This window comes from Polaromonas glacialis (genome assembly GCF_000709345.1).
Taxonomy (GTDB): Bacteria; Pseudomonadota; Gammaproteobacteria; order Burkholderiales; family Burkholderiaceae_C; genus Polaromonas; species Polaromonas glacialis.
Genome location: NZ_KL448323.1, coordinates 582,242 through 806,440, shown reverse-complemented (window position 1 = coordinate 806,440; position 224,199 = coordinate 582,242). Strand labels below are relative to the sequence as shown.

The 224,199-nt window shown below is 61.5% G+C and carries 216 protein-coding genes, 2 tRNA genes, 1 other RNA gene, 3 pseudogenes and 2 riboswitches (1 of these 224 running past the window's edge); of the genes and pseudogenes, 95 read left to right on the top strand and 127 right to left on the bottom strand.

Annotation, left to right across the window (positions count from 1 at the left end; translation table 11 throughout):
- A protein-coding gene (locus EC86_RS0104225; RefSeq protein ID WP_029524438.1) for a ParA family protein crosses the window boundary here: on the bottom strand, positions 1–710 show its 5' portion. The gene continues 58 nt to the left of window position 1, outside the view; the window shows 710 of its 768 coding nt (coding positions 1–710); the start codon lies at positions 708–710; its stop codon lies beyond the left edge, outside the window.
- Positions 711–942: 232 nt separating this feature from the next.
- Between EC86_RS0104225 and ffs the strand changes: the two genes are divergently transcribed.
- The 5 genes from ffs (at position 943) to EC86_RS0104195 (ending at position 4,737) form a co-directional block, all read left to right on the top strand.
- Positions 943–1,039, top strand: an RNA gene (ffs, locus tag EC86_RS27535) — signal recognition particle sRNA small type.
- Between the two features lie 98 nt (positions 1,040–1,137).
- A complete protein-coding gene (locus tag EC86_RS0104210; protein WP_029524437.1) occupies positions 1,138–1,533 on the top strand; it encodes a response regulator transcription factor in 396 nt (131 codons plus the stop codon).
- Positions 1,530–2,285, top strand: coding sequence for a YaiO family outer membrane beta-barrel protein (locus EC86_RS0104205; RefSeq protein ID WP_029524436.1), 756 nt, complete (start codon positions 1,530–1,532; stop codon positions 2,283–2,285). The genes EC86_RS0104210 and EC86_RS0104205 overlap by 4 nt, the downstream gene beginning before the upstream one ends.
- Entirely contained in the window at positions 2,266–3,324 is a 1,059-nt protein-coding gene (locus EC86_RS25900; RefSeq protein ID WP_198026755.1) for a HEAT repeat domain-containing protein, read from the top strand. Before EC86_RS0104205 ends, EC86_RS25900 begins: the two co-directional genes overlap by 20 nt.
- 12 nt (positions 3,325–3,336) lie before the next feature.
- A complete protein-coding gene (locus tag EC86_RS0104195) occupies positions 3,337–4,737 on the top strand; it encodes a glycosyltransferase family 2 protein (RefSeq protein WP_029524434.1) in 1,401 nt (466 codons plus the stop codon).
- 14 nt (positions 4,738–4,751) lie between these two features.
- Here the strand turns inward: EC86_RS0104195 and EC86_RS0104190 are convergent, their stop codons facing one another.
- The 5 genes from EC86_RS0104190 to polA all read right to left on the bottom strand — a co-directional run bounded on the left by EC86_RS0104190 (position 4,752) and on the right by polA (position 15,552).
- Positions 4,752–7,019: a HAMP domain-containing histidine kinase gene (locus tag EC86_RS0104190; protein WP_029524433.1), complete on the bottom strand. Its 2,268-nt coding sequence runs from the start codon at positions 7,017–7,019 to the stop codon at positions 4,752–4,754.
- A gap of 103 nt (positions 7,020–7,122) precedes the next feature.
- Positions 7,123–7,404 (bottom strand): hypothetical protein, encoded by a 282-nt coding sequence (locus EC86_RS0104185; protein ID WP_029524432.1) that lies wholly within the window; start codon positions 7,402–7,404, stop codon positions 7,123–7,125.
- Positions 7,405–7,524: 120 nt separating this feature from the next.
- Entirely contained in the window at positions 7,525–11,070 is a 3,546-nt protein-coding gene (locus EC86_RS0104180) for a YhaN family protein (protein WP_029524431.1), read from the bottom strand.
- On the bottom strand, positions 11,067–12,356 hold the full coding sequence (locus EC86_RS25895; RefSeq protein WP_029524430.1) for a metallophosphoesterase family protein: 1,290 nt from the start codon (positions 12,354–12,356) through the stop codon (positions 11,067–11,069). The genes EC86_RS0104180 and EC86_RS25895 overlap by 4 nt, the downstream gene beginning before the upstream one ends.
- Before the next feature lie 370 nt (positions 12,357–12,726).
- Entirely contained in the window at positions 12,727–15,552 is a 2,826-nt protein-coding gene (polA, locus tag EC86_RS0104170) for a DNA polymerase I (RefSeq protein WP_029524429.1), read from the bottom strand.
- 166 nt (positions 15,553–15,718) lie between these two features.
- Here polA and EC86_RS0104165 point away from each other — a divergent pair, with 166 nt between their 5' ends.
- Genes EC86_RS0104165 through EC86_RS0104155 form a run of 3 tightly spaced genes read left to right on the top strand, consistent with a single transcriptional unit; the run spans position 15,719 to position 17,849 of the window.
- Positions 15,719–16,051, top strand: a complete 333-nt coding sequence (locus EC86_RS0104165) for a hypothetical protein (RefSeq protein ID WP_029524428.1) — start codon at positions 15,719–15,721, stop codon at positions 16,049–16,051.
- 46 nt (positions 16,052–16,097) lie between these two features.
- Positions 16,098–17,048, top strand: a complete 951-nt coding sequence (locus EC86_RS0104160; protein WP_029524427.1) for a homoserine kinase — start codon at positions 16,098–16,100, stop codon at positions 17,046–17,048.
- A 9-nt stretch (positions 17,049–17,057) separates the two neighbouring features.
- The gene (locus EC86_RS0104155) at positions 17,058–17,849 is read left to right on the top strand and encodes a BPSS1780 family membrane protein (RefSeq protein WP_029524426.1); all 792 of its coding nucleotides are present in this window, start codon (positions 17,058–17,060) and stop codon (positions 17,847–17,849) included.
- Positions 17,850–17,867: 18 nt separating this feature from the next.
- Here EC86_RS0104155 and EC86_RS0104150 read toward each other — a convergent pair whose 3' ends face one another.
- Genes EC86_RS0104150 through EC86_RS0104140 form a run of 3 tightly spaced genes read right to left on the bottom strand, consistent with a single transcriptional unit; the run spans position 17,868 to position 22,094 of the window.
- Positions 17,868–20,312, bottom strand: coding sequence for a UvrD-helicase domain-containing protein (locus tag EC86_RS0104150; protein WP_029524425.1), 2,445 nt, complete (start codon positions 20,310–20,312; stop codon positions 17,868–17,870).
- A 58-nt stretch (positions 20,313–20,370) separates the two neighbouring features.
- A complete protein-coding gene (locus EC86_RS0104145; protein WP_084181504.1) occupies positions 20,371–21,240 on the bottom strand; it encodes an OmpA/MotB family protein in 870 nt (289 codons plus the stop codon).
- 26 nt (positions 21,241–21,266) lie between these two features.
- A complete protein-coding gene (locus tag EC86_RS0104140) occupies positions 21,267–22,094 on the bottom strand; it encodes a motility protein A (RefSeq protein WP_029524423.1) in 828 nt (275 codons plus the stop codon).
- Between EC86_RS0104140 and EC86_RS28515 the strand changes: the two genes are divergently transcribed.
- The 3 genes from EC86_RS28515 to EC86_RS0104125 all read left to right on the top strand — a co-directional run bounded on the left by EC86_RS28515 (position 22,093) and on the right by EC86_RS0104125 (position 24,154).
- Positions 22,093–22,266 (top strand): hypothetical protein, encoded by a 174-nt coding sequence (locus EC86_RS28515; protein WP_156955212.1) that lies wholly within the window; start codon positions 22,093–22,095, stop codon positions 22,264–22,266. The two genes, EC86_RS0104140 and EC86_RS28515, sit on opposite strands and share 2 nt — an antisense overlap.
- Positions 22,263–22,979, top strand: a complete 717-nt coding sequence (locus tag EC86_RS0104130) for a hypothetical protein (RefSeq protein WP_029524422.1) — start codon at positions 22,263–22,265, stop codon at positions 22,977–22,979. The genes EC86_RS28515 and EC86_RS0104130 overlap by 4 nt, the downstream gene beginning before the upstream one ends.
- Before the next feature lie 197 nt (positions 22,980–23,176).
- The gene (locus EC86_RS0104125; protein WP_029524421.1) at positions 23,177–24,154 is read left to right on the top strand and encodes a GMP reductase; all 978 of its coding nucleotides are present in this window, start codon (positions 23,177–23,179) and stop codon (positions 24,152–24,154) included.
- An 18-nt stretch (positions 24,155–24,172) separates the two neighbouring features.
- On the opposite strand, the gene EC86_RS0104120 is transcribed toward EC86_RS0104125, so the two are convergent.
- From EC86_RS0104120 to orn, 3 genes are all read right to left on the bottom strand, one after another.
- On the bottom strand, positions 24,173–25,063 hold the full coding sequence (locus EC86_RS0104120) for an alpha/beta hydrolase (protein ID WP_029524420.1): 891 nt from the start codon (positions 25,061–25,063) through the stop codon (positions 24,173–24,175).
- A gap of 137 nt (positions 25,064–25,200) precedes the next feature.
- Positions 25,201–27,123 carry a DEAD/DEAH box helicase gene (locus EC86_RS0104110; protein ID WP_029524419.1) on the bottom strand — a complete coding sequence of 641 codons (1,923 nt, stop codon included), beginning with the start codon at positions 27,121–27,123 and terminating at the stop codon, positions 25,201–25,203.
- 391 nt (positions 27,124–27,514) lie between these two features.
- The gene (gene orn, locus EC86_RS0104105; RefSeq protein WP_029524418.1) at positions 27,515–28,078 is read right to left on the bottom strand and encodes an oligoribonuclease; all 564 of its coding nucleotides are present in this window, start codon (positions 28,076–28,078) and stop codon (positions 27,515–27,517) included.
- A gap of 35 nt (positions 28,079–28,113) precedes the next feature.
- On the opposite strand from orn, the gene EC86_RS0104100 reads away from it, so the two are divergent.
- The 3 genes from EC86_RS0104100 to rsgA are packed head-to-tail and all read left to right on the top strand — an operon-like array spanning position 28,114 to position 30,697.
- The gene (locus EC86_RS0104100; RefSeq protein ID WP_029524417.1) at positions 28,114–29,412 is read left to right on the top strand and encodes a M48 family metallopeptidase; all 1,299 of its coding nucleotides are present in this window, start codon (positions 28,114–28,116) and stop codon (positions 29,410–29,412) included.
- Positions 29,409–29,729, top strand: a complete 321-nt coding sequence (locus EC86_RS0104095; RefSeq protein ID WP_029524416.1) for a 4a-hydroxytetrahydrobiopterin dehydratase — start codon at positions 29,409–29,411, stop codon at positions 29,727–29,729. The genes EC86_RS0104100 and EC86_RS0104095 overlap by 4 nt, the downstream gene beginning before the upstream one ends.
- Positions 29,726–30,697 carry a ribosome small subunit-dependent GTPase A gene (gene rsgA / locus EC86_RS0104090; protein ID WP_029524415.1) on the top strand — a complete coding sequence of 324 codons (972 nt, stop codon included), beginning with the start codon at positions 29,726–29,728 and terminating at the stop codon, positions 30,695–30,697. Before EC86_RS0104095 ends, rsgA begins: the two co-directional genes overlap by 4 nt.
- A gap of 24 nt (positions 30,698–30,721) precedes the next feature.
- On the opposite strand, the gene EC86_RS0104085 is transcribed toward rsgA, so the two are convergent.
- The 6 genes from EC86_RS0104085 to rpsP form a co-directional block, all read right to left on the bottom strand.
- Entirely contained in the window at positions 30,722–31,747 is a 1,026-nt protein-coding gene (locus EC86_RS0104085) for a CobD/CbiB family protein (RefSeq protein ID WP_029524414.1), read from the bottom strand.
- A 152-nt stretch (positions 31,748–31,899) separates the two neighbouring features.
- A complete protein-coding gene (locus tag EC86_RS0104080; RefSeq protein WP_029524413.1) occupies positions 31,900–32,613 on the bottom strand; it encodes a CoA pyrophosphatase in 714 nt (237 codons plus the stop codon).
- A 79-nt stretch (positions 32,614–32,692) separates the two neighbouring features.
- Positions 32,693–33,085: a 50S ribosomal protein L19 gene (gene rplS / locus EC86_RS0104075; RefSeq protein ID WP_029524412.1), complete on the bottom strand. Its 393-nt coding sequence runs from the start codon at positions 33,083–33,085 to the stop codon at positions 32,693–32,695.
- Positions 33,086–33,217: 132 nt separating this feature from the next.
- Positions 33,218–34,000 carry a tRNA (guanosine(37)-N1)-methyltransferase TrmD gene (gene trmD / locus EC86_RS0104070; protein ID WP_029524411.1) on the bottom strand — a complete coding sequence of 261 codons (783 nt, stop codon included), beginning with the start codon at positions 33,998–34,000 and terminating at the stop codon, positions 33,218–33,220.
- A gap of 72 nt (positions 34,001–34,072) precedes the next feature.
- Entirely contained in the window at positions 34,073–34,681 is a 609-nt protein-coding gene (rimM, locus tag EC86_RS0104065) for a ribosome maturation factor RimM (protein ID WP_232229788.1), read from the bottom strand.
- Between the two features lie 15 nt (positions 34,682–34,696).
- Entirely contained in the window at positions 34,697–34,987 is a 291-nt protein-coding gene (gene rpsP / locus EC86_RS0104060) for a 30S ribosomal protein S16 (protein WP_029524409.1), read from the bottom strand.
- 207 nt (positions 34,988–35,194) lie between these two features.
- Here rpsP and EC86_RS0104055 point away from each other — a divergent pair, with 207 nt between their 5' ends.
- From EC86_RS0104055 to EC86_RS25890, 4 genes and pseudogenes are all read left to right on the top strand, one after another.
- Positions 35,195–35,731, top strand: a complete 537-nt coding sequence (locus EC86_RS0104055) for a GNAT family N-acetyltransferase (RefSeq protein ID WP_029524408.1) — start codon at positions 35,195–35,197, stop codon at positions 35,729–35,731.
- Positions 35,732–35,739: 8 nt separating this feature from the next.
- Positions 35,740–36,198, top strand: a complete 459-nt coding sequence (locus EC86_RS0104050; protein ID WP_029524407.1) for a hypothetical protein — start codon at positions 35,740–35,742, stop codon at positions 36,196–36,198.
- A gap of 12 nt (positions 36,199–36,210) precedes the next feature.
- Positions 36,211–37,320: a lipocalin-like domain-containing protein gene (locus EC86_RS0104045; protein ID WP_156955211.1), complete on the top strand. Its 1,110-nt coding sequence runs from the start codon at positions 36,211–36,213 to the stop codon at positions 37,318–37,320.
- 113 nt (positions 37,321–37,433) lie between these two features.
- A pseudogene (locus EC86_RS25890) lies at positions 37,434–38,430 on the top strand (LLM class flavin-dependent oxidoreductase).
- A gap of 143 nt (positions 38,431–38,573) precedes the next feature.
- On the opposite strand, the gene EC86_RS0104035 reads toward EC86_RS25890, so the two are convergent.
- The 4 genes from EC86_RS0104035 to EC86_RS0104020 form a co-directional block, all read right to left on the bottom strand.
- A complete protein-coding gene (locus tag EC86_RS0104035) occupies positions 38,574–40,148 on the bottom strand; it encodes a DHA2 family efflux MFS transporter permease subunit (RefSeq protein ID WP_029524405.1) in 1,575 nt (524 codons plus the stop codon).
- Positions 40,149–40,185: 37 nt separating this feature from the next.
- On the bottom strand, positions 40,186–41,493 hold the full coding sequence (locus EC86_RS0104030) for an HlyD/EmrA/EmrK family protein (protein ID WP_036771817.1): 1,308 nt from the start codon (positions 41,491–41,493) through the stop codon (positions 40,186–40,188).
- A gap of 83 nt (positions 41,494–41,576) precedes the next feature.
- Positions 41,577–43,073, bottom strand: a complete 1,497-nt coding sequence (locus tag EC86_RS0104025) for an efflux transporter outer membrane subunit (protein ID WP_029524403.1) — start codon at positions 43,071–43,073, stop codon at positions 41,577–41,579.
- 100 nt (positions 43,074–43,173) lie between these two features.
- Complete coding sequence (locus EC86_RS0104020) at positions 43,174–43,704, bottom strand: MarR family winged helix-turn-helix transcriptional regulator (RefSeq protein ID WP_036771814.1); 531 nt, start codon at positions 43,702–43,704, stop codon at positions 43,174–43,176.
- Between the two features lie 78 nt (positions 43,705–43,782).
- On the opposite strand from EC86_RS0104020, the gene EC86_RS0104015 reads away from it, so the two are divergent.
- The 3 genes from EC86_RS0104015 (at position 43,783) to EC86_RS0104005 (ending at position 48,177) form a co-directional block, all read left to right on the top strand.
- Positions 43,783–45,603, top strand: coding sequence for an ABC transporter transmembrane domain-containing protein (locus tag EC86_RS0104015; RefSeq protein ID WP_051675712.1), 1,821 nt, complete (start codon positions 43,783–43,785; stop codon positions 45,601–45,603).
- 150 nt (positions 45,604–45,753) lie between these two features.
- A complete protein-coding gene (locus tag EC86_RS0104010; protein WP_029524400.1) occupies positions 45,754–46,707 on the top strand; it encodes a chemotaxis protein in 954 nt (317 codons plus the stop codon).
- A 153-nt stretch (positions 46,708–46,860) separates the two neighbouring features.
- The gene (locus EC86_RS0104005) at positions 46,861–48,177 is read left to right on the top strand and encodes a Glu/Leu/Phe/Val family dehydrogenase (protein ID WP_029524399.1); all 1,317 of its coding nucleotides are present in this window, start codon (positions 46,861–46,863) and stop codon (positions 48,175–48,177) included.
- A 62-nt stretch (positions 48,178–48,239) separates the two neighbouring features.
- Here the strand turns inward: EC86_RS0104005 and EC86_RS0104000 are convergent, their stop codons facing one another.
- The 32 genes from EC86_RS0104000 to EC86_RS0103845 all read right to left on the bottom strand — a co-directional run bounded on the left by EC86_RS0104000 (position 48,240) and on the right by EC86_RS0103845 (position 79,274).
- Positions 48,240–48,767 (bottom strand): DUF1178 family protein, encoded by a 528-nt coding sequence (locus EC86_RS0104000; RefSeq protein ID WP_029524398.1) that lies wholly within the window; start codon positions 48,765–48,767, stop codon positions 48,240–48,242.
- Positions 48,768–48,788: 21 nt separating this feature from the next.
- The gene (locus tag EC86_RS0103995) at positions 48,789–49,403 is read right to left on the bottom strand and encodes an NUDIX domain-containing protein (protein ID WP_029524397.1); all 615 of its coding nucleotides are present in this window, start codon (positions 49,401–49,403) and stop codon (positions 48,789–48,791) included.
- A complete protein-coding gene (locus EC86_RS0103990; RefSeq protein WP_029524396.1) occupies positions 49,400–49,702 on the bottom strand; it encodes a DUF2818 family protein in 303 nt (100 codons plus the stop codon). Before EC86_RS0103990 ends, EC86_RS0103995 begins: the two co-directional genes overlap by 4 nt.
- Positions 49,703–49,704: 2 nt before the next feature.
- A complete protein-coding gene (nuoN, locus tag EC86_RS0103985; protein WP_029524395.1) occupies positions 49,705–51,207 on the bottom strand; it encodes an NADH-quinone oxidoreductase subunit NuoN in 1,503 nt (500 codons plus the stop codon).
- A gap of 19 nt (positions 51,208–51,226) precedes the next feature.
- The gene (locus EC86_RS0103980) at positions 51,227–52,702 is read right to left on the bottom strand and encodes an NADH-quinone oxidoreductase subunit M (RefSeq protein WP_029524394.1); all 1,476 of its coding nucleotides are present in this window, start codon (positions 52,700–52,702) and stop codon (positions 51,227–51,229) included.
- Positions 52,703–52,735: 33 nt separating this feature from the next.
- On the bottom strand, positions 52,736–54,760 hold the full coding sequence (gene nuoL / locus EC86_RS0103975; protein ID WP_029524393.1) for an NADH-quinone oxidoreductase subunit L: 2,025 nt from the start codon (positions 54,758–54,760) through the stop codon (positions 52,736–52,738).
- Between the two features lie 7 nt (positions 54,761–54,767).
- A complete protein-coding gene (gene nuoK / locus EC86_RS0103970) occupies positions 54,768–55,076 on the bottom strand; it encodes an NADH-quinone oxidoreductase subunit NuoK (protein WP_007864437.1) in 309 nt (102 codons plus the stop codon).
- A gap of 2 nt (positions 55,077–55,078) precedes the next feature.
- Positions 55,079–55,729: an NADH-quinone oxidoreductase subunit J gene (locus EC86_RS0103965; RefSeq protein ID WP_029524392.1), complete on the bottom strand. Its 651-nt coding sequence runs from the start codon at positions 55,727–55,729 to the stop codon at positions 55,079–55,081.
- Between the two features lie 51 nt (positions 55,730–55,780).
- Positions 55,781–56,278 carry an NADH-quinone oxidoreductase subunit NuoI gene (gene nuoI, locus EC86_RS0103960; protein ID WP_029524391.1) on the bottom strand — a complete coding sequence of 166 codons (498 nt, stop codon included), beginning with the start codon at positions 56,276–56,278 and terminating at the stop codon, positions 55,781–55,783.
- A 10-nt stretch (positions 56,279–56,288) separates the two neighbouring features.
- Complete coding sequence (nuoH, locus tag EC86_RS0103955) at positions 56,289–57,368, bottom strand: NADH-quinone oxidoreductase subunit NuoH (protein ID WP_029524390.1); 1,080 nt, start codon at positions 57,366–57,368, stop codon at positions 56,289–56,291.
- The gene (gene nuoG / locus EC86_RS0103950) at positions 57,365–59,506 is read right to left on the bottom strand and encodes an NADH-quinone oxidoreductase subunit NuoG (protein WP_029524389.1); all 2,142 of its coding nucleotides are present in this window, start codon (positions 59,504–59,506) and stop codon (positions 57,365–57,367) included. The genes nuoH and nuoG overlap by 4 nt, the downstream gene beginning before the upstream one ends.
- Before the next feature lie 19 nt (positions 59,507–59,525).
- Positions 59,526–60,935: an NADH-quinone oxidoreductase subunit NuoF gene (nuoF, locus tag EC86_RS0103945; protein WP_029524388.1), complete on the bottom strand. Its 1,410-nt coding sequence runs from the start codon at positions 60,933–60,935 to the stop codon at positions 59,526–59,528.
- A 5-nt stretch (positions 60,936–60,940) separates the two neighbouring features.
- Entirely contained in the window at positions 60,941–61,426 is a 486-nt protein-coding gene (gene nuoE, locus EC86_RS0103940) for an NADH-quinone oxidoreductase subunit NuoE (RefSeq protein WP_029524387.1), read from the bottom strand.
- 16 nt (positions 61,427–61,442) lie between these two features.
- Positions 61,443–62,696 (bottom strand): NADH-quinone oxidoreductase subunit D, encoded by a 1,254-nt coding sequence (locus tag EC86_RS0103935; RefSeq protein WP_029524386.1) that lies wholly within the window; start codon positions 62,694–62,696, stop codon positions 61,443–61,445.
- Between the two features lie 23 nt (positions 62,697–62,719).
- Positions 62,720–63,334 carry an NADH-quinone oxidoreductase subunit C gene (locus EC86_RS0103930; RefSeq protein ID WP_029524385.1) on the bottom strand — a complete coding sequence of 205 codons (615 nt, stop codon included), beginning with the start codon at positions 63,332–63,334 and terminating at the stop codon, positions 62,720–62,722.
- Positions 63,334–63,813: a NuoB/complex I 20 kDa subunit family protein gene (locus EC86_RS0103925; RefSeq protein WP_011800826.1), complete on the bottom strand. Its 480-nt coding sequence runs from the start codon at positions 63,811–63,813 to the stop codon at positions 63,334–63,336. The genes EC86_RS0103930 and EC86_RS0103925 overlap by 1 nt, the downstream gene beginning before the upstream one ends.
- A gap of 40 nt (positions 63,814–63,853) precedes the next feature.
- On the bottom strand, positions 63,854–64,213 hold the full coding sequence (locus EC86_RS0103920) for an NADH-quinone oxidoreductase subunit A (protein ID WP_029524384.1): 360 nt from the start codon (positions 64,211–64,213) through the stop codon (positions 63,854–63,856).
- Between the two features lie 126 nt (positions 64,214–64,339).
- Positions 64,340–64,424 (bottom strand) — tRNA-Leu (locus EC86_RS0103915).
- A gap of 119 nt (positions 64,425–64,543) precedes the next feature.
- Entirely contained in the window at positions 64,544–64,957 is a 414-nt protein-coding gene (gene secG / locus EC86_RS0103910) for a preprotein translocase subunit SecG (RefSeq protein ID WP_029524383.1), read from the bottom strand.
- A gap of 33 nt (positions 64,958–64,990) precedes the next feature.
- Entirely contained in the window at positions 64,991–65,749 is a 759-nt protein-coding gene (gene tpiA, locus EC86_RS0103905) for a triose-phosphate isomerase (RefSeq protein WP_036771801.1), read from the bottom strand.
- Between the two features lie 12 nt (positions 65,750–65,761).
- Positions 65,762–66,748 carry an NAD(P)H-quinone oxidoreductase gene (locus EC86_RS0103900; protein WP_029524381.1) on the bottom strand — a complete coding sequence of 329 codons (987 nt, stop codon included), beginning with the start codon at positions 66,746–66,748 and terminating at the stop codon, positions 65,762–65,764.
- Positions 66,749–66,825: 77 nt separating this feature from the next.
- Positions 66,826–68,937, bottom strand: a complete 2,112-nt coding sequence (pnp, locus tag EC86_RS0103895; RefSeq protein WP_029524380.1) for a polyribonucleotide nucleotidyltransferase — start codon at positions 68,935–68,937, stop codon at positions 66,826–66,828.
- A 276-nt stretch (positions 68,938–69,213) separates the two neighbouring features.
- Positions 69,214–69,480 carry a 30S ribosomal protein S15 gene (gene rpsO, locus EC86_RS0103890; protein ID WP_029524379.1) on the bottom strand — a complete coding sequence of 89 codons (267 nt, stop codon included), beginning with the start codon at positions 69,478–69,480 and terminating at the stop codon, positions 69,214–69,216.
- A 138-nt stretch (positions 69,481–69,618) separates the two neighbouring features.
- Positions 69,619–70,806, bottom strand: coding sequence for a pyridoxal phosphate-dependent aminotransferase (locus EC86_RS0103885; protein ID WP_029524378.1), 1,188 nt, complete (start codon positions 70,804–70,806; stop codon positions 69,619–69,621).
- A 35-nt stretch (positions 70,807–70,841) separates the two neighbouring features.
- A complete protein-coding gene (locus EC86_RS0103880; protein WP_029524377.1) occupies positions 70,842–72,107 on the bottom strand; it encodes a branched-chain amino acid ABC transporter substrate-binding protein in 1,266 nt (421 codons plus the stop codon).
- An 87-nt stretch (positions 72,108–72,194) separates the two neighbouring features.
- Positions 72,195–73,256 (bottom strand): tRNA (adenosine(37)-N6)-threonylcarbamoyltransferase complex transferase subunit TsaD, encoded by a 1,062-nt coding sequence (tsaD, locus tag EC86_RS0103875; protein WP_029524376.1) that lies wholly within the window; start codon positions 73,254–73,256, stop codon positions 72,195–72,197.
- 106 nt (positions 73,257–73,362) lie between these two features.
- Positions 73,363–74,130 carry a 3-oxoacyl-ACP reductase gene (locus tag EC86_RS0103870; RefSeq protein ID WP_029524375.1) on the bottom strand — a complete coding sequence of 256 codons (768 nt, stop codon included), beginning with the start codon at positions 74,128–74,130 and terminating at the stop codon, positions 73,363–73,365.
- A gap of 14 nt (positions 74,131–74,144) precedes the next feature.
- Positions 74,145–75,152: an ABC transporter substrate-binding protein gene (locus EC86_RS0103865; RefSeq protein WP_029524374.1), complete on the bottom strand. Its 1,008-nt coding sequence runs from the start codon at positions 75,150–75,152 to the stop codon at positions 74,145–74,147.
- Positions 75,152–75,928 carry an ABC transporter permease gene (locus EC86_RS0103860; RefSeq protein ID WP_029524373.1) on the bottom strand — a complete coding sequence of 259 codons (777 nt, stop codon included), beginning with the start codon at positions 75,926–75,928 and terminating at the stop codon, positions 75,152–75,154. The genes EC86_RS0103865 and EC86_RS0103860 overlap by 1 nt, the downstream gene beginning before the upstream one ends.
- On the bottom strand, positions 75,925–76,671 hold the full coding sequence (locus tag EC86_RS0103855) for an ABC transporter ATP-binding protein (protein WP_029524372.1): 747 nt from the start codon (positions 76,669–76,671) through the stop codon (positions 75,925–75,927). The genes EC86_RS0103860 and EC86_RS0103855 overlap by 4 nt, the downstream gene beginning before the upstream one ends.
- Positions 76,672–76,698: 27 nt before the next feature.
- Complete coding sequence (locus EC86_RS0103850; RefSeq protein ID WP_029524371.1) at positions 76,699–78,159, bottom strand: acyl-CoA reductase; 1,461 nt, start codon at positions 78,157–78,159, stop codon at positions 76,699–76,701.
- Positions 78,156–79,274 carry a LuxE/PaaK family acyltransferase gene (locus EC86_RS0103845; protein ID WP_051676104.1) on the bottom strand — a complete coding sequence of 373 codons (1,119 nt, stop codon included), beginning with the start codon at positions 79,272–79,274 and terminating at the stop codon, positions 78,156–78,158. Before EC86_RS0103845 ends, EC86_RS0103850 begins: the two co-directional genes overlap by 4 nt.
- Positions 79,275–79,543: 269 nt before the next feature.
- On the opposite strand from EC86_RS0103845, the gene EC86_RS0103835 reads away from it, so the two are divergent.
- The 5 genes from EC86_RS0103835 to EC86_RS0103815 all read left to right on the top strand — a co-directional run bounded on the left by EC86_RS0103835 (position 79,544) and on the right by EC86_RS0103815 (position 84,965).
- Positions 79,544–80,170 carry an ANTAR domain-containing response regulator gene (locus tag EC86_RS0103835; RefSeq protein WP_029524369.1) on the top strand — a complete coding sequence of 209 codons (627 nt, stop codon included), beginning with the start codon at positions 79,544–79,546 and terminating at the stop codon, positions 80,168–80,170.
- Between the two features lie 336 nt (positions 80,171–80,506).
- Positions 80,507–81,751 (top strand): CmpA/NrtA family ABC transporter substrate-binding protein, encoded by a 1,245-nt coding sequence (locus tag EC86_RS0103830; RefSeq protein WP_029524368.1) that lies wholly within the window; start codon positions 80,507–80,509, stop codon positions 81,749–81,751.
- Between the two features lie 47 nt (positions 81,752–81,798).
- The gene (gene ntrB / locus EC86_RS0103825; protein WP_029524367.1) at positions 81,799–82,746 is read left to right on the top strand and encodes a nitrate ABC transporter permease; all 948 of its coding nucleotides are present in this window, start codon (positions 81,799–81,801) and stop codon (positions 82,744–82,746) included.
- A 29-nt stretch (positions 82,747–82,775) separates the two neighbouring features.
- Entirely contained in the window at positions 82,776–83,591 is an 816-nt protein-coding gene (locus tag EC86_RS0103820; RefSeq protein ID WP_029524366.1) for an ABC transporter ATP-binding protein, read from the top strand.
- Positions 83,592–83,750: 159 nt separating this feature from the next.
- A complete protein-coding gene (locus EC86_RS0103815) occupies positions 83,751–84,965 on the top strand; it encodes an MFS transporter (RefSeq protein ID WP_029524365.1) in 1,215 nt (404 codons plus the stop codon).
- 198 nt (positions 84,966–85,163) lie between these two features.
- On the opposite strand, the gene EC86_RS0103810 is transcribed toward EC86_RS0103815, so the two are convergent.
- A complete protein-coding gene (locus EC86_RS0103810) occupies positions 85,164–86,915 on the bottom strand; it encodes a bifunctional protein-serine/threonine kinase/phosphatase (RefSeq protein ID WP_029524364.1) in 1,752 nt (583 codons plus the stop codon).
- 97 nt (positions 86,916–87,012) lie between these two features.
- Entirely contained in the window at positions 87,013–87,453 is a 441-nt protein-coding gene (locus tag EC86_RS0103805; RefSeq protein ID WP_029524363.1) for a CBS domain-containing protein, read from the bottom strand.
- A 523-nt stretch (positions 87,454–87,976) separates the two neighbouring features.
- Here EC86_RS0103805 and nirB point away from each other — a divergent pair.
- The 7 genes from nirB (at position 87,977) to EC86_RS0103770 (ending at position 97,683) form a co-directional block, all read left to right on the top strand.
- Entirely contained in the window at positions 87,977–90,421 is a 2,445-nt protein-coding gene (gene nirB / locus EC86_RS0103800; protein WP_029524362.1) for a nitrite reductase large subunit NirB, read from the top strand.
- Positions 90,422–90,431: 10 nt separating this feature from the next.
- Positions 90,432–91,220, top strand: coding sequence for a type IV pili methyl-accepting chemotaxis transducer N-terminal domain-containing protein (locus EC86_RS0103795; protein ID WP_051675711.1), 789 nt, complete (start codon positions 90,432–90,434; stop codon positions 91,218–91,220).
- A 16-nt stretch (positions 91,221–91,236) separates the two neighbouring features.
- Positions 91,237–91,662, top strand: a complete 426-nt coding sequence (gene nirD / locus EC86_RS0103790; RefSeq protein WP_029524360.1) for a nitrite reductase small subunit NirD — start codon at positions 91,237–91,239, stop codon at positions 91,660–91,662.
- Between the two features lie 37 nt (positions 91,663–91,699).
- Entirely contained in the window at positions 91,700–94,588 is a 2,889-nt protein-coding gene (locus EC86_RS0103785; protein WP_029524359.1) for a nitrate reductase, read from the top strand.
- 42 nt (positions 94,589–94,630) lie between these two features.
- Positions 94,631–95,536, top strand: a complete 906-nt coding sequence (gene ybiB / locus EC86_RS0103780) for a DNA-binding protein YbiB (protein ID WP_029524358.1) — start codon at positions 94,631–94,633, stop codon at positions 95,534–95,536.
- The gene (cobA, locus tag EC86_RS0103775; RefSeq protein WP_029524357.1) at positions 95,533–96,300 is read left to right on the top strand and encodes a uroporphyrinogen-III C-methyltransferase; all 768 of its coding nucleotides are present in this window, start codon (positions 95,533–95,535) and stop codon (positions 96,298–96,300) included. Before ybiB ends, cobA begins: the two co-directional genes overlap by 4 nt.
- Positions 96,301–96,432: 132 nt before the next feature.
- Positions 96,433–97,683, top strand: coding sequence for a BaiN/RdsA family NAD(P)/FAD-dependent oxidoreductase (locus EC86_RS0103770; protein WP_029524356.1), 1,251 nt, complete (start codon positions 96,433–96,435; stop codon positions 97,681–97,683).
- 46 nt (positions 97,684–97,729) lie between these two features.
- Here EC86_RS0103770 and EC86_RS0103765 read toward each other — a convergent pair whose 3' ends face one another.
- Positions 97,730–98,560: an arginase family protein gene (locus EC86_RS0103765; RefSeq protein WP_051675710.1), complete on the bottom strand. Its 831-nt coding sequence runs from the start codon at positions 98,558–98,560 to the stop codon at positions 97,730–97,732.
- 63 nt (positions 98,561–98,623) lie between these two features.
- Between EC86_RS0103765 and EC86_RS29435 the strand changes: the two genes are divergently transcribed.
- On the top strand, positions 98,624–98,911 hold the full coding sequence (locus EC86_RS29435) for a hypothetical protein (protein WP_198026753.1): 288 nt from the start codon (positions 98,624–98,626) through the stop codon (positions 98,909–98,911).
- Between the two features lie 71 nt (positions 98,912–98,982).
- Here the strand turns inward: EC86_RS29435 and EC86_RS29820 are convergent, their stop codons facing one another.
- A complete protein-coding gene (locus EC86_RS29820; protein WP_232229787.1) occupies positions 98,983–99,240 on the bottom strand; it encodes a hypothetical protein in 258 nt (85 codons plus the stop codon).
- Between the two features lie 36 nt (positions 99,241–99,276).
- On the opposite strand from EC86_RS29820, the gene EC86_RS25885 reads away from it, so the two are divergent.
- The 4 genes from EC86_RS25885 to EC86_RS27530 all read left to right on the top strand — a co-directional run bounded on the left by EC86_RS25885 (position 99,277) and on the right by EC86_RS27530 (position 101,587).
- Entirely contained in the window at positions 99,277–99,897 is a 621-nt protein-coding gene (locus tag EC86_RS25885) for a helix-turn-helix transcriptional regulator (RefSeq protein ID WP_232229786.1), read from the top strand.
- Positions 99,898–99,942: 45 nt separating this feature from the next.
- Positions 99,943–100,608, top strand: a complete 666-nt coding sequence (locus tag EC86_RS28510; protein WP_156955210.1) for an Nmad2 family putative nucleotide modification protein — start codon at positions 99,943–99,945, stop codon at positions 100,606–100,608.
- A 12-nt stretch (positions 100,609–100,620) separates the two neighbouring features.
- Positions 100,621–101,283, top strand: a complete 663-nt coding sequence (locus EC86_RS28505) for an Nmad3 family putative nucleotide modification protein (RefSeq protein ID WP_156955209.1) — start codon at positions 100,621–100,623, stop codon at positions 101,281–101,283.
- An 85-nt stretch (positions 101,284–101,368) separates the two neighbouring features.
- Positions 101,369–101,587 (top strand): DNA translocase FtsK, encoded by a 219-nt coding sequence (locus tag EC86_RS27530; protein WP_084181146.1) that lies wholly within the window; start codon positions 101,369–101,371, stop codon positions 101,585–101,587.
- A gap of 106 nt (positions 101,588–101,693) precedes the next feature.
- Here EC86_RS27530 and EC86_RS0103735 read toward each other — a convergent pair whose 3' ends face one another.
- Together EC86_RS0103735 and EC86_RS0103730 are read right to left on the bottom strand one after the other, a co-directional pair.
- Positions 101,694–102,077: a helix-turn-helix domain-containing protein gene (locus EC86_RS0103735; RefSeq protein ID WP_029524351.1), complete on the bottom strand. Its 384-nt coding sequence runs from the start codon at positions 102,075–102,077 to the stop codon at positions 101,694–101,696.
- Entirely contained in the window at positions 102,074–102,379 is a 306-nt protein-coding gene (locus EC86_RS0103730; protein ID WP_029524350.1) for a type II toxin-antitoxin system HigB family toxin, read from the bottom strand. Before EC86_RS0103730 ends, EC86_RS0103735 begins: the two co-directional genes overlap by 4 nt.
- A 222-nt stretch (positions 102,380–102,601) precedes the next feature.
- Between EC86_RS0103730 and rpsU the strand changes: the two genes are divergently transcribed.
- On the top strand, positions 102,602–102,814 hold the full coding sequence (gene rpsU, locus EC86_RS0103725; RefSeq protein WP_011484193.1) for a 30S ribosomal protein S21: 213 nt from the start codon (positions 102,602–102,604) through the stop codon (positions 102,812–102,814).
- A 114-nt stretch (positions 102,815–102,928) separates the two neighbouring features.
- Complete coding sequence (locus tag EC86_RS0103720; RefSeq protein WP_029524349.1) at positions 102,929–103,390, top strand: GatB/YqeY domain-containing protein; 462 nt, start codon at positions 102,929–102,931, stop codon at positions 103,388–103,390.
- Between the two features lies 1 nt (position 103,391).
- Here the strand turns inward: EC86_RS0103720 and EC86_RS0103715 are convergent, their stop codons facing one another.
- Both EC86_RS0103715 and pmbA read right to left on the bottom strand, forming a co-directional pair.
- Positions 103,392–104,198, bottom strand: coding sequence for a DUF4399 domain-containing protein (locus tag EC86_RS0103715; RefSeq protein WP_029524348.1), 807 nt, complete (start codon positions 104,196–104,198; stop codon positions 103,392–103,394).
- A gap of 178 nt (positions 104,199–104,376) precedes the next feature.
- Entirely contained in the window at positions 104,377–105,786 is a 1,410-nt protein-coding gene (gene pmbA / locus EC86_RS0103710) for a metalloprotease PmbA (protein WP_029524347.1), read from the bottom strand.
- Between the two features lie 21 nt (positions 105,787–105,807).
- Between pmbA and yjgA the strand changes: the two genes are divergently transcribed.
- The 3 genes from yjgA to EC86_RS0103695 all read left to right on the top strand — a co-directional run bounded on the left by yjgA (position 105,808) and on the right by EC86_RS0103695 (position 107,476).
- On the top strand, positions 105,808–106,401 hold the full coding sequence (gene yjgA, locus EC86_RS0103705; RefSeq protein WP_232229785.1) for a ribosome biogenesis factor YjgA: 594 nt from the start codon (positions 105,808–105,810) through the stop codon (positions 106,399–106,401).
- Positions 106,398–106,988: a molybdopterin adenylyltransferase gene (gene mog, locus EC86_RS0103700; protein ID WP_029524345.1), complete on the top strand. Its 591-nt coding sequence runs from the start codon at positions 106,398–106,400 to the stop codon at positions 106,986–106,988. The genes yjgA and mog overlap by 4 nt, the downstream gene beginning before the upstream one ends.
- Positions 106,989–107,092: 104 nt before the next feature.
- Positions 107,093–107,476 carry a hypothetical protein gene (locus EC86_RS0103695; RefSeq protein ID WP_029524344.1) on the top strand — a complete coding sequence of 128 codons (384 nt, stop codon included), beginning with the start codon at positions 107,093–107,095 and terminating at the stop codon, positions 107,474–107,476.
- Positions 107,477–107,512: 36 nt separating this feature from the next.
- Here the strand turns inward: EC86_RS0103695 and cysE are convergent, their stop codons facing one another.
- Positions 107,513–108,292 (bottom strand): serine O-acetyltransferase, encoded by a 780-nt coding sequence (gene cysE / locus EC86_RS0103690; RefSeq protein ID WP_029524343.1) that lies wholly within the window; start codon positions 108,290–108,292, stop codon positions 107,513–107,515.
- A gap of 10 nt (positions 108,293–108,302) precedes the next feature.
- Positions 108,303–109,130, bottom strand: a complete 828-nt coding sequence (locus EC86_RS0103685) for an RNA methyltransferase (protein WP_036771793.1) — start codon at positions 109,128–109,130, stop codon at positions 108,303–108,305.
- A gap of 147 nt (positions 109,131–109,277) precedes the next feature.
- Here EC86_RS0103685 and EC86_RS26895 point away from each other — a divergent pair, with 147 nt between their 5' ends.
- On the top strand, positions 109,278–110,270 hold the full coding sequence (locus EC86_RS26895; protein ID WP_051675709.1) for an inositol monophosphatase family protein: 993 nt from the start codon (positions 109,278–109,280) through the stop codon (positions 110,268–110,270).
- A gap of 188 nt (positions 110,271–110,458) precedes the next feature.
- Here EC86_RS26895 and alaS read toward each other — a convergent pair whose 3' ends face one another.
- Both alaS and EC86_RS0103670 read right to left on the bottom strand, forming a co-directional pair.
- Entirely contained in the window at positions 110,459–113,083 is a 2,625-nt protein-coding gene (gene alaS / locus EC86_RS0103675) for an alanine--tRNA ligase (protein WP_029524341.1), read from the bottom strand.
- Positions 113,084–113,156: 73 nt separating this feature from the next.
- Positions 113,157–114,548, bottom strand: coding sequence for an aminotransferase-like domain-containing protein (locus tag EC86_RS0103670; RefSeq protein WP_029524340.1), 1,392 nt, complete (start codon positions 114,546–114,548; stop codon positions 113,157–113,159).
- A 184-nt stretch (positions 114,549–114,732) separates the two neighbouring features.
- Here EC86_RS0103670 and gabT point away from each other — a divergent pair, with 184 nt between their 5' ends.
- The 8 genes from gabT (at position 114,733) to EC86_RS0103625 (ending at position 123,386) form a co-directional block, all read left to right on the top strand.
- Positions 114,733–116,025 (top strand): 4-aminobutyrate--2-oxoglutarate transaminase, encoded by a 1,293-nt coding sequence (gene gabT / locus EC86_RS0103665; protein ID WP_029524339.1) that lies wholly within the window; start codon positions 114,733–114,735, stop codon positions 116,023–116,025.
- Positions 116,026–116,148: 123 nt separating this feature from the next.
- Complete coding sequence (locus EC86_RS0103660) at positions 116,149–117,225, top strand: ABC transporter ATP-binding protein (protein WP_029524338.1); 1,077 nt, start codon at positions 116,149–116,151, stop codon at positions 117,223–117,225.
- A gap of 67 nt (positions 117,226–117,292) precedes the next feature.
- Positions 117,293–118,324 carry an ABC transporter substrate-binding protein gene (locus EC86_RS0103655; RefSeq protein ID WP_029524337.1) on the top strand — a complete coding sequence of 344 codons (1,032 nt, stop codon included), beginning with the start codon at positions 117,293–117,295 and terminating at the stop codon, positions 118,322–118,324.
- A gap of 27 nt (positions 118,325–118,351) precedes the next feature.
- Positions 118,352–119,623, top strand: coding sequence for an ABC transporter permease (locus EC86_RS0103650; RefSeq protein WP_029524336.1), 1,272 nt, complete (start codon positions 118,352–118,354; stop codon positions 119,621–119,623).
- 5 nt (positions 119,624–119,628) lie between these two features.
- A complete protein-coding gene (locus EC86_RS0103645) occupies positions 119,629–120,456 on the top strand; it encodes an ABC transporter permease (protein WP_029524335.1) in 828 nt (275 codons plus the stop codon).
- 157 nt (positions 120,457–120,613) lie between these two features.
- Positions 120,614–121,558: an agmatinase gene (gene speB / locus EC86_RS0103640; RefSeq protein ID WP_029524334.1), complete on the top strand. Its 945-nt coding sequence runs from the start codon at positions 120,614–120,616 to the stop codon at positions 121,556–121,558.
- Positions 121,559–121,667: 109 nt separating this feature from the next.
- A complete protein-coding gene (locus tag EC86_RS0103630) occupies positions 121,668–123,140 on the top strand; it encodes an NAD-dependent succinate-semialdehyde dehydrogenase (protein WP_029524333.1) in 1,473 nt (490 codons plus the stop codon).
- A 172-nt stretch (positions 123,141–123,312) separates the two neighbouring features.
- Positions 123,313–123,386: transfer RNA gene (locus EC86_RS0103625), tRNA-Gly, on the top strand.
- 48 nt (positions 123,387–123,434) lie between these two features.
- Here EC86_RS0103625 and EC86_RS0103620 read toward each other — a convergent pair.
- Positions 123,435–124,073, bottom strand: coding sequence for a CoA transferase subunit B (locus EC86_RS0103620; RefSeq protein ID WP_029524332.1), 639 nt, complete (start codon positions 124,071–124,073; stop codon positions 123,435–123,437).
- A 4-nt stretch (positions 124,074–124,077) separates the two neighbouring features.
- Positions 124,078–124,896 carry a CoA transferase subunit A gene (locus EC86_RS0103615; protein WP_029524331.1) on the bottom strand — a complete coding sequence of 273 codons (819 nt, stop codon included), beginning with the start codon at positions 124,894–124,896 and terminating at the stop codon, positions 124,078–124,080.
- A 110-nt stretch (positions 124,897–125,006) separates the two neighbouring features.
- On the opposite strand from EC86_RS0103615, the gene EC86_RS0103610 reads away from it, so the two are divergent.
- Positions 125,007–125,564, top strand: a complete 558-nt coding sequence (locus EC86_RS0103610) for a PAS and helix-turn-helix domain-containing protein (protein ID WP_029524330.1) — start codon at positions 125,007–125,009, stop codon at positions 125,562–125,564.
- A gap of 48 nt (positions 125,565–125,612) precedes the next feature.
- Here EC86_RS0103610 and EC86_RS0103605 read toward each other — a convergent pair whose 3' ends face one another.
- The gene (locus EC86_RS0103605) at positions 125,613–125,972 is read right to left on the bottom strand and encodes an HPF/RaiA family ribosome-associated protein (protein ID WP_029524329.1); all 360 of its coding nucleotides are present in this window, start codon (positions 125,970–125,972) and stop codon (positions 125,613–125,615) included.
- Between the two features lie 291 nt (positions 125,973–126,263).
- Positions 126,264–126,653 (bottom strand): carboxymuconolactone decarboxylase family protein, encoded by a 390-nt coding sequence (locus EC86_RS0103600; protein WP_029524328.1) that lies wholly within the window; start codon positions 126,651–126,653, stop codon positions 126,264–126,266.
- 237 nt (positions 126,654–126,890) lie between these two features.
- Between EC86_RS0103600 and katG the strand changes: the two genes are divergently transcribed.
- Together katG and EC86_RS0103590 are read left to right on the top strand one after the other, a co-directional pair.
- The gene (gene katG, locus EC86_RS0103595; RefSeq protein ID WP_029524327.1) at positions 126,891–129,083 is read left to right on the top strand and encodes a catalase/peroxidase HPI; all 2,193 of its coding nucleotides are present in this window, start codon (positions 126,891–126,893) and stop codon (positions 129,081–129,083) included.
- Between the two features lie 160 nt (positions 129,084–129,243).
- On the top strand, positions 129,244–129,849 hold the full coding sequence (locus EC86_RS0103590; protein ID WP_029524326.1) for a peroxidase-related enzyme: 606 nt from the start codon (positions 129,244–129,246) through the stop codon (positions 129,847–129,849).
- A gap of 67 nt (positions 129,850–129,916) precedes the next feature.
- On the opposite strand, the gene EC86_RS0103585 is transcribed toward EC86_RS0103590, so the two are convergent.
- The 8 genes from EC86_RS0103585 to EC86_RS0103550 form a co-directional block, all read right to left on the bottom strand.
- Positions 129,917–131,149, bottom strand: coding sequence for a beta-ketoacyl-[acyl-carrier-protein] synthase family protein (locus EC86_RS0103585; RefSeq protein WP_029524325.1), 1,233 nt, complete (start codon positions 131,147–131,149; stop codon positions 129,917–129,919).
- Positions 131,146–131,448, bottom strand: a complete 303-nt coding sequence (locus EC86_RS0103580) for an acyl carrier protein (protein ID WP_051675707.1) — start codon at positions 131,446–131,448, stop codon at positions 131,146–131,148. The genes EC86_RS0103585 and EC86_RS0103580 overlap by 4 nt, the downstream gene beginning before the upstream one ends.
- 14 nt (positions 131,449–131,462) lie before the next feature.
- Complete coding sequence (locus EC86_RS0103575) at positions 131,463–132,761, bottom strand: NAD(P)/FAD-dependent oxidoreductase (protein WP_036771788.1); 1,299 nt, start codon at positions 132,759–132,761, stop codon at positions 131,463–131,465.
- Positions 132,758–133,516, bottom strand: a complete 759-nt coding sequence (locus tag EC86_RS0103570) for a methyltransferase domain-containing protein (RefSeq protein WP_232229784.1) — start codon at positions 133,514–133,516, stop codon at positions 132,758–132,760. Before EC86_RS0103570 ends, EC86_RS0103575 begins: the two co-directional genes overlap by 4 nt.
- Complete coding sequence (locus tag EC86_RS0103565; protein WP_029524321.1) at positions 133,513–134,577, bottom strand: 3-oxoacyl-[acyl-carrier-protein] synthase III C-terminal domain-containing protein; 1,065 nt, start codon at positions 134,575–134,577, stop codon at positions 133,513–133,515. The genes EC86_RS0103570 and EC86_RS0103565 overlap by 4 nt, the downstream gene beginning before the upstream one ends.
- A 254-nt stretch (positions 134,578–134,831) precedes the next feature.
- On the bottom strand, positions 134,832–136,259 hold the full coding sequence (locus EC86_RS0103560; RefSeq protein ID WP_156955208.1) for a hypothetical protein: 1,428 nt from the start codon (positions 136,257–136,259) through the stop codon (positions 134,832–134,834).
- 1,178 nt (positions 136,260–137,437) lie between these two features.
- Positions 137,438–137,860 carry an acyl-CoA thioesterase gene (locus EC86_RS0103555; RefSeq protein WP_029524319.1) on the bottom strand — a complete coding sequence of 141 codons (423 nt, stop codon included), beginning with the start codon at positions 137,858–137,860 and terminating at the stop codon, positions 137,438–137,440.
- 23 nt (positions 137,861–137,883) lie between these two features.
- Positions 137,884–138,786: a DMT family transporter gene (locus EC86_RS0103550; RefSeq protein ID WP_029524318.1), complete on the bottom strand. Its 903-nt coding sequence runs from the start codon at positions 138,784–138,786 to the stop codon at positions 137,884–137,886.
- A gap of 233 nt (positions 138,787–139,019) precedes the next feature.
- Here EC86_RS0103550 and EC86_RS0103545 point away from each other — a divergent pair, with 233 nt between their 5' ends.
- From EC86_RS0103545 to EC86_RS27515, 11 genes are all read left to right on the top strand, one after another.
- Positions 139,020–140,705, top strand: a complete 1,686-nt coding sequence (locus EC86_RS0103545; protein ID WP_029524317.1) for an electron transfer flavoprotein-ubiquinone oxidoreductase — start codon at positions 139,020–139,022, stop codon at positions 140,703–140,705.
- Between the two features lie 284 nt (positions 140,706–140,989).
- Positions 140,990–141,352, top strand: a complete 363-nt coding sequence (locus EC86_RS0103540) for a hypothetical protein (RefSeq protein WP_029524316.1) — start codon at positions 140,990–140,992, stop codon at positions 141,350–141,352.
- A complete protein-coding gene (locus EC86_RS0103535) occupies positions 141,349–142,878 on the top strand; it encodes a lipopolysaccharide biosynthesis protein (RefSeq protein ID WP_029524315.1) in 1,530 nt (509 codons plus the stop codon). The genes EC86_RS0103540 and EC86_RS0103535 overlap by 4 nt, the downstream gene beginning before the upstream one ends.
- A gap of 11 nt (positions 142,879–142,889) precedes the next feature.
- The gene (locus EC86_RS0103530) at positions 142,890–144,377 is read left to right on the top strand and encodes an O-antigen ligase family protein (protein WP_029524314.1); all 1,488 of its coding nucleotides are present in this window, start codon (positions 142,890–142,892) and stop codon (positions 144,375–144,377) included.
- Positions 144,374–145,348: a glycosyltransferase family 2 protein gene (locus EC86_RS26890; protein WP_051675706.1), complete on the top strand. Its 975-nt coding sequence runs from the start codon at positions 144,374–144,376 to the stop codon at positions 145,346–145,348. The genes EC86_RS0103530 and EC86_RS26890 overlap by 4 nt, the downstream gene beginning before the upstream one ends.
- A 1-nt stretch (position 145,349) precedes the next feature.
- Entirely contained in the window at positions 145,350–146,426 is a 1,077-nt protein-coding gene (locus tag EC86_RS27525) for a glycosyltransferase family 2 protein (RefSeq protein ID WP_084181502.1), read from the top strand.
- A 29-nt stretch (positions 146,427–146,455) separates the two neighbouring features.
- Complete coding sequence (locus EC86_RS0103510) at positions 146,456–147,511, top strand: acyltransferase family protein (protein ID WP_029524311.1); 1,056 nt, start codon at positions 146,456–146,458, stop codon at positions 147,509–147,511.
- Between the two features lie 15 nt (positions 147,512–147,526).
- Entirely contained in the window at positions 147,527–148,699 is a 1,173-nt protein-coding gene (locus EC86_RS27520; protein ID WP_029524310.1) for a glycosyltransferase family 4 protein, read from the top strand.
- A complete protein-coding gene (locus tag EC86_RS0103500) occupies positions 148,696–150,393 on the top strand; it encodes an FAD-dependent oxidoreductase (protein ID WP_029524309.1) in 1,698 nt (565 codons plus the stop codon). Before EC86_RS27520 ends, EC86_RS0103500 begins: the two co-directional genes overlap by 4 nt.
- Positions 150,390–151,406, top strand: coding sequence for an NAD-dependent epimerase/dehydratase family protein (locus tag EC86_RS0103495; protein WP_051675705.1), 1,017 nt, complete (start codon positions 150,390–150,392; stop codon positions 151,404–151,406). The genes EC86_RS0103500 and EC86_RS0103495 overlap by 4 nt, the downstream gene beginning before the upstream one ends.
- The gene (locus tag EC86_RS27515) at positions 151,394–151,966 is read left to right on the top strand and encodes a serine acetyltransferase (RefSeq protein ID WP_084181144.1); all 573 of its coding nucleotides are present in this window, start codon (positions 151,394–151,396) and stop codon (positions 151,964–151,966) included. The genes EC86_RS0103495 and EC86_RS27515 overlap by 13 nt, the downstream gene beginning before the upstream one ends.
- A gap of 75 nt (positions 151,967–152,041) precedes the next feature.
- Here EC86_RS27515 and EC86_RS0103485 read toward each other — a convergent pair whose 3' ends face one another.
- The 8 genes from EC86_RS0103485 to epsA all read right to left on the bottom strand — a co-directional run bounded on the left by EC86_RS0103485 (position 152,042) and on the right by epsA (position 161,236).
- Entirely contained in the window at positions 152,042–152,848 is an 807-nt protein-coding gene (locus EC86_RS0103485) for a WecB/TagA/CpsF family glycosyltransferase (protein ID WP_036771779.1), read from the bottom strand.
- A gap of 314 nt (positions 152,849–153,162) precedes the next feature.
- Entirely contained in the window at positions 153,163–154,071 is a 909-nt protein-coding gene (gene epsG, locus EC86_RS0103480; RefSeq protein ID WP_051675704.1) for a chain length determinant protein tyrosine kinase EpsG, read from the bottom strand.
- Positions 154,068–155,465 carry a chain length determinant protein EpsF gene (epsF, locus tag EC86_RS0103475; RefSeq protein ID WP_029524305.1) on the bottom strand — a complete coding sequence of 466 codons (1,398 nt, stop codon included), beginning with the start codon at positions 155,463–155,465 and terminating at the stop codon, positions 154,068–154,070. The genes epsG and epsF overlap by 4 nt, the downstream gene beginning before the upstream one ends.
- A 6-nt stretch (positions 155,466–155,471) precedes the next feature.
- Complete coding sequence (gene epsE, locus EC86_RS0103470) at positions 155,472–156,311, bottom strand: polysaccharide export protein EpsE (protein WP_029524304.1); 840 nt, start codon at positions 156,309–156,311, stop codon at positions 155,472–155,474.
- Positions 156,312–156,606: 295 nt separating this feature from the next.
- Positions 156,607–157,398, bottom strand: coding sequence for a glycosyltransferase (locus tag EC86_RS27510; RefSeq protein WP_198026751.1), 792 nt, complete (start codon positions 157,396–157,398; stop codon positions 156,607–156,609).
- Between the two features lie 248 nt (positions 157,399–157,646).
- The gene (gene epsL, locus EC86_RS0103460) at positions 157,647–158,825 is read right to left on the bottom strand and encodes an XrtB/PEP-CTERM-associated polysaccharide biosynthesis outer membrane protein EpsL (RefSeq protein ID WP_029524302.1); all 1,179 of its coding nucleotides are present in this window, start codon (positions 158,823–158,825) and stop codon (positions 157,647–157,649) included.
- 148 nt (positions 158,826–158,973) lie between these two features.
- A complete protein-coding gene (locus EC86_RS0103455; RefSeq protein WP_029524301.1) occupies positions 158,974–160,398 on the bottom strand; it encodes an undecaprenyl-phosphate glucose phosphotransferase in 1,425 nt (474 codons plus the stop codon).
- Positions 160,391–161,236 (bottom strand): XrtB/PEP-CTERM-associated transcriptional regulator EpsA, encoded by an 846-nt coding sequence (gene epsA, locus EC86_RS0103450; protein ID WP_232229782.1) that lies wholly within the window; start codon positions 161,234–161,236, stop codon positions 160,391–160,393. The genes EC86_RS0103455 and epsA overlap by 8 nt, the downstream gene beginning before the upstream one ends.
- A gap of 330 nt (positions 161,237–161,566) precedes the next feature.
- Between epsA and EC86_RS27505 the strand changes: the two are divergent.
- The 5 genes and pseudogenes from EC86_RS27505 to EC86_RS0103425 all read left to right on the top strand — a co-directional run.
- Positions 161,567–161,759 (top strand): annotated as a pseudogene (locus tag EC86_RS27505) (TRAP transporter large permease subunit); the annotation flags it as partial.
- Between the two features lie 76 nt (positions 161,760–161,835).
- Positions 161,836–161,940: riboswitch (glycine riboswitch) on the top strand.
- Positions 161,941–161,961: 21 nt separating this feature from the next.
- Positions 161,962–162,063: riboswitch (glycine riboswitch) on the top strand.
- A gap of 45 nt (positions 162,064–162,108) precedes the next feature.
- The gene (gene gcvT, locus EC86_RS0103440) at positions 162,109–163,254 is read left to right on the top strand and encodes a glycine cleavage system aminomethyltransferase GcvT (RefSeq protein WP_029524299.1); all 1,146 of its coding nucleotides are present in this window, start codon (positions 162,109–162,111) and stop codon (positions 163,252–163,254) included.
- A gap of 47 nt (positions 163,255–163,301) precedes the next feature.
- Positions 163,302–163,673: a glycine cleavage system protein GcvH gene (gene gcvH, locus EC86_RS0103435; RefSeq protein ID WP_029524298.1), complete on the top strand. Its 372-nt coding sequence runs from the start codon at positions 163,302–163,304 to the stop codon at positions 163,671–163,673.
- 14 nt (positions 163,674–163,687) lie between these two features.
- Positions 163,688–166,582: an aminomethyl-transferring glycine dehydrogenase gene (gene gcvP / locus EC86_RS0103430; RefSeq protein ID WP_029524297.1), complete on the top strand. Its 2,895-nt coding sequence runs from the start codon at positions 163,688–163,690 to the stop codon at positions 166,580–166,582.
- Between the two features lie 105 nt (positions 166,583–166,687).
- Entirely contained in the window at positions 166,688–167,089 is a 402-nt protein-coding gene (locus EC86_RS0103425) for an FKBP-type peptidyl-prolyl cis-trans isomerase (RefSeq protein WP_029524296.1), read from the top strand.
- A 26-nt stretch (positions 167,090–167,115) separates the two neighbouring features.
- On the opposite strand, the gene EC86_RS0103420 is transcribed toward EC86_RS0103425, so the two are convergent.
- Complete coding sequence (locus EC86_RS0103420) at positions 167,116–167,991, bottom strand: alpha/beta fold hydrolase (RefSeq protein WP_029524295.1); 876 nt, start codon at positions 167,989–167,991, stop codon at positions 167,116–167,118.
- 36 nt (positions 167,992–168,027) lie between these two features.
- Complete coding sequence (locus EC86_RS0103415) at positions 168,028–168,909, bottom strand: NUDIX hydrolase (RefSeq protein WP_029524294.1); 882 nt, start codon at positions 168,907–168,909, stop codon at positions 168,028–168,030.
- A gap of 310 nt (positions 168,910–169,219) precedes the next feature.
- Here EC86_RS0103415 and EC86_RS0103405 point away from each other — a divergent pair, with 310 nt between their 5' ends.
- Positions 169,220–170,194 carry an IS1595 family transposase gene (locus EC86_RS0103405; protein WP_029524292.1) on the top strand — a complete coding sequence of 325 codons (975 nt, stop codon included), beginning with the start codon at positions 169,220–169,222 and terminating at the stop codon, positions 170,192–170,194.
- An 87-nt stretch (positions 170,195–170,281) separates the two neighbouring features.
- Here EC86_RS0103405 and arfB read toward each other — a convergent pair whose 3' ends face one another.
- From arfB to EC86_RS0103380, 5 genes are all read right to left on the bottom strand, one after another.
- Positions 170,282–170,695 carry an alternative ribosome rescue aminoacyl-tRNA hydrolase ArfB gene (arfB, locus tag EC86_RS0103400; protein WP_029524291.1) on the bottom strand — a complete coding sequence of 138 codons (414 nt, stop codon included), beginning with the start codon at positions 170,693–170,695 and terminating at the stop codon, positions 170,282–170,284.
- Between the two features lie 19 nt (positions 170,696–170,714).
- Entirely contained in the window at positions 170,715–170,915 is a 201-nt protein-coding gene (locus tag EC86_RS27500; protein ID WP_198026750.1) for a hypothetical protein, read from the bottom strand.
- Positions 170,916–170,998: 83 nt separating this feature from the next.
- Positions 170,999–172,012, bottom strand: coding sequence for an SDR family oxidoreductase (locus EC86_RS0103390; RefSeq protein ID WP_029524289.1), 1,014 nt, complete (start codon positions 172,010–172,012; stop codon positions 170,999–171,001).
- A gap of 121 nt (positions 172,013–172,133) precedes the next feature.
- Positions 172,134–173,231: a chorismate synthase gene (gene aroC, locus EC86_RS0103385; RefSeq protein WP_029524288.1), complete on the bottom strand. Its 1,098-nt coding sequence runs from the start codon at positions 173,229–173,231 to the stop codon at positions 172,134–172,136.
- Between the two features lie 378 nt (positions 173,232–173,609).
- The gene (locus EC86_RS0103380) at positions 173,610–174,167 is read right to left on the bottom strand and encodes a hypothetical protein (RefSeq protein ID WP_029524287.1); all 558 of its coding nucleotides are present in this window, start codon (positions 174,165–174,167) and stop codon (positions 173,610–173,612) included.
- Between the two features lie 581 nt (positions 174,168–174,748).
- On the opposite strand from EC86_RS0103380, the gene EC86_RS0103370 reads away from it, so the two are divergent.
- A complete protein-coding gene (locus tag EC86_RS0103370; RefSeq protein WP_029524286.1) occupies positions 174,749–175,174 on the top strand; it encodes a cupin domain-containing protein in 426 nt (141 codons plus the stop codon).
- Between the two features lie 175 nt (positions 175,175–175,349).
- On the opposite strand, the gene EC86_RS0103365 is transcribed toward EC86_RS0103370, so the two are convergent.
- Entirely contained in the window at positions 175,350–176,006 is a 657-nt protein-coding gene (locus EC86_RS0103365; protein ID WP_029524285.1) for a glutathione S-transferase family protein, read from the bottom strand.
- Between the two features lie 145 nt (positions 176,007–176,151).
- Here EC86_RS0103365 and EC86_RS0103360 point away from each other — a divergent pair, with 145 nt between their 5' ends.
- A complete protein-coding gene (locus EC86_RS0103360; protein WP_029524284.1) occupies positions 176,152–177,372 on the top strand; it encodes a polyhydroxyalkanoate depolymerase in 1,221 nt (406 codons plus the stop codon).
- Between the two features lie 48 nt (positions 177,373–177,420).
- Here the strand turns inward: EC86_RS0103360 and EC86_RS0103355 are convergent, their stop codons facing one another.
- On the bottom strand, positions 177,421–177,876 hold the full coding sequence (locus EC86_RS0103355) for a CBS domain-containing protein (RefSeq protein ID WP_029524283.1): 456 nt from the start codon (positions 177,874–177,876) through the stop codon (positions 177,421–177,423).
- Between the two features lie 235 nt (positions 177,877–178,111).
- Here EC86_RS0103355 and EC86_RS0103350 point away from each other — a divergent pair, with 235 nt between their 5' ends.
- Genes EC86_RS0103350 through EC86_RS0103340 form a run of 3 tightly spaced genes read left to right on the top strand, consistent with a single transcriptional unit; the run spans position 178,112 to position 180,500 of the window.
- Complete coding sequence (locus EC86_RS0103350) at positions 178,112–179,413, top strand: O-acetylhomoserine aminocarboxypropyltransferase (protein WP_029524282.1); 1,302 nt, start codon at positions 178,112–178,114, stop codon at positions 179,411–179,413.
- Complete coding sequence (locus EC86_RS0103345) at positions 179,413–180,231, top strand: alpha/beta fold hydrolase (protein WP_029524281.1); 819 nt, start codon at positions 179,413–179,415, stop codon at positions 180,229–180,231. The genes EC86_RS0103350 and EC86_RS0103345 overlap by 1 nt, the downstream gene beginning before the upstream one ends.
- Before the next feature lie 2 nt (positions 180,232–180,233).
- Entirely contained in the window at positions 180,234–180,500 is a 267-nt protein-coding gene (locus EC86_RS0103340) for a TIGR03643 family protein (protein ID WP_084181140.1), read from the top strand.
- Positions 180,501–180,629: 129 nt separating this feature from the next.
- On the opposite strand, the gene EC86_RS0103335 is transcribed toward EC86_RS0103340, so the two are convergent.
- The 4 genes from EC86_RS0103335 to EC86_RS0103315 all read right to left on the bottom strand — a co-directional run bounded on the left by EC86_RS0103335 (position 180,630) and on the right by EC86_RS0103315 (position 184,253).
- Complete coding sequence (locus EC86_RS0103335) at positions 180,630–180,923, bottom strand: GYD domain-containing protein (protein WP_029524279.1); 294 nt, start codon at positions 180,921–180,923, stop codon at positions 180,630–180,632.
- Positions 180,924–181,052: 129 nt separating this feature from the next.
- Positions 181,053–182,438 carry an FAD-binding oxidoreductase gene (locus tag EC86_RS0103330; RefSeq protein WP_029524278.1) on the bottom strand — a complete coding sequence of 462 codons (1,386 nt, stop codon included), beginning with the start codon at positions 182,436–182,438 and terminating at the stop codon, positions 181,053–181,055.
- A gap of 173 nt (positions 182,439–182,611) precedes the next feature.
- Complete coding sequence (locus EC86_RS0103320) at positions 182,612–183,013, bottom strand: thioredoxin family protein (protein ID WP_029524277.1); 402 nt, start codon at positions 183,011–183,013, stop codon at positions 182,612–182,614.
- Positions 183,014–183,038: 25 nt separating this feature from the next.
- Complete coding sequence (locus EC86_RS0103315) at positions 183,039–184,253, bottom strand: YihY family inner membrane protein (protein ID WP_036771774.1); 1,215 nt, start codon at positions 184,251–184,253, stop codon at positions 183,039–183,041.
- Positions 184,254–184,287: 34 nt separating this feature from the next.
- Between EC86_RS0103315 and EC86_RS0103310 the strand changes: the two genes are divergently transcribed.
- Both EC86_RS0103310 and EC86_RS0103305 read left to right on the top strand, forming a co-directional pair.
- Positions 184,288–184,677, top strand: coding sequence for a DUF2069 domain-containing protein (locus tag EC86_RS0103310; RefSeq protein ID WP_029524275.1), 390 nt, complete (start codon positions 184,288–184,290; stop codon positions 184,675–184,677).
- A complete protein-coding gene (locus EC86_RS0103305; RefSeq protein ID WP_029524274.1) occupies positions 184,674–186,233 on the top strand; it encodes an FAD-binding oxidoreductase in 1,560 nt (519 codons plus the stop codon). The genes EC86_RS0103310 and EC86_RS0103305 overlap by 4 nt, the downstream gene beginning before the upstream one ends.
- A 50-nt stretch (positions 186,234–186,283) precedes the next feature.
- Here EC86_RS0103305 and EC86_RS0103300 read toward each other — a convergent pair whose 3' ends face one another.
- Entirely contained in the window at positions 186,284–186,646 is a 363-nt protein-coding gene (locus EC86_RS0103300; protein ID WP_156955206.1) for a hypothetical protein, read from the bottom strand.
- A gap of 190 nt (positions 186,647–186,836) precedes the next feature.
- Between EC86_RS0103300 and EC86_RS0103295 the strand changes: the two genes are divergently transcribed.
- From EC86_RS0103295 to EC86_RS0103285, 3 genes are read left to right on the top strand one after another with little or no spacing between them, the layout of a single operon-like run.
- Positions 186,837–187,667 carry a thymidylate synthase gene (locus tag EC86_RS0103295; protein ID WP_029524272.1) on the top strand — a complete coding sequence of 277 codons (831 nt, stop codon included), beginning with the start codon at positions 186,837–186,839 and terminating at the stop codon, positions 187,665–187,667.
- Complete coding sequence (locus EC86_RS0103290) at positions 187,667–188,164, top strand: dihydrofolate reductase (protein ID WP_029524271.1); 498 nt, start codon at positions 187,667–187,669, stop codon at positions 188,162–188,164. The genes EC86_RS0103295 and EC86_RS0103290 overlap by 1 nt, the downstream gene beginning before the upstream one ends.
- 2 nt (positions 188,165–188,166) lie before the next feature.
- On the top strand, positions 188,167–188,760 hold the full coding sequence (locus tag EC86_RS0103285) for a DUF4337 domain-containing protein (RefSeq protein WP_029524270.1): 594 nt from the start codon (positions 188,167–188,169) through the stop codon (positions 188,758–188,760).
- 70 nt (positions 188,761–188,830) lie between these two features.
- Here EC86_RS0103285 and EC86_RS0103280 read toward each other — a convergent pair whose 3' ends face one another.
- Positions 188,831–189,610 (bottom strand): slipin family protein, encoded by a 780-nt coding sequence (locus EC86_RS0103280; protein ID WP_029524269.1) that lies wholly within the window; start codon positions 189,608–189,610, stop codon positions 188,831–188,833.
- Positions 189,611–189,623: 13 nt separating this feature from the next.
- Positions 189,624–191,180 carry an NfeD family protein gene (locus EC86_RS0103275; RefSeq protein WP_232229780.1) on the bottom strand — a complete coding sequence of 519 codons (1,557 nt, stop codon included), beginning with the start codon at positions 191,178–191,180 and terminating at the stop codon, positions 189,624–189,626.
- Between the two features lie 273 nt (positions 191,181–191,453).
- Between EC86_RS0103275 and xth the strand changes: the two genes are divergently transcribed.
- A complete protein-coding gene (gene xth, locus EC86_RS0103270) occupies positions 191,454–192,236 on the top strand; it encodes an exodeoxyribonuclease III (RefSeq protein ID WP_029524267.1) in 783 nt (260 codons plus the stop codon).
- Between the two features lie 46 nt (positions 192,237–192,282).
- On the opposite strand, the gene ntrC is transcribed toward xth, so the two are convergent.
- The 10 genes from ntrC to EC86_RS0103220 all read right to left on the bottom strand — a co-directional run bounded on the left by ntrC (position 192,283) and on the right by EC86_RS0103220 (position 203,283).
- Positions 192,283–193,830 (bottom strand): nitrogen regulation protein NR(I), encoded by a 1,548-nt coding sequence (gene ntrC, locus EC86_RS0103265; protein WP_029524266.1) that lies wholly within the window; start codon positions 193,828–193,830, stop codon positions 192,283–192,285.
- Between the two features lie 57 nt (positions 193,831–193,887).
- Positions 193,888–194,994 (bottom strand): nitrogen regulation protein NR(II), encoded by a 1,107-nt coding sequence (glnL, locus tag EC86_RS0103260; RefSeq protein WP_051676101.1) that lies wholly within the window; start codon positions 194,992–194,994, stop codon positions 193,888–193,890.
- A gap of 28 nt (positions 194,995–195,022) precedes the next feature.
- The gene (locus EC86_RS0103255; RefSeq protein WP_029524264.1) at positions 195,023–195,535 is read right to left on the bottom strand and encodes a hypothetical protein; all 513 of its coding nucleotides are present in this window, start codon (positions 195,533–195,535) and stop codon (positions 195,023–195,025) included.
- Between the two features lie 197 nt (positions 195,536–195,732).
- Complete coding sequence (glnA, locus tag EC86_RS0103250) at positions 195,733–197,148, bottom strand: type I glutamate--ammonia ligase (protein WP_029524263.1); 1,416 nt, start codon at positions 197,146–197,148, stop codon at positions 195,733–195,735.
- A 231-nt stretch (positions 197,149–197,379) separates the two neighbouring features.
- A complete protein-coding gene (locus tag EC86_RS0103245) occupies positions 197,380–198,354 on the bottom strand; it encodes a competence/damage-inducible protein A (protein ID WP_029524262.1) in 975 nt (324 codons plus the stop codon).
- Between the two features lie 17 nt (positions 198,355–198,371).
- On the bottom strand, positions 198,372–199,280 hold the full coding sequence (locus EC86_RS0103240) for an EI24 domain-containing protein (protein WP_036772656.1): 909 nt from the start codon (positions 199,278–199,280) through the stop codon (positions 198,372–198,374).
- Positions 199,281–199,288: 8 nt separating this feature from the next.
- Positions 199,289–200,341 carry a sterol desaturase family protein gene (locus EC86_RS0103235; RefSeq protein WP_029524260.1) on the bottom strand — a complete coding sequence of 351 codons (1,053 nt, stop codon included), beginning with the start codon at positions 200,339–200,341 and terminating at the stop codon, positions 199,289–199,291.
- A gap of 4 nt (positions 200,342–200,345) precedes the next feature.
- Positions 200,346–201,203 (bottom strand): polysaccharide deacetylase family protein, encoded by an 858-nt coding sequence (locus tag EC86_RS0103230; RefSeq protein ID WP_029524259.1) that lies wholly within the window; start codon positions 201,201–201,203, stop codon positions 200,346–200,348.
- A 184-nt stretch (positions 201,204–201,387) separates the two neighbouring features.
- Positions 201,388–202,380 (bottom strand): YVTN family beta-propeller repeat protein, encoded by a 993-nt coding sequence (locus tag EC86_RS0103225; RefSeq protein WP_084181132.1) that lies wholly within the window; start codon positions 202,378–202,380, stop codon positions 201,388–201,390.
- A gap of 162 nt (positions 202,381–202,542) precedes the next feature.
- Entirely contained in the window at positions 202,543–203,283 is a 741-nt protein-coding gene (locus EC86_RS0103220) for a pseudouridine synthase (RefSeq protein WP_029524257.1), read from the bottom strand.
- Between the two features lie 173 nt (positions 203,284–203,456).
- Here EC86_RS0103220 and EC86_RS0103210 point away from each other — a divergent pair, with 173 nt between their 5' ends.
- A complete protein-coding gene (locus EC86_RS0103210) occupies positions 203,457–204,740 on the top strand; it encodes a phospholipase D-like domain-containing protein (RefSeq protein WP_029524256.1) in 1,284 nt (427 codons plus the stop codon).
- 107 nt (positions 204,741–204,847) lie between these two features.
- On the opposite strand, the pseudogene EC86_RS0103205 reads toward EC86_RS0103210, so the two are convergent.
- From EC86_RS0103205 to EC86_RS0103195, 3 genes and pseudogenes are all read right to left on the bottom strand, one after another.
- Positions 204,848–205,239, bottom strand: a pseudogene (locus tag EC86_RS0103205) (group II intron maturase-specific domain-containing protein); the annotation flags it as partial.
- Positions 205,240–205,385: 146 nt separating this feature from the next.
- Entirely contained in the window at positions 205,386–205,736 is a 351-nt protein-coding gene (locus EC86_RS0103200; protein WP_029524254.1) for a copper-binding protein, read from the bottom strand.
- Between the two features lie 40 nt (positions 205,737–205,776).
- A complete protein-coding gene (locus EC86_RS0103195) occupies positions 205,777–206,139 on the bottom strand; it encodes a DUF4148 domain-containing protein (protein ID WP_029524253.1) in 363 nt (120 codons plus the stop codon).
- A 151-nt stretch (positions 206,140–206,290) separates the two neighbouring features.
- Here EC86_RS0103195 and EC86_RS0103190 point away from each other — a divergent pair, with 151 nt between their 5' ends.
- The 10 genes from EC86_RS0103190 to EC86_RS0103150 all read left to right on the top strand — a co-directional run bounded on the left by EC86_RS0103190 (position 206,291) and on the right by EC86_RS0103150 (position 214,271).
- Complete coding sequence (locus EC86_RS0103190; protein WP_029524252.1) at positions 206,291–206,971, top strand: heavy metal response regulator transcription factor; 681 nt, start codon at positions 206,291–206,293, stop codon at positions 206,969–206,971.
- Entirely contained in the window at positions 206,968–208,434 is a 1,467-nt protein-coding gene (locus EC86_RS0103185; RefSeq protein ID WP_051675703.1) for a heavy metal sensor histidine kinase, read from the top strand. Before EC86_RS0103190 ends, EC86_RS0103185 begins: the two co-directional genes overlap by 4 nt.
- A gap of 149 nt (positions 208,435–208,583) precedes the next feature.
- Entirely contained in the window at positions 208,584–208,865 is a 282-nt protein-coding gene (locus EC86_RS0103180) for a CopK family periplasmic copper-binding protein (RefSeq protein ID WP_029524250.1), read from the top strand.
- Positions 208,866–209,058: 193 nt separating this feature from the next.
- Positions 209,059–209,481: a hypothetical protein gene (locus EC86_RS27495; protein ID WP_084181130.1), complete on the top strand. Its 423-nt coding sequence runs from the start codon at positions 209,059–209,061 to the stop codon at positions 209,479–209,481.
- Positions 209,482–209,607: 126 nt separating this feature from the next.
- Positions 209,608–209,940 carry a hypothetical protein gene (locus EC86_RS26885; RefSeq protein ID WP_051675702.1) on the top strand — a complete coding sequence of 111 codons (333 nt, stop codon included), beginning with the start codon at positions 209,608–209,610 and terminating at the stop codon, positions 209,938–209,940.
- Between the two features lie 11 nt (positions 209,941–209,951).
- A complete protein-coding gene (locus EC86_RS0103170) occupies positions 209,952–211,370 on the top strand; it encodes a TolC family protein (protein ID WP_029524248.1) in 1,419 nt (472 codons plus the stop codon).
- A 127-nt stretch (positions 211,371–211,497) separates the two neighbouring features.
- Positions 211,498–212,859: a multicopper oxidase family protein gene (locus EC86_RS0103165; protein ID WP_232229778.1), complete on the top strand. Its 1,362-nt coding sequence runs from the start codon at positions 211,498–211,500 to the stop codon at positions 212,857–212,859.
- A 36-nt stretch (positions 212,860–212,895) separates the two neighbouring features.
- Positions 212,896–213,411, top strand: a complete 516-nt coding sequence (locus EC86_RS0103160) for a cupredoxin domain-containing protein (protein ID WP_029524246.1) — start codon at positions 212,896–212,898, stop codon at positions 213,409–213,411.
- A 43-nt stretch (positions 213,412–213,454) separates the two neighbouring features.
- A complete protein-coding gene (locus EC86_RS0103155; protein ID WP_029524245.1) occupies positions 213,455–213,901 on the top strand; it encodes a DUF411 domain-containing protein in 447 nt (148 codons plus the stop codon).
- 10 nt (positions 213,902–213,911) lie between these two features.
- Positions 213,912–214,271, top strand: coding sequence for a copper-binding protein (locus tag EC86_RS0103150; protein WP_029524244.1), 360 nt, complete (start codon positions 213,912–213,914; stop codon positions 214,269–214,271).
- Positions 214,272–214,759: 488 nt separating this feature from the next.
- Here the strand turns inward: EC86_RS0103150 and EC86_RS0103145 are convergent, their stop codons facing one another.
- The 12 genes from EC86_RS0103145 to EC86_RS0103090 all read right to left on the bottom strand — a co-directional run bounded on the left by EC86_RS0103145 (position 214,760) and on the right by EC86_RS0103090 (position 223,643).
- Positions 214,760–215,188 (bottom strand): hypothetical protein, encoded by a 429-nt coding sequence (locus tag EC86_RS0103145; protein WP_029524243.1) that lies wholly within the window; start codon positions 215,186–215,188, stop codon positions 214,760–214,762.
- Between the two features lie 4 nt (positions 215,189–215,192).
- Positions 215,193–216,239, bottom strand: a complete 1,047-nt coding sequence (locus tag EC86_RS0103140; RefSeq protein WP_029524242.1) for a YVTN family beta-propeller repeat protein — start codon at positions 216,237–216,239, stop codon at positions 215,193–215,195.
- 151 nt (positions 216,240–216,390) lie between these two features.
- The gene (locus tag EC86_RS0103135) at positions 216,391–218,727 is read right to left on the bottom strand and encodes a heavy metal translocating P-type ATPase (RefSeq protein ID WP_036771767.1); all 2,337 of its coding nucleotides are present in this window, start codon (positions 218,725–218,727) and stop codon (positions 216,391–216,393) included.
- Between the two features lie 4 nt (positions 218,728–218,731).
- Positions 218,732–218,977, bottom strand: a complete 246-nt coding sequence (locus tag EC86_RS25860) for a DUF2933 domain-containing protein (RefSeq protein WP_036772638.1) — start codon at positions 218,975–218,977, stop codon at positions 218,732–218,734.
- A gap of 12 nt (positions 218,978–218,989) precedes the next feature.
- On the bottom strand, positions 218,990–219,439 hold the full coding sequence (locus tag EC86_RS0103125; protein WP_232229777.1) for a hypothetical protein: 450 nt from the start codon (positions 219,437–219,439) through the stop codon (positions 218,990–218,992).
- Positions 219,440–219,473: 34 nt separating this feature from the next.
- A complete protein-coding gene (locus EC86_RS0103120) occupies positions 219,474–219,932 on the bottom strand; it encodes a DUF302 domain-containing protein (RefSeq protein ID WP_269635731.1) in 459 nt (152 codons plus the stop codon).
- Between the two features lie 147 nt (positions 219,933–220,079).
- Positions 220,080–220,241 (bottom strand): hypothetical protein, encoded by a 162-nt coding sequence (locus tag EC86_RS28500; RefSeq protein WP_156955204.1) that lies wholly within the window; start codon positions 220,239–220,241, stop codon positions 220,080–220,082.
- 159 nt (positions 220,242–220,400) lie between these two features.
- Positions 220,401–220,637, bottom strand: coding sequence for an SHOCT domain-containing protein (locus tag EC86_RS0103110; protein ID WP_232229774.1), 237 nt, complete (start codon positions 220,635–220,637; stop codon positions 220,401–220,403).
- A 34-nt stretch (positions 220,638–220,671) separates the two neighbouring features.
- On the bottom strand, positions 220,672–220,965 hold the full coding sequence (locus tag EC86_RS0103105) for a heavy-metal-associated domain-containing protein (protein ID WP_029524237.1): 294 nt from the start codon (positions 220,963–220,965) through the stop codon (positions 220,672–220,674).
- 48 nt (positions 220,966–221,013) lie between these two features.
- Complete coding sequence (locus EC86_RS0103100) at positions 221,014–221,682, bottom strand: methyltransferase family protein (RefSeq protein ID WP_029524236.1); 669 nt, start codon at positions 221,680–221,682, stop codon at positions 221,014–221,016.
- Positions 221,679–221,981, bottom strand: coding sequence for a DUF2933 domain-containing protein (locus EC86_RS0103095; protein ID WP_029524235.1), 303 nt, complete (start codon positions 221,979–221,981; stop codon positions 221,679–221,681). The genes EC86_RS0103100 and EC86_RS0103095 overlap by 4 nt, the downstream gene beginning before the upstream one ends.
- 45 nt (positions 221,982–222,026) lie before the next feature.
- Positions 222,027–223,643: a multicopper oxidase family protein gene (locus tag EC86_RS0103090; RefSeq protein ID WP_051675699.1), complete on the bottom strand. Its 1,617-nt coding sequence runs from the start codon at positions 223,641–223,643 to the stop codon at positions 222,027–222,029.
- A gap of 70 nt (positions 223,644–223,713) precedes the next feature.
- On the opposite strand from EC86_RS0103090, the gene EC86_RS29815 reads away from it, so the two are divergent.
- The coding region (locus EC86_RS29815) for a DUF6444 domain-containing protein (protein ID WP_232229772.1) at positions 223,714–224,199 on the top strand (486 nt) is incomplete at its 3' end.

Sequence of the window (224,199 nt, the reverse complement as noted above, 5' to 3'; positions counted from 1 at the left end):
TCCATGTAGATCATTGGCAGCGACAGCTCGTGCGATTCGCGAATCCGGATGGAAGCCGGCAGATAAGGATGCAGCACAGGCAAACCCTCTTCAATCAGTTCGTTGACGATTCGCTGGGGCAGATTGGCGCGCGGCTGGAACTGGTTGACCACAATGCCTTCCACCACCAGCCGGGCGTTGTGGTCAGCCTGGATTTCCTGCACATTTTCCAGCAAGGTGTACAAGGCCTTGCGTGAAAAGTCGTCGCAGTCAAACGGAATCAGGCAGGTGCGCGCCGCGATGAGCGCCGAGCGGGTGTAAAAATTGAGCGCTGGCGGGGTATCGATGTAAATCCGGTCATAGCTGCCGGCCAGTTGCTGCAGCGCCTCGCGCAGCTTGAAGATCTTGTGCCGGGACTCCAGCTTGGCCTGCAACTCGTCAAGGATGGGGCTGGAGGGCATCAGGTCCAGATTTTCATGCGGCGTGGCAACGATGAATTCGGCCGGCGAAACGGTGCGCAGGCTGAAGCTCAGGGTGTTTTCAAAAAATCCGCCCACGCCGGGCTGGTCATCGGTAGCGGTGGCGCCCATCAGGTAAGCGCTGGAGTTGCCCTGCGGATCAAGATCGACAACCAGCGTGCGCAAGCCCTGGCTGGCGCTGATGGCAGCCAGGTTGCAGGTGATGGTGGACTTGCCGACTCCACCTTTTTGATTGAAAACGACGCGTGGCATGAAGGCTTCCTTGTGCGGCAGGTAGTGAATCAACGATTGTGCCTGCGATGCCATGAACTCTGGTGTAGGCGCAGGCAGACTTTCGGAGTGGCGATCTGCCAGGGTCAGGAACGCATTCTGCAGCTTTTCCGGGCCGCTCTGGATAAGGAATGGATGAAGCTACTGCTGCGGTTTTCCTGAAAATTCTCCGGGTAAGCCAAAGCGCTAGGCCATCGCCCTTATAATTCGACGTGACGGGCCTTCCCGCATGGTAAAGCGGCCAACCGGGTCAGATGGGGAACCAAGCAGCCCTAACTGCGGAGCCAGTGCCGGGGTCAAGGCTCGTCACCTAATTCATTTTGGCCTTGTACCTTCCCTTCTTCTTCTTCTTCCTGGAAGCGCTGATGCAGATGCCGCAATCAGCCTTCGTTGGGTTCAGGACATCGCCATGACAACGCCGCCAACTCTTGCGCCCACGGTCCTGGTCGCAGAAGACGACGAGAATATTTCGCATTTGCTCTCCTTCATGCTCAAGCGAGAGAAGTACCTGGTCCATCAGGCGCGCGATGGCCGCCAGGCCAAAAAGTTCATAGAAAACAATCCGCCGCCCGCCATGGTGCTGCTGGATGTCATGCTGCCCTTTTTTGATGGTTTTGCGCTGCTTGGCCTGCTGCGCGAGCAGCCCGCCTGGAAGAATACCCCGGTCATCATGCTGACGGCCAAGACGCAGGAGCAGGACATTGTCCGTGCGCTTAGCGCAGGCGCCAATGACTATGTGCTCAAACCCTTTCAGCCGGCGGAACTGCTGGCGCGCATCAAGCGGCTTTCCCTGCAGCGACCATGAAAATACAAGCTTTTTACTTTGTCATGCTGGCGATTCCGGTGGCATCCCTTGCCCAAACCGACACGCTTCAAACCCTGGTCGGACTCAGCGCCGAATCGAGCCAAATGAGCAACGGCAGCCCCGGCTGGCACTCCGAAACACTGCGCGTGGCCCCCAAGTCCAGCCCGCGTGATGTCCTCGAACTGGGCTTCACGCAAACACGCCGCTTTGGCCTGGATGACCAGCAGATCGGCGGCCTGTACGTCACCCCGCTGTCCGGGCAGGCCACCTTGTCACTGGGCGGGCGTATCAGTCCTTCGCACCGGGTGCTGGCCAGGCATGAGCTGGAGGCCACGCTTCAGTATGAATTCGCGCCCGCCTGGCTGGTCCATGCCGGCCTGGGCAACCGGCGCTACAGCACGGCCAACATCAACAGTGCCAGCCTGGCGCTGGAGCATTATTTCTCGTCCTTCAGCCTGTCGGCGGCCTGGCGTCCCGTGCGCGCACTGGGCACCAACGCCAGCAGCACGGAACTGCGCGGCGCCTATTACTACGGAAATGCCAGTTCGATTGGCCTGATCGCCAGCAGCGGTCAGGAAGCAAGCACCGTGAATGCCAACACGGTGCTGCTGGTGGATGTTCGCTCGACAGCCCTTCTGGGCCGTCACTCGCTGAGCCGCCAATGGGCGTTCAGCTATGCCTTGTCCCGCACCTGGCAAGGCGGTTTTTACAGGCAAGACACCGTGCATCTTGGTGCTGAATACATTTTCTGATCCGTATCTGGCGCTGGCTTTCGATATCGGCATTGCCGCTGTCGGCATGACCATCCTGCTGGCGCTGGTGATCATTTACTTGCGGATCACCATGCGCCGAAATGCCCGGCGCGAGGCAGAGTTCATTGCCCGGTGGCGTCCGCTGCTGCTGGAGGCCCTTTATGAAGAAACACCCTCGCCAGTGCCTGAACTTGCCCCACAGGACCAGCTTTTCTTTCTCAAACTCTGGACTTACCTGCAGGAGTCGCTGCGCGGGCCGGCCAATGACCGGCTCAATGGACTGGCAAGGCAGCTGCGATGCGATGCGGCCGCACGCGGCTTCCTGAAAAAGGGAAACCGCTCCGAACGGCTGCTGGCCATCCTGACACTGGGCCATCTTCGGGACGAAGCGTCCTGGGACGCGCTGGCACTGCAGGCCACGCAGGCGGACAGGCTCGCATCCCTCCAGGCAGCGCGCGCCCTGATCAAGATCGACCCGCTGCGCGGCACCGAATGGCTGTTTCCCATGCTGCTCAACCGGCGAGACTGGGACATTGCCCAGATTGCGAACTTCCTGGGCGAAGCCCGGCAGGCTTTCTGGCTGCAGCTAGCCAACAACATCCTGAAGGTGGACCAGGGTCAATGGACGCGCGCGCTGCAGCTAGCCGATGCGCTTCACCTTCAGCTTTCCCTGAAATCCGTGCGCTTCATCCTGGAAAACTGCAAGTCAGCTGCCACGCTGGTGGCTGCGTTGCACCTGGCCTCGGATGCGAAGCTGCTGCCTGCGGTGCGGTATTTCTGGCAGCATGCCGATTGGCGGGTCCGGGTCGAAGTAGCAAGGTTCCTGGGCAGTTTTGGCGAAGAGGACGACATTGGACTGCTTCGCCAGTCGCTGCATGACGAGCAATGGTGGGTGCGCTACCAGGCCGCGCAGTCGCTGGCCAGGCTGCCGTTCTTCGGCCCCCAACAACTGAGCCTGCTGCGCCAACAAACCACGGATGGGCTGGCCATAGGCATGCTGGACCATGTGCTGGCCGAATACCACGGCCCCATGGCCTGAAGCCCTGCCCCCATGATTGAATTCACCACCTGGGCCATCTTCGCGTATTTCATCCTGCTCAACGCAGGCTACCTCGCCCTTAACTTCCTGTCCATCTTTGCCCTGCAGCGCAACAAGCAGGAAAAGCTGCTGGACGACCTGCCGCAGGTCTTCAGCGGCCTGGAGCCAGGCATCAGCATCCTGGTGCCGGCCTACAACGAAGAAGCCACGATTACCGCGTCGATCCGCTCCATGTTCCAGCTGACGTATTCGGAGTTTGAAATCATCGTCATCAACGACGGCTCCAAGGACAACACACTGGAAGTGCTCAAGCGGGAGTTTTCCCTGCTCCCCTTTCCTGCCGCCGAGCGAGACGGGCTGGCGACCAAGCCGGTGCGGGGCATTTACCGCTCACTCGTGCATCCCAACCTTCGCGTGATCGACAAGGAAAACGGCGGCAAGGCCGACTCCCTGAACGCCGGCATCAATGTCGCCCACCACCCGCTGTTTTGCGGCGTCGATGCCGATTCGATCCTGGCGCGCGACAGCCTGCAGCGCGTGGCCAAGCCCTTCCTGAACGATCCCGACACGGTGGCCACCGGCGGCACCGTGCGGGTGGCCAATGGCTGCGAAGTGACAGACGGCTTTTTGACCAAGGTCGGGCTGCCGACCAATATCTGGGCCCTGTTCCAAGTGGTCGAATACCTGCGCGCTTTTTTGTTCGGCCGTCTGGGATGGTCGCAAATCAATGCCATGCTGATCATTTCAGGCGCCTTCGGACTGTTCAAGAAAGAGGTGGTGGTGGCCGCCGGCGGCTACCGCAGCAACACCATCGGCGAAGACATGGAACTCGTGGTGCGCATACATCGCCAGCTCAGGGAACAGGGCAAGCCCTACCGGATCATCTTTGTGCCGGAGCCGGTGTGCTGGACCGAGGCGCCCGAGGACAGGACCACCCTCAGGAACCAGCGCATACGCTGGCAGCGCGGCTTGTCCGAGAGCCTGAGCAGCCACTGGGCGCTGATGTTCAGCCGCAATGGCGGCGCGCCTGGCTGGGTGGCTTTTCCCTTCATGATCCTGTTTGAATGGCTGGGGCCGCTGGTGGAGCTGGGCGGCTACCTGTTCATGCTGTATGCCTATGTGTTTGACCTGATCTCATGGCAGGCTTTCTCGGTGTTCCTGTTCATGGCCATCGGCCTGGGCATCCTGCTGTCGGCCTCGGGCCTGCTGCTGGAGGAAATTTCGTTTCACATCTACCCGAAATTCAGGCAACTGGCCCTGCTGGCGCTGGTGGTGGTGCTGGAAAACCTGGGCTACCGCCAGATCAATAGCTGGTGGCGGCTGATCGGCCTGTACCGCTGGGCGCGTCAGCAGGAATCGAGCTGGGGCGAGATGAAGCGCAAGGGCGTGGGCCATCAGCCTAAACTGCCCTGAACTGCGTGGAACGCTCAGCCAGCCAGCGGCAGATCGAAGTAGAAGGTAGAGCCCTTGCCGGGTTCGCTGACAAAATCAATCCGGCCCCGGTGCGCCTCGATGATGCTTTTGCAGATGTTCAGGCCCAGCCCGGTGCCGCCTTTTTGCCGGCGATCCGAACCGTCGGACTGGGCAAAGCGCTGAAATATCCGGCTGCGAAAATCCTCGGCAATGCCCATGCCGGCATCGGTGACCAAAACACGCACGGAATCCGCACCGCGCCGCAGGCTGACGGTGACGACGGCCCCGCCGGACGGAGAAAACTTGGCCGCATTGGACAGCAGGTTGACCATGACCTGGGTCAGGCGGCCGGCATCGGCCCACACCAGGGTTTCTTCACCGCTGCCCGATACCAGCTCAAACTTCACCTGGTATTGGTCCGCATAGCCTTGCGTGGCCCGTATCGACTCGGCCAGCAGCGGCAGCAGCGGCAGCACCGCCCTGTGGTAAACCATGCTGTGGGATTCGATTTTTTCAACATCCAGAATGTCGTTGATGAGAAGCACCAGCCGCTCGGCGCTCCGGTAGGAAATATCCACCAGCTCTTTGGCATCGGGCGGCAGATCGCCCGCCATGCCGGAATTGATCAGGCTGAGCGAACCATAAATGGCCGTCAAGGGCGTTCGAAGCTCATGAGAGGCTGTCGAAATGAACTCGCTTTTCATGCGCTCGACCTGCTTGCGCTCCGAAATATCGCGCAGGAAAGCGCTGAAAAAATTCAGCTTGCTGTTGTTGATGAGCCCGACTCGCACCTCCACCGCAAGCTCTCCCGAATCACGCGTCTGCACCAGCCGTTCGAGCTTGGTGTTGACGAAGCTGGCCTTCCCCGTGCTGGCAAACACCTGCATCGCCTTGCGGATGCTGCCGGCAAAGCGCTCGGGCACCAGGCGCTCCAGCGGCTGGCCCAGCATTTCATCGCGCCGCCAGCCCAGCATGACTTCCGCCTGTGAATTCCAGTCGGTGATGCGCCCCTGGAAATTCACGCCGATAAACGCGTCCTGGGCGGTTTCGACGATGGTGTTGATGCGGTTTTCGTTGTCGCGCACATTTTGCAGCGCTTGCGTCAACTCAAGGGTTCGTTGCGCCACCCGGTGTTCAAGCGTGGCATTGAGATCTTTCAGGTCGGCTTCCTTTTGCTGAAGGTTGCGGATCAGGGAATTGAGCGACCGCCCCAGAGCGCTGACTTCGGTGTAGGCGGGATCGATGGCGCCGATGGCGTTGATGGCGTCATGCTCGCCGGACTCCAGCCGCTGCGCCGAATGCGACAGCAGCTTGATCGGGCGGGTGATCGCGCGCGCAACCCAGAATCCCAGCAGGGAAAACACCGATGCCACCAGAATTCCAATCAGGAACACCTGCCTGTGCAGCTGCTTGACTGGCAAATAGGCGTTATCGAGAGGCTGGCGCATGATCACTTTCCAGCCCAGGCCCGGATAGTCGGCATAACCGCTGCCTTGGCTGATGCCCACCAGGTAGTCGTTGCCATCGGGCAGGCGTTCCGTGTAAAAACCGCGCGCGCCCTTTGTAAAGCCTTGCAGGCTTTGCAGCGCCAGCGTCTGCCCCTCCAGGTCGGCCGGTCCCAGCAGCACCTTGTTGTCGGCCGACAGGATCAGCGCTTCCACCTCGCGCTCCTTGCCGACCGGCTCGGTGATCGACTGCTCGATCGTCTTGGCCCATTCCCAGGAAAGATGCGCGCCCAGCACCCCCTGCACCCGGCCGTCTGCGCCTGCATAGGGAAAGGCGATGTCCACGAAACGCAAGGGCGCTCCCGTGGTGTTGGGCAGGAGCTTGGCCAGCAGCTTGGCCTCATGCACATCGCCCACATGAATTTCCTTCAGCGCATTCTGAAACCAGGGTCGGGCGGAAACGTCGCTGCCCTCCAGGACGCCGCGGGTGGCCACCAGCACCTGGCCCTGGTGGTCGGCGGCCCCCATCCAGGCGTAATGCGGGTAGGTGCGCTGAAGGCTGTCGAGCGCCCTGCGGTTTACAGGCTCGCGCACGGCCCGGCTGTCCGTGCCGATTCGCTCGGCCATCAGCTGGACTTCTCTGTAACGCTCGAACATGGCCCGGTCCAGCCGGTAGCTCATCTGGTAGGAAAGCTCGGCCAGACTCGCGCCAATGCTGGCCTTGGCCTGCTTCGTGACGGTGACGTCGATCACCGCCACCAAAATAAGGGTCAGCAACAGCGACAGCAGCGAAAAGCAGATCGCCAGGTAAAGACCGAGGCTGCGGGAATGCGTCAATGAAGCCTTTCTCCTGAGGCGGGAAACCAGCCTGACAGGTGCCTGGACTGGGACGGATTTTGTGGACAGTCCGGGCTTCTAACAGCACGGCAACCCCAGGGCTTCAGGGTAAAACCTCTTCAATGGCCAGCGTCGTTTGAAGCGCATGGTCGGCAATCTGCCCAGACATCAGGGCCAGCGACGCCAGCGCATAGGTTCCGCTGATGATTCCCTTGTAGGCTATTTCGGCAGCCACGGCTTCCTGGTCCAGCCCTTCCGTGGCGGCGACGATGCAGTCCTCCATGGAGCCCAGACCAACATCGGCATACAGCGTCTCCCCTTCATAGCTGACGCTGTATTCATACAGGTCCTGCTCCATCGGGTCGATGTGGAAACGAACAATCATGCAATCCCCTTGTCTTTCATTGAAATCAAAAATGATAGCTGTCAGCGCTTGCTGGTAGTGCGCAAAGGCAGTAAATAACCATTAACAGGAACGTCGAAACGCTCCTTCCTGTCACTGACTTCACTGGCCGTGCGCAGGTGCGGCTTCGAGCCGATGCACCCGCAACCCGTTTTCCCCGACAGCGCCAGACGCCAGCGCCAGCAAATGGTGGTGGTGGGTGAACACCAGCACCTGCGATGCAGCGGCGAATTTTGCCAGGGCGCGGAACATGTGGGTGGCCCGTTCGTCATCGGCGGTCATGAACACATCGTCGAGCACCAGCGGCATCATGCGGCCGGGCTTGCGCTGCACTTCCAGCGCGGCCAGCCGCAAGGCGAGGTACAACTGGTCGGCCGTACCTTCGCTCAATGCCGAAATCTCCAGGGCCTTGCCCTGGGCCGGCTGGGCGAGCAGCAGCGGCGTGTCGCTGTCGGCATCGACCACCAGCCGCACAAAGCGCCCCGCCGTCATGAGCCGGAAGTACTCGCCTGCCAGGGCCACCACCGGGCCCTGCGCTTTTTCGCGGTGGCGGCGCAGGGCTTCACCCAGCAGTGCTTCGGCCAGCTTGAGCTGCGCCCAGGGCCGCACGCCGGCGCGGTAGCGGGCAATGGCGGCTTCCATTTCTTCCTTGGCCCGGGCCGCGTCGTCCGATGTGTCGATTGTCGCCAGCGCAAGCCGGGCGGCCTGCTCTGCCTCGATGGCAGTTTTTTCGTCTGACTCCAGCCCGAGGATCGCAGCCGCGCAGGTCTGTTTTTCCTGCTCGATGGTCACGCTGTCCCGGCTGGCAAGTTCGTGGCGCAGGGTGGAAGCGTCCTTGCGGGAAGTTCGTGCAAGCTGGTCCCTGAGCCCCTGAAGGCGCAGGCGCAGCGCGTGCTGCTGGCTGGAGCGGGTTTCCGCCTCCGGCAGCTCGTCGGCATGCTGCACCCCTGCCTGGCTGACCAGCCCTTGAAGGGTCTGACGGGCCTCTTCGAGGGCCGAGCATGCACGTTGCCGGCGCGCGGCTTCCTCGGCCTCCCTGCGTTGCAGCGATGCCTTTGTCGCGGAGGCCTCGCGGGAACGCGAGAGCCTCCCGGCCAGCGCATCGATCCAGGCATCCAGATGATCCAGGAGCGCTTCCCCCAACAGCTGGCCCAGGGCAGCTGCCGATTCGGCGACAGCTTCTTCGCTCGCCTGCATTTGCCTGAGCTGATGCTGCTGGCCCGCATGCAGCTGGTAGTCATTGACCCAGTGCTGGAGTTCAGCGAGCCGCGCCTTGAGGGCCGGCGCTTCGGCATCCTTGTCCAGGAACAGGCGCGAGCAACTGTGGTCCAGCGCCACACGAGAGTTCTGGATCAACCGGGCCAGTTCGGCATCGCGGGCCTGGTCAGCCTGAATGCTCTGCTCCAGGCTGATCAGGTCAACACGCCAGCGCTGCATCGCAGCCCGCGCGGTCACCAGTTCGCGGTCGGCGGCGGTGCCCAGCGCGACCAGCGCATCGAGGGGTGGCTGTATCGCAGGCAGTGCGTACCCCAGCGCCCGCAGGGCATGGCACAAGCCCTGGCAGGCTGCCGCCATCTGCTGCGCCAGCAGGTCCTGGGAAAGCCTGGCCTGCGCAAGGCGCTCATGCCGGTCGAGTGCCGTTTGCCGGACCACCAGCCACTCCCGCACCCCGGCTGCCGTGCCGGCGGGAATCCCCAGGCGCGACAGGGTTTGCTGCCAGCGGCTGTCCAGCGACGCCAGTGTCTGGGCGTGTTCGGCCTGGCGGGCCTGCAGGTCGGAAAGCGCCTGCGTCATTTCTGCAATGCGCTGCCCGCATTCGGCCACTTCGGCGGCTCGCTGCGCACCCTCGCGCAACAGGTCAGCCTGCCGGTCGGCCTCGGCCTGCGCCTGCTCGAAACGTAGCGGCAGGGTGTCGTCGAACGTCTCGCTACTTGAACGCTTGGCCGCTTCTGCATCAGGGTTGAGAAAAACAAACCGTAGGGCCTGCCAGTTGGCTTCCCGCAGTTCCCTGGCTTGGCGCAAGGTGTCGCCCGTCACGACTTCGCCAGTAGCTGCCAGGCGCTTGCTGCGCCGGTGCTGCAATGCCAGATCGGTCTGCAACTGCTCAATCCGGTTCCCGTCAAGCGCTGTCTGCCTGAGCAGTTCGCTGCGTTCGCGTTCCCAGCCATCGATTTCGGCAACGGCGAGCCAGCCCGTGAGCGTCAGTTGCGCGGGCGACTGCAGCCCCATGTCGCGCAATGACCCGTCGAGCTTGCGCTGCTCGGTTTCCAGTCCGGCCTGCAGGCCCAACAGCCGCTGCTGCGCATCGCCCAGCGACCGGGCCTGCTCCAGCGCCAGCGTCAGGGCCTGTCGCAAATCCGCTGCCGGCTCATGGACCTCCTCGCGCCGCAGTTGCGCCAGCTCGCAGTCGTCTGCCGCCAGCCGGGACTGGACATGCTGCAACTCGATGTTCAGTGCCTGAAACGCTTCCAGCGTGCGCAGCACCTCGGCCTGGTCCGCCGCCGACGGCGCATGACTGAAGAATTCTTCCAGGCTGTCAACCGCCTGGCGGCCGGACTGCATCTGCTGCACCCGCAGCATCAGCTGCCGGCCTTCGTCATCGGTCGCAGCCTGCAGCTTGCGCCGGACATCACGCTCGCGCCGCACCAGCGACACGTCGGCCTCCAGTCGGTCGATGGCCGCCGCATGGGTGAGCAGCAGGGGCTCGATCTCCAGCGCCAGCAGCGAATCGCGGCATTGTGCAATCGCTTCGTCGGCTTCAAGCAGCGCGCTGTGCGACTGCGCCTGGTGCAAAAGCGCGGCCAGCCTGCAGTCCCGGGCATCGGCTGGCAGCGCCACATGGCCTTGCACCGCGTCCCACTGGCTTTCGGCCATGTCCAGCTCGCGCAGCAGGGGCTCGACCGCCCGCAACTCGGTCAGCGCTCCAAGCCGCCTGCGCTGGCCGGCCAGTTGTTCCCTGGCCTGCGCAAGCTGGGCCTGCGCCTCGTCATGGACACGCTTGAGCGCCTTCCACTGGTCCGGCTTGGTCACGGCCTGCCGGTAGCGCTGGCGGGCCTCTTCGAGCTGCCGCGCAGCTTCATTGAGGATGGGCAACTGGCCCTTGGGGACAAAGTATTTTTTCGCGTCAAGTTGCAGCGTCTGGAGCATCTGTTTGATGCCGGCCGAGCCGGTGCTGGCCTCGAACAGCGCGGCGCCCAGTTCGCCTTCGCCCTGGATCAGCATCTGGCCGCCCTTGCGCAGGTGCGCGGAATTCAGGCCATACATGGTGTCGAACTGCTCGCGCGCTACCCCGCCGGTCAGCGCCAGCAGCACGTCGGCGGAAACCGCAGGGTCCGTCAAAGGCAGGCCGCTTGACGGGTCGGCATTCATCAGCGGGTTCTTGTTGCCCTTGCGGCGCGCCAGGCCTACAGCGGCGCCCGCCGCATCCTCGAAACACCCCGCCAACAGCATGTCCTTGAAGCCATGCACAAAATCGTCCTTGCTGCGCGGATGAATACCGTAGCGCAGATCGGTCATGGCACGCAGCGCCGAAGACTTGCCGGCCTCGTTGGCGCCATAGACCAGGTGCAGGTTGGCCGCGCCCGAGAAATCCAGCGCGGCATTGGTGAACGGGCCAAACGCCGTCAGGAACAGTTTGCGGATTTTCATGCATTCACTTCTGGGCTTGTCAGCCGCGCCAGCAGCGTGGCTTCGGCATCCTTCAACAGGGCCAGCAGCGCCGCGCCATCGTCCAGCCGGGGAATGTCCGTGGTGGCGTCGGCAGCCTCGTGGGCCATGGCCGCCAGCACCTCGGCAGGCACCTTGCCCAGTACGTCGGTCAGGGCCGTGCGGCAAAAGTCCTCCAGTCCGGGGCCGTCGTTGGCCAGCAGGTCAACCCAGCGCACCAGTTCGCCTAGGGCATCGTCGCCCTGCTCCACCCGCGACCTGTCCAGGGGCGAGCGCAAATCGAGCCTGACCTGCTCGATCCATACCTCCGCGCCAGAAACATCCTGCGCGGCGGCCTGCACGGCTGCGGCCAAGGTTCCGGGCTGGCGCGCTTCCAGGGCATGCAGATGGGTTTCGCCGGACAGCACCATCCGGACCGCATGCAGCGCATCGCCGTCTTCGGATGCCGCAAGTTCCAGCGCCTGCTCAACCCGCAAAGGCAGTTCATCCAATGTCTTCACCGTCTGCAAATCGATGCCGATCTGGTGCCAGCGAACCACGGCCAGCGGCATGAAGCTGGCGGTTATCCGGCTACCTTCGACCGTGACCAGTTCACAGCCCTTGGGGCCGGTTTCGCGGGCATGGCGACCCTGGAGATTGCCCGGAAACACCACCCGGGGCTGCTCGCAGATCACCTGCCGGGCATGGATGTGTCCCAGCGCCCAGTAGTCGTAGCCCCTGGATTTCAGGTCCTGCAAGGTCGTTGGCGCGTAGGTGTCATGCCCGCCAATGCCGGTCAGGCTGGTATGCAGCAGGCCGATATTGAAACAGCCCGGTACCGCCATGGGGTAGCCGGGCACCAGGTCTTCGGGCACCTCGCGGTCCGGAAAGCTGTGGCCGTGAATCGCCACGCCCAGGGCTTGCAGGCAAACGGTTTCGGCGGTGCGGCTGGAAAACACCTTGACATGGTCAGGCCACGGAATCTGCCGCGTGATCACGCCACGCGCATCGTGGTTGCCCTGCACGATGAACACGCGAATGCCCTGGCGGCCCAGGCGCACCATCTGCTCGCGCACGAACAGGCCGGTATGAAAATCCTGCCAGTCCCGGTCGTACAGATCGCCGGCAATCAGCACAAAATCGACCTGCTCATCCAGCGCCAGGTCCACCAGACGCTCCAGCGCGCGGCGCGTCGCGCCACGAAGCCGCTCCAGCGGCGCGCCTTCATAGCGGCTCAGTCCACGCAAGGGGCTGTCGATGTGCAGGTCGGCGGTATGGATGAAACGCATGCAAGTCACTTTCTTGTCGGAACGGCTGCCTGATTTCTTTTGGACAGCGTGCGATTGTGGGGCAAGGCCGGGCAAGTCATTGAAAAAGGATTGTGCACTTCATTATTTATAGCAAAGAAGTGACGGCAGTAAAGCGAAAAGGCCCGATTTAACCTTTTTCGGCGCATGAAGGTTTTCGCTTGTGGCAACCCGCCATGACAAGCTCGACGTCGCGTTTCTGGGCTTCGTGCAATCGCCGCAACCATGAAATGGCTCCATTGACTTTCCGGACATGGCCTGATCATGAACTTTCAGCGTAGCCAGATACCAACAATCGCATCGAGGACTCAAGCCAATTCAGGGGCATTGCGACACGAGACGATGCGTCTCTTCAGTGCGCTTTTTCCCAGTTCCCGCCAATCCCGATCTCGGCCAGCAGCGGTACCTTGAGTTCGGCCACGCCGGCCATCAGGCGCGGAATCTCCAGCCGCACCCATTCGACCTCGGCCTCGGGCACCTCGAACACCAGTTCGTCATGCACCTGCATGATCATCTTGCTCTGGCGATTTTCGGCATCCAGCACCTGCTGCACCTTCACCATGCTCAGCTTGATCAGGTCGGCCGCCGTGCCCTGCATCGGCGCGTTGATGGCGGCCCGTTCGGCGCCGGCGCGGCGCGGGCCGTTCGGCGAATTGATCTCGGGCAGGTACAGGCGCCGGCCGAATACCGTTTCGACATAACCCTGGCTCTTGGCCAGCATCCGGGTTTCGTCCATGTAGTTCTTCACGCCGGGGTAGCGCTGGAAATAGCGGTCGATGTAGGCTGCCGCCGCTTTCGTTTCAATTCCCAGGTTTTTCGCCAGGCCAAAGCTGCTCATGCCGTAGATCAGGCCGAAGTTGATCACCTTGGCGTAGCGGCGCTGCTCGCTGCTGACCTCTTCGAGCGCCACGCCAAAGACCTCGGAGGCCGTCGCGCGATGCACGTCCAGCCCGGCGGTGAAGGCATGCAGCAAGGCTTCGTCGCCGCTGATGTGCGCCATGATGCGCAGCTCAATCTGCGAATAATCGGCGCTGGCGATCAGGCTGCCGGCGGGGGCCACGAAAGCCTCGCGAACGCGCCGGCCCTCGACGGTGCGGATCGGAATGTTCTGCAGATTCGGGTCGTTGCTCGACAGCCTGCCGGTCACGGCCACGGCCTGTGCATAGTGGGTGTGGACCCGGCCGGTGCGCTCAAGCGCCAGCTGCGCCAGCTTGTCCGTGTAGGTGCCCTTGAGCTTGGACAGGCTGCGGTGCTCCAGCAGCTTGGCGGGCAGCGGATAGTCTTCGGCCAGCTTCTCCAACACTTCCTCGTCGGTGCTGCGTGCGCCGCTGGGCGTTTTCTTGACCACCTTCATGCCAAGCTTGTCAAAGAAAATCTCGGCCAGCTGCTTGGGGCTGCCCAGGTTGAAGGGCTGGCCGGCGATTTCATAAGCCTCGGTCTCCAGCTGCAGCAGGCGCTGGCCGAGTTCATGGCTTTGTTTGGCCAGCATCGGCGCGTCGATCAGCACGCCGTTGCGCTCGATACGGTAGAGCGATTCACTGCTGCGCATTTCCAGTTCATAGATGAACAACAGCTTGTGATCAGCCTGCAGCTGCGGCCACAACACGCGGTGAACGTCGAGCGTCTGGTCGGAGTCTTCGCATGAATATTCGGCCGCCTTGGCAATCTCGACCTGGTTGAACTTGATCTGACTCGCACCCTTGCCGCACAGGTCTTCGTAATTGATGCCGCTGCGGCCCACATGCCGCTCGGCCAGGCTGGCCAGCCCGTGCGGCTTGTGCGCCTCCAACACGTAGCTTTGCAGCATGGTGTCGTGCGCATAGCCCTGCACCTCGATGCCGTGGTTGGCGAACACGTGGCGGTCGTACTTGACATTCTGGCCGAGCTTGGCACGGGCCGGGTTTTCCAGCCAGGGCTTGAGGCGGGCCAGCACCTCGTCGATGGGCAACTGCCCGGGCGCGCCGGGATAGTCGTGGCTCATGGGAATGTAGCCGGCCTCGCCGGGCGTGACGCTGAAGCTGATGCCGACGATCTGCGCCCGCATCTCGTCGAGCGAGGTGGTTTCGGTATCGACCGCGACCAGCTCGGCCGCCTCGATCCTGGCCAGCCAGCCGTCCAGCGCCTCCCAGGTCAGGATCGTGTCGTACAGCAGGTTGCTGGCGCGCGCTGCCAGCGGCGCGTCAGGCGGCGAAGGCTCGTCGTCGTCGAACAGTCCGGGCGAATCAGGCGAAGCGACGGGCGCGCGCGGCTTGCGGCGCTCCGGGCCGCCGACCAGCTCGGGCGGCGTGCTTTCGGCGTCGATCTGGCCGACCAGCCCCTTGAAACCATATTTAAGATAAAAAACCCTCAACGCGCTTGTCTGCTGTGCGCCGATAGCTATGGATTCCATAGCAGGCAGGCCGTCGATGTAACCGGCCAGATCGCAGTCCTTTTTGATGGTCAGCAACTCGCGGCCCTTGGGCAGCCAGTCCAGCGACTTGCGCAGGTTCTCGCCGACGATGCCCTTGATCTCGCCGGCCCGCGCCACCAGCGCATCGAGCGAGCCGTATTCGAGCAGCCACTTGACGGCGGTTTTCGGTCCGACCTTGGGCACGCCCGGGACGTTGTCCACCACATCGCCGACCAGCGCCTGATAGTCCACCATCAGGCGCGGCGGCACACCGAATTCGGCCTCGACGCCGGCCAGGTCGCGGCGGCGGTCGTTCATGGTGTCGATGACGGTGATGTGCTCATCGACCAGCTGGCTCAGGTCCTTGTCGCCACTGGAGATGATGACCTCTATCTGCTGGCGGGACGCCATGCAGGCCAGCGTGCCGATGACGTCATCGGCCTCGACGCCCGGCACGGCCAGCACCTTCCAGCCCAGCAGTTGCACCACCTCGTGAATCGCCTCGACCTGGCTGCGCAGGTCGTCGGGCATGGCCGACCGCTGCGCCTTGTACTCGGGGTACAGCGCGTCGCGAAAGGTCGGCCCCTTGGCATCGAACACGCACACCGCGTAGTCGGCCCGAACGTCCTTGCGCAGCTTGTGCATCATGTTGATCATGCCGCGTATCGCGCCGGTGGCCGGGCTTTGCGGGTCGCCGGGAGTGACGCGCAAATCGGGCATGGCATGGAAGGCGCGGTACAGGTAGCTGGAGCCATCGACCAGCAGCAAGGTTTTTTTCTCAAGGGTCATAAGGGCAGATTGTCGGGGATATCGGCCTGGCGTTTCCCGCCTGGGCAACAAGCCATGCGGCAGCGTTTCGACCACGGCCTGGTCCTTGACTTCAAAGACCATTTTGCAAGGAGAAATGCCCTTTTATTCCTGCGTGGGCCCGGCTTCGCACGCCTACAATGCAGGCATGAAAACCGCTCTTCGCCTACTTTTTGCCGCTGCCCTTGCAGCGCTGCCGCTGGCTGCGGCCGTGGCTCAGACGCCGGCACCCGCCGAGGCGGCGATCCGGGAAAAACCGGCCCGGCCCGACAGGAAGATCGAGCGCATCCGCACCGAAGATGCCGGCACCCGCATCGACGAGTTGCGCGTCGGCGGCGAAACCCAGCAGATCACGGTCCAGCCCAAGACCGGCGGCGCCGCCTACGAGGTCAAGCCTGCCGAAGGCGCCCGGGGCACGGCACCCGCTGCCACCAGCAACGACACCAACGGTTCGCGCGTCTGGAACGTGCTGAAGTTCTGATTCCCGCCTCCTTTCTTTTTTTCCAGCACAGGGTTCTTTTTCACGCATGGCCGTATTCACCGAAGTCTCGTTTGACGAGGCTGCAGCGTTCTTGCGCTTTCTAGATTTGGGTCAACTGCAGCACCTCAAGGGCGCATCAGGCGGCATCGAAAACACCAACTATTTCGCCGACACCGACCAGGGCCAGTATGTGCTGACGCTGTTCGAACGCCTGACGTTTGATCAGTTGCCGTTTTACCTGCACCTGATGAAGCATCTGGCGACACGCGGCATTCCCGTGCCCAACCCGGCGCCCGACGCCAAGGGCAAGCTGCTGCACCGCCTCAAGGGCAAGCCCGCCGCCGTGGTCAACAAGCTGCGCGGCCACAGCGAACTCGCGCCCACGCCGCTTCACTCCGCCGGGGTGGGCGACATGCTGGCCCGCCTGCACTTGGCCGGCCTCGACTATGAGCGCCAGCAGCCCAATCTGCGCGGCCTGGCCTGGTGGAACCAAACCGTTCCGGTGGTGCTGCCTTTCCTAGAAGAAGACCAGCGCAGCCTGATCCAGGGCGAACTGGCGTATCAAAACCATGTTGCCGAGTCGCCTGGCTACCGCAGCCTGCCGCGCGGCGTCATCCATGCCGACCTGTTCCGTGACAACGTCATGTTCGAGAACGGCCAGCTCACGGGTTTTTTCGACTTCTACTTTGCCGGCTGCGACACTTTTTTGTTCGACATCGGCATCTGCCTGAACGACTGGTGCATCGAGCTGGAAAGCGGCCGGCTCGACAAAACACGCGCCGATGCGTTCATGTCGGCCTACCAGAAGGTTCGGCCGCTGACGGCGCAGGAACGCACGCTGCTGCCCGCGCTGCAGCGCGCCGGGGCGCTGCGCTTCTGGGTGTCGCGGCTGTGGGATTTTTACCTGCCGCGCGATGCCGCCGTGCTCAAGGCCCACGACCCCGGCCACTTCGAGCGCGTGCTGCGCCAACGGCTGGCGCAGCCCTATCTTTTGTAGCTCTATTCCATGAAATTGAACATTGTTCCCGCCCGCACCGGCCTGACCTGGGTCAAGCTGGGCATCACGACATTTATCAAGCAGCCGCTGGCCATGGCGGGCCTGTTCTTCATGTTCATGGCGATGCTGTCGGTCGCCACGCTGGTGCCCTTCATCGGCGCGGCGCTGGCCTTGGCGCTGCTGCCCGCCGCCACGCTGGGCCTGATGGCGGCGACCCAGGAAGCCACCAAGGGCAAGTTCCCCATGCCCTCCATCCTGATCAGCGCCTTCCGCGCCGGCCAGCAGCGCCTGCGGGCCATGATGGTGCTGGGCGCGCTGTATGCCGCCGGCTTCCTGGCGCTGATGGGCATTTCGGCGCTGGTCGATGGCGGGCAGTTTGCCAGCCTGTACCTGGTGGGCGGAAAAATCACCGAGGAGCTGGTGCTGCAGGACAGTTTCCAGTTGGCGATGTGGGTGGCGATGGCGCTGTACCTGCCGCTGTCGCTGCTGTTCTGGCATGCGCCGGCGCTGGTTCACTGGCATGGCGTGTCGCCGGTCAAGAGCCTGTTTTTCAGCGCCATGGCCTGCTACAAGAACTTTGGCGCCTTCACCGTCTTCGGCCTGGCCTGGACGGGTGTGTTCGTGCTGGCGGCGATTGCGGTGTCGCTGATCGCCACGCTGCTGGGCAACCCGATGCTGGCCACCGTCGCCATGTTCCCGGTGGCGCTGGTGATCGTGGCCATGTTCTTCACCTCGATCTACTTCACCTTCCGGGACTGTTTTTCGGAAACAGATGAAGCGCTTGCCGACGATGCCGCCTGATCCCGGCGCGCGCCGGCGTTAAATCACCGTCAGCTTGGCCACGCTCAGCGCCAGCCATTTCACGCCGTGCCGGGTGAAATTGATCTGCGCACGCGCATCGTCGCCGCTGCCCTCCAACATCTGCACCTTGCCTTCGCCAAACTTGGCATGGAACACATTCATTCCGGTTTTCAGCCCATGCGAAAGCGCGCTCTTTTGCGCCGGAACGGGCGGGCTGGCAAAACGCTCCGCACCGCCGGATTGTGAAGAAAATACACTGCTGGCCCAATCGCCACGGGCACTACCAGCTCCTGAATTGCCAGCATTTCCCCAATTTCCCGAGCCCGCGCCCAGACCCGAGGAAAAGCCCTTCTTCTTCGGCGTGATCCACTTGAGCGCCGCTTCGGGCAGTTCGTCGAAAAACCGGCTCTTGGCGTTGTAGCGCGTCTGGCCGTGCAGCATGCGCGTCTGCGAATGGCTCAGGTACAGGCGCTTTCTGGCCCGGGTGATGGCGACGTACATCAGGCGGCGCTCCTCTTCGAGCCCGTCCTTGTCGCTCATGGCGTTTTCATGCGGAAACAGGCCTTCCTCCAGCCCGGTGATGAACACGCAGTCAAATTCCAGCCCCTTGGACGAATGCACCGTCATGAGCTGCACCGCATCCTGGCCGGCCTGCGCCTGGTTGTCGCCGGCTTCGAGCGCGGCATGGGTCAGGAAGGCGACCAGCGGCGACAGCGTCTCGCCGGTTTCCAGGTCGGGCGCCAGCAGTTCGGGCGAAGGCTGGTCGAGCACGGGCGCGCTCAGGTCCAGCCCCTGGCTGGCGGGCGACTGGCTCAGGCCGGCGTCGCCCAGTTCATCGACCGGCAGCGCCACGGCATCGCGGCCAAAACCTTCCTGGCTGACGAAGGCCTCGGCCGCGTTCACCAGTTCGGCCAGATTCTCCAGCCGGTCCTGGCCGTCCTTGTCGGTTTTGTAGTGTTCCTCCAGGCCGCTGTGCTGCAGCACGAGTTCGATGATTTCGCGCAACGTAGCGCCTTCGGACTGTTCGCGCATCACATCGAGCCTGGCGACAAAGGCGCCCAGGTTGGCGCCGGCCTTGCCCGGAACGGCGCTCACGCCGTCATGCAGCGAGCAGCCCGAGGCGCGTGAAATGTCCTGCAGCTGCTCGATGGTGCGAGCGCCGATGCCGCGCGGCGGAAAGTTCACCACGCGCATGAAGCTGGTGTCGTCGTTCGGGTTGTCGAGCAGGCGCAGATAAGCCAGCGCATGCTTGATTTCGGCGCGCTCGAAAAACCGCAGGCCACCATAGACGCGGTACGGAATGCCGGCATTGAACAGCGCGGTTTCCATGACCCGGCTTTGCGCATTGCTGCGGTACAGCAGCGCGATCTCCTTGCGCTCGGTGCCGTCCCGCACGAGTTGCTTGACCTCATCTACAAACCACTGCGCCTCGGCAAAGTCGCTGGCCGATTCATACACCCGCACCGGCTCGCCCGGCCCTGCCTCGGTGCTCAGGTTCTTGCCCAGGCGCTTGGTGTTGTGGCTGATCAGTTCGTTGGCCGAATCCAGGATGTTGCCGAAGCTGCGGTAGTTGCGCTCCAGCTTGATCTGGTGCGTGACCTCGAACTCGCGCACGAAGTCGGCCATGTTACCGACGCGCGCGCCGCGAAAGGCGTAGATGCTCTGGTCGTCGTCGCCCACCGCGATGACCGAGCCGCCCGGCATGCCCTGCACGCTGTGCGTGGCCTCGTCGCCCTGCCCGGCCAGCATCTTGATCCAGGCATATTGCAGCTTGTTGGTGTCCTGGAACTCGTCGATCAATATGTGGCGAAAACGCCGCTGGTAATGCTCGCGGATCGGCGCGTTGTCACGCAACAGCTCGTAGCTGCGCAGCATCAGTTCGCCGAAATCGACCACGCCTTCGCGCTGGCACTGCGCTTCATACAGCGCATAAATCTCGGCCTTCTTGCGGCTTTCCTCGTCCCGCACCGGCACGTCCCTGGCGCGCTGGCCGTCTTCCTTGCAGGCGGCGATGTACCACTGCAACTGCTTGGGCGGAAAGCGATCCTCGTCCACATTGAACTGCTTGCACAGCCGCTTGATGGCTGAGAGCTGGTCCTGCGTGTCGAGGATCTGGAACGTCGAGGGCAGATTGGCCAGCTTGTGGTGCGCGCGCAAGAAGCGGTTGCACAGCCCGTGGAAAGTGCCGATCCACATGCCGCGCACATTGATGGGCAGCATGGCGGACAGTCGCGTGAGCATTTCCTTGGCCGCCTTGTTGGTGAAGGTCACGGCCAGGATGCCGCCGGGCGACACCTGGCCGGTCTGCAGCAGCCAGGCGATGCGGGTGGTCAGCACGCGTGTCTTGCCCGAACCGGCGCCCGCCAGGATCAGGGCATGCGTGGCCGGCAGGGTGACGGCGGCGAGTTGCTCGGAATTGAGGTTGTGCAGCAGGGGTGATGGGGAAACGAGGTCTGAGAACATCGCTTATTGTAGAAAGTCCCCTGCCCGCCGGCCGGCCGGCCTGATTTTGATCGGAAGGCTACCTGGACGCTTCCAGGATCACTTCCACATGGCGGTTGCTCGCCCTGCCCTGCGCCGTGTCGTTGGACGCAATCGGCCGGGTGTCGGCAAAGCCCGTTGCCCGCATGCGGGCCGCGTCAATGCCCTGTCCCTGAAAATGGCGCACCACGCTGGCGGCCCGGCCGGTGGAGAGTTCCCAGTTGGATGGAAAGCGCCCGGTCTGGATCGGCATGTTGTCGGTATGACCCTCGACCACGACGCGGTAGCCGGGGACCTTGCCCAGGGTCGGCACGAGCCGGCTCATCACGCCGCGCCCCGCCTCGCTGAGCGTGGCCTCGCCGGAGTTGAACAGCACCTCGCTGCTGATGCGAAAGCTGACCGTTCCCTTGCTCACGATCACCTCGATGTTCTTGTCCAGAGGGTCCAGCGCCAGACTTGCCAGCAAATCCGGTTCAGGCGCGATGTCGGGCTCAGGCGCAGCTTCGGAACTGGCGGGCAGCACGGGCACCGGAAGGGGTATCGGCGCCGCGCTGCCAGGAATGCCGAGAACCGGAAGCGCTCCGGATGCCGGCCAATGCCCCGCACTGGGGCTTCCATTGGCTGGCATCCCGTGCGGGCCGGAACCGGCAAAGGCCAGCATCACCACCACCATCATCACCAGCAGCAAGGTGATGACATCCAGGTAGGTCAGGAGCCAGCCCTCTTCCTCGGCCACCAGGGCGGGTTCAAGATGCCAGCGCGCAAAGCGGCCCTTGCGCAGCTTTGCGCTCGCCCCAAAAGGCTTCGGCGGCACGGGTGGAGGCGATGCCCTGGCATGCGGCGCCTGCCTGCCGCCGGCATCCCTTTCATGACCGGCCAACGATGCGCGCGAATTTTCATGAAGCAACATTTCGACGTATCCGGCGGTCGCCATGCTCAGCGGGCGGGACCGGGCGCCGCCACCCGTTTTTCGCCATTTTTCCCGGGCTGCCGGCCATCAAAGATCTCGTCCTCGTGATGCGCCATGAAGGACTTGAGGGTTTCGCGCATGAGCGCAGGGCTGCGCCGCTCGCACATCATCGAGATGCCCTGCAGCACCATGTTCATCAGCACCACCCGGGTTTCGGTTCGGCGCTCCAGCTTGACGGCCACCGGCTTGAACACCAGGTTGGCCAGCAAGATGCCGTAGAACGTGGTCATCAGCGCGACCGCCAGCTGCTGGCCGATGTCGCGCATGTCGCCGCCGCCCAGCAAGCTCATCAGGTTGATCAGGCCGACCAGCGTTCCAAGCATGCCAAAGGCCGGGGCAAAGTTCGCCATGACGCGAAACAGCTGCGCTTCGGCGGCTTCGCGCGCGCGCAGCCGCGAGATGCGCCACTGCATCAGGTCCAGGATGTCGTCTTCCGGTGTCTGGTCGATCACCAGCTGCACCCCGGTGCGCAGGAAGGGGTTGGTCACGTTTTCCAGCGCCCGCTCGACCGCATGCAGGTCGCCGTTGATCCACAGCTTGGAAATCCGCACCAGTTCCTCAATGTCGTTGTGCGTGTACGTGTGCTCGTTGCGCGTCACCGTGGCAATCAGGCTGAAGACCCGGAACACCTCCTTGAGCGGATAGCTCAGGAATGTCGCTGCCAGCGTGCCGCCCAGCACAATGCCCAGGCTGGGCCAGTCCACGTACATGCGTGCATCGTCGGCCGCGAAAAATAGCACGATCGCCAGCAGCAGCACGCTGGCCAGCATGCCGATCAGCGTGGAAGGGTTCATGCGTTTGATCATGGACACGGGCGTTCAGAAATCAGGCTGGCACTTGCAGGAAACCTGCGCAGGGCTTTGCGGCGCAGGCCAGCAGGATTTGTCAAAAACAAGAATGATGGCGCGACTCCATGAAAACATGGCCCAGTTTAAAAAGCCCCGGACGAATCCTTTTTGCCCATGACAACCCTTTCAACTCCTCTCTTCGCGCAATTGCTCGCTGCGGCAGCCTTGGCCGCGTCCATTTCCCCAGCGCAGGCCCAGTCTTTTTGCGCCAGCGACGGCCAGAGCCGGCCGGTCCAGCTCATGGAGCGTTTCATCAACGCCGACTGCGGCACCTGCTGGGCCGACCCGGCCACGCCGATGCCGGCAAGAAATGCCGTCGCGCTGGACTGGGTTCTACCCAGCCTCCAGGGCGACGACGCGCCGCTGTCGGCCGTGGCGACGCGCGATGCGCTGGCCCGGCTGGAGTCGCTCAGCCAAAGCGTGCCGGCCAAAAGCCAGACGGTTGTGCATGCCATCAAAGGCATCAAGGGCGCGGGCTTGCGCGTGGCCCACGGTTTGCCGGTGGCCGATTACCTGGGCGCCTCCATCGAACTCAAGCCGGTATCGCCAGCGGCCAGGCAGCCCTTGACCGCGTGGCTGGCGCTGGTGGAAACGCTGCCGGCCGGCCTGGAGGGCTCGCCCGTGGAGCGAAATCTTGTCCGAAACGTGCTTTCCCGCACATGGGACGGGCGCAAGCAGCTATTAAAAGATGAGCAGAACAGGCTGTTTGAAAGCCGCTCCATGAACATTGCACCGGCGGCCAATCCGGAGCGCCTGCGCGTCATCGGCTGGGTCGAGGATGAAAAAGGCCAGGTGCTGCTGGCGGCGCAATCGCGCTGCGTCGCTCCTTGAAACTCGGACTGCAAGGATATTGCAGCCGATAGTGCCTGGCGGTTTTCCAGGCCTTTAGAATCAGTCACCGGGCCCAAGCAATTGCGCCCGGTTTTTTTATTGAAGCCTCACACTTGCAGTGAGGTTCCCGCCAAAAACCGGCCAGTCCAAGCGCCTTCTGTTCAGCAACAACAGTTTTTTTGGAGCTTGGGAAAATCATGGAAATATTCGACTACGACAACATCCTGCTGCTGCCGCGCAAATGCCGCGTGGAAAGCCGCTCGGAATGCAATGCCAGCGTGACGCTGGGCGCGCGCAGCTTTCGCATCCCGGTGGTGCCGGCGAACATGAAAACCGTCGTCAACGAAGACATCTGCGTCTGGATGGCGCAAAACGGCTATTTTTATGTCATGCACCGCTTTGACCTGGACAACCTGCAGTTCGTGCGCGACATGAAGGCCAGGGGCGTGTACGCATCCATCTCGCTGGGCGTGAAGCAGCCCGACTACGACACGGTGGACCAGCTGGTCGCCGAAGACCTGGCGCCCGAATACATCACCATCGACATCGCCCACGGCCATGCCGACACGGTGCAGAAAATGATCGCCTACCTGAAGAAGCATTTGCCGCAATCCTTCGTGATCGCCGGCAACGTGGCCACGCCCGAAGCGGTGATCGACCTGGAAAACTGGGGCGCCGATGCGACCAAGGTCGGCATTGGCCCCGGCAAGGTCTGCATCACCAAGATGAAGACCGGCTTTGGCACCGGCGGCTGGCAGCTGTCGGCGCTCAAGTGGTGCGCCCGCGTGGCGACCAAACCCATCATTGCCGACGGCGGCATCCGCGAGCATGGCGACATCGCCAAGTCGATCCGCTTTGGCGCCACCATGGTCATGATTGGCTCGATGCTGGCCGGCCTGGAGGAAAGCCCCGGCCAGACCGTCGAGGTCGATGGCAAGCTGTTCAAGGAGTATTACGGCAGCGCGTCGGACTTCAACAAGGGCGAGTACAAGCATGTCGAAGGCAAGCGCATCCTGGAGCCGATCAAGGGCAAGCTGGTCGATACGCTGCGCGAGATGGAAGAAGACGTGCAAAGCGCCATCAGCTACTCGGGCGGCACCCGGCTCATGGACATCCGCAAGGTCAACTATGTGGTGCTGGGCGGCAAGAACTCGAACGAGGACCTGATGATGTGAACCCAGCCGCGCAGCGCTTCAGCGGCTCGGCACTTCATCGAGGCCGAGAAGTTCAAGCGCCAGCCGGTGCAGGCGGTGCGAAGGCTCGACCAGGGCTTCGAGGATGCTGAAATGATTCAGGCCCGGCAGCGATTCGCAGACGGGAACGGTGTCAAGGCCCCAGGCGTGCTGGATCAAGCGGTTCTGCCGCAGGAATTCATCGCTTTCGTCGCCCCCTGCCACGCTGTAAAGCGTGCCTTCCGGCGGAGGCGGCAGCATCACCGGACTGGCCAGGCGAACCTGTTCGGGCGTCAGGTTCAAATCCCTCAAAAAAGGCGTCAGGCGAATCGGCTCCAGGTCGTACAGGCCTGAAATCGACAGCGCATTTTTGACCAGGCCTTGCGGCAGATCGGGCGCATGCGCGGCCCAGTCATGGGCCAGCAGCATGGCGGCCAGATGGCCGCCCGCCGAATGGCCCGCCACCGTGATGCGTTCCGGATCGCCGCCAAAGTCCGCAACATGCCGCCAGGTCCAGGCCAGCGCACGGGCCATCTGCTGGACGATGTCGGGAATGCTGACCGCAGGGCACAGCGTATGGTTCAGCACCACGACGCAAGCGCCAGCCTGCGTGAACTGCGGGGCGATGAAGGAGTGGTCGGCCTTGTCCAGCGCGCGCCAGTAGCCGCCATGAATGAATACCAGCACCGGCTCCTTGTGACCTGCGCGGCTTTCGCTGGCCGGAAAGATATCCAGCATTTCGCTGGGGTTCTTGCCGTAGGCGAGGCCCAGCTGGCAAGGCCATGATTGGCGAGCGCTTTCGGAGTCTTTCGCCCATCGCTCGAAATGCACGCCATGGCCTGGCACCAGCAGCCGGTTGTTGTACATGCGGTCCAGCCATTGCGGATTCCAGTCTGATGCGCTGCTGCTCATGGGCGTCTCCTTGATGTTTTACAAAACCCGCATCTTGGCATGACAGCCATGAAAAAGGCCGCTGCGAACCTTTCGGTTGGCAGCGGCCTTTTGGCTGGAAAGCTGATCATTCAATAATCAGCGTCCGCAGGTCAAGTTCAATCGCGAAAAGGCTTGGTGAACTTGCCGCCCGGCTTCTTGGCCGCATCGCGGGGCACAAACACCTTGCCGGCTGGACGGGCGAAAGCGGGCTTGCGGTCCGCAAAATCGCCACGGGGCGCAAAGCCTTCGTTGCCACCGCCAAAGTTGCGGTCGTCACGCGGTGCGAAACCGGCGTTGCTGTTGCCGCCACCGAAACCACGGTCATCCGGGCGGCGGGCGTTGCGGTCATTGAAGCCCGAACGGTCGGCGTAGTTGTTGCCTTGCGGTGCGGGAGGACGGCCCTGGAAGGCGCCGGCGTCACGGTTGCCGCCGAAACCACCACGGTCATCACGGTTGCCACCGAAGCTGCCTGCATTGCCGCCGCCAAAGCCGCCACCGGCTGGCTTGCGGCCGGCAAAGCCGCCACCACCGCCGAAGCTGCGGCCGCCGCCACGGTCATCACGGCCACCGCCGAAATTGCCGCGGGGACGCTCGGAAGTGGGTGCAAAACGCTGCTGGGGTTCCAGACCGGGGATGGTGCTGGCCTTGAGGTTTTGCTGGGTGTAGTGCTCGATGTCCTGAATCTTGCGACGGTCGCGGAACTCGGCAATCGTGATCGCCTGGCCTTCGCGACCGGCACGGCCGGTGCGGCCAATGCGGTGAACGTAGTCTTCGGCTTTCATCGGCAGGCCGTAGTTGATGACGTGGGTGATGGTCGGAACGTCCAGACCACGGGCAGCCACATCGGTAGCCACCAGAATCTGCACGCGGCCGTCACGGAATGCCATCAGGCGGCGGTTGCGCAGGCCCTGGCCCAGCGCGCCATGCAGCGCCACGGCGCTGAAACCTTCTTGCACCAGGTCATTGGCCAGGCCGTCACATTCCACCTGCGTGCAGGCAAAAACGATGGCCTGGTTGATGGTGGTGTCGCGCAGCCAGTGGTCCAGCAGCTTGCGCTTGTGGGTCATGTTGTCGGCCCACAGCAGCGACTGGGTGATCGATGCATGCTTTTCGTGCGGCGAGTCGATCTCGACGCGCTGCGGCTGGCGCATCACGCGGGTGGCGAGTTGCATGATGCGCGGCGCAAACGTGGCGCTGAACATCATGGTCTGCTTGCGCTCGATGGTGAGCTGGTTGACTTCGGTCAGGTCGTCGGCAAAGCCGAGGTCGAGCATGCGGTCGGCTTCGTCAACGACGAGGAACTGCACCTGGTCGAGCTTGATCTGCATGCTGCGCTGCAAGTCGAGCAGACGGCCGGGCGTGGCCACCACGAGGTCGGCGTTTTGCAGCTTGGCGATTTGCAACTGGTAAGGAATGCCGCCAACGACGTTGGCAACGCGCAGGCCACGGCAATGGCGAACCAGGTCGATCGCGTCGGCGCAAACTTGCTGGGCCAGTTCGCGGGTCGGGCACAGGATCAGGGCGCCGGGGGTGGCGGCCTTGAAATTGCGCATGTTGGTCGGGTCCTTGCGCTTTGGCTTCTTCAAGGGCGCTTCGCCACGGGCGACAGCTTCTGCGCTCAGGCGTTCGAATTCGGCACGCTCATTACGCTCGGCTTCTTCCTGCTGTTTCAGCAGGGTGTGCAGCACGGGCAGCAAAAACGCTGCGGTCTTGCCGCTACCGGTCTGGCTGGAAACCAGCAGGTCGGTGAATTTTGGCGCTTTCGGGTCGGCATCCAGGGCTTGCATGGCCTTGGGGATGGTCGCCATCTGCACCGAGGTCGGCTGGGTGAAGCCCATGTCGGCAACGGCTTGCAGCAGTTCCTTGGCCAGGCCCAGTTTCACAAAGCCATTAGGCTCGGCAACAACGGCTTCCAGCGAGGTTGCCACGGCAACAGGCTCGTCGGACGAGAAATCGGGAATCACGTGGATTTCCAGGTCGGAAATGGTATCAAGGGTTTCGGACGCAGAGTCGCCGCGAGTCTCAAAAGAGTCAGTCATGTTTTCTTCTCACTAATCCCCTGTCCGCTTCGTTTGTGGCGAATGAACAGGAAACTCCACCCCCGCGATGCGGAAGGCTTCGTTCATGGTTAATAAAACATCAACCATCAAACGAATATACGGACCAAGAGCGGAACTGCCTTGATGCGGCGACTCTGAAAATAGAGTCCAAAAGTGTGAGGTAGATGTACAAATGCGGTTAACACGGTGTGCAACTGCAAGCCTTTGATTATGGCATGGTTTGCGGGTTTCTACCAGTTAGCTTTTATAAATCAATGTTATTGCAGTAACTCATCAGCTTCGATACTCAATATCAGTGCGCGCTTTCGCTACCATTTCAATAGCTTGAACCGCCCGCCCCCTATGCGGAAAAGGCCAAAACAATTGAAATTCACTTGAGGAAATGCTCCCGGTAATGCTGCAGCTCGTCTATGGACTCATGCACATCGGCCAGCGCCGTGTGGCTCTGGCGCTTCTTGAAAGCGCTGTACACCTCGGGTCGCCAGCGCTTGGCGAGTTCCTTGAAGGTGCTGACATCGACATTGCGGTAATGGAAAAAGGTTTCCAGCTTGGGCATGTACTTGACCAGAAAGCGCCTGTCCTGGCCGATGGTGTTGCCGCACATCGGCGCCTTGCCCTTGGGAACGTACTTCGCCAGGAAGGCGAGCAATTGCGCCTGGGCGTCTTCCTCGTTCACCGTGCTGGCCTTGACCTTGTCGATGAGGCCGCTGCGGCCATGCGTTCCCTTGTTCCACTTGTCCATCTGCTCCAGCAATTCGTTCGATTGATGAATGGCCAGCACCGGGCCCTCAATGCGCGGCGTAAGCTGCGGTCCGGTCACGACCACGGCGATTTCAATGATGCGTTCCTTTTCGGGGTCGAGCCCGGTCATTTCGCAGTCCAGCCAGACCAGGTTCTGGTCGGATTTCTTCAATAAGGGTTCAGTGTCAAGCATCTTGCGATTCTCGCCTATCGCCTAAACTCGTCTCCATGACCGACCCCTCCTTTGCATTCACCCTGCTGTTTGCCGCCCTGCTCATGCTGGGACTGCTGACCAAGTTCTACCTGGCCACGCGGCAGATCCGCCATGTCGCGCAGCATCGCAACCAGGTGCCGGCCGCTTTTGCCTCCACCATCAGCCTGCCCTCGCACCAGAAGGCGGCTGACTACACGATTGCCAAGACACGCCTGGGCATGCTGGAAATGGCATTCGCCGCCGCGCTGCTGATGGGATGGACGCTGCTGGGCGGCATCGACACGCTGAATCAGGCCGTGATGCGCTCGGGCCTGGCCGACCACGGCGCGCTGGTGCCGCAACTGGCGCTGCTCGCGGCATTCGGCCTGATCAGCGGCCTGCTCGACCTGCCGTTCACGCTGTACAAGACCTTCCGGCTTGAAGAGCGCTTTGGCTTCAACAAGATGACGCTCAAACTGTGGCTGGCTGATCTGGTGAAGTCAACCTTGGTCGGCGCGGTCGTCGGCCTGCCCATCGTGGCGCTGATCCTGTGGCTGATGGGCAGCGCGGGCACGCTGTGGTGGCTGTGGACCTGGGTGGTCTGGATGGGTTTCAACCTGCTGGTGCTGGTGCTGTTTCCGACCGTGATTGCACCGCTGTTCAACAAGTTCAAGCCGCTCGACGACGAAGCGCTGAAGGCGCGCGTCACGGCACTGATGCAGCGCTGCGGCTTTGCCGCCAAGGGCCTGTTCGTGATGGACGGCAGCCGGCGCTCGGCGCATGCCAATGCCTACTTCACCGGGTTTGGCGCGGCCAAGCGCGTGGTTTTTTATGACACGCTGCTCAAGCAGCTCAATCCCGCTGAAGTCGATGCCGTACTGGCGCACGAGTTGGGTCATTTCAAGCACAAGCACATCATCAAGCGCATCGGCGTGATGTTTGCCATGAGCCTGGTCGGGTTTGCGATGCTCGGCTGGCTGTCAACCCAGGTCTGGTTTTACACCGGGCTGGGCGTGCGGCCCAACCTGACGGGCAGCAACGATGCGCTGGCGCTGCTGCTATTCCTGATGGTCGTGCCACTGTTCAGTTTCTTTATTTCACCGCTCATGGCGCAGTCGTCGCGCAAGCATGAGTTCGAGGCGGACGCCTATGCCATCTCGCAGACCGACGGCCGGGACCTGCAAAGCGCGCTGCTCAAGCTTTACAAGGACAATGCCAGCACGCTCACGCCTGACCCGATGTTTGTGAAGTTCTACTATTCCCATCCGCCCGCCTCCGAGCGGCTGGGACGCATGGCCCCCATGACCCCCTCCCCTGAAAGCGCAGCCGCATGAGCAACCCGATCCATCAAAACCGACGCGCCCTGAGCGCCACCGAAATCGTCAGCCAGCTGAGCAAGCTCAACGGCGAGCAGGCCCTGGGCTGGCGTCTGATCGAGGGAGCGCTGGAGAAAACTTTCAAGTTCAAGAACTTTTACGAAACCATCGGTTTTGTGAATGCCGTGGCCTTCATCGCCAACGCGGAAGACCATCATCCCGACCTTGAAGCCAGCTACGGCCAGTGCAAGGTGCGCTTCAACACGCACGATGTCAAGGGCATTTCGGTCAGCGATTTTTTCTGCGCGTCGAAGGTTGACGCCTTGCTGGCTTGAGCAAGCCCTCACGTCCGGCGCGGTCCGGCGCGGCAGCGCTTGCAGGCACGCAATCAGGCCTGGTGGTCGCTGGCTTTGGCCGCCATGTGATGGTCGAAACCGACTCCGGCGAGCGTGTGATCTGCCATCCACGCGGCAAGAAAAGCCAGGTCGTCGTTGGCGACCGCATTCGCTGGCTGCCGTCGCAGGACGAAGGCACGATCGAAAAAATCGAGGAGCGCTGCAACCTGTTCTACCGCCAGGACGAGATGCGCACCAAGTCGTTCGCCGCCAACCTGGACCAGGTGCTGATCCTGATCGCTGCGGAACCCGAGTTCTCGGAAAGTCAGTTGACGCGCGCCCTGATCGCGGCCGAAGCCGAGCGCATCAAGCCCATCATTGCGCTGAACAAGAGCGATCTGGCCGAGCCCTTCGGCCGCGCCTGGGCCAAGCTGGCGCCCTACCGGGCCATGGGCTACCAGATGCTGCCGCTGGCGATCAAGCCCAAAGGCTCGACGGCGCCTGAAGATGCGGGACAGACCCGCGAACTGATGGAACTGCTGCGGAACAAGAAAACGCTGGTGCTCGGCCCGTCCGGCGCCGGCAAAAGCAGCCTGACCAACCTGCTGGTGCCGCAGGCGAAGGTGCTGACCGCCGAGATTTCGCAGGCGCTGAACTCGGGCAAGCACACCACCACCAGCACGACGCTCTACTGGGTCGATGAAGCGAGGACAACAGCGCTGATCGACTCGCCGGGCTTCCAGGAATTCGGCCTGAACCACATCGAGCCGATGCAGCTGGCGAACTACATGCCCGACTTCAAGGCGCATGCGCAAGACTGCAAGTTCTACAACTGCACGCACCTGCACGAACCAGGCTGCGGCGTGATTTCAGAGGTCAAATCGACCGTTCACGCAAGCAGCATAAGCGCTGCACGCTATCGTTTGTATAGCGAACTGTTTGCCGAGTTGTCGCAAACGCGATATTGAAAACGGCAGCCGGATGGCCGCCTGCTATCCCAGCAGCCGCGCCAGCGTCAGCAGCGCCAGCAACACCATCCACAGCACCACCGAACGCCAGACCAGGCCGACGACGCTGCGCAGGTGGGCTACTTCAGGCTCGCGGCAGGTGGTTGAGGCGGTGATGACGGCGTCATCGCCGATGTCGGCCAGTCCGCCCACCTCGAATTCCTGCGCGGCAGCGGGAACCAGCACGGCATCGAGCGCCATGCCCCCAAGCCGCACATTCACCGCGCCCGAGGTGGCCGCCAGGATCAGCCCGTCGTTGCGGCTTGCCGTGGCAAGGGCCGCACCGGCGGGAAAGCGCTGCGTGTAATGGCGCCACGAATCGATAGCGTCCTCGAAACTGCCGACCACGGCAAAGCCGAGCGACGTGACGCGCGAAGGAACGTAATCGATGATGCCCCAGGCACGGCTGGCCACCTGCTGCAGGGCCGGGCTGGCGCCTTCCCCCGGCGTCCGGCTCTTGTAGCTCCAGTAGCGCGCCACAAATTCGCTCATGCGGTAAAGCACCGCACCGGCCGGCCCGAATCCGAAGGCGGCCAGCACCGAAAACCAGCCGAGTACGCCAAACACATGGCGGTGCGCAGCAAGCACCGAATATTCGATCACATGGCGAACGATTTCGCTGCGCGGCAGTTCGCTGGCATCCACCTGGCGCCACTCGGCCAGCAGTTCGCGTGCCAGGTCTTCGTTGCCATCGTCCAGCGCATTGCGTATGTCGGTGAAGTAGTGGCTGAACTGGCGGAAACCCAGCGTGACATACAGCACCGCCACGCTCCACACAAAGGCCAGCAGGATGTTGACCTGCCACAGCATCCAATGCACCAGCAGTGTCAGCAGCGTGGGCACCATGACGGCAAAAACCCAGGTGATCCATCCGTGATGCGGCTTGCCGGCATCCAGGCTGCGATGGCCCCAGCGCGCCCAGCCCAGGAAAGCGGCATGAACCCAGTTGCCACGGGCCAGCGGGCGGGCCTGTTCCAAAATGAGTGCAAACAAAACGGCAAAAAAGCTCATGGCAAATCATAACGGACCCCCACGCTCCGCCGCTGCGCGGGTCGCTGCCCCCCGAGGGGGCCACTGCGCCTGTGGCCCGGCGAAGCCGGTTCCACGGCCCTGACTTGTGAGGAAAGGATGCGCGCGTCACGCAGTGCTTGCTTCGCTTGCGTTCAGGCGCTGAGAAAACGGTAGAAGTTTCGCAGCATGCCCGCCGTTGCGCCCCAGATGTAGCGCTCCCTGATTTCACTGCCTGCCGACTGGCTCATTGGGTCGCTGTAGGGCATGGACAGCCACTGGCGGAGCACGCCGTTGAACTCTGTTTCATGGCGCTGGTGGTGCGCGGGGTTCATCAGGAAGCTGAGCGGCACTTCAAACACATCGGCCACTTCTCCCGGGTTGGGATGCAGCTGAAAGCCCGGCCTGATGAGCGCCACCACCGGCGTGATGATGAAGGCCGATCCGGTGACATAGGTCGGCAAGGTGCCCAGCACCTCGACATGGTGGCGCGGCAAGGCGATTTCCTCGTGCGCTTCGCGCAGCGCGGTATCGACCGCATCCCGGTCGGTGTCGTCGGTGCGGCCGCCGGGAAAGGCAATCTGGCCCGAATGCGTGGACAGGCCGGTCGAGCGCTCGGTCAGCAGCAGCGTGAGTTCGTCGCGCATCACCAAGGGCAGCAAGACCGCTGCCAGCGCCGGCTGCCGGTCGGAGAAGCTCTTTTCCACACTGTGCTCGGGCGCCCACATCGGCGGATGACGGAAGCGGTCACGCAGCGCTTGTGGCGTGAGCCGGTCAGGGGCCACGCCGGCCAGGTGGCTGTCGATGCCCAGCACCGGAATGGAGCGCGGATCGAACACGGGCAGAGAGGAAGGCTTGGCGGTTTTCATGGCAGGACAGGATAACAAGCAAAAAAAAGCCGCTCGGGAGAGCGGCCTTTCAAAAGCAACAGGTGCTTGACAGGTGCTTTTACGCAGCCTGTGCGGGCTGCACGGCCTTGACAGCCTTGACGCCCAGCTTTTCCTTGATACGCGCCGACTTGCCGCTGCGGCTACGCAGGTAGTACAGCTTGGCGCGGCGCACGTCGCCCTTGCGCTTGACTTCAATCTTGGCGATCAGCGGGCTGTACACCTGGAAAGTGCGCTCGACGCCTTCGCCATTGGAGATCTTGCGAACGATGAAGCTGGAGTTGAGGCCGCGATTGCGCTTGGCAATCACAACACCTTCAAAAGCCTGCAAACGTTTGCGCGTGCCTTCAACCACGTTCACGCTCACGATGACGGTGTCGCCAGGCGCGTAAACGGGAATGGTCTTGTTCAAGCGGGCAATTTCTTCCTGCTCGAGGGTCTGGATCAGATTCATGATGGTTCCGTTAACTTTTTTCGTTCATGCACGCGCTGCGCTAAAGACCGCAAATCCAGGAATTGATTCAAAAAGCGAATCAGGTGGTTGCAGTGGCCGCCAGAGGACCGAAAAGCCCATGATTATAGCAATTCAGGCGTCCAGGTCAGGATTTTTGGGCAAGTCAGCCAGGAAAGCCTCGTCAATCTTGCTCAAATGCCCTGCCCTGCGAGCGGCCCGGACCAGTTCAGGGCGCTGGCGCTGGCTCAAGGCCAGCCGCTGCTCGCGCCGCCAGCGCTCGATGCGCGCATGGTTGCCGGACATCAGGACGGGCGGCACCGGCTGGCCGCGCCAGTTCTCCGGGCGGGTGTAGTGCGGGCAGTCCAGCAAGCCGTCGAGCGCCGGATTAAAACTGTCCATCTGGTGGCTGCCCTCGTCGTTAAGCACCCCGGGCTGAAGCCTGGCTACGGCATCCAGCAGGGCCATGGCGGCAATCTCGCCGCCCGAGAGCACGAAGTCGCCCAGGCTGATCTGAAGATCGACATGGGTGTCAATGAAACGATGGTCCAGCCCTTCGTAGCGGCCGCAGATCAGCACCGCGCCGCTGCTGCTGGCAGACCAGCGCTCGACGCCGGCATGGTTCAGCACATCGCCAACAGGGGAAAAAAGAACCGTGGGCGCACTTGGCACTGAACAGGCCAGCCGGTCAGCGCGCAGGCTCTCAAGACACAGCGTGAGCGGCTCGGCGAGCATGACCATGCCCGGGCCACCGCCGAAAGGCCGGTCATCGACCCGCCGGTAATTGCCATCGGCAAAGTCACGCGGATTCCAGAGCCTGACCTCGACCAGGCCGGATTCGTAGGCGCGCCGCGTCACGCCGCAGGTCAGGAAAGGCGCAAAAAGTTCGGGAAACAGGGTGATGACGTCAAAGCGCATGAAAACCTACTTTGAGTACCAAACGAGTGGCTGGAAACGACAAGGCATGACGCCCTGGCGCAGCATCAAGCATCAATAGTCGGGTTGCCAGTCAACCGTGATGCATTTGCCGGCGATGTCAACCTTGTCAACATAGGCTGCGACAAAAGGAATCATGCGTTCGGCTGCGGCGCCGCTGCCGTCTTCCTGCGTGCTGGCGTATTCGATGCACAGCACCGACTGGGGGCCGGTCGTCATCAGGTCGCGCACGCAGCCCAGGGCAATACCTTCGCGATTCACCACGTTCAGGCCGATCAGATCGACCCAGTAATACTCATCGGACGAAGCGGCTGGAAAGGTGCTGCGCGAAAGGAATATCCGGGCGCCGCGCAAGGCTTCGGCAGGCGTGCGGTCGTCAAGGCCGGCGAATTTGACCACCACCGAGCCTGAATGGATTTTGGACTCGTCCACCTTGAAGGAGACGGTACCGGAAAAAAGGCTGAAACCGGGCCGGAACTTGGCGTCAGGCGCCTGCAGGTACCAGGTTTCAGCGGAAAGAAGCGCTTCCGGATCGTTGCTGTGCGGCAGGACCTTGAGCCAGCCCTTGACACCCCACGCATCCAGAATGCGCCCGACCTCGATGGCGTCGTCGGGCAGCTTTGACGGTGTCAAACCCGCAGACGGTTGAAGGCCAGGCATCATCGAAAAAGATCTAAATCAGGCTGCTGCGACTTCAGCAGGCAGTTCAGCGGCAGAAACTGCAACCGAAGCGCCGCCCTGCTTGATCAGGCGCAAAACGGTGGGGGACGCCTGGGCGCCAACGCCGATCCAGTGGGTCAGGCGGTCCTGCACGATGCGCAGGCCTTCTTCGCCGCCTTTGGCAATCGGGTTGTAAAAACCGATGCGTTCGATGAAGCGACCATCGCGGCGAACGCGCTTGTCAGCCACAACGATGTTAAAAAATGGACGGTGTTTGGAACCGCCGCGTGAAAGCCGGATGACGACCATGATTAATCCTTGGGTGGCGGGGTAAAAATAACCCCAGTATTCCTGCAGCGCTTGAGACACACGACATGGCCACCCGGCCAGCGAAATGCTGCAAAGCCTGCGATTATAGCCTGCGGTGTCGCCGATGCACCTTTTTCAGTTGAAAATCGTCCCCGCTGCCGGCACCGCCGACCGCAAAACCCAACCTTTCCAACCCCTTTATCCAGCATGCCTCTCATACGCCCCAGCCGCGACGAAGACATTCCCGCCATCGCCGCCATCTATGCCCACCATGTGCTGCACGGCACCGGCACCTTTGAAACCGAGCCACCCCCTGCTGGCGACATGGCGACGCGGCGAGCCGATGTGCTGTCCAAGGGGCTGCCCTATCTTGTGGCCGAGCAGGACGGAGGGATTCTGGGATTTGCCTACGGCAACTGGTTCAAGCCGCGTCCGGCCTACCGGTATTCGGTCGAGGACTCGGTTTATCTGGCGCCCGGCGTGGACCGCAAGGGCCTGGGCCGTGCCCTGCTGGCCGAACTCCTGGCGCATTGCGAGGCGGCAGGCATCCGCAAGGTCATGGCCATCATCGGCGATTCAGCCAATGCCGGGTCGGTGGGCGTACACCGGGCGCTGGGCTTCACGCAGGTGGGCATCGTCGAGGCCTGCGGCTGGAAGTTCGGCGCCTGGCGCGATATCGTGATCATGCAAAAGACCTTGGGACCTGGCAGTTCCGAGCCGCCCGCCGGGCCGGCCGTTCCATAATCCAGCGCATGCATTCACCCCTTCAGAAAAACAAGACACTCGCCGCCTGGCTGGCTTTCATCGGTGGCCAGCTGGGGCTGCACCGCCTCTACCTGTATGGCTGGCGGGATCTGTGGGCCTGGGCGCATCCCGTGGTGGCGGCACTGGGCTGGTGGGGGGTCGAGAGGGTACGGATGTACGGCCAGGACGACCACCTGGCCTGGGTGCTGGTTCCGCTGCTGGGCTTCACACTGGCCGGCACGGCGCTGACGGGAATCTATTACGGCTTGATGGCGCCTGAAAAATGGAACGTGATCCACAACCCTGCGACGCCCGATGCGCGCGCTGGCAACACCAACTGGCTGACGATAGGCGCCGTCGTGTTTGCCTTGCTGTTTGGCACCATCTCACTGATGTCGAGCATCGTTTTCAGTTTCCAGCGCTACTTCGAGTACCAGGTGGAAGAGGCGAGAAAAATCAGCCAGTGAGCCAGACCCATCATGCAGATGCCTGAACCGATCCATGCAGCAAGCAGACGCAGCATCCTGCTGAACAGTCTGGCGGGCGTGGCCGGAGTGTCGGGGCTGGCAGGATGGCCGGGCCAAATCCACGCCCTGCCCGCCAGGACGCTGGTGTTTCCGCGCGATCGGGGATCGCACCCCGCCTTTCGCACCGAATGGTGGTACATCACCGGACAGCTTGCTTCGCAGGCCGCAGGCCCGCCGCGATTTGGTTTTCAGCTGACCTTCTTTCGTTCGCGGGTCGATGGCACGCAGGCGATGGCGTCGAATTTTGCCGCCCGGCAGCTGGTCTTCGCGCATGCCGCCGTCACTGACGTGCAGGGCAAGAAACTCTGGCACGACCAGCGCATTGCACGCGCCGGCTTTGGCGTGGCATCTGCCAGCGAACAGGACATGGCCATCAAGCTGCGCGACTGGTCGCTCAAGGCCGACGGCGCACGTTACACCGCCGAGCTGCCGGCCACCGACTTTGCACTGAGCCTGCAATTCGAGGAAACGCAAAGCGTGCTGCCGCAGGGCAATCAGGGCCTGTCGCGCAAAGGCCCGGAAGAAAAACAGGCCAGCTATTACTACAGCCAGCCCCAGCTGGCGACGCAAGGCAGCGTGCAGGTGAAAGGGCAGAACTTTGCCGTCACCGGCAAGGCCTGGCTGGACCATGAATGGAGCGACGAGCTGCTGCACCCCAGCGCCGTGGGCTGGGACTGGATCGGCATGAACCTGGACGACGGCGGTGCGCTGACCGCCTTCCGGCTGCGCGACAAGGACGGCCAGGCGGTCTGGGCCGGCGGGTCGCTGCGTTCCGCCGCAGGCGCCCTGCGCATTTTCAACGCCGATGAAGTTCGCTTTGAACCTCTTCGAAGCTGGACCAGCCCGCTGACCCAGACCCGCTACCCGATCGAATGGCGAGTGCTCACACCGCTGGCCTCCTTCACGGTCAAGGCCGTGATCGACAACCAGGAACTCGACAGCCGGGGCTCGACCGGCTCGATCTACTGGGAGGGCCTGAGCGAACTCGCGGACAGCCAGGGACGCCGCATCGGCATGGGCTACCTGGAGATGACGGGCTATGCGCAGGCGCTGCGGCTCTGACGCGCTTCTTGCCCCGGATTTTCCTGCCTGCAACTGCCCAGCCTGGACTGCGGCCAGCGCAAAACAGAGCCCTGACGCCTGCGCGGAAAACGCCGGCACGGGACAATCACGGCATGAAAGAACTTAAAAACATCGCCCTGTCGATGCTCGACCTGGTCTCGGTGCGCGACAGCGGCACCGTGGCTGACGCGCTGGCCATCGCCTTGCGCACCGCGCAGCATGCGGAGCGGCTCGGCTTCAAGCGCTACTGGCTGGCCGAACACCACAATATGGCCGGTATTGCCAGTTCGGCCACCGCCGTGCTGGTCGGCTATATTGCCGGCGGCACCCGCACCATGCGCGTGGGCTCGGGCGGCGTGATGCTGCCCAACCATGCGCCGCTGGTGGTCGCCGAGGCCTTCGGCACGCTGGCCGAGCTGTACCCGGACCGCATCGACCTGGGCCTGGGCCGCGCGCCCGGCACCGACCAGGCCACCATGCGCGCGCTGCGCCGTGAACGGACAGAGACCGCTGATGATTTTCCGCAGGACGTGGCCGAGCTGCAGCGCCTGCTGGGGCCGGCGCAGCCCGGCCAGCGGCTGATCGCCATGCCGGGCGCCGGCACCAACGTGCCGATCTGGCTGCTGGGTTCGAGCCTGTTTTCAGCGCAGCTGGCGGCCGAGCGCGGCCTGCCTTATGCGTTTGCCTCGCCTTTTGCTGCAGGCGATTGCCTTGTACCGCCAGAACTTCAGGCCTTCGGCCACGCTGGCCAAACCTTATGTGACGATTGGCGTGCCCTTGATTGCCGCGCCCACCGACGAGGAAGCCGAGTACCTGGCCAGCAGCACCTACCAGCGCGTGCTCGGCATCCTGACCGGCGCTAGGTCCGGCCTGCAGCCGCCGGTGGACAAATTCCTGGCCCAGCGGCATCCGCAGGAGCGCGCCGCCATCGCCGATTTTCTGGCTGCCGCAGTCATTGGCGGCCCCGACACGGTGCAGGGCGGCCTGAACGCACTGGCGCAGGCCACGGATGCCGACGAATTCATGCTGGTCTGCGACATCTACGACCCGGCCTTGCGGCTGCGCTCGCTGGACATTGCCGCAGCCGCGCTGGAATCCGTGGCGGCTTGACCTTGCATCACGACCGTCGGACAGTTAGCCTTTTTTGCTACTGAATTAATAGCTGCTTGCGCATGCTGGTCGTGCGCAAGCAGCTTATTTGATGCTGAAAAGCCTTTTGCGGCAGGAAACCAGGCGCTTCCTGCCGCCAGCCTTCAGTGCGCGCCGGCCGCTGCGTCGGCGCTGCCCGCGCCCGCATGCGTGGGCCGCGTCAGGTACACCAGCGGAATCAGGAGCAAAAAGATCAGCGCCGACGCATAAAACACGTCGTTCGCCGCCAGCATGTAGGCCTGCTGGTCCACCAGCCGGTTGATGGTTCCCAGCGCCTGGTCGGGCGTCAACCCGGCGCCGGCCAGGCCGGACAAGGCGCCGTTGGCGGCCACGCTGCCCGGATTGACGAATTCGCTGAGCTGCGCATGGTGCATGGCGGCGCGGTCCTGCCAGACGGTCGTGGCAATCGACGTGCCGAACGAACCCGCCGTGATGCGCACGAAGTTCGACAGCCCCGAGGCGGCCGGAATCTTGTCGTGCGACAGGCCCGACAGCGTGATGGTCATCAGCGGAATGAAAAAGCAGGCCATGGCCACGCCCTGGATCAGCGTCGGGACCAGGATGGTGGCCATGTCGGCCTGGGTGTTGAAGTTCGAGCGCATCCACAGCACCAGCGCGAACACGGCAAAGGCAATCACCGCAAAGCGGCGCGGATCGGTCTTGCCGATGTTCTTGCCAATCAGCGGCGACAGCAGCAAAGCCATGATGCCGACCGGCGCCAGCACCATGCCGGCCTGCGTCGCGGTGTAGCCCATGTACTGCTGCAGCCACAGCGGCAGCAGCACGACGTTGCCGAAAAACAGGCCATAGCCGACCGACAGCGCAAGCACGCCGGCCCAGAAGTTGCGCTTCTTGAACAGGGTCAGGTCGACCACCGGATGCTCCTCGGTCAGCTCCCAGATCACGAAGGCGATCAAGCCGACCAGCGCGACGACGCCCAGCGCAATGACTTCGCCGGAATGGAACCAGTCGAGTTCCTTGCCCTTGTCCAGCATGATCTGCAGCGCGCCGACCCAGATCACCAGCAGGGCCAGCCCGATTGAGTCGATTGGCAGCTTGCGCGTCTGGCTTTCGCGCTTGTGAAAGATGCTCCAGGTGATGAAGGCCGCGCCAAAGCCGACCGGAATGTTGATGTAGAAAATCCACGGCCAAGAAATGTTGTCGGTGATCCAGCCGCCCAGCAGCGGCCCCATGACCGGCGCGACCAGCGTGGTCATCGACCACAGCGCCATCGCCAGCCCGGCCAGCGCCTTCGGATAGCTCGACAGCAGCAGCGTCTGCGACAGCGGAATCATCGGCCCGGCCACCAGCCCCTGCAGCACGCGGAAAAAGATCAGCGTGGTCATGTTGGGCGCCAGCCCGCACAGCCAGGACGTCAGCACGAACAGCAGGATGCTGGCGGTGAACAGCCGGACCTGGCCGAAACGCTGCGACAGCCAGCCGGTCAGCGGCACGGCGATCGCGTTGGCGACGCCGAAACTGGTGATCACCCAGGTGCCCTGGTTCGGGCTGACGCCCAGGTCGCCAGCGATGGCCGGCAGCGACACGTTGGCAATCGACGTGTCGAGCACGTTCATGAAGGTGGCGGCCGACAGCGCCAGCGTGCCCCACAGGCGGGCCGAGCCGCTCAACGGAGGCGGCGGAAGGTAGTCAGATGCGGATGGGGGTGCGGACGCCATGAAAGCCTTGACGGAACGAAATGGAAAACAGGTCCGCTCAGTGCGGCAAGGCGGTATCGCCGTCAACGGGCCGGGAAGCCTGCGCTGCGGAGCCGGTTTTGGCGCCTTTTCCGGAATTCGCGGCGATCACGCGCCTGACGTCCTCGTTGGCCGCGTCATCCCGCGCGGCAAACGCCTGCGTATGCGCCTGGGCGGCATCGCGCGGCGCGTCGGCCAGCGCCTTGCCATCCTGGTTGCTGACATCGACCTCGGCATCCATCGACAGGCCGACGCGCAGCGGATGTTCGACGAGCTGCTTGGCATCCAGCGCAATGCGCACCGGCACGCGCTGCACCACCTTGATCCAGTTGCCGGTGGCGTTTTGCGCCGGCAGCAGCGAAAAGGCAGCGCCCGTGCCCACGCCCAGTCCGGCGACGGTGCCGTGGTAGTCCACTTTTTTTCCGTACAGGTCGGCCACCAGCGTCACCGGCTGGCCGATGCGGATATGGCGCAGCTGCACTTCCTTGAAGTTGGCATCGACCCAGACCTGGTTCAGCGGAATCACCGACATCAGCGGCATGCCGGCGGCGACCCGCTGGCCGAGCTGCACGGTGCGCTTGGCGACATAGCCATCGACCGGCGCCGTCAAGGCCGTGCGGCTGGAGGCAAGGTAAGCCTCGCGCACCTTGGCGGCTGCCACCAGCACGCCGGGGTTCTGCTCGATGGCCATGCCGTCGGTCAGCGCCTGGTTGCTGGCCAGCTGCTCGCGCGCCGCTACGACGCCGGCCTGTGCCGCCGCCAGCGCGCTTCTGGCGTTGGCCAGCTGGGTTTGCGCATGGTTGAGTTCTTCCTTCGACACCGCGCCGTTGCCGGCAAGCGACTGGCGACGCGCCAGGTCGTCGGCGGCGCGCGCGATGTCGCTGTTGGCCTTGCTGACCTCGGCATTGCGCAGCGCGATCTGCGCGCTGAGTGCGCCGTTGTTGGCGTATTGCGTGCGCGCCTGGCGCACGGCCTGGGCCAGCGCGGCTTCGGCCTGGTCCAGCGCCACTCGGGCATCGGCCGGGTCGAGCTGCACCAGCGGCTGGCCGGCCTTGACGAAGTCGGTGTCGTCGGCCATCAGCGCGACGACGGTGCCGCCGATCTGCGGCGTGATCTGGATGACGTTGCCCTGCACATAGGCGTTGTCGGTCGATTCGTAGTGGCTGGCCACCAGGTATTCGTAGGCCGCCCAGCCCAGGCCGGCCACGACGACGACGCTGGCGAGCGCGGTCAGCGCCTTGCGGCGCTTGGGGTTGCCTGCCGGCGGTTGAACCGGCACAACCGGACTGGCGGAAGCTGGGGAAGCGGGAGCTTGGGGTGCGTTCATGGTGTCGTTCGGTGTTTGTGGGAAATGGCCTGCGCGGACACTGCGCTGTTCAGTGACGGCTGGCAAACTCTGTTTCAGCTGTTTTATTGGTCAAATAGGCTGTTTTCGCTTGCTGGACGTGCGCTGACAGCTATGATTTTTGAGGCGCCGTGGGTGGCGGCCGATGGCTCGGGCGCATAGCCGCCGCCCAGTGCGCGCATCAGCGCCACCTGTGTCTCCAGCGCCCTGCCCGCCAGGTCAACCGCCAGCCGGCGCTGGGCCAGCACGCTGGTCTCGGCCGTCAGCACATTGAGGTAATTGCCCAGCCCCGCCTTGTAGCGCTGCACGGCGATGTCGTAGGCGCTTTCGGCCGCGTCCTGCGCCGCCCGCTGCTCAAGCTGCTGGCGGCTGATGGCTTGCTGCGACGCGACCTGGTCGGCCACATCGCGCACGGCGTCGATCACGGCGGCGTTGTAGCTTTCGACCGCCGCGTCCAGATCGGCCGTTTTGCCGCGCAGGTTGGCGCGCAGCCGGCCGGCCTCGAAAATCGGCAGCCGCACGGCCGGGCCGACGCCCCATTGCTGGCTGCCCGAGTTCAGCAGATTGCCCAGCCCGATGCTGGAAAAACCGGCAAAAGCGACCAGGTTGATGTTCGGGTAGAACTGGGTTTTGGCATTCGCCACGTCGTTGGACGAAGCCTGCACACGCCAGCGCGCGGCCGCAATGTCGGCGCGCCGGCCCAGCAGGTCGGCCGGGATCACCGGCGCCAGAGCTACATTTTTAATAGCTGCTTGCGCAGACGGGACAAGCGCAAAAGCACTATTTGGCTGTCCAACCAGGGCATTCAGTGCGTTGCGCGTCAGCGCCATCTGCTCCTGAACGGTTTCTAGTTGCAGGCGCGCCTCGGGCAGGCCGCCTTCGCTCTGGCGCAACTCCAGCCGGGTGTCGAGGCCGGCATTGACGCGGTCCGTGACCAGCCTGAGAGTTTGTTCGCGCTGGGCCAGCGTGCGCCTGGCCACGGCCGCCTGTTCGTTCAGCCGCACCAGCTGGAAATAGGTGCGTGCCACCTGGCTGGCCAGCAGCACGCGGGCAGCCTGGGCATCGGCCTGGGCGGCATTGGCGCTGCCCAGCGCGGCATCGAGCGCCGCACGGTTCTTGCCGAAAAAGTCCATCTCCCAGCTGGCGGCCAGCTGCGCCGTTCCGCTTTCGCGAATCGAGCCGGCCAGCGGCGGCGGCACCGCGCCGTTGGCGGTGTAACGCTGGCGCGTCAGGTCGAGCTGGCCGCCCACTTGCGGCAGCGTGGCGGCATTCGCCACTTCGGTGACGGCCTGCGCGCGCGCCAGCCGGGCCTGCGCCAGCTTCAGATTCGGGCTGCTTTCAAGCGCCTGGGCGACCAGGCTATTCAAGGTTTCATCACCAAAGTCGCGCCACCATTCGGTCGCCACCGGCGCCGGAGCCGGCGCGGCGGTCGTGAGCAGCCCGAGCGACGCGGCATCGCGCAGGCTCGCCTGGGGCGCAATGCCCGACATGTCGGCGCAGCCCGCCATGCCGGTGGCGATCAGGCCGGCCGCCACCACGCCGGCGGCTGAAACCAGCGCCATGCGCACCGATGCGCGCCACACCGGCAACGCAGGCTGCCCGGGGATGCACGCCCGTTCGGTGCAAGCCTGCGCGCGCCGTTCGGTACAGGAAATTTGTGGTTTATTTGTCATTTGTTTCTCCCTGGGCATGCAGGGTTTGCGCCGTGTCGAGCATGCGGCGCAGATAGCTTTTGAGGGTTTGCCATTCTTCGGCAGAAAAACCCGCCAGCAGCGCGTTTTGCACGCCGCACAGGACGGCAGGAATCTCCTTGGCGGCCGCGCGTCCGGAATCGGTCAGCTCCAGGTTGACCACGCGCCGGTCGTCGGACGAACGGATGCGGCTGCACAGCTGCTTGGCCTCCAGCCGGTCGAGCAGCCGCGTCATCGAGCCGGCGTCGAGTTCGCACTGGCGCGCCAGTTCCGCCGCCGTCGAGGCACAGCCCATGTAGAGCTTGAGCATCGGCACCCATTGCGCATTGGTCAGGCCCGAGGGTTCGAGTTCGCGCTCGACGCCTTGGGCCACCAGGGAAATGATGCGGCGCATCATGTAGCCCACGCTGTCATCGGGCGTGTAGCTTTCCGCCCGGTAGAAATCAGCCGGGGGGCATGAGGGCGCGTCACCGCAGGGGGTGGAATTGTGCTTTGAATCCATGGCCCGAATAATACTTGCCTGAGCAACTATTGTCAAGCCTGTGTTTGCAATGCCAAGCTTTAAAGTTAAAATACGTTCATGGTTACTTCCACCGCGACTTCCCTTCCCTCCCGTTCCTCACTGGCGCCAGCGTCGGCGCCGGCCAAGGGGTCGCCCCGCTCGCTGTCGGGGCTGCTTCCCTTTTTGCGGCCATATTCAGGCCGCATCGGGCTGGCAGTGCTTTTCCTGGTGCTGGCGGCGGTGGCCACGCTGGTGTTTCCGCTGGCCCTGCGCGGCCTGATCGACGGCGGCATGGGCGCGGCCAGCAAGGGCGAGCAGCTGATGGCGCTGCGCACGCATTTTTTCGAACTGTTCGGCGTGGCGGCCGCGCTGGGGCTTTTTTCGGCCGGGCGCTTCTACACCGTCAGCTGGCTGGGCGAGCGGGTCACGGCCGACATCCGCAATGCGGTGTATTCGCATGTGGTGCGGCAAAGCCCGGAGTTTTTCGAGACCACGCAAACCGGCGAGGTGCTGTCGCGCCTGACGGGCGACACCACGCTGGTGCAGACGGTGGTGGGTTCGTCGCTCAGCATGGGGCTGCGCAACGCGGTCATGGGCGTGGGCGCGCTCGGCATGCTGGTGGTCACCAACCCTTACCTGATGGTGCAGGTGCTCGGCGCGCTGCTGCTCATCGTCGCGCCGTCGGTGTGGTTCGGGCGGCGCGTGCGCAAGCTCTCGCGCGCCAGCCAGGACCGCGTGGCCGACTCCAGCGCGATTGCCGCCGAAGTGCTCAATGCCATTCCGGTGGTGCAAAGCTATACCGCCGAAGACCGGGAAGCGGCGCGTTTCGACCGGTCCACGGCCGATGCCTTCGCCATCGCCATCCGGCGCACCAAGGCGCGCTCGGTGCTGGTGGCGTTCATCATCATCGCCACCTCGGCGGCACTGCTCTGGGGCCTGTACCAGGGTACGCAGGCGGTGACGCGCGGCGACATTTCCGCCGGCCACCTGGGCCAGACCGTGGTTTACGTGATCATCCTGGCCAGCGCGGCAGCGGTGCTCGGCGAGGTCTACGGCGACCTGTTGCGCGCGGCAGGCGCCACCGAACGGCTGATGGAACTGCTGGACAGCCGCTCCCCCGTCACTTCACCCTCAAATCCGCTTCCTGCGCAGGTAGTACGGGCAGGGAGTGCTATCAAATTTGAAAACGTCACGTTTCACTACCCGTCCCGGCCAACGCAGCCGGCCCTGAGCGATTTCAGCCTGAGCGTGGCGCCGGGCGAGACCATCGCCATCGTCGGTCCCAGCGGCGCGGGCAAGAGCACGGTGTTCCAGCTGTTGCTGCGCTTTTACGATCCTGCTTCCGGCCGGATCGAGCTTGATGGCGTTGCGACCCGCGACCTGTCGCTGCAGGACTTGCGCGGACGCGTCGGGCTGGTGCCGCAGGATGCGGTGATTTTCTCGACCAGCGCCCTGGAAAACATCCGCTACGGCAAGCCGGGCGCGACGGACGAGGAAGTCAAGGCTGCGGCCAGCGCCGCGTTCGCGCATGAGTTCATCAGCGCGCTGCCCGAAGGCTTCGACACCTTCCTGGGCGAACGCGGCGTGCGCCTGTCGGGCGGACAGCGCCAGCGCATCGCGATTGCGCGGGCGATGCTGAAGAATTCGCCGCTGCTGCTGCTCGACGAAGCCACCAGCGCGCTCGACGCCGAGAGCGAGCGCATGGTGCAGGCGGCGCTCGAATCGGCGATGAAGGGGCGCACCACGCTGGTCATTGCGCACCGGCTGGCCACGGTGAAAAAGGCCGACCGGATCGTCGTGATCGACCATGGCCGCATCGTCGAGCAGGGAAGCCACGAGCAGCTGATGGCCGCCAACCAGGTCTATGCGCGTCTGGCCGCGCTTCAGTTCGTATCATAAAACCCGCGCGGGGAAAGGCCGATGTGCGCGGTATCGGCGCCTTTCATGGGCCAGAGCAAGGTGCGCTGCCTGGCCTACATTGGGGTGCGTGCGTGCATGCGCTTCGCGCCATGCAACGCTTCCACACCATCACCGGGCAGCAAGCAATCCATGAAGCCAGCGTTTCACGACATCGACGAACGTACCAACCTGACATCGAGCAACAAGTTCGAGCTGCTGCTGTTTCGCCTGGGAGAGGCGGCCAACTCCAGGCAACGGGAGTTGTTCGGCATCAACGTGTTCAAGGTGCGTGAAATCCTGGTCATGCCGCCGGTCACCAGCATGGCCAACGCGTCTCCCCACGTCATGGGCGTGGCGAATATCCGGGGACAGATCATCCCGGTCATCAACCTGCCGGCGGTGGTCGGCTGCACGCCGACGAATGGCCTGGCCATCTTGCTGGTGACCGAGTTTGCCCGCAGCACGCAGGCCTTTGCGGTCGAGGAAGTCAGCGAGATCGTCCGGCTGGAATGGCAGCAGGTGCTCTCGGCCGAAGGCCAGGGCGGCGGCCTAGTAACCAGCATCGCCCGGCTCGACGGTGACAATGAAAACACGCGGCTGGCGCAGGTGCTCGATGTCGAGCAGATCCTGCAGGATGTCATGCCGCCTGAAAAGCAGGCCATCGGCACGGCGCCAGGCGTGAAGGTGAACCTTCCTCCGGGAACGATTGTCCTGGCGGCCGATGATTCCGCCCTGGCGCGGTCGATGATCGCGCAAGGCCTGTCGTCCATGGGCGTTCCTTTCGTCATGACCAAAACCGGCAAGGAAGCCTGGGACAGGCTGCAGACGATCCACACACAGGCGCAGGCCGAGGGCAAGACCGCTCACGACAAGGTCGCCCTGGTCCTGACCGACCTGGAAATGCCTGAAATGGACGGCTTTACCCTGACGCGCAACATCAAGAGCGATGCGCGCTTCAAATCGATTCCCGTCGTCATCCATTCTTCCCTGACGGGCGCGGCCAACGAAGGCCATGTCAAGACGGTCGGCGCGGATGCCTATATTGCCAAGTTCGCCGCTGACGAACTGGCCGCCACCCTGCTTGAGGTCTTGTCGAAGCGCTAGACGCCGAGCGTCTGCTCACTTGAACAGCTGTCGAGACGCGTGATTTTCAAATCTATGCGTTTTATGCATAAATGTAAGTAAAGTAAGCCTTGGACAGTTGGGATTGCGCGCACTAAGCTGCGCTACCTTCATTTGTTTTCACAAGGATTCTTCATGTCACAAACTTCCGCCGAAGGCGAAAGCGCGATTGCACCGGCCTCCGCCGTTCCGTCCTACCTTCAGGCCGACAACCTCGGACCCTGGGGCAACTATCTTCAGCAGGTGGACCGGGTCATTCCGCACCTGGGCAGCCTGGCGCGCTGGGCCGAAACCCTCAAGCGCCCCAAGCGCATCCTGATTGTCGATGTGCCGATTCACATGGACGACGGCACAGTTGCGCACTTTGAGGGCTACCGCGTTCAGCACAATGTCTCGCGCGGCCCCGGCAAGGGCGGCGTCCGCTTTCACCAGGATGTCACCCTGTCCGAGGTCATGGCACTGTCGGCCTGGATGTCGGTGAAGAATGCGGCGGTCAACGTGCCCTACGGCGGCGCCAAGGGTGGCATCCGCGTTGACCCGAGAAAGCTGTCCCGGGGCGAACTCGAACGCATGACGCGCCGCTATACCAGCGAGATCGGCATCATCATCGGCCCCAACAAGGACATTCCGGCGCCTGACGTCAACACCAACGAGCAGATCATGGCCTGGATGATGGACACCTATTCCATGAACACCGGCTCGACCGCCACCGGCGTGGTAACGGGCAAGCCGGTCGACCTGGGCGGCTCGCTGGGCCGGCGCGAAGCCACCGGGCGCGGCGTGTTCACGGTGGGCACGGAAGCGGCACGGCACATCGGACTGGACATTGCCACATCCCGGATCGCGGTGCAGGGTTTTGGCAACGTGGGCGGCGTGGCCGGCAAGCTGTTTGCCGATGCCGGCGCCCGCATCATTGCCGTGCAGGACCATGGCGGAACGATTTTCAAGGAAGCCGGACTCGACGTTCCCGCCCTGCTTCAGCATGTCGCCAGCACCGGCAGCGTGGCCGGTTTCGCCCAGGCCGAAGTGATTGCGAACGACTTGTTCTGGGAGGTGGACTGCGACATCCTGATCCCGGCGGCGCTGGAGCAGCAGATCACGGCCGCCAATGCCGGACGCATCAAGGCTTGCATGGTGATCGAAGGCGCCAACGGGCCCACCACACCGGCGGCCGACGACATTTTGAAGGAACGCAATGTCCTGGTGGTGCCCGATGTGATCGCCAATGCCGGCGGCGTGACCGTCAGCTATTTTGAATGGGTGCAGGATTTTTCCAGCTTTTTCTGGGACGAGGACGAGATCAATGCCCGCCTGGTCAAGATCATGAAGACCGCTTTTGCCGCTGTGTGGCAGATTTCGCAGGAAAAACAGGTCAGCCTGCGCACCGCCACCTTTATCGTGGCCTGCCAGCGTATTTTGCATACGCGCGAACTGCGCGGCCTGTACCCCTGATCAGGGCTGGTTTTCAGGCTGCAAGCAAGCAAGTCCACCGCTTGCAGCCTGGCTTTTCTTGCCTACTGCAAGGTTTCCTTGAGGGCGGCGAGCATGGGCAGCGGAATGACCTCAATCCCCTCCTCCAGAAGTTCCACCGCCTCGCGCGCGCTGGCCCGGCCGCGAATGCTGCGGGCTTCGATTTCCCCATAGTGCATGCGGCGTGCTTCCTCGGCAAAGCGTGCGCCCATGTCTTCGGTCGTTGCCATCACCTGGCGCAGGGCGGTCAAAAAGGCGGCCTGTGCAGCAGGACCGGGTTCTGGCATGGTCGCGCTTTCAGCGTCGTCGATGCGTGCCTTTCCGTCTTTTACCGCAGGCTTTCCACTGGATGCGCAAACGGTGGCTGCTTGATCGCGGCCTGGACTGGCTTCAGGGACCGGATGCCCGCCAAAATTGAGCCGGGGCGCACTGGGCATTTTTTGAATGCCGGTGTCGGCGCACATTGGGCAGGCAATCAGGCCGCGCCGTGACTGGTCCTGGAAGTCATCCTCGGAGCCGAACCAGCCTTCGAACGAATGCAGGCGTGAACAACGGAGATTGAGGACTTTCATGGGCGAAGTATCGCAAGGCCGTTACGGCTCCGCCGCATGCCATTGCAATGTCCATGCGCCCGACAACACGTTTTTCAACCACAGCATGCCGGTGAGGGACTTGGCATCCGTCACCTGCCCGTTGCCGCACCAGTCCATCAGTTCGTCAGGCGTGGCGCTGAACACATCAAGGAATTCGCCGGCATCGAGTTTTTGTTCGCCCAGCGTCAATCCGCGTGCAAACCAGATGTCGATGAATTCGGTGGAATAGGCAATTGCGGTATGAAGTACACCCGCTTTGGCCCATTCGCGCGCTGCATAGCCTGTTTCTTCCTGCAGTTCACGCCTGGCGCAGGCCAGCGATGACTCGCCGGCATCCAGCTTTCCCGCAGGAAACTCAATCATCACGGCATGGAGCGGATAGCGGTACTGGCGCTCAAGCACCACGCGCCCGTCGTCCAGCAGCGCCACGATCATCACGGCCCCCGGATGCACCACGTATTCGCGCGTGGCATGCCTTCCGTCGGGAAGCTTGACCGTATCGCGGCGGATCTGAAGAAAATTCCCGGCGAGAATTTCGTCCGAATTGAGTTTTGTTTCAGCCAGGTGGGAATCGTCGCCGGAAGCTCTCACGTCGGCACCGGATACGGTCGTCATGATCGGTGCTTGAACAGGTAGCGGTACGTGAAGCCAGGAAATGCGAACGTCAGGAAAAGCGTTCCCGTGATGGCATAAAACTCCCATCCCTGCGGTGCAATCTGGCCGTTTCGCTGTTCAAGGTACAGGCCCACGCCACCGACCAGCAGATACCACACCAGCAACTCTGCCAGCCGGACGGCCAGGTTCTTGGGTGAATTGAGCGCGTACACGGCAAACAGCCGGTTGCTGATAAACGGCATGTTGGCCATCAACAAGGCCAGCATCAGCACCAGCCATACCGAAGCGGTCTGATTCAAACTCAGACCCCGAGCGAGTTCACGATGCTGTTGATCGACTGAGCGCAAAGCGTCATCAGGCCGCCGGGTGCGATACCCAGGGCCAGAAGCAGCGCACCATTGATGGCCAGCACGATCCGCGCATCGGCAGGCGCATGGATTGGCTGCGCATTGTGGCTGTGAGGCGAGTCGAAATACATCACCTTGATCACGCGCAGGTAGTAGAAAGCGCCAATCAGGGACATCATTACGGCAAAGACCGCCAGCACCAGATAACTGGTCTGGCCCGACGAGATCAAGGCTTGCAATACGCCCAGCTTGGCGTAAAAGCCCACCAGCGGAGGCAGTCCGGCCAGGGAGAACATGCTCATTGCCATGACACCCGCGTACAAGGGGCTGCGCTGGTTCAGGCCGGAAAGATCGGTGATTTCTTCAGACTCGTGACCGGAGCGGGCGAGCAGCAAAATGATGCCGAAGGCAGCAAGTGTCGTCAGCACATAGGTCAAGGCATAAAACATGGCTGCGCCGTAGGCCGATTCAGTGTTGAGCTGATTGCCATTGACCACTCCGGCCAGCAAACCCAGCAGCAGGAAGCCCATCTGCGAAATGGTCGAAAACGCCAGCATGCGCTTGAGGTTGGTCTGTGCAACGGCGGCCAGATTGCCAATCAGCAAGGATCCGATGGCCATCAACGCAAGCATCTGCTGCCAGTCAATCGCCAGCGGCAGCAGGCCTTCGACAAGCAGGCGAATCGTCATGGCGAATGCAGCCAGCTGCGGCGCACCACCGATGATCAGCGTGACCGCAGTGGGCGCGCCGTGATAAACGTCAGGCAGCCACATGTGAAACGGCACCGCGCCCAGCTTGAAAGCCAGCCCCGCCACAATGAAGACCAGGCCGAACACCAGCACCTGGTGCTTGACCTGCCGGCTGGCAATGGCGTTAAAGACTTCATTGATGTTAAGCGAGCCAGTGGCGCCGTAGAGCATTGAGAGGCCGTAAAGCAGAAAACCAGAAGCCAGTGCGCTGAGCACGAAATATTTCATCGCTGCTTCGGTTGCCTGCGCGTCGTCCCGCCGCAAGGCGACCAGTGCATAGCTGGACAGAGCCATCAACTCCAGGCCCATGTACAGCACCAGGAAGTTATGGCCTGAAATCATCACGAACATGCCGAGCAGGGAAAACAGGCTCAGCGTGAAAAATTCACCGCCACGCAGCATGTCGCGGTCGGCGGCATAAGGCCGGCCGTAGACGATCGTAACCATCAGGGCAACGCTTGAGAAGCACTTCATCCAGCTACCCATGGGGTCCACCACCACCATGTTTCCAAAGCCATAAAAAACCTGCCCACCCAGGGCGGTTGTGGCTTCCATGATGGCCACCACACCAAGCGTCAGCAGCGTCAATGCGTAGGTGAGCGAGCGTCGTGGCGTCTTGACGCCCAGGTCGACCAGCGCGATGACGCAGGACATGACCAATAGAACAAGTTCTGGATAAACCGCGATCCAACTGAGTTTGTCAATCATCTGAATTCTTTGAGTTTTCTTAGTTCAGTTTCGAAAGCGCGACGTGCCTGAGCAGGTCAGCCACCGACGTGTTCATCACATCAGTAAACGGCTTGGGATAAATACCCATGTAGAGCACCGCGACCGCCAGCATCGCCAGCATCAGGAACTCGCGGTTGTTGATATCAAGCAATTTCTTGACATTCTCATTCGTCACGGGGCCAAGATACACGCGCTTGTACATCCAGAGCGTATAAGCAGCACCCGAGATCAAGGCCGATGCCGCCGCCATGCCAATCCAGAAATTGGACTTGACGGCGCCCAGGATCACCATCCATTCGCCCACGAAGCCAGCCGTGGCCGGCAAGCCGCAATTGGCCATGGCAAACAGCAGCGCAAAAGCCGCAAACTTGGGCATGGTGTTGACCACGCCGCCGTAGCTCGAAATTTCGCGCGAATGCACCCGGTCATACAGCACACCAATACAGAGGAACATGGCGGCCGAAACAAAGCCGTGGGCAATCATCTGGACAATGCCGCCGGAGACACTCAAGTCGTTGAACAGGAAAAAACCAAGCGTCACGAAACCCATGTGCGCCACCGATGAATAAGCCACCAGCTTTTTCATGTCGCGCTGGACCAGCGCCACCAAGCCTACGTAGATCACCGCGATCAGCGAAAAAGCAATCATGAGCCATGCCCACTCGCGCGAGGCGTCGGGAACGATCGGCATCGAAAACCGCAAGAATCCGTAGGCGCCCAGCTTGAGCATGATCGCTGCCAGCACGGCCGAGCCGCCAGTGGGCGCTTCGACGTGGACATCAGGCAGCCAGGTATGAACGGGAAACATCGGAACCTTGACAGCGAAAGCTGCAAAGAACGAAAAGAAAAGCAGGGTTTGTGCCGTGCCGGACAGGGGCAATTTGTGCCACGCAAGGATGTCGAAACTGCCGCCAGACTTGTTATACAGGAAGATCAGTGCGACCAGCATCAGCAGCGAGCCGAGCAGCGTATACAGGAAGAACTTGAAAGCTGCGTAGATCTTGTTCGGCCCACCCCAGATGCCAATGATCAGGTACATTGGAATCAAGGTGGCTTCAAAGAACACATAGAAAAGCATGCCGTCCAGCGCAGCGAACACACCGATCATCAGGCCGCTCAAAATCAGAAACGACGCCATGTACTGGTTGACACGGGTTGTGATGGATTCCCAGCTGGCGATGATGACCACCACGTTGATAAAGGCGGTCAGCAGCACGAACCACAGCGAAATGCCATCGACGCCCAGGTGGTAGTTCATGTTGAAACGTGGAATCCAGCTGCTTTTCTCAACGAACTGCATGGCCGAGGTGCCAAGCTGAAATCCGTCATACAGCGGCAGCGTGACCAAAAAACTGATGATGGCGCCGATCAGTGCAATCCAGCGAACGGTACGCGCCTGACTCTCCCGACCCAGGGCCAATAAACCGACGCCAAAAAAAATCGGCACCCAGATGGCAAGGCTCAACAATCCCATTTTTCTCTTCCTTCTTCTTCTTCTAGATTGTTTTTATCGGTTGAGCCAGACGAAATACGTCATCAACACAAAGATGCCAATAATCATGCCAAAGGCATAGTGGTAGATGTAGCCCGACTGCAGGCGTCTGACCATGCCGGACACCCAGCCAACCAGTTTCCATGAACCGTTCACGAGCGCGCCGTCAATCAGCATCTGGTCGCCCACCTTCCAGAACACGGTACCGAGTCCGCGCATCCCTCGGGCAATTACGTTTTCATTGAACCAGTCCAGGTAGTACTTATTTTCAAGCAGTTTGTAGACGGGGTTCAGGTTGCGCTTGATGGCAGTGGGCAACGCAGGATTGACCATGTACATGTAGTAGGCCAGCACGACGCCCGACAGGGCAAGCCAGAAGGGAGGCGCTGTCAAGCCATGTATTGCCATCTGGACGGGTCCATGGAACAGCGCAGCTAACTCTTCCATCGCGGGATGCCGTTCCAGATTGACAAAAATCGCACTCTTGAAAAAGTCACCGTACAGCATCGGATCAATCGTGATGAAACCGATGATGACCGACGGAATGGCCAGCAGAACCAGCGGCAAGGTCACGACCCAGGGAGATTCATGGGGTTCGTGGTGCTCATCGTGATGGCCGTGATCGTCATGCGCATCATGGTGGTCATCGGGGTTCTGGTCATACCGCTCCTTGCCGTGGAACACAAGAAAATACAGCCGGAATGAGTAGAACGCTGTCACAAAAACGCCTGCCAGCACCGCAAAATAAGCAAAGCCACTGCCCCAGAGATGGCTCTCGGCCACGGCTTCAATGATGCTGTCCTTGGAGTAAAAACCCGAGAAGAAGGGGGTTCCAATCAGGGCCAATGAACCCAGCAGGAAGGTAATCCAGGTAATCGGCATGTATTTGCGCACACCGCCCATCCAGCGGATGTCCTGATTGTGGTGCATGCCGATGATGACCGAGCCTGCGCCCAGAAAGAGCAATGCCTTGAAAAACGCATGCGTCATCAGGTGAAACACGGCCACCGAATAAGCAGATGCGCCCAGCGCTACCGTCATATAGCCCAGTTGCGACAGTGTGGAATAAGCAATGACGCGCTTGATATCGTTCTGGATGATGCCCAGAAAACCCATAAACAGCGCAGTAATGGCGCCAATCACCATGATGAAGCTCAAGGCGGTATCGCTGAGCTCAAACAGCGGCGACATCCGGGCCACCATGAAAATGCCGGCCGTCACCATGGTTGCCGCATGGATCAGCGCCGAGATCGGCGTAGGGCCTTCCATGGAGTCAGGCAGCCACACATGCAGCGGAAACTGTGCTGACTTGCCCATCGCGCCGATAAACAGGCAGATGCAGATCACGGTGATCAGCATCCAGCCGGTTCCCGGGAACGTCAGCTTGGAAAGCTCGTCCGCCTTGGCAAAGGCTTCGCCATAGTTGAGGGTGCCCGCATAGGCAGCGATCAACGCAATCCCGAGGATGAAGCCAAAGTCACCGACCCGGTTCACCAGGAAGGCTTTCATGTTGGCAAAAATCGCGCTGGGTTTGTTGAACCAGAAACCGATCAACAGATAGGAAACAAGGCCAACAGCTTCCCAGCCAAAAAACAACTGGAGCATGTTGTTGCTCATCACCAGCATCAGCATGGAAAAGGTAAACAGTGAAATATAGGCAAAGAAACGGTTGTAGCCTGCATCCTCTTCCATATAGCCGATGGTGTAGATGTGAACCATGAGCGAGACAAAAGTCACCACGCACATCATCATGGCGGTCAAACCATCCACCAGAAAACCGACTTCCATCTTCAGGTTGCCGACCGTCATCCAGGTGTAAAGCGTTTCATTGAACCGCGCACCATCAATGACAACGCTTTGCAGCGTCATGGCCGAGAGGATGAAGGCCACAAACACGCCCAGAATAGTCAGGGTATGCGCCAGACGGCGCCCTATCCAGTTGCCACCAAACGTGGTTCCCAGAATACCGGCCAGCAGCGCGCCAGCCAGAGGTGCCAGCGGAACAGCCAGCAGCGTCGATGCGGAAAGGGTTTGGCTCATCTTGTTATTAACCCTGAAGCGTGTTGAGTTCGTCGACGTTGATGCTGGACTTGTTACGGAACAAAAGCACCAGAATAGCCAGACCGATGGCAGACTCGGCTGCAGCGACAGTCAGAATGAAAAACACAAATACCTGACCAGCCATGTCGTTCAAATAATAAGAAAAGGCCACGAAATTCATGTTCACGGCCAGCAGCATGAGTTCAATGGCCATGAGAAGCACGATCAGGTTCTTGCGATTCAAGAAAATACCAATGACTGACAGGGCAAACAGCATGGCGCCCAGCGAAAGAAAATGTCCAAGCGTGAGCGTCATTATTATTTTTCCTCGACGGATGTGACGGATGCAATCTCAGGTGAAGCAACGACTGACTTCATCTTGACCAGCCTGACACGGTCTCGCGCTTTAACGCGAACCTGATCCGCCGGATTGGTTCGCTTGGAATCCTTGCGCTCGCGCAAGGTCAGGGCAATTGCAGCAATAATAGCCACCAGCAAGATAACAGCAGCAATTTCAAGCGGGTAGATATAGTGTGTGTACAGGACCTTGCCCAGTTCCTTGGTGTTGGAAACCTGCGTCGCAATGTCGCCGGACACAGGCGCTGAAGCGCCTTGTGGTGGCTCACGAAATCCGCCCATCAACACGTACGACATTTCCAGGGCGATGACGGCACCCACCGTACCAGCCAATGGAAAATGCTTCCAGAAACCCTTGCGAGCACTGTCCAAATTGATGTCCAGCATCATCACCACGAAAAGAAAAAGCACCATGACGGCACCCACGTAGACCAGCACCAGGGTGATCGCCAAAAACTCGGCTTTCAGCAAAATCCAAATAGCCGCTGCCTGAAAAAAGGCAAGCACCAGAAAAAGTGCAGCATGCACCGGGTTGCGGGCTGTAATAACGCGAAACGCTGCGAAAAGCAGTATTGCGGCAAACACGTAAAAAAGACCTGTTTTAGCGTCCATGTTGAAGGTGATTCTTTCTACTTACAAGAGCGGGCAATGGAGCGGGAGGTCTTAGCGGTACTTGGCATCTGCTGCACGGTTGGCAGCAATTTCGCTTTCATAGCGGTCGCCCACGGCAAGCAACATCTCTTTGGTGAAGTACAAATCACCCCGTTTTTCGCCGTGATATTCCAGAATATGCGTTTCAACGATTGAATCAACCGGACAGCTTTCTTCACAAAATCCGCAAAAAATGCATTTGGTCAAATCAATGTCGTAGCGTGACGTGCGGCGGCTGCCGTCTTCACGCACATCGGACTCAATGGTGATTGCCAGCGCCGGGCATACCGCTTCGCAAAGCTTGCAGGCAATACAGCGTTCCTCTCCATTTTCGTAGCGGCGCAATGCATGCAGGCCACGAAAACGCGGGCTCAATGGGGTTTTTTCTTCAGGAAACTGAATCGTGATCTTGCGGCTGAACATGTACTTGCCGGTCAGGGCCATGCCCTTAAGCAGTTCGGTCAGCATGAAACTTGAAACAAAATCCTTGACGGATGCAACAGCAGACATGACTTTTTGCCTATTTCCAGATGTTGTAAGGGGTCTGCATCCAGGCCCCGACGACCACCAGCCAGACCAGGGTCACAGGTATGAAGATTTTCCAGCCCAGGCGCATGATCTGGTCGTAACGGAAACGCGGGAAAGTGGAACGCACCCACAGGAAAATGGTGACGACCACGAAGGTCTTCAGGCCTAGCCAGATCCAGCCTGGAATCCAGTTGAACAAGGCATGGTCAATCGGCGACAGCCAGCCACCTAGGAACAACAGTACACAAAGAACGGATACCAGAATCATGTTGGCGTATTCAGCCAGAAAGAACATGGCAAACGACATGCCGGAATATTCCACCATGTGGCCGGCCACGATCTCGGACTCGCCTTCAACCACGTCGAACGGGTGACGGTTGGTTTCGGCCAGGCTGGAGATGAAATAGACCACAAAAATCGGCAGCAGGGGCAGCCAGTTCCATGAAAGGAAAGTCAGGCCACGGCTGGCAGCCATGCCCGAGCCCTGGCTCATGACGATGTCCGTCATGTTCAGACTGCCGGAAACCATCAGCACCACTACCAGGCAAAAGCCCATCGCAATTTCATAGCTCACCATCTGGGCCGACGCACGCATTGCGCCCAGAAATGCATATTTCGAGTTTGAAGCCCAGCCAGCAATAATGACGCCGTAAACCTCAAGGGAAGTGATCGCCATGACAAATAGCAAGCCCGCGTTCACGTTAGCCAAAGCCACATCCGGCCCGAACGGAATCACAGCCCAGGCTGCGAGCGCGGGCATGATGGTCATGATCGGACCCAGCACGAACAAGCCCTTGCTGGCTGCCGTGGGAATGATGATTTCCTTGGTCAACAGCTTGAGCGCATCGGCAATCGGCTGAAGCAAGCCAAACGGTCCAATACGGTTGGGTCCAACTCGGACTTGCGTGAAACCAATGGCTTTACGTTCCCACAAAGTGAGGTAGGCTACGCAACCCATCAACGGCGCCAGAACTGCCACGATCTTGATGAGAGCCCAAAGAACAGGCCAGACAGTGGCTGGCCAGATTCCACCCATCAAGCCCTGGCCTGTCGCGTACATGCCATCAATCATGCCTGCCCCTTCGTAACGGCGACCTTGCGCGCATCTGTGGTCAGCTGCAGCGAGGTGGCTCTTCTGACCATACCGTCGAGCTGGTAAATACTGGCAACAACTGGCGCAGGGCCGGTCACGCCAGTGACAACGATTTTCCCTTGGCTGGCATTGCCCAAGCGAGTTGCAGGCACCTGGCCGGCATCGGCACCCGGAATTCTCTTGAGTACATCTTGAGACGATTCAAAGTCAAAGCCCGGCAAATTGAGCAGGTTTGCCAGTACGCGCAGGACTTTCCAGGCAGGACGCGTTTCGCCCCGAGGTTTGACCACAGCATGAAAACTCTGCACGCGGCCTTCAGCATTAACGAAAGTGCCCGGTGTTTCTGTAAAAGGCGCGATTGGCAACAACACGTCGCTGAAATGCATATTGGCCTTGAAAGGACTCAGCGTCACAACCATTTGCGCCGAATTCAGTGAATCCTTGGCCTTCGCGCCGGCGGCTGAATCAAACTCGGGTTCGTTATTTAGCAGAATCACCGCCTTGAGCTTACCGCCCAGCATCTGGCCCGCATTCAAGCCAGAGTTGCCCGGCATGGCGTTGACCAGTTGCGCGCCAACCGTGTTGGCTGCTTCGGTCAGGTATCCCACTGAAGCGCCGGTTTGCTCGCCAATCCAGTTCGCGAGTGCCAGCAGACTCGAAGCGTTAGCATGGTGCGCTGCGGCATTGCCTAGCAAGATGGCCTTGCGTTCACCGCCCAGCAGGGAAGCCGCCATCGCCTTGACAGCGTCGCTGGCATGGCCGGCAGCCGGTGCGGCAACGCCCTTTTCTGCTGCAATGGCCGTGGCGACATCGGCCAGCGCTTGCACCCAATCTTCAGGATGTGCAATCGCCACATTGGCGAGAGGCATGGCCCAGGCGTCCGCAGACGCGAGTTCAGAGACGGAATTAATGGCATTCAACGCACAGCCGTTGCGAACCGATTGCCGGATGCGCAGTGCAAACAACGGATGGTCCTTGCGCAGGTTGGAACCAACTACCAGAACACGGTGGAGTTGCGACAGCGAAGCAATCGAAGTGCCGAGCCAGCGAACCGATGTCGAAGATGTGAATTCGGCATTGCGCAGACGATAGTCGATGTTTTCGCTGCCCAGTCCACGCATCAGCGAAGCCGCCAGGTGCAACTCTTCCAGCGTGCTGTGCGGGCTGGCCAGCGTGCCGATGCTGTCAGCACCATATTCAGACGTGATCTGTTTTAGGCCGTTGGCGACATATTCAAGTGCAGTTTGCCAATCAACCGTTTTCCATTCTCCACCCTGCTTGAGCATCGGACTCAACAGACGGTCGTCGGTATTCAGGGATTCATAGGAAAAGCGGTCCCGGTCGGCAATCCAGCATTCATTGACGGCTTCGTTTTCAAGCGGCAGCACGCGCATCACCTTGTCATGCTTGACCTGGACAATCAGGTTGGCACCCGTTGAGTCGTGCGGGCTGACCGACTTGCGGCGTGACAATTCCCAGGTGCGGGCGCTGTAGCGGAAAGGCTTGCTGGTCAGCGCACCCACCGGGCACAGGTCGATCATGTTGCCCGACAGTTCGGAGTCCACCGACATGCCGACAAAGGTTTCAATCTCTGCATGCTCGCCGCGGTGCGACATGCCCAGTTCCATCACGCCAGCGACTTCCTGACCAAAGCGAACGCAGCGCGTGCAGTGAATGCAGCGGCTCATTTCCTGCATGGAGATCAAGGGTCCCACATCCTTGTGGAAGACCGTGCGCTTTTCTTCCTGGTAGCGCGACTCGCCTGCGCCGTAGCCAACGGCCAGATCCTGCAACTGGCATTCGCCACCCTGGTCGCAGATTGGGCAATCCAGGGGATGGTTGATCAGCAGGAATTCCATCACGCCCTTTTGGGCCCTGATGGCTTTGTCGTTCTTGGTGTGCACGACCATGCCCTGCGTGACAGGGGTGGCGCATGCCGGCATCGGCTTGGGCGCCTTTTCGACATCAACCAGGCACATGCGGCAATTGGCGGCGATGCTCAGCTTCTTGTGATAACAGAAATGCGGGATATAAGTGCCTGCTTTTTCCGCCGCATGCATCACTGTGCTGCCTTCGACCACTTCCACCTTCTGGCCGTCGAGTTGTATTTCAACCATAGTTTATTCTTTCCGCCGTTCAAGCCTGTGTTGCGGCACGGCCTGCGCCCAGGGGAGCGGCGGCTTGCGATGTATTTTGCTGGATCATGCTTTCAAATTCATGACGGTAATGCTTGATCATGGCGCGCACCGGCATGGCTGCGGCATCGCCGAGCGCGCAAATCGTGCGGCCCTGGATGTTGTCCGCCACCGAATTGAGCAGGTCCAGATCGCTCTGGCGGCCCAGACCACCGTGAATGCGGTCCACCACACGCCACAGCCAACCCGTGCCTTCACGGCAGGGTGTACATTGGCCGCAGGACTCGTGCATGTAAAAGTAGGACAGGCGCTTCAGGGACTCGACCATGCAGCGGGTGTCGTCCATGACGATGACTGCGCCCGAGCCGAGCATCGAGCCGGCCTTGGCAATGGAGTCGTAGTCCATCGTGCATTCCATCATGATGGAAGCAGGCAGCACCGGCGACGACGATCCACCAGGAATCACGGCCTTGAGCGTACGGCCCTTGCGAACACCACCGGCCAGTTCAAGCAGTTTGGCGAACGGTGTGCCCATGGGCACCTCATAATTTCCGGGCAATTCGACATCGCCCGAAACCGAATAAATCTTGGTGCCGCCATTATTCGGTTTGCCGCATTCGAGGTAAGCGGCTCCGCTGTTGCGGATGATCCATGGAACGGCGGCAAAGGTCTCGGTGTTATTGATCGTGGTGGGCTTGCCGTACAGGCCAAAACTGGCCGGGAACGGCGGCTTGAAGCGCGGCTGGCCTTTCTTGCCTTCGAGCGATTCCAGCAAGGCAGTTTCCTCGCCGCAAATATAAGCACCGAAACCATGCGAAGCATGAAGCTGGAAATTGAAGTTGCTGCCCAGAATGCCATCGCCCAGCAGGTTTGCTGCGCGCGCCTCGTCCAGCGCTTCTTCAAAGCGCTGGTAAGTGGCAAAAATCTCACCGTGGATGTAGTTGTAGCCGACGCTGATTCCCATCGCATACGCGGCAATCGCCATGCCTTCGATCACGCTGTGCGGGTTGTACTGCATGATGTCGCGGTCTTTGCAGGTTCCTGGCTCGCCTTCATCCGAATTGCAGACCAGGTACTTCTGACCCGGGAACTGGCGCGGCATGAAGCTCCACTTCAGCCCGGTCGGAAAACCTGCCCCCCCCCGACCCCGCAAGCCGCCCGCCTTGACCTCGGCAATGACTTGGTCAGGTGTCATTCCAGCGCCGCCGTCCTGACCAAGAATCTTGCGCAGTGCCTGGTAGCCGCCACGCGCTTCATAATCGCCGAGACCCCAGTTGCTGCCATCTAGGTCAGCAAGGATTTGCGGATTGATGTGCCTGCCATGAAAGCAGGTCTGTACGCCGGTGGCCGAAAATTGCGACAGCACGGACTGAGCCGCTCCGTTGCCGCTGGAATGTGATGGGAGCGTCATGGAACTCAAGCCTCCGCCGATTTTAGACCATCAACAAGCTGGTCCAGTTTTTCGTTGCTCATGAAGCTGCACATGTGAATATCGTTCACCAGCATCACCGGGGAATCGGCACAAGCACCCAGGCATTCGGACTGCTGCAGCGTAAACAAACCGTCTGCCGTTGTTTCACCCATCGCAATGCCGAGTTTTTTCTCCAGATGGTGCAGCGCTTTGGCGCCATCGCGCAACTGGCAAGGCAAGTTGGTGCAGACATTGAACTTGTACTTGCCCACCGGCTGCTGGTTGTACATGTTGTAGAAAGTCGTGACTTCATGGACGGCAATTGGCGCCATGCCCAGGTACTCGGCCACCAGCTTTTCGCTTTCGGCACTGACAAAGCCCTGCTCCTGTTGCACGATCTGCAGGCAGGCCATCACGGCCGACTGCTTCTGGCTGGCTGGATATTTGGCGACTTCGCGGTCAAAAAACGCTTTGGTTTGTTCAGAAATCATGGAAGAAGTCATGCGGTTAGCGGTCAATTTCACCGAACACGATGTCCATCGTGCCAATCACGGCGACGGCATCGGCAATCATGTGTCCACGCGCCATTTCATCCATGGCAGCCAGGTGCGAAAAACCTGGCGGGCGGATCTTCAGGCGGTACGGCTTGTTCGCACCGTCGCTGACGATGTAGATGCCGAACTCTCCCTTGGGATGCTCGACGGCAGCATAAGCCTCGCCTTCAGGGACGTGAAAACCTTCTGTAAACAACTTGAAATGGTGAATCAATTCCTCCATGTTGGACTTCATGGATTCGCGGTTCGGCGGTGCCACCTTGTGGTTGGTTGTGATCACCGGGCCGGGGTTGACGCGCAGCCAGTCAACGCACTGCTTGATGATGCGGTTGGACTGGCGCATCTCCGCGACGCGGACCAGGTAGCGGTCATAGCAGTCGCCCGTTTTACCCACGGGAATATCAAAGTCCATCTGTGCATAGACTTCATACGGTTGCTGCTTGCGCAGATCCCAAGCGAAGCCGGAACCCCTGAGCATCGGACCGGTAAAGCCGAGGTTAAGCGCGCGCTCGGGCGACACCACCCCTACTCCGACGGTACGCTGCTTCCAGATGCGGTTGTCGGTCAGCAGGGTTTCGTACTCATCGACCAGCTTGGGAAACTTGGTCACGAAGTCATCGATGAAGTCGAGCAATGATCCCTGGCGGTTTTCATTCAGGGCGTCGATCGCCTTGGCATTGCGGATCTTGTTGACCTTGTACTGGGACATGCTTTCCGGCAGATCGCGGTAAACACCGCCCGGGCGGAAATAGGCCGCATGCATGCGCGCGCCTGACACTGCCTCGTACATGTCAAAAAGCACTTCGCGTTCGCGAAAGCAGTAGATCAGCATGTTCATCGCGCCGCAATCGAGTCCGTGCGCACCGAGCCACATCAGGTGATTGAGCAGGCGGGTGATCTCGGAGAACATCACGCGGATGTACTGCGCACGAATCGGCACATCAACCCCGATCAGTTTCTCGATGGCCAGACAGTAAGCATGCTCATTAGACATCATCGACACATAGTCGAGCCGGTCCATGTAAGGTAGAGACTGAATGTAGGTCTTGCTTTCGGCCAGTTTTTCAGTCGCGCGATGCAGCAGTCCGATATGTGGGTCAGCGCGCTGGATCACTTCTCCATCCAGTTCAAGCACAAGACGCAAAACACCATGGGCGGCCGGATGCTGCGGTCCAAAATTGAGCGTGTAGTTTTTAATTTCAGCCATGTCGTATCTCTTGCGAAAACCGCCTATTGAAGACCGCCGTAGTTTTCCTCGCGAATCACGCGGGGAATCATTTCGCGGGGCTCGATGGTGACGGGCTGATAAATCACGCGTTTTTGCTCGGCGTCGTAACGCATTTCCACATGACCGGTGGTCGGAAAATCCTTGCGAAATGGATGACCGATGAAACCGTAATCTGTCAGGATGCGGCGCAGGTCGTTGTGCCCTTCGAAAACGATGCCATAAAGGTCAAAAGCTTCACGCTCGAACCAGTTAGCCGAACTCCAGATCCCATTGACCGAATCAACAACAGGCAAGTCATCGTCGGGACAAAACACCTTGAGCCGTACACGCTGATTGAGGCTGACCGACAACAAGTGTGACGAGACGCAATAACGCAGCCCGTCATATTGACCGTTTTTATATTCGGAATAGTCAAGTCCGCAAAGGTCCATCAGTTGCTCGAATTTACAGGCAGGCGCGTCACGGAGCAGTGTTGCCGCTGCCAGATAGTCGGCAGCCGCCACGGTTACCGTGATTTCCCCAACAGCAATCTTGACACTTTTTGCATTGCTGCCCAGCACTGATGCAATGGTTTCAGCCAACTGGGAGATTGAAACCGGAGGTGAAGACAATGGCATCAAGCCCTCGCAATCGTGTTGGTCCGACGAATCTTCTGCTGCAACTGAATGATGCCGTAGAGCAATGCCTCGGCGGTTGGCGGGCAACCTGGCACGTACACATCCACGGGCACGATACGGTCACAGCCGCGAACGACGGAATAGCTGTAGTGGTAGTAACCACCGCCATTGGCGCACGATCCCATCGAAATCACCCAGCGCGGCTCGGCCATCTGATCGTAGACCTTGCGCAGCGCCGGACCCATCTTGTTGCACAAGGTGCCTGCAACGATCATCAGATCGGACTGTCGCGGACTGGGCCGAAACAACATGCCAAAACGGTCGATGTCATAACGGGCAGCACCCGCATGCATCATTTCGACGGCGCAGCACGCTAAACCGAAGGTCATGGGCCATAGCGAGCCGGTCTTGGCCCAGTTGACCACCGAGTCATAGCTCGTGGTCACAAAGCCTTCTTTGAAAACACCTTCAAGTGACATACCCGTACCTTTTTTGAAAGGCCTTCTTCAAGGCTTTTTCTTATTCCCAGTCCAGCGCACCTTTTCTCCACTCGTAGACAAAGCCTACGACCAGAATGCCCAGAAAAACCATGACCGACCAAAAACCGAGCGGACCGATTTCCTTGAGCGAAACCGCCCATGGAAAAAGGAAAGCAATTTCAAGATCAAAAAGAATGAACAAAATGGCGACCAGGTAGTAGCGCACATCGAATTTCATGCGGGCATCTTCAAAGGCCTCGAAACCGCATTCATAAGGAGAGTTTTTTTCGCTGTCGGGCCGGACCGGCCCCAGGAAACGACCTAAAACCATCGGTAATATACCGACACCTACGCCCACCAGGATAAACAAGAGAACAGGAAGGTATTGGTCGAGGTTCATCGTGGGTTTCAACTTCTGAAAAGCCACTCGCACAGCAAGCTGCACAGATTACCTGCACAGCCTGCACGAGTTTACCGTTTGAGCCGAAAGCAGCGACTTGGGCGCTGCTGCCGATGCTAGTCAATCTGGTGCGGACGGCGAGACTCGAACTCGCACAGCTTTCGCCACTACCCCCTCAAGATAGCGTGTCTACCAATTTCACCACGTCCGCGGTACTTACTTTTGCCTGGATGGCTTGAGGAAACTTTGCAGCTTTTTTGCTTTCCAGACTGTCTTAGAGTTTACCCTGAAATGACAAGGCTTTTACCCTCAAGCCCTGGCTTTGTTGTCTTATTTCGTGGGGATTTGAGCTGCGCCCGAAGCAGGCACGGCGGGTGCAGCAGGAACCGCCACATTGGCCGAAGCCGGCGCGGCCGTGCCAGGAATCTGGGCCGCGCCAGAAGCTGGCAGGGCGGGTGCCGTGACGGCTGCGCCTTCCAGAACGCTTGAGCTGGTGCGGGGTTGCTGCGCACCCCCAAAATAAGCCAGCATGAGGGTGCAGGCAAAAAACAGCGCTGCCAGGATACCGGTCGTGCGCGACAGGAAATTGGCGCTTCCGCTGGCGCCGAACAGGCTTCCAGAGCCGCCACTGCCAAACGCCGCACCCATGTCGGCACCCTTGCCATGCTGAACCAGGATCAAGCCAACCATGCCGAGCGCCGAAAGCATTTGAACGGCCAGCACGGCAGTCAATAAAATATTCATGATTATTCCTAATTTAATAGCGAACTGTGTCCGTCAAACGGGCGAAGAAGCAATAATTTTCAAAAAATCCGGGGCCTTGAGCGAAGCGCCGCCTATCAGCCCGCCATCGATGTCCTGCTGGGCCAGCAAGGTCGCGGCATTGGCGGCGTTCATGCTGCCGCCGTACAGTATCTTGATGCGAGCCGACTGATCGGTCGCGGCCTTCAGTTGGGCCCTGAGCACCGCATGCACGGCCTGGGCCTCTTCTGGCGAAGCCGTCTTGCCCGTGCCGATGGCCCACACCGGCTCGTAAGCCACCACGACCTCGCTGATGCAGTGTCCGTTGGCATGGATCACCGCGGCCAGTTGGCGCTTGACGATTTCTTCGGTGCGGCCGGCTTCACGTTCGGCCAGCGTTTCACCGACGCAAACGATGGGCGTGATGCCTGCGGCCAGCGCGGCCCTGGCCTTTTCAGCCACGAGCGCATCGGTTTCAGCATGGTATTGGCGGCGCTCTGAATGGCCGACGATGGCGTAGCGGCAGCCGAGTTCCTTGAGCATGGCCGCGCTGATTTCACCGGTGTAGGCGCCCGAAGCATGCGCGGACACATCCTGCGCGCCGACTTCCACCACCGACAGTGCCGGATATTTTGATTTCAGCGACTGAACCTGCGCGAGGTAAATCGCAGGTATGCAGACTGCCATCTCGCAGTAAGTGCCTTGATCCAGCCCGGCGGCAAGCGCGGCCAGCAGTTCTTCATTGGCAGCCAGGCTGCCGTTCATTTTCCAGTTTCCTGCAATCAGCTTTTTCATTTTTCTTGCCATTTACCAGGTTAAAACAATCTTGCCGATATGCTGATTCGATTCCATGAGCGCATGCGCCCTGGACGCCTCGGCTGCGGCAAAGGTGCTGTGGATCACGGGCTTGATCGCCCCGCTGGCGATCAGGGGCCAGACCTTTTCTTTCAGCGCTGCAGCAATCGCCGACTTGAATTCCAGCGAACGCGGGCGCAAAGTCGAGCCGGTGATGGTCAGCCGCTTGCGCAGCACCATACCGGCATTGAACTCGGCCTTGACGCCGCCCTGCACCGCAATGATGACGAGCCGGCCGTCCTCTGCCAGGCATTCGACTTCGCGTGCGACATAACTGCCGCCGACCATGTCGAGGATGACGTTGACACCCTGCCCGTTCGTCAGTTTCCTGACTTCCTGAACAAAGTCGCCAGTCTTGTAATTGATTGCGTGGTCAGCGCCCAGGGACAAACAGGCCGAGCACTTTTCGTCTGTGCCTGCGGTCACCAGCACCTTGGCGCCCAGCGCCTTGGCAATCTGGATCGCTGTCACGCCGATGCCGCTGGAGCCACCCTGGATCAGCAGGGTTTCACCTTTTTGCAGATTCGCGCGCTCGAAGACATTGCTCCACACGGTGAAGAATGTCTCTGGCAGCGATGCCGCCTCGATGTCGCTCAGTCCCTCGGGCACCGGCAGGCATTGCCCGACGGGTGCCACGCACAGTTCGGCATAGCCGCCACCCGCCACCAGGGCGCAAACCCGGTCGCCGATCCTGAAACCGGCAGCCTCCATCGCCTGCGCATCACCGGCAATGATTTCGCCAGAGACTTCCAGCCCCGGAATATCCGACGCGCCGGGCGGCACCGGGTAATTTCCGGTGCGCTGCAACACGTCGGGACGGTTCACGCCGGAGGCAGCGACACGGATCAGCACTTCTCCCGCAGCGGGATGTGCATCCGGACGCGTACCCGGTTGCAACACGTCGGGCGCGCCAAAGGAAGTTATTTCAATGACTCTCATGCTTTTTCTTAATCATTTGTGCCATTTGCGAACGTCCCATATGCGCAAGCAGCTACAAAATTAATAGCAAATACCGATCAGCCCTGGTTGTGGACAGGACGGTCCAGCAAGGCCTTCATCGACAGCTTGACGCGGCCTTTTTCATCGGTTTCCAGAACCTTGACCTTGATGATCTGGCCTTCCTGGAGGTAGTCGGTGACCCGCTCGACGCGCTCGTGCGCAATTTGGCTGATATGCAGCAGGCCGTCCTTGCCGGGCATCAGGTTGACCAGCGCACCGAAGTCGAGGATCTTGGTGATCGCGCCTTCGTAGACCTTGCCGATTTCGACTTCGGCGGTGATCTCGGCAATGCGGCGCTTGGCTTCGTCGGCCTTGGCGCTGTCGTTCGAGGCGATGGTGATGGTGCCGTCTTCCTCGATGTTGATCTGCGTGCCGGTTTCCTCGGTCAGCGCGCGGATGACGGCGCCGCCCTTGCCGATCACGTCGCGGATCTTCTCGGGGTTGATCTTCATCACGTACAGGCGTGGCGCGAAATCAGAGACTTCGGCATTCGCCTGGCCCATGGCTTCCTGCATCTTGCCCAGGATGTGCATGCGGGCTTCCTTGGCCTGCGCCAGCGCGACCTGCATGATTTCCTTGGTGATGCCCTGGATCTTGATGTCCATCTGCAGCGCGGTGATGCCGAACGTCGTGCCGGCGACCTTGAAGTCCATGTCGCCCAGGTGATCTTCGTCGCCCAGGATGTCGGTCAGCACGGCGAAACGGTTGTCTTCCTTGATCAGGCCCATAGCGATACCGGCCACGTGCGCTTTCATGGGAACGCCGGCATCCATCAGCGACAGGCAGCCACCGCAGACCGACGCCATCGACGAGGAGCCATTCGATTCTGTAATTTCCGAAACCACGCGCATGGTGTACGGAAACTCTTCTTTTGAAGGCAGCACGGCGATCAGCGCGCGCTTGGCCAGGCGGCCGTGGCCGATCTCGCGGCGTTTCGGGCTGCCCACGCGGCCGGTTTCGCCGGTGGCGAACGGAGGCATGTTGTAGTGCAGCATGAAGCGGTCTTCGTAGTCGCCGCTCAAGGCGTCGATGCGCTGCGCGTCGCGCTCGGTGCCGAGCGTGGTGACGACCAGCGCCTGGGTTTCGCCACGCGTGAACAGGGCCGAGCCGTGGGTGCGCGGCAGCACGCTGTTGCGGATTTCGATCGGACGCACGGTGCGCGTGTCGCGGCCGTCGATGCGCGGGTCGCCGGCCAGGATCTGGCTGCGGACGATCTTGGCTTCGATGTCGAACAGCATGCCTTCAACGGCCACGCCGTCGAATTCGACGCCTTCGGCCTTCAGGCCCATCTTGGTCCAGGTCGTCACTTCGCGCGTGGCCTGCGTGCGGGCCTGCTTGTTGCGAATCTGGTAGGCGGCGCGCAACTTTTCTTCAGCCAGGGCGCCGACCTTGGCGATCAGCACGTCGTCCTTGGCGGGCGCCTGCCAGTCCCAGACCGGCTTGCCGGCATCGCGCACCAGTTCGTGGATGGCGTTGATGGCGATGTTTCCCTGCTCGTGGCCGAAAACGATGGCGGCCAGCATGATTTCTTCGGACAGCTGCTTGGCTTCGGACTCGACCATCAGCACGGCGGCTTCGGTACCGGCCACGACCAAGTCCATCGTCGAATCCTTCAGCTGGGTCTTGCCGGGATTGAGCACAAACTCGCCGCCGATGCAGGCCACGCGGGCAGCGCCGATCGGGCCGTTGAACGGGATGCCGGAAATCGCCAGCGCGGCGCTCGAAGCGATCAGCGCGGGAATGTCGCCCTCGACTTCAGGATTGAGCGACAGCACATGGATGACGACCTGCACTTCATTGAAGAAGCCTTCAGGAAACAGCGGGCGGATCGGGCGGTCGATCAGGCGCGAGGTCAGGGTTTCGAATTCGCTCGGGCGGCCTTCGCGCTTGAAGAAGCTGCCGGGAATGCGGCCTGCGGCGTAGGTCTTTTCCAGGTAGTCAACGGTCAGCGGGAAAAAATCCTGGCCGGGCTTGGCATCCTTCTTGGCGACCACGGTGGCCAGCACGACGGTGCCGTCCATGTCGAGCAGCACGGCGCCGCCGGACTGGCGCGCCATTTCGCCGGTTTCCATCGTGACCTTGTGCTGGCCCCACTGAAAGGACTTGGTGACTTTGTTGAAAATGCTCATGTTCTGTTCTCCGTTTGTTCAAGGCACGTGAGGCGGTGCCGAAAGCCCGGAGCTGCGGCTGGCTGAACACGATGCCATTCCATAAAACGCCTGAAATCAAGAAATTGCAGGGCTTGTCTTGTGGAATGACACAGCGCGTGTTCGCTGGGCCTTGCTCCGAAATTTTCAGGTGCGCCAAAGCAGCGCGCCTGAAGGTGAATACGTTATTTGCAGTTTTAAAGTGCAAAACGCCTGAGCTAGTGAACTAACTCAGGCGCTTGTCGATGGGTTTACCGATTATTTACGCAGGCCAAGCTTGGCGATCAGCGCGATGTAACGGGCGGCGTCGCGGGACTTCAGGTAGTCCAGCAGCTTGCGGCGGCGGCTAACCATGCGCAGCAGGCCACGGCGGCCGTGGTGATCTTTTGCATGGGTCTTGAAGTGGGGCATCAATTCATTGATGCGGCCGGTCAGCAGGCCGACCTGGACTTCAGGACTGCCGGTGTCTGTGGCGGAACGGGCGTTGTCCTTGACAATTTCGGCCTTGATTGATTTTGCGATCATGGTTTTTCCTCTTGCAACGGTGTTGCGACTGGCGAGCGAAGCAGTGTTCCCACGATTGGGACTTGACCGCTTTCGTCGTGATTTCCGGCGGTTGCAAGCTGCTTTTTCAAGCCGCCGCATGTAGCGCGGAACTTCGGATTATAGCGTAAGCCAGCGCTTGAGCCGATCGACGCCCTGCGACAAGCGGGCCACATCCCGGCTGGCAAAACACCAGCGCAGCCAGCCCTGGGCATCAGGACCGGGATTGACCATGAAGGCATTGCCTGGCGCCAGGCCGAGTCCGGCCTCGACCACCAGACGCTTGGCGGTTTCCAGCGAATCACCGAATCGGTCTTGGTCGGACAGCCTGAAAAAAGCGTACATGCCGCCCTTGGGCGTGGCCACTTCCACACCGGGCAGTGCCTGCAGCAGCGGCACCAGCGTATCGCGGCAGGTTTTCAGGTGCGCTACCAGTTGTGGCGTGACGTCGTTGGTCCCCTGCAACGCGACCAGCCCGGCACGCTGGATGAACACCGGCGCGCAGGAGGTGTTGAATTCGACCAGCTTGCCCATGTGCGGCGTCATGCTGGGCGGCATCACCAGCCAGCCCAGACGCCAGCCGGTCATCAGGAAGCTCTTGGAAAAACTGTGGGCGACCACCAGCCGGTCTTCGGAATCGGCAATATCCAGGAAGCTGGGCGCGCAGCCGTTGGGCGTCGGCTCGAAGTACAGGCGCTCATAGACCTCGTCGGCCAGAATCCAGGTGCCGGTCGTGCGACAATGCGCCAGGATCGAAGCCTGTTCTTCCCGGCTCAGCGTCCAGCCAGTCGGATTGTTCGGTGCATTGACGATCAGCAGCCTGGTGGCCGGCGTGATGGCGGCAAGCAGTTCGGCCATGTCGAGCTGCCATTCGCCTGCCACCGGCTTGAGGCTGACGCAGCGCAGGTCAGCGCCCATGATCAGTGGCTGCGCCGTCAAGTTCGGCCAGACCGGCGTCACCGCCACCACCTCGTCGCCGGCATCGACCAGCGCCTGCACGGCGAGCATCAGCGCATTGACGCCGCCCGAGGTCACGGCGATACGGCCGGCGGCAATCGGTGCGGCGCCCGGGTAGCGCAAGCCTGTCGAATACCCGGCAATGGCGTCGCGCAATTCCGGCAAGCCGAGATTGTGGGAATAAAACGTCTCGCCCTGCTGCAGCGAAGCGATGGCGGCGTCCGTGATGAAAGCGGGCGTCGTCTCGTCGCTTTCGCCAAACCAGAACTTCAGCACATCGCTGCGCCCCATGCCCGCATTGGCCACCTGGCGGATCATCGACTCTTCAAGGTTCAAAACTGACTGTCTCATGCCTGCCTTCTTATGGTTGAACGGGTATCAGAGGCTTATGGCCGCGCCATCGTGCAACTGGTCGGCTGCTCGGCGCGCTGCGCAGAAATCGTCTTGATGACGCGAAAACCGTAGCCTGAACCCTCGACATCGAACTTCGTGCCTGGCGCGCCCTGCCGGTCCATCATGGCGACGGCCAGCGGCTGCTGGAACTGGTGGTCGGTGGCGCGCATGCGGCCCTTGAAGCCGGAAAAGTCCACTGTGGCCTTTTCCATCTGCGCGGCGACGGCGCCAGCTTCGCTGCTGCCGGCTTTCTCCAGGCTCTGGGCGAGCGTTTCCACCATCAGCTGCATGCGCATGTGGACATAGTCGTCCTGCGGCCGGGGAAAGCGCTGGCGAAACGACTGGTAAAAATTCTCGGACGCCGCGCCCGGCGTGTTAGGGAACCAGTCGGCCACGGCGATCACCTTGCCGACGCCGGCATCGCCCAGCGCAGCGGGAACCCCCAGCGCATTGCCGTAGAAGGTGTAGAACTTGCCTTCGTAGCCGACTTCCCTGGCCGCCTTGATGAGCAGCGTCAGGTCGTTGCCCCAATTGCCGGTCAGCACTGCCTGCGCGCCGCTGGACTTGATCTTGACCGCATACGGAATGAAATCCTTGACGCGGCCGATCGGATGCAATTCGTCGCCGACGATCTGCACATCGGGCCGCTGCGCCGCGATCTGCTTGCGCCCTTCGCGCAGCACGGCCTGGCCGAAGCTGTAGTCCTGGCCGATCAGGTAGACCTTCTTGACCGCCGCGTCGTCCTTGAACACGTCCATCAGCGCGGCCATGCGCATGTCGGCATGGGCGTCGAAGCGGAAATGCCAGAAACTACATTTCTCGTTCGTCAGGATGGGATCGACCGCCGAATAGTTCAGGAAAAGCACCCGCTTGCCCGGCTCGCGTTCGTTGTGCTTGTTGATGGCGTCGATCAGCGCCGCCGCCACCGACGACGAATTGCCCTGCGCGATCACCGTCACGCCGTCGTCGATGGCCGAGCGCAGCGCGGCCAGCGCTTCCTCGTTCTGGCCCTTGTTGTCATAGCGTTCAACGGCCAGGGTGTGCGCGCCGTCGGCCAGCTTGACACCGCCGCGCGCATTGACGCGTTCAGTGGCCCAGACCAGGTTGCGGAACACGGCCTCGCCGGTATTGGCAAAGGCGCCGGACAGGCTTTCGATCAGCGCGATGCGCACCGGCGGCTGGGCAGCGGGCTGCGCCTGGGCCAGCAATGAAAGGCCCAGGCCCAGGGCGGCGGTGGTGGATTTGAAAAGAGTTCGCATAAGAAAAGAGAAAAAGTCCTGTATTGTTGGAATCTCAAGCCGGCGCCAGCCTGACATGGCCCAGCCCCGGCGGAACGTAGCGGGCGTTCAGCCTGCCGGGACGGGTCCGGGCAGGAATTCCGAAAGGTTCCAGCGCGGCTTCACGTCAAAGGCGTAGCGGCCCTGAAGCATGGGCAGATCGACCAGCCCGGCCTGCAGCCGCATGCCTGCCGCCATCGCGATCATGGCGCCGTTGTCGGTGCAAAACGCCAGTTCGGGGTAATGCACGCGAATGCCGCGCTGCCGGCAGGCGGCATCGAGCTGGCTGCGCAGCAAGGCATTGGCGCCGACGCCGCCCGCCACCACCAGCCGCTTGAGCGCGGTCTGCGACAAGGCAGCCAGCGTTTTCTTCACCAGCACCTCGACAATCGCCGCCTGCGTGGACGCGGCCAGGTCGGCCTTGCGGCTTTCCAGTTCGGGGCCGAGTTTTTTCGCCTGCGTCAGCACTGCAGTTTTCAGGCCGGAGAATGAAAAATCGAGGTTGCCGCTGTGCAGCAGCGGGCGCGGCAGCTTGAAGGCCGCGCCGTCTCCGCCCAGCGCCAGCCTGGCCAGGTGCGACCCGCCGGGATACGGCAGGCCCATCAGCTTGGCCGACTTGTCGAAGGCCTCGCCGGCCGCGTCGTCGATGGTTTCACCGAGCATCTCGTAGCTGCCGACGCGGTCCACGCGCATCAGCTGGGTGTGGCCGCCCGACACCAGCAGCGCGACAAACGGAAACTCGGGCGGGTCGGCGCTGAGAAATGGAGACAGCAGGTGGCCTTCCAGATGGTGAACGCCCATCGCAGGCTTGCCCAGCGCGGCGGCCAGCGAGCACGCCACGCCGGCGCCTACCAGCAGCGCGCCCGCCAGGCCCGGGCCGCGCGTGTAGGCCACCACATCAACCTCTGCCAGCGCGCGCTGCGCCCGCTGCATGACCTCCCGCGTCAGCGGCAGCACGCGCCGGATGTGGTCGCGGCTGGCCAGCTCTGGCACCACGCCGCCAAAGGGCTGGTGCATGGCGATCTGGCTGTACAGCGCATCGGCCAGCAAGATTGGCGCATCCTGCCCGCGCGTTTGCACCAGGGCCACGCCCGTTTCGTCGCACGACGACTCAATTCCCAACACCAGCATTTTTTCAGACATAGACCGGTAGTTTAGGCCACGCGGTCTGGTCGCTGGGCATGGAAGACAAGAACGCAAGCGGGCTTTTCAGCGTCCGTCGCGCCGGCGCAGGGGCTTATTTCATCACCAGGCCGCCGTCCACGAACAGCACCTGGCCGGTCATGAAGCGGCTCCAGTCCGACGCCAGAAACAGCACCGGCCCGGCCACATCGTCGGGCGTGGCGATTCTGCGCAGCGGGGTCTGGCCCATGATCTGCGCCTTGACCTCTTCGCGGGTAGCCAGGCTGGCCTGGGTCGGGTAGACCAGGCCGGGCGCCACGCAGTTCACGCGTATGCCCAGCGGCCCCAGTTCCACCGCCAGGTTGCGGCTGAAGCCAACCAGCGCCGACTTGGCCGTGGTGTAGTCGTGGTAAGGCACCAGGGGCCGCTCGACCAGGTCGCTCACCAGGTTGACGATGCAGCCCCGGGCGCGCTGCCTGAAATGCGGCAGCGCCGCCTGGCAGACGTTGTAGACGGCGTGAACCGCCCCGTCGAGCTGGGCTTCGTAGTCGGACCAAGCCAGTTCCCAGAACATCTTGCGCTGCTCGGGGTCGAAGGTGAAGGCCTTGAAGGCATTGTTGACCACCACGTCCAGCTTGCCGGCTTCGTCCAGAATCTGCGCCACCATGGCCTGCACTGCGGCTTCCGAGCACACATCGGCCTGAATCGCCCAGGCGTCGCCGCCCAGCGCCTTGCAGCGCGCCACCACGTCGGCCGCCGCCGCCGCGTTGTGCAGGTAGTTCACGACCACCAGCGCGCCCTCGCGGGCAAACGCCAGCGCGATGGCCGCGCCAATGCCCCGGCTGGCCCCCGTGACGAGGACCACCTGGCCCTGGAACTTCATGGCCGCTGCCTGGCTCATTTGGCGGGCAGAAGGTCTTGGCTCACCACCTCGGAGACCTTGATGGCGCGCTGCACCAGGCCCAGCGCCAGGTAGGTGTCGGCGGCTTTTTGCAACACGTCCATGTCAAAGGCGCCCAGTCCTTTTTTCTGCGTGGTGGCGGATACGCTGGCCAGGTTGCGCAGGCGGATCACGTCCAGGTTGACGGCGGCATCCTTGCCGTCAATGGCGCGCCTGACGGCCAGCGCCGCCGCTTCCTCGGGCTGCTGGATCATCCAGTTGATGCTGTCGCGGTAGCCGGCCAGGAATTTTTTCAACAGTTCCTTTTTCTGCTGGTAGGTTTCCTCGCGCACCACAAACAGGTCGCTGGACACGTTCAGGTGGTTTTTGACCTCCATCACATTGACATCAGCCAGTCCTTTTTGCCGGCCGACCAGCAGGCCGGTGTCGGTGGCGGCGGTGGCGTCGACCTGGCCCTGCATCAGCGGCGCAAAGTTCAGCAGGCCAGTGACCACAATCGTCACGTCCGATTCGCGCAGGCCGGCCTGGTGCAGCAGCACCAGCAAATTTTGCCGGGTGCCGCTGGACAAGCTGTAGACGCCAATTTTCTTGCCCTTCAAATCGGCCGGCTTGGTGATGTTCCGGCTTTTGAGCGACACCACATTGAACACATTTTGCGGATAGATGTCGTAAATTGCGCGCAGTTTTTCGCCTTTTTCAAGCGCCGCAAAAAACGACCCCGGATCGGTGAAGGCCAGATCGGCCTGGCCAGTCAGGATGTTGCGAATCGCATCGCCGCCGCCCGCGCCCGGCACATACTGCAGGTCCAGGCCTTTGGCCTTGAAAAAGCCCTTGTCCTCATCGACCAGCAAATTGGTGACTTCCGTGATCGGCTTGCTCCAGCCTGCCACCACGACCTTTTCCAGCGCCGCTGGCGAGGCCGCCAGGCCGGCGCCCGCGAACCCCAGACTCAACACGGTTGCAGCCGCCAGCGCGGCCACTGAACGAACGATGGCTAATTTCATTATTTGATTTCCTTTGGGAGAGTGGTGAAGCGTGATGCGAGCAAGCGTTTTTCAAGTGCCACGGCGAACTGGTACAGCCCCAGCCCCAGCAAGGTGATGAGAACCAGCACGGCGAACATCAGCGGCGTGTCCATCATGCCCTGCGACGCAATGATCAAGGCCCCCAGGCCCTGGCTGCCGCCAATGAACTCGCCGACCACGGCGCCGACCAGCGCCAGCACCACGGCGACCCGAAAGCCGGCCAGGATGCCGGGCAGGCCAGCCGGGATTTTCAGCCGCAGCAGCGTCTGCCAGCGCGTCGCCCCCAGCATGCGAAACAGCTCCAGCCGCCGCGCATCGACCTGCGCGATGCCGGTCATGGTGTTTTCCATCAACGGAAAAAAGCAGATCAGCGCGGTGATCACCACCGTCGAGGTCATGCCAAAACCGAACCAGACAATGAACAAGGGCGCCAGCGCCAGCTTGGGCACCACCTGGCTGGTCACCACATAGGGCATCAGCAGGCGGCGCAGCGCGGCGGATTCGCCCAGCAGCACGCCGCTGGCCAGCCCCAGCGCGCAGCCAGCCGTCAGCCCGAGCAGCAGTTCCAGCATGGTCTGGCCGATGTGCGGCCAGAAGTAGCCGGAGCGCAAGCCCTGCCACAGCGCGGCGAGCACCGCAGATGGCGGCGGCAGCACCAGCGCCGACAGCTTCAGTGCGCGCGCCACAAACTCCCAGCACAGCAGCCCGGCAGCCAGCAGCACGCAGGCGCCGAACCGGCTCCAGCCCGCGCTCATGGCGCCCCCCCGTCCATCGCCGCCCGGAGCTGCGCGCACAGCGCATTGAACGCCGGGCTGTAGCGGATCTGGCGCCCGCGCGGCCGGGGCAACGCCACCTGCAGGTCGTGACGGATGCGGCCGCAGTCCATCACCGCGACGCGGTCGGCCAGGTACACCGCTTCGGCGATGTCGTGGGTGACAAAGAACACCGTGGTCTGGCGCAGCCGGCACAGCGCCAGCAAATCGTCCTGCAGTTCCTCGCGGGTGATGGCGTCCAGCGCCGCAAACGGCTCATCGAGCAGCAGCATGGCGGGCTCGCCCACCAGTGCGCGCGCAATCGCCACCCGGCTTTGCTGCCCGCCCGACAAGTGGCGCGGATAGTGGCGCTCGCAGGCCGACAAGCCCATCAGCGCCAGCAACTGCTGCGCGCGGGCCACTTCCTGCGGCGTCGGCTTGTGCCGCAGCGACAGCGGCAGCAGCACGTTGTCCAGCACGGTGTGCCATTCCAGCAAGGTCGGCGCCTGGAACACAAAACCCAGCTGCGGCCCGGGCGGGGCGAGCTGCTCGCCATGCAAGGTGATGCGGCCCTCGCCGGGCTGCAGCAGCCCGGCGGCCAGCTTGAGCAGCGTGGTTTTTCCGCAGCCGCTGCGGCCCACCAGGCAATGAAATTGCCCCTGGGCAATGCGCCAGTCGACCCGCTGCACCACGGCGGGGCGGCCCGGGAAGGTGAAGCTCACCTGCTGCAGGTCCAGGAAACTCATGGCCGGCGCCCCGCCAACATTGACGGGCTAGTCAGCATACGGCGCGAAGCGTTCAGCGGCCAGTTCGGCCGACTGCTCAATCTCGACCATCTGGACAAGGTCCAGCAGATTAAAGCGGCCGTCGTGGTGCCAGCCAGCCTCGGGCGCAGTCATGGCGCCCAGCGCACAGATGCGGGTCACGCCCGCGCGTCCCAGCGCCTCGGCCAGCGCAAACAGCTCGGCCGGCGCAGCGGCCAGCCCCACGGTCTGCAAAAAAGCCCGGCTGCGGGCGATCACCGGCACCACGTCTTCGAGCCGGTCAACGGCCACCACCTGCACGGTGCGGTTCAGCGCGCTGGGCGCCAGCGGCTGCAACTGGTCGGCATAGGCCACGCGCCAGGGCGCGCCGGCCTCGCCGATCAGGGCGTTGCCCGGCTGTGCGAACAGCTGCATTTCGTGGTCCTGCTGCCAGCGGGCGACGCTGGCGGCGTCGTCCAGCGGCAGCACGCGGCGCGCAAACTTGTGCTCAAAACTGGCCAGCTCATGGGCCAGGTACTGCGAAAAGTCGCGCGGCGAGACCTTGCCGCCGCGCTCGACGTAAAACAGCTGCGGCGAATAGCAGCCCTGCTGGTCGTAGCGCACCACGTCGTAGGCGGCCAGGTGCGCCGTGCCCTGCGCCTTGCGCGCATCGAGCGCGGCGCGGGACACCATGCCAAAGCTGAGCTTGTGCCCGTAGCCCAAAAACCGCGTGGTGACCGGGACCTGCTGCCGCACCGCCTGCAGCGCGGCGTTGCCGCCGTAGGCCAGCACCACGTCGGCCTGCGCAAAAAGCGCCTGCTCGCGCGCCGCATCGCCGCCCTTCCACCAGCCCACGGCCAGGCAGTCGGCCAGGCCGGGGTCTTCCTCGACCAGCAGCCGGGCGAACCAGCCGGCAAACAGCGGCTCGGCGCCGGGCAGCTTGCCGATGTTGCCGGCCTTGACCAGCAGGCCCGAGATCAGGCTCCAGACCGGCAGGCCCGGCACGTTGCCGGCCCAGATGTGGACCAGCAGGTCCGGTCCCATGGCCTTGGCAAAGCCGCCCTTGGGACGCGGCTGGAATTCATCGAGCAGCTTGGGATTGGCAAAGTCCTCGGCCACGAAGCGCTGCAGCTGCGGCTGGCGAAAGGTTTTCAGGTAGGCCGTCAGCCCCAGCCGCACCATTTCGGCATCAAAGCCCGTCACCAGCGGCAGCAGCCTGTCGGCCTGCTGGCGCCAGGGGTCGGCCGGGTCAAGCAGACGCGCCACCGCGCGGTCTACCACGGCGATGATCTGCGACACCGTCCGGGTTTTCAGGTAGGCCCGGCTGCCCTGCTTGACGCGCTCGGCCAGCGCCACCCACTGCGCCGGGCTCAGTTCCGGCACGGCCACTTCCAGCCGGTCACCGGGGCCTTCAAAGTGCAGCGTTTGCCAGGCCAGTTCCTCGGGCTGCAGGCCCGGCAGGTAGCCGGCCACCGCGTGCAGCGTGGTCACGCCTGGGCCGCCCGCAAGAACTCTTCGACCGCCAGCGAGCAGCCCTTGGCCTGCGCGCCTTCGGCCCGCCCAAGCAGCAGGAAACCGCCGTCGACCGCCACGCCGACATCCTCGGTCAGGATGGTCGTGACCGAATTGAAATTGGCCAGGTCGCAATGCGCCAGCACGCCGGGCGCGCCATGCGCCACCTCCTCGCCCGTCATCGGGTTGACCAGACGCGAGCGTATCCAGTGCGGCCCCGACTTGACGGACGGCAGTACCGCATTGCCGTCGTCGTAGAACTGCGTGCTCAACTCGGTCATGCCGTACATGTTGATGCAGTGGCTGGCCGGCACGCCCAAGAGTTGCGACAGCTGCGCATAAAACTGCGCTATCGGGATGTCGCGCGACTGGCCCTTGAAGCCGCCGGTGTCCAGCAACCGGCTGCCTGGCGGCAAGGCAAACCTGCGGCCCTGCTGCTCAAGCGCATCCATCAAATGCACCAGGCTGTAGCTGGCGCCCAGCAGCGCATAGGGCGTGCCGTTCTGCTCGGCCTGCGCCAGCGCCGCGCACAGGCGCGCGGTGTCCAGCCCCTGCGGCGTCAAAAAATACTGACTGCCGGCCATGCCGAAATCCTGAACGGCCAGCGCCAGGTAGTGCGCCAGGGACGAATTCGGCAAGACCTCTTCAGTCGGAAACAAAATGCCCATGGCGATGCGATCAGTGCCGCGCATGAAGCGCTGGCTGAAATTGGCGCGCATCGACGCGTCGTAGACCGCCAGCGTCGGATGGTGGTGTTTGCCCTTGACGTCGCCCTGGGTGGTGCCGCTGGTCATGAACACGCGGTCCGTGTCGGCCAGTGGCTGGCAGCTCAAGGTCAGCGCCTTGAAGGCACTGATGGGCACGGCGGGAATGTCCTGCCAGCGGTTCACGGTGCGCGGCGTCCGGCCTTTTTGCCGGCAAAAGCGCTGGAATGCCGGGTTGTGCTGGAACTGGTGCGCAAACAGCGCCAGCGCCTGCTGGTTGAAGGCCTCGTCGCTCGCGCCGTCCTGGGCCATGAAGGCCAGCAAGCCCTGCACGATGGCGTCGGTGCGCGCTTGCGGGCTCAGGTCTGCGGGGGTGTTGATTGCATTCATGGTCGCCATTCCTTCGGTGGTCTGCGGGTGCAGGGTGCTCCGAAAGTTGTGGCGGGGGCGTGGCCCCTGTCCTGACAGCTCTTCTTACGTCGGCATGATCCGATTCAAGTTCGCGGGTTCGGTTCTGACCATCTCAGCCGCCCTGCCGTCAGCAGCAGAAAGGCACCCCGGAGCGGGGCCGATTCTACGCGGAATGACCGTGGCGCGGCTGGCCGACGAAGGAGCCCACAAAGCGCCATTTTTGGCGCGATTCTTGCATCAATTTTTCGATGAATGACGCCCTTCGCATTGTGGTGGTCGCGCCCGACCTGGCCATCACCGATCCCGACGACGACGACGCCTTGAGCCAGGCCGAGCGTTCGCGCACGCTCCGCATTGGACTGCTTGCAAGCGGCTTCAACCTGGTCGCCACCCTGCCCGCCGACATGTTCCTGATGGACAGGCTGGCACAAATCCAGCCCGACATGATCATCGTGGACGCCGAAAGCGACGCCCGCGATTCGCTTGAGCACGTCGTCATGGCCACGCGCGACGCGCGCCGGCCCATCGTGCTGTTCACCAATGACGACGACACCCGCCATGTCAAGGAAGCCGTGGCGGCCGGTGTCTCGGCCTACATCGTCGCCGGGCTGGAGCCTTCGCGCATCCGCCCCATCCTGGACGTGGCCATGGCCCGGTTCCAGCACGAACAGGGACTGCGCCGCGAACTGGCCGAGGCACGCACCGAGCTGAAGGACCGAAAGGTCATCGACAAGGCCAAGGGCCTGCTGATGCAGCGCCAGGGCCTGAGCGAGCAGGCAGCCTATGAAAAACTGCGCAAGGCGGCCATGGACAAGGGCATGCGGCTGGGCGACGTGGCGCAGCGCATGCTCGATGTGGCCGACCTGCTCGGCTAGCGCGCCAACGCCGAAATGGTGCGGCGCACAACAGCAGTGCGCCTTCGGAGAAACCGGAATTCGACCCGCCAGCAGCCAAATTGCTATTTATTTAATAGCTGCTTTCGCAAGCATGACAAGCGCTACAGCCCGATTAGCTTAAAACTTTCAGCCTTTGCCGAGCAGCACGCCAAAACTGGCACAGCTTTTGCAATGAATTCAATACCGGGCCTTCCGCTTCAACGGCGAAGCGGAAAGTCCAAGAACAAAGGCGTTCGAACCCTGTCGTCACACCACCGTGTGGCGGCTCGGGTCGAACGCCTTTTTTTATTTTGTTTTATTTCCAGGAGTTGCTGAATGACGGACCTGCTCAAATCATCCCTCACCCGCCGCAGCGTGCTGCAAGCCGCCGCCGTGGGCGCCGTGGGCATCAGCCCGGCATTGCGCGCCGCCGTGTATGCCCAGGGCTCGGACGCCCCGGAAAAGAAGGAAGTCAAGATCGGCTTCATTCCGCTGACCGACTGCGCGTCGGTGGTCATGGCCTCTGTTCTCGGCATCGACAAGAAATACGGCGTGACCATCATCCCGAGCAAGGAAGCGAGCTGGGCCGGCGTGCGCGACAAGCTGGTCAACGGCGAACTCGACTTTGCCCATGTGCTGTACGGCCTGATCTACGGCGTACACCTCGGCACCGCCGGCCCCAAGAAAGACATGGCCGTGCTGATGACGCTGAACAACAACGGCCAGGCCATCACGCTGAGCAAAAAACTGGCCGACAAGGGCGCGGTGGACGGCCCCGGCCTGGCCAAGCTGATGGCCAGCGAAAAACGCGAATACACCTTTGCCCAGACCTTCCCGACCGGAACCCACGCCATGTGGCTGTATTACTGGCTGGCGGCCAACGGCATCAACCCGATGTCGGATGCCAAGGTCATCACCGTGCCGCCGCCGCAGATGGTCGCCAACATGCGCATCGGCAACATGGACGGCTTTTGCGTCGGCGAGCCCTGGGGCCACCGCGCGATCATGGACGGCATCGGCATCACCGCCGTGACCACGCAGGACATCTGGAAAGACCACCCGGAAAAGGTGCTGGGCACCACGGCCGAGTTCACCCAGAAATACCCGAACACCGCCCGCGCCGTGACCGCCGCCATCCTGGAAGCGGGCCAATGGATCGACGCCAGCCTGGCCAACAAGAACAAGATGGCCGAAACCATCGCCGGCAAGGCCTATGTCAACACCAGCGTGGACGCGATCAACCAGCGCATCATGGGCCGCTACCAGAACGGCATGGGCAAGACCTGGGACGACCCGAACTACATGAAGTTCTTCAACGACGGCGCGGTCAACTTCCCCTACCTGTCCGACGGCATGTGGTTTTTGACGCAGCACAAGCGCTGGGGCCTGATGAAGGAACATCCGGACTACCTGGCCGTGGCCAAGCAGATCAACCGGATCGACATCTACAAGCAGGCCGCCAGCGCCGCCAAGGTGAATGTTCCGAAGGACGTGATGCGCACCAGCAAGCTGATCGACGGCACGGTCTGGGACGGCAAGGACCCGAAAAAGTACGCCGACAGCTTCAAGGTTCACGCCTGAAACCGCCCCTGAAATTTCATTGAAACATTACTCCAAGAGGTCACGCCATGGTCAGTGCCGTATTTCACAGCCCGCTGGAGAGCGCCCCTCCGGCCGCTTTCGGCGCGGAGCGGAGCGCTACGCATTCGATAGCTACTCATGCAGACGGGGCAGGCGCAAATGCCGTAAAAGGCCTTGAAAAGAGCACGGTACTGGCGCCCAGGCCGCAGCGGGACTTCTCGGCGCTGTGGCTGCGCGTATTGCCGCCCCTGCTGGGTCTGGCGCTGCTGGCGGTGATCTGGGAGGTGGTGTCCATTGCCACCAAGGCCAGCATTCCCTCGCCCAAGGACACCTTCCTGCAAGCCGTCGTGCTGTTCAGCGACCCGTTCTACCGCAACGGCCCGAACGACCAGGGCGTCGGCTGGAACGTGCTGTCGTCGCTCAAGCGCGTCGCCATGGGCTTTGGCCTGGCGGCTGTCGTCGGCATTCCGGTCGGTTTCATGATCGGCCGCTTCACCTTCCTGAGCCACATGTTCAACCCGCTGATCAGCCTGATGCGCCCGGTGTCGCCGCTGGCCTGGCTGCCGATTGGCCTGCTGGTGTTCAAGGGCGCCGACCCGGCCGCCATCTGGACGATTTTCATCTGCTCGATCTGGCCGATGATCATCAACACCGCCGTCGGCGTGCAGCGCGTACCGCAGGACTACATGAACGTGGCGCGGGTGCTGAACCTGTCGGAATGGAAGATCGTCACCAAGATCCTGTTCCCCTCGGTGCTGCCCTACATGCTGACCGGCGTGCGGCTGGCCGTGGGCACCGCCTGGCTGGTGATCGTCGCGGCCGAGATGCTGACCGGCGGCGTCGGCATCGGCTTCTGGGTCTGGGACGAGTGGAACAACCTGAACGTCAAGAACATCATCATCGCCATCTTCGTGATCGGCATCGTCGGCCTGGCGCTGGAATACGCGCTGATCAAGCTGGCCACGGCGTTCACGTTCGAAGAAGTCAAGAGCTGAGCTTCCCACCCCATCCAAGGACCATGACCATGAACACCACCGTCAATCCCCAGTACATCGACATCCAGGGCGTCGAGCAGACCTTCAAGACCAAGAAAGGCCCGTTCTGCGCGCTGCAAAACGTCAACCTGAAAGTGGCCAAGGGCGAATTCGTCGCGCTGATCGGCCATTCGGGCTGCGGCAAATCGACGCTGCTCAACCTGATCGCCGGCCTGACGATGCCCACGCAGGGCGTGCTGCTGTGCGCCAACCGCGAGATCGCCGGCCCCGGCCCGGAGCGCGCGGTGGTGTTCCAGAACCATTCGCTGCTGCCGTGGCTGACCTGCTTTGAAAACGTGTACCTCGCGGTTGAGCGCGTGTTTGCAGCGACTGAAAACAAGGCCCAGCTCAAGGCGCGCACCGATGCAGTGCTGACGATGGTCGGCTTGACGGCCGCGGCGCAAAAGCGCCCCGGCGAAATCTCGGGCGGCATGAAGCAGCGCGTCGGCATTGCCCGTGCGCTGTCGATGGAGCCGAAAGTGCTGCTGCTCGACGAGCCCTTCGGCGCGCTCGATGCGCTCACCCGCGCCAAGCTGCAGGACGAACTGCTGCAGATCGTCGCCAACACGCAGAGCACGGTCGTCATGGTGACGCACGATGTCGATGAAGCGGTGCTGCTGAGCGACAAGATCGTGATGATGACCAACGGCCCGTCGGCAACCATTGGCGAGGTGCTCAGCGTTGACCTGCCGCGCCCGCGCAACCGCGTCGAACTGGCCGAAAGCACGCAGTACCTGCACTACCGCAAGGCGGTGATCGACTTTTTGTACACGCGCCAGGCGCATGTGGAAAAACTGACGGCCTGAGCCGCAGAAACTTACGCGTCAAACGCCCACCAGCCCGATTAGCCGGGCGCTGAAAAAACTGGATGCACCCGCTTTGGGCGGGCACCAGTTTTCTTGTTTGGCACTACACCGTGCAGCCGCGAAACTGGCAAAAGCACCTATTTTCACAAGCACCTTCCCGTGAACTTCTTCAGAACATTCCTTAAATCGGGGCACTCCCCCACCCTGTTCGCCGCCTTCCTGTATTTCGCGTTCTCGTGCTGCATCTGGGTGCTCAACGGCGCCATGGCGCCCTTCATCTCGGAAACCTTCAACCTGAGCCCGGCGCAAAAGGGGCTGATGCTGTCGGTGCCGATCATTGCCGGCGCCTTGATGCGCTTCCCGCTCGGCCTGCTGTCGCAGTACATCGGCCGCAAGAACGCCACGCTGGTCGAGATGGGCCTGATTGCCGTCGCCATGCTGTTTGGCTTCTTTTTCGTCAAGAGCTTCAACGACCTGCTGGCCATGGGCGTGCTGCTGGGCATTGCCGGCGCCAGCTTCGGCGTGGCGCTGTCGCTGGGCTCGGGCTCGTTTCCGGCACGTCACAAGGGCCTGGCGATGGGTTTGGTGGGGGCCGGCAACGTCGGCACGGCGGTGTCGGTGCTGATCGCGCCGCCGCTGGCGCAGGCTTTTGGCTGGGTCACGGTGTACGGCATTGCCGCTGTCGCCATCAGCATTCCGATGGTCGTGATGATCGTGTTCGCCAGGGAGCCCGACGACCTCGACAAGCACGCCAGCTTCAAGCAGCACATTGCCTGCCTGTATGAGAAAGACGGCTGGGCCTTCAGCCTGATCTATGCGGTGACGTTTGGCGGCTTCATCGGCCTGGCAACGTTTTTGCCGACCTATTACTACGACCAGTTTTCGGTCAGCAAGGTGCAGGCGGGCCAGCTGACGATGCTGGCGGCCTTCATGGGCGCGGCGCTGCGGGTGTTCGGCGGCTGGATCTCGGACCGCTGGGGCGGCATCAACACGCTGAGCGTGGTGCTGGTCACGGTGGCGGTCACGCTGACGCTGTGCGGACTGGCGGGCACGTCGCTGGTGGCCACGACGCTGCTGGTGATGCTGTGCTTTGCGGCGCTGGGGGCTGGCAACGGGGCGCTGTTCCAGCTGGTGCCGCTGCGCTGGCCGCTGGCGACGGCTGTTGCGGGGTCGATGATCGGCGAGATCGGCGCGCTGGGCGGCGGCCTGGTGCCGAGCGCGATGGGCTTGTCGAAGCAGTATGGCGGGACGTATGCCTGGGGATTTTTCCTGTTTGCCGTGCTGGCGCTGGCGATGCTGGTGATGCTGCGGGTGATGCAGATGCGCTGGACGCGGACCTGGGCTGAGAAGGGTGGGCGGGCGCGAACCGCTTGACGGGATTTTTCTGGCTTGGTTGGGTTATGACTTCCTGCTGCGCTTGTGGTTTGTTTGGTTATTTGTTTACCCTGCCTGGTTTGGCTGGCCGGGGGGTAGCCCGGCCAGCAGGCTCGCGAAGCGAAAGCCGCGCTATGAATTCAGTAGTTACCCAAGCACGACAACATTGCGCAAAAGGCCACTTTCAACAAGAACGCCCTACTTCGGCAAGAACAGTAACCAATAAACCAGCAATAAATTGAACAGCAGCGACACCCCCAGCGCCAATTTCCACACCGCCGTCGGGTCGCGCTGCAGCAAGGCAGACGCCTGCGGCGCCGTCAAGGGCCGCGAAGCCCCCCGCTCCAGCGCCAGAAGCAACTCCTCGGCGGTTTCAAAGCGCTTGCGCTTGTCGCGCGCCACTGCTTTCAGCACGATGTGGTCCAGCCAGATCGGCACCTCCGGGCTGATGCGGCTGGGCGGCACCGGGTCGCGGTAATAGCGGCCCGACTGGTAAGGCAGCACCTCGCCATACGGCAACCGTGCCGTCAGCAACTGGTACAGCGTCACGCCCAGCGCGAACAGGTCGCTTTGCGCATCGGGCAGCTCCTCCTGCCCCACGGCCGCCACCGCGCTGTAGCCCCACTGCTCCGGGTTGATGAAGCTCGGCGTGCCGGCATGCAGCTTGCGCATCGACTCGGGTTCGCGCCCGCTCAGCGCCACGCCCAGGTCCAGCAGCCGCAGCACGCCGTCCTTGCCCTGGTGCAGGTTGGCCGGCTTGATGTCGCGGTGAATCACGCACTGGCGGTGCAGCCGGCCCAGCGCCTGGGCGGTCTGGGTGGCGGCGGCCAGCGCTTGCTGCACCGTGAACTTCTGGCCACGGTCCAGCTGCTGCTGCAGCGTTTCGCCGGTGTGCCAGTCATACAGCAGGTAAAAGGCGGTGCGCTCCCGGGCGCCCGGCAGGCGTTCGTGAAGATGCACCAGATGGTCCGCCGCGCGGCCGGTCTGCATGCGGGTGGCCAGCCAGGCTTCATGCGCCAGCATGGTGCGCTCCTGCGCGTCATGCGCACGCGCGGGGTGCAGCGTTTTCAAGGCATACAGCGCCTGGCTGGCGCCATCGCGCACCTGGTAGAGCAAATTGATGCCGCTGTCGGCGACCAGCGCCGTCACGCAAAAACCGTCGATCACCTCACCCACCTTCATCAGGCGCGGCGGAATCGGCAGGCCCTGGGCCATGCGGTTGACATCGGGCAGGCTGGCGTCGAGCAGGCCCAGCACCCGCACCACGACGGCCGTGACATTGTCCTGGCTGCCGGCGGCCAGTGCCGCATCGACGATGTTCTGGCTGGCCAGCGGCGCGCTGTCGGTGGCCTGAAGGCTGGACAAGACCTGCAAGCGGCGGTCGCTCAGCACGCCATGCACCCCGTCGGTCACCAGCACGAACACGTCGCCCACCAGCAGTTCGCCCTGCAGGTAGTCCACCACCACATGGTCTTCGGCGCCCACCGAACGCAGCAACTGATGCCTGAAATCCGGATGGTTGACCACGTGGTCGTGGGTCAGCTGGAGCATCTCGCCGCCGCGCAGCAGATAGGCCCGCGAATCGCCCACATGCGCCATCGTGTAGGACTGGCCGCAGAGCACCAGCGCGGTCAGCGTGGTCAGCCCCATGACCGGCTGGCGGCGCCGGTTGATGCTGGCCAGCCAGGCGTTCTGGGCGGCGATGATCCGGTCCAGCGCCACGGTGGTGTCCCAGGTTTCGGGCGTGGCGTAGTAGTCGCGCACCAGGCTGGTGACCGTGGTCTGGGCGGCTTCCCGGCCCATGCCGCCGGCGCTCACGCCATCGGCAATCGCCACGATGGAGCCCATGCCTTCCTGCCCCGGGTCGGGCAGCATGGCGGCGCAAAAATCTTCATTGGGGGTCTTGCGCCCTGCCTGTGTTGCAAAGCCGATGTCTATGTTGAATGCCATGCACCAAGGCCAAGCAAGTCGCATGCCCAATTTTGGTGCACCACAAGCATCAGATTAAAAGCCTGGTTGGCAGTTTGCACCGGACGGTGGGGCTTGCTTAAATACGCTGGCCGGAAATGTAGTGCTCAAGCTGCTCGATGACGAATTTCTGCTCGGAAATGATGTCCTTGACCAGGTCGCCGATTGAAATCAGGCCGACCAGCTTGTCGTCCTTGACGACAGGCAGGTGGCGCAGCCGGTTGTCGGTCATCAGCGCCATGCACTCCTCGCTGGTCTGGCTGGGCTTGACGAACATCACCGACGTGGTCATGACATCGCGCACCTGCGTCAGCGCCGAGGTGCGTCCCTTGAGGGCAATCTTGCGGGCATAGTCGCGCTCGGTGACGATGCCGACAATCCGCTCGCCTTCCATGACGAGCAAGGCGCCAATGCCCTTGTCGGCCATGCGCTGCAGCGCATCGAAGACCGAGTCGTCCGGCCTGATCGAATGGACGATGGCGTCGCCCTTGGCTTTAAGAATGTCGGCAACAGCGGTCATAGATAGCTCCCTCTTGAAACAGTGAACATGCACATGCGAGTTTCGGGCCATTTACACAGGCAATGCAAGAGGCCTGCAAGCAGCAAAGGCTGATTTTGATGTTGAAAACTTTCAGGCCTCTTGCAAGCGGGTTAAACGCACAAAAGCTGCAAGGAGAAAACCCGGCGCGCTCCCCGCTGCGGCCGCGCCGGCAACCACAGGCATGGTGCAACGCACAATTGCAAGGCGCGGATGCACCACGCAGGACGCTGGCAGCGCTCGTTATCAGCTATATTTTTAATAGCTAAATATGCTTATCTGATATGCGCAAACAATACTTTTCATTCATAAATGGAAAAATGAAAAGACATGGCACAACCCTTGCATAAACTAAGCCGCTGCCAATGCTGGCGGCATGTATGCCCGGTGCAATGGCGGATTGGGCAGACAGGACGATGGCGTCCCCACGGACATGCCGGCTTCAGGCCCTGGCAAACCGTGCGGACGCCTTTTTTGTTTTTGCGAACTGCCTACGGGTGTCATGATGAAAAAATCCAGACTGGTAATGATTGGTAACGGCATGGCCGGCGTGCGCGCGCTGGAGGAACTGCTCAAGATTGCGCCCGAGCTCTACGACATCACGGTGTTCGGCGCCGAGCCGCATCCCAACTACAACCGCATCCTGCTCTCGCCCGTGCTGGCCGGCGAGCAGACACTCGATGAAATCGTGCTGAACGACTGGTCCTGGTACACGGACAACCACATCACGCTGCACGCCGGCTGGACCGTGACCAGCGTGGACCGCGTGCGCCGCGTGGTGCATGCCGCCAACGCCGCTGGCGAAACCGTCAGCGCCGAATACGACCGCCTGATCATGGCGACCGGCTCCAACCCCTTCATCCTGCCGATCCCGGGCAAGGACCTGAAAGGCGTGCTCGCCTACCGCGACATCGCCGACACGCAGGCCATGATCGATGCGGCCGTCATCTACAAGCACGCCGTCGTCATCGGCGGCGGGCTGCTGGGCCTGGAAGCGGCCAACGGCCTGATGAAGCGCGGCATGGAGGTGACCGTGGTGCATGTGGGCGACTGGCTGATGGAGCGCCAGCTCGACGACGTGGCCGGCAAGCTGCTGCAAAAGTCGCTGGCCGAGCGCGGCATGAAATTCCTGATTGGCGCGAACACGCAAGAGTTGGTCGGCGGCGAGGACGGCCGCGTCAAGGCAGTGAAATTCAAGGACGGCCTAGAGGTCCCGGCCGACCTGGTCTGCATGGCCGTCGGCATCCGCCCCAACACCGGGCTGGCCGAAACAATGCGCCTGCATGTGAACCGCGGCATCGTCGTGAGCGACACCATGCAGACCACCACCGACGCGCGCATCTACGCCGTCGGCGAATGCGCCGCGCACCGGGGCATCGCCTACGGCCTGGTCGCGCCGCTGTTCGAGCAAGGCAAGGTGCTGGCCAACCACCTGGCGATGTTCGGCATCGGCCGCTACACCGGCTCGCTGACCTCGACCAAACTCAAAGTCACCGGCATCGACCTGTTTTCAGCCGGCAATTTCACAGGTGGCGAGGGCACCGAAGAAATCATCATGAGCGACCCGTTTGGCGGCGTGTACAAAAAGCTGGTGATCAAGGACGACAAGCTGGTCGGCGCCTGCCTGTACGGCGACACGGTCGATGGCAGCTACTACTTCAAGCTGCTGCGCGACGGCCGCAGCGTGGCCGAAATCCGCGACAAGCTGATGTTTGGCGAGTCCAACATCGGCGACGTGGGCCATGAAGGCCACAACAAGGCAGCTTCCATGCCTGACAGCGCCGAGGTCTGCGGCTGCAACGGCGTGAACAAGGGCACGATCTGCAAGGCCATCAAGGACAAGGGTCTCTTTACGCTGGACGAGGTGCGCAAGCACACCAAGGCCAGCGCCAGCTGCGGCTCATGCACCGGGCTGGTCGAGCAGATCCTCATGTTCACCGCCGGCGGCGACTACTCGGCCACGCCCAAGCTGAAAGCCATGTGCGGCTGCACCGACCACGGCCACCAGGCGGTGCGCGACGCGATCCGGGGCAGCAAGCTGCTGACGATTGCCGACGTTTACCAGTTCCTGGAGTGGCGCACGCCCAACGGCTGCGCCAGCTGCCGCCCGGCCATCAACTACTACCTGATCAGCAGCTGGCCCAAGGAAGCGAAGGACGACCCGCAAAGCCGCTTCATCAACGAGCGCAGCCACGCCAACATCCAGAAAGACGGCACCTACAGCGTGATTCCGCGCATGTGGGGCGGCCACACCACGCCCGACGAGTTGCGCCGCATCGCCGACGCGGCCGACAAATACAGCATTCCCACCGTCAAGGTCACGGGCGGCCAGCGCATCGACCTGCTGGGCGTGAAGAAAGAAGACCTGGCCAATGTCTGGAAGGACATCGGCATGCCCAGCGGCTTTGCCTATGCCAAGTCGCTGCGCACCGTGAAGACCTGCGTGGGCAGCGAATGGTGCCGCTTTGGTACGCAGGACTCGACCCAGATGGGCAAGGACCTGGAACGCGCGCTGTGGGCCATGTACTCGCCGCACAAGGTCAAGCTGGCGGTCAGCGGCTGCCCGCGCAACTGCGCCGAGGCCGGCATCAAGGACATCGGCATCGTCGGGGTGGACTCGGGCTGGGAGCTGTACGTGGGCGGCAACGGCGGCATCAAGACCGAGGTGGCCCAGTTCCTGGTCAAGCTCAAGACCAGCGAGGAAGTGATGGAGTACAGCGGCGCGTTTTTGCAGCTCTACCGCGAGGAAGGCTGGTACCTGGAGCGCACGGTGCATTACATCCACCGGGTCGGGCTGGAGCATGTCAAGAAGCAGGTGCTCGAAGACAACGAGCGCAGAAAAGCGCTGTGGGACCGGCTGCAGTTCTCGCTCGACGGTGAGCCCGACCCCTGGTTCGAGCACAAGGACGCGGCCGTGGATACGCGCCAGTTCAACGCCATTCCAGCCTGAAGACCACCCAATGAAAAATGCATTGACCCGCCGCAGCTTTTGCGGCGCCACCCTGGCCCTGGCAAGCGCAGGCGCAAGCCATGCCCAGGTCAGCAACCTGGGCGACGCGATCAACAAGGCGGGCCGCCAGCGCATGCTGTCGCAGCGCATGGCCAAGGCGTGGATGGGCCTGGGCCAGGGCGTCGAGGTCGAGTCCGCGCGCCGCGTGCTGGACCAGTCGATAGCACTGTTCGACCGCCAGCTGACCGAACTCAAGTCCTTTGCACCGGCGGGCGAAACCCGCGATACCTACGTGCAACTCGAATCAGCCTGGTCGGGCTACAAAACCCTGCTGGTGGGATCTGCGCCGTCAAAAGACCTGGGCAAGCCCCTGTTAGAGCAGGCCGGCAAGGTGCTGGCGCTGGCGCACAAGGGCACTGGGCTGTACGAACTGCAATCGGGCAAGCCGGGCGCCAAACTGGTCAATGTGGCCGGCCGCCAGCGCATGCTGTCGCAGCGCATGGCGCAGTTCTACCTGGCCAATGCCTGGAATGTGGACAGCGCCGCGAGCCTGCGCGAGATGGCCAAGGCCCGGGATGAATTCATTCCAGCGCTGGAGCTGCTGCGCAACGCGCCCGAAGCCACGCCGGAAATCAAGCAGACGCTGGCGCTGGCCGATGGCCAGTGGCTGTTTTTCGACAACGCCCTGAAAGCGCGGATCAACAGCGCCAAAGCCGCATCGGATGTATTTGTCACCAGTGAAAACCTGCTGCAGGCGATGGACCGGGTGACCACCCTGTACGCCCGCATTCTTGGATAAATGAGGAGCTACAGATATGAGTGAATGGAAAAAAATCTGCCTGGTCAATGACATTCCCGTGCTCGGCTCGCGCCGGGTGTCGCGCCCGCAGGGCATGGATGTGGCCGTGTTCCGCAACAGCGAAGACCAGGTGTTCGCACTGCTCGACCGCTGCCCGCACAAGGGCGGCCCGCTGAGCCAGGGAATTGTCTTCGGCACCCGCGTCGCCTGCCCGCTGCACAACTGGAGCATCGGCCTGTGCGACGGCCAGGCCGCCGCGCCGGACGAAGGCTGCACGACCCCCTTTGCCTGCAGGGTCGATGCCGGCGAAGTGTTCCTGGACGCCGGCGAACTGGCCACGCTGGCGCTCGATTTCGTGCCGCCCAGAGCCGGCCCGGGCGCCGCGTCCGCCGGCGCCATCGGCGACGCGACCTACGATGTGCAAACCCCCCACAGCGCCTGAACCCGCCTTTTTTTGACTGAAGCCTGCTGGAGCCGCCATGCCTGATACGCGATCAACCTGTCCTTATTGCGGCGTCGGCTGTGGCGTGATCATCGAATCGCAAGGAAACGAGATCACCGGCGTGAGGGGCGACCCGGACCATCCGGCCAATTTCGGCCGGCTGTGCAGCAAAGGCTCGACCCTGCACCTGACGGCGTCCAGCGCGGTCACGCGTCAGACGCGGCTGCTGCATCCGATGCGGCGCGAGCACCGGCTTGAGGCGCCCAAGCGCACGTCCTGGGACAGCGCGCTGGACTTCGCCGCCGAAAGCTTCGCGCAGATCATCCGCGAGCACGGCCCCGACGCCGTGGCTTTTTATATTTCCGGGCAACTGCTGACCGAAGACTATTACGCCTTCAACAAGCTGGCCAAGGGGCTGATCGGCACCAACAACATCGACTCCAACTCGCGCCTGTGCATGAGCAGCGCCGTCGCCGGCTACAAGCAGACGCTGGGCGCCGATTCGCCGCCGGCCTGCTACGACGACCTGAAGCATGCGCAGTGCCTGTTCATCACCGGCAGCAACACCGCCTACGCGCACCCGATTTTGTTCCGCCGCATCGAGGATGCAAAAGCCGCCAACCCGGCACTGAAAATCATTTACTGCGACCCGCGCCGCACCGACACCGCCGAAATCGCCGACCTCTACCTGCCGCTGCAGCCCGGCACCGATGTCATGCTGTTCAACGGCATGCTGCACATCATGCTGTGGGAAGGCTGGACCGATGCGGCCTGGATTGCCGCCCACACCAGCGGCTTCGAGGCGCTGAAAACCACCGTGCGCGACTGCACGCCGGACCTGGTGGCGCAGACCTGCGGCATCAAGAAGGATGACCTGTTCGCCGCCGCCAAAATGTTCGCCACCTCGGGCGCGACGCTCAGCCTGTATTGCCAGGGCCTGAACCAGTCGAGCAGCGGCACGGCCAAGAACGCCGCGCTCATCAATTTGCATTTGGCGACTGCGCAAATCGGCAAGCCCGGCGCCGGGCCGTTCTCGCTCACCGGCCAGCCCAACGCCATGGGCGGGCGCGAGGTCGGCGGCATGGCCAATCTGCTCAGCGGCCACCGCGACCTGTCCAACCCTGCGCACCGCGCCGAAGTCGCCGCGCTTTGGGGCGTGCCCAGCGTGCCCGAAAAGCCGGGCAAGACCGCCGTCGAGATGTTCCAGGCCGCCGCCGATGGCGAGATCAAGGCGCTGTGGATCGCCTGCACCAACCCGGCGCAGTCGATGCCCGACCAGGCGCTGGTGCGCCGCGCACTCGAACGAGCCGAACTGGTCATCGTGCAGGAAGCCTTTGCCACCACCGCCACCTGCACGTACGCCGACCTGCTGCTGCCCGCCACCACCTGGGGCGAAAAGACCGGCACCGTGACCAACAGCGAACGCCGCATCAGCCGGGTGCTGCCCGCTGTGGCGGCGCCCGGCGAGACGCGGCATGACTGGTCGATTGCGGTCGATTTTGCAAGGCGGCTCGAAGCATTGCTGCCTTCTCCCGCCGTGCGTCCTCCCCAGCCTTCCCCCAACGGGGGAAGGAGCAATACCCTGTTCAACTACCCCACCGCCGAATCGCTCTGGAACGAGCACCGCGAATCGACACGCGGCCGCGACCTGGACATCACCGGCATGAGCTATGCCCTGCTGGAGCAGGCACCCTTGCAATGGCCGATGCGTGAAGGCGAAACGGCGGGAAAAATCAGGCTGTACGAAGACGGCATTTTCCCGACGCCCGATGGCAGGGCGAATTTCGTCAACACCGTGTACCGGCCGGTGGCCGAGCCGCGCGAATCACGCTACCCGTTCTCGCTGACCACCGGCCGCCTGCGCGACCAGTGGCACGGCATGAGCCGCACCGGCACGATCGGCCGGCTGTTCGGGCATGTGGCCGAACCCAGCGTGCAGATGAACGCCCAGGACATGGCGCGCCGCCTGCTCAAGGAAGGCGACCTGGTGCATGTCACGTCCAAGCGCGGTTCCATCGTCGTGCCGGTGCAGGCCTCCAGCGAAGTCGCGCTCAGCCAGGCCTTCATGGCGATGCACTGGGGCAGCGAATACCTGGGCGGCCTGTCCAGCACCGGCCAGCCGCTGGCGGGCGTCAATGCCCTCACCACCTCGGCCTATTGCCCCAGCTCCAAGCAGCCCGAGCTCAAGCATGCGGCCGTCAAGATACTGAAGGCCGAACTGCCCTGGTCGCTGCTGGCCATGGCCTGGTTCGACGAAGGCGATACGCTGGCCTCCCACGAACAGCTGAAACCCCTGCTGGCCGCCTTTCCGTTTGCCAGCTGCGTGCCGTTTTCCAACAACAAGCCGCTGGCCGGCCCCCAGCCCGAGCGCAGCGGCCTGCTGTTCCGCGCTGCGGCCCATGAGGCGCCCGGCGACGAAACCCTGGCCCTGCTGGAGCGGATTTTCGGCCTCGACGGCTCCTACATCCTGCGCTATGCCGACCGCAAGAAAGGCCAGCGCCGCACCATCCGGCTGGCGCGAACCCACGAAGAGGCCGAGCTGACCGGCTTCGTGCTGGCCGGCGACACCAGCGCCCAGGCCTGGATCACCACGCTGCTGCGCGACGAGCTGCCGGCGCAGGCCTATGGCCGGCTGTTGCTGTTGCCGGGCGCCAAGGCGCCGGTGGCCGTGCAGTCGCGCGGCCAGGTCGTGTGCAGTTGCATGAATGTCACCGACACTGCCATCGACCACTACCTGGCCCTGCAGGTGTTGGGTTCTGAAGTTGCAGACACCGACGAGGCCCGGCTGGCATCGCTGCAGCAGGCACTGAAATGCGGCACCAGCTGCGGCTCCTGCGTTCCCGAGCTCAAGCGCAGGCTGCGCTCGGCCCGCAGCGACACGCCAGCGACGCCGCGCAGCGTGATTCCGATCCGGCAGGTGGCTTAAGCTCATAACGGCAAGTCATCTGGATTCACGCACAATCGCCGCATGAGCATCAGCCACTACATCAAGGAAATCGGGCGCGGCAAGGACGGCGCCCGCCCGCTGTCGCGCGAACAGTCCGCCGACCTGCTCGGCCAGGTGCTCGACGGCGTCGTCACCGACCTGGAAATCGGCGGCTTTTGCCTGGCCATGCGCATCAAGGGCGAGACGCCCGAGGAAATGGCCGGCTTTCTCGACGCCGTTCACCAGCGCCTGAACCTGATTCCCGCCAGCGACGGCCCCATCGTGGTGCTGCCCAGCTACAACGGCGCGCGCAAGCTGCCGGTGCTCACGCCGCTGCTGGCGCTGCTGCTGGCGCGCGAGGGCGTCGGCGTGCTGGTGCATGGAACACCCACCGAATCGAAACGCGTTTTTTCATCCGAAGTGCTCGCTGCGCTTGATACACCTGCGCTGACAGCTATCAAAACCATAGCAGCCGGCGAGGTGGCGTTTGCGCCCACCGAACTGCTCAGCCCGGCGCTCAAACGCCTGCTCGACGTGCGCCGCGCCGTCGGCCTGCGCAACCCGGCGCACAGCCTGGTCAAGCTGATGAACCCGGTCGCCGGCAAGGCGCTGGTCGTCAGCAGCTACACGCATCCCGAATACGCGCTGTCCATGGCAGCCACCTTCGAACTCGTCAAGGCCGATGCGTTGCTGCTGCGCGGCACCGAGGGCGAAGGCGTGGCCGACCCGCGCCGCTCGCCGCAGATGCAGGGCTTCATTCAGGGCGAGCAGGTGCTGGCGCATGAAGGCGTGAAGGGAACCCTGCCGTCGGTTCCCGATCTGCCCAAGGCCATCGACGCCGACAGCACGGCAGCCTATATTCGTTCGGTGCTGGACGGCGACAGCCCCCTGCCGCCGTCAATTGCGCAGCAGGTGGCGCATATCTTGCAACTGCTCAAGCAACTATGAACAATCCCAAAGTCACCCTCGTCGGCGCCGGTCCAGGCGATCCCGAACTGCTCACCCTCAAGGCCGTCAAGGCCATCGGGCAGGCCAGCGTGCTGTTCGTCGATGACCTGGTCAGCGAGGAAATCGTCGCGTTTGCCGCCCCCGGCGCCCGCATCGTGTATGTCGGCAAGCGCGGCGGCTGCAAGTCAACGCCGCAGGCCTTCATCGAAAAGCTCATGGTCATGGCCGCCCGCGAAGGCGAAAACGTCGTCCGGCTCAAGGGCGGCGACCCCTTCATCTTTGGCCGGGGCGGCGAAGAGGTCGAGCACCTGCAGGCCGCCGGCATCCGGGTCGAGGTCGTCAACGGCATCACCGCCGGCCTGGCGGCGGTCACCTCGCTGGGCGTGCCGCTGACGCACCGCCAGCATGCGCACGGCGTGGTGTTCGTCACCGGCCATGCCAAGCCCGGCGACGCCGGCACCGACTGGCGGCTGCTTGCCGCCACCGCCCACAGCGCGCGGCTGACGCTGGTGATCTACATGGGCGTCAGCGGCGCCGAGCGCATCCAGAACGAATTGCTCAGCGGCCTGCCCGCCGACACGCCGGTCGCGGTGATCCAGAACGCGTCGCTGCCGACCCAGCGCCACATCGCCACCACGCTCGCCCGGCTGTTCGCGGACGTCAAGCTGTCCGGCCTGGCCAGCCCGTCGGTCATCGTCGTCGGCGATGTCGTCAGCGCGCTGGCGCAAGCCGCCGAGCATCCGGAAGTGCGCCGCAGCGCCTGAAACGCCGGGTTCAGCTCATCCGCCCTGGCGCGGCTACACTCCCGTGTTTCATGAGACGCAGCCACAGGACATGCCAGATCGCTATGCTTTTCATAGCTGCCTGCGCCCGTCCTTCCTGCGCAAGAGGCTGATTTGACTTATAAATTCGATGTGGTCGTGATTGGCGCAGGCGCGGCCGGCCTGTTTTGCGCGGGCCAGGCGGGCCAGTTGGGCCTGAAGGTCTTGCTGGTCGATCACAGCGACAAGGTGGCCGAGAAAATCCGCATCTCGGGTGGCGGGCGCTGCAACTTCACCAACCGCGACGCAACGCCGGCCCAGTTCCTGAGCGACAACCCGCATTTTTGCCGCTCCGCCCTGTCGCGCTACACGCCGCAGGACTTCATCGAGCTGCTGCAGCGCCATGGCGTGCCGTTTCACGAAAAGCACAAGGGCCAGCTGTTTTGCGACCGCTCGGCCGAAGACATCATCAACCTGCTGCTGGCCGAATGCGATGACGGCCAGGTCACGCGCTGGCAGCCTTGCAGTATCAAAAGCGTGGTTTGCGCAGAACAGGCGGGTATCAACAGCTATCAAATCCAGAGCGACCGGGGTTTGATCGAAGCGCCGCAGGTGGTGATTGCCACCGGCGGCCTGTCGATTCCGAAAATCGGCGCGACCGATTTCGGCTACCGCATCGCGAAGCAATTCAATCTGCGCCTGATTGAACCGAGAGCCGCGCTGGTGCCGCTGACCTTCGACGGCGACGCCTGGGCGCCCTATGCCCAACTGGCCGGCCTGGCGCTGCCGGTGCTGATCGAAACCGGACCGCTAGATGCCACGCCCAAACAGCGCAAGAAAGCCATGGTGTTTGCCGAAGACCTGCTGTTCACCCACCGGGGCCTGAGCGGTCCGGCGGTGCTGCAGATTTCGAGCTTCTGGCGCGAAGGCCAGCCGGTCCGCATCAACCTCGCGCCCGGCACCGATTTGCCCACGCTGCTGCTGCGCGCCAAGGCCAGTTCAAAAAAGCTGATCGCCAACGAACTGTCCAGCCTGGTGCCCGGCCGACTGGCCGACGCCTGGGTCGGCCAGGACGCCGCCTTGCAGCGCCCCATCGTTGACGCCACCGACAAGGCGCTGCAAACCTTGGGCCAGCGCCTGGCCGACTGGCAGCTCACGCCCAACGGCTCCGAAGGCTACCGAAAGGCCGAAGTCACGGTCGGCGGCGTTGATACCCGCGACCTGTCATCGCAAACCATGGAATCGAAACAGCCCGGCCTGTATTTCATCGGCGAAGTGGTCGATGTGACCGGCTGGCTCGGCGGCTACAACTTCCAGTGGGCCTGGGCCAGCGGTTTTGCCTGTGCGCAGGCGCTGGCGGCGCGGCAGGCTGAGCTGATTGCCTGACGCGCGCGTTCAGGGCTTTGGCGATGACCGACAGCCGCCGCGAAATTCAAACATATTGCGCCACGCCGGCCGCCATCGTGTTGCGGTGAATCTCCAGCACGCGGGAATGCGGCTCCTGGTAGCCCCCGGCCAGATTCCAGACCACCGGAAGGCCAAGGGCTTTGGCGGCTGAAAAAACGATGCGGTCGCGCTCCGCCAGCTCCGCCGTGGTGAGAAACCCGCCCAGCGGATCGTTAATGTGCGGGTCGGCCCCGGCCTGGTACATCAGCAGGTCGCAATCCGCGAAGCTGCGCACCACCTCGGGCAGCGCGTCGACAAACGGCCCGGCATCGTCGGCGCTCCCGTATTCGCGGGAGACATGGCGAATCCAGTCGATCTTCAGCGCCTGCATGATTTCAGCCGTTCCGTCGCCGTAGTGCTGGTCGCAGTCCAAAATACCCACGCGCCGGACTTTTCCCTCTGCTTTCAGGGTCAAGGCTGCGACCATCAAGCCGTTGAAAGTGCAGTAGCCATAGCCCGATTCGTAGCCCGCATGATGAAACCCCGAGGTCGGGGAACAGGCGACCAGACCATTGTTCAGCGCACCACGGGCGGCCGACAGAAATGAGCCGCAGGTCCAGGGCAGCGAGTCCGCCACATCCTGCTGACGGCCCCGAAAGCCGTTCATCAGCCGGCAACTCAAAATCCCCTCCACGTAACCGGGCGCATGGGCCAGCGCCATCTGCTCGCATCTAGTCGGGACGGGCTCGACGATGCGCACGGGCAAGCCCTGCGCCATCCAGTCCGCCACCACCCAGGCCGGTTTGCGCGGGCTGGGGGAAGAACTTTCTGGACAGGAAACCTGCTGGGGTGAGTAATAGACCTCGATGAAATCCATGCGAACCTCCCTGTGTTGATCGAAGGCTCCAAGTGTGCATGGCCCTGCGACACAACGCGACGCATGCCGGATGACAATGAGGTGAATCACCCAACCCCACCCGCCATGACAAACCACCCCGCCTCCCCCTGGTCCGACAGCCTGCAGCAGCAAACCCGACAAGCCATTGAGGAAATGCCGTTGACGCCCGATGGGCGCCTGCACTTCAAGCATTCCACGCTGGGCTATGCCTCTGCAACTTTGGAGGATTTATGCAATGACCGCCTGGTATTGCGTTCCAAAACAGGCTGCGGTGACTACGTGTTTGATGGGATTGATGCCTTGCTACAAGCGGGCTGGGCGGTGGATTGAGAAAAATGCACTGTGACATGAAGCCTTGAGTCATGCCCAAACGCCCGGATTCACTGGAAACACTCCAGCTTTCACTTGAACTGCTGCGCCGCATTCCCAGGCGCGGCACCGTCACCGCAACCTAACTGCGCCTGCAACTGCGCGAAGCCGGTTTCGAGCGGGAGCCGCGAACCCTCCAGCGCCTGCTGCAAACCCTGTCCGAGTTCGGCGCCATCGAACGTGATGAAAGAAGCAATCCCTACCGCTACTCCGAGAAAACGAGCGTAAAAGGCTGGTCCATGCGGCTGAGCCCCCAGGAATCCCTGCTCCTCACGCTGGCCGAGCAGCAATTGGGCAGCCTGCTGCCGGTCCGGCTAATGAAATCCATGGATGGCTTTTTCAACCAGGCGCGCAGCCAGTTGGGAGACCAGGGCACGCCCCAGCGCGAGCGCGAATGGCTGAACAAAGTGCGCGTGGTCAGCACCAGCCAGCCACTGCTGCCACCCAAAATCAATCCCGAGGTCTTCGAGCAGGTCAGCAACGCGCTTTACGGCAACCAATGGCTGGAGGTGGACTATAAAAATGCCGAGGGTGACAGAAAAACCGCCAAAGTCATGCCGCTGGGTTTAGCGCAGCAAGGGCCGCGCATGTACCTGATTTGCCGGTTTGATGGTTATGACAATGAACGCTGCCTGGCGCTGCACCGCTTTATTTCAGCCCAGGCGTCCACGCTGACTTTTGAGCGCCCCAATGATTTCAACCTGAAGCAATTTGATGACGATGGCCGCTTTGGTTATGGCGATGGCACGAAGATTCGCCTGAGTTTCCAGATAAAGAAAGCAGCCGGACTGCACATCGTTGAATGCCCGCTGTCCACCGACCAGCAGGTGGTGGTACTGGACGACACCTATGAGATTACGGCCACGGTGGTGGAGTCGGATATGCTGGACTGGTGGCTGCTAGGGTTTGGGGATTCGATTAAAAAAATCATGCGAAACCAAACTTGAGAATTACTCAAGATATTTTTAAATTCAATCAAGGACACAATAAAAATGCCAAGACTTTTTTCTTATTTGATGACACATGATACTGGATTTGCTCCTAACCCTTTTTACAAAACACTTACCTTAGCAACCTGCAAGCCAGGTATTCGTCGAACCAAAAAAATAGGTGATTGGGTTGCTGGTTTTGCTTCAGAAACATTAGTTAAATCAAGTAAATTAAAAATTAATAGTCAAGGTCTAATTTATGTGATGCGGATTGGTGAAATTCTGTCGTTTAATGAGTATTTTTTTGCTCCTGATTTCCAAAACAAAAAACCATCTCCACAGATCAACACTCTAAAAAATTTTCAACAAGATTATGGCGATAATATTTATTATTGTGATGATCTTGGCAATCAGCAACAACTACCGAACGGTAGTCATAGTCTGCAGGAAATGAACCACGACACAGGTGGGGAAAATGTACTTATCGCTGATAAGTTTTACTATTTTGGAAGAAATTGTCTCGTACCCGAAGGCGGATGGGAAAACATGGGCGTCCGAATTCCACTTGGATACCCTACATGTTATGGCTATGAAAGTGATGAAGTTGCAATAAATAATATCTGCTTCTTCTTGCATTCAAAAAATTATGGTAAAGGCATTCACGGCAATCCATGTCTATGGGAAGAAAAACAAATTAAACCCACATATACCAAAAGTTGCCATAAATAAAAATACTCGACCATGAAAATATTATTTCTTCGCGTCGGAATTGATCGTGGTTGCGGCGGCACATTATCTCCACGATTCTCAAATGGCACTTTTGAATACGTACCCATACCCGAGTCATCTGAATTATCCTCAGGAAAAGGAGTTACCTACTCCGAACTTCCTGGCAGGCATGGCGGCACTTTGGATAAGTACTCAGGCTCTACTGGGTACACACACTACGACCCAGAGTTTGAGTCTTTCACCTATGGCGAGCCCAGCGAGCCAAAGCGCTCACAGTTACTTCGACTTACTGCGGGTGACCATCTGGTTTTCTATTCCGGATTTCAGGGGCCGGATATTTCAAAGGGCACTTGTTTCGTCATCGGATATTTAGTGGTTCGTGCGATTCATCGTGCTCCCATGAATGAACCCTGGCCGCCAATTTCCCTTGCGCATCTTCATCGGAACGCTCACTTCCGTCGAAAAAATCCCGAAGCAACCCTGGTTGTAGTTGAAGGCAATCCATTGAGTTCCCAGCTTTTTACGATTGGGGCCCAACTTTCGGATGACAATCAGAAGGTGTTGCCACATCTTCAGGAAGTGATCGGTTTCAGTGGATCGGTCATGAGAGCCATTGGCCGTTGGGTTCCAGAAAGCCACAACGAAAAAGTTCTTGAATGGCTAACTAAAGCATGATTTTTGAACACATTGGCGGCGTAAAAGTGAATGCACAGTTTTCCTCGGAATACGAGTTTCACTACCACTATCCGCAGTAAGCAAAATGAACCACCCAGCAAAACAAGACCCGCTGTACGAGACGGTAAAACAATTGGTCATCGAAACCAAAAATCCGTCTGTTTCACATGCGCAGAGAAGATTCAAACTTGGATACAACCGAGCTGTCGGGTTAATTGAGGCGATGGAGGGTGAAATTGTCACAGCCAGAGATGCAAATGGTTGGAGAAGCATGCTGACGGGCGAAACCAACGGACGGGATTAGCTTGATACGTCCAGGTTGATTGCTTTCGCTTGTTTTACAACGAAGATGCCATGCTGCTCAATGACGGGATGCGCTGATGATCTTTCGGCAATAGTTCTGACGCCTCTCACCCCGGCTGCCGAATCAAAGTCTCCGCCGGAATACCCAGCCCGACATGCAGGCGCCACACCATCGCCAGCGTCAGCTTTCGCTTGCGGTTCAGCACCTCGTACACCCGGTTGCGCTGTCCAATCATCGGCTCCAGGTCTTTGGGCTTGAGCCCCTGCTGTTCCATGCAAAACAAGATCGCCTCTATCGGATCAGGCGGGCTCATCGGGTAATGCTTTGCTTCATAAGCTTCGATCAAGGTCAGCATGGCCTCGAAATGCGCGCCCGCATCGCTGTCAATGTCGGGCTCGTCATCAAAATAAGGCGCCACCAGCGCCAGTGCGGCGCGGTAGTCCGCATCGGTACGGATGGGACGAATAGGATAGCTGTCGGGCTTATTCACGGCTGATTCTCCACGATGGCAGCGTCGATTGCATCGTATTGGGCGTGTGTGCCAACAAACTTGATGTACAGGGCCGCAAAGCGGTAGGCTACCGCCACCAACAGGCGGTAATCATTGCCCTTGATATTGAACACCACCCGGTTGACTGCCACGAAGCTGGCGCTGGCATACCGGAGCTTGATGTCCTGCGAAGTCTTCCACTGGGCGTGGCTGGCATCTTCAAACCAGGCTTGCAAGGCCTGTCTTGACGCCGGATGCCTGAGCCAAAACTCCACCAATGTTGCCTTTGAGATCACCCGGATCGGTAAATTTTAGTCCCAAATTGGGATCAAGTGGCAAAACTGACCGGCTGGCTGGGCGGCTACAACTCCAGTGCTGGCGGCGCGGCAGGCTGAGCGGGCGCTATGATCGTTGACATTTGGCATTTCAGAGACTGCTATAATCGCAGGCTTTGCTAGCAAACCCGCACCTGGCCTGATCCTGATCAGATCAATGAAAAGTGCATCTTTTGAATCGATTCATCAATGACCACCATTCGCGTAAAAGACAACGAACCCTTTGACGTCGCGCTGCGCCGCTTCAAGCGCACCATCGAAAAACTCGGCCTGCTGACCGACTTGCGCGCGCGCGAGTTCTACGAAAAGCCAACCGCCGAGCGCAAGCGCAAGAAGGCAGCCGCTGTCAAGCGCAACTACAAGCGCATTCGCGCCATGCAGTTGCCCAAGAAGCTGTACTAAATCAGTACTTGCCTCACGGCAGCTCAAGCCCGCAAGAGGACGCTCTGCGGGCTTTTTTGTTTTCTAGCGCCAGCTGTTTCATTCCCAAATTCACAACCCTTCAGGAGCCCTGCCATGACACTCAAAGAACAAATCACCGAAGACATGAAAACCGCCATGCGCGCCAAGGACAGCGAGCGCCTGGGCACCATCCGCCTGCTGCTGTCGGCGATCAAGCAAAAGGAAGTGGACGAGCGCGTGGTGGTCGATGACGTGATGGCCGTCGCCATCGTGGACAAGCTGATCAAGCAGCGCAAGGACTCGATCGAGGCGTTTGAAAAAGCCGCACGCCAGGACCTGGCCGACAAGGAAAAGGCCGAGCTGCTGGTGCTGCAGGCCTACCTGCCCGCCCGCCTGAGCGGTGACGAGGTCACGGCCGAGGTCAAGGCCATCGTTGCTGCGCTGGCTGCCGAACTGGGGCGCGCCGTGGGTCCGGTCGACATGGGCAAGGTCATGGGCGCGGTGAAGGCCCAGCTGGCCGGCAAGGCCGACATGGGCCAGGTGTCCAGCGCGGTGAAGGCTGTGCTGGCTTCTTGATTCACTCCACGCGCACGGTTGTGGAAACCGAGTCAGCCAGCATTTTTCCTGCATTCAGGTTGTCCACTAAATCGAGCTTCAGGACATAGGCGCCCGCTGGCGGTGCCAGTTGGATTTCGGTCTGGCCGTTCGGGAAATCCATTTCTACCGGCTTGTCGCCGCTCTTGGGTGTCACTGTCAGCCGGAAATGCCCTGTGTCTTTTTGCTTTTGGCTTAAATGCGCCACATTGAAGCCTGAAGCCTGAAACTGGACTTTGAACGGCCCCTTGAGACGGGCATCAGGGGCCATGTTCAAAAAACTGATTCCCTTGCTCACCAGGGTCAGCGGATCGGTGTCTTTATTTTTTCGCGTGACCGTGATCTTCAGAGGCTTGCTGTAAACGAAATGCGGCAGGTGCCTGTCATCGGCCAACAGCAGGCGCAAGGTGTAGGTGCCGGGCTCCAGCGTCAAGACCGTTTCCATCTGCCCCTTGCCAAAGTGGATGTATTGGTCATCAAAAGGCAAGGCTTTTTTGAAATCCAGGGGAAGCCCACGGTTGATCAAAAGATGATGGTGACCGCTCTTTCCGGCCTGCGGAACACTGATCGGGGCAAGCCCCCAGTTGCTGGTCAGCCCAAACGTGATGCGAAATGGCGTTTCAATCCTCGCGCCGTTCTGCAGGTTGGTGAAATAGGCTTCGGCCGTTGTCAGGGTCGGCGCGGCTTGCCAGGTGTAGAAGGTCCGGACAGGCGCCGGGCTGGCTTGCGCCAAACCAATAAGCGGGAGTAGAGCGGCCAAGCCTGCAGCCAGAGTGTGTTGTAACGCCAATTTGGTTTTCCTTAATGACAAAAACATGCAAGCCAGCAGGTTACATATCTTTACCTGGAACTCAACACAAGGGTAACAATTTACTTACATTTTTCAGGGTGAATAAAACAGGCCTGATGATTTTTTGTGAATGTGCTTGACTGCCGACGCATGGCCTGCAGCCGTGGCTTGGAAAAGCTCAGGACCCGGCGACTTTCATCCGGTTGACCAGAATGGAACCCACGGTCTTGGCACCGTAGTTGTAGGTGTCGGCGCCCACGGCATGGATGCCCAGCAGCATGTCTTTCAGGTTGCCGGCAATCGTGATTTCCTCGACCGGAAACGCGATTTCGCCGTTTTCGACCCAATAACCCGAGGCGCCGCGCGAGTAGTCGCCGGTCACGTAGTTCACGCCCTGCCCCATCAGCTCGGTCACGAACAGGCCGGTTCCCAGCTTGAGCAGCATCGCGTCCAGGTCATCGCCGGGCTTGGTCTTTCGGCTGCTCATCGTCAGGTTGTGCGAGCCGCCAGCGTTGCCCGTGGTGCGCATGCCGAGCTTGCGGGCTGAATACGTGCTTAAAAAGTAACCAGCGACGCGTCCGGATTCGACCACCTGGCGGGCGCTGGTCTTGACGCCCTCGTCATCGAACGGCGAACTGCCCTTGCCCTTGAGGAGGTAGGGGTCTTCATGGATGTCGATGTGTTTCGGAAAGGCCAGCTTGCCCAGGCTGTTGGCCAGGAAGGTGCTCTTGCGGTACAGCGCGCCGCCGCTGACGGCGTGCACAAAGCCGCCCAGCAGGCCGGCGGCCAGCGGCGACTCGAACAGCACCGCGCATTCAACGGTCGGAATCTTGCGGCCTTTCAGGCGGGCCAGCGCGCGTTCGGCGGCATAGCGGCCCACCACTTCGGGAAGGGCCAGTTCGCTGGCGTCGCGCATCGAGCTGTACCAGGCGTCGCGCTGCATCTGCTTGCCCTTGCCGGCAATCGGCGCCACCGAAATGCTGTGGCGCGAACTGGCGTAGCCGCCGCGAAAACCTTTGCTGTGGGCGCTGAAGAAATGGCTTTGCTGGGCCGACACGCCCGCGCCTTCGCTGTTGGTGATCAGGCGGGAGGTGGCGAAGGCGGCGGCTTCGCACTGCAGGGCCAGATGGGCGGCTTCCTCGGACGTGATGACCCACGGGTGGAACAGGTCCAACGCAGGATGTTCGGTAGCGATATCCTGCTCGTCGGGCAGTCCTGACGTTTCGTCTTCGGCCGTGAAACTGGCGATGTCGTAGGCGGCCTTCACGGTCTGCTGGATGGCGGCCTTGGAAAAATCGCTGGTCGAGGCATTGCCGCGCTTCTTGCCGACATAAACCGTGATGCCTAGCGACTTGTCGCGGTTGCGCTCGACCGACTCCAGTTCGCCCTTGCGCACGCTGACCGACAGGCCGCAGCCTTCCGACGCTTCGGCGGCCGCATCGGTGGCGCCGAGTTTCTTGGCATGGCTCAGGGCGGTATCGACCAGGTCTTCAAAAAAGTCCCGGTGGTAGCTGAAACCGGCTTCGGGCTGGCTGGTTTTGGCACGGGAAACGCTGCGGGGTGGACGGGAAGAAATTTTTTGGGTCATGTAGCTATGATACTAAGCGCTATGAACAACAAGACTCCCAAGGCCATCAAAGGCTACTGGTCCAACGGCCGGTTCGTGAAACCCGAAGAAATTGCCCTCGAAGAAGTGGGTCCACCCAGCAAGACCCAGCTCAAGGCCGAGGCCGACGAAAAGCAGGCGCTCGGCGAGGCGCTGCTAACGCTGCGCGCCGACCTGATGGCGCGGCTGGACCTGCCCGACAAGCTGCTCGACGCGCTCAAGGAAGCGCGGCGCATCACCAACTTCGAGGGCCGGCGCCGCCAGATGCAGTTCATCGGCAAGCTGATGCGCACGCTCGACATGACGCCGATCCGCGCGGCAATTGACGAGCAGGCCAACGGCTCGGCCGACCTGACGCTGGCGCTGCACCTGGCCGAGCAGTGGCGCGACAAGCTGATCGCGTCGGACGATGCGCTCAGCCAGTGGCTCACCGACTATCCGGCGACCGATTCCCAGCAGCTGCGCGCGCTGATCCGCCAGGCGCGCAAGGACATCGCCAAGCCTGAAACGCCAGGCGAGGCGCCGCGCCACGGCAAGTCCTACCGCGAGATTTTCCAGCTGGTCAAGCTGGCCATGGCCGAGGAACCCAAGGCATGAGCCAGGGTTTCGACGCGGTCAGGATCGGCATCGTGTCGGTCAGCGACCGGGCTTCAAGCGGCGTCTATGTGGACAAGGGCCTGCCCGCCCTGAAGGACTGGCTGACGCGCGCCCTGCGCAACCCGATCACGTTCGAAGAGCGGCTGATTCCCGATGAGCAGGCCGGCATCAGCAGCGCGCTGATCGAATTGGTCGATGCCGGCTGCGCCTTGGTGCTGACCACCGGCGGCACCGGCCCTGCGCTACGCGACGTGACGCCCGAGGCCACGCTGGCCGTGGCGCACAGGGTCATGCCCGGCTTTGGCGAGCAGATGCGCCAGATCAGCCTGAAATTCGTTCCCACCGCCATCCTGTCGCGCCAGGTCGCGGTGATTCGCGGCCAGAGCCTGATCCTGAACCTGCCCGGCCAGCCCAAGGCGATTGCCGAGACGCTGGAAGGCCAGAGGAACGAAGCGGGCGAATCGGTGGTGCCCGGAATTTTTGCCGCCGTGCCTTATTGCATCGACCTGATCGGCGGACCTTACCTGGAAACCGACCCGGTGGTTTGCAAGGCCTTTAGGCCCAAGAACGCCATTCGCGCGGTATAAAAGCCGACAGCGCTGCATTCGCACGACATGAATGTGAATGCAGCGGGAAAAGCCGGGCCGCATGGCCTGGCATTTTTGTCTGTTTTTTTTACCTGAGTGACTCCATGAACGCTTCCTTTCGCACCAGCCTTTCCATCGTCGCCCTGGCTGTGGCTTCACTGACGCTGCCTTCGCTGGCCCATGCCAAGCGCATGGGCGGTGGCGGCATGAAAGCCGCACCGCGCACGTCAGCCCCCGCACCCGCCAAAGCCCCGGCAGCCGCAGCACCGGCCCCGGCGGCCACGCCTGCAGCGGCAGCGCCTGCCGCCGCAGCACCTGCAGCGGCGGGTTCCGGCATGATGGGCACCATGGGGTCGATGGCCGTCGGCGCGGTGGTCGGAACCATGGCCGGCAGCGCCATCGCCGGGGCGATGAACCCGGAAGAAAAACAAAAGGCCGCAGCGGAAAAAGCGGCAGCGGCGGCGTCAGCTCCGGCGGCCGCCAAATAAACATTTCAAGCGTTTGATGGCCGGCGCATCCGCCGGCTATTTGCCAACCAGCTGGTTCAGCCGGTCGGCCTCGAAGTTTTCTTGCAGCGCGGCATCCTTGGGAACGCAATCGCGGTGCGGCGCGGCCGCCGGGCTTGAGAGCTTTTCAATCGCCTGCCAGAGCAGCGAAATCTGGTGCTCCTGCCCCGAGGCGTTGTCAATCAGTCCGCGCAAGGCCTGGCTCAACGGGTCGTCGCTCTGCGTCACGCCGTAGGCTGAAAAGCCCATCTGGCTGGCCGCCTCCTCGCGTTTCAAGTCAGCGCCGGGCTGGATGATGCGCGCCGGGTTGCCCACGGCCGTGGCCCCGGGCGGCACGGGCTTGACCACCACGGCATTCGAGCCGATGCGCGCGCCGTCGCCGACGGTGAAGCCGCCCAGCACCTGCGCGCCGGCGCCCACGACCACGTTTTTGCCGAGTGTCGGATGGCGCTTGGTTCCCTTGTAGAGCGAGGTGCCGCCCAGCGTGACGCCGTGGTAGATGGTGCAGCCGGCGCCGATTTCAGCGGTTTCGCCAATCACCACGCCCATGCCGTGGTCGATGAACACGCAGCCGGCGATTTGCGCGCCGGGATGGATCTCGATGCCGGTCAGCCAGCGCGAAATGTGCGAGATGAAGCGCCCCAGCCATTTGAAGCCGTGGCTCCAGCACCAGTGCGCGCGCCGGTGCAGCACCAGCGCATGCAGGCCGGGGTAGCAGGTCAGCACCTCCCAGCGGGTGCGGGCGGCCGGGTCGCGTTCAAGGATGCACTGGATGTCGGAGCGGAGTCTGGAAAACATGCCAAGGAGTTTAGGCGCTGGCCGGCGTATCCGCTGGCGCGGGCGGCTTGTCCGCCGCAGCAGACGTTTTCTCGGACGCGCCGCGCATCATCGCCTTGGCCACACCGCGCAGGATGTGGATTTCCTCGGGACTGAGCTGCGCGCGGTTGAACAGCTGGTTCAGGCGCGGCATCAGCTTCTTGGGCGATGCCGGATCGAGAAAGCCGATATCAATCAATGCTTCTTCCCAGTGCCTGAGCATGCCGCCCACGGCGGCGGCGTCGGCCAGCCGGGGTTCTTCAGGCGCGGCCTGAATGCCAAAGCCGCCCAGGGCTTCGCGCCAGTCGTAGGCAATCAGCTGCACCGCCGCGCCCAGGTTGAGCGAGCCAAATTTCGGATCGGTCGGAATGCTCAGGGCGACGTGGCAGCGGTAGACGTCCTCGTTCTGCATGCCGAAACGCTCGGAACCGAACAAAAAAGCAACCGAATCGGGCTTTTTCGCAGTATCGACGGGCGCTTGCAGCTCTTCATTCGATAGCAAACCGGACGTCCCCAGCAATTCGGCGAAATGCACACGCGGCGCCCGGGTCGGCGGGCCGAAGTCGCGCGGCGTCATGGCGGTGGCGCACAGGTGCGCCATGCCATCGAGCGCCTCGTCGAGCGTTTCAACAATCCGCGCATTGTTCAACACGTCGAGTGCGCCGCTGGCCCGCTGGATGGTTTCTTCCCGCCGCAGCACATTCTCCCAGCGCGGCGCGACCAGCACCAGGTCGTCAAAACCCATGGTTTTCATGGCGCGGGCGGTGGCGCCGACGTTGCCGGCGTGGCTGGTGTTGATCAGGATGAAGCGGGTTTTCATGGGGATAAAAAGGGGCCGGAGCGCTAGCGCGAAAATCCGGCTGCCGGGGTCATTCGGGGCCGGGCGGGCGAAGCCGGTAAAATCCGCTATTGTCGCCTGCCATCGGTTCCCGGTTTTGCAGTTCCTGCCCGCTCTTTCTTACAATTTATGTCCAGCAATCTACACCCCATGCTCAACGTGGCCGTCAAGGCTGCGCGCGCCGCCGGCGCCCTCATCAACCGCGCCGCCCTTGACGTCGAGGCGGTCCGCGTGTCGGTCAAGCAGACCAACGACTTCGTCACCGAAGTCGACAAGGCCGCCGAAGCCGCGATCATCGAAACCCTGCTGACCGCCTATCCCGGCCACGGCATCCTGGCCGAGGAATCGGGCAGCGAGCATGGCGCGAAAGACTCCGAATTCGTCTGGATCATCGATCCGCTGGACGGCACCACCAATTTCATCCACGGCTTTCCGTTCTACTGCGTCAGCATTGCGCTGGCCGTGCGCGGCAAGGTCGAGCAGGCGGTGGTCTACGACCCGAACCGCAACGATATCTACAGCGCCAGCAAGGGCCGTGGTTCCTACGTCAACGACCGCCGCATCCGCGTCGGCAAGCGCACGCGCCTGCAGGAATGCCTGATCTCGACCGGTTTTCCCTACCGCCCCGGCGACAAGCTCAAGCCTTACCTGAACATGCTCGGCGAAGTCATGAGCCAGTGCGCTGGCGTGCGCCGTCCGGGCGCTGCGGCGCTGGACCTGGCGCATGTTGCGGCCGGCTTCACCGACGGCTTTTTCGAGACCGGCCTGCACCCCTGGGACGTGGCGGCGGGCTCGCTTCTGATCACGGAAGCCGGTGGCCTGATCGGCAACTTCACCGGTGAGTCCGATTTCATCGACCATGGCGAATGCGTCGCCGGCAATCCGCGCATCTACGGCCAGCTGGTCGGCACGCTGGGCAAGTACAGCAAGTTCGCCGGCGCCGGCGACAAGGCCAGCGTGCGCCAGGCACTGCTGGGTGACGCCGAAGCGCAAGCCCCGTCCGAAGGTGGTGAAGAAGCCGCGCCGGCCGCCAAGCCCACGCTCAAGGCCAAACGCATCAAGGCCGGCAGCGCCGCCGTGCCCGAGGTTGAGGCTGCCCCGGTGCCCGACGCGCCGTTCTAAGGCGCAGCGCCTGTCCTGCCCCGCCAGCGCGGGGGGACGGCGCACCTGATTTCGTTTCCAAATCAATCCGATGCAGTTCAAAACTGCGTATGGTTTGCCAGGCAAGCCAACGCATGCGCTCGGTGATGGGACACGCAATCCTGTAAACGGCAAGGTCACCCGATGCCCGAACCGTTTCAGGCTTCTTTTCAGACGCGCCCGGCGACCCATTCCTGCACGGACTTGAGTGCCGCTTCCAGGCCCGACGGGTCGGTGCCGCCGGCCATGGCCATGTCGGCTTTGCCGCCGCCCTTGCCGCCAACCTGGCCGGCCACGAAGTTGACCAGTTCGCCGGCCTTGACCTTGCCAGTGCTGTCGTTCGTCACGCCGGCGGCGATCTGGACCTTGCCGCCGTCCACAGCCGCCAGCACGATGACCGCCGTTTTCAGCTTGTCCTTGAGCTTGTCCATGGTCTCGCGCAGCGTCTTGGCGTCGGCGCCTTCGAGCCGGGCGGCCAGCACCTTCAGGCCGTTCACCTCGACCGCCTGCCCCATCAGTTCGTCGCCCTGCGATGAAGCCAGCTTGCCCTTGAGCGCGGCGACTTCCTTTTCGAGCGACCGGACCTGATCCAGCACCTGGCCGATGCGGTTTTGCAACTCCGACGGGCTGGCCTTGAGCGTTCCGGCGGCCGACTGCACGGTGGCTTCGAGCGACTGCAAATAAGCCAGCGCGTTCTGGCCGGTCACGGCTTCGACCCGGCGCACGCCCGAGGCCACGCCGCTTTCGGCCACGATCTTGAACAGGCCGATGTCGCCGGTGCGGCCGACGTGCGTGCCGCCGCACAGTTCCTTGCTCGAACCAATGCTGAGCACGCGCACGGAGTCGCCGTACTTTTCGCCGAACAGCATCATCGCGCCCGATTGCTGGGCCGATTCCATGTCCATTTCGCTGGCATCGGTGGCGATGTTGGCGAGGATTTCGGCATTGACGATGGCTTCGACCTCGCGGATCTGCGCGTCGGTCATCGGCGCGTTGTGCGCGAAGTCAAAACGGGTGCGTTCGGCGTTGACCAGGCTGCCCTTTTGCTGCACATGCGTGCCCAGCACTTCGCGCAGCGCCTTGTGCATCAGGTGCGTCGCGCTGTGGTTGCGCACGGTGGCGGCGCGCACGGCCGCATTGACGCGGGCGCTGACATGATCGCCCACGGCCAGCGTGCCTTCGGCCTGCGTGCCGTGGTGGCCGTACACGTCGGCCTTGATCTTGAGCGTGTCGCTGACAGCGAACTTGGCGGATCCGCTGATCAGTTCGCCCTCGTCGCCGGCCTGGCCACCGCTTTCGGCGTAGAACGGCGTCGAGTCCAGCACGACCACGCCGCTTTGACCGGCCCTCAAGGCTGCCACGCTGGTCCCGTCTGCATAGATAGCTATGATTTTTGACGTTTCTTCGAGGTGTTCGTAGCCGGTGAAGACGTTGCCGGTGCCGGTGTAGTCGAGGGCGCGGTCCATCTTGAACTTGCCGGCGGCGCGGGCCTGGGCTTTTTGCTGGTTCATGGCCACGGTAAAACCGGCCTCGTCCACGCTCAGTCCACGTTCGCGGCAGACATCAGCCGACAGATCGAGCGGAAAGCCGTAGGTGTCGTGCAGCTTGAAGGCGACTTCGCCCGGCAGCACTTTCACGCCATCGGTCAGCGCGGCGTCAAGAATCTGCATGCCGGTTTCCAGCGTCTCGAAAAAGCGCTCTTCCTCGGCCTTGAGCACGGCGGTGATGCGCGGCGCGTCGGCCGCCAGGCGCGGATAGGCATCGCCCATCAGCCCGGCCAGGTCGGCCACCAGCTTGTGGAAAAACGGCGTCTTCTTGCCCAGCAGGTAGCCGTGGCGGATCGCGCGGCGAACGATGCGGCGCTGTACGTAGCCGCGCCCTTCATTCGACGGGTTCACGCCGTCGCTGACCAGGAAGGACGTGGCGCGGATGTGGTCGGCAATCACGCGCAGGCTCTTGTGGCCCAGGTCGGTTTCGCCGGTTTCGCGAGAGGCGGCCTTGATCAGCGCGTCGAAAATGTCGATCTCGTAGTTGCTGTGGACATGCTGCAGGATGGCTGCCAGGCGCTCCAGCCCCATGCCGGTATCGACGCAGGGCGCCGGCAGCGGCGTGACGGCGCCGGTTTCATCCATGTTGAACTGCATGAACACGTTGTTCCAGATTTCAATGAAACGGTCGCCGTCTTCGTCCGGGCTGCCGGGCGGGCCGCCGGGGATGTGGTCGCCGTGGTCGTAGAAGATTTCGCTGCACGGGCCGCACGGGCCGGTGTCGGCCATCATCCAGAAGTTGTCGCTCTTGTAGCGCCCGCCCTTGTTGTCGCCGATGCGGATCACGCGCTCGGGCGGCAGGCCGATTTCCTGGGTCCAGATGTCGTAGGCCTCGTCGTCCTCTTCATAGACGGTGGCCAGCAGGCGGTCAGCCGGCAGTTTATAGACCTCGGTCAGCAGCTCCCAGGCCCATTTGAGCGACTCGCGCTTGAAGTAGTCGCCAAAGCTCCAGTTGCCGAGCATCTCGAAGAAGGTGTGGTGGCGCGCGGTGTAGCCGACATTTTCCAGGTCGTTGTGCTTGCCGCCGGCGCGCAGGCAGGCCTGCACCGACGTGGCGCGCACATAGGGGCGCTTGTCGGTGCCGAGGAACACGTCCTTGAACTGGACCATGCCGGAGTTGGTGAACATCAGCGTCGGGTCGTTGCCCGGCACCAGCGAGCTGGAGGGCACCACGGTGTGGCCCTTGGAGGCGAAGAAGTCGAGGAAGGTCTTGCGGATGTCGGCAACGGTGAAGTCGGGTGTGCTCATGGAATGGGTTCAACTCTCAGGAAATGGCAGGGAACAGGATCGGGCCGCTGCGGATGCAGGCAAGCGGCTGATTTTAGGCGGCTTTGAGGGTCACGAGGAAACGCAGCAAGGCATCGTCGTCGGACCAGGCCACGTTGAAGCGCAGCCACGGGCTGGGCTCCAGATCGACCGAAAACAGGTGGCCCGGCCCCAGCAGGATGTCCTGCTCCGCCGCCTTGTAGGCCAGCTCGCCGGCATTCTGGATGGCCGGGTGGCGCGCCCACAGGAACATGCCGGCCTTGGGTTCGCTGAACAGCTCGAAACCGATCGCCAGCAGCAGGCTGGCCAGGCGCCGCTGGCCCAGCGCCAGCCGGTCGCGCAGCGTCTTGAGGTGCTTGCGCCAGCGGCCGTCCACCAGCGCGCCATAGGCCAGGCGCTCGGTGAACTCGGACGAGGTCAGGCCCGAGATCATCTTCAGCCGCGCCAGGTCTTCCAGCACCTCGGGGCTGGCCGCGAGGTAGCCGGCGCGGATGTTGGGCGAGATGGTCTTGGAAAAGCTGCTGATGTAGATCACCCGCTTCAACTGGTCCAGGCTGGCCAGCGACGGCCGCGACTCGGGGTCGAGGTCGGCGTAGATGTCGTTTTCCACCACCATGAAGTCGTATTTTTCGGCCAGCTGCAGCACCCGGTGCAGATGCGACAGCACGGCGGTCGAGCCGGTCGGGCTTTGCAGGCGGGGCTGGGTGAAGAACACCTTGGGCCGGTGCTGGATGATGCGCGCTTCCAGCGTCTCCAGGTCGTAGCCCGCCGGGGTGCGCGGCGCGCCCACCAGCCGGGCGCCCAGGAAGCGCAGCGAGAACAGCAAGTTGGCATAGCCCGGCTCATCGACCAGCACGGCGTCGCCCGGCCGCACCAGCTGGCGCGCGGCCAGGTCCAGGCCCTGGCTGGAACCCTGGGTCAGCAGCACCTGCTCGGCATTCACCACGATCTCGCGGCTGGCCAGCAGGTCGCGCACCACCTGGCGCAGCGGCAGGTAGCCCTTGGGCTCGCCGTAGCCGCCCAAGTCCACATCCTCGGCGGCCAGGTTGCGCAGGCTGCGGCGCATGCCTTCGGTGAACAGCCAGTCGCCGGGCAGCCAGCCGCAGCCCGGCTTGCTGCGCAGCGCGCGGTTTTCAAAAATGCGGCGCAGGTACCACATCGAGTCAAAGCTGTACTGGCTTGAGGCGCCCAAGGGCAGTGCGGCCGGGCTGACGCGGCTGCGCACGAAGAAGCCGGAGTTGGCCTGCGACTGGAAATAGCCGAGCGCCACCAGCCGGTCGTAGGCATCGACCACGGTGTAGACGCTCACGCCGTGGGCATGGGCGAACTGGCGGATGGACGGCAGCTTGGCGCCGGGGCGCAATGCACCATCATCGACCATCTGGCGGAATCCCCCGACGATCTGGGTGACCAGCGCGACGGTTGACTGGGGATCAAGTACGAACATGGAAGGGGCTGGCCCCAACAAGGGGCAAAGGGTTTGTATGTACAGGTGGTGCTGGCAGCACAGTACACCGCCGAGCAGGGGTTATCTGTATATGGTAACGCCCGGCAGCCGTCCGTAAAGTACAGGCATACGCTCGGCAGCCGATGGCGAGCCCGGACTTCAACCACCGAAAAGGATGTTTCCCATGCACCGTGAACCTCATTTGACCAACGCCGCCCTGTTCGCCCGCCGCGAGGCCGCCATCCCGCGCGGCGTGGGCCACAGCCACCAGATCTTCATTGCACGCGGCGAGAACGCGGAAATCTGGGACGTCGAAGGCCGGCGCTTCATCGATTTTGCCGGCGGCATTGCCGTGCTCAACACCGGCCACCGCCACCCCGCCGTCATCCAGGCGGTGAAGGACCAGCTCGACAAGTACACGCACACCTGCTTCCAGGTGCTGGCCTACGAGCCGTATGTGGAGCTGGCCGAGCGCATCAATGCCAAGGCGCCGGGCGACTTCGCCAAGAAAACGCTGTTCCTGACCACCGGTTCCGAAGCGGTCGAGAACGCCATCAAGATTGCCCGCGCCTCCACCGGCCGCTCGGGCGTCATCTGCTTTTCCGGCGGCTACCACGGCCGAACCCTGCTGACGCTGGCCATGACCGGCAAGGTAGTGCCGTACAAAGCCGGTTTCGGTCCCTTCCCGGCCGAGGTCTTTCACGCCACCTTCCCGAACGCGCTGCACGGCGTGACGGTCGATGATTCCATTGCATCAATCGAAGCAATTTTCAAGAACGACATCGAGGCCAGGCGCGTGGCCGCCATCATCATCGAACCGATTCAGGGCGAAGGCGGCTTCACCGTGGCGCCGCCCGAGATGCTGCAGCGCCTGCGCGCCCTGTGCGATGCGCACGGCATCTTGCTGATCTGCGACGAGGTGCAGACCGGCGCAGGACGCACCGGCACCTGGTTTGCGGTGGAGCAAAGCGGCGTGGCGCCCGACCTGATCACCATGGCCAAGTCGATGGCTGGCGGCTTCCCGATCTCCGCCGTGGTCGGCCGCGCCGAAGTGATGGACGCGGCCGCACCCGGCGGCCTGGGCGGCACCTACGCCGGCAGCCCGATTGCCTGCGCCGCCGCACTCGCCGTGCTGGATGTGTTCGACCAGGAAAACCTGCTGCAGCGCAGCCGCGACGTGGGCGAACGCCTGACCGTAGCGCTGAAGGCCATGGCCGTGAATCACACCTGCATCGGCGACGTGCGCGGCATGGGCGCCATGGTGGCCATCGAGCTGTTCAAGAACGGCGACGTGAAGCAGCCCGACGCCGACCTGGCCAAGCGCATCACGGCCGAAGCCACGGCACGCGGCCTGATCCTGCTGACCTGCGGCACCTACGGCAACGTCATCCGCATTCTGGTGCCGCTGACCGCCAGCGACGCGCTGCTCGACGAAGGCCTGGCCGTCATGGCCGCCTGCTTTGACGCCGCCGCCTGATCGGTCCATGATGCTTCATGCATGCCATGCGCCGCCTCCCGATATTGGCCATGGCATGCAAGTTGCACCCACGTTTTCGGCACGGCGACCGCCCTTAGCCCTCCAGAATCAGGCCCCCTACGAATGACAAGCACCTCCACACTGGTAAGTTTCACCGGCGTCCAGAAGACCTACGACGGCATCAACCTTGTCGTTCGTGACCTGAACCTGGACATCCGCAAAGGCGAATTCCTCTCGCTGCTCGGCCCCTCGGGCTCGGGCAAGACCACCACCCTGATGATGCTCGCCGGGTTCGAGTCGCCTACAGCGGGTGACATCATGCTGAACGGCCGGCAGATCACCCGCACGCCGCCGCACAAGCGCAACTTTGGCATGGTGTTCCAGAACTACGCCTTGTTCCCGCACATGACGCTGGCCGAGAACATCGCCTATCCGCTGACGGTGCGCAAGCTGCCCAAGGCCGAACGCGAGGCCAAGGTGCTGCAGGCGCTGGACATGGTGCAGCTCGGCCGCATGGGCGGGCGCTACCCCGGCCAGCTTTCCGGCGGCCAGCAGCAGCGCGTGGCACTGGCCCGCGCGCTGGTGTTCGACCCCCAACTGGTGCTGATGGACGAGCCGCTGGGCGCGCTCGACAAGCAGCTGCGCGAGCACATGCAGATCGAACTCAAGGCATTGCATCGTCGGCTGGGCGTGACCTTTGTCTATGTCACGCATGACCAGACCGAAGCGCTGACCATGTCCGACCGCGTCGCGGTGTTCAACGACGGCGCGATCCAGCAGATCGACGTGGTGGGCAACCTGTATGAAACACCCAGCAACCGCTTCGTGGCAGGCTTTGTCGGCGACAGCACGGTGCTCGATGCCGAAGTGACCCGGCTGGACGGCGCGCATTGCGAGGTCCGCCTGCCCAGCGGCGTGGTGCTGCGCGGCCTGAATGTCAACACCTGCGGCGTCGGCGACACGGTGCAGTGCGGCACCCGGCCTGAACGCCTGAAGATTGCCGAAGCCGCTGGCGCCAACACCTTCCAGAGCAAGGTGCTGGACGTGATCTATTTTGGCGACCATCTGCGCCTGCGCTGTGAGCTGCCCGGCCAGCCGGACGCGACCATCAAGATGCCGCTGGGCCATGACCAGTTGCCCGAGCCCGGCCAGACCATCCACGTCCATGCGCCGGTCGAGCACCTGCGCATGTACCGATGAGCTGCGTTCCTGCCCAATTCCCCCGTTTTCTTTCACCCTTGCCAACCTCCCACCAAAGGAATTCCCGATGAAACTCAAGCCCCTGATCATTGCCATTGCAGCCGGTGTATGCCTGCCGGCGCTGGCCCAGAACCAGCTGACCGTGGTCAATTTCGGCGGCGCCAACGGTGCCGCGCAGAAAAAGGCCTATTTCGAGGCTTTCGAGAAATCGGGCGCCGGCAAGATCCAGCAGGTCGAATACAACGGCGAGCAGGCCAAGATCAAGGCCATGGTCGAGACCAAGAAAATCACCTGGGACGTGGTCGAGGTTGAAAGCCCGGACGTGAACCGTGGCTGCGACGAAGGCCTGTTCGAGAAGATTGACTGGTCCAAGGTCGGCAACAAGGCCGACTTCCAGCCCGCTGCCGTGCATGAATGCGGCGTCGGCACCTTCATCTGGTCCACCGTCATGGCCTACAACGCCGACAAGCTCAAGACCGCGCCTGTCACCTGGGCCGATTTCTGGAACACCCAGAAATTTCCCGGCAAGCGCGGCATGCGCAAAGGCGCGCGCTACAACCTGGAATTCGCCCTGATGGCCGACGGCGTGAAGACCGCCGACGTGTACAAGGTGCTGGCCACCAAGGACGGCGCCGACCGCGCCTTCAAGAAGATGACCGAACTCAAGCCAAGCATCCAGTTCTGGGAAGCCGGCGCGCAGCCGCCGCAGTTCCTGGTCGCCGGCGACGTGACCATGACCACCGCCTACAACGGCCGCATCGACGCCGCCCAGCGCGAAGGCAAGAACCTGGCCATCACCTGGACCGGCGGCATCTACGACCTGGACTACTGGGTCATGCCCAAGGGCGGCGCGAACAAGGACCTGGCGCTGAAATTCATCAGCATGGCCTCCAGCCCCGATGCGCAGGCCGAGTACGCCCGCAACATCTCCTACGGCCCGACCAACAACAAGGCGCTGGCCAAGCTCGATGCCAAGGTGCTGGCGCTGCTGCCGACCTCGCCCGCCAACAGCAAGGACGCGCTGCAGTTCAACATCTCCTTCTGGGCCGACCAGGGTGAAGCGCTCGAAAAGCGTTTCGCGGCCTGGTCCGCGCAATAAGCGCCGGCTAAGCAAAGGACCCATGCAATGAGCGCGACGGCCTCCCTTCCCACGATGCCATTGGTGATCGATGGCACCCCCGGACCGGCCCTGGCCGACCAACTGCGACGGGTGGAGCGCCGCAAGCGGCTGCGCGCCATTGCATTGACCCTTCCGCTGCTGATCTTCCTGGCGGTCACCTTCCTCGTGCCGCTGGGCGCCCTGCTCGTCAGGGCGGTCGAAAACCCGGAAGTCGCCGGCACCCTGAGCCGGACCGGCGATGCGCTGGCCGGCTGGGACCGCAAGGCAGCGCCGCCCGATGCCGCCTACAGCGCGCTGCTGGCCGACCTGGCGGCCATTCCCGAAACCGCGCAGGCCGGCGTGCTGGCCCGGCGCCTGAACAGCGAAGTCAGCGGCGCCCGCTCGCTGATCATGGGCACCTACCGCGCCCTGCCGCTGGGCGACAAGCTGAGCCCGCCGCAGGCGAAAGAAAAACTGCTGGCCCACGACCCGCGCTGGGCCGAACTGCCCTACTGGTGGGCGATTGCCAAGAACAGCTCGCGCTGGACCCCTGACTACCTGCTGGCCTCGGTCGATCTGAAACGCGATGCGCAAGGCCATGTGGTGCGCGTCGGCGCCGAGGAAGCCGCGTTCAGCGACATCCTGGTGCGCACCTTTTCCATCAGCGCCGTGGTCACGCTGATCTGCATTTTGCTGGGCTATCCGCTGGCCTACTGGCTGGCCACGCTGAACGAGCGCAAGGCCAACCTGATGATGATTTTGGTGCTGCTGCCCTTCTGGACCTCGGTGCTGGTGCGCATCGCCGCCTGGATCGTGCTGCTGCAGACCAACGGGCTGGTCAACCGCTTCCTGATGTTCACCGGCCTGACCGGCGAGCCGGTGCCGCTGCTGTTCAACCGGCTGGGTGTCATCATTGCCATGGTTCACATCCTGCTGCCCTTCATGATCCTGCCGCTCTACAGCGTGATGAAGTCGGTGCCGGGCAATTACGTTCGCGCCGCCGTGTCGCTGGGCAGTTCGCCGCTGGCCGCGTTTTTCCGGGTGTATGTGCCGCAAACCTATCCCGGCGTGGCCGCCGGCGGCCTGCTGGTGTTCATCACCTCGATTGGCTACTACGTCACGCCGGCCCTGCTCGGCGGCGCGGCCGACCAGATGCTGAGCTACTACGTCGCCCAGTACACCAACGTGGACGTGAACTGGGGCATGGCCTGCGCGCTGGGCTCGGTCCTGCTGGCCACCACGCTGATCCTGTATGCGGTGTACCGCCGCTTTGCCAAAGCCGAACTGAGCCTGGGCTGAACACCATGAAACTTTCCGCTGTTCCTGTTTTCCCCGCCTACTACACGGCTCTGGACAAGCTCGGCTGGTACAGCCTGCGCGTGCTGTGCGGCGCGGTGCTGCTGTTCTTGCTGCTGCCGATCATCGTCATCATTCCGCTGTCGTTCAGCAACTCGTCCTTCCTGTCGTACCCGATTCCGGGCTGGTCGCTGCGCTGGTACGAGGAGTTGTTTGCTTCCCAGGACTGGGCGCGGGCCACGCGCAACAGCTTCATCGTGGCCCCGCTGGCCACCTTGCTGGCCACGGCGCTGGGCACGATGGCCGCCGTCGGCCTGGCGCGGGCGCAGTTTGCCGGCAAGGGCCTGCTGACCGCCCTGCTGATCTCGCCGATGGTCGTGCCCATCGTGGTGGTGGGCGTGAGCACCTACCTGTTCTTCGCGCAGATCGGCCTGTCCGACTCCTACACCGGGCTGGTGCTGGTGCATGCCGCGCTCGGCGCACCGTTTGTCGTCACCACCGTGATGGCGACGCTGCAGGGCTTCAACCAGAACCTGGTCAAAGCGAGCCTGAGCCTGGGCGCCGGGCCGCTGCAGACCTTCTTTCGCATCACGCTGCCGGTGATTGCGCCGGGTGTGATCTCGGGCGCGCTGTTTGCCTTTGCCACGTCGTTCGACGAGGTCGTCGTCACGCTGTTCCTGGCCGGTCCGACGCAAACGACGCTGCCGCGCCAGATGTTCACCGGCATCCGAGAGAACATCTCGCCGACGATTGCCGCTGTGGCGACGCTGCTCATCCTGTTCACCGCCTGCCTGATGATGACGCTCGAATGGCTGCGCGGACGCGTGAAGAAATAGCGTCATGGCGTGGAATCCGCCCGGGTGACATTTGCTACTAAATCAATAGCTTCTCGCGCTTGCCAGACGTGCGCAAATGGCCTTTTTGATGCCTGATATTTGTTTTCAGGCTGAACCCAAGGCGTTTTGGCCCTCACTTTTTTGAGAACGGAGATTCATGACCTTCAACCAACCCTTGAGCGGCAACGCCATGCCGCGTTTCGGCGGCTGGGCCAGCATGATGCGCCTGCCGATGCGCAGCGAGGCTCATGGCCTGAACGCCGGCTTCATCGGCGTGCCACTGGACATCGGCACCAGCCACCGGCCCGGCGCGCGCTTCGGCCCCCGGCAGATCCGCGCCGAATCGAGCCTGATCCGTCCCTACAACATGGCCACCGGCGCCGCGCCTTTCGACGCGCTGCAGGTCGCCGACCTGGGCGACGTGGCGATCAACACCTACAACCTTGAAAAATCCGTCGAGATCATCGAGCAGCATTACCGGCCCGTCATCGACACCGGCTGCATTCCGCTGACGCTGGGCGGCGACCACACCATCGTGCTGCCCATCCTGCGCGCCCTGGCCAGCCGCCACGGGCCGGTGGCGCTGGTGCATGTCGATGCGCATGCCGATGTGAACGACGACATGTTCGGCGAGCGCATCGCGCACGGCACGCCATTTCGCCGCGCCGTGGAAGAAGGCCTGCTGCAAGGCAGCAAGGTCTGGCAGATCGGCCTGCGTGGCACCGGCTACGGCATGGACGACTTCGACTGGCCGCGCCAGCAGGGCTTCACCGTGGTGCCGGCGCACGAGGTCTGGTACCAGTCGCTCGCGCCACTGATGGCCCGGGTGCGCGAGTCCATCGGCCAGGCGCCCTGCTACCTGAGCTTTGACATCGACGGCATCGACCCGTCCTTTGCGGGCGGCACCGGCACGCCCGAGGTCGGCGGGCTGAGCGTGCCGCAGGCGCTGGAGATCATTCGCGGCTGCCGGGGCCTGAACCTGGTCGGCGCCGACCTGGTCGAGGTGTCGCCGCCCTATGACACGTCGGGCAACACCGCCCTGCTGGGCGCCAACCTGCTGTATGAAATGCTCTGCGTGCTGCCCGGCGTTCACTACCGGTAACACCCTTCGGCAACACGAACCAGCTTCGCGCTGTATTCTTGCTGGCTGATTTCGACCCCCCGGCCGCTTCGCCCTTGCAGGAGCGGCCAGCCCTTCAGAAAGAACATCCATGGACATGAAAACCTCTCCCCTTTCGCTGCTCAACGACCCCAGCCTGCTCAAGACCGATTCACTGGTCAACGGCCAGTGGCTGGCTGGCGCTTCGCGGTTTGACGTGTACGACCCGTCCAACGGCCTCAAACTCGCCGACGTCGCCAACCTGGGCACGGCCGACGCTAGAGCGGCGATTGCCGCCGCCAATGCCGCCTGGCCCGCCTGGCGCAGCAAGACCGGCAAGGAACGCCACGCCATCCTGATGAAGTGGTTCCAGCTGCTCATGGCCAACCAGGAAGACCTGGCGCGCATCATGACCGCCGAGCAGGGCAAGCCCTTTGCCGAGGCCAAGGGCGAAGTGGCCTACGGCGCCAGCTTTGTCGAATGGTTTGCCGAGGAAGCCAAGCGCGTCAACGGCGAAACCCTGCCGCAGTTTGACAACAGCCGCCGCCTGATGGTGCTCAAGCAGCCCATCGGCGTGTGTGTGGCCATCACGCCGTGGAACTTCCCGCTGGCCATGATCACCCGCAAGGTCGCCCCAGCGCTGGCCGCAGGCTGCACGGTGGTCATCAAGCCAGCCGAACTCACGCCCCTGACCGCGCTGGCGGCAGCCGAGCTCGCCGTGCGCGCCGGCATTCCTTCGGGCGTGCTCAACATCCTCACGACCGACGACAGCGCTGAGGTTGGCAAGGTGTTTTGCGCCAGCGACGTGGTGCGCCACATCAGCTTTACCGGTTCCACCGAAGTCGGCCGCATCCTGATGGCGCAAAGCGCGCCGTCGATCAAGAAGCTGTCGCTGGAGCTCGGCGGCAATGCGCCCTTCATCGTGTTCGACGATGCCGACATCGACTCGGCCGTCGAGGGCGCAATGGCCAGCAAATACCGCAACGCCGGCCAGACCTGCGTGTGCGCCAACCGCATCTATGTGCAGGAAGGCGTGTACGACCAGTTCGTTCACAAGTTCGCCGAAAAGGTGAAACTGCTCAAGGTCGGCAACGGCTTCGAGGACGGCGTCGGCCAGGGCCCGCTGATCGAGGATGCGGCGATTGAAAAGGTGCAGCGACATGTGCAGGACGCGCTCGCCAAGGGCGGCAAGCTGCTGGCGGGCGGCCACAAGCTGGAGGGCCAGTTCTTCGAGCCGACGGTGATTTCCGAGGCGACCGCCGACATGCTGTGCGCCCGGGAAGAAACCTTTGGCCCGTTCGCGCCAGTGTTCCGCTTCACGCATGAGCAGGAAGCGATTGACGCGGCCAACAACACCGAATTCGGACTGGCCAGCTATTTCTACAGCCGCGACATCGGCCGCATCTACCGCGTGGCCGAAGCGCTGGAATACGGCATGGTCGGCATCAACGCCGGCGTGATCGCCACCGAGCATGTGCCGTTTGGCGGCGTCAAGCAGTCCGGCCTGGGCCGCGAAGGCTCCAGCCACGGCATGGAAGAGTACCTGGAGATGAAATACCTGTGCATGGGTGACATGAACAAGTAAAAAGGCCGGCCGCAAAGCAAACCGCTGCGGTCCGCAGAGGCAAATTCAAGCAGCCTGGCACTACTGATTTAATAGCAACTCAAGCAATACCAGCCTGCGCAAAAGCCGTATTTTCCTTGCAAAATAAGGTTTGGGGAGGCGTTGGCGGCTTGCTCCTATAATCCGGGCTATCGCGGGTGTAGTTCAATGGCAGAACGGCAGCTTCCCAAGCTTCATACGAGGGTTCGATTCCCTTCACCCGCTCCAGACGCAAAAAAAGGCCCTCGCGGGCCTTTTTTTATGAGGCGCTGAAATTCAAACCAGCGTCACGCCCGTCTTCGACTGCAGCAGCTCGCGGGTCACGCCGGGCGCCAGCTCTACCACCTTCAGGCCCAGCGGCGTCACATCCATCACCGCCAGGTCGGTGATGATGCGGTCCACCACGCCGACACCGGTCAGCGGCAGCGTGCATTGGGGCAAAATTTTCATGTCCACGGTGCCGTCTTTCTTGCGGGCGACATGCTCCATCAGCACGATCACGCGCTTGACGCCGGCAACCAGGTCCATCGCGCCGCCCATGCCCTTGACCATCTTGCCCGGAATCATCCAGTTGGCCAGGTCGCCCTGCTCGCTGACCTGCATCGCGCCCAGGATCGACAGGTTGATCTTGCCGCCGCGAATCATCGCAAAGCTGTCATGACTGCCGAAGATCGACGAACCCGGCAGCGTGGTCACGGTCTGCTTGCCGGCGTTGATCAGGTCGGCGTCCACCGCATCTTCAGTCGGGAACGGGCCGATGCCCAGCATGCCGTTCTCGGACTGCAGCCAGACTTCCTTGTCGCTGGGAACGAAGTTGGCAACCAGCGTCGGAATGCCGATGCCGAGGTTGACGTAGAAACCGTCTTCGAGTTCCTGGGCAGCGCGGGCCGCCATTTGGTCTTGGGTCCACGGCATGCTTTTAGGCTCCTTGTTGGCCGCTGGCGGCCTTGATGGTGGTTGGCGCAGGTTCGTCGGCGGTGATGACTGCCGCCTGGGCAATGGCCGCCTGGGCCTCGACCTTGGCGGCGGCGGCATCGACCGGCGCTTCGGTCACGGTGCGTTTTTCGATGCGTTTTTCAGGGTTCGGGTTGTGCACGATGCGATGCACGTAAATGCCCGGCAGATGCACCTGATCGGGCTCCATGTCGCCGGTTTCCACGATCTCTTCCACCTCGACGATGCAGACTTTTCCCGCCATGGCCACGGCCGGGTTGAAGTTGCGGGCAGTCAGGCGGAACTGCAGGTTGCCCGACTTGTCGGCCCGGTGCGCCTTGACCAGTGCCACGTCAGGCACCAGGGCGCGTTCCATGACGTAGGTTTCGCCGTCGAACTCGCGCAGTTCCTTGCCTTCGGCCACCAGGGTGCCGACGCCGGTCTTGGTGAAGAAGGCCGGAATGCCGGCGCCGCCGGCGCGCAGCTTTTCAGCCAGCGTGCCCTGCGGCGTGAATTCGAGTTCGAGTTCGCCGGCCAGGTACTGGCGCTCGAACTCCTTGTTCTCGCCCACATAGGACGAAATCATTTTCTTGATCTGGCGCGTCTCCAGCAGCTTGCCCAGCCCAAAGCCGTCGACGCCGGCGTTGTTGGAGATCACCGTCAGCTTCTGGACGCCGGTATCGCGCAGCGCATCAATCAGCGCCTCGGGAATGCCGCACAGGCCAAAGCCGCCGACCGCCAGCAGTTGTCCGTCCTTGACGACGCCCTTGAGGGCTTCCGCGGCGGAGGGAAAAAGTTTTTTCACAAAAATGTCTCCTTGTTTCTTTCAGCCTTCAGGCCGTTTTGCATGCCTATCCTAAGTCCATTACGATACTACTTATTGCGCTACGTAGTTTCTCTTAAAGGTTTGCCCTGATGTCAACGGATTACCAACTGGCTTTCGATCTGGCACCGGTAGGGCTTGTCTTGTCGCGCAACCGCTCGATTCTCGATTGCAACCAGCATGTCTGCGAAATGTTCGGCACCACGCGCGAACGGCTGGTGGGCCAGTCCTTCCTTATTCTCTACCCGAGCGCCGACGAGTACGAGCGCATCGGCGCGCGCATGCTTCCCATCCTGAATGCCACCGGCATGTATTCCGATAACCGCATCATGAAGCGTGTCGATGGGCGATGCAAGGACGAAACTTTCTGGTGCCACGTCACGGGCCGGGCGCTGAACCGCAATGCGCCGCATGAATCGGGCATCTGGACGTTTGAAGACCTGAGTGCCAGCCGTCCGGTGACGGCCGAACTGACGGCCAGAGAGCGCGAGGTGGCGGCCCACCTGATGCGCGGCCTGACCTCCAAGGAGATCGGCCGCGCCTTGACCATCAGCCACCGCACAGTGGAGATTTACCGCGCGCGCCTGATGCGCAAGTTCAAGGCATCGACCACGGCCGACCTGGTGCAAAGGCTGATGGGCGGGGATTGAGCGCCGTGCCCTGACAGGCACTTGCCGCCTGCCAGGGGCTTGAGCCGTTCAGGCGTTGTCGAGGTCGGGCTCGCGCCGGATCGATTCGCGGGCGCGGTGGTCGCGCAGCTTGCCCAGGGTGTGTTCCAGCACGCGCTTGAGCTTGTCGCTGGCGCCCCGGAAGGCTTCGTCCTGGTTGGCGCCATGGTGGTTGACCGCGACGGGCTCGCGGTTGGCCAGCCGGGCTTCCATCATGCAGCGCGTGTGGTCGGGGCTGACCTTTTCGCCGTTTTCGTCGCTCATGTGGACTTCGATGCGGGTGATGTCGTCCTTGTAACGGCTGAAGGATGCATTCAATTCGGCCGTGGCCCAGCGCTCGAACGGTTCGCCAGTTTCAATGCTGTTGTTGGAGTTGATCTGAATTTGCATCTGCCTGTTTCCTTTTCTGGAGAAAGCACAGCATCTGGCCAGGCGGCCGTGCTGCGTGGTGACACCGCCAAAAAGGCGGAAGGGAAAAACCATTATGTTCCCGCAGGCCGAGGTGGCCCGTAGTCCACATTCTCCGCCGGGATGTCGGGCCAGGATGACGCGACGGGAAATGGCTTTTTACCGAGGCTGCTAGCTTTTCAATAGCTTGAAAAGCGCATGGGTATTGCGCAGCAGCACTAAAAACCTTGAAATTGCAGGATTGCGATGCGACCGGAGAAGCGTGATCCGCCTTCAGTCCTTCTTCGGGCCTTCCACCACTTCGGCAGCCGTGCGAAAGGCCTCGACCGCCGTCGGCACGCCGCAATAGACCGCTGCATGCAGCAGCACTTCCTGCAGCTCGGCCGGCGTGGCGCCGTTGTTGAGCGCGCCGCGCAGGTGGCCCTTGAGTTCGTTCTGCTTGCCCAGCGCCGTCAGCATGGCCACGGTGATCAGGCTGCGGGTCTTGAGGTCGAGGCCGGGCCGCTGCCAGACATCGCCCCAGGCCTTGGCGGTGATGTGTTCCTGGATGGGCCGGGTGAAGTCGGTCATGCCGCCCAGGGCTTTGGCAACGAAGTCTTCGCCCATGACTTGTTTGCGAAGGGCCAGGCCAGCGTCGCATTCTTTGTGCAGAGGTTCTGTCATGTTGGAATTTCAGTGAGTGATGGGCAGGTGAAGGCAGGGCAAAGCGTAACCACAAAATGGTCAAGGCCTGGCCTGGGCCTGACAGCCCAGCGATTGTTGAGCGCCAGGCCTGCACAGGCCGCTTTTCATTTTTCAATTAAAACTATCGATGTAATTATAAGAAATTATTTTGACTATCAACAGTTCATCCCTAAACTGACATTTTCCAGCAGTTGCAACCATACCCAGAAAGAGCCCATGACAACCGAAACGAAATGCCCTTTCCCGCACGCCGGCGCCAAACCCGCCGCCCCCATGCGCACCAATTCGCACTGGTGGCCGGAGCAGCTCAACCTGAAGGTGCTGCACCAGCAATCAGAAATGTCCAACCCGATGGGCAACGAGTTTGTCTATGCCGAAGCATTCAAGACACTGGACCTGCACGCCGTGGTGGCGGACCTGCATGCGCTGATGACCGACTCGCAGGCCTGGTGGCCGGCGGACTATGGCCACTACGGCCCGTTCTTTGTGCGCATGGCCTGGCATGCCGCAGGCACATACCGCACCTTCGACGGACGCGGCGGCAGCGGCAGCGGGGAGCAGCGTTTTGCGCCGCTCAACAGCTGGCCCGACAACGGCAACCTCGACAAGGCGCGCCGGCTGCTCTGGCCGGTCAAGGCCAAATATGGCCGCACGCTGTCCTGGGCCGACCTGTTCATCCTGACCGGCAACGTCGCCATGGAGTCGATGGGCTTCAAGACCTTTGGTTTTGCCGGCGGCCGCCCGGATGTGTGGGAGCCGGAAGAAGACATCAACTGGGGCTCCGAGACCACCTGGCTGGGCGACGAGCGCTACAGCGGCGACCGCGAGCTGGCCAACCCGCTGGCGGCGGTGCAGATGGGCCTGATCTATGTGAACCCGGAAGGCCCGAACGGCCAGCCTGACCCGCTGGGCTCGGCACGCGACATCCGCGAAACCTTTGCCCGCATGGCCATGAACGACGAGGAAACCGTGGCGCTGACCGCTGGCGGCCACACCTTCGGCAAAAGCCACGGCGCGGTGGATGTCAAACACATCGGCGCAGAGCCCGAAAGCTCGGCCATCGAAAACATGGGCCTGGGCTGGATCAACAGCTTTGAAACCGGCCACGGCGTGCACACCACCACCAGCGGCATTGAAGGCGCCTGGACCGACCACCCGACGCAGTGGGACAACGGCTACTTCGAGAACCTGTTTGGCTACGAGTGGGAGCTGACCAAGAGCCCGGCCGGCGCGCACCAGTGGAAGCCCGTGGGCAGCACCGGCGACGGTACGGTGCCCGACGCGCACGACCCCGGCATTCGCCACGCGCCCATGATGACCACCGCCGATATGGCGATGCGCATGGACCCGGCCTACGAGAAGATCTCGCGCCGCTTCATGCAGAACCCGCAGGAATTCGCCGACGCCTTTGCGCGCGCCTGGTTCAAGCTGACGCACCGCGACATGGGCCCGGTCGCGCGCTACCTCGGCCCGCTGGTGCCCGCGGAAGAACTGATCTGGCAAGACCCGGTGCCCGCCGTCGACCACCCGCTGGTCAACGCGCAGGACGTGGCTGCCCTGAAGTCCGCGCTGCTCGCCAGCGGCCTGAGCACCTCCCAGCTGGTCACCACCGCCTGGGCGTCGGCATCGACCTTTCGGGGCAGCGACAAACGCGGCGGCGCCAACGGCGCGCGCATCCGCCTGGCCCCGCAGAAGGACTGGGAAGTCAACCAGCCGGCAGCGCTGGCCCGTGTGCTGGCCACGCTGGAAGGCGTTCAGCATGCCTTCAACGCGGCGCAATCCGGCGGCAAAAAGGTCTCGCTGGCCGATTTGATCGTGCTGGGTGGCGGTGCCGCCATTGAAGCCGCCGCGACGAAGGCGGGCCACAGCGTGACCGTTCCCTTCTCGCCGGGCCGCACCGACGCCTCGCAGGCGCAGACCGACGTGGCGGCCTTTGCCGTGCTGGAGCCGATGGCGGACGGCTTTCGCAATTACGCCCGCTCCGGGCACGAAGCCACCGTGGCCGGTCAGCTGGTGGACAAGGCCAACCTGCTGACGCTGACCGCGCCGGAAATGACGGTGCTCATCGGTGGCCTTCGCTCCCTGGGCGCGAATGTCGGCGGGGCCAAGCACGGCGTGTTCACCGAGCGCACCGACGAGTTGACCAACGACTTCTTCGTCAACCTGCTGGACATGAACACGAAGTGGCAGAAGTCCGCCGATGCCGAATTTGTGCTGGAAGGCCGCAACCGGCAAACTGGCGAACTCAAGCTCACCGGCACGGTGGTCGACCTGCTGTTCGGCTCCAACTCGCAGCTCCGGGCGCTGGCCGAGGTCTATGCCAGCAGCGATTCGCGCGAGGTCTTCCTGCGTGACTTCATCGCGGCCTGGACCAAGGTGATGAACCTGGACCGCTACGACCTGGCGTGATCTGAAAACGGCGCATGCAAGCGCCCTGCACAGCGCAGCCGCCACTTGGCTCCGGGTTTGCCCGGGCTGGCTGGCGGTTGCGTCATTGGCGGCACACGCGGTCAGGTTTCAGGGTTAATCTCAAAGGCCACCCCCAGATTGATCCCCACAGGAAACCCCTATGTCCGCACCGCCCCGCTACCCCGCCCCCGACCTGTCCAGCCTGTCCGAAGACATCCGCACGCGCATTCTGGCCGTGCAGGAAAAAGCCGGTTTTATCCCCAACGTGTTTCTGGGCCTGGCACGCCGCCCGGCCGAGTGGCGCGCATTTTTTGCCTACCACGATGCGCTGATGCTGATTGAAGAAGGCTCCAACCCGACCGGTACCCTGACCAAGGGCGAGCGCGAGATGATCGTTACCGCCACCAGCGCCGCCAACCATTGCCTGTACTGCGTGGTGGCACACGGCGCCATCCTGCGGATTTATGAAAAAAAGCCGCTGGTGGCCGACCAGGTGGCGGTGAACTACCGCAAGGCCGACATCACGCCGCGCCAGCGCGCGATGCTCGACTTTGCGATGAAGGTCTGCCTGCAGTCCGACCAGATCGAGGATGCCGACTTCGAGGCGCTGCAGGCCCACGGCTTTGACGACGAGGACGCCTGGGACATTGCCGCGATCACCGCGTTTTTCGGCCTGTCGAACCGCATGGCGAGCTTCAGCGGCATGCAGCCGAACCCGGAGTTCTACCTGATGGGGCGTTTGCCGAAAGCGCCCAGGACGGCTTGATTGCTATTTATTCAATAGCTTTCAGCGCACACCGGTATTGCGCAAAAGGCCTTTTCGGCTATATTTTTCAACCCGCAGCCCGCAACGCCAGCACCGCATTCGTTCCGCCAAAGGCAAACGAGCTGGACAGCATGCTGCGCACCGCAACGCCCTCGCGGGCGGCGTTGGGCACATAGTCCAGGTCGCATTGCGGATCGGCCTGCTGCAGGTGCATCGTCGGCAGCGCGACCGAATGCTGCATTGCCATGAGCGACAGCACGCATTCCAGCGCCGACGTGGCGCCGAGCAGATGGCCGTGCAGCGCCTTGGTCGCGCTGATCGGAATGCGCGCCGCGCGGCTGCCGAACACCGCCTTGATGGCGGCGGTTTCGATGCCGTCATTGGCCGGGGTGCCGGTGCCGTGGGCATTGATCGCATCGACCTCGCCCGCATCCATTCCAGCCGATTCGAGCGCTGCGCGCAGGGTCGCCGCCTGGCCCTCCACGCTGGGCCGGGTGATGTGCCCGGCGTCGGTACACAGGCCGTAACCCGCCAGTTCACCATGAATCGTCGCGCCGCGTGCCAGCGCACGGTCCCACGGCTCTAACACCAGCATGGCCGCGCCCTCCCCCAGCACCATGCCGCTGCGGTTTTCTGAAAAAGGCTTGCACGATGCAGACGGGTCGGCCGTGTCGATGCTGGCCACGGTTCGCAGCGCCTCCCAGGCTTTCAGGGAACCGAAGCACAGCGGCGCCTCGGCGCCTCCGGCCAGCGCGAGGTCGATGTCGCCACGGGCCAGCCGCAGCCAGGCCTCGCCGATGGCCACGGCCGACGACGAGCAGGCGGTCGAATAGCTCAGGTTCGGTCCGCTCCAGTTGTGCTCGATGCCGATCCAGGCGGCCGGCGCATTGTGCATGCCTGTCAAGACCAGGAAGGGCTTGACACGGTCGGAATTTTCGCCGTACAGCGTCTGGTAGCCGTCGTCGATGCTGCCGATTCCGCCCATGCCGGTGCCGACGAAAATGCCGGCGCGGTGGCGCTCCGCCTCCGCCAGCGCAGGCCGCGCATCGGCCAGCGCCTGGCGGGCCGCCACCAGGGCGAACTGGCTGACGCGGTCCAGCATGCGCAGTTGGGGCGGGTCGAAATGCTCGGCGCCATTGAAGGCCACCGTGGCGCCCAGCGGCGCGGCCAGCCGGTGGGCGAAAGCAGCATCGAGCCGGTGAATGGCGGAACGGCCGGCGCGCGCGGCGGCGAATGCCTCTGCCGCGCCGTGGCCCAGGGGCGAGACCACGCCCATGCCGGTGACGGCCACCCGCCTCACGGCGCGGGGGAGGAAATGGTGTGGGGCAAGGCGGCCGCCGGCGCGTCTGCCTGGCCCTGCGGCCTTGCCACCAGTTCGTCGATGAAGCGCGCCACGTCACCGACAGTCAGCAACTGCACCGGCTCGGGCGGCAGGCTGATGCTGAACTCGTCCTCTATATTGAACAGCAGGTCGGCGACGCCCAGCGAATCGATGCCCAGGGCTTCGAGCGGCGCGTCTGGCGTGAGCTGTCCGGCTTCCAGCTTGTAGTCCTTCATCAGGATGGCGCAGAGCCGGTCGAATGTCGTGGGGCTTGGCATGTCTTTCCTTTGCTTTATCCAGGGTCAAGATGGGTGGAAGCCGCTGCAGCGGGCCTGGCGCATCGTGCGCTGGCGCCCGCTGCCAGCCAGCTGACGGTGGCCGGGCTGATCGCGCAGCGAACCTTGCCGCCCCGGCGCGCGCCCTGCGTCAGCAGCCCAGGCCAGCGGGCCAGCAGCCCCAGCCATGGCGATGTCAGGGCGGGCCGCATGGCCAGGTGGGCCAGGCCAGCGGCCAGTCGAAGGCGCGGCGCGAACTGCCGGCGCCATTCGGCCGCGTAGCGGCGGCGGACGCCGGATTGCCAGGCGGCGTTGGCCAAGCCGTCGCGCGGCACGGCCGGACGCAGCAGCTGCGCGCACAGCACCCAGGCCGACTGCATGGCCATGCTCATGCCTTCGCCGATGATGGGGTGCGCCTCGCCCGCCGCATTGCCGATGCGAAACAGGGCATCGCCCGCACGCAGTCTGATGCCCGGATCAATCGGCGCGGTGGCCAGCCAGGCGCCTTCGCGCTGCGCCGAACCGAGCGCCTCTGCAACACCGTGGCAGGCCTGTTTCAAATAGGCCTCGACCGCTTCGCCCGCGCTCAGGCCCGTGAACTGGCGGCGGCAGGCTTCCAGCCGGTCCTCGCGGATGCAGCAGGCCAGCGTGGTGATGCCCTGGTCGGCCAGCACCATGCCGCCGTAGCCGCCTTCGAACGACAGCACCGGCAGCAGGCCGGGCGCCAGCCGGGCATGGCGGAAATTGGCCTTGAAGGCAAACAGGTCGCCAGGCCGGCGCGCCAGACGCCGCTCAGCCCGGCCTGTGGGCAGCGGTTCCCAGGAGCCGTGCGCGGCAATCAGCACCGGCGCGTGCAGGCGCTCGCGGTGGTCCGAACCGATGGCGCGGATTTCGCACCAAGGGTCGCCCGCGCCGCCGTCGAGCGCCTGCACCGACCAAGGCTGCAGCACTACCGCGCCGCTGGCACGGGCCTGCGCCAGCAGCAGCGTGTCGAGCGTCTCGCGGCCCAGCGCCCTGCCCCAAGCGCGATTCGGCTGATCCGCCGCCGGCAGGTCGGCGATGAGCGTGCGCTGTCCGTGCATCAGCGCAAGCTGGCGCAGTTCCGGCCCGGCGCTGGCGTCGAATTCAGCGCCGATGCCCAGGGCATCGAGCAGCGGCAGGTTGCTGGCCGCCAGGCATTCGCCGCAGACCTTGCGGCGCGGAAAGCGCTGTTTTTCGACCAGCGCCACCGACCAGCCGGCCCGCGCCAGCAAGATGGCGGCGGTCGAGCCGGCCGGCCCCGCGCCGATGATGATGGCGTCGAAGCGGTTCTTCACAATGGCACTCCAGCGCCGCCCAGACCGCTTCGTTCGGCCAGAAAACAGTGGCTGAACAGGCCCGCCGGAGATTCGCTGACGGCCCAGAACGCCCGACCTCCCGGCCACAGCGCACTGAGTTCCTGGTCGCGGAAACCGGCATGGACACTGATCACGGCGTCCTGGCGCGTCACTGCATTGGCGCCCATCGCCCCGACCAGATGGCTGCCTGCCAGGGCGAGCCGCGCACGACGCGGCTCGCAGGCCAGAAATCGCCGGGCGCGCGATTCAATCGCCGCCAGCAGCGTGGCCAGCGCTGGGCCTTCGAAATGGTGCAGGAACAGGCTGGCGACGATGACATCCCAGCGCGCGCTCGGCTCACGCACGGCCGGCGAATGGCTCGACGCCCAGTCGAACACATCGATGACCTGCGTGCTGGCGGTCCAGCCCAGACGGGCATAGCCGTCAAGGGTTGCGGGGGTGACCAAGTCCTGCCGGTCGAGCAACGTGATTTCAACCGCCGGCCAGCGCGATCCCAGCGCGCGGGCGACGCCCAGCATCAGGCTGCCGTCGCCCGCGCCGAGTTCGAGCATGCGAAGTGGCGCTCCTGCGGGACGCGATGCCAGCAGTCGCTGGAGCGCCCGCGCCATGATGCCGCGCGTGCGCATGAGCCGGTGGATGCGCTGGAGGTCGTGGCGTGAGCGCATGGCCGCCGGGTCGTCTTCAGCCAGTCCGTCAAGCGTTTCGGCGGCAACGATCCGCGGCAGGGTCATCATGTGCCCTGGACTTCCAGCAATGCGCCGTGGCAGCTAAAGCCTGCGCCAAAGGACGACAGCCACCACCAGCCGCCAGGCGCATGGTCCTGCAGCGCGGCCTGCAGCACGAAATAGACAAAGGCACTGGACAGGTTGCCGTACTCGCGCAGCATGGCGGCGCTGTAGCGCAGGTCGGACGGCGCAAGTTCCAGGCGGCGCTCCAGCGCCAGCAGCACATCGCGGCCGCCCGCATGCATGATCCAGGCGCTGATGTCCTGGCGGCCCAGGCCTGCCCGATCAAGCACGGTGCCAAGTACCTGCTGCGCATGATCGGCCGCCAGCGCCGGCACTTCGCGCGTCAGGATGTTGCGCAGCATGCCGGCACGCTGCTCGAACTTCAGGGCATCGCGCCGGGAAGGCACCAGCAGCGACGCGCTGTCCTTCCATTCGACCTGCCGGCCGGCCGTGCCAGGCCTGCGCGACAGCACCGCCGCGCCGGCGCCGTCGCCGAACAGGCAGGCGCTGATCAGCACGCCGGGGTCGTTGTCGAGGTACATCGCGGCGCTGCTGACCTCGACGCAGACCGACAGCACCCGCTCGCAGGCACCCGATTTGAGCAGCGCAGCGCCCAGTTGCAGATTCGGCAGCGCCGCCGCGCAGCCCTGGCCGACCAGGTCGAAGGCCTGGACATCGGGCCGCAGGCCAAGCCGCTCGGCCACATGGCTTGAGAGGCCCGGGCACAGGTAGCCGGTGCAGGTGCTGACCACCACCGCATCCATGTCCTGCGCAAGGCATCCGGCGCTGGCCAGGGCGCGCGCCGCTGCCTCGGCGGCCAGCGCGGGCGCATGGTCCAGGAAACGTCTGTGGAGGGTGTCGGGGTCGATGCGGAACACATCGGCGAGTGAACCGACGGCCAGCCGGCGCGCTTCGATGCCGTTGTCGCGCTGCAGCACGGTGCGCGCCACCAAGTGCGCCCGGGCATCGAGCCTTTCAAACCATGCGGAATGCCGGAAAGCGTCCAGGCACTCGGCTTTCGTGTAGCGCAATGCAGGCGTGGCCGTTCCGATTCCGATAATAAACATGGGGCAGCGTGCCTTGTTGCTGGACAGGCAAGCAGGATACGACCTTTCGAAATTCTCCGGGAACCCATTGGGTGTCTCACGCGGTAGGACAGTGCCGCCAGGCGCATCGGCAACTGCGCAGGCGGGCCGTGATGATGGCCGCCAGGCCTGAAAGGGGGGTGCCCCAGACGTGATTCGGGGCTTCAGGCAATTGCTGCCTGAAGCCCCGAAGCCTGTCGATCAGATGCGGCTATTAATGCAAGAGCCTTCAATCCTTAGCAGGCATACCGGGACCAGAAATAGGTGCTGATGGTCGGGTTGTAGCCTGGGTTGGCGAAGTTGGCCTTGTACTTGTAGCCGTTTGAATAAGTCACCACGCTTCCTGCAGCATATTGCTTTCCCTGCGTCCAGGTCGAGCTGCTGCATGCCGGTGCAGGTGCCGGAGTTGGCGCCGGTGCGGGAACTGGTGCCGGCGCCGGGGCGGACGACACCGCGCAGATGTACTTGGACCAGAAGTAGGTGCTGATCGTCGGGTCATAGCCCGGATTGGCAACCTTGGCGAGGTACTGGCTGCCGTTTGAATAACTCACAATGCTGCCGGCAGCGTATTGTTTGCCCTGAACCCAGGCCGGGCTGCTGCACGCGGGGGCTGGCGTTGCCGGGGTCGTTGCCGCTGGTGTCGTCACAGTTGGTGCCGTCACAGCCGGCGTCGTTACCACCGGTGTTGTCGTTGGCGCAACAGAAGCACCGGCGGTCTTGAAGATGTTCAGGAACTGGTAGTTGGACTGCGCGACGCCACTGAACGAGCCCAGATCATTCGAGGCGTTCGAGGCTTGCGCCTGGTCGCGCTGAAATGACCAATAGGACAGCAGGCCGATTCCATTGGCCTTGACGAAATCGGCAATCGTTTTTGCATCCACCAGCGAGAAAGTCGAGCCGTCATCGTTCTTTCCGATCATCGGCGTCATTCCCATCATGGCGTGCAATTGCGCCTGGGTCTTGTTCGGATAAAGGGTCGCCATCTGGCTGACCGTGGCGCGGAAGGTCATGATGGAGGCCTGCGCCACCGTCGAAGGTACGACCATGGTCCTGAGGTTTTCAAGGCCAAAGCTCATGGTCATCACATTGACCATGCTGATCCGCACGCCTGCGGCGATGGTCGTCTTCAGCAGGTTCATCGAATTGGCATCGACACCGCGCAGCCAGCCTGGCAAGGTGAAGGACGTATAGAGATCAGGGTACTTGGCCTGAAGGCGGAGCAAGACACGCGTCCTGCGGGCGGAGCCTTCGACATCGAGCAACTGATGGCCCTCGACATCCCAGTCAATCCGGCGGCTTCCGGAATCGACGATCAGCTTGTCCAGCAGGTTGAACAGCTGGTTGTCGTCCTTGCAGGCAATCTCTGCATACACGCCGTTTTGTCCGCCGAACGAAATGATGAGCTGGCCACCTGCGCCGACATAAGTCCGCGCATCGGGGAGCTTGTTGAGCAAATCCTGGTCTAGCGCGCAACTTCCCTTGGTGATGGCGAACGCAAGCGTCGCACTGTCCAGCCCTGCGGCGCGCTTCGCCTCGGTCAGGGTGCCGCCGCTCCATGCATGGAAGTAGGGAGCGATTTCAAGCGCACTGGCTGACTGACCCAGGCTGAGCAAGACTGCAGCAGTTACAGCGCCGGCGATCTTTGAGAAGTTACGTTTTTGCATAAAAAATCCATTCAAATGTAAAAGTCGTCGGCATCCCACCGAACAAAAAACCAACTGAGCCGTTTGTTTTCACTTATTGAAGTGATTTCCATCTAGCAGCTGCGACCCTGACCACCTGGAAACCCACCAGGCTGAAGTGCCGGGTTTGTGAAAACACTGACTTAAGCTCAACACTTGACTGAATCGTAATAGGTACCCAACCGTTTATTGTTTACATGTTTTTTGGCAAATTTCTTAGTTTTGCCTACACAAAATGTAGGCAAAGTCTTACAAAAATCACGAATTTCGAAAAAATTTTTGATACCTCGGTGCTTTTCATGGGTTGTTGCGGGTTCGAAAATTCGACCGTCAAAAAGAAGAAATCAAGAGCGAAATGTAGTTCCATCGCGCAGGTTGAAACTGGCCGGCGCCTAGGAGAATCAAGCAAAAGCAGATGTTTTTAGAACATCCGCTTAAGTCGTTAATGGATACGCAAAATAACGTCAACTTGTAACTCAGTAACAAATTTTTATCTCATCAAAAAATCAACAATTAAATTTAATAAAACAACTTATTCATTGTTTTAATTAGTAACATTAATTTAATGGACTGAAACCATATAGTTACATTAAAACTTTTAGTTACTAATAATTGGTAAATTTTCAAAAAAATAGTCGATTTTTTTGAAATAAATCGACTTTCGTAAGAATTTGTATTGTTATTGCTGCTGTTTGTAGGGTAAAAAAACTCTCTCGTGTAGGCAAAAGCCGCCCCAGCCAAGCCCGTTGTGGGATCAAGAAATACAAAAAGGCAGGTTTTCGATCTGGCGGATGCAGTCGCTTGGGATCGCTGACTGGTTAGAAAAAGCCAGCAGTCTTCCTGGGAGGTCCCTGGAAATACCTATGCACGAGGGTGTGCGGGTGATATCGAAGGGGTCAGCCCATGTGGCGGATGACGGCAGTGCCTCCGCAGGCTATTGATCGATAGGGATGTGGGGTGCAGGCTGGCGCGGGACGGCCATAAGCGCGGCAAGCAGCACGCCATCAGCGAATGAGGCCATGCCAGATCGGTAATCAAGATACCTTGCCGCTTGCCGGGAAAGCAGCGAACAAAACAGGTCCACTACGGACCCATAGCTATTTTTTTGATAGCTGGTAGCACCCGTCCAGATTGCGGATATGGCACTTTTTATGCCTGAACTAGCCCTCGACTTGCTGGCGCATCCAGTCCGGCAGGGTCTTTGCCTTTTGCGCGGGGAAATCCACCCAGATGGTGGTCGCGCCACCGGCTGCACAGATGACGCCGGGTTGTTCCGCGCGTTCCATGGTGGCCCAGCTTTCAAAGGTCGTTCGGCCGGGGTCGCTGACATACATCTTGATCAGCACATCGCCAGGGTATTCGAGTTGCTTGTAGAAGTTGCAAAACGCATTGACGATTACCGGGCCTTCACCCTGCGGATCAGGCTGGCAGCCAATGGCATACATCCAGTCGATGCGGATGGTTTCCATGTAGCGAAAGTAGGTGCCATTGTTCAGGTGCCCCATGGCATCCATGTCGCCCCAACGGATGGCAATGCGCATTTCATGAACCAGTTTTTTCTTCTCGGGAATTTCAATTTTCATGATTCAGTCTGTTGTGAAAAGGCTCAGCGATGAGCCCTGATGGATGCCAGGATGCCGAAGGTAAACAGTGCGCAGGCGCCAAACTGCCCCGGCGTCGGCCAGTGGCCATCCCAGGCAAAAGAATACAGCAAGGCAAACAGCGTTTCGCTCACGATGAGCTGGCCGCACAGGCTGGCGCTGAGCCGCTGGCTGGCAACATTCCACAATATCGTCGCCAGCCAGGTCGAGCCAAAACCAGCCACAACGCACAGCAGCACAAATTGCATCGAGTCGCCGCGCGCAGCCACTGCCTGCATGCCGGAACCCGCGGCGATCCACATCAGCAGTGCCCCCAGGCCGGTGGCCACGCCCAGCCAGTTGGCCCAGTCGGTGGCGTTCACTTCAGGATGGCGCTTGAGCCAGGCGGAATTCAACAGCGCAAAGGCGGTCCAGCTCAGCAGCGACACCAGTGCGTAGCCCATCCCTCGCCAAAAATGCAGGCCTGCGCCATCGGACACGCCTGAGGTGGACGCCATCATGAGCAGCAGCCCGGCCCCTGTCAGCGCCAGGCCTGGCAGCAATGCGGACCAGCGCAGGCCGTGCGGCTTGCCCAGCAGCATGATCCACAGCGGAATCGTGCCGATAAGGAGCGAAGGCATTTCGGTACCGGCATCGCGAATCGCCACCACCAGAAGAAGGTAATAGCCGCTAAAGCCCAGCACGCTCATGCCGAGCGCGGCGCCCATCTGGCGCATCGTGGGCCAGCGCCGCCGGCCCAGGCCAAGCAGCATGCCGAGCACCGCCACCAGGCCATAAACCGCGAAGCGGCCGGAAGTCAGGTCCACCGAGGAATAGCCCCCCGCCCCCGCCGAAAGCATGCGCGGCGCCACAAAAACCAGGCCCCAGAGCGCGCCAGCTGCCAGGCCTGCCAGGATGCCGGTCAACATGCGCCTATGTTCGCCGTGGTGTGTGATGCGCCCGGCTTGCCGACGGCCTGCGCGGCAGGACAAGTGCCTGCGCCTGTTCGGCGCAGACCATAAAATTCATACCAAAAGTAAATAAAGATTCCCCGATGCAAGCAGTCCGTAAGCGAACAGTCGTTTGGCGCCTGTCTTCACAACATAAAATTGCACAGAGACACCCCAACCTTTCCTGAAATCATTATCAGCGAGTGCCCCCGATGAATAACCAAGAAATCCTGGCCCAGTTCGGCCCTAGAGAATCGATGGACTACGACGTGGTCGTGGTCGGCGGCGGCCCGGGCGGGCTGTCGGCGGCGATTCGCCTGAAGCAACTGGCGGCTGAAAAAGGCACGGAGCTGTCGGTGGTCGTGCTCGAAAAAGGCTCCGAGCCCGGCGCGCACATCCTGTCGGGCGCGGTCATGGACCCTAGAGCCCTCACCGAGCTGATCCCCGACTGGAAGGCGCTGGGCGCGCCCTTGACGCAGCCGGTCACGGCCGACGAAGTGCTGTTCCTGAGCGAGACCGGCGCGACCAAAACGCCGGCGTTCTTCGTGCCCGACTGCTTTCACAACGACGGCAACTTCGTCATCAGCCTGGGCAACGTCACGCGCTGGCTGGCGAGTCAAGCCGAAAGCCTGGGCGTGGAAATCTTTCCCGGCTTTGCCGCCGCCGAAGTGCTGTACAGCGACGACGGCTCTGTCCGGGGCGTGGCCACGGGCAACCTGGGCGTGGGCAAGGACGGCGAGCCCACGGAGAACTTTCAATTGGGCATGGAACTGCTGGGTAAGTACACGGTGTTTGCCGAAGGCGCGCGCGGCCACCTGGGCCGCCAGCTCATCAGCCGCTTCAAGCTGGACGAAGGCCGCGACCCACAGGCCTACGCGCTGGGCGTGAAGGAACTCTGGGAAATCGACCCCGCCAAGCACCAGCCGGGACTGGTCGTTCACACCGCCGGCTGGCCGATGACGAGCGACACCTACGGCGGCGGCTTTTTGTACCACCTCGATGGCAACCAGGTCACGCTGGGCTTTGTCACCGGGCTGGACTACAGCAATCCCTACCTGAGCCCCTTCGAGGAAATGCAGCGCTGGAAGACGCACCCGGCGATCCGCAAATACCTGGAGGGCGGCAAGCGCATCGGCTACGGCGCGCGGGCACTGACCGCCGGCGGCGCCTTGAGCCTGCCAAAAACCGTGTTTCCCGGCGGCGCGCTGATCGGCTGCGAGGCGGGTTATCTGAACGCGGCGCGCATCAAGGGCAGCCACGCGGCGATCAAGACGGGCATGCTGGCGGCCGAGGCGGCGTACGAAGCCGTGACGGCAGGCCGGCACCATGATGAACTGGGCAGCTACCCCGAGGCGTACGCAGCGAGCTGGCTGGCCAAAGAGCTGAACCAGTCGCGCAACTTCAAGTCGTGGTTCAAGAAGGGCCTGTACGTGGGCGCGTTGATGACGGGCGTCGAGCACTGGCTGCTGCCGCGCATCGGCGTGAAGAGCCCGCCGTGGACGATCCACCGTCACAAGCCCGATTACGCGATGCTCAGGCCGGCATCGGAGTGCCAGCCCATCGTTTACCCCAAGCCGGACAACAAGCTGACCTTTGACCGCCTCACGTCGGTGTTCATCAGCAACACCAACCACGAGGAGCACCAGCCCGCGCACCTGACGCTCAAGGACGCCAGCGTGCCGGTCAGCATCAACCTGGCCCGGTTCGCCGGCCCCGAGAGCCGCTACTGCCCGGCCGGGGTGTACGAATACGTCAAGAACGCCGACAACACAGACCGCCTGCAGATCAACGCGCAGAACTGCGTTCACTGCAAGACCTGCGACATCAAGGACCCGACGCAAAACATCGTCTGGGTCACCCCAGAGGGCGGCGGCGGGCCGAACTATTCGGGCATGTAGCGCTGGACTGGACGGGAGTTTGGACGTTCCCAACCGTCCCGGCAACCAGATACCCTTTTAAGCATCCCAAGCAAAAACCCCGGATCTTCCGGGGTTTTTCTTTGTAAAACACCGCAATAAAACTGCGCAGATGCAGCTTTATGTTTCCCAAAACCGTCGGTTTATATCCTGAAAATAGTTCGTGGGCCATTCGGACTATTGCAGATTAAAGCCTCGGCCAACAAACTTGAGCTTGTTCAAGTAATGGGAATTTCATGTGCAGAGCACCGTTTTCTATCGTATTCATGGCTGCCTTGCTCGGCGCATCATCGTCTGTGCCGGCGCACAAGGTGACGGCTGCCAGCATGGCCCCCGCAGCGGTTGCCAGCCTCAACGAGGCTTCCAGTCTTGAGCACCTGGGTACCGACAAGGCGACCCGATCAAACACGGTATTGACTCCCAGACAAAATCCGGCATCGAGCCAGATCATTTCGTCAGGCTATCGTGACGTGGATCGCATTGCGCCCAGTCCTGAATTTAGTTCCGCCGCAGGCCAGACCACACAGGTCAATTCCGGATGGCGCTACACAGCGGCAGTGCTGGGCACCCTGGCCATCATCGGTACCATCGCCGTTCGGCGACGCAAACCAGGAAAGCCCTGGGCATGAGCGGGCTCGGCCAGTCCGGCGTCACTGCGGTCAAATGGAGCGCCATCTCGACGCTGGCACGTTTTGTACTGCAGCTGGTTGCCCAGGTCATCCTGGCCAGAACCCTGGGTCCGGAGATATTCGGGATTTTTGCCATCGGCATGGTCGTGCTGACCTTTGCCACTTTCTTTTCAGGATTCGGCTTTAGCTGGAGCCTGCTTCAGCGCACCACGCTGTGTGACGAAGATGTGCGTTTTGCATGGACATGGCAACTGGTCGTTGGCCTGGTCACCACGCTGGGCGTCTATTTGCTGGCGCCAGCACTTGCCGATTACTTCAGGGAACCCAGGGCTCAATCGGTCATCGAGTGGCTTTCGGTTGCTTGTCTGCTTTCCGCCGCAGCTGCGCCTGCCACTTACCTGCTGCAGCGGGACCTTAACTTTCGGGCCGGCGGACTGATCCAGGTGGGCAGCTACATGGCCGGCTATATTGTCGTCGGCGTGCCGATGGCGATGTCAGGCTGGGGCGCCACATCACTGGTAGCTGCCTGGCTGGTTCAGGCGGCGGTGGTTCTGGTGGCGAGTTATGTCGCCAAGCCGCATGCGGTACGCCCTCTTTTCTGGTATGCCGGTGCAGCCTCCGCAGTCGGCACGGGCCGGGCGGTCTTCCTGACCAATATCGTCAACTGGATGCTGAACAACCTGGACCGGGTCATGATCGGCCGCCTGCTCAATGCGCAGGCACTGGGTCTGTACAACGTAGCCTATAACCTGGCAGCAATGCCCAACAACTTGCTGCTGGGCGCGTTGCAACCTGCATTTCTGGCGGCGGGCGCGCGCCTGCAAACTGAACTCGAGCGCATGGCCCGTGCCTATTTCCAGATGCTCGCGACGATTTTCGTTCTGGTGTTTCCGTTCTTTGTGTTTCTGGCGCTCGTGTCCAATGACGTGGTACACCTGCTGTATGGATCGAAATGGAGCGATGCCGGACCGGTCTTGAGCATTCTGTTCCTGAGCATGCCTGCCTATGTGATCTGGGGACTTTCCACGCCGGTTCTCTGGAATACTGGCCGCAAATATTACGAGTCGGTATTGCAGTTGCCCATTCTTGCCGTGGGCGCGCTGGGTTTTTACTTCTATGCGGACCAGGGAATTCAGGCCGCAGCGACAGTGGCGGCCCTGGTGCTGGTGCTGCGTGCATTGGTGATTGGCACGACTGCGTTTCGGGCGCTCAAGTTGAGCTGGATTGAATTGATGCCGAATGTGGGGCGTGGAATGATTCTCTGCGCCTTGTGCGCCATTGGCGTCAAGGCAGGTCAGGCGGCCGTATCGGATTACGAAATGCCGCTGCTCTCACTGGCAGCCAGCACGTTCATGGCTCTGTGCATGCTGGCATTGCTGCTGGTTGTTCGTCCCCAATTGCTGGGCGTTCAAAGCGCGACCATGGTGATCAGGTTTTTTCCAGGACTGGCTCAATTGTTGAGCCGGGCTGGTCCGGGCATTCAACGGGGTCCGATCATCGACCCTGCAAGCGAACAGCGTCTCTGAGGTCCGCTCCAATGCAAGAAACCATATCCCTCTTTATTTTGGTCGCGAGCGCCATCCTGGCGGCACTGGCGGCCGCCACCATGATGGTCGGCACCGTTCAGTTGACATCCCGCCGTTCCCATGGCTACCTGCACCTGATTTTTTACGCGATGGTCGTGATGGTGGCACTCAGTACGATTTTGTCAGGACGCGATTTGTCTGTCGTCAACTTCGATCTGGTGGAAGCGCCCGCAACGCCACGTCACCCGATCATGCGATGGACCCAGCCGCTGCTTTCGCTGTTGATGCTGACGGTCGCAGGCGAGCGGATTCTCAGCTATTGGTTCCGGCGCGATAAAACCGTGCATGCGCCTTTGGTGCTGCTGTTGAGTTACATCATTTTCTGGCTCGGCACCGTGGTGGCACCTGCATTGCTGGGCGCGCACCCTAATATCAGCCACGATTACGCCTACCCACTGGTCATTGGAACTGCAGCGGTACTGGTGACAGGCATTGAGCGCGACGTGGCATTCAAGGCCGCACGCAATGTGCTGTTTGTATTCATGGTGGCAAGCTTGCTGCTAATTCCGTTCAAGTCAGGCATGGTGCTGGAAACTACTTATTCGCAGGGCTTGCTGCCGGGCGTGCCACGCCTGGCTGGTCTGGCAGCGCATGCGGTCTCTCTGGCGATTTTGGCCCAACTCGGATTGATATGCCTGTTGACAATTCCTTATGAACAAAAGTGGCTGAATCGTCTCGCTTGGGGAGTCGGACTGACAGTGCTTTTTCTTGCTCAGTCCAAAACCACCTGGATTGCTTTTGTCCTCAGCTGGATGTGCTTTGTTGTTGTGCGGCAAGGTCCAAGCTTCTTGCGCCGTGTCGGTGACCCGGTTCGTCCGGAATTCGGTATCGTTTCCATTTTGATGGTGATGCTGGCGGTACTGGCCGTGGGCATGGTGTTGGTGTTTGGCGATCTGGGAACCCGCATCAACATCTTCTTCAACAGTGCCGAAGGCGCGCAGCTTGCGTCATTGACGGGACGGGACAAGATTTGGGCTATTGCCTATGACGAATGGCAACGCAATCCAATATTTGGTTATGGCCCCCTGATCTGGGAAACCGATTTCCGCAACAGCATTGGCATGCCCAACGCCACCCATGCACACAACCAGTTCATGGACACATTGTCCCGCTCAGGCATCGTGGGTGCAGTGTCACTGTTAATTTATGCATTGGTATTGATGGTTTTGTCCATGCGTTATGCACGTGACAGCAAAGGGCTGACGCTCGCACTCTTCGTTCTGCTAGCCATGCGCTCTGTCAGCGAGGTTCCGCTTTCCCTCTTTGGCTATGGCCCTGAATTTGTTGCCCACCTGCTCTTGCTGATGGCGCTTGCAGCAAGCGCCAGTGATATTCGCGTTCGATCATCACTGGCAATCCACGCACAAAAATATACCGGTGCATTGTCAAAATATCCTCCAGCAAGAAACCCGCTGAGTGCTGCCAGGACACGTGCATGAAGTTTTCCGTTGTTATTCCCCTCTACAACAAGGCGTCTTACATCTGCTGCACGGTGCAGTCGGTACTGGCCCAATCGTTTACGGATTTTGAGGTGATCGTGGTTGATGACGGCTCCAGCGATGGCGGTGCTGAATTGGTCAAGGTCATGACCGATCCTCGCATTCGCGTGGTGCACCAGACCAACGCCGGTGTTTCGGCAGCCCGAAACCGGGGCATCGCGATGGCGCGAGGCGAATGGATTGCGTTTCTTGATGCCGATGACTGGCATCATCCGCGGCATCTTGAATGTCTGCTGAACGCCCACAAAGCCTGGCCGGACACCGATGCGGTGGCTACCGATTTCATCCTGGTTGCCGATGCGCAGGGACCTTGGCCGCCTCCTTGGCCGACATGTGCCGAGGTTCCCGAGGTCGAACTCATCACGGATTTGCCACGCCGGTGGATGATCGGGCCGTCGCTGTGCAGCAGTTCCGTGGCGGTGCGAAGACAGCGTCTGCATCAGATGCAGCCATGCTTTCCACCTGGAGAATCACAGGCCGAAGATCTCGACTTCTGGTTCCGTCTGGGCGAGCAGACTTCAATTGCCTTGGCGCATGCGCCACTTGTGGCGTATCGCATCGATGTCGATGGAAGCCTGTCAGCCCGGCACATAGTGATCAAGATTCCCCGCTCCCTTCAACGTATGGAGGCTCGCGCTGAATCGGGAGTCCTGACGGCGGCGCAGCGCGAGTCCGCCTTGTGGTTCATTGCGCAGCACAAGTTGACACTGGCCCGTCTTGCACTGTCGTCGGGTGAGCGTGTTGAGGGTCTGAAATGGCTGATCAGGGGACGCCGTGCCGCCACCAGCAAACGCTGGTGGTTGACAGCCGCGATGGCCTGTTTCTGCCCGCAAGCGCTGGTGGCCAGTTGGGAGCAGTGGCGCACAAGCCGCAGGTACCTTCACACCAGCATCACGGATGGCGGACACTGATATGAAACCTGAAAATTTCTCCCAAAACTTTCCGGCAACTGACTGCCGGGTTTCAATCATCATCAAGTCGCTGAATGAAGAAAAGCGGATTTCAGCCGCCATAGAGAGCGCATTGCGTGCAGTTCGCAGAGTAGGCGGCGAGGTCATTCTGGCTGACTCGTGCTCGACGGACAGAACCGTCGAGCTGGCCCTGGCGTATCCCATACGCATTGTGAAGCTCGCCAATGCGGACGATCGCTGCTGCGGTGTCGGCCCGCAACTGGGTTACCAGCATTCGCATGGGGAGTTCGTCTATCTTCTCGACGGTGACATGCAGATGCTCGAAGGCTTTCTGGAAGTCGCGCTGGACTTCATGCTGGCACATCCCGATATCGCTGGCGTCGGAGGCCTGCTCGTTGAGCTGAACACCGAAAGCCTTGAATATATTGCCCGCAGTGCACAGACGCGCGCGCACGTGAAACCTGGCGCTGTAGACCGGCTCGACGGTGGCGGACTGTACCGGCGTAGCGCCATTGAAGCGGCGGGATACTTTTCCGACCGAAATCTGCACAGCTACGAAGAATTTGACCTGGCCATTCGGCTGCGCAGCCTGGGCTGGAAACTCTGGCGCCTTCCCATGGACGTCGTCCATCACATGGGACATGACGCACCACCCTACCACTTGCTGATGCGGCGCTGGAATACCCACTACCTTTGGGGTCTGGGGGAACTGGTCAGGGCTTCAGCGGGTCAGCTTCGACTGAAAATGGTACTTCAAGGCCTTCGCGAACTCTGGATTTACCTGGGCATCCTTGGATGGTGGGCGTTTTTGCTCAGCATTCCGTTCTGGCCGCTTTCTGGAATCACACGGCTGGTCTGGTTTGGCGCGTCACTGGCCGCGCCGCTTGCCCTGATGATCTGGCGCAAGCGTTCTTTCTCCAAGGCACTCTACAGCGTCGTTTCCTGGTGCTTTAACGCTGCGGGCTTGGTGCGAGGTGTTCTAAGGCCACGACGTCCGGCCAGCGCACCTATACCGAGCTTGGTTCTCAGAGAGCCACGCGGCTTGTCATCTCTTTCAACGCCAAGTGTTCCGCATTGAGGCGGCACCTTCAATCACCAAGGCCATGCATGCCTGCCAAGCAATTTATCGGCGTTCAGATACTCAGGTTTGTCGCAGCCATGCTGGTCGTGGTGATGCACACTACCGAAGCCATCTCGGTTCGAATCACCGGTGCCGGGCCGGATCATTACTGGAGCGGTGGTGCTTTTGGGGTAGACATCTTTTTTGTCATCAGCGGGTTCGTGATGGCCATGTCAACTGCGAGGTTGCCAGCAGGCAATCAAACACACCTGCAGGCTGCCTGGATTTTTTTGAAGCGACGTCTTCTACGAATTGCGCCACTCTACTGGTTTTACACACTGCTGAAGGTGGCTCTGGTACTGATATTGCCAAGCCTGGCATTGAGGTCTTCGAATGATACCGGGCATCTTTTCGCTTCCCTGCTTTTTATTCCTGTCATCAGTCCATGGGGGCTTGTGCAGCCAGTACTGCCTGTAGGCTGGACGCTGAATTTCGAAATGCTGTTTTATGTGGTGTTTGCCATCGGCATAGCCTTGGGAGCTGCGCGTATCAAGTTTTGCTTTCTTGTTTTCTTGCTGATCTTTGCGGTCGCGCAAATTTTTCCCGAGTCAGTCGCATTGAATTTTTATGGCAAGTCCTTGCTCTTTGAGTTCATCCTCGGCATGGGCATTGCACACCTGTACTTGAACTATCCACCTGTGCCGCCAAAAATAGCCTTGGTCGCGGCAATTGCCGGAACCATGCTCATATTAGGAATCAACTGGGTTGATCCAGTTGACAGGTTTTCAACATGGGAAGTCGGAGCGGGTCTCTGTGTGCTTGTCGCTGTGTGGATCGAACCGTGGATCGCCCGCCTTCGCTTGGCATCCCGGTTGTCCTTTTTGGGTGACTCGTCTTACTCGATTTATCTTTCGCACACCTTTGTAGTTCCTTTTGGCGTGTTGATACTGAAAAAACTGGGGTTTCAGGAAAGCCTGATCATCATCCCGGTCATCTGTCTGGCCGTGATTGCAGGGGGTTGCCTCTCCTATGTATTGATCGAATCGCCAATGACCAGTTACTTCAAGCGAGCCTTTTTTAAAAAACCAAGTTTTTCTCTATAAGGCTTCCTGGCAAAGATGCAAATCGAATCAATGCAACGCGCAGTTTTTCGTGAACAAACGGGCAATTACATTTATATTGCCTGCCCCTGGACACCCAAGGGGGGAGGCATGTTCAAGGTCGCGGATTATCTGATTCAAGCACAGGACCATAGCGCTCCTGATGCGGCTGCATTGCGGCCGCTCGATACACGCGGCGGGGGAAGTGCGCTTTATTCTTTCTGGATTCTGGCTACGGCTCTGGCGAAGCTGGCGCGCGGCCGATTCAGCGGACAGTTGGCAGGCGTTCATGTCAACATGGCCGAGCGCCTGAGCCTGTTTCGAAAAAGTGCGGTCGTGGTGATATGCCGAGCGCTTGGCATTCCGGTGGTGCTGCATCTTCATGCCGCGCAACTGCACCACTTCTACCGCAAATTGCCAAGTCCCCTGCAGGGTCTCACACGCTGGGTGTTTTCACTTCCCGCCACCTGCCTGGTGCTTGGGGGCGAAGCGCATCGCTTTGTCACCGAGGAGTTGCGGGTTCCCGGCAATCGCGTGGAGGTCATGATCAATGGGGTTCCCGAGCCTAGCCACGATAGGCGCAAAGCAGGCGATAGTCCGGTGCAGCGAGTGCTTTTTCTTGGTAACCTGTCAGAGCGCAAGGGTGTTTCAGACCTGTTGCAGGCGCTTGCATTGCCAGGATTTGACATGGCCCGGCTTGAAGTCACGCTTGCTGGCGGAGGTGATATCGCGGCCTACCAGGCAGCAGCGCTTCAGCTTGGCATTGGCGGCTTTGTACGTTTTGCAGGCTGGTCGGATCAGCATCAGGTTTCGCAACTGATGGCGCAAACCGATGTCTTGGTCTTGCCTTCGTATGACGAAGGCTTGCCTCTGGTGATCCTTGAAGCGCTGGCCAATGGCGTCGCTGTCGTGTGTACCCCGGTGGGTGAAATACCGGCCGTTCTCAGCCATGGCGTGACCGCCTGCTTTGTCCAGCCCGGCGATGCCGCCGGGATCGCGGCTGGGCTGCAGCGCATCCTGAATGACCCGGTATTCAGGCAGACGCTTGAACACAATGGACGCAAGCTTTATGAAGAGAAATTTTCCCTCAACCAATTTTTTGTCAGCCTGGCAAGAATTCATCAACGCCACTTTGGCGCGGCAGGTCAAGTGCGCAGAGACAGCCAGTTGACTAAAAAGGACGCTCCATGATCGCCAATGCCGACAGTATTCCCAACGGGGCATGCCTTCAGGCAGATGTCTGCGTCATAGGCGCTGGTCCTGCAGGCATAGCGCTTGCGCTGGACCTTTCGGAACGCGGATTTTCAGTCCTGATGCTGGAGTCAGGGTTCATGAAGGAAGACAGCAAGACACAGCAGCTCTATGAGGGCGAGGTTGCGGATGACAGACTCCACAGCCCGCCCGACAAATACCGTCAGCGCCGTTTCGGCGGCTCCACCGCCATATGGGGGGGGCGCTGCATGCCCTTCGATCCTATCGATTTTGAAACCCGCGACCATGTGCCCCACAGCGGATGGCCCATTTCTTACGATGACTTGCTGCCTTACTACCCCCGTGCCAATGAGTTGTCGGAAGCGGGCCGTTTCAGCTACCGCGCAGAAGATGCGCTCGGGTCGAATGCGCTGCCACTCATTCGCGGTTTTGACAGCCAGCGCGTTCTTACCAATGGGCTGGAGCGCTTTTCCTGCCCGACCCACTTTGGCAGCCGTTATGAGAAGCAGCTTCGCCTGTCACCTCATGTCAAGGTATTGCTGGGGGCAAATTGCACAGGCATTCGACTGCAGCCGCAGGGCAATGAGGTTCGCACTGTCGAGGTGACCACACTCGCAGGCACTCGCTTTTCAGCAACATGCCGTGCCACCGTACTGGCCGTTGGCGGCCTTGAAACGGCCCGTCTGCTGCTGGCTTCGCGGGACGTCGCACCGCAAGGTATCGGTAATTTTCATGACGTGGTGGGTCGCTACTACATGTGCCACATGGCGGGCAATGTTGGCCGGCTCACAATTCCAGGTTCCACGCAGAACGTGCGGCATGGTTATGAGTTAGCGCCCGAGGGAATCTATTGCCGTCGCAGGCTGGCGGTGGCGCCTGCCGAACAGCGACGCCTGGGACTGGCCAATGCAGTGGCTCGACTTCATTTTCCACGCATCACGGACCCGGTCCACCATAACGGAGTGCTTTCAGGGCTCTTTCTGGCGCGCAGGCTGATCAGCTACGAGTATGGCAAACGACTCAATGACGGCAGCAGTACAACAACGGCGGCAGACTACGCTCGACATCTACTCAATGTGGCAACGGACCCTGTAGACACCACGGCTTTCCTGATGCACTGGCTTAGTCACCGCTCGCTTGCTGAACGAAAGTATCCATCGGTTATCTTGAGAAATCGCACCAACCGATTCAGCCTGGAAATGCATGGAGAGCAAATTCCGCAGGCGCAGAGCCGGGTCATGCTCGGCGATAAAGTCGATGCCCTTGGCATGCCGCAACTTCGTGTTGACTGGCGATACAGCCCAGCAGACATCGACTCGATACGCGGCACCCTGGACGTGCTGTCGCAGGAGTTTGCAGCGAGTGGCGTCGCGCGGTTCGAGTACGATGCCGAAAGCCTGGAAGAAGACCTGACACGCTTTGGCGCTTACGGCGGCCACCATATAGGCACCACACGAATGGGCACTGACGAGCGTACCAGCGTCGTCAATGCCCAATGCCAGGTCCATTCAGTCAATAACCTCTTCGTCGCTGGTAGCGCCGTTTTCCCCACTTCAAGTCAGGCCAACCCGACACTCACACTCATCGCCCTGTCACTCCGGCTTGGTCACACTCTGGCGCAAAGACTCGGCACGCCTCACCCGGCAACGGCCATCGTGGAGGAATTCGCATGAATGTACTTGTATTGGGAGGCTCTGGCCACATTGGCAAGCGGCTGCTCGAAACACTGGCGGGCGCTTCGGGTGACAGGCCAACCGGAGCGTCACGAGGGTTTGCAGTATCCCCTGCACAAGGGGTGGACTGGATAAAGCTCGACACCTGCAACGTCTCCAAGTTGACGACTGCCCTGCGAGGCTTTGACGCCATCGTGAACTGCGTCGCAGGCGACGCCCGATCTATTTCACAAGGAACCCAGGCGCTGACAGAAGCTGCACGGCAGGCAGGAAATCCGCGCATCATCCACCTCAGCACCATGTCGGTGTACGGTCCGGTGGAAGGCAATGTCCGGGAAGACGCGCCGCTCAACACTGAACTGGGCTGGTATGGGCGTGCCAAGTGTGAGGCCGAACACCACATTGGCGACTATGTGCGCCAGGGGGGCGAAGCCGTGGTGCTGCGGCCAGGATGCGTATTTGGACCGGGCAGTGAACTTTGGGTAGGGCGAATAGCCCGCTGGTTGCAGGCCGGGCGGATAGGCGATCTGGGCGTGGGTGGCGATGGCTGGTCCAATCTGGTTCATGTGGACGATGTCTGTCAGGCTGCAGTGGCGGCTCTTCGGTTGCCGGTCAAGCCAAGGGAATTACCGGTCTTCAATCTGGCGGCCCCTGACAGTCCACGCTGGAATACTTATTTTGTAGATTTGGCATTAGCGCTGCAGCTCACCCCCGTCAGGCGGATCAGGCGGCGTCAACTCCAGTTAGATCGCTGGCTGGCCAGCCCGCCACTCAAGCTTGCACAAATGCTGTCAAAGCGCTTTCAATGGCCTGCATCAGCATTGCCTGATTACATGCCACCCGGATTGATGGACCTCTGGGCACAGCATATCCACCTTGATGCGACTCAGGCAAGCCATCGGCTTGGGCTAGTCTGGACCACGTATGCTGCAGGCTTGCAAAGTTCGGCTGCATGGGTCGGTGAGCATGATGCTTGTCTACACCTGAAAGAGCGTGCGGCATGCATGCGTTGAAAGCAGATACCCATCGTTTATTTGGACGCTTTAACTGGTTGTTGATAGCCAGGGCCATGGTGTCGAATCAGGCATTTTTTGTCTTGGCCACGGTACGTTTTTGCCAGTGGGCCCAGTGCCAGTCGTTTGTTTGGCGCAAACTTTTTCTGCTCCCGGCAAGACTCCTGCACCTGCTGGCAGGTGTCATTTCAGGCATTGAACTCCCTTGGAGGACAGTGATAAGGCCAGGACTGGCCCTGACCCATGGACGAGGCATCGTGGTCAATGTGAATGCGTCCATAGGAAGTAATGTGACGCTTTTTCACGGTGTCACATTAGGCCAGCGCGACTCTATCGCCAAAGATGGAACCAGAAAAACCATCTATCCAGTCATCGAAGACGACGTGTGGATCGGGCCACATGCCATCGTCGTAGGCGTGAGAATCGGCAAGGGCAGCCGGATCGCAGGTGGCGCCTATGTTTTTGAAGATGTACCACCCCATTGTGTGGTGGTTGGCAACCCCGGAAAGATTGTCAAAACCGATTGCACTCCAGATGTTGCCAATCGCTGGGAAGCCTGATGGATTTTCCAAATCAATCCGGACTTCTGGCAGTAAACAGAAGACTATTGCAATTTTTTAACCGCTCAAAAACCATCATTTGAAAGCAGAGGTGGAATTTTTCACTTGCCTTTTAATAACCGGCCGTCCCAAACGCCGGTCGAAGGCAGGGAAGACCATTGCACGTGCCAGAAAAACCAGATTGCCAATCACGTAGCGCTGAAAGAGCCTTCGTGGCTCCATTTGCAAACGGAACAGCCATTCCATGCCACTTTGACGCATCCACAAAGGCGCTCTTGATGTTTTGCCACCCCAAAAATCAATGATCGCACCGCCACAAATGATCAGGCATGGGAAAGTAAGCCTTGATCGTAATGCGATGGCGACCTCTTCCTGCCGGGGCATGCCCATGCCCAAGACAATCAATGCCGGGCGGCATTCAGCAGCTAGCGAGATGTAGGCATTGTCATCAAGAAAGCCGTCTGCGCGTACACAACTGCTTTGAGGTGCAAGGTTCTTTTGAACAAACTCAACGCCGGATTCCAGATAAGGCTCTTGGGTACCCAAAAAGGCAATACAGTGGCCATTAAATTGACTAACCGCATCTGGAATCAAGTCGGTACCGTTGAGATTAAGACCTGGCGGAATGTTCAGCTGGTTAAAAAGGGTTTCCATACCTGAACCATCACGAAGTACGATGTCGGTAGCACAAAGCGACTCAAAAAAATATTCGGATTTGGCGAGCAAATTCATTGCATGCGCATTGGCAAACGCCAGAATCACAGGCTTGTCCGGGTGGCATAGTCTTTCAAGCAATCCTTGCCTGTCGCCAAGCGTGTGTATTCTTTCGATTTTTCGAACCAGTTTCGACCAACGCAATTTCCAACCTTTGCCACGCTCCATGAAAATCCCTAACCAGACATAGTATTAAAAATGCGCGTCGCAATGAAACCGTTTTATAACTTGATCACGACAAGCCAGGCTAGGAATCATTGATGCGCAAAAAATCGGGAAAGGGCATGTAAATACGCATCGCTAGAAAACTAAAGCCTATTCATTTTAACGAGCGAACATTTTTTACATAAAATAGGCTTCTTACGCACGGCCTGCATGCGCAAGCAGCTATAAATTTAGTAGCAAAAATAGTCACGCCCCCCGAGTACCGTGATGAAAGATCGGGTGATTCCGCGCTTGCATGGCACCCCCGCAAACTTGACTCAAGTGTCGTTAAGTACCGAACCCACCAAAGTGACACCAAATTCACGCAGACTATGGGTGAACTGCCCAAGTTGCACCATGGAACTCTTGTCCTGCCGCGCCACGATCAGCGCAGCACCTGTACGTACCGCGACCGTATGTGCATCGGCACAGGCGCTCGCTGGCGGCGTGTCAATAATCATCACATCGAAGTGTTCGCCTAAGGAAATCAGCAATTTTGAAAAACTCTGCCGGCCAAGCAGTTCTTGGGGATTGGGAGGAATTGCACCTGCCGTCAAAACCGACAAGTTCGGCAATGCATCAATACTCACAATAGCGTCTGATCCAGCCCGCCCGACAAGAATGTCCGACAGACCAGCCCGTTTTCCAAGACTGAAAAGCTTGTGCTGACGGGGAACCCGCATATCGGCATCGATAAGCAAGGTTCTCTCGCCGAGTTGCGAGAAGACAATAGCCAGATTCGCGGCAATATAGCTGCGGCCATCACCAGGGCCTGCACTGGCGACGGCCAGACCTTTGTGATCTGCACCGTTGTTAAACCAGCGCAGCATCAACTGGCTTCGAAGCATGCGCAACTCCTCGACCTGGGGACTGTCAGGCTGGTACGCCGCGATGAGTTCCTGGCTCAGGCTGCTTCCCGAAGGAATATAGGAGTAGTGAAACTGGACTGACAAGGCAAACCGCACATCGTCTTCGGTCAGCAAGCCTAAAGCCCTGCCCGCTTCACCAAAACGCACGCCGTTTTCTCGCTGATATGTCAATATTTTTTCGGCATTTCCAATGGAAAGCCGGCCCGAATCAATCAATATCGACCCCATGGGTGTCGCATGACCTGTTTCAGCCAGGGAATGGCTACTGGCCTTCGCCAAAGGAATTGATCGGACGATCTGCGAATTTTGTGTTGTCATGCGGGGCTTCCATTAGGCAATGCCAGATGGCCTGGGCCACCCATCATGCGGCGTTTTCCGCCGTTAGAAGAAATGCTTGCCAGCACCGGAAGGTCCAGCATCTGCATGAGATCCTCGCTGGATCGGACACGACGGTTCATGAGTTCGAGCACCATGGCATAACCCACGCCAAGCAGGGTTCCTACAAATGCGGCAATCAGCAGATTCAGCGACAGTTTGGGACTGGAAGGATTAATCGGAGCCAATGCGGTATTCAATCGAACCACATTCGTCTGATTGGTCAGGCTTTGCAAACGTGTTTGCGACGCACTCTGGCTGACCGTTTCATAGGCACGTTGTGCAGCTTCCACATCACGTCGGTAAACGTTAAGTTCATCACGCTGTTTGTTCAGCGCAAGAACTCTTGTCTTTTGCGCGTTGACAGAGGCTTGCAGCTCGCGTTCACGGTCCTTGCCAACCCGGTAGGCCGTTTCGATGGAAGCCGAAATACGGTTTGACTCGCTGGCAAGCCGGCTTCTGAGGGATGCCAGCTCAGCTTCGGAACGCTGACGCAAGGGATGATTCACGCCCAAATTGACATTGTTCTCGCTGACTTTGGCTTCGAGCCGGGCAATGTCAGCTTTAAGGCCGTTGATCAATGTGCTTTGCATCACTTCAGCAACCGTGTCACCGCGCGAATTGCGCTTGCTTTGACTGTCAGTGGTTTCACCCTGCACAGCCGTCAGTTGTGTCGAAATTTGAGCCAATTTGGCCGTTTCATAGTCAACGCGCTCATCCGATGAAACGATGCCAGCCTTTTGCTGGTAATCTGATAAACGGGCTTGGGCATCTTCCAGTTTTGCACGTGAAACCTTGGTCTGCTCGTCAAACCATGTGGCATATAGACGCGCAGGCTCGGTTTTCAAGGACAAATTGGTATCCAGGTAAGCTTGCGCAAAAGCATTGACGACTTGAGCAACATTCTCTGCATTGCCGCCTTTATAGGTGATGTTGATGACATTGCTCTCACGTGCAGGCTGAACCAAAAGGCCACTTTGCAAATCCTTGGCAATCCATGATTCCAGCGAACCCCTGCCCTCGGTGTCCTTTTTCCAGGCTGCCTTTGTTTCCTCATCTTCGTCAAGCTTGAGCATCTTTACCACCCGCCGGGCAACCAGATCGCCTCCAATGATGTCTACCTGGGTAGCCATGTAGCTGGGGGCGATCACACCGGACATTCCGGCGCCAGCCACTGGATCAGGCGTTCTGACATCAACCAGCAAGGAGGTCTGGGCAGTGTATTTACGAGGCATCAACAGGCTCGCTGCCAATGCGGCAGTCAAGGCAAGAGCCAATACCAGGAGGATCACCCGGTTACGGGCTCGAAGAATGAGAAGAAACTGGTGTAGGGTCATAACAACTTAAAAGAGGCTTTCGCGAACATAAATGACATCCTCGGCCTGAACTGCATCGTTTAGCTTTGGAGTGGTTTCCACGACATTGCCATTGAGATCACGCCGGTGCAGACGCAAGCGATTTTGACTTCCACGCACGGTGGGCCCGCCACCCGAAGCCAAGGCTTGCATCATCGTCATGCCTCGCTCGATACGGTAAGGACCAGGACGCTGTGCCTCGCCATAGATATAAAAAACTGGCGCCTTGTTGACGTACAAAGTGTCACCGCCTGACAACACAATATCGTTGTCTGATTTGTCATTCAAAAAAAGCGCTGGAATATCAATAACCTTGCGAAACGGCTTGTTATTGCGCTGGCCCGTAACGATGAGCACATCATCGCCCAGGGCAGTCGTGCCACCGGCAGCCGCGAGCATGTCGCTTACACGCGTATTAAGTGTCTCCAAAGGAAAACGGCCTGGCTTGCTGACTTGTCCGAGAACCGCTACCTGACTGCCCCGGACCTGGCGAAGTACGATGTTCACCTGAGGAACCTTGACAAAACCACCAGTCCGCAACGCATCGGCGATCTTTTTCTCTGCTTCGGAAATGGTTAGCCCACCAAGCTGAAGGGTACCTACCAACGGATAACTGATGACGCCGGTTTCTGACACACGGGCATCCACGGAAAGATCAGGACTCTGGTAAACCTGAACACCAATTGAATCGCCCGCCCCCAGACGGTAATCTTGCTGGGTTTGCGCTCCCGCCCCCCCCGCTGGAGAAGGCTGGCTGGGCTGCGAGAATGCAGTCAAGGCAAAAAGGAAGAAAAAAACCGAAGCAAGAGAGCGAATGAAGATATTCATCGTTGCGCCTTTGGATGAACTATAAAAATAAGGTTACATCTTAGGCTGGCAGGTGAAACATCTGCAATAGCCCTTTCTTCCTAATGCTTCAGCTCTTTACAGAAAAAAAACATAAACCCTTTTAAGTAATTCCTCGAATTACACGAGTCTCCATCCCAGATAATTTATATGATGAAATCGATAAAATTCAAAATATTTTCTCGTAATACAAACAGAACTGCCACTGACTTTAATTACTGAGTCAAAGCCAAAAAAAATAGGCTCGTCTTTAAACAATTAACTACTCAATAAATTCTCAGGACAGGTTCAGTCTTTTTAAATGGGCAAGATACATTAAAAAAACTTCACGCTCTCTTTTGCAGGAACCTTTGCTTTTAATGGATTTGAGAAGATGCTTTGCATTCGCCCACTTCATCCATGGCTTTTGGGGTCCGACAAAATGAACAACATGCACATTTTTTAATTTATTAGCAGCTCCGACGGGCATCTGGTACCCGTGTCGATCGATATAAGCATCGAGATCAGAGAAAAAAATATTGTAGCCATCATCAAGATGAATATCCTTCCGGTCAGGCCAGTCGGGATAGTAAGCGTTGACAATATCCTGATCGCCTATTTTATTACTGCCAAGTGCACTCACCTCCTCTATAGCACGATCTACCACTCCGACCATTTTTTCAGGAAGCTGATCCTCAGGCTCTATTACCATCAGACCCGAATTAAGCCGTGTCCAGTCTGGATGCTCAAGCTGACCAGCGGCCACAGCCGACAGATGAGGTTTTTCAAACAGCTCATCGATATTTTTCAGAACGATCATGTCACTATCGAGATAGACGAGTTTGGCAAAGCTTGTCAATCCGAAAAGATGAATCTTGTCAAACGTATTTCCCCAATGCCCGGAGTTCTCCCTGAAAGTCAGAGGTATTTTTACAGGCAAGGGAAGCCTTACAACATACATGCCTCTGTTTCTCAATTCAACATCGACATCTGGAGGAATACTGGATGAAATCGCAACCCAAAAAGGATAAGGGGTATTGGTGCGCTTCACTGAATCGTGCAGCACAATCACACCAGGCAAATAGCTCATGGTGCTCAACAAGGTTATATAAGCTTTCATTGCGTGTATGTTGCACGTCAAATCAGAAATTCAACTAAAAAAAATGCAACACCAGGCAACAAAAGAAAATATTGATTTTCCAATAAACCAAAATTTCCGAAATAAAAATAAATATTGCCTGAAACCATACAGTCTTTGGTAAAGACTGTATGGTTTCAGGCAATTAGAAGATATGGATCAGTAATGTTCAGCTGAATAATTGCGAGCCAAACAGAAAATTAAAAGCTTGCGAGGACTGAAATATTTGCACCGTGACTCTTGTAATCAGCAGCAAACTCATTGGATTTACGCCGGTCCGTGAATACGGAGGTCGTCACCTTGACTGCGCGAATCACTTCCCACTCAAAACCCAGTACGGCCAAGTCGGTGGTGTCGCGACGATTCGTCGCAACAAAGCCAGTCAAAGGACCTTTATAGTTTCGTACGCCATGATCGTAACGAAATTTAAGCGCTGTTTTTTCTGTAGGTTTCCAGGTGGGAGCGATAAAAAAACGGTTACCCTGATAGTAGCTTATATTGTTTGTTTGATAATCGCCCAACTCCCGCACCACGCCCCCATTGACAGTGGTTTTTCCGGTTGCCAGCCAGGTGGCTTCAAGCTGGCCAACGAATCCGGAGAAGTCTCTGGCGGCAAGTCCGTCATGCGCCCGGTCGAAATAAGAAAGTCGGGATTGAATGGTCGTTTTTCCGGTGATTGGCCAGACAAGCTTGAACTCATGTTCGCGGTCCTTGAAGTCGCTGGCAAATGTAGAAGATAGAACCCGGTTCGGGTATTCACCTCGCCCTTGTTTCAGGCGATAGGCAAATGAGCTGTCTGACGCAAACACGTATTTGACGCCAGCTTCTATGCCGCGGACCTTTGAGTCGCCTTCAAATGTAAGCGCCTGGCTGTTTGAACTGCTGCGCTCGAAGACACCCCCCAGAACACGCCATGGACCGTCGATTGCATATTCAGCATCCAGCAGTGTCAGACGATCAGTTCGACGGTTGAGTTGTCCTGGATTTTGAAAATTCGCAGTGTTGTCAGTATATTCCTGACGATCGGTTGTCAAATTTCCGTACAGCGCGGGCGTAAAGCTCCAGCGCCAGGCGGCGGCATAATTCACGGCAGTAAAGTCGAGTGCTGAAAAATTTTTGTAGTTATACCGATTGGCATTGATGTCGAACTCAAAACGCTGGAGGCCGTAGCTCTTGTCTATCTTCGCGCCTATTGTGGTGACGCCGAAGTGATCGGAAGGGGGAGCGATTACGGCGTCCGACAAGCGAAACACATTGCTGTCGTACTGCCAGGTCTGGCCGGCCCTGAACTGGAATGTATCCAACTCATCAGCCTGAACGTCCAAGGTCATCACGCCTGCCAGAGCCAGATTCAGTACCAGCAATTTACGAAGCAACATTATTAGAATCCTGTTTCAGGAACGATTTAAAAAAAGCATGAGGAGATTTTAATCTCACCACGATCCACGCATGATTACAATACTAACAATTTTAATCTTAAATTGATGAACTTAGCAATAGTTCTTTTGAACCATTGATAAAGTTTCTTCAATACGCTGCGCTATCTTTGAACACTAGGCGGATGGTCTTCAGGACAATGAAAAGATCCAGTTGCAGTGACCAGTTTCTCAAATAGTCCAGATCATAATCAATTCGCGCTTGCATCTTGTCCAGCGTCTCGGTTTCTCCGCGATAGCCGTTTACCTGAGCCCAACCGGTGATTCCCGGCCTGACCTTGTGCCGGACCATGTAGCCCTTGATCAGTGTTCTGTACATTTCGTTGTGGGCAACTGCATGGGGTCGTGGACCCACGATGCTCATTCGTCCTTGCAGCACGTTGAAAAACTGGGGTAACTCGTCCAGCGAAGTCCTTCTCAGGAATGCACCAAGCCTGGTGATGCGTTGGTCATTTTTTTTTGCCTGCTGGATGATGCCGCCATCCTCCACCACGGCCATTGACCGAAACTTGTAGACGAGGATCTGCTCGCCATCGAGGCCATACCTGCGTTGCTTGAAGATAGCGGGTCCTGGCGAACCCAGCTTGACCATGATGGCAATAAGAATCATGACTGGAGAAACAAGCAAGAGAATGAGCAAGGACAGGACAATGTCGCTCGCCCGCTTCAAAATTCCGTTGAGACCCCTGAACGGGGTATCGCAGACAGAGATCACATTGACGCCGCATACCGAATCGCTTCGCCCTTGAATCAGGTCCGTGATGAACATGTCCGGAACAAAATAGATCGAGGCAGTGGTGTCCTTGAGGTCATCAAGAATCTGCAGGACCCGGGGACGCGCAATCATTGGCAAGGACAGGTAGATATACTGAATCCGGTATTTTTTGACATAAGCGGCAAGCTCATCTATTTTTCCCAGGAGCTTGTATTTTCTTTGTTCATGCCGTCTCACTTCGCTACGATCGTCAAAAAAGCCCCGCATTTCCATGCCCGAATAAGCCGAGTCGCCGATATTTTCGGCCAGCGAAACGCCCTGTGTGTTCATGCCGACAATAACGACCCGCTGGGCGGGGCCCTGCATTTTCAACAGTTTGGTGGTAGTTGCACGAAGTGTCAGGTTTCCGGCGATCTGGGTAAGTGGGGCAATCCATAACCAGTTAATAGTGACGATTACCGGAAACTTAAAAAGATAATCGGTTGCAAAGCCAACCAAAATCAGGAGTCCGGCAATCCAGAACCAGTGGAACAAGATATTGAATATCATGCGTTCCACGGACAATCGCAACCGCGAGGCGCCAGGAAATGTCAGGGAAAAAACAACCACCGAAAGAATCAGATAAGGCGGCTTGATCGATCCCTCAAAATAAAATGCTAGACTCCAGAGCGATAAAATAAAAATGACCGGGTCAAGAGCGCTTTCGATCATTCTGAAAAGATAGCTTCTGCCCAGACCCGAGCGTGGCTCCCGGTTATTTTTCCAGACAGCAGCCGACTTTATCCCATGCATTTCAGCCATTAAATGTCACTCCGTTGATTTTTGAAACGGCCTGGGCACGGTTGAATACATTAAGTTTCTGAAAAATCCGCTGCATGTGATTTTTTACCGTAAACCCGCTGATATTCAAAATGCTTCCGATTTCGGAGTTGGTTTTCCCCATGGCGACCCAGTCCATGATCTGAATTTCACGATCGCTAAGGCCAAAGGCTTCGTCCTGGCCGACACGAAGGGATTTTGGAAATGGTTTTTGCTGCTGTGGCAGCTGGGTCACCTGACGCAATGCGCTGTCGATCACCGGCATCAGTACCTTGATAGCGGTGCTGGCGGGCTCCGGCGGAATTTTCTGGCTGCTGAGCAGGACGTAGAGGCACTCGCATTGGCCGCGCTCGTCGCGCATGCCGTGAATCAACCCCGAACGCATGTTGCGCAATGCGCTGCTGAACGAGCCAGGCAAGCTGGCGTTGCCCAGAAGGTATTCGAAGTTACGAAAGTCCAGGCTGCTTGGCTGCCTGCCTCCGAAAACCCAGCTTTCGTGAAATTTTCCCAGCAAGAACGGCAATCCATCGGTACCAACGGCGTAAGACCGCACGCCCGGCAGCCTGGACACGATGTCATGCCGGATGGAACCCTCCTGAAAATTCCCCCATCCTGCAAGCAAAATCTCGTGCGGCATGCACTGCTGCACGTCGCCCTGGAGCCATTGGAGCAGGTCGATATGCCGTCGGATGGCCGTGGCGTCTTCGATCAACTTGAGATAGTGCCCGGAATCGCCAGATACAGGAATCGTGTGACTCTGCATTTTTTTCTTCCCCCTGAATATGTTTTTGTCGTATGCGGTACCGATAGCATCGATCAAATGTGAAGCCTTAAAGCGACTTTATATCAATCGTATGCGTAGGACATACAACAATTTACAAGTCATCAAGGATGACGTGGAAAGTCGGTAAACCCATCCCGAATTGTTCCCGTGGCTTGTCATCCAAAAAATCTGCAGATGCATGAAAGCGGTCTGGAGAGACTCCATGTAGACAGCATAAACTGCTTGCGTGACCATGAAATTACCGGATTTTCAAACAAGAACCCGCGCACGTCCGGACAAGACCTGCAGCAATAATGAAAGTGCTTACAGCGCATTACCGCCATCCAAAAATTTTCACCGCCCTCGCCAATAACCCATCCCGAGGCAGCAGCCTGGCAGACCGGCTGGGCGCTACTGATGCCGACCATCATTCTGGGCGGTATTTACGGCGGCATTTTCACGCCAACGCAGGCCGTAGCCGTCGCGGTTCTTCTATGCGCGGGTGGTCGGCATGGTGATTTACCGCGAAATCAGCCTGGCCAGTTTGGCTGTGATGCTGCGCAGGTCGGTGCTGTCGAGCGAGTTGTCGCTGGCCTTGCGCGACCTGCTGTGCGCGAAATAGAAGCACTGAAAAGCAAGGCTTCGCTCGGCTACACTTGCCAGCGTCAGGAGAGAGTTTTCCCCCGAGAAAACCGCCGAAGGCGCATGCGCCACCCTCAATGGTGGACTGAACGCTCAGGCAAAAGGACTGGCAACCGCCCCGCAGTGTTTGACATTGCAGGGCGTTCCCTACTGGAGAGAGGCCGCTGTCAAGGTGGTCCACCGAAGGAGCAAACCTGCATCGCCAGGCGAATCTCTCAGGTAAAGAGGACAGCAGGGGCAGCCCATGGTTTTTGGCCATGGATTCATGTTTGCCCCTGGAGAATGCCATGTCCCTTACCCCGTCAGCCCCCTTGCTCAACACGCCGCTGAATGATTTGCATGTGGAACTTGGCGCGCGCATGGTGCCGTTTGCAGGTTATTCCATGCCGGTGCAATACCCGGCCGGCCTGATGGCCGAGCACCTGCACACCCGCAACGCCGCCGGCCTGTTCGACGTGTCGCACATGGGCCAGTTGCGCCTGGTCGGCCCGGACGCAGCCGCCGCCTTTGAAAGCTTGACGCCGGTGGACGTGATCGGGCTGGCGCCGGGCAAGCAGCGCTACGGCCTGCTGCTGAACGACGACGGCGGCATCATCGACGACCTGATGTTCTTCAACCGCGATTACGCCAACGGCGGCGACATCTTCGTCATCGTCAACGGCGCCTGCAAGGCGGGCGACATCGCCCATATCCAGGCCAACATCGGCCAGCGCTGCGATGTAATTCCCATGCCCGAGATGGCGCTGCTGGCGCTGCAGGGGCCGCAGGCGGTCACCGCCCTGCAGCGCCTGGCGCCCGGTGTTGAGCAGTTGGTGTTCATGACCGGCGGCCGCTTCAACGTCGCGGGCTGCGACTGCTTTTTGACCCGCAGCGGCTATACCGGCGAGGACGGCTTCGAGATTTCCGTTCACGCCTCCGAGGCTGATACGCTGGCGCGCGCCCTGCTGGCCCAGCCTGAAGTCAAGCCGGTCGGCCTGGGGGCGCGCAACTCGCTGCGGCTCGAAGCCGGCCTGTGCCTGTACGGCAACGACATCGACACCACGACCACGCCGGTCGAGGCCAGCCTGAACTGGGCGATTCAAAAAGTCCGGCGCACCGGCGGCGCGCGCGCTGGCGGATTCCCCGGTGCCGACAAAATACTGGCCCAATTGGACAACCCGGCCACATTGACGCGAAAACGCGTCGGCTTGACAGCGCTGGAACGCATTCCGGTGCGTGACCACACGGCACTGCACAGCCTGGAAGGCGCGCCTGTCGGCGAAGTCACCAGCGGCCTGCTGGGCCCCACGATCAACCAGCCTGTCGCCATGGGCTACCTGCCGCCCGATCTGGCGGCCATCGGAACGCGCGTGAATGCCATGGTGCGCGGCAAGCCGGTGCCGATGGAAGTCACGGCGATGCCCTTCGTGCCCACCCGCTACCACCGCGGCTGATTTATCCTTTCCCTTCCTTTTTTCATACCACCTCCTGGAGAACCCGCATGACCGTCAAGTACACCGAAGACCACGAATGGCTCAAGCTTGAGGGCGACACCGCCACCGTCGGCATCACCGTTCACGCGCAGGATGCGCTGGGCGATGTGGTGTTTGTCGAACTGCCCGAAGTCGGCGCGACCTTTGCCCAGAAAGACACCGCCGGCGTGGTCGAGTCGGTCAAGGCCGCCGCCGATGTGTACATGCCGGTCAGCGGCGAAGTCATCGAAGTCAATGAAGCCCTGCGGGGCGACCCGTCACTGGCCAATTCCGACCCGCTGGGCGCCGGCTGGTTCTTCAAGGTCAAGCTTTCAGACGCGTCGCAGCTCGATGCCCTGATGGACGAAACCAGCTATACCGCCTTCTCCGAAAAAGCCTGACCCGGGATCTTGCCATGCTGATGCCATCCGCCACGCCGCTGGGCGCGCTTGAAAATCCTTCCGAATTCATTGCCCGCCATATCGGCATTGACGATGACGATGAAGTCCACATGCTCGGCGTGGTCGGCTCGGCCTCGCTGCGCTCGTTGATCGACGGCATCGTGCCGCCTTCGATTGCGCGCCGCAGCGCGATGGCGATTCCGCCGCCGGTCACCGAAGCGGCCGCGCTCAAGCAGCTCAAGGCCATGGCGGCCAAGAACCAGGTGTTCAAGAGCTTCATCGGCCAGGGCTATTACGGCACCTACACGCCCGGCGTGATCCTGCGCAACGTGCTGGAAAACCCCGCCTGGTACACCGCCTACACGCCTTACCAGGCCGAGATTTCGCAGGGCCGCATGGAGGCGCTGATCAATTTCCAGACCATGGTCTGCGACCTGACCGGCATGCCGATGGCCAATGCGTCGATGCTCGACGAAGCCACCGCCGCCGCCGAAGCCATGACGCTGGCCAAGCGCAGCGTGAAAAGCAAAAGCAACGTCTTCATCGTCGCCGGCGACTGCCATCCGCAAACCATCGAGGTCATCCAGACGCGCGCCAGGCCGCTGGGCATCGAGGTCAAGGTCAGCAGCCTGTCGTGTACTGTGCCGCAGCTCATGTCGCAGGGCGACTACTTCGGCGTGCTGGCCCAGTACCCTGCCACCAGCGGCACCATCCACGACCTGCGGCCGCTGGCGGGAGTCGCGCATGCCAACGGTGCTGCCCTGTGCGTGGCCGCCGACCTGCTGGCGCTGACGCTGCTGGCGCCCCCGGGCGAATGGGATGCCGACATCGTGCTGGGCAGCACCCAGCGTTTCGGCATGCCGATGGGCAATGGCGGCCCGCATGCGGCCTACCTCGCCTGCCGCGACGAATTCAAGCGCTCGCTGCCGGGCCGGCTGGTCGGCGTCAGCGTGGACAGCCACGGCCACCCGACCTACCGCCTGGCGCTGCAAACGCGCGAGCAGCACATCCGCCGCGAAAAGGCCACGTCCAACATCTGCACCGCGCAGGTGCTGCCGGCGGTGATGGCCAGCATGTACGCGGTGTACCACGGCCCGCAGGGCTTGCGGCGGATTGCCGAGCGCGTGGCCACCTACACCGCGATTTTTGTCCGTGGCCTGCGCGAAATGGGCTACGACATCACCAACCAGGGCGCGTTTGATTCGGTCACGGTCAAAACCGGCGACGCTACCAATTCAATAGCTGAACGCGCCCGCCAGTCGTGCGCAAACCTGCGTTTTCGCTTGAAAAATCATCTTGGCGTGTCGCTCGACGAGACCACCAGCCGCAGCGACATCGAACTGCTCTGGTCGTTCTTTGCCAAGCCCGGCAAGACCGTACCGGTGGTGAGCCGCTTCGAGCAGGGCATCGAAACCCTGATCCCGGCCGAGCTGCGCCGCAGCAGCGACTTCCTGACGCATCCGGTGTTCAACACCCACCACAGCGAAACCAGCATGCTGCGCTACATCCGCAAGTTGAGCGACAAGGACCTGGCGCTGGACCGCAGCATGATTCCGCTGGGCAGCTGCACCATGAAGCTCAACGCGACCAGCGAGATGATTCCCATCACCTGGCCCGAATTCGCCAACATCCACCCATTTGCGCCGCCCGACCAGTTGCAGGGCTATGCCGAACTCGACCAGCAATTGCGCGACTGGCTCTGCCAGGCCACGGGTTATGCCGGCATCAGCCTGCAGCCCAATGCCGGCTCGCAGGGCGAATACGCCGGGCTGCTGGTCATCAAGGCCTACCTTGAAGCCAATGGCCAGGGCCACCGCAACATCTGCCTGATTCCGTCGTCGGCGCACGGCACCAATCCGGCCAGCGCCCAGATGGCCGGCATGACGGTGGTCGTGACCGCCTGCGATGCACAGGGCAACGTGGACATGGCCGACCTGAAGGCCAAGTGCGAAAAGCACAGCGAAAAATTGGCCTGCGTGATGATCACCTACCCCAGCACCCACGGCGTGTTTGAAGTCCAGGTCAAGGAACTGTGCCAGCTGGTGCATTCGCACGGCGGCCGCGTCTATGTGGACGGCGCCAACATGAACGCGCTGGTCGGCACCGCCGCGCCGGGCGAGTTCGGCGGCGACGTGAGCCACCTGAACCTGCACAAGACCTTCTGTATTCCGCACGGCGGCGGCGGACCCGGCGTCGGTCCGGTGTGCGTCGTGGCCGACCTGGTGCCTTACCTGCCCGGCCATGCCACGGCGGGTATTCATGTCAACGGCGTCGGCGCGATTTCGGCCGCACCGCTGGGCAATGCGGCCGTGCTGCCGATCAGCTGGATGTACTGCCGCATGATGGGCCCGGAGGGTTTGAAGCAGGCGACCGAAGTGGCGATCCTGAGCGCCAACTACATCAGCGCGCGCCTGAAAGACCATTACCCGACGCTGTACGCCAGCGAAAACGGCCATGTCGCGCACGAATGCATCCTGGACCTGCGCCCGCTGAAAGATACCAGCGGCGTGACCGCCGAAGACGTCGCCAAGCGCTTGATGGACTACGGCTTTCATGCCCCCACGCTGAGCTTTCCGGTGCCCGGCACGCTGATGGTCGAACCCACCGAAAGCGAAACCCTGGCCGAACTGGACCGCTTCATCAACGCCATGATCGCGATTCGCGAAGAGATTCTCCAGGTCGAGAACGGCCACTGGCCGCAGGACAACAACCCGCTCAAGCATGCGCCGCACACCGCCGCCAGCCTGCTGGGCGCCGACTGGGACCGGCCGTATTCCCGCGAAACCGGCGCCTTCCCGCTGGCCAGCCTGAAGGCGGTGAAATACTGGCCGCCGGTCGGCCGGGTGGACAATGTCTATGGCGACCGCAATTTGTCGTGCAGTTGCATTCCGGTGGCCGACTACGCCTGAACCCGCATGCCTCCCTCTCCTTCCGGGAGAGGGCCGGGGTGAGGGCCAGCGGTGGCCGCAACGGCAATCCCACCTCACTCCATCCACCCTTCACAGAAAACTCCCATGAAATCAACGCTCTTCCTGCTCGCCCTCGCCGCTTTCGCTTCCAGCGCCTTCGCCGTGGCGCCGCCCGAAACCCTGCCCTCGGGCGTGAAGATTGTCCACACGGTCGATGGCACGGGCGCACAGCCCAAGGCGTCGGACACGGTGAAGGTTCACTACCGCGGCACGCTGGCCGACGGCAAGGAATTCGACAGCTCGATCAAGCGCGGCACGCCCGCCTCGTTCCCGCTGAACCGCGTGGTGCCGTGCTGGACCGAAGGCATGCAAAAGATCAAGGTCGGCGGCAAGGCGACACTGACCTGCCCGCCCGCCACCGCCTATGGTGATCGCGGCGCGGGCAACGCGGTGCCGCCGAACGCCACGCTGACGTTTGAAGTCGAGCTGCTGGCCATCGAGAAGTAATCCTTTTCCCGGACAGCGTTCGCCGCTTACAAAGCGGCGTCGAGCGCGGGCTGCAGCGCCTGGTCAAAAGCTTCGGCCCGCTCGAACTGGACCCAGTGCCCGGCCCCTTCAACCAGCGTCAGCGCCCTGAAACCGGGCGCCAGCCGCAGCACCGGCTCCAGCGCCTCCATCTTTCCCCTGTACAGCGCATCTTCAGCGCCATAAATGGCATGCACCGGGCATTGCACTTGCGCCAGTGACCGGGCCAGCGCATCGGTGCGTGACAGGCTGCGGCCCTTCATGCGGTCGCGCAGCACGTTGGCCACATGCAGGCGCAAGGCCGTTTCGGTGATGGATTGCGGATGCAGCAGCATCAGCGCAGCGAGATTGCGGTGATGCACCTCGTCGCGCTGCGCTGGCTCTTTCAAATGCCGCCAGGCATTCAGGCGAATCGCCCTGTCCGGCGCGATGCCCAGGCCCGGCGCGCCCACCAGAACCAGCCGCGCCACCCGTGCCGCAAACTTCTCGGCGATGAATCCGGCCACCATGCCGCCAAAAGAAAAGCCGACCAGATCGCAAGCCTCATCGCCCAACAGGCACTTCAGCCCTTGTTCCACCGGTTCGGGAAGCGCGTCGGCATCCGTGCCATGCAAGGGCGCGGCGGAATCGCCAAAACCGGGCAGATCAGGCACCAGCAGCCAGCGTCCGGCATCGACGAGCGCAGTGATATTGCGCAGCCAGTGCATCCAGCTGCCGCTTCCGCCATGCAGCAACACCAGCGGTGGCATAGCCGGATGGCGCGTGTCCTTGCCCCACAGATGCCAGACCATGGTGCCCGTGCCACAAGGGGTTTGCGTGCGGGTTGCGGTTGCCAGGAGGGCTTGCGCCTCAAGGGGTAATTCAACAGGCGATTCAGGCGTCATCCCTGGTTTATACCTTTGCGCCAAAACGTTGCCGCCTCAATCGAACAGGCTGTCAAAGCCGTCGCCGGGCTCAAAACGCTTGTTGCGGTAATACAGCCGCGTCGGGCCAGGCATGGCCAGCTCGCGGACCGGGTGGCGCGCATCACCCGGATAGCAAATCACCCGGCCCCCTTCCAGATCAAACGGCTCGGGCTGGATAAGCGGCGGCAGGCGGCCGCGCGCCTGCGTCAGCACGCTCTGGACGCTGGCATGGTGCGACAGGTGCGCCAGGCTCATGATCTGCGGCGGTGCCAGCGCGATCTGGCCGTCCCAGTACTGTTGCAGTGCCGTGCGCGGGCTGAGCCAGATGCTGTCGGTGGTTTCATGGTTATCGTGAACCGCCACCTGCCCGGCTGGAACGGCCGACACGAAAAAACGGGTGTCGAAGCGCTTGCTCATGACCGAGGGCGCTGTCGGCGTGATCCAGCGCGACCAGGGCACCAGGCTGCGGGTCTGCAGGCGCAGCGACATCCGGGCCAGCACCGCGTTGAAACCATGGCCTTCGCGCAGCAGCGCGGCCACCCGCGCCGTGTCAATGTCCTGCGCGCCCAAGCCCTGCGCAAACAGCACGCCCGACTCTTCAAAGGCTTCCCGCAAGGCCGCCACGTACAGCCCGCCCGCCGTGCGTTCGCTGATGTCGGCCTCGTTCAGGCCGGCATGCAGCACCGGCAAAGGCTGGTCCAGATGCGCCGCCATGTCCAGTTCGGCATCCACCGCGTCAACCTTGCCGCCCGGAAACACATAGGCACCGCCCAGCACGTCGGACAAGGTGTGGCGTTTCATCAAAAACACCTCCAGGCCCGCAGCCGCATCGCGCAGCAGGACCACCGTAGCGGCAGGGCGCAGGGGCGTGGTGACGACTTGCAGATTCAATTCCATGCGCTGCTTTCATTGGGACACCGCACAGTCCAGTCCGTGCGGCCAGGCTGCAGAGGCTATCAGAAGCGCAAGGGAAGCAGTCGCGCCCGGCCTGGAAACAGGCGCGGTCCATGACGCCCAAGTCTGCGACGACCAGCGGCGCCAACGCCATCGGGTCCGGCTTATCGCGCGGCAGGTAGATGCGGCCGCAGACATCACGCAGGCAGAGGCCGGACGAACGGAGTCAACTTTATTGGCTCTGTCACTGTTAGATGTGGAATTTTTTTTCCAGAGGCGTAGAGTTCATAGCGAACCGTGAAGGAGGTTAGCCATGAACGCCGAGACTTTCAATGCGTTGATGAACCAACAGGTGCCCCGGCTCACGCTGCGCCAGCGTGAACTGCTCAAAAAGCGTCTGGATGAACTCGATGAGCAGCAAAAAGGGCTGGCCGTCATTGAGTCGTCCAGCGCGACTGAGCCGCGCTGCTGCCCACACTGCCAAGGCAGCGAGCTTTACCGGCATGGCCACGTCAGTGGGTTGCAGCGCTACCGCTGCCGGACATGCCACCGCACGTTCAATGCCCTGACGGGCACCGCGCTGGCGCGGCTGCGCAAGAAGGGCAAGTGGTTCGGTTTTAGTCAAGCCCTGGCCGCCTCCCTCACCCTTCGCCGGGCCGCTACTGCCCTGCAGGTTCACCGAAACACGGCGCTGCGCTGGCGCCATCGCTTTCTCAGCGGCCTCAAGGCAGACCGCGCGACAACGCTGCAAGGTATTACCGAGGCCGACGAGACCTATATCCTGGAGTCGCGCAAGGGCTGTCGCAAGCTGGACCGCCCGCCTCGCCGTCGCGGCAGCAAGGCGAGAAAAGCGGGCCTGTCCGGTGAACTGGTCTGCGTTTTGGTGGCTCGGGACCGTGCCGGACAGACGCTGGACTGGGTGATGGGACGCGGGCAGATGACAAAAGCCGCACTGGCCGGCGCACTGCAGCCCGTGCTGGCCAAGGATGCGCTGCTGGTGAGCGATGGCAACCGGACCTACTGCGGCTTTGCGCACGACGCGCACCTGGCGCACGAGGCGGTCAATCTGAACGCAGGCGTGCGCGTCAACGGCGCCATCCATGTCCAGAATGTCAACGCCTATCACGGCCGTCTCAAACAGTGGCTGCACCGCTTTCACGGCGTTGCCACGGGCTATCTGGACAACTACCTGGGCTGGTTTCGCGCCCTGGACAGCCACCATGGCGACTCTGGGCAAGCTGTCTTGGCGATGGCCTTGGGAAAATTTCCACATTTAACAGTGACATAGCCACTTTATTTGATCAAATATGCCTCTACCGCATATAGGACGGGCGCCTACAGCTATCAAATAAATAGCTCTGAAATCTTTATTCGCCTATTCCTTGTTCACCTTGCCGCGCAGTTCCTTGGTGGCAGAGCGCTGGCTCTTGCCTTCGAGCCGGCGCTGACGCGAACCATAGGTGGGTTTGGTGGCGCGCCGGGCCTTGGGCGGGTTGGACACGCCGTCGATGACCTGCTGCAGGCGCGCCAGCGCATCGGCGCGGTTCATCTCCTGGGTGCGGTGCTGCTGCGCCTTGAGCACCAGCACGCCTTCCTGGGTGATTCGGCTGTCGCTCAGGCACAGCAGGCGTTCCTTGATCTCGTCGGGCAGCGACGAGGCCTTGATGTCATAGCGCAAATGCACGGCGCTGGACACCTTATTGACGTTCTGCCCGCCCGCGCCCTGCGCCCGGATGGCGCTGAGCTCGACTTCGCGCTCATCAATCAGAAACTTGTGAATCACGGGCATGCAGGTTTTCTTCCGGTGGTTACGTCAACTCCTGCACGGCGACGGTCTGGCCGCTGGCTATCGAGCGCCGCACGGCCTGGACGGTGCGCAGGCGTTGCAGGGCGTCGGCCACGGTGATTATCGGCGCAGCCTGACCGACGATCAGATCGCAAAAATGACCGAGTTGCGCGGTCAGCGGATCGACACCCCTACACGCCAGTCGGTCTGAATGGCAGGCCATGTCGCTACTTATTTAATAGCTGCTTACGCTTTCCAGTAGTGCGCAAACGGCCTATTTCATCACTAATTCATGGTTTTCAGCGCTCAAGCGCCCACGCTGCCGGTCACCGGCAGCACGATGCCGGTGATGTAGCTGGAGCACACCGGCGAGGCCAGGAACACATAGGCGGGCGACAGTTCCTCGGGCTGCGCCGGGCGCTTCATGTCGGTGGCCGCGCCAAACTTCTGGATCGACCCGGCGTCCTTGTCGGCCGGGTTCAGCGGCGTCCAGACCGGTCCGGGCGCCACCGCGTTGACGCGAATCCCCTTGTCGAGCAGGTTGCTGGCCAGCGACTTGGTGAAGGCATGGATCGCGCCTTTGGTCGCCGAATAATCGAGCAGCTGTGCGCTGCCCTCCAGCCCCGTGACCGAGCCGGTGTTGATGATGCACGACCCGCGTTGAAGGTGCGGCAGCGCGGCCTTGGCCATGTGGAAATAGCCGTAGATGTTGGAACGCAGGGTTTCGTCGAAACGCTCTTCGGTGATGTCTTCCAGCGAATCGGCATGCGCCTGGAAGGCGGCGTTGTTGACCAGGATGTCGAGCTTGCCGAATTCGCTGACGGTTTTTTCGACCACCTTGCGGCAGAAGGCCGCGTCCTTCACATCGCCGGCCATCAGCAGGCAGCGCCGGCCCTCGGCCTCGATGCAGCGTTTGGTTTCCTCGGCATCGGCATGTTCGTTCAGGTAAAAAATCGCCACGTCGGCGCCTTCCCGGGCAAACAGCACCGCCACCGCCCGGCCAATGCCCGAGTCGCCGCCGGTCACCAGCGCGGTCAGCCCTTCGAGCTTGCCGCTGCCCTTGTAGCCTTCGGCCATGAACCGGGGCTGCAACTGCATGTCGGCTTCAAGCCCCGGTTTTTCGAGATGCTGCGCGGGGAGCGGCGGCTCGGGCTGATGGGTCAGGCCGGCCTGGACAGGTGGCTTATTGCTTTGTGCGCCGCCGCCTTTTCCGGATTTCGCGGCGTCCTTGCCGTCCTGCTGTTGCTGGATGCTGCGCTGCTTGTCAACGACGGCCTGGGCGCCGTCGTCCGGCAGTGAGCGCGATGGGGTGTTTGCCATGAATGCCTCCTGAATGATCAAAAGGCTCAATCTACGGCGCTGATTTTTTCCGTGCTGTAGGCAAATTCCCCGCTTCGGCCCCAGAACCGCCAGCGTGGGCGGGAGCGCCAAGCTTTATCGCTCAGCCTTGGTGACGCATGATGTCTGGCGTGCCGACCTTCACATCGCCGCACTGCGCGCGCCGGCGCAAGGCATGCTCCATGACGACCAGCGCCAGCATGGCCTCGGCAATCGGCGTGGCGCGAATGCCGACGCAGGGGTCGTGCCGGCCCTTGGTCACCACCTCGGCCGGCTGGCCGTGGATGTCAATCGACTGGCGCGGCGTGATGATGGAACTGGTCGGCTTGATGGCAATCGACACTTCCAGGTCCTGCCCGGTGCTGATGCCGCCGAGCACGCCACCGGCGTTGTTCGACATAAAGCCTTCGGGCGACAGCGAATCGCCGTGGGTGGTGCCGCGCTGGGTCACGCTGGCAAAGCCGGCGCCGATTTCCACGCCCTTCACCGCATTGATGCCCATCATGGCAAAGGCGATGTCGGCGTCCAGCTTGTCGAACAGCGGCTCGCCCAGGCCGACCGGCACGTTGGATGCCACCACGCGGATGCGCGCGCCGCAGGAATCGCCGGCCTTGCGCAGCGCGTCCATGTAGTTTTCAAGGTGGGACACGTCGGCCACGGGGGCAAAAAACGGGTTGTGGGCTACATGCTCCCACGACTCGAACGGAATCACCGCCTCGCCGATCTGCGCCATGCAGCCGCGAAACGTCGTGCCGTATTGTTCAAGCAGCCATTTCTTGGCCACCGCGCCGGCCGCCACCATGGGCGCCGTCAGCCGGGCCGACGAACGGCCGCCGCCACGCGGGTCACGCAGCCCGTACTTGTGCAGGTAGGTGTAGTCGGCATGGCCGGGACGGAAGGTATCGAGGATGTTGCCGTAGTCCTTGCTGCGCTGGTCGGTGTTCTTGATCAACAGGCAGATCGGCGTGCCGGTGGTCTTGCCCTGGTACACGCCGGACAAAATTTCGACCGCATCGGGTTCGTTGCGCTGCGTGACGAATTTGGAGGTGCCGGGGCGGCGCCGGTCGAGGTCGCCCTGGATGTCGGCTTCGCTGAGCAGCATGCCCGGCGGACAGCCGTCGATCACGCAGCCAATGGCCGGGCCGTGGGATTCACCGAAGTTGGTGACTGCGAAGAGATTTCCAAAGGTATTGCCGCTCATGGCGGGGATTATCCTTGATGGGTTTGGGTGGTTTCAGCATGAGCGGCGGAAAGTCGGCAGCCGGCTCCTGCCATAGGGATGCGCCGGCGTGGCCGACTGGCTGCATTGCAGCGATTGCTGCCGATCACCCAATTTAGCTGTTAGTCAGGTTTCGACCAGGAGCGGACATACAGCGTTAGAGCCCTGACCTGGCAGGAAACCAGCCCCAAGCTGGAGAATATGTACCGCCTCACGCAAAATCGAGCCTGGTGGTCTCGGTGCCACGCGCGACACTACCCAGGCCATTGGATAGCCTCGACGAGATTCATTGGGTGAGAGTGCCTGAAGCGGCCTGCCGGGGCGAATCCGCTCGAACGAAGGGTTGGGCCAACGCTGTGGCTAATGGGCTGCGGCTTCACGAGTAATACACCAAGCGCCTCCTCGTGAAGCCAGCCGAAGGCGCGAATCTTTTAGGTCAATGAAAGCATGGCCTGCCGAAGTATCGATTTGCTTGAATGTAACGCCGAGTGCTGGTGCGACCCAAAATGAGCCTTCAGCCACCCTTGGCTGACGCTTGTACCAATAGGGCTCAAGGTCAAATACTCGCGAGCGAATGCAGCCTTCTTCCAGCCCACGGCCCGCGCAGTATTCGGTGTCATTGGGTTCGCGTGGAACAACAAGGAGAACTACGGGTGAGACTGTCAGAATGTGCAACCGGTAGGGCAGCCGGGTTCCCAGTGACGCTTCCGGCGAGCGATTCAGCCGCTCAACTTTTACCCAAGGCTTAAGTTTGGCGACCTGCGGCATGAAGTCGTCTAGTAACTTCTGAACGTCGTCATTAACGTCAATCTTGCTCCCGCGAAAATCTACGAATGCGAGCTTGCAACGGGTTACGTCCGACATGAAGCCCGGACCCAGGTCGCATTTCTCAATTATCCGAGCGAGGTCGTTGCCCATGGCAAGAGGCCCGGTCCAGCTTGTGTATTTCCACGCAAGGCTTGGCACAGCGCAGCCGGCGAGCGCTAGGGTACAACACAAGGCGACTGACCGATGGAGCACGAGAGATTTCAGAGACATTTCGTGCAGCGGCAGGTTGTGTTTTGTGGGCTCTAACGTTGATGCTTAGTCGAGAGCGGAGGCAGGTTCGTAGCCAATTCCAAAAAAGTTGAAGTCATTTCCAACCCTTTAACTCTTGTTGCCTACCTTGGCGAAATTCAGTCAGCGCCGAGTTCGCTGCCCCAGCGCATCATTCGCCAGACTATAGCGCAGTGACCACGCGCCTAAATCTCGGCTAACGCTCGCAACTGAGCCAATCGAACTGAAATTTCATGCGTCTGCTTTGGGAACGAAGCTGACTTTCGCGTTTGAAATTTTAATGACCGCTGTCAGTCTGAAGCAGCCCGCCAACCGAATTCCCAAAAAAAACAGCGCTGCTCCAGCAACAGCCTGCCTCGCATCGCAAAAAACCAACTGGAACATTTCCTGCTTCGTGCAGCGCAGCATTCCTTGCCGCAACTCGACTGAATAGGAGTTTCCCCATGCTGGACCGCACCGCCACCACGTTTTCGCATGTCAAACCCGGTGACACGTCTTTTTTGCCGGGCGGCCTGCGTGATTTCTTTCTTTACCGCGACTTGGGCATTGCCGCAGCGACGAACGGAAAAGTGATTGCGCACCTTGTCAAGGCGAACATGGCACCAGAAAGCGGCACGGGCTGGCACCGCCATGAGGCGGATTTCCAGATTGTGATCATGATGAAAGACTGGGCGCGCTTCATGTACGGCGACCAGGAAACGCTGGTCGAAGCGGGTGATGTGGTGCATCAGCGGCCCGGCATCAGCCACTACCTGTTCGACTATTCGCCCGACATGGAATACCTTGAAATCGTTTCGCCAGCGGACTTCAAATCGATTGACGTAGCGCCGGTATGCGCCATTCCAGCGCCCACGCCGTGGACAAACTGAAGTAAAACGGCGGCCTGCCCTGCCGCCCGCACGAAATCACCAGCACCGTCCATTGCGGCGCACAAGGCGCCGGACCGATTTTTGCTACTTAATTCATAGCTACTCGCGCTTGAACAGCATGCGAAAACGGCCTATTTGATGCTAAAAATTGTCTGTTGGCAAAAACGAATGCACGCTAGAACTCCGCGTCCAGCTCGTCGATGTCCTCGGGCTCTTCCTTGGCCTCGGCCACCCACTCCTTCATGGCCGGCAATTCCATGATGCGCTTGCAGTAGGCGGCGCAGACCTTGTCGAGGGCCACGTCGTAGGTCAAAAAGCGCGTGACGACCGGCGCGTACATGGCGTCGGCCAGGCACGGTTTCTTGCCGAACAGGTAGGGGCCGCCGTAGGTGACCAGGCAGTCCTTCCAGATTTCCAGCACCCGGTCGATGTCGCCCTGCGCGCGCGACCAGACCTTGAAACCCGGGAAGTGCGCCTTGAGGTTCATCGGCAACGATGACCTCAGCGAGGCAAAGCCGGAGTGCATTTCGCCGCAGATGGCGCGGCAATGCGAACGCGCCTTGATGTCGGGCGGTAAAAGCTGCGCTTCGGGCCTGATTTCGTGCAGGTATTCGCCGATGGCCAGGGTGTCCCAGACCTTCAGGCCGCGGTGCTCCAGCGAAGGCACGAGCATGCTCGACGACAGCAGCAGCATCTCGGCGCGCATGGCCGGATCGTCGAGCGGGATCACCTTTTCCGTGAACTCCAGCCCCGCCAGCCGGGCCATCAGCCAGCCGCGCAAGGACCAGGAACCATAGTTTTTACTGCTGATCGTGAGGACGGCTTGGGCCATGAAACGCTCCTTAAACAAAGGGTGGTGCGGATTTCTTTGCAAAGGTTGTGCCAGTTGCCTTGCTCGGCCGGCCCAGGCCCAAACCGCTCTGGCGCGCAAATTGCCTGCAAATCAAACATCTCTCAGACAAAACCAGGACATCCACATGCTTTACCAGGCCTACCAGCTCCAGTCCGATCTGATGTCACCATTTCGCCTGCTGGCCCAAAGCACCAGCGCCGCGATGTGGCTGAACAAGACCGAAGGCAGTTTTTTGCGCAAGTGGTCGGCATCGATGGAGGTGTTCTCGCGCATGCGGCTGACGCATTCGCGGCCGGCCTACAACCTGGATTCGGTGAACGTGGACGGCCAGGATGTGCCGGTCACCGAGGAAGCGGTCATGACCATGCCCTTCGGCACGCTGCTGCGCTTCAGGAAGGATGCGTCCATCGACCTGCCCTTCCAGCCGCCGGTGCTGCTGGTGGCGCCGCTGTCAGGCCACTTTGCCACGCTGCTGCGCGAAACCGCCCGCACCCTGCTGCAGGACCATGACGTGTACATCACCGACTGGCACAACGCGCGCGATGTGCCGTTGGGCGAAGGCGCCTTTGCGCTGGATGACTACATTGACCACATGATCCGCTTCATCCAGACCATCGGTCCGGGGACGCACGTGATCGCCGTGTGCCAGCCGTGCGTGGCGGCGCTGGCGGCCACGGCCCTGATGGCCGAGGACGATGATGCGGCCCAGCCGCGCAGCCTGACGCTAATGGCCGGCCCGGTCGATTGCCGGGTGAACCCGACGGGCGTGAATGTGCTGGCCACCAGCAAGCCCATCGAATGGTTCGAGAAAAACCTGATCAGCCGTGTGCCGTTGCCGCATGCCGGCCACGGGCGCCGCGTGTACCCGGGTTTTGTGCAGCTCAGCGCATTTTTGGGCATGAACCTGGAGCGCCACAAGAAGTCCTTCAAGGACCTGTACCGGCACCTGGTCGAGGGCGATGTGGAAAAGGCCGACGTGATCCGGCTGTTTTATGACGAATACCTGGCCGTGAACGACCTGCCGGCCGAGTTCTACCTGGAAACCGTCGAAAAGGTATTCCAGACCTACGACCTGCCGCTGGGCAAGCTCGGCTACCGGGGGCGGCTGGTCAATCCGGGCGCCATTCGCCATACGGCGCTGATGACGGTCGAGGGCGAGCGCGACGACATCTGCGCCGTCGGCCAGACGGTGGCAGCGCAGGACCTTTGCCCGAACATTCCGCTGCACCGGCGCGTCCACCATGTGCAGATCGGCGTCGGGCATTACGGCGTGTTCAGCGGCCGCAGGTGGAACCAGCAGATCTATCCGCGCGTTAGGGAGATGATCCACGCCAGCGCAATCTGACAGGAAATCCGAAAGCACCACGACGGGCGGCTGCGGCCCGCCCGGACATCAATCGCGGTCGGCGCCCTCTTCGGCAGGCCAGTCGCGGATGTAGGCCTTGAGCATCTTGTTTTCAAAATTCTGGCTGTCCACCACGGCCTTGGCCACGTCGTAGAAGCTGATCACGCCCATCAGCATGCGCTGGCTCATCACCGGCATGTAGCGCGCGTGGCGCTCCAGCATCATGCGGCGAACCTCGTCGATCTCGGTGTCGGGCGTGCAGGTCATCGGATGGTCGTCCATTGCCTTGCGCACCAGCGTGCGGCCGATTTCGCCGCCATTGTTCACGATGCAGACAATCACCTCGCGAAAGGTAAGCATGCCGACCAGGTCGCCATGCTCCATGACGACCAGCGAGCCAATGTCTTTCTCGGCCATGATCTCGGCGGCCTTGGCCAGCGGCTCGTCAGGCTGGACGGTGTAGAGCGTGTTGCCTTTGACGCGCAGGATGTCTGCTACCTTCATGGTTTTTCCTAGGTGGTCTGGCAGCAGCGTCTGCCAGTGTGTGTTTCAGGTCTCCGCCGTGACGCGGTACGGGTATTCAGGGTGTAAATCGGCTTTGAATATAGCCCACAATGCCTTCGCCACGGGTAACGATCATCTTGACTTTACCGGTCCTTGAACCGGCGCATTTCCCCGTGGCCCGAACGCAGCCGCAGGCGCTAGACAAATCAGCTTTTTTGAACTGGAGACTTCATTCATGCCCGGTTATTCAGACCCCGGTTTCGACACCCTGGCGCTGCACGCAGGCGCCAGCCCCGACCCGGCCACCGGCGCGCGCGCCGTGCCGATACACCTGACCACGTCCTTCGTCTTTGAATCGAGCGACCACGCGGCCAGCCTCTTCAACCTGGAGCGCGCCGGCCATGTCTATTCGCGCATCAGCAACCCGACCAACGCGGTGCTGGAGGAGCGCATCGCGGCGCTCGAAGGCGGCATCGGCGCCATCGCCACGGCCAGCGGCCAGGCGGCGCTGCACCTGAGCATTGCGACCTTGATGGGCGCCGGCTCGCACATCGTCGCCAGCACCGCGCTCTACGGCGGCAGCCAAAACCTGCTGCACTACACGCTGCGCCGCTTCGGCATCGACACGACGTTCGTGAAGCCGGGCGACATCGACGGCTGGCGCGCGGCGGTGCGGCCCAACACCAAATTGTTTTTCGGCGAAACCGTCGGCAATCCGGGCCTGGAAGTGCTCGACATCGCAACGGTGGCAGCCATTGCCCATGAATCGCAGGTGCCGCTGCTGGTCGATTCGACGCTGACCTCGCCCTGGCTGATCAAACCCTTCGAGCACGGCGCCGACCTGATCTATCACTCGGCGACCAAATTTTTGAGCGGCCACGGCACGGTGATTGGCGGGCTGGTCGTCGATGGCGGCAGCTTCGACTGGGACCGGTCGGGCAAGTTTGCCGAGCTGACGCAGGCCTATGACGGCTTTCACAACATGGTGTTCAGCGAGGAAAGCACCGTCGGCGCGTTTTTGCTGCGCGCCCGGCGCGAAGGCCTGCGCGACTTTGGCGCCTGCATGAGCCCGCACACCGCCTGGCTGATCCTTCAAGGGATTGAAACGCTGGGCCTGCGCATGGCGCGGCACATGGGCAACACGGAAAAGGTGGTCGGCTTCCTGGCCAGCCATCCGCTGGTGGCGCGTGTCGGCCATCCGATGCTCGAATCGCATGCCAGCCATGCGCTGGCAAACAAGCTGCTGCCGCGCGGCGCGGGCTCGGTGTTCAGCTTTGACCTGAAAGGCAGCCGGCAACAGGGCAAGGCATTTGTCGAGGCGCTCAAGGTCTTCAGCCACCTGGCCAATGTCGGCGACTGCCGCAGCCTGGTGATCCACCCTGCCAGCACCACGCATTTCCGCATGAGCGACGACGCGCTGGCGGGCGCCGGCATCACCCAGGGAACGATCCGCCTGTCGATCGGCCTGGAAGACCCGGACGACCTGATCGACGACCTCAAGCGTGCCCTGAAGGCCGCTGAGAAAGCAGGTGCGTGATGGAACTCAGCGTCAACGGCCACAAGACTTATTGCTACACCGGCGGCAAGCCCTTCGATGCCGCCCAGCCGACCGTGGTCTTCATCCACGGCGTGCTGAACGACCACAGCGTCTGGAGCCTGCAAAGCCGCTACCTGGCGAACCATGGCTGGAACGTGCTGGCGGTGGACCTGCCGGGCCATTGCCGCAGCAGCGGCGAGGCGCCCTCCTCCGTCGAGGAAGCCGCCGGTTTCATCGCCGCGCTGCTCGATGCGGCCGGCGTGCAGCGCGCCGCGCTGGTCGGCCACAGCTGGGGCTCGCTGATTGCGCTGGAGGCCGCGTCAAGGCTGAAAGCGCGCATCAGCCACCTGGTGCTGGTCGGCACCGCTTTTCCGATGAAGGTCTCGCCCGCGCTGCTGGACGCGTCACTGAACGAGCCGATGAAAGCGCTCAAGCTGGTCAACGTGTTCTCGCGCAGCACGCTGGCGCCGCCGCCGTCCGCACTCGGCCCCGGCACCTGGGTGTATGGCGCCAGCATGGCGCTGGGCCGGCGCGTGCTGGCGAGCAACGCCACGGTCAACGTGTTTCACCGGGGCTTCCAGGCCTGCGACCGCTATGCTAACGGCGAGGCGGCGATGGCGGCCATCGCCTGCCCGGTGCTGTTCGTGCTCGGCGCGCAGGACCAGATGACGCAGCCCAAGGCGGCGCGAGGGCTGATCGCTGCGGCGCGCAATGCAGGCAAGGTTGTTCAGATCGCCAGTTTGACGGTCGGCCACCACCAGATGACCGAAGCGCCCGATGCGACACTGTTCGCCATTCGCGACTTTCTGAAGGCATGAGCATGTCCCTGCCGCAAGAAACACCGCTCGATGCAGCCGATATTTCCCGCGTCATTGAAATGGCGTGGGAAGACCGCACGCCCTTCGAATCCATCGCCGTGCAGTTCGGCTTGAGAGAGCCGGCGGTCATTGCCCTGATGCGGCGCCAGCTCAAGCGCTCGTCGTTCAAGATGTGGCGCGAACGGGTGACCGGCCGGGCGACCAAGCACGCGGCCCTGCGCAGCCCGGACGTGACGCGGCACCGGGCTCAACATACCCGCCAGGCGTGACCGCCGGAGCCGGCTGACGAGCCAACCTGCATTTTTGCTATTAATTAAATAGCATAAAACGCTTATACGGCAAGCGGAAAAGGCATTTTTTATGCATAAAACAGGTCGTTGACGGCCCGCCCGCGCACCTCAAACCATCTTGCCCAGAATGGCGTTCATTTCGTCCTTGGAAAACGCCCGCAGCATCTCGGTCCGGATATTGCCGGCGACGCCTATGCTCAGGCCGAAGGCGTTGGCGGACTCCTCGTCGTCAGCTTCGATGACCGCCACCAGGTCATATTGACCCGATGTCCAGTAGAGCTGGCTCAGGCTGGCGCCGAATTTCTTGGCCAGTTCCCTGACGGCATCGGCGCGCTTCGTGGTGTCCTTCACGCTGCGGATTCCCTGGTCGGTGAAATGGCAAAGGGCAATATAGGTTTTCATGGTTTTTCTTCCTGTCAGCGAGACCTCCGGCATCCGCAGGCCGGTGGCGGTCCCGAAACGCCGGCCCGGGTTACAAACCCGCAAGAATCTTCAGGACGCGCCCGGCGCCTGCAAGCGCCGGGGTTGCGTTCAGGCAGGCCGGATGTTCTGGTTGGTGCTGAACAGGTTGGCCGGGTCGTAGCGGCGCTTGACCTGCGCCAGCCGCTCGTAGTTCTGGCCATAGGCGGCCTTCACCCGGTCGCCCTCGTCGTCGGTCAGGAAATTGACGTACACGCCGCCGCTGGCAAAAGGCGCCGAGGCCTTGAAGAAGTCGCGCGCCCAGGCGATGCAGCGCGCGTCATCGGCAGCGTCGTCCCAGCGGCCGTGAACGTTCATGACGAAGCGCGCGTCCCGGTGGGCATAGGCGGTGGCGCCGGGCGCGGGCCGCGTGGTCGCCCCGCCAATGGCGCCGAAAAATATCTCGCACTGCGGCGACGGCAGCGTCCCGATGGCGGCGATGACGGCATCGAACAGCCCGTCCTGCAGTTCCGAGAAATTGTGCGACTTCCAGTAGTTGCGCGCGCCGGGCGTGAGCAGCGGGTCGAAAGCTTTTTGCCAGTCCACATAGGGCATGGCGCCGACATGCGCACCCAGCAGCGTGCCGAAGGCGTGCAGCGGCTTGACCAGCATTTCACCCTGCGCCGGGTCGCCGGCGTACAGCAGCGCCAGCACGACCACCTCCTGCCCATGGACCTTTTGCGGCAGGAACGGCAGCGGCGGCGCCTTGCGCATCACCGTCCACACCGACAAGTCGTCGGGCGCCTGCGCGGCAAAGTCGCGGTACTGCCGCAGCACCGCCTTGGCCTCGGCGAACGGATAGACGATCAGGCCGGCCAGCACCTGGGGGCCGACCGGATGCAGGTGAAAGTCAAACTGTGTCACCACGCCAAAATTGCCGCTGCCGCCGCGCAGCGCCCAGAACAGATCGGGCTGCCCGGTGGCGCTGGCATGCACCACCTCGCCAGCGGCCGTCACCACTTCGGCGGACTCCAGGTTGTCAACCGTCATGCCGTACTTCCGGCTGAGCCAGCCGAAGCCGCCGCCCAGCGTCAGGCCGGCCACGCCGGTGGTCGAATTGATGCCGAGCGGCGTCGCCAGGCCATGCGCCTGGGCGGCGGCGTCGAAATCGGCCAGCGTGGCGCCGCCTTCGACGCGGGCGCGCCGCGCCGGGGCATCGACCTGCACGGCCTTCATCTGCGACAGGTCGATGACGATGCCGTCGTCGCACACCGCGCTGCCGGCAATGTTGTGTGCGCCGCCGCGAACCGCCAGCGGCAAGCCCTGGTCCCTGGCGAAATTCACCGCATGGACCACGTCGGCCGTGCCGGCGCAGCGGACGATGGCGGCAGGGTGCCGGTCGATCATCGCGTTCCAGACCTGGCGGGCGCCGTCATAGGCCGCATCGCCAGCGGGAATGACGGTTCCCTGAACGCCTTTTTTCAGCGCATCGATTTGCGGGGGTTGCAGGTTTTTCATGGCTGTCTCCTTCCTTGTGCTCTGGCGCAATGCGCTCAACACACAACAACAAGGGACAAAACCGACCGGTGCCCCGGATCAGTTGCGTGAGCAGATTCGCCATATCGAGGTTTAGCACTGCCCCCGGCCCGGTGCAAGGCCTGCTGCCAATCGGAGAACAGCCTTACCTTGGTTTACACGTCTGCAGCCTTGACCCAGTGTTCGGGCGCAGTTTGCAGGGCGGCGAGCAATTGCCGCGTCGCCGGCGCCAGCGGCGCTGCTTGCAGGCTGGCGCTTTGCAGTGAATCGAGCAGCCGCGCCAGGGTGTTGGCCTGCGGCGTCAGGGGACCGAAAAACCGCGTGCCCTGCGCATCGGCCATCAGCACCGTCGGGAAGGTTTCCACGTCGATGTCGCCCACCAGGTCGGACTGGTCTTCAATGTCCAGCCAGGCAAAACGGAAGGCCGGATAGCGCGCCGCCATCTGCGCAAAAACCGCTGCATAGTCGCGGCACAGGCCGCACCAGTCGGCGCACAGGCAGACGACCCAGGTCACGTCGGTTGCTGGCAACGGCGGGGCGGCGGAGGGGTCGTTCATGCATTGCATCGGGTTGCTCATGTTTTCATAGCGCATCGCGCAGGCGCAGCGTGCGCCAGCCGGCTTTTTCCCATAAATTATGGACCGAAGGCGCGCGGTCGAGCAGCAATTGCTGCATCAGCGGCGCCAGCGGCGTGCGGTCCGGATCGACTAGCAGCAGGTAGCGCGACGCGGCGTTTCCCTCGGCATCGTTGAGCTGGCCGATCCAGTCGAGTTCAAGCAGCGTTTCCAGCACCGGCTCCAGCTGGAGTCCATCGACTTCGAGCGATTCGCCGAGTTCGGCGATGTTCAGGCCCATTCGCGCCGTGCCGCGCGCCTGCTGCAGATGCTGCAGCACTTCGATGGCCAGCTGGAACTGCCAGCCATGCGCACTGCCGCGCCGCGAGACACCGGCCATCAGGCTCGGCAGGTAGGCGGTGATGACCGCGCCCATCAGCACGATCACCCAGGACACATAAATCCACACCAGCAAAATTGGCAACGCAGCAAAGGCGCCATACACCATCGAATAGGTCGGCACGGCGGTCAGGTAGGCGCCCAGGACTTTCTTGCCAATCTCCAGCCCCGCTGCCACGAACAGGCCGCCGACAAAGGCGTGACCCCATTTGACATAGGTGTTGGGCACATAACGGTAGAGCGCCGCCATGGCGCCGGCCACCAGGAAAAACTGCGCCACGTCGAGCACGAAGCGCACGCTGACCGGCAGGGCGCCGACCAGCCCGCTGGAGGCCGACACCACATACGACGTCACCGCCAGGCTGGCCCCCAGCACCAGCGGCCCGAGCGTGACGGCCGCCCAGTAGATCAGCACGCGCTGCGCCAGCGGCCTTGGCTTGCGAACGCGCCAGATGCTGTTCAGCGTGCGGTCGATGGTCAGGATCAGCGCAATCGCCGTGACCAGCAGCACCGCCAGGCCGGCGCCGCCGAGCTTGCTGGCCTCGCCGCTGAACTGCGTCAGGTAGCCCAGCACCTGGCGCGAGATGTTGTCGGGAATCAGGCTGCGAACCAGCCAGGCTTGCAGCGCCGCCTGCAGCGTGGAAAACATCGGGAAGGCGGTGAAGATAGCCAGCGCCACGGTGAAAAAAGGCACCAGCGCAATCGACGTGGTGAAGGTCAGGCTGCTGGCGGTCAGCCCCATGCGGTCTTCACGGAAGCGCTTGTGCAGGGTGATGGCGGTGTCACGCCACGGAAAATGCGACAGATCGACGAGCAAGGCCTCAAGCGAGGGCGGAAATTTCATCCCCGGTATCATGCCACTGCCCTCAAAGACCCAAATGAACAAAGCAAACCAAATTGAAATGACACGCCTGCTGGCCCTGGGCAGCCTGGCCGGACTGATCGTGCTCGGCCTGGCCTGGGAAATGTGGCTCGCGCCGATACGCCCCGGCGGCTCGCTGCTGGCGCTCAAAGTGCTGCCGCTGGTCATCCCGCTGGCCGGCATCTGGAAGAACCGCATGTACACCTACCGCTGGGTCAGCCTGATGGTCTGGCTGTACTTCACCGAGGGCGTGGTTCGCGCCTGGAGCGACCGCGCGCCGGGCAACTACCTGGCCATGGTCGAGGTGCTGCTGTGCCTGCTGCTGTTCATTGCCTGCGCGCAGCATGTGCGCGTGCGCTTCAAAAACCTGCCCTCCGCCGCCGTTGCCGGCGACACCGCACCATGACAACTCCAACCGATTTTCTCGACACCCTTCGCCAGATCACCGGGGCGCCGCACGTGCTCTGCGACGGCGACCTGAGCGCCTACACCCAGGACTGGCGCAAGCGCGCGCAGGGCAAGGCGCTGGCCGTGGTGCGCCCGGCCAGCGTGGATGAGGTGGCGGCCGTCGTCAAGGCCTGCCTTGCCGCCGGCGTCAGCCTGGTGCCGCAGGGTGGCAACACCGGCCTGGCGGTCGGCTCGGTGCCTGACGAATCGGGCACGCAGGTGGTGCTGAGCCTGCAGCGCATGAATGCGGTGCGCGCCCTCGACGCGGCCAACCTGACCGTTACCGTCGAGGCCGGCTGCATCCTGCAAAACCTGCAGCAAAGCGCAGAAAAAGCCGGCTTCCTGTTTCCACTGAGCCTGGCCGCCGAAGGCAGCTGCACCATCGGCGGCAACCTGGCCAGCAATGCGGGCGGCACGCAGGTGCTGCGCTACGGCAATGCGCGCGACCTCTGCCTGGGGCTCGAAGTGGTCAATGCGCAGGGCGAGATCTGGCACGGCCTGTCGGGCCTGCGCAAGGACAACACCGGCTACGACCTGCGCGACCTGTTCGTCGGCAGCGAAGGCACGCTGGGCATCATCACCGCCGCCACGCTCAAGCTCTACCCGCAGCCAGCTGCCCGGCTGACCGCGTGGGCCGCCGTGCCGTCGATGGAAGCGGCCGTGACGCTGCTCGGCCTGGCGCACCAGCACCTGGGCGCGGGGCTGACCGGCTTCGAGGTGATGGGCCAGTTTGCCCTGAGCCTGGTGGACAAGCATTTCCCCCAGCTGCGCGTGCCCTTCCTTGACGCGCCGGCCAGCAGCGAACCGCACGCAGCGGCAGTAGATTCCCGCCTGCCCCAGCAGGGGCCGCAGGACCGGCTTTGCCGGACTGCAGGCGCAGCGGCCCCCCCGGGGGGCAGCGAACCACACGAAGTGGGGAGCGTGGGGGCTCCTTATTTTGTGCTGCTGGAGAACTCCGACAGCGAATCCGAAGCGCATGCACGCGAACGCTTCGAGGGCCTGCTGGAAACCGCCTTTGACCAAGGCTGCGTGGTGGACGCCGTGGTCGCCGAGAACCTGTCGCAGGCCAAGGGCCTGTGGCACATCCGCGAAAGCATTCCGCTGGCGCAGGCCGAGGAAGGCCTGAACATCAAGCACGACATCTCGATTGCCGTTTCGCGCATTCCCGAGTTCGTCGCGGCGACCGACGCCTTGCTGCGCCAGCGCATCGACGGCGTGCGGCTGGTCAACTTCGGCCATCTGGGCGACGGCAACCTGCACTACAACGTGCAGGCGCCCGAGGACGGCGACGCCAAAGCCTTCCTGCGCGACCGTGAAGACGAGGTCAACACGCTGGTGTATGACTCGGTGGTGCGGTTTGAGGGCTCAATTTCCGCCGAGCACGGCGTGGGTAGCCTCAAGACCGACAAGCTGCCACATTACAAGTCGCCGGTGGCGCTGTCGATGATGCGCGCCATCAAGGGCGCGCTGGACCCGCAAAACATCATGAATCCCGGGCGGATCGTGAAACTTTGATTTCGAGGCAGTCGAAAGCCCGGCGATATCGGCATTGAAGCAGGAACTGCTCAGCGCATGAGGTGTCGAATCGACCCGCAAATCGACAGCAGCTGGGCCTTGTCCATTCGGCCGATGATGCTGCGCAGCACTGAACCCAGCACCTGCAACGCACCGGCCATGCCCAGATTGGCAGACTGCTGGGTGACGAAACCCGGATTTGCCAGTTTGAGTTGCGCGATGAAGCAGTAGTCCATGCCGGCGTTCGTCAGCTCGACCACCAGGTTGGCGAGTTCATCGCGGTGCTTGACCGGGTCTGGCGACTCCTCCAGCCTGGCGAGCACCGCAAGGGCTTTCTGGTGCATCGCCTGGGAAAAAATGACGCGAACGAAGTGCTCCGGCGCTCCCTCTGCGGCAGGTTTCTGCGTCTTCAAGGGCCTGGGCGCGGCACGCTTTGCTACCGCGGGTTTTGACGGGAGTTTTGATGAAGCAGCCATCAAAACATGATACCCGCGCAACCCCATGGCGAGTCTGCGCCATCTCACGGCCAGACAGGCACGGGGCATAATTGGCGACCCTGCCGCCTGGTCGGCCCGCCCTCTGATTTACTTCCACTGCCTTGCCATGACCCGCCCCATCCGCTCCCAATACGAAGACCTCATGCGCCTTGTGGACACGCAAGGCGCCCGCAAGGCCGACCGCACCGGCACCGGCACGAAAAGCGTGTTCGGCCACCAGATGCGCTTTGACCTCAACGAAGGCTTTCCGCTGGTCACGACCAAGAAGGTGCATGTCAAGTCCATCATCCAGGAACTGCTGTGGTTCCTGACGGGTTCGAGCAGCAACCACTGGCTGCTTGAACGCGGCGTGACCATCTGGAACGAATGGGCGCGCCCGGATGGCGACCTGGGGCCGGTCTATGGCGTTCAGTGGCGCAGCTGGCCGACGCCTGATGGCGGGCGCATCGACCAGATCGCCGAGGTCATCAAGACCCTGAAAACCAACCCGGACTCGCGCCGCATCATTGTCAGCGCCTGGAATGTCGCCGAGTTGGACAAGATGGCGCTGATGCCCTGCCACGCGCTGTTCCAGTTCTATGTCGCGCCCGCCCTTGACGCCGGCGGCAAGGGCCGGCTCAGCTGCCAGCTCTACCAGCGCAGCGCCGACATCTTCCTGGGCGTGCCCTTCAACATCGCCAGCTATGCGCTGCTGACGCACATGGTGGCGCAGCAGTGCGACTTGGACGTGGGCGACTTCATCTGGACCGGCGGCGACTGCCATATCTACAGCAACCATGCCGAGCAGGTCGCGCTGCAGCTAAGCCGCGCGCCCCTTCCCTACCCGACGCTGAACATCAAGCGCAAGCCCGAATCGATCTTCGACTACCAGTTCGAGGACTTCGAATTCCTCGACTACCAGCACCACCCGGCCATCAAGGCGCCGGTGGCGGTCTGATGTCAAGAATCAACCTGATCTATGCGCGCGCCGCCAATGGCGTGATCGGCAAGGACAACGCCATGCCCTGGCACCTGCCCGAGGACCTGGCGCATTTCAAGCGCCTGACGCAGGGCTGGCCGGTCATCATGGGCCGCAAGACCTGGGATTCGCTGCCCGCCCGATTTCGCCCCCTGCCCGGCCGGACCAATGTGGTCATCACACGGCAGCTGGACTGGCAGGCGCCGGGCGCGCTGCCGGCCGCCAGCCTGGCCGACGCGCTGGGGCAATGCGGCCTCTCCGAAGAAGTCTGGGTCATCGGCGGCGCGCAAATCTATGCACAGGCCGAGCCGCTGGCCGAGCGCATCGAGGTCACCGAGATTGCCCGTGACTTTGACGGCGATGCGTTTGCGCCGCAGCTCGGTGCCCAATGGATTGAAGCGGCGCGGGAGAACCATGTTGCCGCCAGCGGGCTGGAATTCAGCTTTGTCACCTATCAAAAAGAAACGAAAAGATAAGCATGTCAGGACACGGATTTCACGTACACGGCCCGCACGACCATGAACTGGAGCATGCCGCGCAGGGCGGACATGACGGCCACGACAAGGGCGGCGGCATGATTGCGCAGATTGCCGTCGTCACCGCCATCATCGCCACCGTGGGTGCGCTGTTTTCCTACCAGGGCGGCGCCACGCAGGCCAATGCCGGCCTTTACAAAAACACGGCCGCCATCAAAAAAACCGAAGCAGCCAACCAATGGAGCTTTTTTCAGGCCAAAAGCACCAAGCAGTCACTGGCCGAATTTGCCCGCGACCTGGCGCCTGACGACAAGAAGGTGGCCTACCAGAGCAAGATTGACCGCTACGAAACGGAAAAGAACGCAATCAAGCTCGGCGCTGAAAAGCTCGAAGCCGAAGCCATTGCCTGGGACCACTCGTCTGACGAGCAGCTGCACCAGCACCACCGCTGGGCACAAGCCACCACCGTGCTGCAGGTCTCGATTGCGCTGGCGGCGATTGCGCTGCTCACGCGCAAGAAGTGGCTGGAGTACGGCATGTTTGCCCTGGCGGGCGTTGGCCTGGTGCTCGGCGGCCTGGCTGCGCTACATATTTAATAGCTGCTTGCGCCCGTGCCTATTGCGCCAGGGTGCTAAAACCTCTGTAATTTTCCCTCGAGCATCAGCATCAATTGCGATCGGCTGCTGGCCGGTCCTTGCCCAGCATCCGCCCGAGCAAATCCATCGGCAGCGGAAACACGATGGTCGAGGCACGGTCGCCGGCCACCTGCGTCATGGTTTGCAGGTAGCGCAGCTGCATGGCCTCGGGCTGCTGCGCCAGCATCTGCGCGGCTTCCAGCAGCGCCATCGCCGCCTGCTTTTCGCCCTCGGCATGGATGACCTTGGCGCGGCGTTCGCGTTCGGCTTCGGCCTGGCGCGCAATGGCCCGCACCATCGACTCGTTCAGGTCGATGTGCTTGATCTCGACATTGGTCACCTTGATGCCCCAGGCGTCGGTCTGGGCGTCGAGGATTTTCTGCACGTCCAGGTTCAGCCGTTCGCGTTCGGCCAGCATCTCGTCCAGTTCGTGCTTGCCCAGCACCACGCGCAAGGTGGTCTGCGCCAGCTGGCTCGTGGCCATCAGGAAGTTCTCGACCTGGATGATCGCCTTCTGCGGATCGACGACACGAAAGAACACCACCGCATTGACCTTGACCGAGACGTTGTCGCGCGAGATCACGTCCTGCGGCGGCACGTCCATCGTCACCACCCGCAAGTCCACACGCACCATCTGCTGGATGCCCGGAATGACCAGCACCAGCCCCGGACCCTTGACCTTCCAGAAGCGCCCGAGCTGGAACACCACGCCGCGCTGGTATTCGCGCAGCACGCGCACCGAGCTGAACAGCAGGACCAGCAGCAGCGGCAGGAGCACGGCGCCCAGGCCCCAGTTGAGGTTGAAGATCATGGCCGGAATCCTTTCATGGTGGAGTCAAGGGAGAATCGGCGAGGACGACTTCCAGCGTCAACCCGCGCAGCGCCAGCACGCGCACCCGCTGCCCTGGCGCCAGCGGGTCGGAACTGGTGACCTTCCAGCGCTCGCCGTGTACCAGCGCCCAGGCGGTGCCGTCGGCTTCAACGGCCAGCACTTCTCCGGGCGCGCCGGTCATTTCCTCGCGCCCGCTGACCACCGGGCGGCGCCGCGCCGTCAGCGCCATGCGCCCGCCGAGCAGGAAAAATGCAGCCGAGGCGGCGGCCAGGCCAATGATCAGCGGCAGCGGCACGCCGGCGCCGGGAATGTCGCGGTCGAACAGCAGCAGGCCACCGGCCACGAAGGCCACGGCGCCGCCGATGCCGAACACACCGAAGGCCGGCGTCAGCATCTCGGCGGCGAACAGCGCCATGCCGAGCAGGACCAGGCCCAGCCCGGCGTAGTTGACCGGCAGCATCTGCAGCGCAAACAGCCCGAGCAGCAGGCAGATGGCGCCGGTCACGCCCGGCACGCCAAAACCCGGCGACATGAACTCGAAAATCAGCCCGTAGAGGCCGATCATCATCAGGATCAGCGCGAAGCTCGGGTTGGCAATCACCGCCAGCAAGCGTTGCCGCCAGTCGGGCAGGACGGTCTCGAAGCCCAGGCCGCGCGTGGCCAGTTTCACCTCGGCGCCCTGCACACGCACCGTGCGGCCGTCGATCTGCGCCAGCAGGTCGGGCACGCCCTGTGCAACCACGTCGATCACTTTCTCGCGCAGCGCCTCGCTGGCCGTCAGGCTGACCGCTTCGCGCACCGCGCGTTCGGCCCACTCGGCATTGCGCCCGCGCTGCTGCGCCAGGCCGCGAATGAAGGCCGCCGCATCGTTGACCTGCTTGGCGGTCATGGCGTCGGCGGCTGGCGCCGGCGAAGGAGCGCCGGCTTTCGGCTCGCCGCTTTTGGCGTCGTCCGGCCTGGCTTCGCTGCTGCGGCTGGCGGGCGGCCTGGCCGGCTCGCCCGGCGGGTTGCCGAACCCCGGCAGGCCGATGGCCACCGGCGTTGCCGCGCCCAGCGTGGTCGCCGGCGCCATGGCGGCGATGTGCGCCGCATACAAGATGTAGGTGCCGGCGCTGGCGGCCCGCGCGCCTTCGGGGCTGACGAACACCGCCACCGGCACTGGCGACGACAGCATCGCCTGGATGATCTGGCGCATCGACGTGTCCAGCCCGCCCGGCGTGTCGAGCGAAATCACCACCAGCGGCGCCTTGGCCTCCCCGGCCCTGGACAGGCCGCGAATCAGGTAGTCGGCGCTGGCCGGGCCGATGGCATCGTGGACTTCCAGCACGAGCACCGCCGCGCCATGGCCGGCGGCTGCGGCCAGCCCCAGCAGGAGAGCGGCGATGACGCGTCTGACCCAGCCAAAAGTCGGCCACCGCCAGCCCCGGTTACTGAAATATCCGGGCAGCACGGCGCGTGGACCGGATGCGTGCGGATGACTGTCGCAGCCACGCGCCGGCCAGGGCATTGCAGCGCAAGCGTCGTCTGTCGGACCAGCGGCAATGTTCATGGGCAGACCTTGTGGACTTCAACCGGGCCGTCCGCGCTGCGCGGTGCTTGCCACAGCGGGGAAACAACGAACTCCCAGCGTCATGAAATGGTAAACAAGCAGGGCGCCGGCTGGCAAGGCTTGCGCAGGCGCAGGTCGTAGCAAGGTGTAAACGATTCCCCGCCCTTGGGCGATGTGTCCCTGCCCGGCCGAAAGCCGCGCGAATAATGCGAAACTTGCCGCCTCGTTCAAAACCTTGTCCCACTTCACCGCCTCACCAAAGCTTCTATTCCGATGAAAATTGCCACCTGGAACATCAATTCCCTGACCGTTCGCCTGCCGCAGGTGCTCGACTGGCTTGCTGCCAATCCAGTCGATGTGCTGTGCCTGCAGGAACTCAAGCTCAGCGACGACAAGTTTCCGCGGGCCGCACTTGAGGCCGCCGGCTACCAGAGTGCCGTGTTCGGCCAGAAAACCTACAACGGCGTCGCCATCCTGAGCCGCACGCCGGCACGCCACATTGTGAAGAACATCGTTGGCTTCACCGACGAGCAGTCGCGCGTCATTGCCGCCACGGTGGACATGCCCGGCGGCGATGTGCGCGTGGTGAACGGCTATTTCGTCAACGGCCAGTCGCTGGGCAGCGAGAAGTTCGACTACAAGATGAAGTGGCTGGAAGGCCTGCGAAACTGGCTTCGGGACGAGCTGGCGGCGCATCCGAACCTGGTGTTGCTGGGCGACTTCAACATCACCGCCGACGACCGCGACAGCTTCGACCCCGAAGGCCTGCGCGAAACCATCCACCACACCAGCGAGGAGCGGCTGCATTTCCAGGCGCTGGTCAAGCTCGGCCTGACGGACGCTTTTCGCATGTTCGACCAGCCCGAAAAAAGCTATTCCTGGTGGGACTACCGCGAGATGGCCTTCCGGCGCAACCGGGGCCTGCGGATCGACCACATCCTGGTCAGCGAGCCGCTCAAGCCGCTGGTCCGCAGTTGCGTGATCGACAAGCTGCCGCGCAAGAACGAAAGGCCCAGCGACCATGTGCCGGTCGTGGTGGAACTCGACTCACTATAAAAAAGATAGCTGCTTGCGCACGTCCAGCATGCGCAAACGCCCTTATTTACTCAAGATTGAGTTCCTGGATCTTGCGCGTGATGGTGTTGCGGCCAATGCCCAGCTTGTGCGCCGCCTCGATGCGCCGGCCGTGCGTGTTGGCCAGCGCGGTCATGATCAGGCGGGATTCGAAGCGGCGCGTCAGCACGTCCCAGACATCGCTGCGCCCCGACACCAGCAAGGCCAGCGCCTCGGCCTCCAGCCCGCTTTCCCAGGGCGACGGCAGTGCGCTACTCTCGGCGCCTGTCGCGCTCACCGCTGGCGCTGACGCAAGCGCAAGCGCCTCCGACGGATACACGGCAGCGACCGGCCTGTCGGCATCGGCTGTCCATTCCTGCCGGGGCACGTCGGTTTTTTCGGCCGGCGACGCGCCGGGTTTCCACTCGGGCGTCGAGCCGAGGACTTCGGGCGGCAGGTCCTTGGGCTCGATCACCTGGGCCGGCGCCATGACGGTCAGCCAGTGGCAGATGTTCTCCAGCTGGCGCACGTTGCCGGGAAAAGCGAACAGGCTCAGCTGCTGAAGCGCCGCTTCCGATATCCGCTTGGGCTCGACGCCGAGCTGCTTGGCGCTTTGCTGCAGGAAGTGGCGCGTCAGCATGAACACATCCTCGCGCCGCTCGCGCAGCGCCGGCAGCCGCAGGCGGATCACGTTAAGGCGGTGAAACAGGTCTTCGCGGAAGCTGCCTTCCTTGACGCGCTGCTCCAGGTCCTGGTGGGTGGCGGCAATCACCCGCACATTGGCCTTGACGGCATTGTGGCCGCCGACGCGGTAAAAATGGCCGTCGCTGAGCACGCGCAGCAGCCGGGTTTGCAGATCGAACGGCATGTCGCCGATTTCGTCGAGGAACAGCGTGCCGCCGTCGGCCTGCTCGAAGCGGCCGCGCCGCAGCGTCTGCGCGCCGGTGAAGGCGCCGCGCTCGTGGCCGAACAGCTCGCTTTCCAGCAAATCCTTGGGGATGGCGGCGGTGTTGATGGCGATGAACGGCCCGTTGGCGCGCGGCGAATGCTTGTGCAGCGCGCGCGCCACCAGTTCCTTGCCCGAGCCCGATTCGCCGGTGATCATCACCGTGACCATGCTCTGGCTCAGACGGCCGATGGCGCGGAACACGTCCTGCATCGCCGGCGCCTGGCCCAGCATCTCCGGCGCGTTGGTCATGCGCTCCTCGGCGACTTCCTCGCGCTGGCTTTCCTCGACGGCGCGGCGGATCAGCTCGACCGCCTTGTGCAAATCAAACGGCTTGGGCAGGTATTCGAACGCCCCGCCCTGGAAGGCCGACACGGCGCTGTCCAGGTCGGAAAATGCCGTCATGATGATGACCGGCAGGCCGGGCAGCTTGGCCTTGACCTTTTCAAGAAGGTCCAGGCCCGAGCCGCCGGGCATGCGGATGTCGCTGACCAGGATTTGCGGGCCGTCGCCTTCGGTGGCCACGTCGAGCGCCGCCAGCACTTCGCGCGGATTGGTAAAGCTGCGGGTGGGCAGGCCTTCGCGCAGCAGCGCTTTTTCCAGAACAAACCGGATGGACTGGTCATCGTCAACAATCCAGATCGGTTTCATGCTTTGTTGTCCCTTTGCTTGGAGCGTGGTTATCTTTGAAATGAAAGACAGCAGACTTCAGGGCAGCGGTATCAGCAGCTTGAAGTCTGTATGGCCGGGCCGGCTTTCGCACTCAATCAAGCCGTGGTGTTGCTGGACAAAGGTTTGCGCCAGTGTCAGCCCCAGCCCCGAACCGCCTTCGCGCCCTGAAACCAGGGGATAGAAAATACGGTCCTTGATGGAGTCCGGAACACCCGGCCCATTGTCAATGACATGCAATTCCAGTGCCAGCCGATAGCGCTTCTTTCCAAAAGTTACCTGTCGGGCAATGCGCGTGCGGAAAGTGATTTTTGCGTTGCCCGCCGCGATGCGTTCGGCCAGTTCCTGGGCGGCGTTGTGGGCAATGTTGATGACCGCCTGGATCAGCTGCTCGCGGTCGCCGCGAAACTCGGGAATCGACGTGTCGTAGTCGCGCACCACCCGCAAGCCCTTGGGAAACTCGGCCAGAATGAGCGAGCGCACCCGCTCGCAGACCTCGTGGATGTTCACGTCGCCCACCAGGTGCGGCCTGCGGTGCGGCGCCAGCAGGCGGTCCACCAGCGTCTGCAGGCGGTCGGCCTCGTGAATGATGACCTGGGTGTATTCGGTCAGCTCCCTGCCGATTTCCATCTGCAGCAGTTGCGCCGCGCCGCGAATGCCGCCCAGCGGATTCTTGATCTCGTGCGCCAGGTTGCGGATCAGTTCCTTGTTGGCCTGCGCCTGGTCGATCAGGCGTTCCTCGCGGTCCTGCTTGGCCTGCTGCTCCAGCGGCAGCATTTCCACGATGGCCTCGCCGGGCGTGTCGGTCTGCGCCACCACGACATGCACCGGCATCGGCTCATGGTTCAGGCGGCGCAGCCAGGCGTCGTAGCGCAGGGCGGCAAACTCGTTGCTGCCCGCGCCTTCCAGCGCATGCTTGAGGATGTGCGGCTCGGTGAAGCATTCGGGCAGTTGCGAGCCCTCGATGGTCCGGCGCGAGGTGCCGAGGGCGTCTTCAAGTGCCGCGTTGGCAAACACCACGCAGCCATTGGTGCGGACCACCGCAATCAGGGTGGCCAGCAGGTCAAAGGCCTGGAAGCGGATGGTTCCCGAAGCCGGGAAGGAAGACAGGAAGGTGGGGATGGATGGCTTTTTCAAGCGCCCCATTTTCATCCAGAAGCGGGGTCAATCGGGCTTAATTTGCCGCTGGCAGTCGGGAAATTTCGCGCTTCAGGCCGGCAATGTCGCTCTGGCTGCGCGCAATGCTGTCTTTCAGGTCGCTGACGCGGTCGAGGTAGCGCTGGTAGTTGCGCCCCTCGATGCCTTGCTTCTCGGGCTCGCCGTTGTTGTATTCCTTTTGCAGTTCGGCCAGCCGGGCTTCGGACTTGCGCAGCTCCGACTCCAGGATGATGCGCGAATCGCTGTCGCGCGCCCGCTGGTCGGGGCTGCTGTCGGCGCGCGAAGTGCCGGCCGCCGGGCTGGTAGCCACGCGCGCCGGCGCCTTCGGGATGGGCGTGCCCTGCACCACCGTGACATTGCCACCGGAAACCGCCTTGCAGTTGCGCGTCTGCGCATCCTTGACGTTGTTGATGTATTCAGGCGCTGCGCCTCCGACGCCGGCACAGCGGTAAATCTGTTGCGCCCAGGCGCTCTGGCCGGCACTGATCAGCAGCATGGAAAAAACAGACAGGGAGCAGAGAATTTTCATGGGGAGGATTACAGCGCCTGGAAGCGCTTGCCGGTAAGTGCAGGGTGGATACGGAATTCGCCCATGAGTATGCTGCAAAGCGTCAAAAATACGAAATCATCCGGGCATCAACCCCGTGGCGCCATAAAAAAAGGATGGCACAAGCCATCCTTTTTGTTGAGCCGCCCGCTTTAGCGAAGCGGGTGGACTGACGCTGATTACAGCGAGTAGTACATGTCGTATTCGACCGGCGAGACTTCAACGCGGGTGCGGTTGACTTCGCCCATCTTCAGTTCGATGTAGGCATCGAGCATGCTGTCGGTGAACACGCCGCCCTTGGTGAGGAAGGCGCGGTCCTTGTCCAGTTCTTCCAATGCCTGGTCCAGGCTGTGGCAGACGGTGGGGACCAGCTTGTCTTCTTCGGGCGGCAGATGGTACAGGTCCTTGGTGGCGGCTTCGCCGGGGTGGATCTTGTTTTCCACGCCGTCCATGCCGGCCATCAACAGGGCCGCAAAACCCAGGTAAGGGTTCATCAGCGGATCAGGGAAGCGCGCTTCGACGCGGCGGCCCTTGGGGTTGGCCACGTAGGGAATGCGGATCGATGCCGAGCGGTTCTTGGCCGAATAAGCCAGCTTGACCGGGGCCTCGAAATGCGGGACCAGGCGGCGGTAGCTGTTGGTGCCGGGGTTGGTGATGGCGTTCAGGGCACGGGCGTGCTTGATGATGCCGCCGATGTAGTGCAGCGCAAAATCGCTCAGGCCGGCATAGCCGTCGCCGGCAAACAGGTTCTTGCCGTCTTTCCACACCGACTGGTGCACATGCATACCCGAGCCGTTGTCGCCCGCATAAGGCTTGGGCATGAAGGTCGCGGTCTTGCCGTAGGCGTTGGCCACGTTGTGAACCACGTACTTTTGCAGGATGGTCCAGTCAGCGCGCTCGACCAAGGTCGAGAAACGCGTGCCGATTTCATTCTGGCCAGCGCCCGCCACTTCGTGGTGGAACACTTCGACCGGGATGCCCAGCGATTCGAGGATCAGCGACATTTCAGCGCGCATATCCTGCGTGCTGTCCACCGGAGGCACGGGAAAGTAGCCGCCCTTGACAGTCGGACGGTGGCCGCGGTTGCCGCCTTCGAGCTTGGTGCCGGTGTTCCACGGCGCTTCGTACTCTTCGATTTCGTAGAAGGTGTGGCCCGGCTCGGTGCTCCAGCGCACGCCGTCGAAGATGAAGAATTCTGGCTCTGGTCCGAAATAGGCGGTGTCGCCCAGGCCGGTGGACTTGAGGTAGGCTTCGGCGCGCTTGGCAATGGAGCGGGGGTCGCGCTCGTAGGCCTTGCCGTCGGTTGGCTCGATCACGTCGCAGGTCATGATCAGCGTCGTTTCCTCAAAGAACGGATCGATGTTGGCCGTGGCCGGATCAGGGATCAGCTGCATGTCCGAGGCTTCGATGCCCTTCCAGCCGGCGATGGACGAACCGTCGAATGCATGGCCGTCGGTGAATTTGTTTTCATCAAAATGAGACACGGGCACCGTGGTGTGGTGCTGTTTGCCCCGGGTGTCGGTAAAACGGAAGTCAACGAACTTGACTTCGTTTTCCTTGACCATGTTCATGACGTCTGCGACGGTCTTTGCCATTCAAGAATCTCCTGTACTGGATGGTGGTTTAAAAATTCGGCTCAGTTTTTGTTGAATGCACTTTTTGTGCCAAAGCCGGGAACACCGGGGTTTTGGCCAAACCCGTCATTGTGCCGCCGCTATTGTCGCTACGGAATGGCGATTGACTTGTTTTGAAACAGCAGTTTTGAAAATTAACCCAGAAATGCACTATTAAGGTGCAGATATTCGCTTAATTTGGCAACTTTATTGTTAGCGCACCAATTCAGGGCCAAGCTGAAGATTGAATTGGTGCAAGCCTGCCAGCAAAGCGGGATAAGCCCGGTTGATGGCCTCCGCCGGCCCTTTGACACCAAGTTCAATATGCCGGCCATATTGCGGATGGTCGACGCTGGGCAGGCTGAACACCTTCACGCCGGCATGCTCGGCTTCAATCGCCAGCATCAAGGGCGTCAGCGTGGCTTCCATCGATCCCATCACGATGACCGATTTTTCGACAGCGCCCGAGGTGCTGTGCAAGTGGGCATAGCGGTTGTCCAGCACCCACTCGACCATGGGCCAGGCCATGACTGGAAAACCCGGCAAGAAGTGGATGCCCCCACGGTCGCTCACTTCGTGTAGCTCCCTGCCCCCCGAGGGGGCCGCTGCGCCTGCGGTCTGGCAAAGCCAGTCCCGCGGCCCCTGCTTTGGCAGAGTGGAGCGCTCACCCGGCAGGACTGCGGCACTTGTAGCAAGCACTTCGTGGTACTCACGCTCGACAAAGCAGCTGAAGCCCGGAATCTTGTTGTACGGGTTGGGAATGATTTGCGCGCCCACCGGAAACACGCCCATGTTCAGGCGGTGCAGGTTGTCAAGGCGGTCGGGCTCGTAGGCGGCGCCCTGCTCTTTGGCCGTGTCGCGTATGCGTTCCTCGATCAGCCGTTTGGCTTCGGGGTGCAGCGCCAGCTCAACGCCAAGGGCTTTGGCCGCGCACTGGCGCGTGTGGTCGTCCGGCGTGGCGCCGATGCCGCCGGTGCTGAACACCACATCGCCCGAGGCACGCGCGGCTGCAAAGGCGCGCGCCAGCGTGGCGGTGATGCGCTCCGGGTCGTCGCCGACATATTCGGCATAGGCCAGCGACAGGCCCCTGGCTGCCAGCAGTTCGATGATTTTGGGCAGGTGCTTGTCGGTGCGCTTGCCTGAAAGGATTTCATCGCCAATGATGATGAGTCCGAATTGAGGGGTCATGCGAAAAAGTCCTGAAGTTAGGCCAATGAATCGGACGAGCCGCCTGCCGACCTGGGCGCCATAGGCGGCGGTGACTCGTCAACTATTAATTCTGTAGCAGCTTGTGCATATGGCGCCTGCGCAAAAGCACTATTTCGCTTGCGAAGCTGCTCCAGCGCGGCCAGGCAGTAATGGGCAAACCACAGCGATGAAAAGGCGAACACCAGCGTATAGATCCAGATCGCCAGCGGCACCAGGATCGGCGCCATGGCGATGAACATGGCGCCCGAGGCCCAGAGCAGGCTGGGCGCCGCGCCAAGGTAGCCGCTGAGCACACCGATGCCGAGCAGCGGCAGGCGGTTTTCCCGGAACAGTTGCTCGCGTTCCTCGCCACTAGCATGGTCGGCCAGGGCATCGTAGGACATGACTCGGTAGGTCAGCCAGCCCCAGATCAGCGGCGGCAGGATCAGGATCAGCGGCGGCACCAGCCAGAGCGGAACCGTCGCCACCAGCGCCACGATGGCCAGCAGGGTCGAGCCCAGCGACCAGACGATGCTGGCAAGCATCGAGCCGCCCTTTTTCCGCTCCAGCTGCGGAAACCGCCGGCTCGCCACCAGCGCGACCATGCTGGGCGTCATGAACACCGCCACCAGCAGCAGGGTCACGACGACGATCACCGGAATGGCAAGGAACAGCACCAGCGCCGGTGCCAGCACCAGGCGCAGGCTGCCCAGCCCGATGCCGTCGAGCCAGTGGACCATGGCATTGACCAGTTCATAGCTTTCCAGGCTGGCGCGCACCGCGACCAGCGCGCTTTCCCAGTAAAGGTAGCCCAGCGTCAGCGATAGCACGCCCATGATGACGACGGGCAGGATCGACAGGACGATGACGCGGGGATGCAGGCAGTACATCACCGCCCGCCAGAAGGAATCAAGCATCGTGTTCATGCGCCGCTTCATGCCCGCCCGAACAGCCGCTTCAGGCCCAGCCACTGCTGCGACCAGAAGCCGCTGCCGTAGTCGCGATGCTTCTCGACCTGGTCGCGCACGCCGGTGGGGTCATAGCGAAGCTCGAAATTGGCCGTGCCGAACAGCATGTCCCACCACGGCAGCAGCACGCCAAAGTTAAAAGCCCCCACGCTCCCCACTTCGTGTGGTTCGCTGCCCCCCGGGGGGGCGCTGCGCCTGCGGCCCGGCGAAGCCGGTTCCGCGGCCCCGGCTGGTGAAGATGAGGACGGCTCTTGGACCGGGTTCAGGCCGATGCTGTGGTGCAGCCGGTGAAAGCGCGGGCTGACCCACAGCCGCTCGCCTACCCGGCCAAACCAGAGCCGCACATTGGCATGCTGGAAACTTTCGCTCAGTTGCGTCAACGCGACGATGAGGATGAACTGGTCAGACGCCACGCCGATCAGCTGCGCGACGACCACGATGACACCGTCGATCAGGATGCTGTCGAGCAGGTGGTTGCGGTTATCGCTCCACATCGTCATCCTCCGCTGCGAATGGTGCAGCGAATGCAGCCGCCACCACCACTCCAGCTGGTGCTGGCCCCGGTGCGTCCAGTAAGCGACGAAGTCGAACACCAGCAGGTAGATCAGCAGGCTCACGACGGCCATGTCGGTCACGCCGGGCCACAGCTGGTCCAGGTGAAAGGTGCCGTAGCCAGCGGTGCGCAGTGCGCCGAATGCCGCATCGAACCACGGGTCCAGCGTGAAAAACAGCGCCAGCCGGAACAGCCCGAGCCGGTGGATCAGCGTGTAGAGCACATCAATGCGGATGCTCGCCCGGTCAGCGGGCGAGTCCATCGCCTCGACCGGCCGCCAGCGCTGCAGCGGGCCGATCACCGCGACCAGGACGATGACCTGGAGGACGCCCACCATGAACCAGGCCGTCGCCGCGTAGCCGTCCTCGAACAGGCTGGCCAGGTCAAGCGCGAACAGGGCGGGCTGCACCACTGCCTGGAACAGCCAGCCCTGAACACCCGCGAAAATTCCAGTCAACCAGTCCATCGGGTTATTTTCCAGTGGGATTTTTCAAGGCAAGCGGCTGCTCGTCAATCCAGGCCTTGTACTGCGGATGCTCGCGCAGCGTCCTGAAGCAAAAGCCCTGCGACTGCAGGCCGGTGATCAATGGCTCCAGCACGGCGGGCGCCCACGGGTCCTGGCGCGACCAGATGCCCAGGTGCGCGACCAGCACATCGCCCGCCCGGACACCTTGCAGCGCCTTGTTCAGCAGCACGGCGTTGGGGTATTTGTCGCTGGGCAACTCGTCGCCCAGAAAGCCGGCCGGCGACCAGCCCACATGCGCATAGCCGCACGACCGGGCGGCGTCCAGAAGCTGCGGCGAGGTTTTACCGCCCGGCGCGCGGAACAACGGCAGCGGCTTCTTGCCGGTGATGTCCTGCAGGCGCGCGCCGGCACGGCTGATTTCCTCGCAGTATTGCCGGGCCGTCCAGGTGAACTCCTTGCCCTCGGACGGACCCGCCGAAGGGCGTACCCTGAATTGCGCCGGCGCCCCCGATGCACCCGGCGCGTCGGCGCGCCAGTAGGCGTGGTCAAAGGTATGCGAGGCAAACTCGTGGCCTTCGGCCGCGCGGGCCTTCCACCAGGGCGCCCAGTGCGTTCCCAGGCTGCCATCGCCGGTCTTGGTGCGCTCGTTGGCGGCAAAAAACGTGACCCTGACCTGATGGCGCCTGAGCACGTCGGCCATCAGCGGCGCCACGTCCATGTGGCCGGTGTCCAGCGTCAGGTAAACCGGCTTGCAGGAAGCACTCTCATCCGAATTTTTTACATCAAATCGGCCGTTCTCGCTTGCTGCATAAGCGCAAGTAGCTATTGGAAACATAGCAACCAGCAATTGACCAAGCCTCATGCCCAAGCCCAGGCTGCGGAACCGCCTTCGCCGGGCCGCAGGCGCAGCGGCCCCCTCGGGGCTGAAGGCTGCGGCTCCGAGCCCGCCTGCGCGGGCTTGGACAGCCTGAAGATGCGTCGCCTCTGGCGGCGTGGCGCCCTGCAAGGGCAGGGAGCTACACGAAGTGAGCGACCGTGGGGGCCAACTACCGTGGCGAGTGATCGAGCGTCCAGACGCCATGGGGACTCCTGCCAACGTTGATTTGACGCACCACCTTGCGGCTGGCCACGTCGATGAAAGTGAGCTTGCGAATCCAGCGCGACGTCACGATGATCTGGCTCAAGTCGCGGCTCACGTCCATGCAGTCGGGACCGCCGGGCGCAGGGAAACTGTTCACCACTTCGAGCGTCTGCAGGTCGATCATGCTGATGGTGTTGGCCACCCGGTTGCTGACCAGCACATGGCGCTGGTCGCCGAAAGCGCGAAAGGCATGGGCGCCCATCGCCGTCTTGATGAACTTGACGCGCCTGGGCTCCTTGCCGCTCACGTCATACACCTCGACGCCGTCGCCGCCGGTCAGGGCGACCAGCACGAATTTGTCGTTGGCCGTGCCAATCAGGTCGGCGGGCGTCGAGCCGGTTGGGGTACGCCACTTGACGGTCTGCGTGGCCAGATCGATGGCGATCAGTTCGTCGCTTTCCTGCATGGTCGAATAAATCGTGCTGCTCTTGCTGTCGATCCACAAATGGCTGGGCGTCTTGCCGGTGGCGATGCGCTTGGCCAGGGTCATGTCCTTGCCATCCCAATGGAAGATGTCGATATGGTTGAGGCGGTTGGCGGCCGTCACAAACCACTTCATGTCGGGTGAAAACCGCAGGTGGTAGGGATCGATGATGCCGCGCACGGTGCGCTGGACTTCGGCCGTTTTCGGGTCGATGAAGGTCAGCGAATCGGACAGCGCGTTGGCCACGATCACCGATTTTTCGTCGGGCGTGAGGTAGAGGTGGTGCGGCTGCTTGCCGGTCTCGATGCGCTTGATCTCCGTCCAGTTCGCCGGATTGATCACGCTGACGCTGTCTTCCAGCGAATTGAGCACGAACACAGGCGTGGTGATGGCGCCAGTGGCCGGCGCGGCTGCTGGCACCTTTGCAGTTTGTCCTGCAGCAGACAGACACAGCAAGGCCGAAAAAGCAGCCATGCAGACAGCCGGAAAACGGGAATAAGCATTCACAAAACGGTTCTTTCCAAGGTCAATCCTTTAGTGTAGCGGCCGGCCGTGAACCGCCCTTGCCGTGGTGCCATGAAGGCCTTATCGGCCACGCAAGGCCATGCGCCTTTTGGTCAGGAAACGTCTGGTCCTCTACTTGGCGGCGGTGCCGGCAATGCTGGCAAGGTCTTGCGCCGTCAGCCAGCGCCATTCGCCCGGCTTGAGGTCCGCCGGCAACCCCAGCGAGCCGATGCAGGAACGGTGCAGCCCGCCCACGTCTTCCACCCGGTTGCCCACTGCGGCGATCATGCGCTTGACCTGATGGTATTTTCCTTCGGTCAGCGTCAGGCTCAGCTGCGACTCGCCGGTCTGCTCGCAGGCCGCCGCCCGAACCGGTTTGGGGTCGTCGTCGAGCACCACGCCGGCCAGCAGCTTGCTGATCTGCTGCGCGTCCACCGGATGCTTCGCACTGACCTGGTAAACCTTGGGCACATGGTGCCGGGGCGAACTCATGCGGTGAATGAACTTGCCGTCGTCCGACAGCAGCAACAGGCCGGTCGTATCCTGGTCCAGCCGCCCAACCGCCTGCACGCCCGCCGCCGCGCCGCCACCACGCTGGCGGATCGGCGCCGGCAGCAGTGTGTAGATGCTGGGATAGGTGCTTGGCTTTTGCGAGCATTCATAGCCGGCGGGCTTGTGCAGCATCAGGTAGGCTTTTTCATGGTGTTCCCAAGCCACGCCCTGGACCGTGAAGTGCAGGCCTTCCGCTACGAAATCCATAGCTGGTTCGGTACACGGGACGCCCGCTACCGTCACAAAACCCTGCTGAACCAGCCCCGCGCAGACGCGCCGCGTACCAAAACCCTGGGAAAAAAGGATTTCCTGCAATTGCATGTGTTTTTTTGTCATGGCGCTATTGTCGCCCGGCGAATCAGGCTGCCGGACTACCGGCCTGCAGGGAATCGGCTTTCGACAAAAGGGCCCGCCTGTCAAATAATGCTGAGCTTGAACTTGTGCAGACGGGTTCAGGCATTTCATCTTCCACCTGATATTTTTGCCATTCCACGATGATTAAAAAGAAACGCCTCGCGCTGGTGATTGCCGCCACGTTTTTTCTGACGCTGATCAGCTTGCTGATTGTGATGAACTTCAGCAGCGGTGAAAAAGACGTCAGCCGCGAACTGCCACGGCTGTATTCGACCCACGACCCGCAGTTTCGCCGCGCCATCGGCACGCTGCTGGGCCCGCCGCTGGTGGGCGGCAACCGGGTCCAGGAGCTGATCAATGGCGACCAGATTTTCCCTGCCATGCTGACGGCGATACGCGGCGCGCAGCAGAGCATCACTTTCGAGACCTATATCTACTGGTCGGGCGACATCGGCCGCGAATTCGCCGATGCGCTGGCAGAGCGTGCCAGGGCGGGGGTGAAGGTGCATGTGCTGCTGGACTGGGTCGGCAGTGCCAAGATCGACGAAGGCTTTCTGCAAGAAATGCAGAAGGCTGGCGTGCAGATCCGGAAGTTCCACAAGCCGAACTGGTACAACCTGCACCGGCTCAACAACCGGACCCACCGCAAGCTGCTGGTGGTCGATGGCAAGACCGGATTCACCGGCGGCGTCGGCATTGCCACCAAATGGACTGGCAACGGCCAGGATGCCGACCACTGGCGCGACTCCCATTTCCGCATCGAAGGCCCGGCGGTCGCCCAGATGCAAGCGGTGTTCATGGAGAACTGGCTCAAGGTCACCGGCCAGGTCATGCATGGCGAGAATTACTTTCCGGCGCTGCAAGCCCTGGGCAACAGCGACGCCCAGGTTTTTTCAAGCTCGCCTTCGGGCGGCAGCGAAAGCATGCAGCTGATGTACCAGTTGTCCATCACCGCCGCCAACGACGCGATTGACCTGTCCAGCGCTTACTTTGTCCCCGATGACCTCACCACCCAGGCCCTGGTCGATGCGCTCAAGCGCGGGGTGAAAATCCGCATCATCACCCCCGGAGAAATCATCGACACCGACACGGTGCGCGCGGCGTCTCGCGGCACCTGGGGACCGCTGCTCAAAGCCGGCGCAGAGATCTACGAATACGTGCCCAGCATGTACCACTGCAAGGTGATGATTGTTGACAATCTGCTGGTATCGGTCGGTTCGACCAATTTTGACAACCGGTCGTTTCGCCTGAACGACGAGGCCAACCTGAATATTTACGACACGGCTTTTGCCGAGCGCCAAACCCGTATTTTCGAAGACGATCTAAAGAGCTCCCGCCAGGTGACTTACGACCAATGGGCAGCCCGGCCCCTGAAGGAAAAACTGATGGAGCGGCTGGCCTTGCTGCTGGAATCCCAGTTGTGACGAGTTGTTAACCTGGCCAATCGGCATAGGGGGCAGCCATCATAGGCTGCACCCCTGCCACACCACCCGGCATGCGGGTCCGCACCGGGCGCTTCGAGAGCTTGAGGTCAGGACAGTCGCGGCACCCCCAGACGGTCGAAGTACGCAATGGTCAGCACACTGTTGAGCAGCATCGCGCCGTTGCGCCACCAGCGGTGGCAGTTGCCCGCCACCTGCTTGGCTACTTCTTGCGAGGCCCCAGTACCTTGAGTTCCCGGTAGATGGTCTTGGGCCGCTTCCATTGCCGGAGCTGGATCGCTCGCAATCGGTGGCGCAGCCATTCGTCCAGCCTTCGCCAGACCTTGGGCGTTTGCGCCAGCCCGAAGTAAGCCTTCCAGCCCAGCAGGTAGGGCCGCAGTTTGTCCACCACTTCGCCCATGCTCCGCCGGCCCGAGCGGCGCGTGAGTTGCCGGATGCGGGCCTTGAAGTTGTCCAGTGCCTTGTGGGCCACCGCACATTTGCGGTTTGACCTCCTGGCCCTTGGCCACCGCTATCGGCAACGAGCCAAGGGTGTTGAAACATCAGAGGTCCGGATCACAGCATTACTTTTTCGCTGACCTCATTGGATAAGCCCGAGGGGTTGTCAAGCATCCTGCCGGCTGAAGATTACTTTGCCGCCTGGATATTCGTTACAAAAATGGCACCGTTGGCTTTTTCGGCCGCAAATTGGATCTTGTCTCCGACCTGCAATTTCTGAAGCATCGCTGAATCAGTTGCCTTAAACACCATGGTCATTCCCGGCATTTGAAGGTTTTCAATTGCCTCGTGCTTGATGGTGAGCTTGCCCTGCTCGGTGTCGATCTTGCGCACTTCTCCAGACGTCAACTTTGTTGAAACGGCAGGCGTTGCAGTTGCGCTCAAGGGAATAGTCTGCGTGTCAGAGGCAGCCATCGCCAGCCCGGAACTCCCCGCAAACAGGGCTGCAGCGACCAGCAATGCATGGATTTTTGTCTTCATAGAAATCCTACGTGTGTTTAATCATTGACTGATGTGGTGTTTATCGGCGGTACAGTTCACGCTGCAGGCGCTTTTCTGCATCCGTCATCACCAAATTGGGCTTCGGGGTGTCATGTGCCAGGCTGTCCGTATGGACAAGGGTGCCACCCTGAAATGCGTAACTGTGCTGAGGACCGATAAAACCTTTGTCGGTATTGACGATTTTGGTGCCGTCGGCAGTGAAGGGATTTTTGCGGAAAGCCTCTAACTCTTGCTGGACCTCAGCGCGGCTTTTTGTGCTGTTGCCGGGATGAAACTCAAAGCCTCGGTCGCCTCCAACCCATGTGGTGCCGCTGTTGGCAAAGGCAGCAGGAAGGGCGGCACCTACAAGGGCCAGGGCAACAATGGTTTTGCGAATAGACATGATCAAGCTCCTTTAATATCGACTGTGCTGTCCCAAGCCTGGGAGCAACCTGGATGCAACTGCTGCATCACGGTTCTTAATGTAGAAGCCGGGTGTCAACACCGGGCTGACTGGCAGATTACGAATACGTTATGTACGGTGGGAGCCCATTTTGAAGATTTTGGTGATTGAGGACGAGCCCAGGGCTGCAGAGTATTTGCGCCAGGGCCTGACGGAAAGTGGCTACGCCGTTGAGGTTTCCCACAACGGAACGGACGGCCTTCACGCGGCTGCCAATGGCGATCATGTGTTGGTGATTCTGGACATCATGCTGCCAGGCATTGACGGATTTGCCGTGCTGTCAGCGCTGCGAACCTCCAAGCAAATACCCGTTTTGATGCTCACCGCCCGCGGCAAGACCGACGACAAGGTGCGCGGCTTTGACTTGGGCGCTGATGATTACCTGGTCAAGCCCTTTCAGTTTCCTGAACTGTTGGCAAGGGTGCGCGCACTGCTCAAACGCGGCCAGCCAGTTACAAGTGATCCCGTTTTACGGGCAGCCGATCTTGAGATAGATCCAGTGCGTCACCGGGCAACCCGGGCAGGCCAGCGGATCGACCTTTCCGCCAAAGAGTTCGCCTTGCTGACCCTTCTGGCCCAGAAGTCGGGTGAGGTGCTTTCCAGGACACAGATTGCGTCGCTTGTATGGGACATCCATTTTGATTCGGACACCAATGTTGTCGAAGTGGCGATCAGACGGCTACGCGCCAAGATCGACGATCCTTTTGACGTAAAGCTGATTCACACGGTGCGCGGCGTAGGTTACGTTCTTGAACGCCGGAATCCGGTGTGACGCAACGCGCGCTACTCAGCTTCTGGTCCCGGAAGTCACTGGCGGCACGAATCGCGGCCACCAGCGCATTCTTCGGCCTCATCGTCACGGGCGGGGCCATTGTGGTCGGTTTTTATGCCCTGTCACAACAGCTCGATGCACGTGCAGCCGAAGAGCTCAAGGGAAAGCGCGACTTGCTGCTGCATATGTTGTCTGAAATGCCAACACCTGAAGCAATTGTTCAGAACCAGCACAGGTTTGGGGATCTGATGATTGGCCATGATGACCTGCATTTGGCCTTGACTGACCCAGCCAGTGGTCAATGGGTGGCGAGCTTTTCCGAAATCGCAAAGCAATCAGTGTCTGCGCTGGACGCCAGTGCGGTTATCAATGCGTCCATTGAAGTCTGGAGGATGCCCAACGGTGGCCAACTCAATGCCATTCGAGGCATCGGTCCGGTCGTCGATGGTAAAGCGGTGCGTTATTACCTGTCTTTGGACCGGCGCCATGACCGCAAGCTGCTGAGTGGCATTATCAGTACCACATTGGTCGCGTTGCCAATACTGTTGCTCATCGTGGCACTTGGCGCCTGGTTCATTGCGCGCACCAGTTTGGCTCCACTGCGACGATTCCATCGATTGGCCGCATCCATCGGAACTCAGTCCCTCAGCCGCAGGGTGTCTTCTTCGGGATTGCCAACGGAGCTCTATGAGCTTGCGGAGGAGTTCAATAGCATGCTGGAGCGCATTGATGACGGTTATAAAAGACTGCAGGAGTTTTCGGGTGAGCTCGCCCATGAAATGCGCACCCCCGTTGCAACGCTTTTGGGGAGAACGCAGGTTGCGCTTTGTCAAATTCGCACAGTTGCTGACCTGCGAGAGGTACTGGAAGGCAATGTCGAAGAACTCGAACGCCTGTCCCGCTTGATTTCCGACATGCTTTTCATCGCCAGCGCAGACCACAACGAGAATATTCTCAAATGTGAGCCGGTCGAACTGGCCCGAGAGGCCCAGCAGGTAGCGGAGTATTTATCGCTGATTGCGGAAGAGCGAGGATTGACGGTTGAAGTCACAGGCGCAGCGACTGTCTTGGGCGACCGCCTGTTGGTGCAGCGCGCAATTACAAATCTCGTGTCCAACGCGATTCGTCATGCGCAAGCCAATTCCAAAGTCGACTTGTTGATAACTGTTGAAAATGAGAGCACCACATTGGCTGTAGTCAATGAAGGGGATGGTATCGCCCCGGATCATTTGCAACACATTTTCGACCGCTTTTACCGGGTTGACTCTGCCCGAGCCCGTCTTGACGGTGGCGCAGGTCTTGGCCTGGCGATTGTGCGCTCCATCATGTCAGCGCATGGGGGACGGGTGAACGCGCAAAGTCTGATGAGCGGCAGAACAATTTTCACGCTGTCATTTCCAGCAAAAATTGTTTCTCCACTAAATCCATCGAGATCCGCTGCTGTTCCCTGCAAGGACGATTGACCGGAGGAAATATATCAAAATCGTAATGTTCCGGTCAGGCAGCTGTCTGACCCCTTACTCTACATTGCCATCAGTGATGCAAAGGTTGGCATCTCAGGCCTGGTCGATTTCCTTGGGCCTATTACAAAGCGCCAGGAAAGATTTTTATCATGTCTATTGTCAAAACCGTCGTTGGGTTTGGTCTCATTTTTTCGGGTCTGTCTGCATTTTCAGTCGATCAAGCGGGCATAGAAAAGTCTGTAGAACTTAAAGATGGTTCGACAGTGCACCTGTTCAAAGACGGCAAGATGGCAATGGAAAATAAATTCGGGCGCCCCTATCGTATGCAAGAAGGGGAGATGATGCAAACCAAGGATGGCAAATCAATCGCCATGAAAGGTGATGAGGTTGCCAGACTTTCCAATGCCATGCGGACACACTTGAGCCGCTAGAACTTAGTTCTCGTTGCACTTTCGCATAGGCTTTGTTGCAATAAATGTTGACCTTGCCCGTTTAGATCGAGTGAATTTGTTGCCTACTGGCCGGCAGGGTAAGCGCCTGCGCGTTGGGCAATGCTGCCGTTAACGGTTTTCTGCCTCGCAATATAAAATGAACTACTAAAAATCTCCTGTATCTGACCAACCCATGCGCCACCTGTTCCTCATCCTCATGATCGCCCTGCTGCCTTTGCGCGGCTGGGTCAGTGACGCGATGGCGACGGGAATGCTTGCGAGCCAGGTGCAGCAGCAACAACAAACCGCTACAAAAACAGAAGCAACTCACGGTCATGAAGCTGGGACGAAAGCTCATCAGGATACCGAAACAGTGGTGGCAGATGTGACCCCAACTGCAGCCGACTGCCCAGGCCATGCTTCTGGTGCAGAATCTCACGCCGCAGATGCCCACTGCGAATCCTGCAGCGTCTGTCAGGCCTGCCATACTGTCGCGTTGTCCCCAACGGGGACCGACGTGACTGCCGTTTTCAACTTGAGCATGCTGCCTTGGGCGGCAGTTGCGCAATTTTCCAGTGCCGAAACCGCACTCGGCGAAAAAACACCGATTTCCTGATCTTCAGGCCCGTATTGGGTCTGTACTTGCTGCCGGCACGCCCTTTTATGGCTTTTTCACATCCCATGTGACGACCGGACAACCGCGATTGCCCCCATCGCACCGCTTGTATTTCAGGAGATTTTTGTGAGCATTCACCTCGATTCAAACTTGACCGCTGCACTGGCTTTGCTGGTCGCGTCCCTGTGGGCCACCCAGGCCACTGCGCAAATTTCTGCAGTAGCCCCTGTAAAACCTGTCGCGCCGGCAGCTGTGGCCGACACTGCGCCGCCACCCTACCGCTCGGCGCTTGAGGACTATCAGCGCTATACCGAAGAAAAAACGGTCAACTGGAAAGAAGCCAACGACGCCACCGCGCGCATCGGTGGCTGGCGCGAGTACGCCAAAGAAGCCAGTCAAACGCAGGTTCCAGAAGGTGCCGCCAAGCTTGACTCCGGTGCAACACCGGCCAAACCGTGACAGGAACAACCATGAAAACAATATTTCGATTAACCGCCCTGGCTGCGGCCAGCCTGGTGCTGGCGGGCTGCGCTTCGGTCAACATGGACCAGGCCGTGCGGGACACCAACGACACCACGGGCACCTTCACCCAGGGCAAACTCGAGCTCAGTCGTACCGAGCAGCAAGCTCAGGCCCGAGCCAGGCTGAGCAGCGAGTTGCTGGCCAAACCCCTGGGCATGGATGACGCCGTGCAGTTGGCGCTGGCCAACAGCCCGGCGGTGCAAACCCTGCTGGCCCAAAGCTGGGCCGACATGGCCCAGGCGAACCAGACCGGCCGTATTGCCAACCCGGTCTTCACGTTCGAGCGAATCCGCTTTGCTGACGAACTGGAACTGGGCCGGCTGCTGTCGTTTGGCCTGCTGGACTTGCTGACCCTGCCACGGCGCATGGAGATTTCAAAAGGTCAGATGGCGCAAGCCAGGGTACAGCTCAGCGCCAATGTAGTGGAACAAGTTACCCAGGTACGCCAGACCTGGGTGCGCGCCGTCGCCGCGCAGCAGTCTTTGGCGTATGCAAACCAGGTCAACCGCAGCGCGCAGGCGAGCGCCGAACTGGCACGGCGCATGCAGCAGGTCGGCAATTTCACCAAGCTGCAGCGCGCGCGACAGCAAAGCTTTTATGCCGACAGCGCGGCTCAGCTGGCGTCCAGCCAGCATGCCAGCACTGCTGCCAGGGAAGAGCTGATACGGCAACTCGGTTTGACCGACGCACAAGCCGTACAACTCAAGCTGCCTGAGCGCCTGCCGGACTTGCCCAAAGAGCCGCGGCAGGTAGCCGTGGTGAATGCCACGGCGACCCAGCAGCGGCTGGATGTGCAGATGGCGCGCCAGCAGCTCGACAACGCAGGAAAATCGCAAGGCTTGAACCTGATCACCAGTCTGGTGGATGTGGAGCTTGGGGTGCGCCGCGACACCGTGTTCGACAACGCGGCAGGCACCAGCACACCGCGCAAAGGCTACGAACTGGGCATTCGTCTGCCTATCTTTGACTGGGGCACAGCGAAGCGAGATGCGATGAACGCGCAGTCGCTGGCGGCGGTCAACCGGTATGAAAGCGCGGTTCGCGGCGCGTCGTCGCAGCTGCGCGAAAGCTATTCGGCCTACCGCACCGCCTACGACGTGGCCCGGCATTACCGCGATGAAATTGTGCCGCTGCGCCGGACCATGGCCGATGAAAACATTCTGCGCTACAACGGCATGCTGATCGGGGTGTTCGAGTTGCTGGCCGACAACCGCGACCAGATCGCCAGCGTCACCGCCGCCCTCAACGCCTACCAGCAGTTCTGGCTAGCCGATGCCGCACTCGCCGCGTCCATGACTGGCAAGCCGACCGCATTGGCAATGGCCTCTCCGGCTGCCGGCGGTGGTGGCGAAGCGGCTGGCCACTGATGCTAATTGCGACCCGATTCACAAAAACACATTGAGCAAAAATCTTATGAAGAACAGAAGAAATTTTCTAACCGGCGCCGGCGCACTGACGACGGCGGTTGCAGCCGCTGCGGTCAGCAGAGTAGCCATGGCCGCCCTGCCTGAGCCCGTTTTTCAGACCAAACCCGACACCATGGCGCCGCTGATACCCAACACGGGCCGCCCCTACAACCCTGTGGTCACGCTCAACGGCTGGACGCTGCCCTGGCGCATGAACAACGGCGTGAAGGAATTTCACCTGGTGGCTGAACCCGTGGTGCGCGAGATGTCCCCCGGCTTCAAGGCGCACCTGTGGGGCTACAACGGCCAGTCGCCCGGCCCGACCATCGAAGTGGTCGAAGGCGACCGGGTGCGCATCTTCGTGACCAACAAGCTGCCCGAGCACACCAGCGTTCACTGGCACGGCCAGCGCCTGCCCAACGGCATGGATGGCGTCTCGGGCCTGACCCAGAAGGCCATTCCGGTTGGCAAGACCTTTGTCTACGAATTCGTGGCCAAGCGCCCCGGCACCTTCATGTACCACCCGCATGCCGATGAAATGACGCAGATGGCCATGGGCATGATGGGCTTCTGGATCACGCACCCCAAGACCCGGCATCCCTTGATCGACGAGGTAGATCGCGACTTCGTGTTCCTGCTCAATGCCTACGACATTGACCCGGGCGCCTACACGCCCAAGATCATGACCATGCTGGACTTCAACCTGTGGAGCTGGAACAGCCGGGTCTTTCCCGGCATCGACCCGCTGGTCGTGCGTAAAAACGACAAGGTGCGCATCCGTATCGGCAACCTGACCATGACCAACCACCCGATGCACCTGCACGGGCATGAATTCACGGTGACCGGCACCGATGGTGGCCCGACGCCCAAATCAAGCCGCTGGCCAGAAGTGACCGCCGATGTAGCCGTCGGCCAGATGCGGCAGATCGAGTTTCTCGCTAACGAGGAAGGCGACTGGGCATTTCACTGCCACAAGAGCCACCACACGATGAACGCCATGGGGCACGACGTGCCGACCCTGATTGGCGTGGACCACCGAAAAGTCGTCAAAGACATCACCAATGTCATTCCCGACTACATGGTGATGGGCGAGCGCGGCATGGCCGACATGGCCGAGATGGACATGCCCTTGCCGGACAACACCGAAAGGATGATGACCGGCGAGGGGCCGTTCGGCTCGGTCGAGATGGGCGGCATGTTCAGCATGGTCAAGGTGCGCAAAGACCAAAAGCCCGGCGATTACAAGGACCCGGGCTGGTACAAGCACCCGGCCGGTGAAGTGTCTTATGAATGGACTGGCGCTCTGCCCAATCCGGCACGCTTTGCAGCCGAGGGCGGCCAGTCCATGAAAGCGCAGAACATGCCGAAGAAAGAAGTCGAAGTTCAGGTCCGCAAGCCTGTCATGGGCGGCATGGGCGGCATGGGCGCCATGGGCACGATGAAGCATTGAGTCAGTTTTTAACCAACCACCCTTGAAAGGTATTTCATGAAATCACGCAACATCTTGATCGTAATTCCCGGCATTTTTCTGGCCATGACGGCCATGGCCGCAGGCAACCACGCCGGGGGCCATGGCGGCGTCGAGGAGATCGGAAAACCCGGCGTCGCCGCCAATGTGACGCGCACCGTCAACGTCAACATGACCGACGACATGCGCTTTCACACGTCAAAGATCGCTGTCAAGCAAGGCGAAACCGTCCGTTTTGTCGCCAAGAATTCCGGCCAGGTCAAGCATGAAATGGTGCTGGGAACCGCGAAGGAGCTCAAGGACCATTACGAGGTGATGAAGAAAAATCCCGAAATGGAGCATGCCGACGAAAACATGGTCACCGTCGCGCCAGGCAAAAGCGGTGAAATCATCTGGCATTTCACCAAGGCCGGCAAGGTGGACTTTGCCTGCCTGCAGCCTGGCCACTACGATGCCGGCATGAAGGGCATGGTCAATGTGGCGAGCAGCAAGGCGCAGTCGAAAGGAAATGCTCATGTCGACAACAAACATTGAGACTGCTTCCCGTCGCTTCGCATTGAAGATACCACTTGCGCTCATGAGCGCCGCCCTCTTGACGCAGCCCTTGCGTGCGCTGGCTGCCAGCAGCGCCAACCAGGTCTCCGTCTGGAAAACGCCAAGCTGCGGCTGCTGCCATGAATGGGTGGCGCATCTGCGCAAGAGCGGCTTTGAGGTGGTGACCCATGACGTCGAGGACACGGCACCCATTCGCCAGAAATTTGGCTTGAATGCCAAGTTTGGCTCCTGCCATACCGCCCGCCTGGGCAACTACGTGGTTGAGGGGCATGTTCCGGCGCAGGAGTTGCGCCGGTTGCTGCGTGAGCAACCCAAGGCACTCGGCCTGGCCGTACCCGGCATGCCGATGGGCTCTCCGGGCATGGAAATGGGCGACACCCGGGATGCCTACGACGTGCTGCTCGTTCTGGCCGATGGCAGCTCGCGCATTTATCAGTCCTACACCTCCAAAACTTCTGTCAAATCCTGAAAGAATCATCATGAAAAAATTCAATGCTTTGCTGCTTCTCACCGCCCTGCTGGCCGGTACTGTTTCGGCTCAAACGAACATGCCTTCGGGCGGTGGCGCTATGCCCATGGGCGATGTCATGAAACAAATGCCGATGGCGGCTTCAAGCGACATGGCAGAAGGCGAAATCCGAAAAGTCGACATGGATGCTAAAAAGATCACCATCAAGCACGGTGAGATCAAGAACCTGGACATGCCTGGCATGACCATGGTGTTCCAGGTCAAGGACCCTGCCCTGCTGGAAAAAGCAAAGGTCGGGGAAAAGGTCCGCTTCAAGGCAGAAAAAGCCGGTGGTGCCATGGTGGTGACGGACATTCAGCCGGCCAATTAATCAAGGGCAAGTCGGGGGAAAGGCTGATGCGCCCCGGGCCCTCCATATCCCGAATCAGGCTTTCATTTGAGCCCATCCTTGACGACGCAGGAAATTCCCGTGCAGCCTTTCGCATCGCAGGATGGGTGTGACCGCGATACTGCTCAGTCCGGGCGCCAGTGGCCTGGTGGTTCTGCTGATCATTGGCTATTTCCTTTGGCGTGACCGCGCAAAGCACAAGAAGACTGGCCGAATGCCAAACAGGGCACCACGGAAAAACGCAAGACGCATTCGCGGTGAACCCGTCCGGGGATGGCATCGCAGGATGCGCTTCTTCATGTGAACGTTGGCAGGCTCATCGCCTGGACTTGCCGTTTGACCTGGTGCGAAATGAACCGCCGATCAGTATTCGTCACGTCACAATCGCAATATTGTTGAAACACCGGGGCAATGGCTGTATGCCTGTCCCCCCTTAAATCTTCGGAACCTGGGTTTGTCCAGCCAGCAAATCAGCATTCCCCGAGATAACACGCGAGGCCCAAAAGCCACAAGAGCGCGGGCAGCAACAGCAGCCATCGGAAATCCGAGTTCAGAAGAAAGTTGGTTGCGCTCATCAGCCCGACGCTGGCCGCGCCGGCCACTGCCAAGGCGGCGAACGTGCCTCGCTCGCGCTTTGCAAGCCAACGACAGGCTGCAAGCATCGTCAGCGCGCCGGTGGCCACCATAAAGCCACCCATGACCTTGAACACGAGTCCAAGCCAACGTTCCAGTCCGGGCGCTGCGGCGCGAATCGCCTCAAGCGAGCTGCCGATGTAGCGCGGATCTTCGGGCAGCAAGGCCGGGCGCAGGAGCGCGAAGTACAGGCCCAGCGCAACAAGATAGAAACCGCAAACAAGGAACACCTTGGCGGACAGCGGCAAACGCTGGGAATCCGTCATTGCGTCATGGCGTCATGCTGATGCCGTTGGGACCCTTGCCGACAGGAACGGTCTTGGTGACCTTGCGGCCCTTCACGTCGAGCACGGAGACCGAGTTGGCGTAGGTGTTGGTCACGTAGGCGTACCGACCTTCGCGGTCGACGACCACGCCATGGGCACCGGCGCCGGTTACGACTGTCTTTGCGACCTTGAAACTCTCCAGGTCAATCATGCTGACGGTCCTGCCAGGCTTCTTGCGCGTACCCTGGTTGGCCACCAGCAGCGTGCGCGAGTCAGGCGTGGCGTACAGCTGGATCGGCACCGAACCGACCGCGACCTTGCGAATCACTTTGCGCGTGGCCGGGTCGATCACGGCGACAGCGTTTTCTTCCGACAGCGAGACAAAGGCAAGAAGGCCGTCCGGCGTGAAGCCGACCTGTGCCGGGCCCTTGCCTGCTGGCACCTGCCCGACCTCCTTCTGGCTGGCGGTATCGATGACCGACACCGTGCCGCCCTTGAGGTTGGCCACGTAGACCTGCTTGCCGTCCGGGCTGAACCGAAGTCCGTGGGGAAACTGGCCGACCGGAATCGTCGCCACGAGGCGCTGCGCCGAGGTGTCGATCACACTGACCGTGTTGTTGCCGCCGTTGGTGACGTAGGCGAAGCGGCCGTCGGGCGATACCACCACATGGGCCGGGTGCATGCCAACCGGCACCTTGGCGACGACTGCGTCGCTACGGGTATCGATGGCCCAGACGGCGCCGGGCTTTCCCATCGCGTCATGGTCGCCTTTGGCCATTCCCGTATGCGAAGACGTGTCGGCCGACTGGTCAGGCTCGCCGTTGTTGGTGACCCACACGAGCTTGCCGTCGGGCGATACCTGCACGTTGTGCGGCATCTTGCCGACCCGCACGTTTGCGAGCGCCTTGAACGAAGCGGCATCGAGCACGCTGACCGTGTCAGCGCCCTCATTGGCCACATACACCTTGTCAGCGGCCAAAGCGGTGCCGGACCAGGCCAGCAGGCCCAGCTGAATCGCTGTCAAAAGCCAGTTATTTTTTCTCGTCATCATGATCACTCTTTGTTGGAAAATAAAAACTTCTATCAGGGCTCAGCCTGCAATAGCGCGTTCCGGATGCCATTGCCGAACACGCCCTCTTTCTTGAGCCTTCACGTCTCTGACGATGGCAGTCGTTGCCGGCGATACGGCCAAAACAGCGGAGTCATACGTGTTTGTTTCGCAGACGCAAAGCGTTGCCAATCACCGATACCGAGCTCAAGCTCATGGCCAGCGCGGCAATCAAGGGCGACAGCAGCCAGCCGGTCAGCGGATACAGCACACCGGCGGCAATCGGGATACCCAACGCGTTGTACAAAAAGGCAAACATCAGGTTTTGCTTCATGTTGCCCACGGTGGCTTCCGACAGCGCGCGCGCAATCGCGATGCCGCGCAGATCGCCCTTGACCAGTGTGATCTGCGCACTATTCATCGCCACGTCGGTCCCGGTGCCCATTGCCACGCCGACATCGGCCTTGGCCAGCGCGGGTGCATCGTTGATGCCGTCTCCGGCCATCGCCACGACGCGGCCTTCCTTCTGCAAGCGCTCGACCAACAGCAGCTTGTCGGCCGGCTTGACCTCGCCGTGCACCTCGTCGATGCCCAGGCGGGCTGCGACAGCCTTAGCCGTGGTCAGGCCATCGCCGGTCGCCATCACGATGCGCAGCCCGGCCGCTTTCAGCGTCGCCAAGGCTTCCGGCGTGCTGGCCTTGACCGGATCGGACACGGCCAACAGGCCCATCAGCTGGCCATCGACTGCCAGGTGCATGACGCTGGCGCCTTCTGCGCGCAAGGCTTCGGCCTGCGGCACCAGGGGCGCGACCGAGACACCGATCTGTTCCATCAGCGTGGTGTTACCCAGCGCCAGTTGATGCCCGGCCACCTGCCCGCGCACGCCAATGCCCGAGCCGGATTCGAAGTTTTCGGCCTTTTCTAGCGCCATGCCGCGCTCGCGGGCGGCGCGCACGATGGTTTCGGCCAGCGGGTGTTCGCTGCCCTGGTCCAAGCTAGCAGCCAGGCGCAGCACCTCGTCGGCGTCAAAACCAGGCGCTGGCACGGCCCGGTCAAACGTCGGGCGGCCTTCGGTCAGGGTGCCGGTCTTGTCGATGATGAGGGTGTCGATCTTGCGCAGGTTCTCGATAGCCGCCGCATCGCGAAACAGCACGCCCTGCGTCGCGCCGCGTCCGGTGGCGACCATGATGGACATCGGCGTGGCCAGGCCCAGGGCGCACGGGCAGGCAATGATCAGCACCGACACCGCGTTGATCAAGCCAAAAACCCAACTGGGCTCAGGCCCGAAAAATCCCCAAACAAAAAAGGTCAGCAAGGCAATGCCCACCACCGTGACGACAAAGTAGCCCGCCACCACGTCAGCCATGCGCTGCATCGGCGCCCGGGAACGCTGGGCCTGGGCCACCATCTGCACGATCTGCGACAGCATGGTGGATGCGCCCACGCGCTCACTTCGCATCACCAGCGCGCCGCTGGTGTTGAGCGTGGCGCCAATCACCTTGTCGCCCACGCGCTTGCTGACCGGCATCGGCTCGCCCGTGAGCATGGACTCATCGACTGCGCTGCCGCCTTCCGTCACGACGCCATCGACCGGCACTTTCTCACCGGGACGCACGCGCAGCACATCGCCCACATGCACATGGGTCAGCGGCACGTCCTCTTCGGTGCCATCTTCCCGGATACGCCGGGCGGTTTTTGGCGCCAGGCCCAGCAGCGACTTGATCGCCGCCGAGGTCTGCGACCGGGCCTTGAGTTCGAGCACCTGGCCCAGCAGCGTGAGCGAGATGATGACAGCAGCCGCTTCAAAGTACACGGCCACGCGGCCCATGGAAATGAACGAATCGGGAAACACCTGCGGTGCGAGGGTCGCCACCACGCTGTAAACGAAAGCGGCGCCGGTGCCCAGGCCAATCAAGGTCCACATGTTGGGACTGCGGTTCACCACGGACTGCCAGCCGCGCGAGAAGAACGGCCAGCCGGCCCACAGGACGATGGGAATCGACAGCGCCAGTTCGACCCAGCTCTGCACGGTCATATCCATCCATTGGAAACGGTGGCCGAACATGGCGAGCACAAAGACCACGGCCGTCAACGGCAGGGTCCACCAGAAGCGGCGCTGAAAGTCGCGCAGTTCGGGGTTCTCATCGTCACCGAGTTCCGGCAACAAGGGCTCCAGCGTCATGCCGCACTTGGGACAGTTGCCCGGATGGTCCTGGCGAATCTCCGGATGCATCGGGCAGGTGTAGATCGTGCCGGCCGCCGCTGGAGTGGCCTCCACCGGTGGCGCGGGCGCGAGGTATTGCAGCGGATTCGCCGCGAACTTGCCTTGGCACTTGGCGCTGCAGAAATAGTAGGGCCGCCCCTCATGCGTCAGCGTGTGAGGCGACTGCTCGGTAACAAGCATGCCGCACACTGGATCCTTGAGATCGGTTGGCGCGGATGACCTGGCTGGCGGGGTGCCACTGTGGTGCTGATGTGTTTTCATGTCCATGGGGTTATTCCTTGTCGTTATTGGTGCGCTCAGGCGTCTGCGAGTGCCTGCCATGGTCCCCATGGCCGTGCCCATGCATCAGGTGCATCAGCGGGCAGGCCAGCAGCAAGTACGGCCAGTAGCCCAGGACATGCCCCCAGTGCTCGCGCAGCAGGTAAAAACCGGCGATCAAGGCGGCCGTTGCCAGCGCCATGCCGACCGGGCGTCGCCAGAACGATGGCGCATGGGAGTCGTTTTCAAGCTGATTCATGGCATCGCTCATTCAGAGTTGCCAGCGAAAGGTACGGGGCGCGGATTCGCCTGGCCGTTCGATCCGGAGTTCGATCGCGCCAGGCCGCGGCGCCGGCACCTCGAATGCCAGCACGCCTTCACGGTGATGGCCGCCCGGTGGCGCGCCGAGCCAGCCCGCAGGCTTGAACGTGCGCCCGTCGTCGGTCGTCAAGGTGGCGCTTTGGCTCAGGTCGTCGCTCAAGTCGGCACTGTGGGTATCCAGCACGACAGCGAACTCCCACTGGCTGCCCGGCAGTCCGATCGACTTCGCCGTCACCTTGACTGTCACGCCCTGCTCGCTTGACGACTGCGTGGCGGTGGCATCAAGGCTTGTTTGGGCCAACGCTACCAAAGGCGACGTCGCCAGCCCGAGGCCAGCGCAAGCCATCCAGCCCGCGAGCATCCATCGTTGTCCCATCATGTAGCCTCTTGTGTAAACCATGCCGATCTCCCTTGGAAAAATATTTTGCAGAAGATCAGCCCGCGGCCAGCGCAGTGCACACCCGTTGCAATCGTTCGCGGGCCTCCTGTGCGACCGTTGCCACTTCCGGGTTGTCAGTCACTTGAAGCATTGCTATGGGGTCAATAAGGCCGACCGTCACCTTGCCGTCGGCGTCCTGACGCACGACTACATTGCACGGCAGCAACAGGCCGATGTCAGGTTCAGCCATCAGCGCGCGGTGAGCCAAAGTGGGATTGCAGGCGCCGAGAATGCGATGCGCAGGAACATCGATGCACAATTTGTTTTTCATCGTTGCCTGCACGTCGATCTCGGTCAAGATGCCGAAACCCTCCTTCTTCAGTGCGTCGCTCACCTGTTCGACGGCGGCTGCAAAGTCGGTATTTCCGAGGTGGGCGTGAAACCCGTACGATGGGGATTCGGGCTTCTCATTGACCTTGGGCTGTAGGGGTCGGCCGTTAGAGGGCATGGTCATTTCTTTCAAGGAGTGTTAACTGTCCGGGCATCAGAGTCCACCGCAATCAGCAACAACTGCAACCGCCTGTGCCGCCGATGTGGCAGCCAGAGGCTTTGGAAGCAGCCTTGCCGCAGTGGGACAAAAAAGGTAGGCCACCAGTAGCTCTTACCGGCTTGCCTGCGAGACTTCCGTCAACTTGCCATTGGCAAGTTTGAAGTGAAACTTGGCGTTCACAGGTTTGGACCACAGGTCTTTGTCTTTCAGTTCGCGCTGGAACGTCGGGACATCGACCGTCACCGTGGCGGCGTATGTATCCATGGATTGCATATCGGTTTCTCCTTGAGTGAAGAGTCCGTGTTCAGGCGTTTGGTACAACGCCAAAGAGCAAGGGCGTGGTGGAGGTCATCCACGGGAGGCGCTCGAGATCAATAGAGTTGGTTGCTGGCATGGTTTATTCGGTGGGGAAAACAGGTTCAAGTTGAGGTGTCACTTTGATACGGTGTCTTGATCAAGCAATGCCTTGTGCTGCTCATACTCTTCGGGCTTGATCTCCCCATTGGCCAGACGGCGACGCAATACTTCATGCGGTGTCTCCCGCCCGCGGTCGTGGCGACGCTCCGACCTGCCCCGGCCACTGAACAGGATCGACACAATCAGGATGATCCAGAAAATCCACCAGAAGGCGTGCATGCCAACCATGTAGTAACCGTAGTCTTGAAACATTCTTATTCCTCCAGTTAATCAGGTTTCATCGCTGTCAGCGGCAACCGCAACCCCCCGTGCTGCCGCTGTGGCAGCCCGAGGCTTTCGACGGCGAGGCCGCAGAGGAAGTTGAAGCGTCTGTGGCCAGCTTCGCGGGGTAGCCCGCGCCCGTCAAAGCCGTCATGAGGGAATCGCCGCCTGGCGCCAGCTCACCGCTCACCCGGACACGGCCAGACGCAAGATCGACCTCCACACCGCCGACACCCGGCAGCGACTGCAACGCCTGCGTGACGTGCTTGACGCATGTGCCGCAGCTCATGCCCTCGACTTGCAGATCAATCGTGTTCATATATCAAACTCCTAAAAAATTAAATGAAAATTGCCGGAAAAACCCAGGTCATCTTTTGGACACCGAGTCAGCTGTCGACTCGGCCTTGCCCATGCGAGGGATAAACCGGGGCGTGCGCTGGGAGTAACGCTCGAACGCTTCGCCAAATTGCGCGCGCATCTCGGCCTCTTCTGTCAGCGCCAGGCGCCCATACATCACCAGCAGGACGGGGAACATGACCAGAGTCAGCAGCGTGGGCCACTGCAACAAGAAGCCCAGCAGGATCAGGACAAAACCCACGTACTGTGGATGGCGAATCACGGCATAAGGCCCGGTTGTCGCCAGCGCATGCTGACGCTGTGCGTGGTACAGCACATTCCAGGCGCTGGACAGCAGGATGAAGCCCCCGGCGAGAAATAAGTAGCTGGCAAGATGCAGGACACCAAAGTGCGGATCACCTTTCTCTCCCAGCAAGGTCGACCACAGGTGACCGTTATCGTGGGACAAGATGTCCAGTCCCGGATAACTGGTCTGCAGCCATCCTGAAAGCAGGTAGATGGTCAAAGGAAAGCCATACATCTCGACGAACAAGGCCACGATAAAAGCGGCAAAAGATCCAAAGGTCCGCCAGTCCCGCGCCGTTGCCGGCTTGAAAAAACTGTAGGCGAACATGATGAAAACGGCTGAGTTGATGACAACCAGCAGCCACAGCCCGTAGGCCGGTTGGTCGTGACTCATGAGGGGTCCCCCTGGTTCGGTTGGCCTGGCTTGGCCGGTCCGGCCACTTGTTCGCCGGGACTCGGGTGATGGCCATGACCACCGTGGCCGTGGTGCATGAACACATGCATCAGCGGGCAGGCCAGAAGCAGCAGATAGGGCAGCGCACCCAGAAAGTGGGCACGGTGTTCGCTCAGCAAAAAGTAGGCGGCGACGGCACCGAACACCACCAGACCCAGGCCGTACCGGGAGCGCCAAAATGGCGGCGCCTCTGATGACGCGCTGATCTGGCCTGGCGGTGCATCGTGGTCGTGGTTCATTTGAAATCTCCTGGACTGAACTTGCTTAAAGCCTGCGGGCAGCTTTTAGCCTTGCACGCGAAAGTTGATCATCATTCCGGCGTCCTCATGTTCGAGGTTGTGGCAATGGAGCAGATAGGTCTGATCGCCGGGAAAGTCATGGGTGAAGTCGATGGCAATGCGCACCGTTTCGCCCGGCCATACCAGCACGGTGTCCTTCCAGCCCAGGTCGCCCGCCGTGCGCCCCTTGTCAAAACGTGCCGAAGACGACACCTGGGCCGGGCTGTTGAGCCGCTCCAGCACCTGGAACGAAAAGCCGTGAATGTGCATCGGGTGAGGCATGCCTAGAGTCGGGTTGCTGATGCTCCAGACCTCCACCGCGCCACGCTTAGCATCAAACGCGATCTCGTCCATGACAAAAGTGCGCCCATTGATGAGAAAACGCATGTTTTCCAGCGAAAGTTCAATCTTGCGCTGCGTGGCGCCTTGAAGGCGAATGGCGCTGACCTTGGACAGCGTGGCTGGCAGCTTGGCAACGATGCGCTCGCCAGCCGTGACCGAGAGCTTGAGCACATTGAACTCGACACCCAGCGGCAGCCGTGACGAGGCCACGCCAGGCGCTGCATGCCCGGCGCCATGCTCCATTCCCGCCATTCCGGGCATGGCGGGTCCTTCGTTTTCCATGGGATCGAATGCCAGGCTTTTGAGAAAGATGTCGGTGCCTGGTTTGACTTGGCCGGCATCCAACAGGACATCGAGACGCTCCCCCGGTGCGAGAAAGGCTTCGGCCACCGTTTCCGGACGCTCGATCAGGCCGCCATCGGTGCCGATGACGGTGAACTTCAGCTGTTTTTTGCCGGTGACGAAGGCAAGCCGGTAGATGCGTGCGTTGGACCCATTGAGAAGACGCAGGCGGTAGGTGCGCGGGGTGACAGTCTGCACGGCATTGGGCGTCAGGTTGGCGAGCACCACGTCGCCCAGCCAGCCCATCATCGACTCCTGGGCGTTGGGCTGGTAGCGCAGCTTGCCTTGCGCGTCGAACTGTTTGTCCTGGATGACCAGGGGCAGATCAGTCACTCCCAGTCGCAGATCCAGTGCCTTGGCCAGGCGGCGCTGGTCGTCGTCGTCCACCAGGAAAAAGCTCGCCAGACCGTTATAAGCCTGCTTCGCGGTCAACCCGTGCGCATGCGTGTGATACCAGTAAGTGCCGCCGCGATTTCGCACCGTGAAGTCGTACTCGTAGCGGCCACCTGGAGCGATGGTATTGACCGGATGCCCGTCCATGGCGGCGGGCGTGTGCAGGCCGTGCCAGTGGATGATGGTCGGCTCCGGCAGCGCGTTGTCCAGGCTGGCCGTAAAGCGCGACCCGCTCTCGATGCGCAGGATGGGATTCTGGTAGGCCTTGCCCGCGTGTTCGGTCTGGTACAGCAAAAACGGCGAAGGGATTGGCGTTTTGGGGCCGGGCAGGATGGGAAAACTCGCTGCGGTGACGCGGATTTTCAAAGGCCCAACGACATCGAGCACGCCGAACGGACCGTTGTTACTGGGCACGAAAAGCTTTTGCCGGAAGTTGGCAGCGTCGACGGGATCAAGGGGGTAGTGACGAAATGGCACTGCGGCCACTTCCTGGCTGTGACCCGCGCCGGAATACATCCAGGCTGCCACGCCGGCGAGCTGAAACAATTGTCTTCTCTTTGTGACTGTTCAGCCCTCCTGAATTGCAGCCCAAGGGGTTTATGTCAAACTTGAAGCCGTGCAAGAACCAGACGCTACTGCCGACCTGACGCTCCAGGCCATGAACGAGAAAGCCCAAGCGCTGCAAGGGCAAGTGCAGGCGCTCACGAGCGAAGTCGAAAGACTGCGTTTGCGCATCAAGGAGCTCGAAGGCCAGGCATCGAAGAACAGCAAGAACTCGAGCAAGCCGCCATCTTCGGACGGCTTGAAAAAGACGACCTCGCTGCGCGTGGCCTCGGGCAGGAAGCCGGGCGGTCAGGCCGGGCACGCGGGCAAGACGTTGGAGCAAACAGACAGGCCAGACATCGTCATCCGGCATGCGCTGCCCGAGCGCTGCGATGCCTGCCAGGCGACGCTGTCCAATAGTGATGCGCAAGTTCACCGGCGCGGCCAGGTGTTTGACATCCCGGCCGTGCGTTTTGAGGTGGTGGAGTTCCAGACGCTGCAACTGCGCTGCCCGTGCGGCAAGCTCCACGAGAACGAGTTTGCGCCCGAAGGCCATGCG

Excerpts from the sequence above, each read along its gene's own strand:
- EC86_RS0104210 (WP_029524437.1), top strand. The coding sequence starts at position 1,138 with ATGACAACGCCGCCAACTCTTGCGCCCACGGTCCTGGTCGCAGAAGAC.
- EC86_RS0104205 (WP_029524436.1), top strand. The coding sequence starts at position 1,530 with ATGAAAATACAAGCTTTTTACTTTGTCATGCTGGCGATTCCGGTGGCA.
- EC86_RS0104195 (WP_029524434.1), top strand. The coding sequence starts at position 3,337 with ATGATTGAATTCACCACCTGGGCCATCTTCGCGTATTTCATCCTGCTC.
- EC86_RS0104185 (WP_029524432.1), bottom strand. The coding sequence starts at position 7,404 with ATGATTGTTCGTTTCCACATCGACCCGATGGAGCAGGACCTGTATGAA.
- EC86_RS0104180 (WP_029524431.1), bottom strand. The coding sequence starts at position 11,070 with ATGAAAATCCGCAAACTGTTCCTGACGGCGTTTGGCCCGTTCACCAAT.
- EC86_RS25895 (WP_029524430.1), bottom strand. The coding sequence starts at position 12,356 with ATGCGTTTCATCCATACCGCCGACCTGCACATCGACAGCCCCTTGCGT.
- polA (WP_029524429.1), bottom strand. The coding sequence starts at position 15,552 with ATGACCCTTGAGAAAAAAACCTTGCTGCTGGTCGATGGCTCCAGCTAC.
- EC86_RS0104165 (WP_029524428.1), top strand. The coding sequence starts at position 15,719 with ATGAAAACCGCTCTTCGCCTACTTTTTGCCGCTGCCCTTGCAGCGCTG.
- EC86_RS0104160 (WP_029524427.1), top strand. The coding sequence starts at position 16,098 with ATGGCCGTATTCACCGAAGTCTCGTTTGACGAGGCTGCAGCGTTCTTG.
- EC86_RS0104155 (WP_029524426.1), top strand. The coding sequence starts at position 17,058 with ATGAAATTGAACATTGTTCCCGCCCGCACCGGCCTGACCTGGGTCAAG.
- EC86_RS0104150 (WP_029524425.1), bottom strand. The coding sequence starts at position 20,312 with ATGTTCTCAGACCTCGTTTCCCCATCACCCCTGCTGCACAACCTCAAT.
- EC86_RS0104145 (WP_084181504.1), bottom strand. The coding sequence starts at position 21,240 with ATGTTGCTTCATGAAAATTCGCGCGCATCGTTGGCCGGTCATGAAAGG.
- EC86_RS28515 (WP_156955212.1), top strand. The coding sequence starts at position 22,093 with ATGCGTTTGATCATGGACACGGGCGTTCAGAAATCAGGCTGGCACTTG.
- EC86_RS0104140 (WP_029524423.1), bottom strand. The coding sequence starts at position 22,094 with ATGAACCCTTCCACGCTGATCGGCATGCTGGCCAGCGTGCTGCTGCTG.
- EC86_RS0104130 (WP_029524422.1), top strand. The coding sequence starts at position 22,263 with ATGACAACCCTTTCAACTCCTCTCTTCGCGCAATTGCTCGCTGCGGCA.
- EC86_RS0104125 (WP_029524421.1), top strand. The coding sequence starts at position 23,177 with ATGGAAATATTCGACTACGACAACATCCTGCTGCTGCCGCGCAAATGC.
- EC86_RS0104120 (WP_029524420.1), bottom strand. The coding sequence starts at position 25,063 with ATGAGCAGCAGCGCATCAGACTGGAATCCGCAATGGCTGGACCGCATG.
- EC86_RS0104110 (WP_029524419.1), bottom strand. The coding sequence starts at position 27,123 with ATGACTGACTCTTTTGAGACTCGCGGCGACTCTGCGTCCGAAACCCTT.
- orn (WP_029524418.1), bottom strand. The coding sequence starts at position 28,078 with ATGCTTGACACTGAACCCTTATTGAAGAAATCCGACCAGAACCTGGTC.
- EC86_RS0104100 (WP_029524417.1), top strand. The coding sequence starts at position 28,114 with ATGACCGACCCCTCCTTTGCATTCACCCTGCTGTTTGCCGCCCTGCTC.
- EC86_RS0104095 (WP_029524416.1), top strand. The coding sequence starts at position 29,409 with ATGAGCAACCCGATCCATCAAAACCGACGCGCCCTGAGCGCCACCGAA.
- EC86_RS0104085 (WP_029524414.1), bottom strand. The coding sequence starts at position 31,747 with ATGAGCTTTTTTGCCGTTTTGTTTGCACTCATTTTGGAACAGGCCCGC.
- EC86_RS0104080 (WP_029524413.1), bottom strand. The coding sequence starts at position 32,613 with ATGAAAACCGCCAAGCCTTCCTCTCTGCCCGTGTTCGATCCGCGCTCC.
- rplS (WP_029524412.1), bottom strand. The coding sequence starts at position 33,085 with ATGAATCTGATCCAGACCCTCGAGCAGGAAGAAATTGCCCGCTTGAAC.
- trmD (WP_029524411.1), bottom strand. The coding sequence starts at position 34,000 with ATGCGCTTTGACGTCATCACCCTGTTTCCCGAACTTTTTGCGCCTTTC.
- rimM (WP_232229788.1), bottom strand. The coding sequence starts at position 34,681 with ATGATGCCTGGCCTTCAACCGTCTGCGGGTTTGACACCGTCAAAGCTG.
- rpsP (WP_029524409.1), bottom strand. The coding sequence starts at position 34,987 with ATGGTCGTCATCCGGCTTTCACGCGGCGGTTCCAAACACCGTCCATTT.
- EC86_RS0104055 (WP_029524408.1), top strand. The coding sequence starts at position 35,195 with ATGCCTCTCATACGCCCCAGCCGCGACGAAGACATTCCCGCCATCGCC.
- EC86_RS0104050 (WP_029524407.1), top strand. The coding sequence starts at position 35,740 with ATGCATTCACCCCTTCAGAAAAACAAGACACTCGCCGCCTGGCTGGCT.
- EC86_RS0104045 (WP_156955211.1), top strand. The coding sequence starts at position 36,211 with ATGCAGATGCCTGAACCGATCCATGCAGCAAGCAGACGCAGCATCCTG.
- EC86_RS0104035 (WP_029524405.1), bottom strand. The coding sequence starts at position 40,148 with ATGGCGTCCGCACCCCCATCCGCATCTGACTACCTTCCGCCGCCTCCG.
- EC86_RS0104030 (WP_036771817.1), bottom strand. The coding sequence starts at position 41,493 with ATGAACGCACCCCAAGCTCCCGCTTCCCCAGCTTCCGCCAGTCCGGTT.
- EC86_RS0104025 (WP_029524403.1), bottom strand. The coding sequence starts at position 43,073 with ATGGCGCTGGTTTCAGCCGCCGGCGTGGTGGCGGCCGGCCTGATCGCC.
- EC86_RS0104020 (WP_036771814.1), bottom strand. The coding sequence starts at position 43,704 with ATGGATTCAAAGCACAATTCCACCCCCTGCGGTGACGCGCCCTCATGC.
- EC86_RS0104015 (WP_051675712.1), top strand. The coding sequence starts at position 43,783 with ATGGTTACTTCCACCGCGACTTCCCTTCCCTCCCGTTCCTCACTGGCG.
- EC86_RS0104010 (WP_029524400.1), top strand. The coding sequence starts at position 45,754 with ATGAAGCCAGCGTTTCACGACATCGACGAACGTACCAACCTGACATCG.
- EC86_RS0104005 (WP_029524399.1), top strand. The coding sequence starts at position 46,861 with ATGTCACAAACTTCCGCCGAAGGCGAAAGCGCGATTGCACCGGCCTCC.
- EC86_RS0104000 (WP_029524398.1), bottom strand. The coding sequence starts at position 48,767 with ATGAAAGTCCTCAATCTCCGTTGTTCACGCCTGCATTCGTTCGAAGGC.
- EC86_RS0103995 (WP_029524397.1), bottom strand. The coding sequence starts at position 49,403 with ATGACGACCGTATCCGGTGCCGACGTGAGAGCTTCCGGCGACGATTCC.
- nuoN (WP_029524395.1), bottom strand. The coding sequence starts at position 51,207 with ATGATTGACAAACTCAGTTGGATCGCGGTTTATCCAGAACTTGTTCTA.
- EC86_RS0103980 (WP_029524394.1), bottom strand. The coding sequence starts at position 52,702 with ATGGGATTGTTGAGCCTTGCCATCTGGGTGCCGATTTTTTTTGGCGTC.
- nuoL (WP_029524393.1), bottom strand. The coding sequence starts at position 54,760 with ATGAGCCAAACCCTTTCCGCATCGACGCTGCTGGCTGTTCCGCTGGCA.
- nuoK (WP_007864437.1), bottom strand. The coding sequence starts at position 55,076 with ATGACGCTCACGCTTGGACATTTTCTTTCGCTGGGCGCCATGCTGTTT.
- EC86_RS0103965 (WP_029524392.1), bottom strand. The coding sequence starts at position 55,729 with ATGGACGCTAAAACAGGTCTTTTTTACGTGTTTGCCGCAATACTGCTT.
- nuoI (WP_029524391.1), bottom strand. The coding sequence starts at position 56,278 with ATGTCTGCTGTTGCATCCGTCAAGGATTTTGTTTCAAGTTTCATGCTG.
- nuoH (WP_029524390.1), bottom strand. The coding sequence starts at position 57,368 with ATGATTGATGGCATGTACGCGACAGGCCAGGGCTTGATGGGTGGAATC.
- nuoG (WP_029524389.1), bottom strand. The coding sequence starts at position 59,506 with ATGGTTGAAATACAACTCGACGGCCAGAAGGTGGAAGTGGTCGAAGGC.
- nuoF (WP_029524388.1), bottom strand. The coding sequence starts at position 60,935 with ATGACGCTCCCATCACATTCCAGCGGCAACGGAGCGGCTCAGTCCGTG.
- nuoE (WP_029524387.1), bottom strand. The coding sequence starts at position 61,426 with ATGATTTCTGAACAAACCAAAGCGTTTTTTGACCGCGAAGTCGCCAAA.
- EC86_RS0103935 (WP_029524386.1), bottom strand. The coding sequence starts at position 62,696 with ATGGCTGAAATTAAAAACTACACGCTCAATTTTGGACCGCAGCATCCG.
- EC86_RS0103930 (WP_029524385.1), bottom strand. The coding sequence starts at position 63,334 with ATGCCATTGTCTTCACCTCCGGTTTCAATCTCCCAGTTGGCTGAAACC.
- EC86_RS0103925 (WP_011800826.1), bottom strand. The coding sequence starts at position 63,813 with ATGTCACTTGAAGGTGTTTTCAAAGAAGGCTTTGTGACCACGAGCTAT.
- EC86_RS0103920 (WP_029524384.1), bottom strand. The coding sequence starts at position 64,213 with ATGAACCTCGACCAATACCTTCCTGTTCTCTTGTTTATCCTGGTGGGC.
- secG (WP_029524383.1), bottom strand. The coding sequence starts at position 64,957 with ATGAATATTTTATTGACTGCCGTGCTGGCCGTTCAAATGCTTTCGGCG.
- tpiA (WP_036771801.1), bottom strand. The coding sequence starts at position 65,749 with ATGAAAAAGCTGATTGCAGGAAACTGGAAAATGAACGGCAGCCTGGCT.
- EC86_RS0103900 (WP_029524381.1), bottom strand. The coding sequence starts at position 66,748 with ATGAGAGTCATTGAAATAACTTCCTTTGGCGCGCCCGACGTGTTGCAA.
- pnp (WP_029524380.1), bottom strand. The coding sequence starts at position 68,937 with ATGAGCATTTTCAACAAAGTCACCAAGTCCTTTCAGTGGGGCCAGCAC.
- rpsO (WP_029524379.1), bottom strand. The coding sequence starts at position 69,480 with ATGATCGCAAAATCAATCAAGGCCGAAATTGTCAAGGACAACGCCCGT.
- EC86_RS0103885 (WP_029524378.1), bottom strand. The coding sequence starts at position 70,806 with ATGAGACAGTCAGTTTTGAACCTTGAAGAGTCGATGATCCGCCAGGTG.
- EC86_RS0103880 (WP_029524377.1), bottom strand. The coding sequence starts at position 72,107 with ATGCGAACTCTTTTCAAATCCACCACCGCCGCCCTGGGCCTGGGCCTT.
- tsaD (WP_029524376.1), bottom strand. The coding sequence starts at position 73,256 with ATGCTGGTGTTGGGAATTGAGTCGTCGTGCGACGAAACGGGCGTGGCC.
- EC86_RS0103870 (WP_029524375.1), bottom strand. The coding sequence starts at position 74,130 with ATGAAGTTCCAGGGCCAGGTGGTCCTCGTCACGGGGGCCAGCCGGGGC.
- EC86_RS0103865 (WP_029524374.1), bottom strand. The coding sequence starts at position 75,152 with ATGAAATTAGCCATCGTTCGTTCAGTGGCCGCGCTGGCGGCTGCAACC.
- EC86_RS0103860 (WP_029524373.1), bottom strand. The coding sequence starts at position 75,928 with ATGAGCGCGGGCTGGAGCCGGTTCGGCGCCTGCGTGCTGCTGGCTGCC.
- EC86_RS0103855 (WP_029524372.1), bottom strand. The coding sequence starts at position 76,671 with ATGAGTTTCCTGGACCTGCAGCAGGTGAGCTTCACCTTCCCGGGCCGC.
- EC86_RS0103845 (WP_051676104.1), bottom strand. The coding sequence starts at position 79,274 with ATGAATGCAATCAACACCCCCGCAGACCTGAGCCCGCAAGCGCGCACC.
- EC86_RS0103835 (WP_029524369.1), top strand. The coding sequence starts at position 79,544 with ATGAATGACGCCCTTCGCATTGTGGTGGTCGCGCCCGACCTGGCCATC.
- EC86_RS0103830 (WP_029524368.1), top strand. The coding sequence starts at position 80,507 with ATGACGGACCTGCTCAAATCATCCCTCACCCGCCGCAGCGTGCTGCAA.
- ntrB (WP_029524367.1), top strand. The coding sequence starts at position 81,799 with ATGGTCAGTGCCGTATTTCACAGCCCGCTGGAGAGCGCCCCTCCGGCC.
- EC86_RS0103820 (WP_029524366.1), top strand. The coding sequence starts at position 82,776 with ATGAACACCACCGTCAATCCCCAGTACATCGACATCCAGGGCGTCGAG.
- EC86_RS0103810 (WP_029524364.1), bottom strand. The coding sequence starts at position 86,915 with ATGGCATTCAACATAGACATCGGCTTTGCAACACAGGCAGGGCGCAAG.
- EC86_RS0103805 (WP_029524363.1), bottom strand. The coding sequence starts at position 87,453 with ATGACCGCTGTTGCCGACATTCTTAAAGCCAAGGGCGACGCCATCGTC.
- nirB (WP_029524362.1), top strand. The coding sequence starts at position 87,977 with ATGAAAAAATCCAGACTGGTAATGATTGGTAACGGCATGGCCGGCGTG.
- EC86_RS0103795 (WP_051675711.1), top strand. The coding sequence starts at position 90,432 with ATGAAAAATGCATTGACCCGCCGCAGCTTTTGCGGCGCCACCCTGGCC.
- nirD (WP_029524360.1), top strand. The coding sequence starts at position 91,237 with ATGAGTGAATGGAAAAAAATCTGCCTGGTCAATGACATTCCCGTGCTC.
- EC86_RS0103785 (WP_029524359.1), top strand. The coding sequence starts at position 91,700 with ATGCCTGATACGCGATCAACCTGTCCTTATTGCGGCGTCGGCTGTGGC.
- ybiB (WP_029524358.1), top strand. The coding sequence starts at position 94,631 with ATGAGCATCAGCCACTACATCAAGGAAATCGGGCGCGGCAAGGACGGC.
- cobA (WP_029524357.1), top strand. The coding sequence starts at position 95,533 with ATGAACAATCCCAAAGTCACCCTCGTCGGCGCCGGTCCAGGCGATCCC.
- EC86_RS0103765 (WP_051675710.1), bottom strand. The coding sequence starts at position 98,560 with ATGGATTTCATCGAGGTCTATTACTCACCCCAGCAGGTTTCCTGTCCA.
- EC86_RS29435 (WP_198026753.1), top strand. The coding sequence starts at position 98,624 with ATGCCGGATGACAATGAGGTGAATCACCCAACCCCACCCGCCATGACA.
- EC86_RS25885 (WP_232229786.1), top strand. The coding sequence starts at position 99,277 with ATGGATGGCTTTTTCAACCAGGCGCGCAGCCAGTTGGGAGACCAGGGC.
- EC86_RS28510 (WP_156955210.1), top strand. The coding sequence starts at position 99,943 with ATGCCAAGACTTTTTTCTTATTTGATGACACATGATACTGGATTTGCT.
- EC86_RS28505 (WP_156955209.1), top strand. The coding sequence starts at position 100,621 with ATGAAAATATTATTTCTTCGCGTCGGAATTGATCGTGGTTGCGGCGGC.
- EC86_RS27530 (WP_084181146.1), top strand. The coding sequence starts at position 101,369 with ATGAACCACCCAGCAAAACAAGACCCGCTGTACGAGACGGTAAAACAA.
- rpsU (WP_011484193.1), top strand. The coding sequence starts at position 102,602 with ATGACCACCATTCGCGTAAAAGACAACGAACCCTTTGACGTCGCGCTG.
- EC86_RS0103720 (WP_029524349.1), top strand. The coding sequence starts at position 102,929 with ATGACACTCAAAGAACAAATCACCGAAGACATGAAAACCGCCATGCGC.
- pmbA (WP_029524347.1), bottom strand. The coding sequence starts at position 105,786 with ATGACCCAAAAAATTTCTTCCCGTCCACCCCGCAGCGTTTCCCGTGCC.
- yjgA (WP_232229785.1), top strand. The coding sequence starts at position 105,808 with ATGAACAACAAGACTCCCAAGGCCATCAAAGGCTACTGGTCCAACGGC.
- mog (WP_029524345.1), top strand. The coding sequence starts at position 106,398 with ATGAGCCAGGGTTTCGACGCGGTCAGGATCGGCATCGTGTCGGTCAGC.
- EC86_RS0103695 (WP_029524344.1), top strand. The coding sequence starts at position 107,093 with ATGAACGCTTCCTTTCGCACCAGCCTTTCCATCGTCGCCCTGGCTGTG.
- cysE (WP_029524343.1), bottom strand. The coding sequence starts at position 108,292 with ATGTTTTCCAGACTCCGCTCCGACATCCAGTGCATCCTTGAACGCGAC.
- EC86_RS0103685 (WP_036771793.1), bottom strand. The coding sequence starts at position 109,130 with ATGAAAACCCGCTTCATCCTGATCAACACCAGCCACGCCGGCAACGTC.
- EC86_RS26895 (WP_051675709.1), top strand. The coding sequence starts at position 109,278 with ATGTCCAGCAATCTACACCCCATGCTCAACGTGGCCGTCAAGGCTGCG.
- alaS (WP_029524341.1), bottom strand. The coding sequence starts at position 113,083 with ATGAGCACACCCGACTTCACCGTTGCCGACATCCGCAAGACCTTCCTC.
- EC86_RS0103670 (WP_029524340.1), bottom strand. The coding sequence starts at position 114,548 with ATGTTCGTACTTGATCCCCAGTCAACCGTCGCGCTGGTCACCCAGATC.
- gabT (WP_029524339.1), top strand. The coding sequence starts at position 114,733 with ATGCACCGTGAACCTCATTTGACCAACGCCGCCCTGTTCGCCCGCCGC.
- EC86_RS0103660 (WP_029524338.1), top strand. The coding sequence starts at position 116,149 with ATGACAAGCACCTCCACACTGGTAAGTTTCACCGGCGTCCAGAAGACC.
- EC86_RS0103655 (WP_029524337.1), top strand. The coding sequence starts at position 117,293 with ATGAAACTCAAGCCCCTGATCATTGCCATTGCAGCCGGTGTATGCCTG.
- EC86_RS0103650 (WP_029524336.1), top strand. The coding sequence starts at position 118,352 with ATGAGCGCGACGGCCTCCCTTCCCACGATGCCATTGGTGATCGATGGC.
- EC86_RS0103645 (WP_029524335.1), top strand. The coding sequence starts at position 119,629 with ATGAAACTTTCCGCTGTTCCTGTTTTCCCCGCCTACTACACGGCTCTG.
- speB (WP_029524334.1), top strand. The coding sequence starts at position 120,614 with ATGACCTTCAACCAACCCTTGAGCGGCAACGCCATGCCGCGTTTCGGC.
- EC86_RS0103630 (WP_029524333.1), top strand. The coding sequence starts at position 121,668 with ATGGACATGAAAACCTCTCCCCTTTCGCTGCTCAACGACCCCAGCCTG.
- EC86_RS0103620 (WP_029524332.1), bottom strand. The coding sequence starts at position 124,073 with ATGCCGTGGACCCAAGACCAAATGGCGGCCCGCGCTGCCCAGGAACTC.
- EC86_RS0103610 (WP_029524330.1), top strand. The coding sequence starts at position 125,007 with ATGTCAACGGATTACCAACTGGCTTTCGATCTGGCACCGGTAGGGCTT.
- EC86_RS0103605 (WP_029524329.1), bottom strand. The coding sequence starts at position 125,972 with ATGCAAATTCAGATCAACTCCAACAACAGCATTGAAACTGGCGAACCG.
- EC86_RS0103600 (WP_029524328.1), bottom strand. The coding sequence starts at position 126,653 with ATGACAGAACCTCTGCACAAAGAATGCGACGCTGGCCTGGCCCTTCGC.
- katG (WP_029524327.1), top strand. The coding sequence starts at position 126,891 with ATGACAACCGAAACGAAATGCCCTTTCCCGCACGCCGGCGCCAAACCC.
- EC86_RS0103590 (WP_029524326.1), top strand. The coding sequence starts at position 129,244 with ATGTCCGCACCGCCCCGCTACCCCGCCCCCGACCTGTCCAGCCTGTCC.
- EC86_RS0103580 (WP_051675707.1), bottom strand. The coding sequence starts at position 131,448 with ATGCCAAGCCCCACGACATTCGACCGGCTCTGCGCCATCCTGATGAAG.
- EC86_RS0103570 (WP_232229784.1), bottom strand. The coding sequence starts at position 133,516 with ATGATGACCCTGCCGCGGATCGTTGCCGCCGAAACGCTTGACGGACTG.
- EC86_RS0103565 (WP_029524321.1), bottom strand. The coding sequence starts at position 134,577 with ATGTTTATTATCGGAATCGGAACGGCCACGCCTGCATTGCGCTACACG.
- EC86_RS0103560 (WP_156955208.1), bottom strand. The coding sequence starts at position 136,259 with ATGCAAAAACGTAACTTCTCAAAGATCGCCGGCGCTGTAACTGCTGCA.
- EC86_RS0103555 (WP_029524319.1), bottom strand. The coding sequence starts at position 137,860 with ATGAAAATTGAAATTCCCGAGAAGAAAAAACTGGTTCATGAAATGCGC.
- EC86_RS0103550 (WP_029524318.1), bottom strand. The coding sequence starts at position 138,786 with ATGTTGACCGGCATCCTGGCAGGCCTGGCAGCTGGCGCGCTCTGGGGC.
- EC86_RS0103545 (WP_029524317.1), top strand. The coding sequence starts at position 139,020 with ATGAATAACCAAGAAATCCTGGCCCAGTTCGGCCCTAGAGAATCGATG.
- EC86_RS0103540 (WP_029524316.1), top strand. The coding sequence starts at position 140,990 with ATGGCTGCCTTGCTCGGCGCATCATCGTCTGTGCCGGCGCACAAGGTG.
- EC86_RS0103535 (WP_029524315.1), top strand. The coding sequence starts at position 141,349 with ATGAGCGGGCTCGGCCAGTCCGGCGTCACTGCGGTCAAATGGAGCGCC.
- EC86_RS0103530 (WP_029524314.1), top strand. The coding sequence starts at position 142,890 with ATGCAAGAAACCATATCCCTCTTTATTTTGGTCGCGAGCGCCATCCTG.
- EC86_RS26890 (WP_051675706.1), top strand. The coding sequence starts at position 144,374 with ATGAAGTTTTCCGTTGTTATTCCCCTCTACAACAAGGCGTCTTACATC.
- EC86_RS27525 (WP_084181502.1), top strand. The coding sequence starts at position 145,350 with ATGAAACCTGAAAATTTCTCCCAAAACTTTCCGGCAACTGACTGCCGG.
- EC86_RS0103510 (WP_029524311.1), top strand. The coding sequence starts at position 146,456 with ATGCCTGCCAAGCAATTTATCGGCGTTCAGATACTCAGGTTTGTCGCA.
- EC86_RS27520 (WP_029524310.1), top strand. The coding sequence starts at position 147,527 with ATGCAAATCGAATCAATGCAACGCGCAGTTTTTCGTGAACAAACGGGC.
- EC86_RS0103500 (WP_029524309.1), top strand. The coding sequence starts at position 148,696 with ATGATCGCCAATGCCGACAGTATTCCCAACGGGGCATGCCTTCAGGCA.
- EC86_RS0103495 (WP_051675705.1), top strand. The coding sequence starts at position 150,390 with ATGAATGTACTTGTATTGGGAGGCTCTGGCCACATTGGCAAGCGGCTG.
- EC86_RS27515 (WP_084181144.1), top strand. The coding sequence starts at position 151,394 with ATGCATGCGTTGAAAGCAGATACCCATCGTTTATTTGGACGCTTTAAC.
- EC86_RS0103485 (WP_036771779.1), bottom strand. The coding sequence starts at position 152,848 with ATGGAGCGTGGCAAAGGTTGGAAATTGCGTTGGTCGAAACTGGTTCGA.
- epsG (WP_051675704.1), bottom strand. The coding sequence starts at position 154,071 with ATGACAACACAAAATTCGCAGATCGTCCGATCAATTCCTTTGGCGAAG.
- epsF (WP_029524305.1), bottom strand. The coding sequence starts at position 155,465 with ATGACCCTACACCAGTTTCTTCTCATTCTTCGAGCCCGTAACCGGGTG.
- epsE (WP_029524304.1), bottom strand. The coding sequence starts at position 156,311 with ATGAATATCTTCATTCGCTCTCTTGCTTCGGTTTTTTTCTTCCTTTTT.
- EC86_RS27510 (WP_198026751.1), bottom strand. The coding sequence starts at position 157,398 with ATGAGCTATTTGCCTGGTGTGATTGTGCTGCACGATTCAGTGAAGCGC.
- epsL (WP_029524302.1), bottom strand. The coding sequence starts at position 158,825 with ATGTTGCTTCGTAAATTGCTGGTACTGAATCTGGCTCTGGCAGGCGTG.
- EC86_RS0103455 (WP_029524301.1), bottom strand. The coding sequence starts at position 160,398 with ATGGCTGAAATGCATGGGATAAAGTCGGCTGCTGTCTGGAAAAATAAC.
- gcvT (WP_029524299.1), top strand. The coding sequence starts at position 162,109 with ATGTCCCTTACCCCGTCAGCCCCCTTGCTCAACACGCCGCTGAATGAT.
- gcvH (WP_029524298.1), top strand. The coding sequence starts at position 163,302 with ATGACCGTCAAGTACACCGAAGACCACGAATGGCTCAAGCTTGAGGGC.
- gcvP (WP_029524297.1), top strand. The coding sequence starts at position 163,688 with ATGCTGATGCCATCCGCCACGCCGCTGGGCGCGCTTGAAAATCCTTCC.
- EC86_RS0103425 (WP_029524296.1), top strand. The coding sequence starts at position 166,688 with ATGAAATCAACGCTCTTCCTGCTCGCCCTCGCCGCTTTCGCTTCCAGC.
- EC86_RS0103420 (WP_029524295.1), bottom strand. The coding sequence starts at position 167,991 with ATGACGCCTGAATCGCCTGTTGAATTACCCCTTGAGGCGCAAGCCCTC.
- EC86_RS0103415 (WP_029524294.1), bottom strand. The coding sequence starts at position 168,909 with ATGGAATTGAATCTGCAAGTCGTCACCACGCCCCTGCGCCCTGCCGCT.
- EC86_RS0103405 (WP_029524292.1), top strand. The coding sequence starts at position 169,220 with ATGAACGCCGAGACTTTCAATGCGTTGATGAACCAACAGGTGCCCCGG.
- arfB (WP_029524291.1), bottom strand. The coding sequence starts at position 170,695 with ATGCCCGTGATTCACAAGTTTCTGATTGATGAGCGCGAAGTCGAGCTC.
- EC86_RS27500 (WP_198026750.1), bottom strand. The coding sequence starts at position 170,915 with ATGGCCTGCCATTCAGACCGACTGGCGTGTAGGGGTGTCGATCCGCTG.
- EC86_RS0103390 (WP_029524289.1), bottom strand. The coding sequence starts at position 172,012 with ATGGCAAACACCCCATCGCGCTCACTGCCGGACGACGGCGCCCAGGCC.
- aroC (WP_029524288.1), bottom strand. The coding sequence starts at position 173,231 with ATGAGCGGCAATACCTTTGGAAATCTCTTCGCAGTCACCAACTTCGGT.
- EC86_RS0103380 (WP_029524287.1), bottom strand. The coding sequence starts at position 174,167 with ATGGGCAACGACCTCGCTCGGATAATTGAGAAATGCGACCTGGGTCCG.
- EC86_RS0103370 (WP_029524286.1), top strand. The coding sequence starts at position 174,749 with ATGCTGGACCGCACCGCCACCACGTTTTCGCATGTCAAACCCGGTGAC.
- EC86_RS0103365 (WP_029524285.1), bottom strand. The coding sequence starts at position 176,006 with ATGGCCCAAGCCGTCCTCACGATCAGCAGTAAAAACTATGGTTCCTGG.
- EC86_RS0103360 (WP_029524284.1), top strand. The coding sequence starts at position 176,152 with ATGCTTTACCAGGCCTACCAGCTCCAGTCCGATCTGATGTCACCATTT.
- EC86_RS0103355 (WP_029524283.1), bottom strand. The coding sequence starts at position 177,876 with ATGAAGGTAGCAGACATCCTGCGCGTCAAAGGCAACACGCTCTACACC.
- EC86_RS0103350 (WP_029524282.1), top strand. The coding sequence starts at position 178,112 with ATGCCCGGTTATTCAGACCCCGGTTTCGACACCCTGGCGCTGCACGCA.
- EC86_RS0103345 (WP_029524281.1), top strand. The coding sequence starts at position 179,413 with ATGGAACTCAGCGTCAACGGCCACAAGACTTATTGCTACACCGGCGGC.
- EC86_RS0103340 (WP_084181140.1), top strand. The coding sequence starts at position 180,234 with ATGTCCCTGCCGCAAGAAACACCGCTCGATGCAGCCGATATTTCCCGC.
- EC86_RS0103335 (WP_029524279.1), bottom strand. The coding sequence starts at position 180,923 with ATGAAAACCTATATTGCCCTTTGCCATTTCACCGACCAGGGAATCCGC.
- EC86_RS0103330 (WP_029524278.1), bottom strand. The coding sequence starts at position 182,438 with ATGAAAAACCTGCAACCCCCGCAAATCGATGCGCTGAAAAAAGGCGTT.
- EC86_RS0103320 (WP_029524277.1), bottom strand. The coding sequence starts at position 183,013 with ATGAACGACCCCTCCGCCGCCCCGCCGTTGCCAGCAACCGACGTGACC.
- EC86_RS0103315 (WP_036771774.1), bottom strand. The coding sequence starts at position 184,253 with ATGAAATTTCCGCCCTCGCTTGAGGCCTTGCTCGTCGATCTGTCGCAT.
- EC86_RS0103310 (WP_029524275.1), top strand. The coding sequence starts at position 184,288 with ATGAACAAAGCAAACCAAATTGAAATGACACGCCTGCTGGCCCTGGGC.
- EC86_RS0103305 (WP_029524274.1), top strand. The coding sequence starts at position 184,674 with ATGACAACTCCAACCGATTTTCTCGACACCCTTCGCCAGATCACCGGG.
- EC86_RS0103295 (WP_029524272.1), top strand. The coding sequence starts at position 186,837 with ATGACCCGCCCCATCCGCTCCCAATACGAAGACCTCATGCGCCTTGTG.
- EC86_RS0103290 (WP_029524271.1), top strand. The coding sequence starts at position 187,667 with ATGTCAAGAATCAACCTGATCTATGCGCGCGCCGCCAATGGCGTGATC.
- EC86_RS0103285 (WP_029524270.1), top strand. The coding sequence starts at position 188,167 with ATGTCAGGACACGGATTTCACGTACACGGCCCGCACGACCATGAACTG.
- EC86_RS0103280 (WP_029524269.1), bottom strand. The coding sequence starts at position 189,610 with ATGATCTTCAACCTCAACTGGGGCCTGGGCGCCGTGCTCCTGCCGCTG.
- EC86_RS0103275 (WP_232229780.1), bottom strand. The coding sequence starts at position 191,180 with ATGAACATTGCCGCTGGTCCGACAGACGACGCTTGCGCTGCAATGCCC.
- xth (WP_029524267.1), top strand. The coding sequence starts at position 191,454 with ATGAAAATTGCCACCTGGAACATCAATTCCCTGACCGTTCGCCTGCCG.
- ntrC (WP_029524266.1), bottom strand. The coding sequence starts at position 193,830 with ATGAAACCGATCTGGATTGTTGACGATGACCAGTCCATCCGGTTTGTT.
- glnL (WP_051676101.1), bottom strand. The coding sequence starts at position 194,994 with ATGGGGCGCTTGAAAAAGCCATCCATCCCCACCTTCCTGTCTTCCTTC.
- EC86_RS0103255 (WP_029524264.1), bottom strand. The coding sequence starts at position 195,535 with ATGAAAATTCTCTGCTCCCTGTCTGTTTTTTCCATGCTGCTGATCAGT.
- glnA (WP_029524263.1), bottom strand. The coding sequence starts at position 197,148 with ATGGCAAAGACCGTCGCAGACGTCATGAACATGGTCAAGGAAAACGAA.
- EC86_RS0103245 (WP_029524262.1), bottom strand. The coding sequence starts at position 198,354 with ATGACCCCTCAATTCGGACTCATCATCATTGGCGATGAAATCCTTTCA.
- EC86_RS0103240 (WP_036772656.1), bottom strand. The coding sequence starts at position 199,280 with ATGAACACGATGCTTGATTCCTTCTGGCGGGCGGTGATGTACTGCCTG.
- EC86_RS0103235 (WP_029524260.1), bottom strand. The coding sequence starts at position 200,341 with ATGGACTGGTTGACTGGAATTTTCGCGGGTGTTCAGGGCTGGCTGTTC.
- EC86_RS0103230 (WP_029524259.1), bottom strand. The coding sequence starts at position 201,203 with ATGAGGCTTGGTCAATTGCTGGTTGCTATGTTTCCAATAGCTACTTGC.
- EC86_RS0103225 (WP_084181132.1), bottom strand. The coding sequence starts at position 202,380 with ATGGCTGCTTTTTCGGCCTTGCTGTGTCTGTCTGCTGCAGGACAAACT.
- EC86_RS0103220 (WP_029524257.1), bottom strand. The coding sequence starts at position 203,283 with ATGCAATTGCAGGAAATCCTTTTTTCCCAGGGTTTTGGTACGCGGCGC.
- EC86_RS0103210 (WP_029524256.1), top strand. The coding sequence starts at position 203,457 with ATGATTAAAAAGAAACGCCTCGCGCTGGTGATTGCCGCCACGTTTTTT.
- EC86_RS0103200 (WP_029524254.1), bottom strand. The coding sequence starts at position 205,736 with ATGAAGACAAAAATCCATGCATTGCTGGTCGCTGCAGCCCTGTTTGCG.
- EC86_RS0103195 (WP_029524253.1), bottom strand. The coding sequence starts at position 206,139 with ATGTCTATTCGCAAAACCATTGTTGCCCTGGCCCTTGTAGGTGCCGCC.
- EC86_RS0103180 (WP_029524250.1), top strand. The coding sequence starts at position 208,584 with ATGTCTATTGTCAAAACCGTCGTTGGGTTTGGTCTCATTTTTTCGGGT.
- EC86_RS27495 (WP_084181130.1), top strand. The coding sequence starts at position 209,059 with ATGCGCCACCTGTTCCTCATCCTCATGATCGCCCTGCTGCCTTTGCGC.
- EC86_RS0103170 (WP_029524248.1), top strand. The coding sequence starts at position 209,952 with ATGAAAACAATATTTCGATTAACCGCCCTGGCTGCGGCCAGCCTGGTG.
- EC86_RS0103165 (WP_232229778.1), top strand. The coding sequence starts at position 211,498 with ATGGCCGCCCTGCCTGAGCCCGTTTTTCAGACCAAACCCGACACCATG.
- EC86_RS0103160 (WP_029524246.1), top strand. The coding sequence starts at position 212,896 with ATGAAATCACGCAACATCTTGATCGTAATTCCCGGCATTTTTCTGGCC.
- EC86_RS0103155 (WP_029524245.1), top strand. The coding sequence starts at position 213,455 with ATGAGCGCCGCCCTCTTGACGCAGCCCTTGCGTGCGCTGGCTGCCAGC.
- EC86_RS0103150 (WP_029524244.1), top strand. The coding sequence starts at position 213,912 with ATGAAAAAATTCAATGCTTTGCTGCTTCTCACCGCCCTGCTGGCCGGT.
- EC86_RS0103145 (WP_029524243.1), bottom strand. The coding sequence starts at position 215,188 with ATGACGGATTCCCAGCGTTTGCCGCTGTCCGCCAAGGTGTTCCTTGTT.
- EC86_RS0103140 (WP_029524242.1), bottom strand. The coding sequence starts at position 216,239 with ATGATGACGAGAAAAAATAACTGGCTTTTGACAGCGATTCAGCTGGGC.
- EC86_RS0103135 (WP_036771767.1), bottom strand. The coding sequence starts at position 218,727 with ATGGACATGAAAACACATCAGCACCACAGTGGCACCCCGCCAGCCAGG.
- EC86_RS25860 (WP_036772638.1), bottom strand. The coding sequence starts at position 218,977 with ATGAATCAGCTTGAAAACGACTCCCATGCGCCATCGTTCTGGCGACGC.
- EC86_RS0103125 (WP_232229777.1), bottom strand. The coding sequence starts at position 219,439 with ATGGTTTACACAAGAGGCTACATGATGGGACAACGATGGATGCTCGCG.
- EC86_RS0103120 (WP_269635731.1), bottom strand. The coding sequence starts at position 219,932 with ATGACCATGCCCTCTAACGGCCGACCCCTACAGCCCAAGGTCAATGAG.
- EC86_RS28500 (WP_156955204.1), bottom strand. The coding sequence starts at position 220,241 with ATGCAATCCATGGATACATACGCCGCCACGGTGACGGTCGATGTCCCG.
- EC86_RS0103110 (WP_232229774.1), bottom strand. The coding sequence starts at position 220,637 with ATGTTTCAAGACTACGGTTACTACATGGTTGGCATGCACGCCTTCTGG.
- EC86_RS0103105 (WP_029524237.1), bottom strand. The coding sequence starts at position 220,965 with ATGAACACGATTGATCTGCAAGTCGAGGGCATGAGCTGCGGCACATGC.
- EC86_RS0103100 (WP_029524236.1), bottom strand. The coding sequence starts at position 221,682 with ATGAGTCACGACCAACCGGCCTACGGGCTGTGGCTGCTGGTTGTCATC.
- EC86_RS0103095 (WP_029524235.1), bottom strand. The coding sequence starts at position 221,981 with ATGAACCACGACCACGATGCACCGCCAGGCCAGATCAGCGCGTCATCA.